Raw genomic sequence first — 228271 nt, 5'->3', positions numbered from 1 at the left:
GCAGATCGATCGGTCATACGATCCGGCGAAGAAGCCGGTTCCCGACATCAGCGATGTCCGGTTGCCGAACCCGCTGGATCTGTCGCTGTTCAACAAGACATGCTTCCTGAACGAGGGCGAAATCCGGTTCCAGGAAGCGAGCTGACGGATCTGTCAAGCAGCCTTCATTGGGCGGCAGCCGTCAGATTCAGGAGGTGCGCAACCGATGTCGGATTGTGTTGCGCGCGCAGCGCGTCGGCCGACTGACGAACGACTTCGGAAATCCGCAACAGCTGTTTGGCGATCGGGCTGGTGTTGCGCCAGACCATGCCGATCGTGCGCGAGGGCTGGGGGCTTCTGAAGCGCGCGACGGAGACCGGCGCCGAGCGCGTTTCCACCGCCACGGCCATTTCCGGAATCAAGGTGACACCGATGCCGGCGCCGACCATCTGCACCAGGGTCGACAGCGAGCTGCCGTCCAGCAACTCACGCGGCCGTGCCGAATGCATGCTGCAGAACGACAGCGCCTGATCGCGGAAACAATGGCCCTCTTCCAGGAGAAGCAGCCGCATTTCGCGCAGCATTTCGCGATTGGGCACCGGCTTTCCCTCGTCCTCGCCGGGCCGGACCAGCACGAAGTTTTCGGCAAACAGCACGACCTCCGTCAACGACGGTTCGGACACCGGCAGCGCGACGATAGCCGCATCAAGCCGACCGTCCGCCAGTTCCTGGATCAGCTTTTGCGTCAGCGTCTCGCGCACGTGGATATCGAGGCCGTCATGCATGCGCGAGAGGTTGCCGATGATGGTTGGCAAAAGGTAGGGCGCGACCGTCGGGATGACGCCGATGCGCAGCCGGCCGACCAGTCTGTCACGCGAAGAGCGGGCGAGATCAGTCAGTTCGTCCACCGAGCGCAGGATGCCGCGCACGCGCAGGGCAAATTCCTCGCCGAAATTGGTCAGCCGGACCTGGCGCGGGCCTCTTTCGAACAGCTCGGTGCCGAGCGTCTCTTCCAATTCCTTGATCTGCACCGAAATGGCGGGCTGGGAGATCGCACAGGCATCCGCCGCGCGTCCAGAATGGTTGTGCCGCGCCAGCGCCTCGAAATAGCGCAACTGCTTCAGGGTCAGATTTGCCATAACCCCACCTTATCTTTGTGATCAGTAAATCCAACTTAAATTAATCGAGCCGCTTTGCTATAGAGTCTGGTAGGGAGATGAAAGGCAGCCGACGCCACAGTCCGCATCATCGGTGTGGGCGTGCGTTCTGGGTTGTTTTTGTTTCAACACAATCTTGTCCAGGGCAGGCTCAGGGCAGTAGGACATTTCGCATATTCGGGCTCATGACCGTCGCGGCGGCCACGGAGCCGTCTCGAAGGGCATTACAGGCCCTTGTTCACGCAGCCGTTGAGGGCAAAGCTCAACACAGCCACGATCGGAGAAAACATGGACGCCAACACAGACGATAACAGCAAGGGTAAATGCCCGGTCGTGCACACCGCCGTTGGCAGGGGCAACCGCGACTGGTGGCCGAATCAGCTCAATGTCCAGGTTCTCCACCAGCAGTCGCCGCTGTCCGATCCGATGGGCGAGGCGTTCGACTATGCCGAGGAATTCAAGAGCCTCGATCTCGATGCCGTCATCAAGGATCTGCATGCGCTGATGACGGATTCGCAGGAGTGGTGGCCTGCCGACTTCGGCCATTACGGGCCACTGTTCGTCCGCATGGCCTGGCACAGCGCCGGCACCTACCGCATCGCCGACGGCCGTGGCGGCGCCGGGGCCGGTCAGCAGCGCTTCGCGCCGCTGAACAGCTGGCCGGACAACGTCAACCTCGACAAGGCGCGCCGGCTGCTGTGGCCGATCAAGCAGAAATACGGCCGCAAGATCTCGTGGGCCGACCTTTTGATCCTCACCGGCAACGTCGCGCTGGAATCGATGGGCTTCAAGACCTTCGGTTTCGCCGGCGGGCGCGCCGACGTCTGGGAGCCGGAGCAGGACATCTACTGGGGTCCCGAAGGCAAGTGGCTGGCTGACGAGCGCTACAGCGGCGATCGCGACCTGCAGAATCCGCTCGCCGCCGTGCAGATGGGGCTGATCTACGTCAATCCGGAAGGGCCGAACGGCAATCCGGATCCGCTGGCCTCGGCGCGCGATATCAGAGACACCTTCGCGCGCATGGCGATGAACGACGAGGAGACCGTAGCCCTCATCGCAGGCGGCCACACCTTCGGCAAGACCCATGGCGCCGGCGATGCGAGCCTGGTGGGCGTCGAGCCGGAAGGCGCTGATATCGAGCAGCAGGGTCTTGGCTGGGCGAGCAAATTCGGCACAGGCAAGGGCGGCGACACCATCGGCAGCGGCCTGGAGGTGATCTGGACGACGACGCCGACCAAGTGGAGCAACAACTTCTTCGACAATCTGTTTGGCTTCGAATGGGAGCTGACCAAGAGCCCGGCCGGCGCGCATCAGTGGACGCCGAAGGGTGGCGCGGGCGCCGGCACTGTGCCGGACGCACATGACTCGGCCAAGCGTCACGCACCCTCCATGCTGACCACCGATCTCGCCCTGCGTTTCGATCCCTCCTACGCAACGATCTCGAAGCGCTTCCATGAGAATCCGGATCAGTTCGCCGATGCCTTCGCCCGCGCCTGGTACAAGCTGACCCATCGCGACATGGGCCCGCTCGTGCGTTATCTTGGCCCGTTGGTTCCCAAGGAGGAACTGCCCTGGCAGGACGTCATCCCGGCGGTCGATCATGTCTTGATCGACGAAGAGGATGCTGCCGCGCTCAAGGCCAAGATCCTGGCGTCCGGCCTGTCGGTGTCGCAGCTGGTCTCGGTGGCCTGGGCGTCGGCCTCGACCTTCCGTGGTTCCGACAAGCGCGGCGGCGCCAATGGCGCGCGCATTCGCCTCGCGCCGCAGAAAGACTGGGCCGTCAACCAGCCGGCTGAACTCGCCAAGGTGCTCGAAAAGCTCGAAGCGATCCAGAAGGACTTCAATGCCTCGCAGACCGGCAGCAAGAAAGTCTCGCTTGCCGACCTGATCGTTCTCGGTGGCGGTGCCGCCGTCGAGAAGGCCGCCAAGGACGCGGGCCACAGCGTGGACGTTCCCTTCTGGCCGGGCCGTATGGACGCTTCGCAGGAGCAGACCGACATCCACTCCTTCGCGCCGCTGGAGCCGACGGTTGACGGCTTCCGCAATTATGTCAGCGGCAAGCAACGGCTGACCGTCGAGGAGGCGCTGGTCGACCGTGCGCAGCTGCTGACGCTGACCGCGCCGGAGATGACGGTTCTCGTCGGCGGTCTGCGCGTTCTCGGTGCCAATGCCGGGCAGTCCAAGCACGGCGTCTTCACCAAGCAGCCGGAAGCGCTGAGCAACGACTTCTTCGTCAACCTGCTCGACATGGGCACGGAGTGGAAGGCGGCATCGGAGGCCAAAGACGTGTTCGAAGGCCGCGACCGCAAGACAGGCGAAATCAAGTGGACCGGCACCCGCGCCGATCTGATCTTCGGTTCGCACTCACAGCTGCGGGCGCTGGCCGAAGCCTATGCAACGGCGGACGCCAAGGCGAAATTCGCTCGGGATTTCGTTGTGGCATGGACCAAGGTGATGAACGCCGACCGCTTCGACATCGCCTGAGATCGCGTAAGGGCACTCCGGCGCGGCCGCGCCGGAGTGCCAGTCCTCCCAAGGACCTAAGATCGGGGCCGCGTTTCCAGCGATGGGAGCGCGGCCCTTGTCGTAAGAGGCCGCGCTTTGGTGGACCGTGCCTTCCCGGGCAAGGATGCTATTTTACCGGCGTAGCGTCTTCACGGTGCATCCATGATCGAAATCGTCAAACCCGCGCTCGAACATTTGCCGTCCTACAAGGCGGCGCTCGAACGCGGCTGGTCGCCGGACAATGTGCGACAGCTGGAAACGACGCGCGAGCAGCTTGTGGCAATCGAGAGGAATCCGGTGGCTTTTCTCGCCGACCTCGATGATCCCCAGGCCAAGGGCGGCCCGATCACTTTGCCCGACGGCAAGCAGGTACCGCGCCTGCCGGGCTTCCGCCGCTGGATCTGGGACGGCGAGGCATCGGGCTCGATCGGCTTTCGCTGGCAGAAGGGCACGGCGGAACTGCCGCCGCATGTGCTCGGTCATATTGGCTATGCGGTGGTGCCATGGAAGCGGCGACGCGGCTACGCCACGGAAGCGCTGCGGCTGATGCTGGACGAGGCGAGGGCGGTCGGCCTGCCCTATGTCGAGATCACCGCCAAGCCGGGCAATCCGGCATCGCACAGGGTGATCCTAGCCAATGGCGGCAAGCTCGTCGAACGCTTCTTCGAGGACGCCGCCTCTGGCGGGGTGGAGAGTTTGCGGTTCCGGATCGAGCTGTAGGGGCGCGCCCCTCTCAACCGTGCTCGTCAGCGCACAGAGCGTGGTCGGACAGCGCGCGGATGACGTAGCAGTCACCAACCGTCTTGCCATTGCAGCAGGTGGCGATGCGTTCGAGCTCGGCCTCCAGCCGCCTCAGCTGGGCAATCTTCTCCCTCACCGAGATCAGTTGTTCCTCGGCGATCCGGTCGGCATGGCCGCATGGCTGCTCGGGGTGGCCGCTCAATTCGATCAGCGAGCGGATGTCCTCGACGGCGAAGCCGAGGTCGCGGGCGTGGCGGATGAAGGCCAGCCGCTCCAACTCCTGCTTGGAGTAACGGCGCTGGTTGCCTTCCGAACGCTCGGGCGCGGCGACCAGGCCCATCTGTTCGTAATAGCGGATGGTCGGTACTTTGACGCCGGTACGGCGGGAGAGTTCACCGATCGAAAACATGAATTTTGCCTCTTGAAGCTCTAGTGACTAGAGCAATTACAGTGCCTGACATCAGCATTCAAGACTCATGCGGCGACGCCGCTCGGGCAAGACAGCAGGTGATGTGATGACCGCGCCCCTCAAGCAGCAAACAATCGGGCAGACACGGTTCAAGATCGGCGGCATGGACTGCGCCTCCTGCGCGGCTAAGATCGATACGGCGGTGCGCCGGCTCGACGGCGTCGCCGATGTCTCGGTTTCGGTGACCGGCGCCAGCATGACGGTCAGCCATGGCGGTTCGCTCAACGATGGCAAGGTGCTGCAGCAGGTGGCACGGCTCGGCTACGGCATCGTCAAGGCAGAGGGACGCGTCGCGCCGGTGTCGGACAAGGCGCATGCCGATCACGACCACCATGACCACGAAGGTCACAATCACGAACGCCACAATCATGCGGGCCACGATGCCGGCGAACAGACTGCCAAGATCAATGGTTCCACCCATCTCCACGGCGATGCGGAGCCGGGGCAGGCGTGGTGGCGCTCCCGCCGGGCAGCGCTGACATTGGCTTGCGCGGCGGCGCTTGTTGCCGCCTACGGCATCGGCCATCTGGTCTCAGTGGCCGAGCGCTGGGTGTTCCTGGCCGCTTTGCTGGTCGGTCTGCTGCCGATCGCGCGGCGCGCGCTGATGGCGGCATTGGCCGGCACGCCGTTTTCGATCGAGATGCTGATGACCATCGCGGCGATAGGCGCTGTGATGATCGGCGCCACGGAAGAAGCCGCCGCCGTGGTGATGCTGTTCCTGGTCGGCGAACTTCTGGAACGTGTTGCCGCCGGCCGCGCGCGGGCGAGCATCCAGGGACTTGCCGATCTGGTGCCGAAGACAGCACTGGTCGAGCGGGCAGGCGGCACATCAGAGGTTCCCGCCGAAGACCTTGCGGTCGGCGATGTCATCGTGGTGCGGCCGGGCGACCGCATCCCCGCCGATGGCGAGATCGTTGAAGGGGCTGGTGACATCGACGAGGCGCCGGTGACCGGCGAGAGCACACCGAAGCGCAAGGGGATCGCGGAAGCCGTCTTCGCCGGCACGATCAGCACCGACGGCGTGCTCAAGATACGGGTGACTGCGGCCGCTTCCGACAACACCATCGCCCGCGTCGTGCGGCTGGTGGAGGAGGCGCAGGAGGCCAAGGCGCCGACAGAGCGTTTTATCGATCGCTTCTCGCGTTATCACACGCCGGCCGTGCTGGCGGTCGGCGCGCTGGTGGCGCTGCTGCCGCCGCTGCTCATTGGTGGCGACTGGAACGGATGGATCTACAAGGGCCTGGCGATCCTGCTGATCGGCTGCCCCTGCGCCCTGGTCATCTCGACGCCTGCGGCGATCGCCGCAGGGCTGGCGACCGGCGCGCGGCGTGGTCTGTTGATGAAAGGTGGTGCCGTGCTGGAAGGGTTTCGCCGGATCACGGCGGTGGCCTTCGACAAGACCGGCACGCTGACGGCGGGCAAGCCTGTCGTCACCGACATTGTGGCGTATGGAAGGGATGAACGCACCGTGCTGGCGCTGGCGGCAGCGCTGGAGCAGGGCTCCAGCCATCCGTTGGCCATGGCGATCCTGGGCCGGGCCAAGGCCGACAAAGCGCCGGTGCCGCCGGCCCTGGCGGCCAAGGCGATTTCCGGCAAGGGTGTCGAGGGCAGCGTCGGCGGCGTTGCGGTCTTCCTCGGCTCCGGCCAGGAGGCGGGCGAACGCGCCGTGATGACCGAAGCGCAGCGCCTTGCCGTCGACAGCCTCAACGGCCAAGGCAAGACGGTGTCGGTACTTGTTGCCGATGGCGTGGTGGCCGGGCTGATCGCCATGCGCGACGAGCCGCGGCCGGATGCGGCTGCCGGGATCGCGGCGCTGAAGGCAGAGGGCATCCGCGCGGTGATGCTGACCGGCGACAACCGCCGCACGGCAGAAGCCATCGCTGCGTCGCTCGGCATCGAGGCGCGGGCGGAGCTGTTGCCGCAGGACAAGCAGCGCATCGTCGGCGAATTACAGCGCGAGGGGCTGAAGGTCGCCAAGGTCGGCGACGGCATCAACGACGCGCCGGCGCTGGCCGCCGCCGACATCGGCATCGCAATGGGTGGCGGCACCGATGTGGCGCTGGAAACCGCCGACGCGGCGATCCTGCACGGCCGCGTCATGGATGTCGCGCGCATGGTAAAACTGTCGCGGGCGGTGATGGCCAATATTGGTCAGAACATCAGCGTGGCGCTCGGGCTGAAGGCGGTGTTCCTGGTCACCACCATTGCCGGCATCACCGGCCTGTGGCCGGCGATCCTGGCAGACACCGGCGCCACCGTGCTGGTCACCGCCAACGCCATGCGCCTGCTGCGCTGGCGCGGGTGAGGGCCTCAGCTTCGTAGCTACTCCGCTGGGGTCGTCTGCGGCGGCGCGGCGTTACTGCGCCCCTCCCAGACATAGGAGGCGAGCGCCACCGCCACGGCGACAAGCATGGCGATGGCGCCGAGCAGCGGCAGGCTGCGGTAGCCATAGCCGCTATTCAGCATGGCGGCGCCTAGCGACGCGGCCAGCGCGATGCCGACATTGAAGCCGGACGGAATGAGCGACGAAGCGAGGTTCGAGGCGTCCGCCGTCCAGGCAAGGATGCGGGTCTGGATCGGTGTTCCAATAGCGAAGTTGAGACCGCCCCAGATGACGATCGCGGCAATCATAGGCAAGGGATAGGGGCTAACGGCATAGATCACGCCAAGCGTCACCGCCTGCAGCGCCAGCATGGTGATCAGTGACGGCATCAGCTTCCAGTCGGAGAGCTTACCGCCGAGGAAGACGCCGAGCGTTGCGCCGACGCCGTTGAGCAGCAACACCCACGGCACCAGGTTCTCGTCGAGCCCGGTGACCTCAAGCAGTGTCGGCGTGATATAGGTGAACAGGCCGAACTGGCCGATCATCAGCATCAGCATCAGGATCAGCGAGGTCCAGACCTGCTGGCGGGCCAGCACGCGAACCTCGCGGGCGAAACCGGCTGGCCTGGCCGACGATCCGGTCGTGCGCGGCAAAAGGGCTGCCATGGCAAGCGTTGCCGCCACGCCGAGCGCGCACATCACCCAGAAGGTCGCGCGCCAGCCCCAGATATTGCCGATCGCGGTGCCGGCGGGTACGCCGATGACGTTGGAGACGGTGAGGCCGGACAGGATGACGGCAACCGCCATGCCGCGCTGGTCCTCGCGCACAAGACCGACGGCGACGACCATGGCGACGCCGAAATAGGCGCCGTGCGCGACCGCAACGGCAATGCGCAACAAAAGCATCGAGGTGAAGTCGGGCGCCAGCGCGCAGGCCGCCTGGCCAATGGTGAAGGCGATGGCGAGACCGAGCAGCAAGGTCTTGCGCGACAGCGACTTGGTGGCGAGCGCCAGCAGCGGACCGCCGATGGCGATGCCGCAGGCGTAGCCGGAGACGAGATAACCGGCGGAGGGAACCGAAACGTCAAGACCTTGCGCCACTTGTGGCAGTACGCCAGCGATGACGAATTCGGTGGTGCCGAAGGCAAAGGCAGCGATGAACAGGGCGATGAGCGGAAGCGACATGGCGGGAAGCGATCCTGAGCAAAGCGCCTCAAACCACGGATGGGCTTTGCGGGCAATCCAGAAATTGTTGGCGCCGCTTTTGCTTTTCTTGATCGGGTTCTCGATGGTCATCTGCTCGCGCGACGGTCGGGTGAGGCGCGCTGGCTCGGTCTTGCGCCGAGGCCGCTAAGCTGTGGTCTTGCGCCCGTAGGGAATCTTGAGCCATGCCCGTTCGTGGAGATAATAGAGCAGCGATTTGGTGACGACCTCGGTCAGGCCGATGGTCGCGGCGAGCTTGATGCTTCCAGTTATGACGAGTGAAATGATTATCGTGTCGATGGTGCCGGTCACACGCCAGGAGAGCGCCTTGGCGAAACTGCGCGAATGGGTGTCCATCGATTTCCTCCGAAAGGCTGGGCCAATGGACCCTTATCCCGACTGGGGGAAACAGAGCAAAGGTATTTTGCCGCCGAAACGATGGCGGTGCTTGACGGTGTCGTGATCAGCTCGCCTTCAGCCGCGACCCGGTGAGCAGGCCGCGCTCTTCCAGCACCGGATAGGCCATCGAGGCCAGCAGCGAGTTGATCTGTTTCAGGTCGCGGATGGTGTCGAGATGGATCGAGCTGGTCTCGACGCTCTTGGCCGTGCCGTCGCGCAGCCGCACGAAATGGCTGGCGCTGGTTTCCTTCTCGCGGTCGCGCAACTGGTCCTTTTCCAGCACCAGCTGGCGGGCAGTCTCGGGATCGCGCGACACCAGCACGTTGAAGGCGAGCCGGGCATTGGCCAGTACCGAGCTGTGGAAGGCGAACAATTCACTCCAGCCCTCGTCGGTGAATTCCAGTCCGCGCTCGAACTTCTTCTTCACATGCACCAGCATGTTGCGCACGATGATGTCGCCGACCTGCTCCAGCTTGACACAGGCGCCGATCAGCTCCTGGCAGCGCAGCGCTTCGTCCTCGGTCAGCGGGTTTCTGGTAAGCTTGGCCAGATAGAGCTTGATCGCGGCATGCTTCCTGTCGACGCGGTCGTCGAGTGCGGCCAGAGCCTTGATCTTGTCGGCGTCGGCGCTCTCGTAGAGCTCGATGATGCGCTTGAGCATGATCTCGACGGTCTCGCAGACCCGCACCACCTCGCGGGTGGCGTTGGCCAGCGCCTGGCTCGGCACGTCGAGCGCGCTCTCGTTGAGCGCGGACAGTTCGACGACGTCGAGTGTGCTGGCCAGCGCCGGCTTGGCGCCCAGTGCGACGATCTTCTCCGAGGCGCGATAGACTAAGCCGGCCAGCGGCAGGCCGGCGAGCAGGATCAGCACATTGAACAGGATGTGGGCATTGACGATCTGATCCGCCGCCGTCGAGCCGAGAAAGGCGAAGTGGGGCCTGAAAATCATGACCAGGATCAGCATGACCAGCGAGCCAAGACCGCGCATCAGGAGGTTGCCGATCGGCACGACTCGCACTTCGGGGCTTGACGAGCGGGTCAGCATCGGCGCGATGATCGATGAGCCGAGATTGACACCAAGGATGAGAACGACGCCGAGTTCGGGCGTGATCAGGCCACGGCCGGCCAGCGTCGCCATCAAGAGCACCGCCGCGATGCTCGACTGGAACAGCCAGGTGATCAGCGCCGCCAGCAGGTAGGCGGTGATGGAATCGGTGGAAAAGTAATTGATGATGACCGGCATGAGTTGGCTGTTGCGCAGCGGCTCCGATGCCTGGCCGATCATTTCCAGCGACAGGATCAAAAGGCCGATGCCGACCAGGATGCGGCCGGACTGGCGCCAGTCGCGCCGCTCGGTGGCCATGAACATGACCGTGCCGGTGATCAGGCAGAGCGGCACCAGCAGGGTGAGATCGAAGGTCAGCAGCTTGACCACCAGCGCCGAGCCGATCTCGGCGCCGCGCACGGCAAGCTGGCCGGCGGCGCCCGAGACGATGCCGGACCCGGCGAAGGAGCCGACCAGCAACGTGACGGCGGTGGAGCTCTGCAGGGCGATGGCGAGGCCGGTGCCGGCCAGCACCGCCATGATCGGATTGCGCATGGTGGCGCGCAAACGGTGGCGCAGCACGTCGCCATAGGCGCGCTCGACGCCGGTTTTCACCATGCGGGTGGCAAACAGCATCAGCGCCACGGCGCCGGCCAGATGCAGAAGGACGACGGACCCGCTCATGTCGCCGCCTGCATGAAAACAGGGCGCGCGCCCTGTTTGGCGGGGCGAGCTGGATGAGAAGCGGGGTTACGAATCATGATCATGGTGTTGGTCGATATTAGCTTGAATATTTTAGCCGGATAATAAAATTTTGTCGATTTCGATGGGCCGTTGCCGCGCGACAGGCGGTGTCGGAAAATGGATGGACGCGCAAATCGCATTGCCGCGCCGCTCGCTCCTACCTTTGCGACGATGTTCAACTCCTTCGATTAAAAGACGGAATTCATTACACAATTGTAATGCGGATGTTCAGTTTCGGTTCATCGGTGGGCCAGTACTGCTTGGGCATCGACAACCAAGGAGACTGTCTCATGAAACGCATTGTCCTTTCCGCCCTCGCTTTCTCGATGCTCGCCGCCACGTCGCTCACCGGCCAGTCCGCACCGCTGAATGCACCGGTCGCTCCGCAGTCGAACACCAGTCAGGTCGACTGGCAGAAGCCCGGCAAGCATGTCGACGTCAGGAAGCGTGTCGTGAAGAAGACGGTCGTCGTGAAGCGCAGCCATTGGCGCAACGGCCAGAAATATTCCGGCTGGAGGCAGCACCGGCCGATCCGCGACTATGGCCGCTACGGCCTGCATCGTCCCGGACGTGGCCAGGAATGGATCCGCGTCGGCAACGACTATGTGCTGGTCGGTGTCCTCTCCGGCGTCATCTTCGGCGCGCTTGCCGCGCAGTAACCGACACCTTGCCGGACATTGAAGGGGAGGCGGCCCGCAACGGCCGCCTTTCTTTTTGCCCTGTGGAAACCGGGTATGGCCCGCATTAGGGGTCGTCGGACTTCGCAGGCATGATTATATGGTGGGGAAACGAGTTCCCCGATGCGCTTTCCACCCGCCTTCCTCAACGAGATCCGCGACCGCGTGCCGATTTCATCGGTTGTCGGCCAGCGCGTCGCATGGGACCGGAAGAAGACCAACGCGCCGCGCGGCGACTATTGGGCCTGTTGCCCGTTCCATGGCGAGAAGAGCCCGTCCTTCCACTGCGAGGACAAGAAGGGTCGCTACCATTGTTTCGGCTGTTCGGTCTCGGGCGATCATTTCAAGTTCCTCACCGAACTCGACGGGATGAGCTTTCCCGAAGCGGTCGAAAAGATCGCCGACATGGCCGGCGTGCCGATGCCGGTTCGCGATGCGCAGGAGGAGCGGCGCGAAAAGGAACGCGCCAGCCTGACCGATGTCATGGAGATGGCGACCAGCTTCTTCCAGGAACGGCTGCAAGGACCGGAAGGCGCCAAAGCCCGCGCCTATCTGCGCGATCGCGGGCTGACGCCGGCGACGCAGCAATCGTTCCGGCTCGGCTTCGCGCCCGACAGCCGCAATGCGCTCAAGGAGCATCTCGCCGCCAGGGGTGTGCCGAAGGCCGATATCGAGGCCTGCGGACTGGTGCGCCACGGCGACGACATCCCGGTTTCCTATGACTGGTTCCGCGACCGCATCATGTTTCCGATTCCGGATTCCAGAGGCAAGATCATCGCCTTTGGCGGCCGCGCGCTGCAGCCGGATGCGCTGGCCAAATACATGAACTCGCCCGACACCGAGCTCTTCCACAAGGGCAATGTGCTCTATAATTTCGCCCGCGCCCGCAAGGCTCTCGCCAAGGGCGGCACCGTCATCGCCGTCGAAGGTTATATGGACGTGATCGCACTGGCACAGGCGGGCTTCGAGAATGTCGTGGCGCCACTCGGCACCGCGCTCACCGAGAACCAGCTCGAGCTGTTGTGGCGCATGGCGCCGGAGCCGATGTTGTGTTTCGACGGCGACAAGGCCGGGCTGAAGGCGGCGTGGCGCGCCGCCGACATGGCGCTGCCGTCGGTGCAGGCCGGGCGCTCGGCGCGCTTTGCGCTGCTGCCGGAAGGCAAGGATCCCGACGACCTCGTCAAGGCCGAAGGATCGGACGCGTTCCGGGCGGTGCTGGCCGACGCACGGCCATTGGTCGACCTCTTGTGGATGCGCGAGACGGCGGGCGGGGTCTTCGACACGCCGGAGCGGCGGGCCGAACTCGAAAAGACACTGCGCGAGCTGACCAGCCGCATCCGCGACGAAAGCCTGCGCTACCATTATCAACAGGAGATGCGCGAGCGCGTGTTGAGCTTCTTCGGCTCGCAGCGCAGTGCGCGCCAAGGGCGTCAAGATGGCGGCCGGCCAGGCGAGCGCGGCCAGGGCAAGGCCGCCGCACCCGGCGGACAGTTCGCCAAGAGTGGTGGCGGCCGCATCGCAATCACTGAAAGCCTGGGCCAGTCGGCTTTGGTCAAACGCGGCGGCGAGGGGATGTCGGTGCGCGAGGCGACGATCATCGTCGCGTTGATTAATCATCCCGCGCTGATCGACGAGAATTTCGCTCATATCGAGTTTCTCGATCTCGCCAACTCCGATCTGAGGCGGCTGCATGCGGCGATCCTCGACGCGATGGCGCATGACATGGCCAATGACCGTCAGGCCGTTATCGCGACGGTCGAACGCGCCGGCTGCGCCGAGATCTGGGAGCGGGCCGTCGGCCTGATCCGGCGAATGCGGCAATGGCCGGCGCTCGAGACTGCCGCCCTTGAAGATGCCCGCGACGCTTTCAGCCAGGCGCTGCACTTGCAGCGCAGCGCGCGCACCTTACATAAGGAACTGAAACAGGCGGAAGCGGCGCTCGCCACCGATCCCACAGACGAAAACTACCGGCACCTGATCGAAATTCAGGCGCAATTTCAGGATGTACAGGCGACGGAAGCGCTGATCGAAGGATTCGGCGTGTCGTCGGGCAGGGCTGGGCGAGCTTAGAGCGTGATCCCGGAAAGTGGGAACCGGTTCTCGGACAAGATCATGCTCCTACCGAAAATGAGCGCGTGATCCCGGAAAGTGGGAAAGGATCATGCTTCCACCAAGAGAGAGACAGGGCTTATTCCGACCCATCGGGGCGGAACGGGCTCAGGCACGAGAGTGAAAGTGAGAAGCGTTGTTGCGCATCGAAATGGCGCGTGGCGGGCTAAGTCAGGTAATTGATTCGCTTTTTTCATGCGAATCATGCGAGAGGCGCTTGACCTTCTGGCAGATTGGCGGAATCAGGACGATTCGAAACGTTAACCCGAACCCGCGTCGGCGGGAAATAACCGATGTGAGGTAGTGGTCACTGGACAGGCTGCGTGCCTGCCACAGATATCAGGGTTAATCTGGACTTAATGCATGTCGCCCAAAAGGGGAAACCGATTTTGGGGCAACGACATACACCTAACGACGAGTTGATGCAGTTACTGGCCCGGTGAAGCGCGTTTCATAAGAGCGCATCCGATTTGACTGGTCCGACAGCTTACGCGGCTTCGAAGTTCGGCCGCGAGGAGAAGATAAAGACTATGGCGACAAAGGAAAAGGAAGAGGTCGAAACCGAACGCGAAGGCGCCACCGATGGCCCTCTGCTCGACCTTTCCGATGATGCTGTCAAGAAGATGATCAAGGCCGCCAAGAAGCGCGGCTATGTCACCATGGACGAGCTGAATTCGGTGCTGCCCTCCGAGGAAGTGACCTCCGAGCAGATCGAAGACACGATGGCAATGCTGTCCGACATGGGCATCAACGTGGTCGAGGACGACGAGCAGGGCGAGGAGCCCGAGGCCGCCGACACCGCGGCTGATGCCGAGGAAGATGCCAACGAGCTGGCCGAGCAGACCGGTACCGCCGTTGCTGCAACCACCACCAAGAAAGAACCGACCGACCGCACCGACGATCCGGTGCGCATGTATCTGCGCGAGATGGGCTCGGTCGAGCTTCTGTCGCGCGAGGGCGAAATCGCCATCGCCAAGCGCATCGAGGCTGGCCGCGAGACGATGATCGCCGGCCTGTGCGAAAGCCCGCTGACCTTCCAGGCCATCATCATCTGGCGCGACGAGCTCAACGAATCCAAGATCCTGCTGCGCGAGATCATCGATCTCGAAGCCACCTATGCCGGCCCCGAGGCCAAGCAGGCGCCGGTGGTCGAGCGCATCGAGGAAGCCAAGGTCGAGGACAAGCCGCGCCGCTCGCGCGACGAGGAAGAAGACATCACCAATGTCGGCGCCGATACGCGCGGGCTGGTCGATGACGATGAGGAAGACGAGGACGAAGCCAGCCTGTCGCTGGCGGCGATGGAAGCGGAACTCCGTCCGCAGGTGATGGAGACGCTCGACGTCATCGCCGACACCTACAAGAAGCTGCGCAAGCTGCAGGACCAGCAGGTCGAGAACCGACTGGCCGCGGCCGGCACGCTGTCGCCCAGCCAGGATCGCCGGCTGAAGGAGCTGAAGGACCAACTGATCAAGGCGGTGAAGTCGCTGTCGCTCAACACGGCGCGCATCGAGGCGCTGGTCGAGCAGCTCTACGACATCAACAAGCGCCTGGTGCAGAACGAGGGCAAGCTGCTCAGGCTCGCCGAAAGCTACGGCGTGCGCCGCGAGGAGTTCCTCAAGGAATATCAGGGTTCGGAGCTTGACCCGAACTGGACGCGCTCGATCGGCAATCTGACCTCGCGCGGCTGGAAGGAATTCACCAAGAACGAGAAGGACGCGATCCGCGACCTGCGCGCCGAGATCCAGAACCTCGCCACCGAAACGGCGATCTCGATCCTGGAATTCCGCAAGATCGTCAACCAGGTGCAGAAGGGCGAGCGCGAAGCGGCGATCGCCAAGAAGGAAATGGTCGAGGCCAATCTGCGCCTCGTCATCTCCATCGCCAAGAAATACACCAATCGCGGCCTGCAGTTCCTCGACCTGATCCAGGAAGGCAATATCGGCCTGATGAAGGCGGTCGACAAATTCGAATACCGCCGCGGCTACAAGTTCTCGACCTACGCGACGTGGTGGATCCGGCAGGCGATCACGCGTTCGATCGCCGACCAGGCGCGCACCATCCGCATTCCGGTGCACATGATCGAGACGATCAACAAGATCGTGCGTACCTCGCGCCAGATGCTGCACGAGATCGGCCGCGAGCCGACGCCGGAAGAACTGGCCGAAAAGCTCGCCATGCCACTCGAAAAAGTGCGCAAGGTGCTGAAGATCGCCAAGGAGCCGATCTCACTCGAAACGCCGGTCGGCGACGAGGAGGATTCGCATCTGGGCGATTTCATCGAGGACAAGATGGCGATCCTGCCGATCGACGCGGCGATTCAGGCCAATCTGCGCGAAACCACCACGCGCGTGCTGGCCTCGCTGACGCCGCGCGAGGAGCGCGTGCTCAGAATGCGCTTCGGCATCGGCATGAACACCGACCATACGCTGGAAGAGGTCGGCCAGCAGTTCTCGGTCACCCGCGAGCGTATCCGCCAGATTGAAGCCAAGGCGCTGCGCAAGCTCAAGCACCCGAGCCGCTCGCGCAAGCTGCGCAGCTTCCTGGATAGCTGACACTTACCGATTGCAAAGAGATCAAGGGCGCCCATCGAGGCGCCCTTTTTCGTTTCAAGTGGTTCATAGAATTGCTCTACAAAGGCACGTTCAGCTTCGCGCCCTTGACGATGATGCCGCCCCGGTCGCCGATCTCGATCGAGCCATAACGTTGCCTGAAGCATTCAGGCAGCGGACGGTCGCCGGGGACCGACAGCCATAGGCGCAGCATATGGCGCCGCTTGTCCGGATCCGGCCAATCGCGAAAGCCCATGCGGTCGTGCAGCAGCGAATGATTGTAGACGAACTGCATGTCGCCGGGCCGAAGCCGCATCGACAGGTTTAATTTCGGGTCATTGGCAAGGCTGTCGAAGAGATCCAGAGCTTCGACATGCGCCGCGCTCAGCCGCATGGCATCCGGGAAGCGCTGCGCGCTGTCGATGTACTGGCGCTGATAGATGCCGGTCAGCAATCCCGCATGCCAGTTGAGGACCGGGATTTCGAAGTAGGGCTTTTCTCCTTCGGGTATCTCGCCGCGCCGGTCGGTGGCAATCGGATCAAACAGCAGGCGGACCAGATCGGGCCGTCTTTTGCGCATCTCGTTGTAGATCGTCACCGTGCTGACAAGCAGGGACTCGCCGCCTTGCATGGCATCCCTTAGGCAGAGCAGACCGACCACATCGGCGGAGTCGGTGTGAAATGTCTGGCGCTCCGACGTCTGGTAGATGCGTGTCGTGGCGTCCTTGGCGTTGGCGCCTATATCGCGGACATGGCCGAGGATATGACCCTGGGCATTCTGGGACCGTGCGCTTCCCAGATGCGCGCCGACCCCGCAGAAGATCGTTGCCGCCATTTGCGCGGAGTATCGCTCGACCGGGAGACCGCGAAGCACCTCGAAGCCGATGCCTGCGATGAGTTTTTCGCGAAGGGCGGCAAGATGGCCGGCAAGCTTGGGCAAGGGGAAATCAGCCTTGGTCAAATTGCCGATATCCTGCGACCGGGCGAGAAAGTCGGTTGCCGCCAGTTCCAACTCCGCGACGTCCCGCGGGTCCAATTCGACCAGCCAGTTTCGGGGATGCTTCGCCATGTCCTCGCCGGTCCATGCGGCAGGACTTTCGATCTTTCCTGGCGGTAGCTCGTTGGTCTGGCGCATGAAGCTCTCCCGCGGCTGGATCCGGTCACGGACATTGACCGCGCCTGAGATTGCCGCAATCGGGCGGGTTTTTGAACCGGCTTTTCTCGGCCTGCGTGGCGCTTGGTCAAGCTCGCCTTCATCCGGTGATCGGGGGCCGGTGCGATAGTCCTTGCACGATATTCGCCGTGGGAGGATAATTTCGCGTCGGATGCATTTTCTGGGCGACAACCCGGATGCCCGCCCCGGCGAAGCCGCCGTGCTCCGTGGCCCCGGAGGGAGGTGTGCCATGACAAGCTACATCGTGCTGATGAACTGGACGGAGCAGGGCGCCAGAAATGTGCGCGATTCACCGAAGCGGCTCGACGCCGCCAGGAAGCAGCTGGGAGACATGGGCGGATCGTTCAAGGCGTTCTACCTGACCATGGGCGAATACGACATGGTGGCGGTGGTCGAAGCGCCCGACGACGCGGTGCTGGCGCGTTTCTCGCTGATGCTGGCGGCGGCCGGGAATATCAGGACGCGGACGCTGAAGGCCTTTCCCGAATTCGCCTACCGCGAGATCATCGCCTCGCTCGGATAGAGCCGTGACGAAACAGCGCGTAAAGCGCGTCGCCATTTTTGGGTAACGTGCGCTAGGATGTAGCCATGTCCGAACCGCATTCCCATTCACATCTGTGGCCCGGCGTGCCGCTCGCGCTTGGCTCGGCCGTCTTGTTCGGGGCGACGCCGCCGCTCAGCAAGACGCTGCTCGAGGGCGTCAATCCCTTCATGCTGGCCGGGCTGCTCTATCTCGGTGCTGGTCTCGGCCTCGCTCTGTACCGCCTGCTCCGGGGCAGGCAGGCTGCAGCCGGGGAAGCGCAACTGACCGCCGGGGATTTTCCCTGGCTGGCGCTGGCAATCGGCATGGGAGGCGTTATCGCGCCGGTGCTGCTGATGTTCGGCTTGACCCTCAACACGGCGTCCAGTTCGGCGCTGCTGCTCAATCTGGAAGGGCTGGCGACGATGGCGATCGCCTGGCTCGTCTATCGCGAGAATGTCGACCGGCGTCTGCTTCTGGGCGCGTTTGCCATTCTGGCGGGCGCCGTTCTTCTGTCGTGGCAAGGCGAGGGCATCGCCTTCAACCGTGGCGCCCTGCTGGTGGCTGGGGCTTGTGTGGCCTGGGGGATCGACAACAATTTCACGCGCAGGATCTCGGCCACCGACCCGGTGGTGATCGCCATGCTCAAGGGGCTGGTCGCGGGTGTCGTCAATGTCGGGCTGGCGCTTGCCGGCGGGGCTTGGTTCCCTTCGGCGCCGGTCGTGGCAGTCATCGCGGCCGTCGGCTTCTTCGGCATAGGTGTCAGCCTGGTGATGTTCATCGTGGCGTTGCGTCATCTCGGCACCGCACGGACAGGCGCCTATTACTCGCTCGCCCCCTTTATCGGCGCGTTGCTGGCAATCGCCATATTGGGTGACGCCGTCACGCTCAAGCTGGCGGTCGCCGGGCTGCTGATGGGCGCCGGCCTGTGGCTGCATCTGTCGGAACGCCATGAGCACGAGCACGAGCACGAGGAACTGGAGCACGAGCACAGCCATGTGCATGACGAGCATCACCAGCACCGGCATGACGGGCCGGTGAGCGAACCGCATTCGCACTGGCACCGGCATGCGCCGATGCGCCACCGGCATCCGCATTATCCCGACCTGCACCATCGGCATGGCCACGGATAGATGCTGACCGTCTGGTACAACGCGCGCTGCCCGGTTTGCGATGCCGGCATTATCAGGCAGAAGCGGCGGTTGATCGAAGCGGTCAAGGTTGGGCGGATCGAGTTCCGTGACATCAATTTTGAACCGGCAGCGCTTGCCGGACATGGCGCGTCGCTTGACGACATCCGCCGCCGGCTGCACGCCACCGACGCGGCGGGCGGGCTGCTGGTCGGCGCCGACGTTGCCATCGCCGTGTGGAAGGTCACGCCCGGCGAGGGCTGGCTTGCGACTTTGTTCGGCAATCCGGTTGCCTTGCCGCTGACACGCTTTGCCTATGATCGTTTCGCCGACCTGCTCTATGCCTGGAACCGGCGCAAGGGTCGCTGGTAGCCGAATTTACCCAGCTCCATCGCCTGTAGCGACAAGGCCCGGATCGTAGCCGATCCCCTGGCGTCGCATTCAGATACATCGTAAGATATATCTTGACTCAGCCGCTTGACGCCGCTAATTAAGATATATCGTAAGATACAACTCAAGGAGCAATCAATGCACAATCAATTCGGGCACAATCATTTCGGCGAGCGCAGGTTCATGCACATGGCCGGCAAATTCGGTGGACGCGGCGGCGGGTCCGGCCCGTTCGGCCATGGTGGTCGTGGTGGTGGCCGCGGCGGCCCGGGAGACATGTTCCGCGCCGGGCGCATGCTGGCCGACGGTGACCTCAAGCTGATCACGCTGTCGCTGCTGGCCGAGGCGCCGCGTCACGGCTACGACATCATCAAGGCGCTGGAAGAGCGCACCAGCGGCATCTACAGCCCGAGCCCGGGCGTGGTCTATCCGACACTGACCTTCCTGGAAGAAGCCGGCTATGCCGCCTCCGCCGCGGACGGCAACAAGAAGGTGTTCTCGATCACCGAGGCGGGCCAGGCGCATCTTGCCGACAATCGCGAGATGATCGACGGCGTGCTCGAGCATCTCGAGCGCTTCGGCCGCAAGATGGCCAAGGCGCGCGACTGGTTCGGCTGGAACGACGAGCGCGAAGAGGGCGCTCGTCGCGGCGGCCGTGGGGATCGTTCGGAAGCGCGTGACGAATTCCGCGCTGCCCGCCATCGGCTGCGAGCGGCTCTCGGCGACTTCGTCGATGCCCCGGCTGACAAGCAGGCCGAGGCGATCGCCATCCTCGAAGCCGCCGCCGAGGCGCTGGAAGCGCTGTCGCACAAGTAAGCTCTTCCGCCACGGCCGGCGTAGCTCTTGCCCGCCCGCCCAAGGACCGATAGTGAAATTCATCCCGCGCCACGTTACATGGTGCGGGATGAATGCTGTTGGAGGAAGCCCGATGTCTTTTCTGAAGCGCCTTTTCGGTGGTGGTGGCGGCGGAGCCGAGGCGGGTGAGCCGAAGAGCACGGCGCCGGCCAAGCAGATCGAGCACAAGGGGTTCCTGATCAGCGCCACGCCCTACAAGACCGACGGCCAGTACCAGACCTGCGGCGTCGTCTCCAAGGAGATCGACGGCGTGGTGAAGGAACACAAATTCATCCGCGCTGACCGCTTCGCCGGACTTGACGACGCCGTCGACATCTCAATCAAGAAGGGCATCCAACTGGTCGACGAGCAGGGCGAGCGGATTTTCGGGTAGGGTGGTGCTGGCCGAGGCGACGACCGTCGTCCTTGCGCCGCGGTCATTTGCGCCGCCAGTTTCTCGAATGAGGGCAGTGGGCCGCAAGCAGAGGGTCTCGACCAATTGAGCGTAGCATTTGCCAAGGAGGAAAGCGCCGAGGCGGCATCGGAAACCATCCTGCCGGCTCGCCCTATCTCCGATCGGATCAACCTCGTCACGGAGGCGGGCCTCAAGATGCTGCAGGAGGAATTGGCTCGCGCTCAGCAGGCTCTCGAGGCCGCCAACGTGCTGGAAGATGTCAACGAGAGGAGACGGCAGTCAGCGGTTCCGGTTCGGGATATGCGCTATTATGCCGAGCGCGTCCGTACGGCCCAGCTCATGTCGGTGCCCACGTCCAATGAAGTGATCGCCTTCGGGCACAGCGTTACCTTCAAGCGTGATGATGGCCGCACGCAGACCTTCCGCATCGTCGGTGAGGATGAGGCCAACCCGTCTCAAGCTTCCATATCGCATGGTTCGCCGGTTGCCATCGCGCTGACCGGCAAAACCGTTGGCGACTTTGTCCAGCTGGGGCAGCGCGAACTTGAGATCCTGTCCATTTCCTAGTTGGACATCGGGTATGGTGCACGACCGGGGCGAGTGCCTGGAACCAATGACGGGCGAGACTGTTCAGTTGTAGCTTTGATACCACGCTGACGAGCCCAGCCGTTGGGCAAGTGGCCAGCTTGAGGAGTTCTCATCATGATGATTTCGTCCGGACTTCGTTCACTCGCGGTTGCCGCCATCGCCGCCGGGGCCGTCAGTGTCGCCAGCGCCGCGCATGCCGACAGCGGCACGATCCGCTTCGCCGTCTACAAGGCGGCATTCTTCATCGGTGGCTCCGGCGGCGAAGGCACGCTGACCTTCCATGGTCGCAGCTATCCCATCTCGGTCGGCGCCGTCTCGGGCGGCCTCGCCTTCGGAGTCTCCAAGACCTATTTCCACGGGACCGTGCGCCACATCAGGCGCGCCCGGGATGTCACGGGGGTCTACGGGGCGGCGGGCGGTGGCGGCGCGCTCGGCAAAGGGGCCCAGGTGATCGTCATGACCAATGACAAGGGCGCCCAGCTCGAACTCACAGGCAAGCAGGTAGGCCTGCAAGTCAACGCCGATCTCAGCGGTATGGCCATCACTGTGAAGTAAAGGGGTTCGTCAGTCCCTGAATGGGCTGGCAGCCGGCCTGAAAGGCCCCCGACATTGCTGCCGTTCGCATCGTGGAAGGTCGGCTTTGGATCAACCGACCTTCGTTCCTTCAATCACCACCCCTGTTTACCCTCTACGCCGCCTGCAACTCCCGGCGCGGTAGCGGCGGGAACGCAATCGCGATGCCAACCGCGCCGAGGCCGATGAGGGCCGAGCCGATGAACAGCCAGTGGTAGTTGGCGTAGGCATCGAACACCATGCCGCCGGCCAGCGGTCCCAGCGCCATGCCGAGGCTCGACAGCATGGTGGCGGCGCCGAACACGGTGCCCAGGATGCGTTGCCCGAAATATTCGCGCGCCAGCACCGCATAGAGTGGCATGACGCCGCCATAGGTGGCGCCGAAGATGACTGCCAGCATGTAGAACTGTTCGAGCCGGCTGATCGAGAGATAGGCGGCAATGACGATCGCCTGGATCGCCAGGCCCGCGATCAGCACCGGCTTGACGCCCACCCTGTCGGCCAGCACGCCGTAGAAAAGCCGGCCGCCGAGACCAGCCAGGCCCTCGACGCTGTAGATCGAGACCGCCGCCATGGGCGCGACGCCGCACAGCATGGCATAGCTGACCATATGGAAGATCGGCCCGGAATGCGCCGCGCAGCAGGCAAAGAACGTCAGTCCCAGCACGATGAATTGCGGTGAGCGCAGCGCCTGGCCGACCGTCAGGCCGGTGCCTTCGGCGGCCGACGCCGAGGCCGCATCCGCTGTAGCGGGCTTTGGCGGCTGGCGCACCAGCAGCACAGCCGGCAACAGCAGCACCCATGCGGTGATGCCGATGTCGAACATGGCGGTGCGCCAGTCATAGGCCGAGATCAGCCACCGGGCGAAGGGCGAGATCGTCATCGGCGCCACGCCCATGCCGGCCGAGACCAGCGAGACGGCTAGGCTGCGGTTGGTGTCGAACCAGCCGGTGGTCAGCGCGATCATCGGCGCGAAGAAGGCGCTGGCGGCGAGGCCGACCAGCACGCCATAGGTGATCTGGAAGTTCAGCAGCGAACCGGCGCGGCTGGCCAGCACCAACGCCAACCCGAGCAGCACAGCACCGATCGTGACGACGATGCGGGCGCCAAAACGGTCCGAAATGGCGCCCCAGGTAAAGCCGCCAAGGCCCATTACCAGGAAATTCAGCGTCATGGCGCTGGAAATGCCGGCGCGCGACCAGTTTGTGTCGATCGCCATCGGTTCGAGGAAGATCGCCAGCGAAAACATCGTTCCGATGGCGACACAGGACATCAGCGCGCCAGCGGCGACGATGACCCAACGATAGGAAAGGCTCATTCAAATCTCCCATGCCAGAGGGCAGCGCTGCGCGCTGCTTGCGTCCGGAGGACGCTGGCACCGAGGCCGATCCTACAATCCGGTTGCATTTTTTATCCAGTCCTGAAATGGCGCCGTTTTCGGTGACATGGTCTTTTTGGACGCATGTCGTTATCCCAAAACCGCTTCGCACTTTTGGGCGACATGCGTTAGATCGGCAGTTCCGAGGTGTATTTGATCGTCTGGCTGGGAACGTCGGTCTTGACGTTCTGCACGCCCTTGATGCGGCTGAGATGCTCCGACTGGAAGCGACGGTAGTCGTCGATGCCGGCGGCGACCACGCGCACCATGGCGTCGCAATCGCCGAGCATCAGGTAGCACTCCATCACCTGAGGCAGCTTGGCCACTTCGGTGGCGAAATGCTCGATCGTGTCCTCATCCTGCGTCTTCAGCCAGATGCGGGTGAAGAAGGTCAGGCCCTTGCCGATGCTGGCCGGGTTGAGCACGGCGACGTAGCGGTCGATGACACCAGCCTCCTCCAGCAGCTTCACGCGCCGCAGGCAAGGCGAGGGCGACAGCCCGACTTCATTGGCCAGATCATTGTTGGCCATGCGGCCGTCGCGTTGCAGCGCCCGCAGGATCCGCTTGTCGATCTCATCCAGCTTCATGGCTTGGAATTCCATCTATTCGGCAATTTGTGACATTCAATGCTAAAATTTGGTGAAACACAACAATCTTTGCAACCAAATTGCGAGCCGATATCGGTATCTTTGCCAGCGACATCAGTTGATTTCAAACGCAGGGAAGCGGCGGCCGCGAGGCCAGCCGATGGATGACCATGAGCATTTCACAGGCAGTCGAGGCGGCGGGCGATGGCTCGGGATCCGAGTTCCGCCGTGGCGTGGCGTCCTGCGCGCCGGTGCTGTTCGGCACCATCCCCTATGCGCTGGTGCTCGGCGCCCAGGCCACGCAGGTGGGCATGAGCACGGTCGAATTGTCCATGATGACAGGGCTGAACTTCGCCGGCGGCTCGGAATTCGCCGCGATCCAGTTGTGGACGTCGCCGCCGCACATCGTGCTCATCGTCGCCATCACCTTCCTGGTCAACAGCCGTCATCTGCTGATGGGAGCGGCACTGGCGCCGTTCCTGCGCGATCTGCCGAGGCGCAAGGTGTTTCCGGCGCTTTTCTTTATGTGTGACGAAAGCTGGGCGCTGGGCTTGGCCGATGCCAAACAGCGCGCCGCCGCCGGCATCACACTGGCCTTCAGCCCGCGCTACTATATGGGTGCGGCACTGGCGATGTATCTCACCTGGGTGGCCTTCACCACGCTGGGTGCCCTGCTCGGCCCCATGCTTGGCCATGTCGAGACCTATGGTTTCGACATGGCGTTCCCGGCCGTCTTCCTGGTGTTGATGCGCGGTATGTGGACGAGCATGGCCGCGGCGCGGCCCTGGCTGGTCAGCCTCGTCGTCGCGGCAATGGTCTATCTCTTCGTCCCGGGCGCCTGGTATGTCGCCGCCGGTGCTGTATCGGGGCTGGTCGCGGCCTGGCTGATGGCGGGTCATGCATGATAGACGCAGCGACCCTTCTCACCATCTTGCTGATGGCCGGCGTTACCTATCTCACGCGGATTGGCGGCTACGTCGTGCTGCGCAACCGCACGCTCAGCGCGCGTGCCACGGCGGTGATGGAGGCGGCGCCCGGATGCGTGCTGATCTCGGTCATCGCGCCGGCCTTCGTGTCGCGGAATCCGGCGGATCTTTTGGCGCTGGCCATCACCCTTGTCGCCGCGACACGGCTTTCCATGCTGCCGACGGTGCTGATCGGCGTCGGCGCTGCTGGCCTGCTGAGGCATGTCATCGGCTAGAACGAAAAAGGCAGGCGCGAACGCCCGCCTTTCGATGCGGATGACGATCAGCGCTTTACGCCGCCGCAGCGACGTCCCGGCTGGCCGCGACCACGGCATCGACCTTGGCGGTCGCCTTGGCGAGCGCTTCCGTCACCGCGTCAGGGCCCATGCCGACGCCTTCGATGCGGATGACGTCGACATCGGTCATGCCGAGGAAGCCGAGCACGCCGCGCAGGTAGGGAATGGCGTGATCGAACTGCACGGCAGCGCCTTCCGAATAGATGCCGCCGGAAGCCAGCACGATATAGACCTTCTTGCCGGTGACGAGGCCCTTGGGGCCGTTCTCGCCATAGGCAAAGCTCTTGCCGGAACGGGCGATGTGATCGACCCACGACTTCAGCGTCGAGGAGATGTTGAAGTTGATGAAGCCGGTGGCGAGGATCACCGTGTCGGCGACGAACAACTCGTCCAGCACGACATCGGAAACGCCGACGACTTCAGCCTGGCGCGGGGTGCGGGCTTCGGCCGGCGTGTAGATGCCAGTCGAATAGTCGGCGTCGATATGCGGCAGCGGGTTGGCAACGAGGTCGCGTACGACAAGCGTGTTTGACGGGTCAGCGGCAAGCAGCTTCTCGGCGAATTCGGTAGCGATGCGGGTCGAGTGCGAGGCAGCACCGCGCGGGCTCGAGGTGACGAGAAGAATGGACATAGCGGGTCTCTCCAGTGGAATTGAATTGTCCCGCCACATATGGGGCTATCGACCCATTCGATAAACTGGTATATTTTCTATACGATCCATCAACAAAATAGATACTGCAATGCAGCCCAACCCGACGCTGGACCAACTTCAGATCTTTGTGACGGTCGCCGAAGCCGGGAGTTTCTCGGCAGCCGGTCGCAAGCTCAACCGGGCGCAATCCGTCATCAGCTACGGCATCGCCAATCTCGAGGCGCAGCTCGGGCTGAAACTGTTCGAGCGCGAGGGCACGCGCGAGCCGCAACTGACGGAGATCGGCCGGGCGATGCTGGAGGATGCGCGCCGCATGGTCGGCGTGCTGCAGCGTATCCGCTCGCGCGTCGATGGCCACCATCAGGGGTTGGAGGCCGAAGTGGCGCTGTCGGTTGATGCAGCGCTGCCCTCGCCGGTGCTGGTGCGGGTGCTGAAGGCATTCGAGGCGCAGTTTCCCACCGTGATGCTGCGCCTGCACATCGGCTCGCTCGGACTGATCCCCGATCATGTCGTCAGCGGGCAGGCAGACCTCGGCATTGGCGGCCTGCTGGGCGAGGTCGACGTGCATCTCGTGCGTATCGGCTTCATGTCGATCGTGCTGGCTGCCGCCCCCGCACACCCGCTGGCGCGGCTGCCGAAGCCGGTGGCGATCGAGGATGCGCGCGAACACACGCAGCTTGTCGTCACCGACCAGTCGGAGCGTACCAAGGGGCGCGACTTTGGCGTCTTTGCCTACCGCACCTGGCGGCTGACGGACCTGCGCACCAAGCATACGCTGATGCGTGAGGGATTGGGCTGGGGCGGGCTGCCGCGCTGGCTGATTGCCGACGATCTGGCGAGCGGCCGGCTGGTGGAACTCGACCTCGAATCCTTCAGGGAGGTGAGTTCGCCCTTGTTTGCCATGCACCGCAACGATCGCAGCCCGAAGCCGGCGGCTGCCTGGCTGATCGACCAGTTCAAGCGCCAGCTCGGCTGCTTCAACGAGTTCGAACCGGGCGAGGTGCCTGAGGATGAGCCGGAGACAGCCCATCGATCAGCGCCATGAGCACGGCGCGATAATCCTGCGCTGAGGCGCCGGCCTCGATGGCCAGGGCGGCGCGGTCGAAGGCGGAGGCGAGCAGCGCGGTCAGCGCCTCCGCCGGCAACCTCGTCATCGTCTGCGCCCGCATTGCCGCGACCAGACCCTCGCGCAGCGAGCGGTTGCCGTGGCGGTTGTCGATCGCGTCCATGGCGGCGCGGCCAAGCACGGCCGGACCGTCGAGCAGCAACAGCCGCGTGCGGCCGGGCGCGCGCATGGCGGCGAGATAGGCGTCCGAACCGGCAATCAGTGCGTCGCGGGCAAACAGCGATGGCGGCGAGGCGCGCTCGATCTCCTCGGCGACCTCTGCCGCCTCCTGCTCGACCACGGCGGCGAACAGCGCCTGCTTGTCGGCAAAATGATGGTAGAGCGCGCCGCGCGTCACGCCGGCCGCGGCAACGATCTCCGGCGTTCCGGTCTCGGCATAGGATTTTTCGGTGAACAGCTTTCGCGCCGCGGCAATCAGGTCGGCGCGCGTCGCTTCGGTGCGGTCGCGGTTGGAACGGCGCGCGGAATCCTTTTGCATACATGCAGCCTGTATGTTAATTCAATCTACATGCAGACTGTATGTTGGTTGATGGGAGAAGGAAAGATGAAGACCACGAGCTATTATCCGGTGTTGATGACCGGCGACGTCGCCGGCACGGCGGCGTTCTATGTGAAGCATTTCCGCTTCCAGCCGCTGTTCGAAAGCGACTGGTACGTGCATCTGCAATCGGTGGAGACCAGAAGAGTCAATCTCGGCATCGTCCAGGGCGACCATGAGACCATTCCGGAAGAGGGGCGGGGCCGCACCGCGGGCCTGCTGATCAATTTTGAGGTTCGCGACCCGGACGCGGTCTATGAGCGGGTCGTCGCCGCCGGCCTGCCGATCCTGCGCTCTCTACGCGACGAACCCTTCGGCCAGCGCCATTTCATCACCAAAGACCCCAACGGGGTGCTGATCGACGTGATCAAGCCGATCCCGCCGAGCGAGGCGTTTCTGGCGCAGTATGCGGAGGGGGCGGCGGGAGCCTGAGCGCCAGCCTCAACTGGCCCTTGCCACCGGCGTCACCGTCACCTGGCTGACGCCGGTGCGGCGCACCACGGTGCACAGCGTCTCGCGGCCGATGCGTTCGGCATCGAGCAGGCGCACGAGGTCGTCGACGCCGGTGACCGGGCGCCCGTCGATGGCGGCGATGATGTCGCCCTCCTTGAGGCCCGCCTTGGCCGCCGGGCCATCCTTCTCGACGCTGCGCAGTCGCACCGCCGTGCTGGTCGACACTTGCGACAGGAGTGCTGCCCGGCGCGGCAAATTGGTGGTGTCGGCCGAGATGCCGATGAAAGCGCGGCGCACGCGGCCGAAGCGGATGATCTCCGAAATGACGAAATTGGCGGTGTTGGAGGCGACCGCGAAGGCGATGCCTTGCGCGCCATGGATCATGGCGGTGTTGACGCCGATGACCTCGCCGGCCGACGACACCAGCGGTCCACCGGAATTGCCGGGGTTCAATGCCGCATCGGTCTGGATGACGTCGTCGATCAGCCGGCCGGTAGAGGCGCGCATCGAGCGGCCCAGCGCCGAGACGACGCCGGAGGTGACGGTCCATTCGAAGCCCAGGGGGTTGCCGATGGCAATGGCGATCTGGCCGCGCCGCAGCCGCTTGGAATCGCCCAGCGGTGCGACATCGGCAAAGCTGCCATCGGCGCGCACCAGCGCGATGTCGGTGTCGGGGTCGCGGCCCAGCACGCGGCCTTCGCTGGACGACCCGTCCGGCATCGAGACGCGCACTGTCCTGGCGTCGCCGACGACATGGAAATTGGTGACGACCAGCCCGTCCGGCGCGATGACGAAGCCGGAGCCATGGCCGCCCTGACCGCCGACGCGCTCGATGCGGCAGACGGCAGGACCGATGCGGTCGACCGCGTCGGCAACCGTCGTCGAATAGGCATCGAGCAACGTGTCGTCGGCCAGTGTGTCATCGCTGTGGAATTTGGCGGCGGCGAGGGCCATAGCGGGCTCCGTGTGTTCAGGCTTGATCGTGACTATATGTGCGGAGCGGCCAGAACCGCCGCGACCTGACCAGATGGCCAGTCAAACCGGCAACTAGCCGTCAGGCGAGTACCTCCAAGCGCGCTGTCGAGCGATATCTGGGGCATGGATGAACCCAGGAGACCAATATGAGTGATTTCAATCTGAGTGCGTTTTCGCAAGCCATCGCCGATCTCGCCGCCAAGGCGGCGCCGGCAACGGCGAGTTTCGCCACGCATCATCACCGCACGGCAAGCGCCTTCCACTGGCGTGACGGCTATTTCGTCACCGCCGAGGAGGCCGTCGAGGCCGGAGAGGAGATCGAGCTGGTGCTGGCCTCGGGCGAGACGGTGAAGGCCGAACTGGTCGGCCGCGATCCGTCGACAGGCGTTGCCCTGCTGAAGCCGGCGGGGGCCGTCAGCGCCGCGCCGTTGGCCAAGGCCGATGCGGTACGGCCCGGCAATCTCGCCATTGCCATCGGCAACAGTGATGGTTCCGCTTTGGCCGTCTCAGGTTCGGTCGGCGAAGTCGGTCCGGCCTGGCGCTCGATGCGCGGCGGCACCATCGACCGGCGCATCAATCTTGCGGTCGGCGCCGGCGGCCGTTTCGAGGGCGGTCCGGTGCTCGATGCCAAGGGCGCGCTGATCGGCATGCTGTTGTTCGGACCGCGCCACAGGGCGCTGGTCATGCCTTACGAGACGATCGAGCGGGCGGTGGCGACCCTGCGTGAGAAAGGCCATGTCGCGCGCGGCTATCTCGGCGCCGGCCTGCATCCGGTGCGCGACCGCCACGCGCGGGGCGCGATGGTGATGAGCCTCGATGACGATGGTCCGGCCAAGGCCGCCGGTCTCTCGCTCGGCGACATCATCGTGGCGTGGAACGGCGAGGCCGTGCAGGGCCCGCGCGACCTGATCCGCAGGCTCGGACCCGACAGCGCCGGCGCTTTGGTGACGCTCGGCGTGGTGCGCGGCGGCGAACAGCGCGATGTCGCGCTGACCATCGGCGAAAAGCCGCTAAGCTGAGGGGGTCGATGGACACGCTCACCAGCGACCGGATCATGCGTGACGGCGCCGCCTCGCGGCCGCTGGTGGTGCTGATTGCACTTGGCGATGCGGGGCGCGCCGAGCGCCTGGCGACCTCGCTTGCAGCCAGCGATGACCTGTTGCCGGTCGTGGCCGGCAGAGCCGACGTCGCCATCGTCGACGACAGCAGCGGTGATGCCGTGCCGGCCGCCATTCCACGGGTGCTGTTGTCGGGACGCGCCAATGGCGAGCGGCCCGCCGGTGAGGTGTTGGCCGTCATGCAAGCGGTCGCGGACGATTTGTTGATCGCCGCGGCGGCGCGGCTGGTTGCGGCCGGCTATCGCGTATCGGGCGATGGCAGAAGCGGGCGCCATGAGCATTTCCACGCCGGCGATGGCGAGCCTTTCGAGGACGAAGCCTCCGACGAACATGCCGTCCGGCCTTCGCTGTCGCCGCGCGAGGCGGAAGTGCTGGCGCTGCTGGCCGAGGGTGCGCCCAACAAGGTGATCGCGCGGCGGCTCAACATCTCCGTGCACACGGCGAAGTTCCACGTCGCAGCGATCCTGATCAAGCTCGGTGCCGCCAACCGGACCGACGCGATTGCCATTGCGATGCGGCAGGGGCTGGTGCTGGTCTAGTCATAAGCCCTACGCAGCGTAACTCGGTGTCCAGCGTGTCGGGTCTTGCGCTGTGGTCGCCTGCCGCGCAAAGGTTCGCGCCTGCTGTGTTGCAACGGAGGCGCAAGGAAATGTCGCTCAAGGGAAAGACGCTGTTCATCTCCGGCGGGTCGCGCGGCATCGGGCTGGCGATCGCGCTGCGTGCGGCACGCGACGGCGCCAATGTGACGATCGCGGCCAAGACCGCCGAGCCGCATCCAAAGTTGCCGGGCACGATCTATACGGCGGCTGAAGAGATCGAGCAGGCCGGCGGCAAGGCGCTGCCTGTGCTTTGCGACATCCGTGAGGAGGCACAGGTTGCCGAGGCGGTCGCAAAGACGGTCGAAAGATTCGGTGGCATCGACATCTGCGTCAACAATGCCAGCGCCATCCAGCTCACCGGCACGCTGGAGACCGACATGAAGCGCTACGATCTGATGCACCAGATCAATGCGCGGGGCACTTTCCTGGTGTCCAAAATGTGCATTCCGCACCTGAAGTTGGCGCAAAATGCTCACATCCTGAATCTGGCCCCGCCGCTCGACATGAAGGCCAAATGGTTCAAGAACCACGTCGCCTACACGATGGCCAAGTTCGGCATGTCGATGTGCACGCTGGGCATGAGCGCCGAGTTCGCCAAGGACGGCATTGCGGTCAATTCGCTGTGGCCGATTTCGACCATCGATACGGCGGCGGTGCGCAATCTGCTCGGCGGCGCGACGGTGGCGGCGATGAGCCGTTTGCCCGACATCATGGCCGATGCAGCGCATGCCATTTTCATGCGGCCGGCGCGCGAGGCATCAGGCAATTTCTACATCGACGAGGAGGTGCTGCGCGCCGAGGGCGTCAGCGATTTCTCGGTCTATGCGCCTGATGCGACCGGGCCTTTGGCCGGCGATTTTTTTGTCCCGGACGAGGTGTTTGCCAATTCGGGCACGAAGGTCAAAAGCATCTACTGACGGACATCACGCCCTGCCGGCGTTCGTCGCTCGAAAAGCCCGCTGCGCGGACCGCTTCTTACCTCCCCATATAGTGACGGGAGAAGGGAGTTGCCTTACGCCTCGTCCTTCTTGCCTTTGCTCAGGCCCATCAACCGGTCGATATAGGCAGCATGAGCGCCGAAACGACAAACGCGAGGTGGATGATGGTCAGCCACATCAACTGGTCGGTGGTGTAAGACGACGAGTTCAAGAACACCTGCAGCAGCGGATGGACGAGATGGCGACGATGGTCGAGGCGACTTTGACCTTCAGCGAACCGACATCGATGGTGCCCAGCCGGTGCACGCCGCCGTCCTGGTCGTCGAAGCGGCTGACGAAGTTCTCGTATCCCAAGATAATGACCATCACGGCCAGCGAGGCGACCAGTGCGGCAATGGTGTCGGTGTCGCCGAGCGTGAAGGCCACGGTGACGAACTCGTAGAGCTTCTTGCCGAAGGACAACGCATAGATGGCCAGCGCCACGCCCCAGCCCCCAGGTAGAACACGACGAGCAGCCAGCGCGAGGCGAGGATGATCGCTTCGATGGCGAGTTCGAGACGCTTCATGAAGTGGTTCCGCTCGGTTCTTTACCGGCAGCAAGTCGTATTCGGTCAGGTCGCCTCGGTTTGCAAGACAAAGTTCGCAAAGCAAAAAACCCCGCCGGAGGAGGGTCCGGCGGGGCTCAATGCGTCCCGCTGGAGTCGGGACGGGGCAGGGAACGCCCGGCATTGAATCTGGGATAGGTGCGCCTTCGATTCAATGAGCCCGGCTGCATACCGGCACAATTCTTATTAAACCCGGCACGTCGATCCATCCCCGGCAGGGCCGGGGATGGATGCCTCTCGTGGCGATTCCGCAAACCAGGTCATGGTTTTGAAATCATGACCTAATTGTTGCTGGCCACCGGTGCCACCAGGGAGGTGATGCGGCGAATGCCAACGCGCCGGTTCTCGCGGTTTGGCGCCGCCGTATTGACCTTCAGATACTCCTCGCCATAGCCCTGCGTGGTCAGGTTCTCCGGCGGGATGCCGAAGGCGTTGGTCAGCGCTTCCGCCACCGCTTCCGCGCGGCGATCGGACAGAGCGAGGTTGGCTTCCGGCGAGCCGACGGCGTCGGTATGACCTTCGATCAGGAAGGTCTCGGCCGGGTTCTTCTTCAACAGTCTCTCCATGGCGGTGGCGACGCCCTCGAGCTTCTGCACCTCGGTGTCGGAGATCGAGGCCGAACCGAATTCGAAGTTGAGCGTGTCGAGATCGACGCGCCGTGCAATGTCGCGCACGCGGGCCGAACGCTTGACCTCGTTGATCGAATAGAGGCGTTGGACCTTCTCCACCGGCGGCTGTTCGAGGAAGTCGTAGTAGTCATCGGGGCTTTCGACATCCTCGGAATTAAGGATGTACTCCCGGCGCGGGATGGTCAGCCGCATCGGCGGCAGGTCGTCGCCGGGATCGCGCCAGTCGCCCTCGTCCTGATAGGTGCGCTCGTCGACATAGCTGAGCACATATTCGCGGCCATCAGGCGTGATGCGCGAACGCCGGATGACATCGCCGTAACGGTTGCGGATGGTGACGATCTGGACGCCATTGCCCCGCTCGACCGTCTCGCGTGTGCGGCCTTGCGGCAGATCCTCGTAGTAGACGTCCTTGGCGCCGCGTTTCATGCGCGGGGCGTCATTACTCTGGACGAATGTCTGGTTGTTGAACTGCAGGATGACGCGATCGCCGAGTTCCCTGACGACGTCGACGCCTTTCGGACGCCGGCGGTCGCGGACGTTCTCATCGGGCGCACGCTCCACGCGCGTGCCCTTTTCCTCCGTCACCGGCGCGATCTTTTCAGGCTGGATTGCCTGTTGGGCCGACTTGTCGTCGGTGGGCGGCGGTCCCTGGTCGACCGGGGCCGGCTTTGGAGCTTGCGCCTGCTCGCCATTCTGCTGCGCGGGCTGGTTGGCCTGCTCGCCATTCGCATTCTCGCCTCCCTGCTGGCCGTTCTTGCCCTTGCGCTTGCGCAGGACATCCTTCTGGCTATCAAGGATAGGAGCTGCGTTCTTGTCGGCCGCATTTTCACCTTCGGCCGGCTGCTGACCATTGGCGGGTTGTTCGGCCGTTGGCGGCTGTTCTCCAGTGGCCGGCTGCTCTCCCGTCACCGGCTGCTCGCCAACAGGTTTCCTGACACGCTTCTTCGTCGTGTCCTGAGGCTGCTCGCCCTGGGCCGCAGGCTGTTCGCCGGAGGGAGCCGTCGCCTCTCCAGCGGGAGCTTCCTTCGGCGTCGGGGCGACCTCAGGTTCGGCCTGCTGGTCCTGCTTCTTCTTGCGCGGCTTAGCCTGCTCGGCGGGCTGATTGTCGTTGGCCGGTTCTGCCTGGCCTGCCGGTGCCTGGTCGGTCTGCTGCTGCTGGTCGCGCTTCTTCTTGCGCGGCTGCTGCTCCTGGGCGGGTGCTGCTTGTTGGGCCGGCGCCTGCTCGGTCTGCAGCTGCTGGTCGCGCTTCTTCTTGCGCGGCTGCTGCTCCTGGGCGGCCGGAGCGGCCTGATCGGCCGGCGCCTGCTCGGTCTGCTGCTGCTGATCGCGCTTCTTCCTGCGCGGCAGCTGTTCCTCGGCTGGAGCCGCCTGTTCGGCTGGTGCCTGCTCGGTCTGCTGCTGCTGATCGCGCTTCTTCCTGCGTGGCTGCTGCTCCTCGACGGGCTGCTCGCTCTGGGCGGGCGCTGCCTGCTGTTGCGGATCGGCCTTCTTGCGCCCGGGCTTCTGTTCGGGTTCCGCCTGCTGCTTCTGTGCACAGGCCTCGGCCGATTCGCCTTCGGCGCACGCAGCTTGCGCCAAAATGAATGGGGCTGACGTGCGCTGGGCAGGACCGAACGCGGCACCTCCCTGAAGCGGGTACGCGCCCAACGGCGCGGATGCCATCAGCAGGCCAAGGGCGGTGCCGGCCAGAATCCGTGGTTGGCGTTTCATCGAAAATTCTCCTTGTGGGGTCCCATCCTTGCCGAAACCGATCTTGCGCCGATTGGTTCCGGTTTGGCGTGAATACAGGCCGCGCGGGGCGATTGACCGGCCTTTTGAAGGCAACTTCGTGTCATTCGCCTAATGACAGCCGCATTTCGGCCGTTGCCGCGCTTGACCTTGCCGGCGGCTGGGGCCACATGCCGGGAATGGAAACGCCATTCTGGAAAACCAAGACGCTGGAGGCGATGAGCCCGGCCGAGTGGGAATCGCTCTGCGACGGCTGCGGCAAATGCTGCCTGTCGAAGCTTGAGGACGAGGACACCGGCGAGATCTACTGGACTAGCGTCGGCTGCCGAATGTTCGACGCCGAGACCTGCCGCTGTTCGGACTACGCCAACCGGCTGGCGCGTGTTCCCGACTGCGTCGGGCTGACGCCGCAGAATGTGCGCACCATCAGCTGGCTGCCCAGCACCTGCGCCTACCGCCTGGTGGCCGAGGGCCGCGACCTCTACTGGTGGCACCGGCTGGTGTCGGGCAGCGCCGAGACCGTGCATGAAGCTGGCATCTCGATGCGCGGCCGGGTCAATGCGAGCGAAACCGATCTTGCCGAGCCGGAAGACTATTTTGACTACATGCTGGACGAAGAACCCTGAGACTCGCGTCAGGTCCTCAGCCCGCCGGATTGGGAACCGCAGGCTCAGTCAGGCGTTTTGGCGTTCACCACAGGCTGTGGACGATGGCGAATGGCCGGAAATTTCCCTTTTCTCGCCACATGAACCGGAGATGAACAGCAGGTTCGCAAAGAGTTCAGACTGGCAAGCGCATTCTCCCCCCATCGGTTCACGAGGACGGGCGAAAGCCCGCAAAAAGGAGAGAAGACGATGTTCAATACGATCAAGACGGCAGCCCTTTCGGCCCTGGTCGGTCTCGGCACGCTGACGGCCATCCCCGCTCACGCCGACAGCCTCTATCTCGGCTTCGGCAACAACAACGACCCGCGCTTCGGCGTCTATGCCGGCGACGACGGCTATCGCCATCGCCGTGATGAACGCCGCGGCGACTGGCGCCGTGGCTGTTCGCCGGACCGCGCCCTCGACAAGGCCGAGCGCATGGGTCTCCACCGTGTCCGCATCGTCGACGTCAGCCGTCGTACGGTGAAGGTGATGGGCCGCCAGGATGGCGACCGTGTCGTGGTGGTGTTCGCCAACGAGCGCGGCTGCCCGGTTATCTATCGCTGAGGCTGGAATCATAGAGGCATGACCCTCTGCGAGCGTCAGCCTGGAGACACGACCCTCTGCAAAGGTCGATGCGGCATGATCCTCTACGAGGATCAGCCGGGACTAGCCGAGCCCCTTTCCGTTTGAAGGGTGTGGCTCGAAAAAACCCCGCGGAGCAATCCCGCGGGGTTTTTCATGCACGCTATTGGCTGGTGATTGCCGTGGCTGAGCAAGGCTCAGCCACGGATCGTTCAGTGCCGGTTACTTCAGTTCGAAGGTGACGGTGACCTGCACATTGTAGGAATTCTCGCCGGCCTGCACCGGAGCCGCGGCACCCGCCGCGGCGTCGAAGGCCTTGGCGTTGATCGGCATTGGCGTCGGCGCCATGTTCTGATCAGTGATCTCGAGTACCCGGCCGAGGCTGACACCTGCGGCCTCGGCCAGCGTCTTGGCCTTGGCCATGGCGTTGGCGACCGCCTTCTTGCGCGCCTCCGTGACCGTGGCCGCCGGGTTGTCATTGGTGAAGGCGATGCCGCCGCCCTGGTTGACGCCGATCGACACCGCCTTGTCAAGGATCTCGCCGGTCTTGTCGACGTCGCGCACCCGCACCGAAAGCGTGTTGGTCACCTGATAGGCGACGAGTTCGGCTTCCTGGCTGCCGTCCGGCTTGTTGGTGTAGTTGTAGCGCGGGTTGATCTGGATACCGGCGGTCTGCAGGTCGCGGTCCTTGATGCCAGCCGACTTCATCGCCGCGATCACGGCGGCCATGGCGTCATTGTTGGCGTCGAGCGCGGCGCGCGCGGTCTTGGCCTCGCGCATGACGCTCAGCGTCAGGACCGCCAGATCAGGCGCCACGGTTGCTTCGCCTTCGCCTGACACGATGATGCGGGGCGGCGTCGGCAAATCGGTGGCTCCAGCCATCGTCGGAAAAGCGATTGCAGCGGCGAGCGCGATGGGCAAAAGGTTTCTCGTCATGAAAATCTCCTTGGTCTGCGATCAAGTCGCAGAGGTCGCGTAGAGCGCGATTATGGGTTGATTTGGGCGATCTGCGGAAGCCCGGCGGGAAAGCCTTGTGCCGCGACGGGAAAAACATTAATCCAGCCCGCGTGGGGCCTGTAGCTCAATGGTTAGAGCCGGCGGCTCATAACCGCTTGGTTGGGGGTTCGAGTCCCTCCGGGCCCACCATTATCGTTATTTATCAATGCTTTAGAAGGCGGTTCGCCACAAGGTTCGCCAACAGGTTCGCCAAGCATCGGCTTGCGCGTGACCAGCCGCACGACGCGATCCATCCCCTGGACCGCCAGCCGTACCTGCGATGCCTCGCGCGAATAGAGCTCCGCATGATCGATGTCGTCGTGACCGAGGACGTCCATCATCTGCCTGGTGGAGGCCTCGGCCTCCGCCAGATAAACACCGGGCGACTTCCTCAAGCCATGCAGGGTCAGGCCCTTCGGAAGACCGGCAAGCTTGCACCAATGCGCCATCATTCCAGTCAAGGACTTGGCGGAGAAGGGCTCCCCATAGGCGTTGACCAAGACGCTCTCGCCGCGCCTGTCAGCCGCATCCAGGATCTCGGACAGCATCGGCGTGATCGGCACGAAAAGCCGTTTGCCGCCGGTTCGTCCCTTGTTCTTGGCCTGGACGATATCGAACCCGTCGAAGTGACGGGTGAACGCCCGAGGAATGTCGCCAGGCGTTCGATATCGCGGAGATAGTTGCGCTGTGTCTCCCGTGAGAAACGCCGCATGTTCATGTCGTCGATCAGCCGCTGGCGCAGTGGGCTGATCCGGGCATCGAGAACGAGGTGCTGCATGGTCAGGCTCCTTGTTGAAGAAGCCCGCCATGCTCTGCTCGAGCCGAACGACGCTCAACGCGAGCGCGACGACCGGTTCTTGATCTCTACCTCAACCGCAGGCGCCCCTCCCGCGCAGCGGGCTCGTTCTCCGGCCCAAATCTGCCGGTCAGCAATACGCCTATCAGCAATGCGCCTAATCTCGGTCATAGGGTCTACGCTAGCGGCGTCCCTAAAGCGGACATGGAAGCGGACTGAGGAGGCGGCATGTTCGCGTCAACAGCGGTCATCCGCGGGAGAATGGCGGCGGAAACAGAACCTGCCGCCATTCCATTCCCGTCGCCCTCATTGGAGGTTTAGATCTCGGAGAGAACAGTCAGATCGCCCGTCCGCCAGACATTGTCGACCGTGTTGCGGGTGATGACCCAGACGTCGCCGGTTCTCGCCAGCTCGACGTCGTAGCGGTTCTTCATGAGGTAGTGACGCGAGGGATCGCTGCGGGGAACGTGCTGGGCTTCCACGAGCACGTCCATGCGTGCCGTGTCGCCATCGATGGCGACGCGCGGATTGCTGACGGAATGGGTGGTGTCCAGCGTGCTGAGCGACGTCGTCAGGGCAGAGACGATGACATCCCGGCCTTCAATCACCGGATACTCGAACCTGGCTTTGGCAGCAGCCGGCCGAAAGTCGGAGACCGCGTTCTCCGCAAGCGAAGAAGCCAGAAGCTCCATGTCGCGAAGGTCGATGCCCGCGGCGAAGCGATAGAGGGCCTCGACGACCGCGAGCCTGTCTGCGGCGTCCTGTGTGAGAGATGGCGAGGTGGTCATAAAACGTGCTCCTTGTCGTGCCGGAGGCTCGCGGAATGCAAACCGTCCCCGGCATCGGCGCCCACGGCGCCGGTGATATTGGTTCGATAGGACTGCTGGTGGAGCCGCTATTCCAAGTCGGCGTCCATGCGCTCGATCAGACCGTCCGAATTGATTGCAATCTTCAGGATGCCGACCTCGTGCCCGAAATCGCCTGTGAAATCGAGCCGGACGTTCGAATGGAGGTCGTCCAGCTCCTCTAATGACAACAGCCTGCTTTTGGTGCTGTAGCCGACGAAGAAGCGCTCGAGGTATTTGCGGACGCCATCGCGCCCGACGAAGGTGTCGCCGACCGAAACGTCATCGATGACGGCGTCGGCGGCGAACAGGGACAGCGCGCCCTCGACGTCGAAGGCGTTTGCGGTCGCGATGAAGGATTCGACGAGCTTCTGCATCGTGCATTCCTCAGATGTCGACGATCGTGGTGTCGGCGATGGTCTGGGCGAAGCCGCTTCCGAACAGATCGGCGGGCGCTTGGAAGCCGAAGCGGACTTCGCCTGCAAGCACACGGCGGCCAGCTTCGGCCGCAGCCATCGCGGTGAAGGTATAGCCGTTGACCGTGTCGAGACGCGAATGGGCGACGTGTCCATCCGCGTCGGTGACTTCGACGGCCGCCTGGCAGCGGTTCGCCAGACGCTCGTCTTCGCTCGGGCCGTCCGGGAGCAGCGAGAGATCGCCCTGCGGGAGTCCGTCGCCGGTCAAATGCACGAAGGTCTCGACGTCGGGAACGCCCGTCGACCGCCAGATCGTGATGAGATCGGGCAGCGTCACCGGGAAGCAGTCGACCGCCCCCTTGCCGAAGTCGAACTTCCGGATACCGTCGGCAGCTACGGTGACCAGCTCGCCATCCACGCGCGCCAGGGTCTCGACGGTGACGTTCTCCATGGCGCTGATCGCCGATCCTCGGGAAAGTCCGCCTGCGACATACAGCGCGATCCTGATCTTGCGAGGATTCGCGACGCGCGCAGCGCCATGTCCGGCGAGACTGCCGAGCATAGCAACGCTGCCACCGCCGCCCGGCATGAGCATGACGCCCGCGGCTTTCGCCTCGTCGTCGAGTCCTTCCGCCAACCGGTAGCTGTCGAGTTCGGCCGCGGTGTCGAGATAGTGGATGCCGTTGCGGATCGACGTCTTCATCAGGGCGTCGGCGGTGCTCATGAACGGCCCGGCGCAGTTCAGGAGGACCGAAATGCCGGCGAAGCCGCTGCCGATCGTCGCCGCGTCTTCGAGACCGAAGACGCGGTATTCCACGCCGAGATCAGCGGAGAACTTCGACAGGGCCGCTTCGCTGCGGCCGGCGAGCACGAGTGGCGTACCTGCCGCCGTTGCATGCTCTGCCGCCATCCGGCCGGTGTAGCCGGTCGCGCCATAGATCATCAGTTTTGTCATGTCAGTGCTGCCATTCCTTGTAGACGAATTCGAGGCTATAGCCGTCGGTCGAGAACCTGCGCGGCGTAGTAGCGTGGGTCGTAGTGGAGCTGCGCTCCGGGCGGATGGACCTCGGAAGCGCCTGCGGCCATGGCGGCAGCGAAGGCGGCATCGACCTGAGTTGTGCCGTTGGCGACGAAGCCGACATGAGCCGCACGGCCTTCGACGACGCCATCGCGGAGCCAGAAGAAGACCCTTCCGTTCGCGCCAAAACCCTTCAGGTCCGGATGGCCGCGTGGACCATCCTTTCCGTCGTAATTAATCACGTGAGTAATGCCGCGCGGTGCAAGCGCTGCCTCGTAGAAGGCGATCGAACGGGCGACGTCGCTGACGGAGATAAAAACGTGGTCGAGCATGCTGCTCTCCTTTGGTCAGATGACGTAGCCGCCCGCGACCTCGATGTTCTGGGCATTGATCCAGCGGTTCTGACCGGACAAAAGGCTGGCGACGACGCCACCGATCTCTTCGGGTTCGCCGACGCGGCCGAGCGCGGTCTGGCCCGCGAGCATCGCCTCGAACTCGTCGTTCAGGCCGCCACCCAGTTCGGTGCGGATTGCACCGGGTGCGATCGAGTTCGCCCTAATCCCCCGCTCGCCGAACTCCTTGGCCATGTAGCGGGTCAGGACTTCGAGCCCACCCTTGAACGAGGCATAGGGTGCGACGCCGGCCGTCGCCACGCGCGAGGTGGCGCTGGTGATGTTGATGACCTGGCCGCCGTCCGCCATCATCGGCAGGAGGATCTGGGTCAGGAAGAAAGGTCCCTTGAGATGGACGTTGAACAGCCCGTCGAACTGTTCTTCCGTCACTTTGGCGATCGGACTGAAGAGGCCGTATCCGGCGTTGTTGACGAGATAGTCGAAATCGCCACGGCCCCAGACGGATTGCAGTTGGGCGGCGACGGCGTCACGAAATGCCGGGAAGGAACTGACGTTTCCGACGTCGAGCTTCAGGGCCACGGCCCTGCCGCTGCTCTGCACGATCGTCTTCACGACCTCCTCTGCTTTTTCGGGATTGCTGTTGTAGGTTACGACCACGCCCATGCCGTTGCGGGCGCATTCGACGGCGGTGCTCGCTCCTAGGCCCCGGCTGCTTCCGGTGACGATGACGATCTTCATGGGTCTTTCCTTCTATATTCGGTAACCTGAAGCTAAGCCTGCTCCGTCTCCCGCGCTCACCCATTTCTTCCTGAAGCTTGCCTATTTCTGCTTCGCGCTTGCGAAGCCATTCCCGGTCTGTCACGGTCGACCCCATGGAAGAGCAACTTCAGGAACTGCGCAGCTTGGCCTCGTCGGCCGAAAATCGCCGGACGGAAACAGGAATTCCCCGCGTCGCCATGGTCCAGGGTGAAATACCCGAGCACCGGCTTTCGGCCGTCTATGAGCCGATGATCAACCTGATCCTGACCGGCTCGAAGACAATGACGGTCGGCGAACGGACCTTCGCCTACGACCCCGCCACTTATTTCGTCATGTCGGTCGATCTACCGGCCGTGGGGTCGGTGCATCCGGCGGCCACGGGGGAGCCGTATCTCGCGGTCAGTCTAACGCTCCACCCTGCGACTGTCGCGGCGCTGATCAGCGACCTGCCCGTGCAAGTGTGCAGCAAGCTCTTCGGGTCGGGCTTCTCGGTTGCGCCCGTTAGCGAGGAATTTCTCGACGCCTGGGTGCGGATGCTCCGGCTTATGAACCGGCCGGACGAGGTCGCCGTGCTCGCGCCTGCCTACGAACGGGAGATCCTGTTCCGGGTGCTGCAGGGACCCTTGGGCTGGATGCTACGGGACATCGCGGCGCCCGACGCGGCGCTCTCACGGATCGGCGTCGCGATCCAATGGATCCGGCAGAATTTCGCAAAGCCCCTGAGGGTCGAGGCGCTCGCCGAGATGGCGGCCCTGAGCGTCTCGGCATTCCACCGCCATTTCAAGGCGGTCACGGCGCTCAGCCCCATCCAATACCAAAAGCAGGTCCGCCTGCTTCATGCCCGCACGCTTCTGATGGCAGGAGAGGGAAGCGCGACATCTGTGGCCTTCTGTGTCGGCTACGAAAGCCCCAACCAGTTCAGCCGGGAATACGCGCGGCAGTTCGGGCTGCCCCCATCCAAGGATGTAGTACGTCTTCGAAGCGAGGCGTAACTGTGCCTATGCAGGAGTCGGGTCTAATCCAAACCATGGCATCCGATGTCGTGTGTCCGCTTTCATCTTGGGCAGCCCAGCAGCGGACGGTCGGTAGTCGGCCCCCTTTTGACCCAAAAAGGTGCCGGACCGCAATGCGCCTGATGTCGGCCCCGTGTATTATCTTGCCCTTCTCTAAGGCTGACATCTACTTGACAGCATCCGCAACTCAAGCCGATGCCGGCATAGAGTAGCGCGGTACCGGTAGAGATGATCACGTTGCTTTTTAATGGTCTGGTGGCAGCCCGCCTGTAGCGCTTAGCGCAGGCTGAAGCTGCATGCGAACCGACATTCAGTGTGTCGGCAAGCCTGGCTTCAGCTACGGCGGGACTTCACAATGCGGCCGATCTGGATCAGATTCAGAATCACAAAGAAAACGTTCCAGCCGACGACGTTCATGAGTGGCGCGGGCTGGCTATAGAAATACACGGCAAGGCAGATTGCAGCCGCTGTGGTGAGAATCCTCAGCCGCAAGATGTCCAGCGTGAAGTAGGCGATCACATACATGACGTTCGCCACGTTTATCAGAAGTTCCATTTCCTGGTTTCCAATTGGTCTGGGCACTCAGACGAGACGGTCCTTGAAGTGTTCCCGAACAGCATATGCGATCGCACCGCGGCGAATGCCGATGTCCTTCAGGATGTGGTCAGGCAGTTGGTGCAAAGCTTTCTCGGCCCTGCGTGCTCTCAGCCCGATCGACACGCGCTTCAGGTAGTGAAACATTGGTTTTCTCCATTCGTGAGGAATCGCGGCACCGGAATGCGGCATGCCGTTCCAAGCGCCGTCTGTTCATTGGTTGCTGATTGGATGACGCTGCCCCGCTTTGATCACGCGAGGCAGCGACTGGCGGTCTCAGGCGGCCGCTGTCATCGGATCATTGCGAATGATGACCGTGTCGGCGACCGGGTAGAATTCCTCGCCGGGCATGCCAACGCGCTTGGCGTGATCGCGGATGGCCTCGCCGTCTTTGGCCTCGTAGATGCAGAAGGTGCCGATGCGGCCATCGGGTTCGTGCACGACATAGCTGCGGATCCAGCTGACCGTACCCGACATCTGTTCCTTGGCGACCTTTGCCGATTTGGCGCCGGCGGCTTCGAGTTCCTGCAGTGATGCCCAAGCGCTGGGGCGGCGGATAACAAACAGGTTCATGATCTTTCCCTTTCGATTTAGCGCCAGCCCTTCGCGGCGCTGCTTATTGCCAGGCGTGTCTGCTTGGCTTGGGAAAATTACCTTCAGGGAGGGCTGATCGTCCTTATCGGGACCTGATCTCTGGCTGATCGTTGGCCACCGCCGCCGATATGCTTGATCGGCAGCCAGTCCAGTTAAAGAAGGCAGGCATGCTCAGAGATTGAGTTCTTGCCCGGAGCCATCGACAATCGACTGGCATTCGCGCGAAAAGCCATTGCGAAGCGTTGCGGCTTCCTCTTCCAGGCGCCGTGATCCGAGATGGCGGGCCGATCTCTCGGCCGCGGTGATCTCCACTTTCGCACCGCTGACGTCACCCGAACGCAACAGGGCACTGGCGATCTGCAGCCGAACCCTTGCCGCGTGATAATCGACGCCTGCACTGGTCCATAGCTGTCGCGCCAATAACAGAAGCCGATTTCCGTTTGGATCGCCTGGCCTGCAAAGTGCGGCCTTGGTTTCGGCTATCAATGCCTGCGTTGCGGGTTGCCGCCAGCGTTCTAGCTGGGCATCGATTTCTTTGAGATAGATTGACGTCTGGTCAGAGCGCCCGCCGCGTGCTGCAATGCAAGCCGCGTTTACCAACAGGTTTCCGCGTCGCTGCAGATGGAACCACGACGTCCCCTGCAGAGCCCGGTCGAGTGCGGCAAGCGCCCCGTCCAGATCGCCGGTTTCGAATAGAAGCACAGCATTGCCAGGCTCCGCATCCCAGCCGAGCGCATAAGCCTGATCGTAGTCGGCCCGCGCCGATGTAAGGTCGCCGCTCATGGCGAAGATATCGCCGCGGACACGGAAGCCTTCGCCGAGCGACCAGGATTCCTCCGCGGAGAGCTTGGGTAGCGCTTCGTTTATGCAAGTCAGGGCTTCCGGCAATACCTGCTGCGCCGCGATCACTTCAGCGCGATGAAGGTCACACGCACCCGAGGTCTGCGCAAAACTACGGTGCACCAACTTTCAAAGCGCTCCACTGGCGGGCACGAGGCCAATCGGCATATGTCCTGCAGCTCCGAGGATATTGCAATAAACAAGGCTGCCGGTGATCGGGTCAACCTGGCTCGACAAGGCGATTGCCGCCGCACGATTTTGCTGCTCGCTGCCCTCCTCGATCTTGCCGAGGGCGAGATTGAAAAATCTCTTATACGTCAAAGTCAGAGCCCGCAGGCCGGGATCGTCGCAATTCTCGGCTATCGCGTGAGCGGCTGACGCCAGTCGCAGCGCTTCCTCAGGCCGGCCGCCGGAAGATGCCAGGCGTGACCTCATCCACAGCAGATAGGCCTGCGTGCTATCGTCTTTTGACTGGGAAAGAAGCGACGCGGCACGTTCCAGCCATCCCTCTGCGACGGCACCTGATCCACGCTCGGCGTGGATTTTTGCGAGTGTGATAGCGGACCTGGCGGCGCGGGCGAAGTCGCCAGCCTCGACATGAGCTGCCACCGCGCGGGCCAGTTCAGGGATCGCCTCGGTTGGCCGCCCGCCACATTCGACGACCTGCGCCCAGAGATCGACGTCAGTTGGAGAGAGGCCTTCATTGTCCGCCAAATTCTTGCAGCCGCGCTCCAATCGCGTAAGGCTGCCAGCTTGCGCGCCTTGGCAAGCTTGTCGTCCCCTTGCAAAGAGGCAGGCCGCACAAAGCCCAGTCCTGGATCATCGATGGCGAAGCGATAGCTGTGGCGAACGTAGCTATGTATCGCGTCCTGCAGGCCGCCTGCTGCAAGCGCCTGGCCTCGAACGCCGTCAGCGCCTTTTCGGCCGCATCGGCATCGACGGCGCGGTAGATGTCCTTGAGCGCTGTCGCCAGCCCTTTGCGGTCTTTCCAGGAGACGAAGTCCATGGAGTTGCGTAGGTGGACGATGCAGGTCTGAACGATCGCCTCCGGGAACACGGCGGTGATCGCGTCGGGGAAGCCCTTCAGGCCATCGACAACGGCCAGCAGGATATCGTCGACGCCGCGGTTCTTGAGCTCGTTCATCACCCGCAGCCCCGGGTGCTCATGCCGCGCGCGTACATAGACACGATCTTTTCGTCGAAACCGGGGAAGCGACGCTGATACTTGGCGATCAGCTGCGCATCGAAACTGGCCTGGCAATCGCGCGGTACGTCGATCTCCAGCTTGCCGGTCTCCGTCGTCACGGTCTTGCGGCCGTAGCCGTTACGCGTATTGCCAGCGTCTTCGCCGCTCGCCAGATGACGGTCCATCTCCGCGTTTAGCGCGCGCTCGGTCAGAGCCTTCTTGAGCGAATCCAACAGGCCGCCCTGTTCGAAGGCAGCACTGGCTGCGCCTCCTGCCAGAAGCTGGTCGAGTAAATCATTTGGTATCGCAGGTTCTTTGCGTCGGGTCATAGTGGGAATCCTTTTTACCCATTATGCCCGCCCGCACACGGAATTCCTGACAGTCCTTTCAAAGGTCAGTCTATCGCACTGTCATCAGTACGTGACCAGGAGACTCGATCTCCTTCGCAGCATCAATCTATAATCCGGCTGGCAACGCTCCGTGACCGGGGAAGGATAAGTATGCAAGAGCAAGCTTCCCTGAAGGCAATCTCGGCAGACCTGGCGCTCGCCTTTGGCTCATTCCAGCTCTATCCGGGGCGACATCTTCTGCTCAAAAACGATGAACCTGTCACGATCGGATCCCGAGCGCTCGAACTCCTCATCACGTTGACTGAACGACCGGGTGAACTGGTAACGAAGGATCAATTGACCGTGCGAGCTTGGGCCAACGCCAGAGTGGAGGAGTCGAACCTTCGAGCTCAGATCGCGTTGCTCCGCAGGGTGCTCGGCGAGGATCAAGCCGCTCCGCGATACATCGTCGCCGTTCCATCAAGGGGCTATCGGTTCATTGCTCCTCTCACCCGCTCTCGTGTTGGGCACGAGCCCAAGAAGACAACGGCCCCGAACAACCTCCCAAAACAGCTGACGCGACCTATCGGACGTGAAGAAGCCATCAAAACCGTCGAAGGGCGGTTTCAAAGGTTCCGGCTGGTCACCATTGTCGGCCCAGGTGGCATAGGGAAGACAACCGTCGGCCTTCGCGTGGCAGAACAATTGTTGTCATCGCATGAGCATGGCCATTGCTTCGTCGACCTTGCCCCAATAACGAACTCCCAAATCGTCCCTTCAGTCCTGGCGTCACAGCTTCGCCTTCCCGAGACATCGGGTGATCCGACCGCGAACCTCATCGGGCACCTTCGCGGCAAACGTTTGCTACTCGTGTTCGACAGTTGCGAGCTCGTTCTCGAAGCCACCGCCCGTCTGGCGGAGACCTTGCTCCGCGAACTGCCGGAGATCACCATCCTTGCCACCAGCCGCGAAGCCTTGCGGGTGGAGGGTGAAAGCGTCTACAGGCTCCCCCCTCTCGATACACCGCCGTCGGCGGCGGGTATGACTGCTGCCTACGCGTTGGAGTTTCCCGCTATCCGTTTGTTCGTGGAGCGGGCGACCTCGTCCGGAAGCGGGTATACGTTCGACGACGATGAAGCGCCCGTGGTCACACATATATGCCGCCAGCTCGATGGAATCGCCCTGGCGATTGAGCTTGCCGCAGCGCGGGTGGAGGCATTTGGCACCCGCGGAATCGCCGAACTTCTCAACGATCGTCTGCGGTTGCTGACCGGGGGACGGCGCACCGCTCTACCTCGCCATCAGACTTTGGCTGCAATGATCGACTGGAGCTACGGAGCGCTTTCAAAAGAGGAGCGGAAAGTCCTGCGTCGACTCGCTATCTTCGCAGGCGACTTCGGACGGGAAGCTGCTGTTGCCATTGCAACCGACGTGACCTCCCCCGACCGCGACGTACCAGGCCTTCTTGCTAACCTCGTCGCCAAATCCCTGGTAGCCGTCGATGCTCAACGCAAGGCCGCGCGATACCGTTTGCTCGACACAACGCGGGCTTTCGTTTTGGAAAAAGTCCGGGAGGAAGGTGAGCTCGACGCCGTCATTCGGAAACTGGCGACCTATCTGTGCGATGTCCTTCGACATTCGCAGGAGGAAGTGGAAACCCTGTCGAGCGAAGAGTGGCTGTCGAGATATGGTTCCCACATCAACAACATACGCTTCGCTCTGGACTGGGCGTACTCGGATCATGGCGATCTAGAAGTTGGGCTAGCGGTTACCGTCGCCGCCATTCCGATGTGGTACCAGCTTTCTCTGGTCGACGAATGCCTGACCAGCGTCCAGCGCGCGCTGCTAGGCATCGGTCCGGGAAAGCGAAGAAACGACTACGCTCGTCAGATCATGCAGCTCTACAGAGCGCTGGGGCTCTCTCAAGCATTCAAAATCGGCTTCGCGCCACAAGCTCCGGCCGCTTTCACTAAAGCGTTGGAGATTTCGGAACAGTTGGGGGATGTCGACGCTCAAGCGGAGGCTCTTTGGGGTCTATGGGTCGCCCAGGTGGGCATGGGTGATTATAGGGCGTCGCTGGGAAACGCCGAACGGTTCGTGGCGCTCGCACAAAGCGGACTTGATCGGTTTATCGGTGACCGGATGCTCAGCATGACCCTATTTTGCATGGGTGACTTCCGGGGTGCCCGCCGTCACGCCGATCTCATGTTGGGCCACGATGTCTCTACTGACACCGTCTCCGCGAATTCAGTGCGTTTCAGGTTCGGCCAGTCGATTTCGGCTCGAATCCAACCCGCCCAACTCCTTTGGATGGAAGGCCTTCCCGATCAAGCCATTAAGGCGGTCCACACCGCCGTCGCGGCCGCGCGGGAATCGGGCCACGCGATCTCGTTGTGTGAAGCCCTGGCTCGCTGGTCCTGTCCGGTCTTTGTTCATGTCGGCGACCTACCGGCGGCAGATTCAGCTATCACGGAGCTACTCCAGTTGGCAAACACGAACGCGCTCGGACCATGGGAGGTGTTCGGTCGGTGCTGGAAGGCGGTCCTTCTGATCCAGCGAGGGCTTGCCGAGAGCGGCGTTCCGCTTCTCCGAAACGGGTTGGCTGAACTCCGTCAGGTAAAACTCTTCAACCTCTACACCGTCAGATTTCTCGGCTTTCTGGCCGAGGGCCTGTCTTCTCTGGGACAACACGCCGAAGCGCGATCGCTGGTGGAGGCGGCGATAAGCGCCAGCGAGGCGAAGGAGGAGCTCTGGTGCGTCGCAGAACTCTATCGCCTGAAGGGGGACGTCCTTTGGCGCGGCGGCGATGACCTCGGGAGCGTCGAACGATGCTATCTTCACTCGCTCGATGTAGCGGGTCGGCAGGACGCCCTGTCCTGGGAGCTTCGGACGACCACGAGTTTGACGAAGTTGGCGCGCGACCGGGGAAATACCGATCGGGCGCGTACACGATTGGCTGCGGTCTACGATCGGTTCACTGAAGGCTTTGATACGGCCGACATGGTGGCGGCAAAGAATCTTTTGGCCGAGATTTCTTGATCTTCCCGCGCGTTCCCCGCGTCTGTGTTCGCGCTCCTCACAAGATTTCACTACGATTCACTGGCTTGAAATCACACAGCTCTGTCATCCTCTTTTGGTCGCCGGATAGCCGTCGACACCGCAGCGAGGCAGACAGATGACTATGCCGAGAAAAATGGACGCCCTCGTCCTAAACGAGACGAACTCTGACTTCGTCCGCACCAGCATGGACTGCCCGGCGCCCGCGCCTGGCGAGGTACTTGTCCGCGTCAGGGCGAGCAGCGTCAACCCGCTCGATCTCAAGATCAAAAGCGGGCAAGCTCCGCATGCGCGGCATCCACTGCCCGCTGTTCTCGGTATGGACGTAGCCGGAATTGTTGAGGCTGTCGGCTCCGGGGTGACCGCGTTCAAGGCGCAGGACGAGGTCTTCGGCATGACGGGCGGCGTAGGCGGTCTCCAGGGCTCGCTCGCGACTTTCGTCACCGTTGACGCTGATTTGCTTGGCCCCAAACCTGCCAACATGACCATGCGCGAAGCGGCCGCGTTGCCGCTGGTGTTCATCACCGCTTGGGAAGGTCTGGTGGATCGCGCCCAAGTCCAGGCCCGGCAGAGGGTGTTGGTGCTCGGCGCCGGCGGCGTCGGCCACATTGCAATCCAGATCGCACGCGCTTTCGGAGCCGAGGTCTTCGCCGTGGACAAGGCTGCCAAGCAACGCGAGATCGAAGAGCTCTGTGCCACCGCAATCGACCGCCATCAGGCGACGGTCGACGAATACGTCAAAGACCATACGGGCGGGCGTGGCTTCGATATCGTCTACGACACTGTGGGCGGAGCCGGTATCGACGCCGCTTTCAACGCTGTGACCCGCTTCGGCCATGTCGTCAGCTGCCTGGGATGGGGCACCCATTCGCTCGGTCCACTCTCGTTCCGAGCCGCAAGCTACTCTGGCGTCTTCACGCTCCTGCCGATCCTGACCGGGGAAGGCCGCGCCCATCACGGGCAAATCCTGCGAGAGGCGAAGCGGCTCGCGGAAGCAGGAAAGATCACACCTCTCGTCGATCCCCGCCGCTTCAGTTTCGAGACCATTGCGGAGGCATATGCCGAAATCGAAAACCGAACTGCCAACGGCAAGATCGTGATCGACGTCACCGACTAAAGCGACCCCTTCAAGCTCTAATCAAAGGAAACGCGTCATGCCATTCGTTAATGTGAAACTGGTCGACGGCGTGTTCACGCCGGAAGAGAAGCATGCCATGGCGAAGGCCCTGACCGACGTCATGGTAAAGTTCGAGGGATCGGAGGCGTTCCGCGAGGTGGTATGGGTCCTTATCGAAGAGCTTCATACCGACGGCTGGCACATCGGCGGCAGGCCGTTTGAAGGACCCAAGTCGTTGATGACGACTCTTTCGAAATCCAAAGAGGTCGCCGAAATGATCGACGGTACGCCTACCACCCGGAAAGAGTGGGCCGCGGCGGCGCCAGTTCTGGGCTGACCACTTCGCAATCTCTACACGGCCGAAACGAGAGCATCCGGACGGCATACGTCCCGAGCCGTCAAAGCCGTGTCCAGCCCGTAAAGGGGAAGAGAAATGGATACGAGCACATCCACAACAATGCCCACGACGACAAGACGGGAAGTCCTTATCGGGACGGGAGCCGTCGCTCTTGCCACGACGCTGCCTTTGGTGGCCAGGGCGTCTGTGAACTCAACCAATGCAACCATTGAAGATGGGAGTGAGATTATGAACAGCATCAAGGTGAAAGACGGCGCGCAGATTTTCTACAAGGACTGGGGAGCAGGTCAGCCGATCGTGTTCCATCACGGGTGGCCGCTGAGCGGCGACGATTGGGATAACCAGATGCTGTTCTTCCTCGACAAGGGCTTCCGCGTCATCGCCCACGACCGGAGGGGCCACGGTCGCTCAAGCCAGACCTCCGACGGCAATGACATGGATACTTACGCCGCCGACGTCGCCGCACTCGCCGAGGCGCTCGACCTTCGCGAGGCGATCCATATTGGCCATTCGACCGGGGGCGGTGAGGTCACCAGGTACGTCGCCCGGCACGGTAAAGGCAGGGTCGCCAAAGCAGTGCTCATCTCTGCGATTCCTCCCGTGATGGTCAAGTCTGCCAAGAACCCTGGTGGACTCCCCATCGAGGTCTTCGACGGCTACCGCACCGCCTTGGCGTCAAACCGAGCGCAACTCTATCTCGATATCGCTAGCGGACCATTCTACGGCTTCAACCGCCCAGGCGCCGTTATCTCCGAAGGCACGATCCGCAACTGGTGGCGCCAAGGGATGATGGGCGCAGCGAACGCGCACTACGAGTGCATCAAGGTGTTCTCGGAAACCGATTTCACCGAGGACCTGCAGATAATCGACGTTCCGGTCCTGATAATGCATGGAAGCGACGACCAAGTCGTGCCCATCGCCGACTCTGCCGAACTCTCCGTCAAGCTGCTCAAGAACGGAGCACTCAAGGTCTACGACGGGTACCCGCATGGAATGTTCACAACGCATGCCGATGTGATCAACGCGGACCTGCTCGCCTTTATCAAGGCGTGACCGCCCTAGGCCTGCCCTCGATCTCCTCAAGCCAATTCAAAAGCTGTCGGCTCACCTGAGGTCGGCTGCGGAAAGGTATGTCATGATGACGGAACACATGCTTTCCCGGCGTGGATTTTGCCTTTGCTGCATAGGCGCTGCCACCTTCGCAGCGACCGGCGGTTGGATGAGCCCACGTGCGGCCTATGCCGAGGCGCGCGGGCTGGTGAGCCTCATCAAGGACAGCGCCGCCAAGGCAAACATTGCCACCCACAAGCTGAGGAACAACATCACCGTCCTCGAAGGCTCCGGCGGCAATGTCGCGGTCCTGGGCGGCAAGGACGGGCTCGTCATGGTTGACGCGGGCATCAGCGTGTCACGCACCCAGATGACGAAGGCGCTCGCAGCCATCTCCGCCGAACCCGTGACCCATCTGATCAACACCCACTGGCATTTCGATCACGCGGACGGCAACCCCTGGATCGGTGCTGGCGGCGCCAAGATCATTGCGCACGAGAATACCCTAAAGCACCTGTCGCAGGTACAACGGGTCGAGGACTGGGACTACAATTTCATGCCGCTGGAGCAGAGCGGGGTGCCAAAGCACGTCTTCTCAAAAGAGCATTCGCTTAAGCTGAACGGCCAGTCGGTAGCAATGAAATATTATGGCCCGGCGCACACCGACGGCGACATCTCGGTCATGTTCGGCGAGGCGGACGTCCTCCATGTCGGCGACACCTACTGGAACGGGATCTATCCCTTCATCGACTATTCGACGGGAGGCGGCATTGACGGAATGATCGCGGCTTCGGATGCGAACTTGGCTACATCGACTGCCAAGACGATTATCATCCCAGGCCACGGAAGCCCCGTGAGCAATCGAGCGGAACTCCAGGAATTCCGCGACATGCTTGTCGCCGTGCGAGAGAAGGTCGCGGCGCTCAAGCACCAAGGGCGATCGAGAGACGAGACAGTCGCCGCCAAGCCCACGGCGGCGTTCGATGCCAAGTGGGGAAATTTCGTCATCGATCCGGGCTTCTTCACGCGGCTGGTCTACGAGGGCGTCTAGTACGAGCCTTCTTTGTGCGCCGATCTCTTCTGGCGCGATCCCCAACTCACACGCGCAATCGGGACGCACCGGCCGTCCCGGCCCGATCTTTTGACAGAAATCCCAACCTTCAGGAGACAGCCATGTCGGAAACCAAAAAGCGCTCTGACGATCGATATACCGGTTGAACTGAACGCGGTAAAATCGGTCCACAGCATCGGGGGCCTTCAGTTTGAAGGCGATCTGCCAGCAGCGCTGTTCCATCTTCAACTGATCACCACGGACATCACGAACTGGCAGGCGACATCTGACGTGATCGTGGTCTTCCACACAATGCGGGTCACGTCACGCTCAGTGACGCAGCCTATAACGCGTCGCGCAACATTGCCACCGGCAACCCATACAAGAAGCTGGTTGCCGACCTCATCGACAAGGGCGTCAAGGTCGAACTTTGCGGTGTGACCGCGAAGGTCAACGGCTGGGGAAACGCCGATCTTCTCCCCCGCATCAAGGTCAATCTCGACGCCATGGCACGCACAATACAGCTCGTGCAGCAGGGCTTCGTCAAGATTACAGAGTGACGGTCGGTTCACCGATCGAATCTCTCATTGAACAAAGGAGGCCGCCATGCCGACCCATGCACCCGTCAGAGTTGGCATCATCGGCGTGCACCCCGACCGCGGCTGGGCCTCGACCGCCCATGTGCCTGCGTTGAGAGATTTGCCGCAGTTCAGCCTTTCTGTCGTGAGCCACCACCGGATTGAAACTGCGCGGGCGTCAGCCGAGAAGTTCGGTTTCCAGCGCGCGGTCTCGTCGACGGAGGAGCTTGTGAACCACCCTGATGTCGATCTGGTGGTCGTCACGGTGAGGGTGCCGGAACACCTTCGAGTGGTAACTGCGGCGTTGGAAGCGGGAAAGTCGGTGTTTTCCGAATGGCGTGATGCGGAGACGATGCACTCGCTCGCCGCCGAAAAACGCGTCTCGACAATGGTCGGCCTTCAGACCCGCGCGAATCCGACCATCCGGCAAATGCGTGAGCTCACCAGGCGGGGCTATCTAGGCGAAGTGCTATCTTGCTCGATCATTGGCTCGGGCATCACTTGGGGAGTAACTGAAACATTGGCGGTTCTTTCTCCAACGGAGAGTCGCATGACGGACGATCGGGAAAAGGTCGAAGCCGAAACGGGCCTGTTTGCCATGCTGTCTAGTCTGGCATGCCCGCAAGCCGCCAGCCGTCAACGAAGGGCTCCGCATCAGCCTTACTCTTAAAAGGCAATTTCGTCGCGAAATCAGCGATTTTCCAGTCTGGATTCCCAGTAAGAAATAGGCGGGCTTCCTCCTGAGCCTCAGAAATGCGACCGGCAAGGGCAAGCGCGGCAATCAGGTCCTCCCTCGAGCCTGTCCCGTAGGTTTCGTCACGGCTCAAGGAGGCAACAGCTTGTTCGTACTGACCGGAGGAAATTTGCGCTATCCCCATGCTCCAGAAATACCAACCGGGTGGATGAGGATTCAAACGCAGCGCTTCTGCGCAAGCTATCAGTGCCGCTTGCGGCTTACCTAAGTAGACTTGAAGCTCACCCATCCATGCTATGGCGTCTGCATTATTGGGATTTTGCCGGATTGCAGCATCGAACTGCAATTCTGCTTCGTCCCAATTACGCTCATAGAGCTGCACGCAGCCCAGGATTCTGCGAGCGTGGGAATCGCTGGGATCGATCTCTACAGCCCGTTGCGCGTGCATCAGAGCCTTTGCACGGCCGGGTATCTGTGGCTCTCCCCACATCATCCAGCCAAATAGCAGCGAGATAGCAAGATTGCTGTGCGCTTCGCAGTAGTTTGGATCTAAGTGAATGGCACGTTCCAAATCAGCACACGCCTCTCTATTGTCTGATTTCGAAATGTTGCATTTGCCTCGCGACCTAACACAAAGATCATAGGCCTCGAGATTTGACGGTCGGGAACGGGCAACAATATTCTTGACACCAAGCTTACCAGAAATCGCTTCAACAACGCGTCGCGTGACCTCGTCCTGAACGCCAAAGATATCGACGAGATCGCGGTCAAAGCGTTCAGCCCAGACATGATTTCCGCCGCCCGCAGCATCAATCAACTGGACATTTATCCGGAGACGCTCGGCCGAGCGACGCGCACTACCTTCAAGGATGTATCTCACCCCTAAATCATGGGCGATTTGGCGGACGTCGGTGGACTTGCCCTTGTAGGCAAAGGTGGAATTGCGGGCGATAACGAAGAATCCGGGTACATTCGATAGATCGGTTATGATGTCTTCCGTCAGGCCGTCGGTGAAGAACGCCTGTTCTGCATCCCCGCTCATGTTGGCCAGCGGCAGGACGGCGATCGACAGCTTCGGCGGCGTCGACCCGGTCTGATGGATCGTTGCAGGTTCTGACGTTGCGGCTGTCGTCGATCTGGCGGTTCCAACCCGAATGGAATAGACCCGGATCGGCTCGGCGATGTTCTTGAGCTGCGTGCTGCCGAGATCGCTGACCGAGAGGTCGAGCCTCGCCTTGACCTGGCGATAGGCGTCCTCGGACAGGCAGATGGCGCCGGGCGCCGCGACGCCCTCCAAACGCGAGGCGATGTTGACGCCGTCACCCATCAGATCGCCGTCGCTTTCTTCGACCACATCGCCCAGATGGACGCCGATCCTGAACTCGATGCGGCGCTCCTGCGGTACGCCGGCATTGCGCTCGACCATGCCGTTTTGCACCTCGATGGCGCAACGCACGGCATCCACGACACTGCGGAACTCGACTAGCGCCCCGTCCCCTGTGCGCTTGATCACGCGCCCGTTGTGAACGGCGATGGTCGGATCGATCAGATCGCTGCGCAGTGCACGCAAACGTGCCAAAGTCCGGTCTTCGTCCTCGCTGGCGAGCCGGCTGTATCCGACAACGTCTGCGGCCAGGATTGCGGCTAGCCTGCGATTCTCACTCATCGCGCGACCTCCTTTGCCGCTAGGATAGCAGGAAGACTGAGCGTAGGGCGAGGAGGACCGACGTCACGCGGCAGGCGGATCGACTCCTATTTGTGCTTCTCAACGAACGCTTTGCACGCGGGGGATAGCTGATCGATCATGCTTTGAAGATCGCATTTGCCGATTGGTGTCATTGGGCAAAGCCGTTTGTAGTCGGGTCTGCACTCTTTGCCTTGGAAGCTTTTGAAAGCCTTTGCCTCAGCGGCCAGGGTGTTCAAAAGTATTCCCGAGAATGCTAACGCCAGGCCTAACCACAGATGCTTCCCCATAGCCCTCTCCCCATTGTTGCCTCACAATATCGGCACAATAAATTAGGATACGCTAATGGGGTGAGACCTGCAAGCGATAGGCACTCAAACCGCTTGCCAGCGGCATCGATATCAGGATTATATTCCTCCGTTGCGGCGAACCTCTCAATGGAGATCGCCTTTCCCATGACCATGAAATACCCATTCGTCGAGGACACGCTCGGCAAGAAAGTCGCGATCGGCACAGGCCTGTCAGTCGACTGCACTACCTGGCGACGTCATGTCGTGTCTCAACGTGCCGGCGCTGGCCCGTCGGCTGGCGTGACCATCGATGTCGCGGACAAGCAGCTCAAAGCCAAGACGGTGGGGACACCCTCCGCGAGCACCTATCTATGCTATATCGAAAAGACCTATCCTACGGCGAAAGCCGTCACATACCCCAACGCCGACGCTCTCTATCTCGACCTGACGTCCGGCCGTCTCGATGCCATCTTTGCCGATGCTGTCGCTTCGGATTTCAGTCTGCTCAAGACCGACGCCGCAAGAACATGGCGTTCGCGTCCAATATCGTAACCGATCGCGGCTGCTTCGGAGAGGGAGCAGGCATTGGACTCCGGAAGGAGGACGCCCAACTGCGCGAGGAGCTCAACAAGGCGTTCATCGAGGTCCGTCAGGATGGAACCTACGACAAGATCGCGAAGAAATACTTCGTCTACGACATCTACGGCAACTGATCGGACCATATAGTCGTGGAAGCAGTTCTGCAGTTCTCCCCGTTCCTGCTGGCCGCCTCAGGGTGACAATCGCCTTGAGCATTCTGTCGGTCATGGTGGCCGTTGCCCTGGGCCTCCTTGGCGCCTGGGCGAAGCTTTCAGGTTCAAGGAGGACTCGGCGGATCGCAGAGCTCTACACGACGCTTGTGCGCGGCGTGCCTGATCTCGTTCTCATGTTGTTGCTCTACTTCGGTGGGCAGATGGCATTGAACCGGATCGGCGCCGCCACAGGTTTGTGGGACTATGTCGAACTCGATGCCTTCACCGCTGGTTTCCTGGCGATCGGGTTCATTTTCGGATCCTACATGACGGAAACTTTTCGAGGAGCCCTATTGGCAATACCGCGTGGTCAGATCGAAGCAGGCACCGCGCGACGGGTCGCCCTGTTCAGCGCCCTATGCTCTGACCCTCGCTATCAAATAGATGGACCTTCTCGAGGTCTGGTGACAGGAATATAGTTTGGCCGGCGACGACCGATACTCGCTCGCGCAGCAGGGCGCCGAGCCTTGTTTTCGCTGCTTTGGCGACAACCAACGTTTCTGAGCCAGTCGGCTCGACCGCCTCGACCATTGCTGGCAGGCCCTGGTCTGAAATTCGCAGGTGCCCGGGCCGGATGCCATAGGCGGCGGCTGCTAGGTTGGCGCCAGCATGCGGGGGCAATGGGAGCATAATGCCGTCGGTTGCGACGAAGCCCTCCGGTTCACTCTTGCCGACCAAGACGTTCATTGCTGGCGAGCCGATGAACTGGGCGACGAACAGATTGGCAGGTCGGTCGTAGAGATCGAGCGGGGCGCCGACCTGTTCGATGATGCCGCCATTCATGACGACGATCTTGTCGGCCATGGTCATGGCCTCGACCTGGTCGTGCGTGACATAGACTATGGTGGTTCCCAGGCGCTGGTGCAGCGCCTTGATCTCGGTGCGCATCTGCACGCGTAGCTTGGCGTCGAGGTTGGAGAGCGGCTCGTCGAACAGGAAGACTTTCGGGTCGCGCACGATGGCGCGGCCCATGGCGACACGCTGGCGCTCCCCGCCGGACAATTGGCGCGGGTAGCGCTCGAGCAGGTCCTGCAGTCCGAGGATAGTCGCGGCGCGCATGATCTTGGCGTCGATCTCGCTTTTGTCGGTCTTCTTTAGCGTCTGCGCGAAGGCCATGTTCTCGCGCACCGTCATATGCGGGTAGAGCGCATAGTTCTGGAACACCATGGCGATGTCGCGCGACTTCGGCGCGACGTCGTTGATGACCTTGCCTTCGAGCGCGATCTCGCCGGCGCTGATGTCTTCCAGCCCGGCGATCATCCTGAGCAAGGTCGACTTGCCGCAGCCGGACGGGCCGACGAGGATGACGAATTCACCCGACGCGATGTCGACCGACACGCCGTGGATAACCTTCGCCTTGCCATAGGCTTTCTCGACACCCGATATGGTGAGCGCACTCATTGGTGCTTTCCTTAGAAAGAAACCTTGTCGCCGCCCTTGAGCTGCAAGATCTGTCGTGCCTCGTCAGGGGTGGCCACCGAGGCGCCGAGCCCTTCGATGATCTGGCGCACCTTGAGCACCTGCTCGGCGTTGGATTTCGCCAACTGGCCCTTGCCGATCCACAGCGAGTCCTCCAGCCCGACGCGGACATTGCCGCCGAGCGCAATCGCCTGGGTGGCGATCGGCAGCTGACTGCGGCCGGCGCCCAGCACCGACCAATGGTAATCCTGTCCAAACAGGCGGTCGGCCGTGCGCTTCATATGCGCGACGTCCTCGGGATGGGTGCCGATGCCGCCCAGTATGCCGAACACGCTCTGGACGAAGAATGGCGCCTTGACCAGGCCGCGCTCGACGAAATGGGCGAGCGTGTAGAGATGGCCGATGTCGTAGCACTCGATTTCGAAACGCGTGCCGTTTTGTACGCAGGTGCGCAGGATGTGCTCGATGTCGCCGAAAGTGTTGCGGAAGATGCGGTCGCGCGAGCCTTCGAGATAGGGCTGTTCCCAGTCATGCTCGAAGGTCTTGAAGCGCTCCAGCATCGGATAGAGGCCGAAATTCATCGAGCCCATGTTGAGCGAGGCGACTTCCGGCGCGAAGGTCGCCGCCGGCTTGACGCGCTCCTCGACGCTCATCGTCGCGGCGCCGCCGGTGGTGATGTTGATGACGCAGTCCGAGCGTTGCTTGATCACCTTCAGGAAGGGCGCGAACGCCTCGGTCGACTGATCGGGCCGGCCATCGGCGGGATTGCGCGCATGCAGATGGACGATGGCCGCACCAGCCTCGGCCGCGCCGATCGCGGCATCGGCAATCTCCTGCGCGCTGACCGGCAGATGCGGCGACATGGACGGCGTGTGGATCGAGCCGGTGACCGCGCAGGTGATGATGATTTTGTTCTGGTTCGCCACTTGGAGATTCCTCGTCTATTTGACCGCAGCTTATTTCACCGCGCCTTGGGTAATGCCCGAGATGAATTGCTTCGACAGCACGATGTAGAGCAGCGTTATCGGCAGCGCCGCCAGCGTCAGCCCGGTGAACAGCACGCCCCAGTCGGTGGTGAATTCACCGACGAAGACGGTGAGGCCCTGCGGCAGCGTCTTGAGATTGTCCGAGGTGATCAGCACCAGCGGGAAGAAGAAATCGTTCCAGATCGGCACGGCGTTCTGGATCGCGACGATGACCAGCGCCGGGCGCGCCAGCGGCAGCATGATTGAGCGCATGATGCGAAACTCGCTGGCACCGTCCATGCGTGCGGACTCTTCCAGTTCGCGCGGCAAGGTCCGGAGAAAGCCGGTCATGATGAACACCGCCGAGGGGATGCCCATGGCGACATAGACCAGCACCAGGCCGGCGTAGCTGTCGACCAGCCCAAGCGAATCCAGCTGGATGAACAGCGGAATGATCGCCAGTTTCAGCGGCACCGTCATGCCGCTCAGGAAAAACATCAGCACCAGCGCGCTCAGCCTGAACTGGTAGCGGGCAATCGCATAGGCGGCCATGGTGCTGAACAGAAGGATGAGCGCCACCGCGGCCATGGTGATGCCGACGGAATTGGCGAGATAGCGCACGAAGTTCGTTTCGCTCCACACACGCTCGGCATTGGCCAGCGAAAAGTGCGCCGGCAGGGCGAAGGGCGAGCTGAAGATCTCGGCATTGGTCTTGAAGGACGACATCACCATGACGAACAGCGGATAGATCATGATGACGGCGTTGACCGCCAGCATCAGCTGGATGGCGCCATTCTTCAGCAACTCGGCGGGTTGCCCGGTGCGGGCTGTCGCGCTCACAGCTCGATCTCGCGACGGCGCAGATAGCGAAGCGCTATTGCCGTGACGCCGGCAACGATGATGAACATCATCACGGCAAGCGCGCTGCCCTGGCCGAAATCCTGGATGCCGGTCGTCGTCGAACCGAAGGCGGTGCGGTAGAAATAGAGGCCGAGCACGTCGGTGGCGCCGCCGGGCGAACCGGTGAGGCCAGCCATGACGTATGGGATTTCGAACCAGTTGAAGCTGCCGATGAAGGTCAGGATGGTGACGATGGTGACGCTAGGCGCAATCAGCGGCCAGATAATCCTGGTCATCAGCACATAGTCGCCGGCGCCGTCGAGACGGGCGGCCTCGATCACTTCCTTGCTGACACGCTGCATGCCGGCCAAAAGCACCAGGGTGGGGAAGCCGAGCCAGTGCCAGACATTGGCGAACAGGACGCTGCCGAGGGCGGTGTGTTCATTGCCGAGCCATGGGATGGCGCCGATACCGGCCAGCGCCAGCGTCTGGTTCACCAAGCCGAAGAGCGGGTGCAGGAACAGTTTCCACAGGAAGCCGACGATGACCGCCGACAGCACGACGGGCAGAAAGACGATGACCTGGTGGATGCGGTGGCCGGGCAGGGCTTTCAGCAAGGCATAGGCGAGCAGGAAGGCGGTGCCGTTCTCGAACACCATCAGCGCCATGAAGGCGATGATGTTGTGCTTCAGCGCATTGTAGGTCCAGTCGCTATAAGGCTGTTCAAACAACACTTTGCGGAAGTTTTCAAAGCCGATGAATCCGGTCGGCTGCAAGCCGTTGAACTCATAGAAGGCAAGGCGGAAGGCCGACAGCAGCGGCCAGAGCACGAACAGCACCATGACCACCAGGGCTGGTGTCAGCAGGGACGCGATCCAGAGTGACCGGCGCCACGGAAAGGCTTTTGTGGTGTGGCGCCGGCCGATGTTCATGTCACTTGCCCTGGAAAGGCTTGTACCATTTGGCGAGGCCGTTGGTCAGGTCGGCGGCCAGCTGGTCCGGGGTGATCGAACCCGACATCATCTTGGTGATGTCGCCTTGCAGCAGTTCCGATCCCGTCGGCTTCTCGAAACGGAAGTAGACGACATTGATATGCGGCATGGCGGTTTCGTTCAACTTGGCGACGTGGGCGAGCAGCTCGTCCTTGATGACGACGCCCTTGATCGGCGAGATGTTGCCGAGCAAGGCAGAGAACTTGTCGCCGAACTCCTTGGTGCCCATCCAGTTGACCAGCTTGAGTGCGGCCTCCTTGTTGGCCGACTTGGCGTTGACGGCATAGCCGCCGTCGAAGAACTTGGTCACCTGCGGCGTATCGCCGGCCTTGGCCATTGGCGGCGCGACAAAGTCCATGTTGATGGCCGGGTTCTGGGTGCGGTAGCTGGCGATGTCGAAGCTGCCGCCGGCCAGCATCGCCGCCTTGCCGCTGATGAACAGCTGGCCTGCGGTGTCGTAGTCGATGCCTTCGAAACCGGGGGGCATGTAGTCGCGCAGTTCAAGCAGCTTGCCGAGTGCCGCGACATAGCGCAGATCCTTGAAGGTGGTCTTGCCCGATGTCAGGTCGCTGACAAAGTCCTGGCCGAGGAACGGGTTGGTGAAGATGGCGACGAACATCTCGTTGAACCAGCTGGTGCCCATGCCGTTGGCCAAGGGGTAAATGCCCTTGTCCTTCAGCGCTTTGCTGACGGTGATGAATTCATCCCAGGTGGTCGGCGGAGTCAGCCCGGCCCTGGTGAAGACGTCCTTGTTGATGAACAGGCCGAGTGTCTGCGAGGCGAAGGGCAAGGAATAGACCTTCTTGTCGGCGCGGTAGGTGCCAGCGACCAGCGCATCGGCGGGCTGGTTGGCGAGCGAAGGCACCGTGGTCAGATCCTGCGGCTCGAAATAGCCGGCCTTCACGAACTGCTCGAGCCAGCCATAGGCGTGGGTGTGGATTACATCGCCACCTTTGCCGGCAGCCAGGGCCGTCGAAACAATGGTCGGATAGTTCTCGTCCGGGAAGGACTCGAACTTCACATGGATGTCCGGGTTGGCCTTGGTGAAGTCGGCGAAAAGTTCGTTGTAGGCGGCCTTGTCTTCCTGGCGCCAGGTCCAGAACGAGATGTCGGTGGCATGCGCCACGCTGGCTGCCAATCCCCATGCGAAAGACGCGGCCGCGAGGGCCAGCCCAATCCTTCTCCTGCTCATGTTGCAATCTCCCAATCGCGCTTGATGCGCTTTTTACGACGATTATCAAATCATAGTTCTTGCCGTCTGGGAAGATAGTTTGTAAAGTTTCCTAACTAATGTGGATTGAGACGAGGCGACCCGCTTCGTCCGGCGTGCGCGGTGGATGTCGGTGACCCAGAAAATCATTGCAGGCGTGGATATAGGCGGCACCAAGACACGCATCATGGCGTATCTGGGCGAGCAGACGATCGCCGACAAGGTGCTGGTGACGGAGAGCTGGCGCATTCGCCAGATGGAGACCGATGCGGCGACACTGGCTGGGATCGTTGCCGGATTGTGCGGCGGGGTGGCGCCTGCTGCACTCGCGGTCGGCGCGCATGGCTGCGACACGGGTGAACAATGCCTTCGCTTCGAGGCGCTGTTGGCAAGCAGGACCGGCGGTGCGGTGCAGGTGGTCAATGATGCCGAGCTGATGGTTCCTGCCGCCGGCTATATCGATGGCATCGGCGTCGTATCCGGCACAGGCTCCATCGCGGTGGCACGCACGGCCGATGGCAAGATGCTGGCGGCCGGCGGCTGGGGCTGGATTCTTGGCGACGAGGGCAGCGCGCCGGCCTTGGTGCGCGAGGCGGCGAAGGCAATCCGCCACAGCCTCGACCGAGGCCAGGATGGCGACCCGCTGATTGCCGCGCTGATGCGCGAACTCGATACTGAAGACCAGACCAAGCTTGGCATCCTGCTCAACGAAACGCGCGGCGCGGCGGTCTGGGGCCGCTATGCCAATGCCGTCTTCGATGCGGCGATTGCCGGCTCGGTGCTGGCGACCCGTGTTATCCGGGAAGGCGGGGCAGGACTTGCCGCATTGGTCGAATTGCTGATCGAACGCGGCGCCAATCCTGACCTTGTCGTGGTCGGTGGCGGGGTCATTTCCGAGCAGCCGATGCTGATGACGGCATTCGTCGAGGCCATGGCGAAAGTTTCGCCGTCGAGCCATGTGGTGCTGCTGCGCGAGCCGCCGGTGCTTGGCGCGGTCGCCCTGGCCAGACGGCTGCTCGTTGGCCAAGGACTTTCCTCATCGATCGGAGTAGTTTGAATGCTGAAGCGTATCGGCTACCGCCAGGCGGTGGCGCGGCAAACGGAAAGCCTCGAGATCGGCAGGCGCTCGGTGGCTGTCGCGCTCGACAGTCTCGATCTGCAGACCTTCGCCGGCAAGACGATCGGGCTCGCCGGTATCGGCGCCAGCTATCAGGCCGCATTGGCTGGAGCGCTTTATCTGCGCGCCTGCGGCATCAGGGCCTTCGCCTACACGCCGACCGATCTCTATGGCCGCACCAGCGCCGCCGCCGATGCATTCATCGCGCTGTCGGCTTCCGGGCAGAGCCGCGAAATTTCCGATGTCATGCGCGAGGCTTCAGCGGTGCCGCGCCTGGCGGTCTGCCGTGGCAGCGACAATCCGTTGGCCACGCTGACCGGCGCGGTGCTCGCCACGGATTCCGGCGCTGACAATGGCGCCAGCTCGACCGGCTATACCGGGACCTTGCTGGCCCTCGGCATACTGATCGACAGGCTTGCCGGCAACAGCTTCAATTGGGCGACATTGCCACCTGCGGTCGCCACCGTCCTCTCCGCTGCGCAACAACCCGCCGGGCAGGCGGCACGGCTTCTGCAGGGCAGAACATCCATTGATATCGTCGGCGCCGGTGTCAGCTTCGCCAATGCCGGCGAAGCGGCGATGCTGATCCGCGAGGCGGTTCGGGTGCCGGCATCGGGATGGGACACGCTCAACTATCTGCACGGACCCATGGAATCTCAGGATGCGGCGACCGGACTCATTTGCATAGGTGACGGGCGCGAGGTCAAGATCGCGCAGGATGTCGCCGGCTTCGGCTGTCCCTCGGTGCTGGTGACGCGGCGCAACGATGTCTCACCAGCCGACAGGCTGGTGGTGATTTCCATTCCGACGCTCGGCAACACCATCGCCGACGCCATTCTGGAGATCATCACCATCCAGCTCGTCGTCGGCGACATGCAGGATGCCGCCGGCCTGACCGATATCGTTTTCCGCTACCGGCAGACCGACACCAAGCTCAAGCCATGGTCGCCGACGGAAGTCTGACGCCTGTGTACGGATCGCGGAAATTGCCAAACCGCCTGTCCATGAGGCATTGAGGGAAAGATGCGGCTTTCGAGTCGGGGCAGCGGTTGCGCTGTCACCGACTGAAGACAGGATTTCAGGGCAAAGGTCGAACGGCTAGATGGCGGCTGCGGAAATCCCCAACCTGACCGACAGCGCCCGCGCTGTGCTGCGCGTGCTCGCCGCGCATGGGCCGGTGACGCGGCCGAAGCTCGGCGCCATGCTCGACCTCTCGAAGCCGACCATGTCTGCGGCGGTGTCGGAGTTGAGCGCGCTCGGCCTCGTTGCCTCGCGTGGGCTGGAACGCGGCGCCATTGGCCGCACGGCGACGGTCTATGGCATCGGTCCAGGTGCGGGCTACGCGATCGGCATCGATGTCGGCGCCGCCCAGGTGCGGGCCGTCGCTTATTCGATGGATGCTGAGAAGCTGGCGTCGGCGGAAGAGCCGATACCGGAAGCGATAGCCGGTGATGCCGACGAGGTGGGCGCCGTCGTGTTGTCGGTGGCGCGTGCCACCACGGCCAGGGTTGGCAGGGATTTTCGCGCGCTGCGTAGCATTGCGGTGGCTGTGCCGCGCATCGTCGCCAATGACAGTTTTGACCGCCCCGGCGGACCCTCCGCCGTGCTTGGCCTGCTGCGTCGCAGTGTAGACGTACCGATCATCCTGGAAAACAACGTCAATTGCGCCGCCATTGGCGAGATGCATTTTGGCGCCGCTCAAGGCCACCAGACCTTTGCCTTTCTGCAGGTTGGAGTCCGGGTCGGCCTCGGCTTCATCACCGAAGGGCGGTTATTTCGCGGCGCCGGCGGTGCTGCCGGCGAGATTGGCCGCATGCCGTTTCCGTGGTCGGCAAGCGAGACTCCCTCTCGTGAAGGGCTCGAACATTATCTCGGCTCACGGGCGCTGATCGAGCGTTGCCGACTCGATTGGCCAGCACAAGAAGGAGCACCGCCGGACTCGGCCAAGGATCTGTTCGCGCGTGCTTTGGAAAACTCACCGCCGGCGGGGGCGGCGGTCGCGCGCCATGCCGCTGATATTGGCAGGCTGGCGGCCGGCTGCATCGGCATGCTCGACCCCGGCCTGATCGTCCTTGGGGGCGGCGTCGGCAGGAATCCGCTGATGACCGAAACCGTCGAACGTGTAGCGGCAGAGCTTGCTTGGCCTACAAACATCGCCGTCAGTTCTCTCGGGGACGACGGGACAGCGCTCGGTGCCATGAAGCTAGCGGTTGATTACAGTCTCGGGCTGATGCTGCACGAAGGCCGGCACCCGGCTGTGGTGCTACCGCCACGGTCAGAGTTTGAGCGTGTCAAATAGTGATTTGGGCTCGAAACTCAATCTAGCTTGCTGTCGATGTCAGTGTCTGATTCCTTGTGACCGAAGGTACTCGGATGCAAGGAAGCAGGATACTTGTTGGCTCTCAGGAGGCGGAGTGAAGGTGATGGGCAGTGGCCGTGGCGAAGCGCGGCGCGTTGAGCTGAGAGCCATGTTCCCTCCAGTTCAACGAAAGTCCTGAGCTGATTTTAGCCTCATGCTGCCTGTTTTTCAGCGCCATTTGATAGCGAATTCGGAGGGCGTGATGATGCCAAGGACTGATTGCGTCTGTGTCAGTCAAGGCGCTTCGCTCGGCCTGTCTATCGTCGCCTCAACGCGCCGACCAGCTGCCGTACGCTTGAATGAAGTCTGCCTTGACTTGTCGCGGATTGTGGTGGCAAGCGCTGCCTGAAACCATCAAGGCAGAGCGAAGGGTGACAGGCTCGATAGCATCGGTAGGTCACCAGCGCTGGTGCACGTAGGGCTTGATGTCCTGGTCGTAGATCGCCTTCACCTTGCCCATAAGCTCATCAGATAGTGGCGGAAGTGCTGCCGCTTCCGCATTGGAACGCGCCTGCGCCGGGTTTCGGGCGCCGGGAATGACCACGCTCACCGCATCGAACATCAAGATCCAGCGCAGCGCAAATTTCGCCATCGTCGTGTCGCCAGAGACAAGCGGCCGGATGAGCTCGACTGCCGCCAACCCGACCTCATACGGAACGCCCGAGAAGGTTTCGCCGACATCGAAGGCTTCGCCGTTGCGGTTGAACAGGCGATGGTCCGTGGTCTCGAATTTGGTGTCCGCCTTGAATTTGCCCGACAGCAGGCCGCTGGCCAGCGGCACGCGGGCAATGATCGCCACGTCGTTCTTTTTCGCCAGGTCGAAGAACAGTTCGGCCGGACGCTGGCGGAAGGCGTTGAAGATGATCTGCACGCTGACAACGCCGGGATATTGCATCGCCTTCAGCGCCTCTTCGACGCGCTCGACGCTGACGCCGTAATTGCGGATCTTGCCTTGCTCGACGAGACGGTCGAGACGCTCGAAAATTTCCGGGTGGTAATAGAGGTCGGTCGGCGGGCAGTGCAACTGCACGAGATCGAGCGTGTCCGTCTCGAGATACTTCAGGCTGCGGTCGATCCAGCCGGTCAGGTTTTCCTGGCTGTAACCTTCGACCGTCTGTGCCGGCAGCCGCCTTCCAGCCTTGGTGGCGATGAACGGACGCTCGCCGCCGCGCTCCTTCATGACCTTTGCGATCAGCTTCTCGGAATGGCCATCGCCATAAACGTCGGCGGTGTCGATGAAGGTGACGCCGGCGTCGAGCGCCGCATGCAGGGCGGCAACAGCGTCACCATCATTGACCTCGCCCCAGGCGGCACCGATCGCCCATGCGCCAAAGCCGATCTCGCTGACGTCGCGGCCGGTGCGGCCGAATTTCCGTGAGTGCATGTCCTGTTCCTCGTTCCGGTCTGGTCTGGTCTTGGCCTGCATGCCGATTCGCATCCTGCCCGCGGCATCTAATCGAATGATGACGCGATTGACATCCGTGCTCGTACGATTTACCAGATAACAGGGTTGTATGACAACCCGGTAAGACTGCAATGATTTGGAGTCGGGAGGATCTCAAGTTGAAAACCGTTCTGAAAATGGGCGCATCAGTGGCCTTGTGCCTTGGCGCGCTTGCCCGTCCTGCATTCGCCGAGGACAACATCGTCAAGATTGGCGTCGTCGCGGCGGAGTCAGGCTCTTTCGTTTCTGCCGGCCATACCTTGCCGGCCGGCGTCGGCCTGGCCGTCAAGCAGATCAATGATGCCGGCGGCTTCAAGGTCGGCGGCAAGACCTACAAGCTCGAAATGGTCAAGCGCGACGACCGCACCGATATCTCCACGGCAATAGCCGCCACCCAGGAGCTGGTGCGCGACGTCAAGGTGCAGGCGATCTTCGGGTCGGAAACGCATGACTTCACGCTGGCCATGGCGAAGATCACGCAGCCGGCCAAGATCATCCATTTCGCCGGCAATTCGACGCTGGCGAAAATCCTCAACGCCGATAGCGTCAAGCCTGGCGGCGAGGATCACTATCTCTTCCAGTCCGAACCGCAGGAGTTCCAGCGCTCCGGATCGACGGCGCGTGGTGTCCTCTCCTTGCTCGAGCCGCTGCTCGGGTTCAAGCCGAAGAAATCCGTGATGATCGTCGGCAACGATGCCACCGGTCAGTTCCTGTCGTCCTACTATTACAAGGCGCTGAAGGCCGAGGGACAGGACGTTCCCGACATCATCTTCTATCCGCCTGACACCACCGACTTCTCGCCTTTCCTGACGCGGGCCAAGAGCCTCAATCCTGACATCATCCACTTCTGGTACAATGGCGATTCAACGCTGACGGCGCTGCCGCAGGCGCTGGAACTGGGTGCCGCGAAAAGCTATTTCCTGTTCGGCGTCGACCCCGGCATCTGGAAGGAAAAGCAGCTTTCGGCCGATGTGCCGGTGGCGATGAGCTGCGTCCCGGTCTGCTGGGGCGAGTCCTCGAACCCGAAGGCGAAGGCCTATTTCGACGCCTACTTCGCCGCCGGCGCGCCGCATGGCGTGACCTCGTCGGTGTCGCTGCTCTATCATGACTATGTCCACTTCCTCGTCGAAGCTTGGCAGAAGGCCGACAGCTTCGATCCGGACAAGACGGTCGACGCGCTGCTGACGCTCCATCACAAGGGCGTGGTCTCGGATGATCTGACGTTCAATCCGACGCACCAGGTCACCCATGCTACCGAGGTCTGCGCCGCGGCACCCGGCGGCGCCATCTCCTGCGCCATGCAGCAGCCGCCGGCCGAAGCGCCGAAGAGCTGATCCAAACTTGGTCCCCGGGTTGGCGGCGTTCTCGGCCGCCAACCCCCTTTCTTGCAAGTCAGGCAGGTCTCGATCGCCGTGGATATTTTCATCCAGCAAATCCTCAACGGCCTTTCCATCGCCAGCGTCATCACGCTGATCGCCATCGGCGTCACCCTGATCTTCGGCCTGACCGGCATCATCAACTTCGCGCATGGCGAATTCCTGATGATCGGCGGCATCGTCACCTGGCTTGCGGTCAGTGCCGGCCTCGGCTTCCCGCTGGCGGTGGTGCTGGCGATCCTGGCTGTCGGGCTGATGGGCTACATCCTCGAGCGGGGCCTGTTTCGCTTCACGCTGGAGCGGCCGACCAACGGCTTCATCGTGTCGCTCGGCCTCATCGTCGTGCTGCAGCATGTCGTGGTGCTGTTCTGGAACCCCAACCAGAAGAGCATTCCGCGCCCGCTGACCACCGTATGGGACGTCGGCGGCGTGCGCATCGCATCGGTGCGCGTCATGGTGATCCTGATCACCATCGCCGTGGTGGCGCTGAGTTTCCGCATGATCACGGCCAGCCGCTACGGTCGCGCGCTGCGGGCAAGCGTCGAGGATCGCGATACGGCGGCGCTGATGGGCATTCCGGTGCGCCGCTATATCACCGGCGTATTCGTGCTCGGCAGTGCGCTGGCCGGCCTTGGCGGCGCGCTGCTGATCGCGCTGTTTCCGATCACGCCGTTCACTGGCGGCACCATGGTGATGAAGGGTTTCGCCGTGGCCCTGATCGGCGGGCTCGGCAACATCTATGGCGCCGTCGCCGCCGGTCTCATCCTCGGCATCGTCGAGGGCTTCAGCGCCGGCTACGGCTTCTCGCAATGGACGGACGCCTACTCCTTCGCCCTGATGATCCTGGTGCTGATCGTGCGCCCGCACGGCCTGTTCGGCGGCACCAGCGGGCCCAGGATGGCGTCATGAATGCAGATTCCGCCCTCAAACCGTTGCGATCGCTGCTGCCGGTGCTGGTCATTTTGGCGCTGATCGCGCTGGTGCCGCTGTTTTCGCCCAGCAATCGCTTCCTGTCGCTGGCGATCTCGGCCGGCATCAACGTCATCGCGCTCTACGGCCTCTCGGTGCTGTTCGGGCAGACCGGCATCCTGTCGATGGGCCACGCCGCGCTGGTCGGTGTCGGCGCCTATGCGGCGGCGATCCTCGCGCGGGACTTTGGCATCGGGTTCTGGCTGGCGCTGCCGGCGGCGGCCCTCGCCAGCGCGGTGTTCGCGATGATCGTCGGCATTCCGTCGCTGCGCGTAGGCGGCCATCACTTCGTCATCATGACCTTTGCCTTCGGGCAATTGCTGGCAATCGTGCTCACCAATGGCGGCGACTATACGGGTGCGGCCACCGGGCTCGACATCGCCGGTCCGGTCACCCTGTTCGGTGCCGATATGACCGACCTGACGCGCTACTATCTGATGGTGGTGGCTTTCGTCACTGTCGCGGCGGTGGCGAGTTGGGCAATCATCCACTCATCCTACGGCCGCACGTTGCGCGCCATCCGCGAGAACGAGAAACTGGCCGCCTCGCTCGGCATCAATGTCGGCAGGCACAAGATCGGCGCCTTCGTCGTCAGCGGCATCTTTGCCGGCATTTCGGGCGTGCTGCTCGCCTATTTCCTTGGCCATATCTCGCCGTCGCAGTTCTCCTCCTTCCCCAGCATCTATCTGGCGCTGATGGTCATGATCGGCGGCGCAAGGCTGATCGAGGGGCCGCTCGCCGGCGGCATCCTCGTCGCCTTCCTGCCGGAGGTGCTCAACCTCGACCCGGTGCAGTCGCGCATCGTCTACGGCGTCTGCCTGATCGCGGTGATCATGCTTTTGCCCGACGGCCTGATAGGCGGCATCGTGCGAGCGCTCCGCGCGGCATTTTCGGGCAAGCCGAAACAGGAGACGGAAGACTGCGACGCAGCGGAGGTGCGGCAATGAGCCCGATCCTGGCGATCAGCGGCCTCAGCAAGCAATTCGGGGGCGTCACCGCCCTGGCCGGCGTCGATCTCGCCATCGAAGAAGGCGAGATCCTCGGCGTCGTCGGCCCGAACGGCTCGGGCAAGACGACTTTGTTCAACGTCGTCACCGGGGTCCACAAGCCTAGCGGCGGCACGGTGCTGTTTCGCGGCCAGGACATCACGGGTCTCAAGCCGCACGCCATATCGCGGGCCGGCATCGGCTACACCTTCCAGCAGGCTATGGCCTTTGCCGGCCTTGGCGTGCTGGAGAATGTCCAGATCGCCGGCGAGCACGCGCGGGCAGGGGGCACCGCCAATCCCTGGCCGACGCCGCAAGCGCTGCTCGATTTCGTCGGTTTAAGCGCGCTCGGCGGCGAAAAAGCCGGCGTGCTGCCGTTCGGCAGCCTTCGCCTGCTCGGCCTTGCGCTGGCACTGGCCACGCGTCCCTCGCTGCTGTTGCTCGATGAGCCAGCCGCCGGCCTCAATGATCGCGAGACCGCGGCCCTTGTCGGGCTTGTCCGCCAGCTTCCCGGCCATGGCATCACCGTTTGCGTCATCGACCACGACATGAAGCTGATGCAGATGCTGTGCCGTCGCCTTGCCGTGCTCGATTTCGGTTCCAAGATCGCCGACGGGCCGACCGAAGCGGTGCTTGCCGATCCCAAGGTGCTGGAAGTCTATCTGGGGGGCGATCTGTGAGCCTGCTTGACGTTTCCGATATCGTCACCGGCTATGGGCCGTCCATCGTCAACCGCGGCATCTCGCTGACGCTGGGCGAGGGCGAGATCGTCACCATCCTCGGCCCCAACGGCGCCGGCAAGTCGACGTTGCTCAAGGCAATCGCCGGGCTGATCCGGCCACGCGCCGGCAGCATCGCCTTCGATGGTGCCGAGGTGACCGGGCTTGCCGCCGATGTCATGGCCAGGCGAGGCGTCGTGCTGGTGCCGGAGGGACGCAAGATCTTCGTCGACATGACGGTCGAGGAGAATTTGCGTCTTGGCGCCTATGCGCGCCGCGATGATGCGGCCGTGGAAGCCGATTTCGAAACGATGCTGGCCTTCTTCCCGATCCTGGCCACCAAGCGGCGCGACAAGGGCGGCTCGCTGAGCGGCGGGCAGCAGCAGATGCTGGCGATCGGGCGCGGGCTGATGACGCGGCCGCGCGTGCTGTTGCTCGACGAACCGTCGCTTGGCTTGTCGCCGCTGCTGGTCAAGGAGATCAAGGCGATCATCCTCGGCATCGGCGAACGCTTCGGTGCCTCGGTGCTGCTGGTCGAACAGAATGCCGGTCTCGCTTTGTCGGTCGCCTCGCGCGGCTACCTCATGCAGAACGGCCGCATTGCGGTCTCAGGCGCAATCGCCGAATTGCGCGACATGTCGCTGATGCGGGAACTGTACCTCGGCGGCGTGGCGGGAGCAGCCGCATGAGCCCGCGACCGGTCGTGGCTTGCCCCCTAATCGTGAACAGCTTTGTCGCGCAGATCTTCGAAGCGGGCGTAGCTCTTGGTCAAATGGCTGCGCATGGCGCGCCGCGCCGCGTTGACGTCCCTGGCTTCGATGGCAGCCAGGATGACGCGATGCTCGCGCTGCATGCGGTCCAGATACTTCTCCCGCTCGGGAATGGTCATCCGGTCGAGCCGCGTCCACTGGCGCGGGATCATGGCGCTGCCGAACGTGTCGAACAGCCGGGTGAAATTCGGGTTTTGGGTCGCAGCCAGGATGGCGCGGTGAAAGCCGAAATCCTCTTCCGAACCCGACCCGCCGGCACGCACCGCCGCCTCCAGCGCATCGAGCCGCGAACTCATCTGCTCGAGCGCTGCGTCGCTGCGCCGCTCGGCGGCAAGGCCGGTCGCCTCGACCTCGATGCCCATGCGCAGTTCCAGCACACGCAGCACCTCGTCGATCGATTCGAGATCGTCCGGCAGGATGGAAAAGGTCCTTGGCAGCGGATCCTTGGCGACGAAAGCGCCGAGGCCCTGACGCGTGGTGATCAATCCCCGGGCGCGCAGTGCCGCCAGCGCCTCGCGCACGACGGTACGGCTGACACCGGTCGCGGCGACGATCTCCTGCTCGGTCGGCAGTCTCTGGCCCGGCGCCAGATCGCCGGATTCGATCTGCGCGATCAGCGTGTTGACGAGCCCGGTCCTGAGATTGGGCGCTTGCGGTATCGCATCGAAAAGCATGGGCTCCGCCATCGGGGGACTCCGGTCCGATTCTCCCGCAAGGATTGCATCGACAGGTGCCCACCGCAAGGTGACCAGAGGTCAGCCCGCCAGCGTAGATCATAGGAGGATTGCATGAAAGAACGCATTGGCTTCATCGGCCTGGGCAGCATGGGCGCCGGCATGGCCGACAATCTGCTGCGCAAGGGCTGGCCGCTGACCGTGTGCGTGCATCGCAGCCGCACCGCTGCCGATCGGTTGATAGCAGCCGGTGCCAGCGAGGTCGCAACCCCGCGCAAACTCGCCGCCGCCTCCGACATCGTCATCCTGTGCGTCACCGGTTCGCGCGAGGTTGAAATGCTGATCAAGGGGCCGGATGGCCTTGCCGTGGCCGGAACGCCGCTGCTGATCGTCGACTGCTCGACCTCCAACCCGTCGTCGACCACAGCCCTTGCGACCGACCTTGCCGAGCAGGGCGTCATGCTCATCGATGCGCCGCTGGCGCGCACGCCCAAGGAGGCGGCCGAGGGCAAGCTCGACGTCATGGTCGGCGGCCCGGCCGAGGCGGTCGCCCGCGCGCGCCCGGTACTTGAAGCGTTCGCGGCGCGAATCATCCACACTGGCCCGACCGGCAGCGGCCACACCATGAAGCTGCTCAACAATTTCGTCTCGATGGGCTATTCGGCGATCTACTCGGAGGCGCTGACACTGGGCGCCAAGGCCGGCCTGACGCCGCAGGTCTTCAACAGCGTCATTTCAGGCAGCCGCATGGATTGCGGTTTTTACCAGGCGTTCTTCGATTTCGTCCTGAACCGCAACGAAAACGCCCAGCGCTTCGCCATCGTCAACGCGCTGAAGGACATGACGTATCTTGCTTCATTCGCGCAGGCGGCGGGTGTTGCCAACCCGATTGGTGCTGCGGTGCGCAACGGCTTTGCCACCGCCGTCACCACCGGCCATGGCGAGAAATTCGTGCCGGCCTTGTCGGATATTGTGGCGGGGTTGAATGGGGTGTCGCTGGTGGAGCAGCCGGCGGAGTGACGGGCCGACTGTCGCAGCCAATGACAAGCGATCACCCCAGCACAGGCGGAGTGGGATCGTAGCCAATTGAAACTATCCCCGGATGCCGGTGGGCGATGGCGAGTATCTGGGTCTCAAGCTCGCAGTTATAGGCCATGAGCGCCTTCACGGTCTCAAGTGGGCTGTCGTAGCGCGCGATGAGCTTCATGGCTTCGGAATGGAGCTCGGCTTTGGCTTCGGCGTCAAAGTGCATCGTACCCATGGCGGTTCCTCCTAGCGTGTCGCGCGGCGAGGGGCGGTGAGTGCATCAAGTCGCTCCTGAAGATGCCCATTGAGCACGATCATTTCCTTGAGCGCCTTCATCACATCACCCTTGTGGACGGCGACGAAATCCTCGGCGTGAGCCTGGAGGGCGGCCTCCTGGCGACTGTTGAGTGTCACAATGCGGTCCATAGCAATTACTCCAAACGCTACAGGATCGCAGTGAACAAAAAGGGAACATAAATGTCAAGGGTGAATTGACTCGGAGAGGAACTCATTCCTATTTTCTAATATGCCGGAGCAGCCCAGAAAACCCCGCCGCCTTGTGCAGACCCTTTGCAAAGCACATGAGGTCGGTCAGTTGATCCGCGTCCGGTGCGTCAACTGCAACATCACCCGCCATTATCTGCCTGGCGACCTTGCCAAGCTTATCGGGGACATTCCGTTTTGGGATGTTGACCGGCATATGCGTTGCGAGCGGTGCAAACGTCGCGACCTTGATGTCGATATCCTGCTGCCAAGCGCATCGGAGGGCTTGAGGATACGGGTGAGGCGGCTTGTTGAAATCCGCATGGTGCGCCGTGTGATCTGGAGCGACGAAGAGTAGGCGCTAACAGCCCGGCATTTCAATCACTTGCCGCCGATTTGCTTAATGCTGCTTACGACGAAAAACGACCAAGATTGCAAGAAAGATGGCAATTGCAAGGCCCGGTGCTACGTCCGACATTACCCGAAGGCCAGCCATCTAGAACAACGAGCCTTGGCTTGGCAGGGGTGGTGCCTGCTCGGGAAACTTGATCTGCGTGGCCGGCTTCTCGACAATCACAAGGGCATCGTCAGGCGCCGTGCGCTGTAGCCGCTTCGCCTCAGACCATGGCGCTGTCAGCCACGTCTCGGTCTCCTCCTGCGTCCTCAGGATCACCGGCATGGCCTTCTCATGGATCGGCTTGATGAGCGCATTGGGAGCGGTCGTCATGAACCCGTAAAGCTCGAAATCGCCGGGGCCATCCCTGACCTTGCGCACCCCATGCCACGGGGTCCAGAGGCCAGCGAAGAAGAACAGCGGGCGGTCCTCATTGAGAGCGAACCAGTAGTTCCGCTGGATGCCTGTCTCAGGGTCCTTGTCACCGGGTGTCGGGCTCGGCTCGGCAAAGCTGGTCACCGGCACCACGCAACGGTTCTCGACGCCGACATATTGCTGCCAATGGCCATACTGGGGATTGCGTATGTTGGTCGTGCCGTAGTCCGCCTTGCCCTTCATCCGCTCAACGGGTGTCGGCATGCCCCACAGCAGGTTCGCCAATTCCCGCTGCCCGTCCAGCGCATTGCGCACCACCGGGCCGGGGCGGTTGGGATAGATGTCGATGGACGGCTCAAGGTTGCCCAGGATGTCCCGCAGAGTCCGGGTCCATTGGCGGACGGCCTCTTGTGACGTGGTGATGTTGTAGAGGTTGCACATGGTCACACTCTGCCGTGAGTGTGCTCCGCCGACCAGTCGAAAAATTCGGACGAAATAGCACCGAGGACGAAACCGCTACCGCGCAGCCTGCCCGCGCACAGCCTTCCGCAGCCGTGAATGCCGCACCGGAGAGGCTGCCTCTGGCACAGGAGCAGCCTCCGCAGCCGTCTCCCCATCGTGCAGCCCAACCCGCAGCGCCGCGCCCGCCAGATGGTCGCGCATCGCCGCTTGCGCGCCCTCGACATCGCCTGCCCGGATGGCGGTCAGGATGCGCTCGTGCTCGCCCAGCGTGATGCGCGCCATGTCGTCCGATTTCTGCTGGTTGCCGGCGGCCAGGATGCTGTCGCGGACGCGCTCGGAAACGAAGCCCAGGAACTGGCCCATGTAGCCGTTGCGGGTAGCCTCGGCGACGGCGCGGTGGAACTCGAGGTCGCTGCGTAGCCAGGCGACGCTGCCATAGGGTGCCGCGCGCATGCCGGCCAGCGCATCGTCCATCGCGGTGAGATCGGCCTCGGTGCGCCGCTTTGCGGCAAAGGCCGCCGCCTGCACCTCGAGGATGCCGCGCAGTTCGAACAGATTGCGGAACGAGTCGGCGCGCTGCAGCGCCTCATAGTCGATGGTCAGCACCGTCGGGTTGTTGCTCTCCACCACGAAGGCGCCGCGCCCCTGCTGCGACCAGATGCGGCCTTCCGAGCGCAGCCGCGCGATCGCCTCGCGCACCACGTTGCGGCTGACGCCGAACGTGGTCGCCAGCGCCTGCTCGGTCGGCAGCTGGTCGCCGGGCTTGAGGCGCCCTTGCGCGATCTCGCGCGAGATGGAACTCGCCACCAGGGTGGAGAGATGCGGACCGCGATTGACCTTGTCGAGTTTCAGCGTCATCGCTCACCTATAGACCATGATCGGCCCTGGTTGCCAGAATGCGGCCATTGCTCAGAAGATGACGCGGATCGAAGGCTTCCTTGATGCCTGCCGCCAGATCGAGCGTCACCGGATCGATCCGTTCGAGGAACGCCTTCTGCTTGACCCGGCCGATGCCGTGCTCGGCGCTGATCGAGCCGCCATAGCGGTCGACGATGGCGAAGATCACCGCCTCCGCCTCCTCGAACAGATGCTCGACCGCGTCAGGTGCCATGCCTTCCGGCGGCACGACGTTGAGATGGATGTTGCCGTCGCCGACATGACCATAGGTGACGGCCAGCGCGTCGGGGCGCGCGCGCTGCAATTCGAAGAGCGCGTCGGTGACGAAATCGGCGAGCTTCGAGATCGGCACCGAGACGTCGGTGCGCAGATAGCGGCCGCCGCGGCCCTGGCGCTCGACCATGATCTCGCGATAGAGCCACAACCGCTCGGCCTGCGCCCGCGTCGAGGCCACGATGCCGTCCTCGACGAGATCCGTGACGCCGCCGAGAAAGCCCAGAAGCATGGCGGACAGGTCGATGAGCCCGCCGGAAGACACCTCGATCAGCACATAGGCCGGGTAGGCCTTATCAAGCGGATCGGGAAAGTCCGCGCCCTCGCGCATGGTGATCTCGATGCCGCCGCGCAGGATCAGTTCGAAGGCGGTGAGAAGGTCGCTGCAGTCGCGCCGCGCCCGCGCATAGAGCGCCATCGCGTCCTCGACCGAACGCAGGCCCACCAGCGCGGTCTCGATCTGCGTCGGCTTGGGAAAGAGTTTCAGCGCGGCGGCGGTGACGACGCCGAGCGTGCCTTCCGAGCCGATGAAGATCTGCTTGAGGTCGTAGCCGCGATTGTCCTTGCGCAGCACCTTCAGCCCGTTCCAGACGCGGCCGTCGGCCAGCACCACTTCGAGGCCAAGCACCAGGTCGCGCGTCATGCCGTAGCGCAGCACGTTGAAGCCGCCGGCATTGGTGGCGACATTGCCGCCGATCCGGCAGCTGCCTTGCGCGCCGAAGGTGATCGGCAGCAGGCAGTCGCTCTGCTCGGCGGCGCGCTTGGCATCTTCGAGGATGCAGCCGGCCTCGACCACCATGGCGAAATCGATCGGGCTGATCGAACGTATCCGGTTCATGCGCTCCAGCGAGATGACGATCTCGCCGCCATCGGCCGCGACGGCCGCACCGACGAGGCCGGTCAACCCGCCTTGCGGCACGACCGGGATACGCTGCGCATGGCAATACCGCATCAGCGCCGACATCTCCTCGACCGATGCCGGCCGCGCCACCGCCAACGGGCGGCCGAAATGGTCGCCCGACCAATCGCGGCTATAGCGCGCGAGGTCTTGCGTCGCGGTCAGCAATCCGCCATTCGGCAGCACGCCGGCAAGGGCAGATGTCAGCGATGCGGAGGTGGGCGGCACGACATTCATGAATTGACTCTGGACCCCAGGGGAAAACGACTGGACAACCACCGTTCTTGTCGTGTTATCATACAACCCTGATTTAGAACATCAAGCGAAGCCATATCCCCGCCACCCGTTTGATGTGGATGGTCAGACCAGCAAATCACCCGACACGGAGGACTTTCCCAATGAGCGACGCCCCGGGCTTTCGCTATATGCACACCATGATCAGGGTGCTCGACCTCGACAAGTCGATTGCCTTCTACACCGAGGTTCTCGGCATGACCTTGCTGCGCCGGGAGGACTATCCTGGCGGTAAGTTCACCAATGCCTTCGTCGGCTATGGGCCGGAGGACAAGGAAGCTGTCGTCGAGCTGACGCTGAACTGGGGCAGGGAAGAGCCCTATGAGATCGGCACCGGCTTCGGCCACCTGGCGCTCGGCGTCAACGACATCTACGCCGTCTGCGCCGAGTTGGAGAAGCGCGGCGCCAAGATTCCGCGCAAGCCAGGGCCAATGCAGCATGGCACCACCCACATCGCCTTCGTGGAAGATCCGGATGGCTACAAGATCGAGCTGATCGGTCTCGACACGATGTAGCGACCTGATCGGGCGGGGTCGCATCGAGCCTGTGATGCGACCCCGTCCTGTCCGCGCTTGCTTGGGAGGCGGTGCGGATAGAACTGTCACTTGATGACTGCGATCTTGCTGCGGTCGATGGTGATGGCGACGGCGGCGATGAGCACCGCGCCGAACACCATGTTTTCCAGGAAAATGTTGACGCCGACGAAGGTCATGCCGATGCGCACGATCGAGATGATCAGCGCTCCGACCGCCGTGCGGGCGACGCCGCCCAGCCCGCCGGTGATGGCGGTGCCGCCGACGATGACGGCGGCAATGGCCGGCAGCAGCAGCTGGTTGGCAAGGACCGGCGAGCCGCTCGACAGCCGCGCCGCCAATACGACGCCGGCGATGGCGGCCAGCATGCCCGAGGCGGCGAAGGCGATGATCTTGGTGCGGTCGACATTGATGCCCGCCGCCCAGGCGGCCGGCTCGCCGGCGCCCACCGCAATCGCCTGGCGGCCAAAGCGCGTGTAGCGCAGCGCGAGGAAACTGGCGATGCCGATGACGGCCGAAATCAGCACCACCACCGGCAGGCCGGCGACCGTGGCGTTGATCCAGGCGGTGTTTTCGCGGCCACCTTCCTCGATGGTGATGGCGCGCCCGTCGGACACCCACAGCGCGATGCCGGTAACCACGCCGCCGGTGGCGAGCGTCGCCACGAAGGACGGCACGCGCAGCTTGACATGAACGATGCCGCTCAACGCACCGAAGGCGAGGCCGGACATGATCGCCACTGGGAAGGCGGCGAGGCCGAGCGAGGGCAGCAATTGCGCCAGGACGACGCTGGCCAGCGAGGCGACCGCCTGGATCGACAGGTCGATGCCGCCGAGCAGGATGGCGAAGGTGACGCCGGTCGCCAGGATGAACAGCACGGCGGTGTTGGCAAACAGCAGCGCCACGGTCTCGCCGGTGAGAAAGCCGGGCGCGGCGATCTCGATGATCAAAAGCAAGGCGACAAGCAGGACCAGCGGAATGGCGCCTTGCGTCCACTTGCCTTCGAAAATTCGCCTGAGGGAGAAAGCTTCATTCATCGGCTCACACCATTGCCCGAAGAAGGTCGACCTGGTTCGGCTTGTTGCCCGGGCTGGCATCGAAGCGCGCGGTGATCTCGCCGTCGCGCATCACCAGCACCTGGTGCGACAGGCCGATGGTTTCCTCCAGCGTGTCGGAAATCAAAAGGATCGCCACGCCTTGCGCGGAGAGATCGCGGACCAGTTCGTAGACCTCCTCCTTGGCGCCGACGTCGAGGCCGCGCGTCGGGTGGTCGAGCACGAGGATGCGCGAGCCCGCCGTCATCCAGCGCGCCAGCACCACCTTCTGCTGGTTGCCGCCGCTGAGCTTGCGGCAGGCGGCATCGGGGCCGGGCGCCTTGATGCGCAGCCGCTTGATCCAGTCGGCGGCCAACCGCCGCTCCTTGCCATAGTCGATGGCGCCATGGCGCATGACGCTGGAGAGATCGGCCAGCGAAATGTTCTCGGCGATCGACAGGAACATCACCAGCCCCTCGAGCCGCCGCTCGCGTGGCACATAGCCGATACCCTTGCGCACGGCGGGCTCGGGCGAGCCGAAGCGCACCGTGTCGCCGGCGATTTTCATGTCGCCGGAATCGTGCTGAAGGAAGCCGCCGATGGTACGCGTCACTTCCTCGCGGCCGGAGCCGACGACCCCGGCGATGCCGACGATCTCGCCGGCCCTGATCTTGAGATCGACGCCATGGTAGGCGCCGTTCGCGCCAAGTCCCTTGGCCTCGACCATGACCGTCTCGCGCGGCGCCTGCTGGCGGGCCTCGCGGTAATATTCGGCCTGCAGGCCGCGCCCGACCATGATCTCGTGCAACTCCGGTGCGGTGACTTCGGCCGCGCGGTGTTCGGCCACCACCGCGCCGTCCTTCATCGTGTAGACGCGGTCGGAAATCGCAAGCACCTCGTCGAGACGATGCGAGACGAAGACGAAGCTCGCGCGGGACTTCAGCGACCGCACGCGCGCGAACAGCACTTCGATATCGGCGGCGTTGAGCACCGAGGTCGGCTCGTCGAGCAGGATGAGCAGCTGTCGCTCGACCACTTCCTCCAGCGTCAGCGCCTTGGCGAGCTCGACCATCTGGCGTGCGGCGAAGGTGAGCTCGGAGGTGCGCGCCGTGACGTCGATGTCGACGCCGATCTTGGCCAGCTGGCGGCGCGCCGCCGCGTTCATGGCGCGCCAGTTGACGATGCCGAAGCGGGTGAAGCGGTCCTCCTCGCCGAGATAGATGTTTTCGGCGACCGTCAGATTGAGCACCAGCGACTGTTCCTGGAACACCATGCCGATGCCATGCCGGGCCGCGTCGCGCGGACTGCGCATGCGAAGCTGCTCGCCGTCCAGCGTGAGGCTGCCGCCATCCGGCCGGTAGCTGCCGGCCAGCACGCGCATCAGCGTCGACTTGCCGGCGCCGTTCTCGCCGATCAGCCCGACCACCTCGTTCGGCCGGACCTCGATCGAGACGTCACGCAGGGCCTGCACGCCGGGAAAGTTCTTGATGATGTGGGACGCCTGCAGCATGGCGGTCACTTCACGATTCTGAGGCGCATGCGGTCGAGCGACAGCGCCACCGCGGCGATGATCATCAGGCCTTGCACGGTCTGCTGGATGTAGGGCGAGATGCCGAGCAGGATCATGCCGTTGGCAAGCACGGTGACGATCAGCACGCCGATCAGCGTGTTGACGACGCCGCCTTCGCCGCCGGTCAGCGCCGTGCCGCCGACGACGACGGCGGTGACCGCGGCAAACAGCCTGCCGTCGCCGATGACGGCGTGCGACTGACCGAGCTGTGCAGCGGCAAGCACGCCGGATATGCCGAAGAAGAAACCGGCCAGCGCGAACGCGGTGATGCGCACGCGCACCACGTTGACGCCGGAGAGCTTGGCGACATCCTCGTCGCCGCCGATCGCCAGTATGTGGCGGCCGAGCTTGGTGTGATACTGGATGACAGCGGCGAGCAGGAACGCGCCGGTGGCGACCCACACCGCCAGCGGCAGGCCGAGGAAACGATGCAGTGCCAGGTCGCGGATCGTGGCGTCGTTAAGCCGGATCGCCGAGCCGCCGAGCATATAGACCGACAGGCCAAGGCCGATGAACCACATGCCGAGCGTGGCCATGAAGGAGGGGATGCGCAGCATGGTCTGGACGAGGCCGCTGACAAAGCCCATGGCGGTACCGGCGATGACCGCGGCCAGCACCGCCCACCAACCATAGTCGTTGCCATTGCTGTCATTGGCGGCGAGCAGCACGACCACCATCGCCGACACCGACAGCGTGCCCTCGACGGAAAGGTCGATGCTGCCCATCAGGATGATGAAGGTCAGGCCCATCGCCAGCGTCAGCGGCACGGCGGCCGAATTGGCGAGACGCACCAGGTTGCGCAGCTCGATGAAATTGGGATTGGCAATGGCGATCAGCATGCACAGCACGATCAGCACCGCCAGCGGCGCCAGGCTGCGCCAGCGCCTGCCACCGAACACAGTGGCGATGCGGCCGGGGAGAAATGTCATAAGCGTCGTCCGCTCGATGTCCGAAACGGACTTCATGGGTTCTGTATGGATTGTCAAGAAACCGCTTCCCGTCTGCTGATGACAGTCGCCGATGCGGATGCAATGCACGACGACGGTAAGAGGAAGCGGGCCGCCAGGGAGAGCAGCCCGCTCCGGCGGTCAGGTCCGGATGGCTCCGGTCACCCGACCCCACAGGTCGTTCCAGTCGATCTCCGGCTTCGCATCCACATTGGTCTTGTAATATTCCTCGACATTGTCGTGCGAGATCAGCACCGCCTTGCCGTAGAATTCGCGGTGCTCCGGCGGCTCCTTGACCGGATCGAACTTGCCGATCTTGGCATTGTAGCCGATGGCGAGACCCATGCCGCCCTGCCAGAACGGATCCGAAGTGACGGTGCAGGCGAACTCGCCCGTGCGCACCGCGTCGACCGCCGTCTTGATACCGTCGACACCGACGATCGGCACCTTGCCGGCAAGGTTTTCTGCGCGCAGCGCTTCAAGTGCGCCGGAGCCCATGTCGTCATTGGCGGCCCAGATGCCCTTGATGTCGTCGCCGAAGCGGGTGAGCAGGTTGCCCATCAGGTCGAAGGCCTCGGTCGATTTCCAATTGGCGACCTGGAAGTCGAGCAGCTTGACGTCGGGATTGGCGGCGAGCGCTGCGTCCAGGCCCTTCTTGCGCTCGATCGCCGCCGTGGTCGAGATCAGGCCGCCGAGCGCCACGATGCCGCCCTTGCCGCCGATGGTCTTGAACAGGATCTCGGCGATCGTCTTGCCGCTTGCGATGCCGTCGAACTCGATGTGGGAAACATAGTTCGGGTTGAAGTCCTTCGGGTGCAGATCCGCCGGCTTGTTCCATTGCGTCACCACATAGGCGCCGGCCTTGGCGCAGGCCTCTACGATCGGGCGCGCATCAGGCGTGTCGTTGGGATCGGAATTGAGCACCATGTTGCCGCCGGTCTTGGCCAACATCGCCTTGATGTCGGCAATGCCCTTCTCGCTGTTGCCTTCCGAAACCAGTGTGACATGTTCGAGCCCTGCCCATTTGGCATAGGCCTCGGCCCCGGTCTTCCACACCGCGTGATAGGGGTTGGACAACGACCGGATCGATGTCACCAGCGTCGGCTTTTCCTGAGCGCGCAAAACCTTCGGCATGGCAAGCGCCGCCACGCCGGCGGTGGCTCCCATCATCAGCGTCCGGCGACTGACTGTGCCGGAAAGCGTAAAACTCGTCTTGTCCTTCATTATCCAAACCTCCCGATTGAAATCTGTTTCCCGCCCGGCGGCATGCGCGGGGAGCGCGGCCGGGCCTCCGATCAATGGATTGCCAAGCTCCTCCACTTGTACGACAACCCTTCAACACGATAACCATACCCTTTCTCTTGACGCAGCACAAGCGACTTGAGATCGTCGCACGCGGAGGGCAGGGCGCTGATTTTGCCTGCCAGGGAGTGAGAATGTCGGATTACATCATCGTCGGCGGCGGCTCGGCCGGCTGCATTCTGGCCGCCCGGCTGAGCGAGGATCCGGACGTGTCCGTCGTCCTGCTCGAGGCCGGACCGCCCGACACCGATCGCTACATCCATCTGCCGGTCGGCTTCTTCAAGATGACGGCAGGGCCGCTGATCTGGGGCTATGACACGGCACCCGGCAAGGCTATCGACGGCCGCACCATGGTCTATCCGCAGGCGCGTGTGCTCGGCGGCGGCTCCTCGATCAACGCCCAGGTGTTTACGCGTGGCTGCCCACAGGATTACGACGGCTGGGTCGCTGACGATGGCTGTACCGGCTGGAGCTACGCCGAAGTGCTGCCCTACTTCATCCGCTCGGAGGGCAATGACACATTCGCCGGTCCGCAGCACGGCACCAATGGCCCGCTCGGCGTTTCCAGCGGCGCCCCGCATCCGTTGACGCGGATCTTCGTCAAGGCGGCGCAGCAGGCGGGTCTTCCGTTCCGGGCCGACTTCAATGCTGGCCAACAGGAAGGCGCCGGCTTCTACCAGACGACGACACGTCAGGGGAAACGCAGCAGTACGGCGGTCGCTTATCTGAAGCCGGCGCTTGGCCGCAGGAATCTGGCGTTGCGCACCGACGCCACGGTCAGCCGCGTCGTTGTCGAGAACGGCCGCGCCATCGGCGTCGAGGTCATCGTCAATGGCCGCACCGAGCTGCTGCGCGCCGGACGCGAGGTGATCGTCACCGCCGGCGCCATTGGCTCGCCCAAACTTTTGATGCTGTCCGGCATCGGCCATGCCGCGCATCTCAGTGCGCATGGCATCAAAGTGATCCACGATCTGCCTGGCGTCGGGCAGAACCTGCATGATCACATGGATGTCGATGTCGTCGCCGAGCTCAACGGGCCGCATGGCATCGACCGCTACAAGAAGAAGCGCTGGCAGGCGATCGCCGGTCTCGAATACGCGCTGTTCGGCAAGGGGCCGGTGGCCTCCAACATCGTCGAGGCCGGCGGCTTCTGGTGGGGCGACCGCGCCGAGAAGACTCCGGATATCCAGTTCCATTTCCTGCCCGGTGCCGGCGTCGAGGAAGGCATCGGCTCGGTCCCCGGTGGCAATGGCTGCACGCTGAATTCCTACCATGTCCGCCCCCGCTCGCGCGGCAGCGTCACGCTGCGGTCAGCCGATCTGCGCGATGCGCCGATCATCGATCCCAATCCGTTTGCCGAACGCTATGATTTGGAGCGCGCCGTCGATGGCATCGAGATCAGCCGCGAGATCCTGTCACAGCCGGCCTTCGCCAAATACATCAGCCGGGAACATCTGCCGGGTGCGGCAATGAAGGGACGCGCGGCGCTCGAAGCCTTTGCCCGTGAGCATGGGCGCAGTGCCTACCACCCGGTCGGCTCGTGCCGGATGGGCAGCGATGCCGCGAGTGTGGTCGATCCCGAGCTTCGCCTGCGCGGACTGCAAGGTCTGCGTGTCTGCGACAGTTCGGTCATGCCAAGCATCGTGTCATCCAACACCAACGCCGCGGTCATCATGATCGCCGAAAAGGCGGCGGATCTGATCGCCGGGCGAAGCCCGCTGCCAGCGGTGACGGCCTAGTCGTCGTCAAACATCGAGCGCGGCGGGAAGTCGGTGCGGCTGTAGTCGACGACGATGAACTTGCCGCCCTGGTAGCGCTCGACCACCGGATTGTCCGTCACCTTGCCGCGCACGCGTTCGGCCTGGCTGTCTGAACTGTCCAGCGGTCTCCAGCCGATCTTGTCCCTGGCATCGTTTCGCCAGAAACCGCGGCTGTTGTTGGACTGCCCCCAGATGACGGAGCAACCGACCCGCTCTGCCTCGGCGCAACGCTCGACCAGGCGGACAAAATCGTCATGCGATATCCAGGTCGACAGGATCCTTTCGTCCGGAACTTCCGGCAGCACCGAGCCGATGCGGATCAGCACGCTTTCGACCGCATGCTTGTCAAAGTAGAGCCGCGCCAGCATCTCGCCATAGGCCTTCGACAGGCCGTAATAGCCGTCCGGGCGCAACAGGCAGTCCTGATCGAGAATCTCGGTCCGTTCGTAGAGCCCGACCGCATGCACGGAGGAAGGGAATACGACCCGCGCGTTCTGGATGCGCGCCGCCTCGTAGATGTGGAAGCTGCCGCGCAGATTGGGGCCGAGCACCGTTTCGAAGGATTGCTCGGTGGAGATACCGCCGAAATGCAGGATCAGCCCGCAGCCTTGGGCAATATCGTTCACAGCCTGCTGGTCCTCGAGATCGGCGACGGTGAAGCTCGCTCTGTCCGGCAGCGGGATCGGCAAGGGCACGACGTCGGTGAGCCGCAAGGTCCAGCCCAGCACTGCCAGTCTGGCTGAGAGCAGCCGTCCAATCGTGCCGGAGGCTCCGGTCAACAGCACCGGCCTTTCGGGGATCATCACGCCCTGTCCTTTCGCTGATACCGCAGGCATGTTCGTGCGGACCTGGCAAGGCGAATGGAGATCGCGCGCGGCCGACGTGGCATAAATCTCATCATATCACCGTACAAATTAGCGGTTGCCACCAACAATGGTTCGTTTATTGCTTGATGGCGATGAAACGTTCCTTTGGCCTTCCCCCGCAGATCAGCCGCACGGCGCAGGTTGCCGACTGGTTTGCGCGCGAAATACGCGCCGGCCATCTGACCAGTGGCGAGAGACTGCCGACCGAGCAGGAGCTGATCGCGCAGTTCGGCGTCAGTCGCACGGTGATCCGCGAGGCCATGGCTTCGCTGCGCACGGAAGGGCTGGTCGTCAGCCGCCAGGGATCGGGCGTGTTCGTCGCCGACCATGAGGCCAGCACCACGTTTCGCATCGTCTCCGACGAGCTTCACTCGCTGACGGAAGTTCAGAACGTGTTGCAGCTGCGGCTCGCCATCGAACTCGAGGCCGCCGGCATCGCTGCCGAGAAGCGCAGCGACGACGACCTTGCCCGCATGCGCGATTGCCTTGACGCCATCGATGCATCGATCGCCGCCGGCGAGAACGCCATCGAGCCGGACTTTGCCTTCCACCGGGCGATCGCCTCGGCAACCGGCAATCCCTATTTCGAACGCTTCATGCATTTTCTCGGACCCGTCATCATTCCGCGCCAGTCGATCCGTCCGCGGACTGAGACCCCGGAGCAGCGGAGGCTCTATCTCGAACAGGTGCAGATGGAGCACCGCCGCATCTACCAGGCCATCGAGCGGCAGAATGTCGAAGCCGCCCGCTTCACCTTGCGCGAGCATCTGGAAGCGGGCCGCGAGCGCTATGGCCGCATGGTCGATGGTCACGCCAGATCGTAGCAAGCTGTCAACTCCGGTCTTCGATTCGCGCCCGCAAACCATCCCGTCCTACGCCAGCTCTCCGACCGGCATATTGCAGGACTGCATGAGCGCGGCCAGCTGCCGCTCCTCTTCTGCCGTGAGGTCGAGAAGCGGTGACCTGACCGGGCCGCAGTCGATCCCAGCGATGCGCGCGCCGGCCTTGACGATCGACACGGCATAGCCTGCGCGCCGGTTGCGGATGGCGAGATAGGGCAGGAAGAACGAGCGGATGAGATCGCCAACCTCGGCCGTACGCCCGGCGCGCAGGGCATTGAAGAAACGCAGCGCGATCTCGGGTGCGAAATTGTAGATTGCTGAGGAATAGGTCGTCATGCCGATTGCCGCGGCGGCACTGGCATGGACTTCGGCCGTCGGCATGCCGCCGATGAAGATCAGGCGGTCGTCCATGCGGTAGCGCAAAGCGGTGAGAAGCTCGATGTCGCCGACACCGTCCTTGAGGCCGATCAAGTTCGGACAATCCTGCGCCAGGCGCTCGAGCGTCTCGGGCGTCAGCACCGCATTGTCCCTGTTATAGGCGATCACGCCGATGCCGACCGAACGGCAGATGGCGGTGAGGTGGCGGCGCAATCCTTCCTGCTCGGACTTGACTAGGTAGGGCGGTAGCACCAGCAGCCCGTCGGCGCCATTGGCCTCGGCGGCCTTGGCGAACTCGACCGCCATATGTGTGCCATAGCCGACGCCGGCCAGCAGCGGCAGCTGATCGGGCACTTCGTCCGACGCCGCCCGTACGACGCGCTTGTACTCCTCGAGCGTCAGCGAGAAGAACTCGCCCGTGCCGCCGGCGGCAAAAAGCCCGCTTGCTCCGGCAGTGCCTTGGCTGGCGACATGGGCGCGATAGCCGTCTTCGTTGAAGCCGCCGTCATCGTCGAAAAAGGTCAGCGGAAAGGACAGCAGCCCGCGGCCAAGGGATCTGGTCAGTTCAGTGGGTGAGAGCGTCAAAACGAATACTCCATGCAAGGGGCCGGCCGATCGTGGTCGGGCCGGCGGGGATTGATTCAGCCGTGGCTTGCCGGCTGGTTCATACGAGGCCCGGCCGGACTTCGGCCGCGGCGGCTTCGATCGCCCTGGTGCCCAAGCCCGACTTGACGATGCGGATCAGTTCCTCCTCGCTGGTGTCGGCCGTCGACGCGTCCAGTGCGACCTCGCCCGAATGCAGGAAGTTGATGCGGTCGCAGACTTCAAAAATCTGGTTGTAGTTGTGGACGATCAGGATCACCGAGACCTGGCGCTGCTTGCGCAAGTTCTGGATCAGGCCGAGCACATGCGCGCTCTCGCGCACGCCCAGTGCCGCCAGCGGTTCGTCGAGAACCAGGATCTTCGGCGATGAATAGATCGAGCGGGCCACCGCGATGCACTGGCGCTGTCCACCCGACAGGAGGTCGACCGTGCTGTTGACGCTGGGGATCGTGATGCCGAGCGTATCGAGATAGAGCTGCGCCTGTTCGCGCATCTTCCTGTTGTCCAGCAGGTTCAGGCCGAGGAAGCGCTTGTGGTACTCGCGGCCGAGAAACATGTTGTGGAAGACGCTGAGGTCGCCGATCAGCGCCAGGTCCTGATAGACGGTTTCGATGCCTTGCGCACGCGCATCGCGCGGCGAGGCGAAACGCACCTCCTTGCCTTGCGAGACGATCGTGCCGGTGTCGGGCTGGTGGAAGCCCGACAGGATCTTGATCAGCGTCGACTTGCCGGCGCCATTGTCGCCGACCAGCGCTAGCACCTCGCCCTGGCGCAGCTTGATCGAGACATCGACGAGGGCTGTGACGGCGCCGAAATTCTTGGAGATGTTGGACATTTCCAGCACGACGGGCGCATCGGGGGCGAGCGGTGGAATGGTTTGCGTGTTCATACGCGCCTCCGTGTGCGCAGGCGATCGACCTGGATTGAGAGGATCATCGCGGCGATGATGGCCGCGCCGAGATAGATGTCGGATACGGTGGCCTGGGCGCCGATCATCACCAGGCCGTTGTTGAGCGAGGCGACGACGAAAGCCCCGATCAGTGCGCCGATGACGGTGCCGGAGCCGCCGAGCAGCGAGGTGCCGCCGATGACCGCGGCCGCGATCGCCTGCAAAGTGAGGAACGGGCTGCCGGCCTGCGGATCGGCCGAGGTGAACTGCGCCGTGTTGATGATGCCGGCAAAGGCAGCGCAGCCGCCGGCGATCATGAAATTGTAGATCTTCATGCGGTCGGTGCGCACGCCGATCTCGCGGGCGCCGATGATGTTGGAGCCGGTGGCGATGGTGTGCAGGCCGAAGGTGGTGCGGTTCAGCACCAGAGCCAACACCAGCACCACCAGCACCGCCCACAGGAAAGGCGTGAACGCCGTAATGCCGTGCCAGGACAGGAGCGCATCCGACGGCTGGTACAGGCTCTGCCCGAAGATGGCGTTGAAGGGCTGCTCGACCGGCGCCACGATCGGCTGGCTGTTGTAGATCGAGACGACGATGCCTTGCAGGAAGAACAGCATGCCGACGGTGGTGATCAGCGACGGCACCTTGAAGCGCACCGTGATGATGCCGTTGATGGCGCCGACCAGTATGCCGATCAGCACGCCGATCAGCGCGCCGACGGCCAGCGGCAGGCCATAGGTCACCGACAGCAGCGCCATGACATAGGGCGCGATCGAGAAGATGGCGCTGAGCGACAGATCGATCTCGCCGGTGATCATCAGCATGACTTCCGCCGCGGCGACCAGGCCGAGCCGGCCGGTGTCACGCAGCACGACGCTCATGAATTGCGGCGACAGGAATCCGCCATCGCTGCCGAACTGGAAATAGATGACGAGCACGATGGCGACGACGGCGATGCTGGCCTCGCGATAGCGGGACAAAAGGATCAGCAGCCTTTCCGTCATCGTGTGCGGGACCTTGACGCCGACGGCGCTCTTCCCGGCTCTTGCTGTTTTGGTTGGCTGCACTGCGACTTCCTAATTTCGAATACTGGGCGAAAGGCGGGTTGGCGACAGGCAAGTCGAACGCATGGCGTGCAGTCAGCGATGCCCCGCCACGTCACCGGAAAATGACGTGGCGGGGGCAGGAGTTCGCTTGGCCGGACCGTGTCAGGTCGGCTCGACGTCTGAGCGGCCCTCGAAGCGCGACTTGCCGACATAGGCGTCGACATTGTCCTTGGTCACATAGGCCTGGCTGGTGTCGCTGTTGGCCGGGCCGACAAGGCCGCCCGACAGTTTGTAGAGATACATCTGCTGCACCGGCAGGAAGCCCTGCAGATAGGCCTGCTGGTCGGTGGTAAAGTTGACGTCGCCAGCCTTGATGAAGTCCAGCGTCTGCGGGAACAGGTCGAAGCCGGCCACCGCGCCGCCGGCTTTCACCAGCCCGTATTTGTTGGACACGAAACCGCAGGCATAGGTGTCGGAACCGCCGGTGCCGAACAGGCCGTTGACGTTCTTGTGGCTGAGATAATAGCTCTCGACACGCGAGATTTCGGTTGCCGGATCCGGACCGGTGTTGACGACATCGTAGGTGACGCCGCTGTTGCTGTCCTTGATTGCCTGGATGTAGCCGTCGAGGCGCGGCTGCGTGTTGAGCGAGCCCGGCACGCCGATCGACAGCATGACGTGGCCGCCCTTGGGGATCAGCTTCAGCCACTTCAGCGCCGAATTGTAGCCCGACTGATAGAGGGGCTGGCCGACATAGGAGAGCCGCTTGTTGGGGCTGCCGACCGGCACGTCGGCGTTGAAGGCAACGACCGGAATTCCGGCTTGCGCGGCCATGTCGGTGGCAGCGTCGAAGGCCGTCGGATCGACCAAGCAGACGGCGATGCCGTCCGACTTTTGCGCGATCGCTGTCTGCATGGCGCTGACCATTTCGGAGACGACGTTCTTCTGCGAACCTGTCCACTGGTAGCTGCAGCCGAAGACGGCGCAGGCATCCTGGATGCCGTAGACGGTCGGCGTGAAGAACTGGTCCAGCGTCACATGGCAGACGAAGTGGAACTTGTAGGGCTTCTTCGGCAACCCGGGCGATGAATCGGCTGCTCGTGCCGCGCTGATACCGCCGGCAAAACCTGCTCCCAGCCCGCTGGCGAGGCCTGCTGCACCAAGGCCAAGTTTTCCTGCCAGTGCGAAGGCACTGCGCCGGGAGATGGCCGCATTCGCCATCTCCATCTGATTTTTCGTTTCGTCGGCCATGCTTTCTTCCTCCCTCTTCGTTTGCGGGCTTGCTCATCTTTGTCGTCTGGTTACATTGTTATATGACAAGTTTTGTGTCAATGCTTTTTCGACCCCGGTGCTACGGCGCTCTTCCTCAGTCTGAACACGGCGCGGGAGGCCGCCGCATCGCCGGAACGATGGACCACTAAAGATCGCAGGAATAGAAAATGGCTGAAATCGAATTCAGGGCTGTTAGCAAGGGCGGCCTGAAGGTGACGACGATCGGGCTCGGCGGCACCGGGCTGGGCAACATGTACCGCGCCGTCGACACCGATGCAGCGGTGAAGACCGTGCAGGCGGCCTATGACAATGGCATCCGCTATTTCGACACAGCACCTGTCTATGGCTTCGGCGTCAGCGAGACGCGTCTGGGGCTGGCGATCAAGTCGCTGCCACGCGCTGACATCGTCATCTCGTCGAAGATCGGTTACGACCTCGTGCCGATCCCATCGGAAGAGCTGAAGCCGGCACTGTGGGACCAGCCCGGCTCCTTCCGTGCCGAGTTCGACTATTCGCGCGATGCGGTGATGCGTTCGCTCGAAGGCACGCTGAAGCGGCTGGACACCGACTATGTCGACATGGTCTCGATCCACGATCCGGACGAAGCCATCCATTTCGGCCCCGGCGAGGACCCGTATGCTCGCAGCCGCTTCCGGGAAGCCATGGACGGCGCCTATCCGGCGCTCGACGAATTGCGCTCGCAAGGCGTCATCAAGGCGGTTGGCGTCGGGATCAACCAATGGCAGATGCTGTCCGATTTCGTCGTGGCTGGAGCGTTCGACTATTTCCTGCTCGCCGGCCGCTACACGCTGCTCGAACAGGAGCCGCTGTCGACCTTGCTGCCTCTCTGCGAGCAGCGCGGCACCAGGATCATCATCGGCGGCCCCTACAATTCCGGCATCCTGGCAACAGGCGCCGTCAAGGGCGCCACCTTCAACACCAGGCCGGCGCCTGAGCCGGTGCTCGAACGCGTCCGCCGTATCGAGGCGGTCTGTATCAGCCACAAAGTATCGCTGCCGGCGGCGGCGCTCCAGTTCCCGCTCGGCCATCCCCTGGTGTCGAGTGTCATCCCGGGCGCCCGCTCGGCCGAGGAGCTGAAACAGAATTTGGCCTATCTGCGCGAGGATATTCCGCCAGCGCTGTGGACCGATCTGAAACGCGAAGGGTTGATCGAAGCCGGCGCGCCGTCCCCCTGACCATCATTGATTTTGCGCCGAAAGATATGCCGCGGTTGGAGCGGCTAACTCTTTGTTTTGAGCAATTCCGGACGGAAAACCGTTTCACACTTTTCCTGGAATTGCTCAGGGCGGTGCGTGGATGCCATCGACAAAAAGCCTCGTTGCTGTTTCTCGTATTGTTTGACAAGCCGCTCCCGCTTCAGGCGGGAGAGCCGCTCGATCCAGAAGACACCGTCGAGTTGTTCGATCTCGCGCTGGTGGCAAACAGAAAGCAGGCCTTCGGCCTGCTCGACGCCTTCGTCGCCGTCCAGGGTCTGGTAGCCGATTCGGACACGCGCATGCCGTTCGATTTCCTCGGTGACTCCTGGCATGGATACGCTGCCTTCGATATGGCGGATCGTCTCAGTGGATGCCCAAAGAATGGTCGGGTTGACGTAGCTGCGCAGGCCCGCCGAAGGCGACACTTCGATGACCAACAGCCGCTTCAGGAGCCGATGTGAGGCGCGGTGATTCCGATGCCAGGAGCGGCGCGCATTGTGTCGGTGAGATCGCCCGCAAGCCGGCGCAAATCTTCGTCAAACGCCGATATGGGCTCGGCGACGGAGCGCAGACGAGGATCGGGAAAATCTCACGATTGGCCGTATCGTCACATGTCACTCCGGCATTGGCAGGGGCCAACCTCTGCGCGGCTCTTCTGCACAGAGTAGCTGGAATGGCCATGCTCGCAACGCAAAAAAGGCAGGCAAGTCCGGCCATGCAGCTGTCAGGCTTGAACGCCGAGCCGCTCTTGCTCCATCTCGGCCAAGTCCTGAAAGCGGTCGGCGATGCGGGGATGGATGCGGCCGCCATCCGCCGCGCCGATGGCGACGACGATCTCGTCCGCGGCCGGGCCGTCGGCGATCTGGAAGTTGGCGGTGATGAAATGCGAGCGGCGGCCGTTCTCGCTCTTGTGCATCATTGGCAGCGACAGCAGCGCGCCAGGCGCGTTGCGTGTGTTGCAGAATTCGAGATAGGTCGTGCCGCCGACGGCATCGCGGAACACATTGCCGAAGCGCAGCGTGTGGATCATGGCGGAGGCATGCTCGATCTCGCCGGCGGTTCCGACGGCGGCGGCCTTGCCGTAGCTTTCGATGCGTTCCGCCGGCATCAACCCGATCAGGCGGTGCGTGAGTTCCTGCCCGAGCCGGGGTGCGATGGCGACAATCTCTGGCCGCAGATCCTCGACGAAGCCGCGCCCGGCCCATGGATTGTGCAAGACGGCGGCGACGACGATCGATGTCACCGGCCTCGCGGCCGCCTTGCTGCCTTCGAAGTGCACTTCCTCGGTGAAGGTACAGATCTTCCGCAATTCCATGATTTGGCCTCTTCAGTGAAAGCTCAAATCTAGTAGGCGCAAATCGGCGGGTATTCCTCCGGTTCGTAGGAAGAATCGGCGTGCGCCCCGCTTGGAAGCGGTGTAGCGTTTATATATCCGCGACGGCTTAAATTCGCCCTTCGCGAGTGGCGGAAGATCAGGCGTGGACCACGAGTCGCAAATTCTCTCCTTGCGGGACGCCGCCAGCCTCATCAATTCGGGCGGCGATCTCCAGTCCGTGCTGCGCGACCTTGTGCTGGCGGCCTGCCGTCATGCCAAATGGACGCTGGGCTCGATCATGGGCATCGACGCACCGCATGGCCACGCCTATGTCATCGTGCGCCACGATCCGACGCTCATTCACCGCACGCTGCCGGATCGCTGGGAACTGGCCACCAGTCCCTCGATCGTCGCGCTCAACCGCAATGAGCCGGTCTATATCAGGGACGCGCGGGTGTCGGAGGAGTTCCCGGGCTATCGCCGCGAGGCCTTCGAGCGCGACTACCGCAGCGTGCTGGTGATGCCGATGAACTGCGTCGACGAAGATGGCCGGCCGATGGTGCTGACCGTCGTCTCGCGCAAGATCACCGAAGTGACGGCGGAGGATATCGCCTTCATCGGCATGATCGTGCATCTGGGCGAGATCGCGGTCGAGAAGCAGCATCGGCTGCGCCAGGAGAAGCAGGCTGGCAAACGCCTGCAACGTGCCCTTTCGGCGCACACCTCGCTTCTGCAGCAGGCCTTGTCGGACGGGTCCGTGGTCTCGCTCGCCGAAAAGGTCAGCGAACTTTTGCCCAATCCGGCGGTGGTGATCGATTTCCATGCCAATTTGGTCGTCGCCGGCCGTTCCCCAAGCGAAGCGCATTTCGACATTGCCTCCTGGCAGCAGGCGGTGCGCGGAACGCTGAGCCGGCAGATCTTCAAGATAGCGCGCGGCGCGTCCGACGGACGCCACACCGAGACGCTGTTCGTCGATGACGGCAAGCGCCAGCTTAAGCTTTCGGTGCGCATCGAGCCGCTTACCATCGATGCCGAGGTGGTTGGTGCGCTGATGATTTTTCCGACGCCTCACGAGTCTGGCCAACTCGATCAGATGCTGCTCGACAGCACCAAATTCGCTCTCAGCGTGCAGATGATGCGCAGCTTCGTGCGCTTCCGCTTCGAGACGCGTTCATTGACCGAGCTTTTCCTGGAGGTGGCGGAGAGCCGCTGGCGTGACGAGGCGGATATCGTCAATCGCGCCCGCCGGCTGGGGCTCGATCTGACCGTTGCGCAGAAGATGATCGTCATCGACCTCGCCGAGCAGGCGAAGGATGGTGCCATCGGCCTTGCCGATCCGCATCATGCGCTCGTGCGTCTCCTGCAGCAGGCAGGCATTGCCGGTACGGCAATCGCGGTGGAAGACGGCCTTGTCTGCCTGGTTCCTGCCGATGCCGTGCAAGACGGCGCGCGCTTCGGGAAATTGCCGCACAGGATCGCGGCCGAGCTTGGCCGCTATTTCGAACGCGAACCGGTGGTGGTGCTTTCCGAAGCCTGTGCCGCGCTGGCCGATTATCCCATCGCCTGGGAGCGGTGCCGCCGCATGATCCGGATCGGCCGTTCCTTCGGGCGCACCGGTGTTTTTGCCGGCCAGGATTTCGGTCCGCTGCCGATATTGGTCGCCGCCGTCGACGCTCCCGAAGTGCGCGGCTTCGTCGACGACAGTGTCGGCGCCCTGATTGCGCACGACCGCGAGCACGGCACGCCCTATTTGGACACGTTGTTTGCCTATCTGCGCGAGGGCTGCCGCAGCCAGGCCTGCGCCGACGCCATCGGCCTGCATGTCACCACCTTGCGCTATCGCCTGTCGCGCATGGAGGAACTGTTCGGGATCCGTCTCGACACGCCCGAACAGCGCTTCGCGGTCGAACTTGCGATCCGTCTCAGCGGCATCATCGACAGCCGCGTGCCGGCAGCCCGCTAGACTCTCTGGACCTCGCCTCCATTGTTGCGATGCGGCAGTCGCCGCAAGCGCAGGCTTGTCGCGCCTGCGCTTGCTCGGGATAACAGCAGCACGCCGCGCCATCTTTCCTACAGACCGGAGGAAGAACGCCGGCCGGCTCCTGCCTAGCTTTCGTCCGACACTATGGAGGAAAGCGATGGCGGACGCGATGGCACAAAGGAGGATCGACCCGATCGCCTTGCGTCGTGCCTTCGGCACCTTCGTCACCGGCGTCACCGTCATCACCACGCGCGACTGCGACGGCAATCCGCGGGGCATGACCGCCAACTCCTTCACCTCGGTCTCGCTTGACCCGCCATTGCTCCTGGTCTGCGTCGGCAAGGCGGCGGCGAGCTTTCCCGCATTCAACGAAACACAGTCCTTCGCGGTCAATTTCCTGCATGAAGGCCAGGTCGAAACTTCTTCGGTGTTCGCGTCGAAAGCGGCGGACAAGTTCCAGTCGGTCAACCATGACCGCGCCCACACCGGCGCGCCGATCCTCACCGATAGCCTGACATGGTTCGACTGCACCGTTCACAACCGTATCGAGGCCGGTGACCACATCATCCTGATCGGTCAGGTCCAGGCTTTCGGCACCAGCCCATCGGCGCCGCTCGGATTTTGCCGCGGCCGTTACGCCAGCGTGAAGGATCCGCTGCCCGCCGGCTGGATGGCCTCGCAGGACATGATCATCGGCTATCTGGTCGAAGCGGGGAACCGCATCCTCTTGCGCACAGATGGCAAGGGAAGCTGGGTGCTGCCGACGGCGCGGCGGCGCAAGGCCGACAGCCAGCTTGTCCTCGATGGCGGCGAGGCGTTGACCCTCGTTCCTGAAAACACCTTTCTCTATTCGGTGTTCGACGTCGCTGACAGCGACCCGGGCTATCTCGTTTACCGCGCCGAACTGAGCCGTGAGAGCGCTGAAGCCGCACTTCCGGATGGCCATGCCTTCTTTTCCCTCGACGCGCTGCCCTATGAGCGGATCGCCACGCATGAATTGCGCGCCATGCTGCGCCGCTATGCGCGCGAGCGCCAGGACAAGCGCTTCGGCATCTACATCGATACCGGGGACGGCGGCCGCGTCGCCATGATCGACGGCCAGTCGCAATCGTGGACGCAGGCCGCGTCCGAATGATGCTCCACGCAGGAAATACAGCATGAAAACGACGGTCCGATCGCTCGAAGGCTCACGCCAGAACCTGTTCATCAACGGTGCGTTCGTGGCGCCGAAAAACGGGCAATACATCGACAGTTTCGACCCGACCACCGGCAAGCCCTGGTATCAGTTCGCCGAGGCCGGCGCCGAGGATGTCGGCGCGGCGGTCGAGGCAGCGCGCTCGGCCTTCGCCGCTCCAGCCTGGCGACGCATGACCCAGACCGACCGCGGCAGGCTGGTGCGCCGGCTGGCGGAACTGGTGCTGGAGCACGCCGACGAGTTGGCGCTGATCGAGACACGCGACAACGGCAAGCTGCTCAAGGAAATGCGGGCGCAGATGCGCGCCATGCCCGACAGCTACACCTATTTCGCTGGGATGGCCGACAAGCTGCTCGGTGACACCATCCCGGTGAACAAGCTCGACATGCTCAACTTCAACCTGCGCGAGCCAATCGGCGTCGTCGGCATGATCACGCCATGGAACTCGCCCCTGATGCTGCTCACCGGCACGTTGGCGCCATGCCTGGCACTCGGCAACACGGTCGTCGTCAAGCCGTCCGAGCATGCCAGTGCGTCCACGCTCGCTCTGGCCGAGCTGATCATGGAAGCTGGCTTCCCGGCCGGCGTCGTCAACGTCGTCACCGGCACCGGCGCCGTGGCCGGCGACGCGCTGACGCGCCATCCAGGCATTGCAAAATTCGTTTTCACCGGCTCCACCGTGACGGGCCGGCGGATTGCCGCCAATGCAGCGGAAAACCTCATTCCCTGTTCGATGGAACTCGGCGGCAAGTCGCCGCATGTCGTCTTCGGCGATGTCGACATCGACCATGCCGTCAACGGCGTCGTATCCGGTGTCTTCGCGGCGGCGGGGCAGACCTGCGTCGCCGGTTCGCGCTGTTTCGTCGAGGCCAGCGTCTATGACCGTTTCGTCGAGGCGCTGGTCGAGCGCACGAGGCGCGTGCGGGTCGGGCTGCCGACACTGGAAGAAACCGACATCGGCCCGCTGGCGCTGTCGGCGCAGCTTGCCAAGGTGGAAACCTATGTCGCCTCGGGCGTGCGCCAAGGCGCCAGCATCGCGGCCGGCGGCAGACGGCCGCAGGCGGCCGATCTTGCCGGCGGCTGGTATTTTGAGCCGACTGTGATGACCGATGCCGATAACGGCATGGACTTCATGCAGGAGGAGCTGTTCGGTCCCGTTGTCGGCGTCATGCCGTTCTCGTCCGAAGACGAGATGATCCGGCTCGCCAACGACACCCGCTATGGGCTGGCCTCCGGCATCTGGACGCTGGACATCAACCGCGCGCTGCGTTTCGCCAGGAATGTCGAGGCCGGCACTGTCTGGATCAACACCTACCGCGCTTCCTCCTTCATGTCCGCCAATGGCGGCTTCAAGGAGAGCGGCTATGGCCGGCGCGGAGGCTTCGACGCCATGGAAGAGTTCTCGCGCCTGAAGAACGTCGTCATCGACTACTCCGGCGCCATGCAGGACCCCTTCATCATCCGCCTTCGCTGACCAAACCCGACGCACTGGGGAGACCGACATGAAATTCGCCGTTTCGCTGACCATGGAACGCTTCTCGCCCGACATGCCGATGTCGAAGGTGAAGAGCAATCTGCTCGAGCTGGCGCGGATGGCCGACGAGGGTGGCTTCGAGACGCTATGGACAGCGGAACATCACACGATCGAATGCACGATCTCGCCGAACCCGCTGATGACGCTGACCTGGCTTGCCCAGCATACCGAGCAGATCCGGCTCGGCACCTCGACGCTGGTCGCGCCCTACTGGAGCCCGATCCGGCTGGCAGGGGAGGCGGCACTTTGCGACCACCTGACCGGCGGGCGGCTGGAGTTCGGCATTGCGCGCGGCTCCTATCAGTACGAGTTCGACCGCATGGCCGGCGGAATGCCGCAGCAGGAGGGCGTTGCCTATCTGAAGGAACTGGTGCCGGCGGTGAAGAAGCTTTGGGCGCAGGATTATGCCCATGACGGCCGCTACTGGAAGTTCCCGCTCGCCGCCGGCGTCCCGAAGCCGCTGCAGAAGCCGCATCCACCGATCTGGGTGGCCGCGCGAGACCCGGGTACTTTCGACTGGGCGGTTGGCATCGGCGCCTCGATCCTGTCGACGCCCTTGTCGGCGCCGGCGGCGGAGATCGCCGTGCTCGGCGAGAAATTCCGCAAGGCCGTCTCCGATCATCCGGAGGTGCCGCGCCCGCGCCTGATGATGCAACGGCGCACCTGCGTCTACGAACGGGCGCAGGACTGGGAGATCGCGGTCGGGCATGCCATCGACTACGGCCGCGCCTTCGAGAACCTGTTCCAGAACATCGGCACCGTGAAAAACGGCTTTCCCGAAGCCGTCCCTTACGAGAGCGTCGAGGGCAAGGACAATTACAATCCCGAGAACATCCGCCGCAACCTGATGTTCGGCACGCCGGACGAGGTGATCGAGAAGCTGCTCGACTATGAAGCGGCGGGCGTCGACCAATTTTGCCTCGGCCTGACGTTCAACCTGCCGTTCGAGCTGCAGAAGGAGACGATCAAGCTGTGGGTCGACGAGGTGATGCCGGTTTTTGCCGCGCGCGAGCGCGACAGGGCGCGCCAGGCGGCGAGGGCGTGACAATGGCGCGCTCCGGCCAGCTCGATGTCGAGGGCGTGCTGCTCAACTGGCGCCTTGAGGGTGAGGGCGGCGTGCCGCTGGTCTGCATTCATGGGGTCGGCTCCTATCTCGAAGCCTGGAATGGGGTGGCGGGCCAACTGAAAGATCGCTTCGCGGTTCTCACTTTCGACCTGCGCGGCCATGGCCGCTCCAGCCGGATCAAGGGCCGCTACGAGATCGACGATTTCGTCAAGGAGACGCTGGCGCTGGCCGACCATGTCGGGTTCGCCACCTTCAATTTGGTCGGCTTTTCGCTGGGTGGCCTGATCGCGCAGCGCCTGGCGCTGACGCATGCCGAGCGTCTGCAAAAACTGGTATTGCTGTCGACGGTCGCCGGCCGCACGCCAGAAGAACGGCACGCGGTGCGCGGCCGGCTGGCGGCGCTGGTGGCGAGCGATGCCTCGACCCACCACGCCGCCTCGCTGTCGCGCTGGCTGACGGAGGATTTCCAGGACAGCAACCCGGAGGTGATCGCCGAGTTGCGCCGACGCGACGCCGAGAACGACCGCGACTGCTACGCGGCGGCCTATCGCGTTCTGGCCGAGACCGATTTCGGCGGCATTCTCGACCGTATCACCTGCCCGACGCTGATCGTCACCGGCGAGGACGACCAGGGTTCCAGCCCGCGCATGGCACGGCTGATGCAGGAACAGGTGCAAGGGTCGCAACTCGCCATCCTGCCCGGACTTCGTCATTCGATCCTGATCGAGGCGCCGGCTCGGGTTGCCGCCGTGATGGGCGATTTCCTGCTGGATACTGACCGCGGGAAAGGGGCCACCTCCAATGAATAGCAGCCTTCGCGATGCAGCAGAGTATCTCGGACACCAGACGCTGTACGAGGGGTCGCAGGCAGCGGGCCGGCCCCTTTCCTGTGATCGGGGGAATGGCGACGGAAAACATCCTCCGCGACATCGGAAGACCGGACCGGCCACGACGTCGCTAAATCCGCGGGCCTTTGGGAGAGGACGCCGACTTGGTCGGCACGAAATTGCGATGTCAAGACCGGCTGAACGGAAGTGACCGCAAGGGACTGAACAACAACAGGGGAATACGCACATGACAATCTGGAACAGACGACACGTGACGATGGCCGCGATGGCGCTTGCGCTTGGCGCATGTCCTGCTCACGCCGGCGCGGTGCTCGACCGCGTGATTGCGGCAGGCACGCTCAAGGTGGCGACCGATGCCAACTGGGCGCCGCAGTCCTTCGTGAATGCGAGCAACGAGCTGGACGGCTTCGATGTCGACGTCGCCAAGGCGATCGGCAAGCACCTCGGCGTCAAGGTCGAGTTCATCACGCCCGGCTGGGACATCATCACCGCCGGCCATTGGGCAGGGCGCTGGGACATGCATGCCGGCTCGATGACGCCGACCAAGAAGCGCGCCGAGATCTTCGATTTTCCGGCGGTCTACTATTACACACCGGCGGCCGTTGCCGTGCACAAGGACAGCAAGGCCAAGACGCTGGCCGATCTCGACGGCAAGGTGGTCGGCGCCACCAGCACCTCCACCTTCGAGGCCTATGCCAAGAAGGATCTGACGCTCGATGCCGCCGGCGCGCCGCCATTCGAGTACAAGCTCAACCCGAAGGAGGTCCACTCCTACGAGAATTCGACGACCGCCTTCGACGACCTTCGCCTCGGCGACGGCGTGCGCCTCGACGCGGTGGTCTCTTCGCTGCCGTCGATCCTCGATGCCGAGAAGGCCGGTTACCCGATCAAGCAGGTGGGCGATCCGGTCTTCTACGAGCCGCTGGCGATCGCCATCGAGCGCGGCGATCCCGAACTCTCCGCCAAGATCGCCGACGCGGTGAAAGCGATGAAGGAGGACGGCACGCTGAGCAAGCTTTCCGAAAAATGGTACGGGCAGGATTACTCGAAGACGAACTAGCTCCTTAAAAGGCGGCCTGCCACTGGCAGGCCGCCGAACAGCCGGTGCTCAAAGATGCTTTATCCGGATACCGTCGAAGCCGAAATCCTCGTCCACAAACCCTGGTTTGTGGCGACGATGTTCGGCGTCGTTCTGCTTCTCTTCATGGCTTTCAACATGTCGGGCACCAGCTTCGCCGAACTGATGCGTCCGGTGATCGGCGAACCGTCGGTGAGTGGCCTTTACGGCCGCTTTGCCATTGCCTTCGCCATAGCGGTGATCTTCACCTTGAACGTCGTGCTGATCGGCTTCGCACCGCTCAAGTTCCAGATCGGCATCGTCTGGCTCGAACTGCTGCTCCTGTTCATCGCCTTCTTCGAAACGTTCCATCTCAGCCTGCCCTTTATCAGAGAGAAACTGCCCTTTCTGATCAGCCAGGGCGTCGTCACCACGCTCTACGTCTCGGCGATTTCCATCGTCATCGCTTCGGTCATCGCGGTGGCGGGCGCGGTCGCCAAACTCTCCAACAATGGCTTTGCCTTTGCCATTGCCAGCTTCTACACCTCCTTCTTCCGCGGCCTGCCATTGCTCATGCAGGTTTACCTGATCTATCTCGGACTGCCGCAGCTCGGTTTCGTCATCAATGCGGTGCCCGCCGGCATCCTGGCGCTTTCGCTCTGCTACGGCGCCTACATGACCGAGATCTTCCGTTCCGGCATCCAGAGCATCGATCGTGGCCAGTGGGAGGCGTCGCGCTCCATGGGATTCGGCTTCGCCCTGACAATGCGCCGTATCATCCTGCCGCAGGCATTGCCGGTCATCATTCCGCCGACAGGCAATCAGTTCATCTCGATGCTGAAGGATTCCTCGCTGGTCTCGGTCATTGGTGTTTGGGAGTTGATGTTTCTGGCGCGCACCCTCGGCCAGAAGACCTTCCAGCACATGGAGATGCTGATTTCGGCCGCCATGATCTACTGGATGCTGTCGATCTGCCTCGAACTGATCCAGTCCCGCATCGAACGGCATTACCACAGGAGCAAGTTGCGATGAGCGCTCAGTCCATCATTGAGGCCAAGGCTGTATCCAAATGGTATGGTCAGTTCCACGCGTTGAAGGACATCAATCTGACGGTTCATAAGGGCGAACGCATCGTCATCTGCGGGCCATCCGGCTCAGGCAAGTCGACACTGATCCGTTGCTTCAATCGCCTCGAAGCGCATCAGCAGGGCGACATCGTCGTCAACGGCGTTGCCTTACACGGCAAGATGACCAATGTCGCCGCCGTGCGCTCCAACGTCGGCATGGTGTTCCAGCATTTCAACCTGTTTCCGCACATGACGGTGCTGATGAACTGCATGGCCGGCCCGATGTGGGTGAAGGGCGTATCGGAAAAGGAGGCGCGCGAGACCGCGCTGAAGTTCCTCGAGCGGGTCCGCATTCCCGAACAGGCGAACAAGTTCCCCATCCAACTGTCCGGCGGCCAGCAGCAGCGCGTGGCGATCGCCCGCAGCCTGTGCATGCAGCCGGCTGTCATGCTGTTCGACGAACCGACCTCAGCTCTCGACCCGGAAATGGTCTCCGAGGTGCTGGAGACGATGACGGGACTGGCGCGCGACGGCATGACCATGGTGTGCGTGACGCATGAGATGGGCTTTGCCCGGGCGGTCGCAGACCGAGTCATCTTCATGGACGCCGGCCAGATTGTCGAGGAAGGCACGCCCGACGAGTTCTTCAGCCGCCCTCGCCATGATCGAACCAAGTTGTTCCTCAGCCAGATACTGAAGCATTAGACATCCAGAAAAGGCTGCTCTTTCTCGTCGCTTTCGGAAAGCGAACAGTCTGCTTCCGGCCCAAAACCAGCCGCGCTCACACACAATGGTCAACACGGGTTCTTCGACCCCTTTTGTGGGATGAAAGAGACACCGCGTGATGGAAAACTAGTCCTCCTCCTGGTCCTTAGGCTCGCCTGACCATACGAGAGAATACGAAGGAAACGGCCTGGCGAGCCAACCGCTAACATATTGATTTTGTGTAGAAAATTTTGACCCTCCGGACCCACCATCCAGTCCGCCTGATGTTCGGGTTTTTCATCCGTCTCAGAATAGCGTCGACTTTTCCGAGGGTTAGCGCCGGGTAGTCTCTAACTTTTGGATGAGACGCCGCAATCAATGCCCAAAACACCTGACTTTTGGGAGTCCGTCTCTGTTGGGCGAATGCCGTAGCCAAGTGTTTGGCAATGCGATGGTCAGCGATGCGATTCGGAAGCTCAAGAATGGCGTCAGAAGCGAGGAGGGCAGTCTGGCTGGCCCAAGCGTACGGCAATTCGGAAACTCGTGACAGCCTATGCGCAGATAGCTCGACAGGTTGATCACCCGCAACGATGCTGGCCGCAATTTTCGGGGCGAGCAACGCGAAGGGCAGGAGACGGCTTACCTCAGATGTATCGGTGTCGTTGAGCATGGCAACGTCGGTGAGGCTGCGGCTGGCACCGTCCGTAAGTTGATCCAGGTACAAGTGGGCCCGACGCAGAAGGTCGATCAAAGCGCCATCGGGTTCTCGGTTGCTGTTAGAGCCCTCTGTAAGCATGATCCGCATTTCGATGCCGCGCCGCTTCATGCCAATTGAACATTCAATGGAAGTCACCTGCGAACTATCGCTGGGTGGCAGAATCCGGTCTAGAAGCAATTCCGATATCGAGCGGCGATCCTGTTCGATGGTCAATGACCCCGGCTTGAGGTGACCCTGCGAACGATCTTTTGGAGCAGAGATCGCTTCGCATCCGTAGTGCCTGATGGGAATGCACGATGTCGGGTTGGAAGACGTCCAAGGCCTCGTCGAGCGAGCGACTGAGCGGGATCGGCACCGAGAAATCGCTGCCTCCGAAGCGCTGGAGAGCCGGAATTCGCAGTACGTCGATTTCATCTTCTGGTGCGCCGTCAAACTCGGGCGCGATGATCAGAACCCGATGGCCGGCCGCCCGCAAATTTTCGGCAAGCCAAGTGACACTATTGGCTACGCCGCCAATATAACGGGTTAAGGTATTCGTGAGCATCAATATATTCATCGAAGCCGCAGTCCCATCATCCCAAGTTTCATCACTGATCGACTTAACGTTGCTGACCCAGGTCCTGCCCAAGCTTACCAAGTGTGCATGATTGCAGGCATCGATTCTCACATTCGTTGATAGGCATCAATGCCGCGCCGGGCATCTCATGAATAGCTGCAGCGCGTGGGCACTACTTATCGCCCTTGCATCGGACCGATAGGCGTCGTTCCCGCAAGCCCAGGGATTGAATTCGATGGCAGCGATTGATCTCGAAGAGGCCTTGAACGACCCGGCATCGGCGCGGCGGGCGGCCGGATATGGCGGCGGCCGCGCTCGAAAAGGTCCGTGCGCCGACATTGCTGATTGTCGGCGGCAAAGACCAGGATGTTCTTGAGCTCAACAGATCGGCGCTGGCGCGTCTCACCTGAGACGATCGAGGCGCTGAGGAAAGAGGCATCTGTCTTGAAGAGCCCAAATTCTTTCAGGCGATCGGTCTCTATTATCGCGATTTCCATCAATTGAGAGATCAGGACGTGATCGCCTTGATGGACGCCGCACAGGCCAGGGTGGTCGCGGGAACGCCTCCACGGTCGACAAATAGCGGCTCAGCCATATCCCTGACCGTTGCGTGGACCGCGCCCATGATTGAGATCAGCGCTGGAAGCGGCCGACGATTTCCGTGAAAGCCAGGATATGGGCCTGTAGCGCTACCTGGACCTGTCGGCAGTCTGCCTTGTCGAGGTCCAGATGATCCACATCAAGTGCGAATAGCCGAAAGTGATAATGGTGGATGCCATGCCCCTTGGGTGGGCAGGGGCCGGCATAGCCGATCCTGCCGAAATCGTTCACCGCTTGCTTCGTGCCGTCAGCAAAAGTCTCCATTCGCGGCAGACGTTCGGCAAGCTGCAATTGGCTTGAGGGGATATCAAATATGGCCCAGTGGAAGAACGTGCCGCTGGGTGCGTCCGGATCGTGACAGGTGAGTGCGAAGCTTTTGGTGCCTTCAGGTGCGCCCTGCCATTTGAAGGGCGGCGAGACATCTTCCCCGCCGCAGGTATAGCGACGCGGGACGACGGCGTCATTGTCGAAGGCTGGGCTGGCGAACATCATGTCCATGTCGGTTCCACCTCGCGTTTTGCCCGGAACGCAGTGTCAGCATGAAACCACAGCTGCGTGCCCATCCGGCTTCCTTACGGTTTTCCTGCTTGGTCAGAAAAAGTCCAAGCAGGGGTCCTCACGATGACAGCGCCAGAGCATCGTCTTCGGTCAAGCGGACAGTATGGCCGAAGCGCCGGCATTCGCGGTCAAGGGTGCTGCTCAGCCATCCGGCATCTGCGCGGGACGCGCGTTCAAGGCGGAATTTCCTTAAGTGAAACGGCACCATTTCGACGGCTCGCAGGCGGCGGGTTCGATGATCGATGTCGAGGAAATAGCCGAGCGCCAAGTCCGGCCGGAATGCCTCGTGTCCGCTGATGCCTTCATAGTCGTTGATGAAGTCGCCGCACCCATAGAGGATCGGCTTTCCCGCATGGACGTCGATGGCCAATGGATGATGCGATGAATGCCCGTGGATGACGTCGACACCGGCCTCGTCGACGAGACTGTGGGCAAATCTTCGATGATCGTCGGGGATATCGTATCCCCAATTGAGACCCCAATGGATCGAGATCAGGACCAGATCACCTGGACGCTTCCATCTTCCTATCTTGCGGCCGATCCCTGCGACGGCGTTCCGGCTGAAATCCGTAAGAAAGTTCACGCCGGGTCGCCCTTTCTCAGCCGCCCACTGGACAGGGACTCCGCTCGATGGACAGGCAAAGGAAAAGACCAGGAGCCGCATGCCCGCAGCCAATGTGAGGACCGCAGGGCGGGCTGCCTTTTCAGCATTTACCCCGGCACCCGACGTCGCAATGCCGGTCCGCCCCAGTGCCTGAACTGTGTCCTTCAAACCGTTGAGTCCCCAGTCCGCGACATGGTTGTTAGCCAGAACGCAACAGTCGACTTCTGCTGCAGTTATGCATCCAAGGTTGTCGGGATGCATTCGATAGTTGATCCCCTTGGCTTCCGGAATGCCGTCGGCAGTGATGCTGGTCTCGAGGTTGATGATCCTGAAATCGGGTTCTCGCCGATCGATCTCATCCAAGGCATCGCCCCAGATGTAGTCAAAAGGCACGGCCCTCGGAATCTCGCCGGCCCTGTGTTCCGCAAGAGCCACGTAGTCGACTGCGGACCACATGTGAGGCTCATACAACGTTGGGTCGCAGGGATGCGGCAGGATCTGGTCGATGCCGCGGCCGGTCATCACGTCTCCGCAAAGAAAGAGCCTCATCGGATACCGATCCTGACGCCAGTAATTGCGGCGTTCGTAGTCAATTCGATTTTGAGAGAATGCCATCAGGCGGCGTGTGTCGGGTTGATGCCGATCAATGCATCAACTCGGCGGTGCGCGGAAGCTGATCGCTATGGATCTTTCATTGCGAGGATAGTCATGAAAATCACACCCCAGATCCGGTTTCGCGGCATGGAACCGTCGCCGTCGGTGGAGGAAGTCATCCACGAGCGCATTGGGCGGTTGGCGCGCTTCGACGACCGGATAACATCCTGCAACGTCGTGGTCGAAGCACCGCATCGGCATAGCCACAGGGGCAAAATCTATCATGTGCGGGTTGATATAACCGTGCCTGGCCGCGAAATCGTCGTGGGCCGGGAATCGGAAGAAAATCATGCACATGAGGATGTCTATGTCGCGATCCGCGATAGCTTCAATGCGGCACAGCGCCAGCTTGAGGATGTCGCGCGCAAAATGAGCGGGCATCGCGTCAAACCGCATCCGGAAACGCACCACGGTACCGTCGTCAGGTTGGTGCCCGAGGAAGGTTTCGGATTCATCTCAGGCCCGGATGGGCGCGAATTCTTCTTCCGGCGCGAGAGCATGGCCTCCGACAGCCAATGGGAGACCCTCGCAGTAGGCAACGAAGTACGCTTTGCCGAACATGAAGGGGAGAAAGGCCCCTACGCCTCCGCCGTCATGCCAGCCTGAACCTATTTCCAACGCCGATCTTCCACCCTCAGTTAACTGAAAGCCGTCGATGACGTTTCCTTCGACCTGGAACCCGGCAGGACGCTCGGCCTCGTGGGAGAGTCCGGCTGTGGAAAATCCACACTCGGACGTTGCCTGCTGCGGCTCATCGAGCCGACCGCGGGCAGCGTCGAGGTCAACGGCACCGATGTTGTTTCGCTGAACGCGGCCTCCGTGCGCGAGATGCGCCGCCGTCTGCAACTCGTCTTCCAGGAGCCGTACGGATCGCTTCATCCACGCATGCGTATCGCCGACAGCATCGCTGAACCGTTGCGAATAACTGCCATGACCCGTTCCGAGCGGCGCGAGCGGGTCGCGGAAATGCTCGACCTGGTCAGCCTTGGCTCGGATTACGGCCGGCGCTACCCGCATCAGCTGTCCGGCGGCCAGAGACAGCGCGTGGTCATCGCCCGCGCCTTGGCGTTGAAGCCCGAGGTGGTTGTGCTCGACGAGCCCGTGTCGGCGCTGGACGTTTCGGTTCAGGCCGGGCGTGCTCAACCTCCTCAAGGAAATCCAGGAGAGATTGCGCACCGCCTATGTCTTCGTGGCGCACGACCTGTCGGTGGTGCGCCACATCTCGCACACCGTGGCTCTCATGTATCTCGGCCGCTTGGTAGAAGTGGCGCCGGCGGCCAGCCTCTATGCGCGGCCGCTGCATCCGTATTCGCAGGCCTTGATGTCGGCCGTTCCCGTCGCGGACCCCGATATCGAGCGCGGGCGCAGTCAGATCCTGCTGAAGGGCGATGTCCCCAGCCCGATCAATCCGCCGTCGGGCTGCCCATTCCGGACCCGTTGCTTCAAGGCGCAGGACATATGCGCCGAGGTCAAGCCGGCGCTGGTGGAGGTCGAACCCCAGCATTTTGCCGCATGCCATTTTCCGCAACCGATGGAGGTTGGCTTTGCAAACTGGACGGTGGATTGATGACCGACACGGCTGAGAACCAGATACGTGGCTTCGCCTCGAACGGATATGATGGCCGCAGCGTCGGCCGGCTTTTCGCGGATGATGTTGCCCGGCCTCTCGCCTTGGATGCTTGGATCGGACTTCCCGGCGAAGAGGAGCCCCGCGTCGCGGTGCTCGAGTGTGGTCCAAATTATGGGGCGAAACGCAGCGATTTGGAAACGGACCGCGCCGCGTGGTTGATCTGGGACAATCCGCCGAGATCGAGACCGGACCCGCTACCGCTGAACTCGCGCTCCTGGCGCGCGGCCGAGGTCCCGGGTGGAAACGGCATCGTGTCGGCGCGCGCCGCGGCACGACTTTACGGTTGCCTGGCGCGAGGCGGCGAACTTGGAGAGATACGCATTCTCCAGCCAGAGACCATCGCGCTCGGTTACACATGTCTTGCGAGTGGTGTCGAGTCTTACCTCGAGCAGGAACTCGCCTACGGCGTCGGATTTGGATTGCAGACGAAGGAAGCGTTGTTCGTCAACGTTCCGGTGGGATTTGGCCATGACGGCGCCGGCGGTTCCTTGCACGGCGCCTGGCCGGAGTTGAAGACAGGCTTCTCCTACGTGACCAACACGCTTCTGCACTTCGAAGGACACGATCCAAGGTCGGGCTCCCTGCTTGCCGCCCTGTCGGCATGCGTGCAAAGCCCATAGGGCCGCCGGACAGCCGCTGGTCTCAGCCCTGCCTAGCGGCCTGGACCTGGATTTCGACCTTCAGGTCGGGGCGGGCGAGCTTCGATTCCACGGTCGCGCGCACCGGGGCGTGCTCCTTGTCCAGCCAGGCATCCCAGGCGGCGTTCATGCCGGCGAAATCACCAATGTCCGCCAGCCAGATATTCGCGGTGACGACATCGCGCTTGGAGGCACCGGCCCTGGCGAGAAGATCATCGATCTGCGCCAGCACATCCGCCGTCTGCTGGCCGACATCCGCGCCGGCGTTCCGGGCGGTGACGCCCGCCAGATAGACAGTGTTGCCGACCTCGACGATTCGATGGAAACGACCCGTGAAATCCGTGCGCTTGATGGTCAATGCTCTCTCCTGAAATATCCGTCGATTGGCGCGTACCGCCCGAACGCTCGTTATGGCCCGGCGCCAGTCCGGGGCGACATGCATCAGCCGTTCTGGAGCACCACCGCCTTGGTCGCGAGATATTCCTCGACATGGTCGATCCCTGATTCGCGCCCGTAGCCGCTCATCTTGTAGCCGCCGAAGGGGATCACCGGGTCGAGCACCCCGTAGCAATTCACCCACACGGTGCCTGAGCGGATGCCCTTTGCCACCCCATGCGCCTTGGCCACGTCGCGGGTCCAGACGCCGCTCCCCAGTCCGTAGACGGTCGAGTTCGCGATGCGCAGCGCCTCGCCGACGTCGTCGAAGGGGATGGCCGTGACCACCGGCCCGAATATCTCCTCCTGGGCTATACGCATGGTCTGCCGGACGTTCTTCATCACCGTCGGCGCGAGGAAATACCCCTGGGCAAGCTGACCGTCGACAAGACGGTTGCCGCCGGCAACGACCTCGGCACCTTCGCCGACGCCAAGGCCGAGATAGGACTGGACGCGCTCCATCTGCTTGCTTGAGACGACCGGGCCGATCTGCGTGTCGGGCTCGATGCCGTTGCCCACCTTGAGCGCCTTGGCGAAATCGGCCACTCTCTCGACGAAACTGTCGTAGATCGACCGTTCGACCAGCAGCCGGGACCCGGCGCTGCAGATCTGGCCGCTGTTGCCGAAGATGCCCATCGCCGTTCCGGCGACCGCCTTGTCCAGGTCGGCGTCGGCGAAGACGATGTCGGGCGATTTGCCGCCGAGTTCCAGCATCAGCCGCTTGATATTGCCCTTGGAGGCTTCGATGATCCGGCGGCCGGTCGCGTCCGATCCCGTGAAGGCAATCTTGTCGACATCCATGTGGGCGGCGAGCGCCGCGCCGGCCACGGTGCCTGGACCGGGGACCACGTTGACGACGCCGGGCGGAACGCCGGCTTCCAGAGCCAATTCGCCGAGCCGCAGCGCGGTCAGCGGCGCGTCCTCCGCCGGCTTCAGGACCATGGTGCAGCCGGTTGCGAGGACGGGTCCGATCTTCCAGATTGTGCCCGTCAGCGGCGCGTTCCATGGCGTGATCGCACCGACGACGCCCACCGGTTCCTTCAACGTGTAAGCGAAAACGTCGCCGGGCAGGGAATTGGGCAGGGTGCGGCCGCCGATCGTCACGCACATCGAGGCATACATGCGCAGCATGCCGATGGCGCGTTGCCGACGGCCCCGCGTCATGGTGATCGGCATGCCCATGTCGAGCGTGTCGAGCTGGCTGAATTCCTCGAAATGCCGATCGACGAGGTCGGCGAATTTCAGGATGACTTCCTGGCGCTGGAACGGCGTGAATTTCGACCACGGTCCCTCGAAGGCGCGACGTGCCGCTGCCACCGCCAGGTCGATGTCGCGCGCGTCGCCCTCGGCAACGGTGGCGAGGAGTTCGCCGGTGGACGGATTGTATGTTCCGAATGTCCGGCCTTCGACGGGCATCACGAACCGCCCGTCGATGATCAGTTTGCGGACGACATCGGTCCGTCCGAGATTGTGCTGGTTCATGGCAAAGTGTCCTTCAGGTCCTGCGCGGCGTTGACGTTTCAGGCAAACAATGCCCGCAGATGGTCGTTGAGAAACATGCCGGCGGGATCCAGCTCTCGACGCATCTTCTTGAAGGCGTCGTAGCGCGGGTACAGTTTTTCCAGTCTGGCCGGGGTCATGAAATGATGCTTGCCCCAGTGCGGCCGTCCGCCGTGCCGATCGAAAATGGCGTCGACGTCCCTGAGCATCGCCCAGGTCGGTGGTTCCATCGGTCCGGAAACCGAGAGCGCGTAGCCGTCGCGTTCGGCATAGGCGCTGAGATAGGAATCATCCGCCTTGACCGGCCGGCATTCGACCGGAAAGGTGAAGTCCTTGTGCTTGTCGAGGAACAGATGGCGGACCTCGTCGAAGGTCGCCTCGAAATCCTCGAACGGCACCGCGTATTCGATCTCGCGGAAATTCGGCTCGTAAAGGTTCGGGAAGATCACCGAGGAATGGTCGAATTGGGAACCGGGTTCGGGTTCGGGGACGGCTTGGTCGACCGGCACGGCGTTGTAGCTGCGCATATGACAGATGTCGTGGTCGCGGCTGGCCAGGTTTGGGACTCCGCTCGGGAGGACGAACAGGTCGGCGGATTCGCGCCTTGGCAACCAGAAGAACCAGAACGTCCTGTTGTCCTGCAGCCGCTGATGAAGCCCGCCGAGGCAATCCTCGATGTCGGCGTTCCAGGAGCGTTTGAGGAGGTTGTAGGACGCAACCGCCTGCAGCGTGATGGAGACCACGACGCCGAACATGCCGATCGAGGCCCGAAACGCCTTGAACAGCTCGCCGTCGGCCTCGGCCGAAAGGTCCAGCAAGCTGCCGTCGGCGGTGACGATCCGCGCGGCGATCATCTGCATCGACATGCACGGCAAGGTTATCCCGGCACCATGAGTCGCCGTCATGATCGCGCCGCAGACGGATTGCGTGTCGATGTCGCCCTGGTTGTTGAGCGACATGCCCTGCGTTCTCAGATAGCGGCTCAGTTCGCCGACGCTGATGCCCGGCTGCACGGTGACGCGCATCAGCTCCCTGTCGACAGACAGGACCTCGTTGAAGGCGCGGAAGTCGATGTGGACACCCGGCGTCGGCACGGCGGCTGTGTTGGCGTGCCCCCTGCCGGACGAACGGACAGGCAATCCAAGCCGCGCCGCCGCAAGGACGGCCTGGCGCACATCCTCTTCGCTGCGCGGCAGAACCGTGTTGGCGGGCACGAAATAGTGCTCGCCGAACCAGTTCCACCACAGCTTGCCCGGCTCCAGGACGTCCGTTTTGGCGTGTCGCATGCTCGTCTCCGATCTTGATTGCGTCAGGCGATGAGCTTGACGCGGCTGCTCTCCAGCTCGGCATTGACCGCCGGCATCACCTGCGTGGCAAGAAGCTCCATGGATTTGTGCATCACGGCCTTGTCCTTGCAATCGTGCGCGGTCATCAACAGCGTGCCGAAGGGCCCAACCTCGTCGCGCAGCTCGAGGATCTTGCGGGTCACGGTCTCGACGCTGCCGAAGATGACAAAGCTGTCGCGCACCTTCTCGTAGGTGATGTCGGCCTCGGCCGTGTCTGGCGTCGGCGCCAGCAGTTTGGCCGCCCCCAGCCGCTGGTAGACCGTGAACATGTAGTCGTAATACCAGTCATAGGCGCCGTTCGGAGTCTTCACATAGGCTTCGGCCGCTTCGTCGGTGTCGGCCACAAAGATCGAGCGCGCCACGCGCCACTGGTTCCCGTCCGGCTTCTTTCCGAGCTTCTTCAACTCGTCGGCATAGGTGTCCCAATGGGTCTTCACCACCCAGGAGGCGACGAAGTTCGCGGAAATCGGCATCATGCCGCGCTGTGCTGCGATGCGTATGGAATTCGAGTTGGGGCTGCTGACGGACAGCGCGAGCGGTGGGTGTGGCAGTTGATAGGGCTTGCCGAAGGAGCCGACGCCGAGATCGGGCCAGACATTGTCCTTCAGCGTGACGTTCCAATACTTGCCCTTGATCTCGTACGGCGCGCTGCCGGCCCAGATCTGCTGGATGATGTCGAGCGAATCCATCATCATTTCGGGGCGGTTCGCGTCGGGCATGCCGAAGGCCTCGAAGTCGGATCCCAAGGCGCCCGTGCCGACGCCGAGGATGAGCCTGCCCTCGGTCAGATGGTCGAGCAAGGCAACATGCGAGGCGGCCATGACCGGGTGATAGAGCGGCAAGGGAAGAACCCCGGTGCCGAGCTTGATGGTCTTCGTCTTGCTTGCAAGGAACGCAAGGAACGTGATGGGGGACGAGATCTGCTCGATTTCGCACGTATAGTGTTCGCCGACCCAGCACTCCTCGAAACCGAGTTTTTCGGCCAGCACGACAGACTCGACATCCTCCATCAAGGTCGTGTGGTAATCGCGGTTCAAATTATGCATTGGCATCATGAAAAACGCGAGTTTCATCGCAATCTCCTTACTCGTTTCAAGCAGGGAGGGCTGAGCAAGGCCCGTGCCAGTGTCGCCGACGTGGCGCGCGCGGCGGATTTCCGCGCAATCGGCAGGGGAACCGCGCGATCTTCCGGGGGGACCGTCTCGCGGCAGCGAAACTCGTCTCATTTCTGATGCCGCGCAGCGGCTCCCGGCGGGCATTGAAGAATGCGTTAAAGCCCCACGGGCTTGCTGCCTAGCTTGACGGCAGATTTCAAAGCTGCATAGTTTGCGAACATATGAGCGAGGTTGCGTCCGCTTTGACGCGCGAAAAATGCTCGGCTACCTTGAATCTTTGTCGTGCTTTTCGAAGACCGATCCTGATTTTCGGACCGATCCGTTAGAGAGGACAGGCTCCGCATGGACACATTGGGCCGTGTAGTCGCGCAGTCAACGGCGATCGGCGGTCTGGCCAGCCTCGACAGCTCCTGGCAGCGCTGCCAGGAACGCTATCACTTCGACCCCAATGCGAACCCACGCCTGTCCTCGCTGAGCGACCGCGAGGTCGTGCAGCTTTGCGAGCCATTCGATCCCAGCCTGGAAGCCATCAAGAATGAGCTGGAGTTCGTGCAGTCGACTTTGCGCGGTTCGAATTTCTGCGCCAGCTTTTCCAACATGGCCGGCATCATCCTGCGCTACCGCGGCGATTCCCAGAACGACGAGGATTTGAAGCTCGAGCGACCGGGCACGATCTGGGCGGAAGGCGCGGTCGGCACGAACGGCGTGGGAACCTGCATCATCGAGCGGCGGCCGGTGATGGTGCTGGGCCGGCATCACTATTTCCGTGCCTACTCTTCGGTGTCCTGCATCGCCGCGCCGGTGATGTCTGCCGACGCGGAAATGATCGGCGTTCTCAATGTTGCGACGGGCGATCCGCGCATCACCTCCGACACATTCGCGCTGGCCGCCGGCCTGACGATGAATACGGCCGAACGGCTGAGCAACCAGCTCTTTCTCAATCACTTCCCCGGCAGCTCGATCCTGAAGATCCGCGGCGACGGCTCGACCGTCCTGCTGGCCCTGGATGAAGAGCAGCGCATTGTCGGCGCCAACAGGCAGGCGCGCCATGTGTTCGGATCGATCGCCGAGCGCCTCAACCGGGCGACGCTATGGGAGTTGTTCCAGGGCACGCCGGAGGCGCGCGACAGCATCACGAGGGACGGCGGGCAGCTTGGCCTGAGGCGGATCGATTCCGAAGCGCTGTACGAAGCGGAAGTCATCACGCCGAGGCGGGTGCCGGGCAGGCGCGCGATCGCCAAAGCGGCGCAGCCCGCCGCCCGCCCCGGCGTCGAACCCGCGATCGAAATCGCCCCCTCCCAGGGCCCCACGATCGAACAGTGCCTTGGATCCCATCCTCGCCTGACGGTTCTTTCCAGGTTGTTGCGGCGCGTTTCCGGCAGCGGTTTGCCGATCCTTCTGCTTGGCGAGACCGGTGTCGGCAAGGACACATTGGCGGGCGCGCTTCACCGGGAATGCGATCGCTGCGACAAGCCGCTGGTCGCCTTCAATTGCGCGGCCATTCCAGAGACGCTGATCGACAGCGAATTGTTCGGCTATGGCGCCGGCGCCTTCACGGGCGCCAAGCGGGAAGGCAATGTCGGGCGCCTGAAGCAGGCGGATGGCGGCACGCTTTTCCTCGACGAAATTGGAGACATGCCGCTGTCGTTGCAGACGCGACTGCTCAGGGTCCTGGAAACCGGGGAAGTCAGCCCGCTCGGCTCGGCCAAGACCCAGACGGTCGATATCAACATAATCGCCGCCACCAACAACGATCTTTCGACCGCCGTCGCCGAAGGCCGCTTCCGGCGCGACCTCTACTATCGCCTGGCGGGCGTGGTCGTGGACATGCAGCCACTTCGGGAGCGAAAGGACATTCTCGACATCGCCCTTCGCCTGCTCGCATCCGACAGGACCGGTCCACCCGCCCAACTCAGCGACGGTGTGATCGCCGCGCTTCAGACCTATGCCTGGCCCGGCAATATTCGGGAGATGCGCTACGTCCTGCAGCGGGCGCGCCGCGTCTGCGAACATGGCGTCATCGAGGTCGACGATCTCCTGCTTGCCGACTTCGCGTCGCCGGGGTCGGGCGCCGCCGAAATGTCGGCCCCGGCGTCGCATCCCCGCCAGGCCCTGCACGATGCCGAACGTCGGATGATCGTGTCGACGCTGGGCAGGCTGGACAGCGATGTGAGCCGGACGGCCGAGGCGCTCGACATGAGCCGGGCCACGCTCTATCGCAAGATGCGCGCGCATGGCATCGTCGCCCAGAAGGTCGTGCGCGGTTGATCCCCGACGTCGGGCCGCCGAAACGCGGCGGCTGACTTTCCGCTGTATTGACGCGCGCGTCAGGCTGGCACGTGACTTGCGTTGCTTCTTTTAACCCACCCGAACGTCGCCGGCTTGCCGGCGCAGCGCCCGCGTGGGTCTGAAGGAGACCGACATGCCTGATCCAATCGAGTTGAAACTGGCCGAGTTCAAGCTCGCCATGCGCCGCCTGGCCGCCGGCGTCTCAATCGTCACCACGATCGACGGCGAGCAGCCGCATGGCTTTGCCGCGACGTCGGTTACTTCTGTTTCAGCCGACCCGTCGCCGTTGCTGCTGGTCTGCGTGAACAAATCCGTCTCCTGCCACGATCTGATGCTGGCATCCGGCCGGTTCTGCGTGAATGTCCTCGCCGAAGCCGACATGGAAACGGCGCGGCTGTTCAGTTCGTCCAAGGACCGCCATCGCCGGTTCGAACTTTGCAAATGGGAGACCTTGTCGACCGGCGCCCCGGCGCTGACCGGAGCGCTGGCGAGCTTCGACTGCCGTATCCACCGTGCGATGGAAGTGCAGACGCATACGGTGGTTTTCGGCGAGGTGGTGGAAACCCGGCTGATCGACGACGACCTTCATCCGCTGGTCTATATCGATGGACGCTTCGGCGGGCTCCGTTGTCCGCCGACCACTGGTGCAACCCCATGAGCGAGGCGAGGGGTGCCGCTGGTTCCAAGACCCATGTGGCGGTGATCGGCGGCGGCGTGATCGGCGTCTGCTCGGCGAGCTGGCTGCTGCGCGAAGGCTTCGCCGTCACCATCGTCGAACCGGGCGAAATCGCCGGCGGTTCGTCGTTCGGCAACGCCGGCTGCTTCAATCCATCATCGGTCGTTCCGATGTCGATGCCTGGCAATTTGGCCAAGGTGCCGGGCTGGCTGCTCGATCCGCTCGGACCGTTGTCGATCCGGTGGCCCTATTTGCCCAGCATCGCGCCGTGGCTGCTGCGGTTCCTGCAGGCAGGCTCGCGCGAGCGAGTCGAGAAGCAGGCGGCGGCGCTCGCCGGCCTGTTGCGGGATTCGCCTGGCGCCTACCGGCCGCTGGTGGAGAATGCGGGGGCCGTCGACCTGCTGCGGCGCGACGGACATCTCATGGCCTATCTGACGCGGGCGGACTTCGAAGCCGACGCATTCTCCTGGCAATTGCGGGAAAGAAACGGCATCGAATACACGGTGCTGGAGCGCGATGCCCTCTGGCAGCTGGAGCCGACCTTGTCGCGCGACTACCAATTGGGGGTTTTCCTGCCGGGGAACGGTCATACGGTCAACCCGCAACGCTTCGTCAACGCCCTTGCCGACGCCTTTCTGCGCGACGGCGGACAGATCAAGCGCGCCAAGGTCGAGGGCTTCGATCTCACGGGCGACAGGCTATCCGGGCTGCGTACCGACGCTGGATTCCTGGCCGCCGACCAGGCCGTGGTTGCCGCCGGGGCCTATTCGAAACAGTTCGCAAAGCAGCTCGGCGATTCCGTTCCGCTGGATACAGAACGGGGTTACCACATTATCGTCAGCAGTCCCGAGGCAAGGCCAGGCCTGCCGATCATGGACACCTCCGGCAAGTTCGTGGCGACGCCGATGGAAACGGGCCTCAGGCTCGCGGGCACCGTGGAATTCGCCGGGTTGGAGGCTGCTCCCGACTGGAGGCGGGCACGCAACTTGCTCAAGCTTGGAAAACGATTGTTCCCCGGCCTCAGGGAGAGCTATTCGGAGGATCGGCTGTCCGTGTGGATGGGCTTCCGGCCAAGCATGCCGGACTCGCTGCCCGTGATCGGATACTCGCGACGCGTGCGTGACATCGTCTACGCCTTTGGTCATGGCCATGTCGGCATGGCGGCCGGCGCGACCACCGGTCATCTCGTTACGGATTTGATTGCCGGCAAGCCACCGCGCGTGCCGATCGAGGCTTTTTCCCCGCGACGGTTCGGCTGATGCCAGCGGACAACCCCCAGTCCGTGTCTCACGCGAGAGACTGGTTCGTCACCGATGCGACGGCTGCAAATCGGCGGCGAAACGGCAAGAATGATGCACGGCACGGCTGCGCCTGTGAACAGCCTATCGAATCAACCACTTGCGGCGGCCTCGAGTCTCGGCGACAATCCGGCCGAGGCGCCGCCGACGTCTGGCACGGCGATTGCTCACTTCCTGACATGAAAATGGGAAAGGACCTGGGCATGAAAAAACTTCTGAATGAAGCCGTCAGCCGTCGCACGATCCTCAAGGCCGGTGGCGCGGCAATCGCCGGTTCGCTGTTTGCACCGAACATCATCCGTCCGGCGAATGCCTCCGAACAGATTCTGCTGCTGACCTGGGAAACATATCACGACGACGACTGGATTCAGGAATGGGGCCGGGCCAACGACACCGAAGTCCGCGCGGTTCGCATCGGCTCTGAGGATGAGCTCTACTCGCAACCGTTCTCGGGGGCGATCCAGCCGGACGTGCTCTATGTCGAGACAGGCTCCTTGTCGCGCTTCAAGGGCGCGGGACTGATCAAGAAGATCGACGTCTCCAAACTGCCGAACGCATCCAACATATCGTCCCACCTGCCATGGCAGAAGTTCACAACCGTCGACGACGAATTGGTTGGAGTTCCCTACAATTGGGGCACGCAGCCCCTGATGTACAATGCCGATGTCGTCCCGACGGCCGAGACCGATACATGGGCAACGCTCTGGAACGAGAAGTACAAGGGCAAGGTGAACATGTTCGACGACTGCACGATCAGCTTCCCGATGATCGCGCTTTATGTCGGAGCCAAGGATCCTTTCAACCTGACGGAAGAGGAATTCGGCAAGTGCACGGACGCCTTGCGAGCGCTGCACGGGCAGATCCGGGTCATCGCCCGGGGCTTCGACGACGCGTCGACGATCTACGCCGCGGGCGAGGCCGTGATCGGCTATTGCCAGAATGTCGCCGTGGTCACATCCCTCCAGGCCAAGGGCAAGAACTTCAAATATTCGCTGCCCAAGGAAGGTACGCCGACCTGGATCGACTGCGCCTCGATTTCACCGCAGGGCGACCGCCCGATCGTCTACAAATTCCTGAATGACAATCTGAGCACTCAGTGGCAGTCGCGCTTCATCACCAAGTCCACCAACAACGGCGTGCTCAGCGCGGAATCCGCGCGTGCCGCCGGGCTGAGCGAGGATGCATTGAAGATCACCAACATCGTCGACTCCGCCACTCCCGGTTTCTGGGACAAGCTGGTCGTCTTCCAGAAACCGGAAGACCTCGAGCGTCGCCTGCAGATCTGGAACGATTTCAAATCGGGGATTCTCTAAGCCCCGCGGCAGGCAACTAGAACCGGAGCCACTGCGATGCAGCAATCGGTCGGCAACCATGTGCTTAGCCTGGAAAGTGTCTCCAAGACCTATCCAGGCAACACCAAGCGAGCGCTCGACAGAGTGTCGTTCGAGGTGGCCGCGGGCGAGTTCTTCTCGATCCTCGGTCCGAGCGGCTCCGGAAAGACGACGATCCTGCGCACGATCGCGGGCTTCGAGAAGCCCGACGAAGGTCGCGTTATGATGGCCGGCGGCGATGTCACGCATCTGCCGCCGAACAAGCGCGACCTTCGCACAGTGTTCCAGAGCTATGCCCTGTTCCCGCACCTGACGATCAGTGAGAACGTTCAATACCCGTTGCGAATGGCCGGCATGGCAAAGCCCGAGCGGACCAGGAAGGCCATGCAGGCGCTGGAACTCGTCGCCATGGAATCGCTGGCGGGCCGCTTGCCGCATCTGCTTTCCGGCGGCCAGAGGCAGCGCGCCGCGCTCGCACGCGCCATCGTGTCGAGACCGCAATTGCTGCTTCTCGACGAACCGCTGGGCGCACTCGACCTGCGCCTGCGCCAGCAGATGCAGCATACGCTCGTCTCACTGCAAAAGGAGCTCGGCATCGCCTTCGTCTACGTCACCCACGACCAGGGCGAAGCGCTTTCCATGTCCAACCGCGTGCTGGTGATGCGCGAGGGACGGATCGCGCAGCTGGGAAGACCGCAGGACCTCTATTTCAAGCCGCGATCGGAATTCGTCGCCGAGTTTGTCGGCAACTCCAACATGCTGCCGGTGGAATTCACGGCCAATCATGGCGTGTATGTCGGATCGATCGGCGGGGTGGCGTTCCCGGAGATACGCGGCGACAGGTCCGGCAGGGCGCGCGTCGCGGTGCGTTACGACAATGTCAGGATCTATCCCGACAAGGAAAGTTCCGCGACAAGCCGGCTATCCGGCATTGTCGAAAACGTGCTCTTCCTGGGCACCAACATTGAGGTCGGCATCCGCTGTGGCGACCTGCGGATCATGGGCAGCGTGCCGGCCAGCCGTGCCGACAGCCTGGTTGCCGGCCAGGCCGTCTCCGTCGGCCTCGATCTGGCGGAGGCAAACATCTTTCATGTCTAGATCGGCCGACATGGCGCTGTTCGCCGCCCCAGCCGTACCCGCGCGCTTCAGGTTCCGCATCGATTGGCCACAAGTGCCGGTCTATGGCTGGCTGGCGCTGATCGTGCTGATCCCGAACCTCCTGCTGATCGGGACGAGTTTCCTGTCGGTGGCCGGAGGACGCATCAAGTTCGAACCGACGCTGGCCAACTACGTGCGCCTGTGGCACTCGGCCGGATTCTGGCGGCTGCTCGAGCAGACCTTCCTGTTCAGCCTGCTCGGCGCATTCCTGGGCGCGCTGGTGGCCTATCCCATGGCCTATTTCGTCGGCCGGGTGGTCAGGAACAACCGCTCCATCCTTACCGTCCTGGTGCTGGTGCCCTTGTGGATCAGCCTGCTGATGAGGGTGTTTTCCTGGCGCCTCATCCTGGGCCAGAACGGCGTGCTGAATTCCTCCCTGGTGTCGAGCGGACTCCTGGACGGCCCGTCCTCGGCCTTCCTGTACACCGGCTCGTCGGTGGTGCTGACATTCGCCTACATATCCATTCCGTTCATCTTCGTCTCGACGCTCAACGCGTTCGAGAAGATTCCGCAATCTCTGATCGAAGCCTCTCAGGACCTCGACGCGACCACGTTCCAGACTTTCTGCCACGTCATCTGGCCGCTCACCCGGCGCAGCCTTGCCATCGGCTTCAGCCTCGCCTTCCTGGTCACGGTCGGCGACTATGTGACGCCGTCCATGGTCGGAGGGATCAATGGAACCACGCTTGGCGTGCTGATCTCCTCGCAGTTCGGCATCGCCAGCAACTGGCCGTTCGGGGCGGCGCTATCTATCGCGCTCATTGTCGCCGTTTCCATTGTCGTCGCGTTGGTATTGTGGTCCTGCCCGCAGCGAGGGATCTTTTCGGGCGACGAGGCGCCATCCTCGGGGCCGCCGCCGGCGGCCGGTGAGGGACCGCGGCTCGGTTTCATCGGCGGTGCCATGCTTTATGGCCTGGTCGTCGCCTTCCTCTACGCCCCCTTGCTGCTGATGGTGGTGTTCTCGTTCAACGATTCGACCTTGCAGGCCTTCCCGCTGCAGGCCCTGACCTTCAAATGGTATGCCGAGCTCGCCGGCAATTCGGGATTGATCGCCGCCGGACAGCGTTCGCTGATTGTCGCGGTCTGCGTCGTCGTCATCTCCAGCATCGTCGGGACAGCGTTCGCGCTGGTGCTCCACTATCGCAACCTGCTCGCTTCGCGCGCTATTGAACTGCTGCTGACCCTGCCGCTCGCGATGCCTTCGGTCGTCCTGGGCATCGTCATGGTGCTCGGCACGGAAATCGTGGGGGTTCCGCCGGGCCTGGCCCGTGTCGTCATCGGCCAGGCAAGCTTCATCATGCCCATCACCATGCTCCTGGTGCTGACGCGGCTCCGGCGCCTCGATCCCTCCCTTCTCGAGGCCTCTCTCGATCTGGGCGCGAGCCGCCTGCAGAGCTTCTTGCTGATCGTGTTGCCGCTCATACGCGGCGCCGCGATCGGCGGCATGCTGCTTGGCCTGACCCTGTCGGCGGACGAGGTGATGGTGACATTGTTCCTCGCCGGCCCGTCCCAGACATTGCCGATCTGGGTCTTCAACCAAATGCGGTTCGGCTTCACCCCGTCGGTCAACGCGGTGTTCACCCTGCTTGGGCTGTTCGCGCTGTCGACGGTATTGATCGGCCAGGTCATCGCGCGACGCCGCGCCGTCGAGACATGAGCGGCCCCGAAGGACTCCGGCTCAACACTGAGGAGCAGTGCTACATGCCGTCGTCACCGACAATCGGGCGCCCCGTTGCCGTGCTTGGCATCGGCAGCATGGGAACGGCGATAGCCAAGGCGCTGATCGAGGCGGGGCACCACGTCACGGTCTGGAATCGATCGAGGGAGCGGCTGGCGGGGCTGACGGGATGTTTCGTGGCGGAGACAGCCGTCGAGGCCTGTCGCGACGCGGAGATCACGTTCACATGCTTTTCGAATCTACCGGCGACGTATGACGTCCTGAAGCAGCCGGGCGTGGTCGGAGCGCTCCAGGGCAAGGCCCTGGTGCCGATGTCCACCGCCACTCCGGACGAAGTCCATGGCTTCCAGCGGTTCGCACAGGCATCCGGCATCGACTATCTGGACGCCAAGATCGCCGTCACGCCGGCCCAGATCGGCGCGCCGACGGCAGTGATCTTCTTCGCCGGACCACAAGCCCTCTTCTTGCGGGTCGAACCTGTCCTTAGGGCGCTGGCGGGACGGGCCACGCTCATGGGACAGCGCATTGATGGGGCCGTGCTGGGCGACTTCGCCTTTCTCAGCGTCTATTTTGCCAGTACGATCGGAATCCTGCATGGCGCGGCTTTTTTGAGAAACTCGGGACTGAATATCGAACAGTTCTTCAGTCTGATCCCATGCTTCCTCGACGAGATCAACGCGCGCTCGCAATCGTTCAGGAAGATGATCGTTGCTGGTGATTACACGGATGTTCAATCGGCCTTGAAAACGGATCTGGCCGGCGCCCGGTTGCTTGCGAACGCAACCGCGAATGCCGGGATGCAGAACCTTTTCTCGGATGCCTTGATCGAGTTGATGCAGGACGCGGTCGCGCAAGGCCATGGCGATCTGGATTCGGCGGCCATGGTGCAAGCCTTTTCCAAGGTCATGAGCACTCCGCAGCCAGTCGAAGTGCCGGGTTGAGCGATTTTCATCGGTGACGATGGTAACCTTGTTGGCAGGTGCGTGTATCGCTCCTTGTTCGAGAGCAGCAAGGAGGATCTCGGCCGCGTCCTGTACCCGGTCACTGTCACCGGCCGCCAGCGCCGCCTCGCTCGAGCGCGGTCTTGCGGATGATTTCCGCGATCTCCGGGCTGCTGCTGCACAGCATCTGGAAATCCGCCGAGTGAAGGGACAGGAGTGAGACCGCCGTCGCGGCGCTGACGGTCGCCGATCGCGGTTCGCCGCTGATCAGCGCCATCTCGCCGAAGAAGGCGCCAGGGCCAAGCTCCACCGGGTTCGGCGTCGCGACGCTGACCCGCCCCTCCACGACGAAGAACATCCGATCCCCTGTCTCGCCAATGCGACAGATCACGGCGCCCGCCGGCAAATTACGAGGTCTTAGCGCGCGCACGATCTCTACCAGCGCGGCCGGGCCGAGCTTCTGAAACAACGGCACGCCGGCGACCAATTGCCAATTGCGGACGAAATCCTCGCGACGGATTTCTTGATAGAAGCCGGAGGCAAGAATGCCGGCCCAGAGCGCGAAGATGCCGATGCCAGTCATCATGACCGCCCCGGCAAGGACGCGGCCGGCCAAGGTTTGCGGGATGTCGTCGCCATAACCGGTGGTGGACAGCGTGACCACCGCCCACCACATTGCCTGGGGGATGCTGCCAAACTTTTCCGGTTGGATGTCGCGCTCGATGACATAGGCGGCGAGTGCGACACCGAACAGAACGACGCCGAAGAGCGTGGTTACGCCGATCAGGTTGCGCGCTTCGTTGGCCAGCACCCTGCCCAGGACGGGGAAGAAGGTCGAGTCGCGCAGCGGTTTCAGCAGCCAGATACCACAGTAGAGGCTCCAGTCGGGTGTGCCGTCGAGCAGAAATGCGGCGAGTGGAACCAAAACCGCGAGCGCGTCGATGGTGATTGCCGGCGTCCTGTCCCGAAGGTCTCCCGCCCGGCGCTTGAGCAGCGTCGCGGCCATCTGCAGGAGATAGGCGCCCCAAATGACCGCGAGCAGGGCGGTCAGAGCCAGTCTGCTTCGTCCGGACAGGTTCGGTGTCGTGAGCGCAGCCACCGCCAGAAGCCCAGGCGCAGCCAGCAGCGCGTTGAGCGGCGCGTAAATTCTCAGGAAAGGCAGTACCGACATTCCATACCCACGAGCGACAACTATCCGCCAAAGTAGGCTGCCTTCAAGGCAAGCGTAAAGGTGCTTGCTGTCGCTGCGATGCGCATCACCGACAGTGAACTCAGATGTCCGGGATTACTTCGTGACCGGACGTGAACAGACAGGCCACAACCGACGAGAATGATCCAATCCGGACAATTGCAACAGGTTCCGCGAAGGTCAGCTTCGGTGAAAAGGCGACATGGGATCGCGACGGAAAACTGAAATATCGGACAGTCGTTTTCAATCGAGCCCGATCCACACAAAGCCGTCCTGCTTTCGGCAGGGGTATACGATCAGTTTTGCGCGGTTTTTCGAAATGTCACCCGCGAATTCATAGCCCGGCGCAGTACCATCCTGCTGCAACTTCGCCCACTCCCTGATTTCGCCGGTAAGCAGGTCGAAACAACTCTGATGCCAGCGGCAGACCAGGCCAAGATCTGCGGTGATCGTGCTCTCCATGTGCGGGAGCTTCAGCACTTCGGCCTGAGCGGAACTTCGGCGTTCGTAGAGCGGCAGATGAAGATGCGGGCAGGCATTGTTGAAGGCGCAATAGCTGTCGGATCCGCGAACGACGACGATATCGTAGTGCTCAAAATCGAGAATCCGGCGTTCGTAGGGCTGTAGCTCGTCTTCGGCAAAAGCGCGAATCCACCTCCTGCCGCCGTGACGGATGGTTTCGCGAAGCCCCTTGGCATTGAGCTCGGCGTCAATTTCGGGCTTCAGCCTGACGATTTCGAACAGGCTCGTGCGCTCGCCGGTACCGCGAAGGCGTACCCTGACGAAGTCGCCGATTTCCACCTTTTCGGCGATCTGGTCGCGAAGGGTCTCGGATATCAGCAAGCGCGTACCGGCATCTTTATTGGCGGCCTTGATCCGGCTGGCCAGATTTACAACGTCGCCGATGGCCGTGAGACGTTCGTGTCCAGCAAAACCCAATGTGCCGATGACGGCTTCGCCATAGTTGAGGCCGATACGAATATCGAAATCGATGCCATACATCGAGGCAAAGAACGGCTTCAGACGATCGACTGTGGCGAGGGTCTGAAGTGCGGCGTTCAAGGCGCGGAGCGGAGCATCTGGCTGGTCGTCGATACCGAATATTGCCATGAGCCCATCGCCGATCAGTTTGTCTATGAAACCGCCATTCTGCTCGATGATGTCGCCGACCTGGGCGAAGTAGCGATTGAGCAGATACATCACGTCGTAGGGGGAAAGCCGCTCTGACAGCGCTGTGAAATCTACAATGTCGCTGAAGAAGACCGCAACATGCCTTGCTTCGCCGCAACGCGTCGCGGCAGAAGCGCCAAGCTGGCTGGTGATCATCATGTCGGTTTCGTCTAGCACCAGGCGTCGGACGCGAAGCTCGCCTTCCGGCCTGAGCTGACAGGCCAGCCGAACCTGATCGGCCAATCTCAACCGGTTCGCCATCAGGGTTTCGTCCGGATTCCGGTCCGGGCAAGCCTCAATGCCGTCGAGAACCCAAACGCGGCATGTCGAGCATTTCGCCCTGCCGCCGCATGCGTGGGCAAATGGCACGCCCGATCTGAGAGCAGCCTCGAGCAAGGTCTCATCTGCGGCCACGTCGAAATCCACTCTGTCGGGTAAAGCGGTTACTTTGGTCATATCACCGAACACAGGTCCGTCACGTTAACTGGCTGTCAGTGTAGCACCAATCGGCTCAGGCAATAGAATCGTGCAAAATTCGGGCACCGACGAAGCCGAAATGGTTTCGTTGCCGGGACCGGACCATAAGACCGCTTGCATCGGCAGCGACCGCTTGCTGAGCGGACAACGAGGGTTCATCATGATCACGGATCGGGTTGGTGACGTCGCAGAGCAGAATCAGGCTTAGTGGAGATGCGACAACCAGGCAGCAACGATGTACACCAGCAATCAGCGCGCGAAGCGGACCATCTCGCTCTAATCGTCGAACTTCCGTCAATGGCGCAGCCGCGACCTCTAGCACGATCACGGGCAAATGTCCGCTCTCGGTCGGAGGTAAGTTGAAAACGGCAGACGTGCGGCGCGCTGATGTCCGGCCGCTTCGAGCCAGCAAGCAGCGCCAAGAGTCGCCGTTCTCGAAAAGGCAAAACGAGAGGCCACTTCTGGCGCATCTCTTCTGCTCCCCTAACGAAAGATCGCGTGCACTTGCCGTCTAGCAGGTATCTCGGCAAGCCGAAGCTTCGCTGGGATATCAACCGCGTGCCTACTCGGTGACATGTGTCTCCACCGGGCCTGACAAGAAAGAAAATTCATCGGATTCTTTGTGCGGCAACGATGATTGGGGGCTTGCGAGCGACGTAATTCTCGCGATCGGGGTAAGGCACCTCGACCCCGGCGTTCATCTTCGTCGACAGCCGCCGCATGCAACCTCTGCCGGCTTGGAATCGGCGGAAAAAGTAAACAATTCCCAGCACTTAAGTTACCACCGAGACGCTCGCCGAGGTCGGCTGCAAGACGCCGGGGAACGGCCCGATCCTGGCCGGGCGATGCCCGGACTGGAAGAGGTTGCTGTGGAGGTTGGCGATCCACTGCTTGCCTTCCGTCGTCAGCTCAAGATAGCGGATCGCGTCGCCGATATAGGGCTCGACCTGCAGCGTGAAGAAATCGGTGAAAATGGCGCCGAGATCGGCGGCGGTCTTGCAGCCGAGCTTTTCCACCATCCCGATCTCAGAGAACTCGGCAAACAGCGCCGGCAGCTTGCGGTGGTAGAAGGGATCAGCGAGCTGGCCGATCAGGTCCGCGGCCCTGACCAGCGCCGGTTCGGTGTTGGTGACCTGGTAGGCCGGATCGTTCGGCACCGGAAAGCGTGTCATCTCGATCGCCTCGACAATGCGCTCCTCGTTGATGAACATCGAGGAAGCAAAACGTTGGCGCGCATAGATCTTGGCGCGCTCGATATGATAGGGCGCAAGCACCGCGTCGGAGGCGCCGCGCGGTGGCGTATAGCGGTCGCCGACCTCGTTAATGACGAAGCTGTCCTCGGTGTCGCCCTGGCACACGCCGTGCACCATGCCAATGTCGTGGACAAGCAGCGCGCAGGTATAATGCAGCCAGTCATCGGGGGTCAGGGATTCCGAAAGCAGCCGGCCGCGGATGATCTGCTGGCCAGCGAGCGTGACCATCAGTGTATGCTCGATGTTGTGATAGAGCGCGTTCGAATTGCCGATGCGCTCCAGGACAAGGCGGGCCGCCCCGCCTATGTAGCTCGCATATTCCGAATTGCGATGCGAGAAATACTGGAGATAGAGTTCTGACAGATAGTCGCCGAGCCGGTCGGCCATGATGGAGATTGGATTGAGCATGACAATCGTTCCCGACCGCTTTGAAGCACGACAAGTCGCGCCGCGCGGCCCATCCTAGCACGGTTCCGGCGTGGATTTTATCTTAGGACCAAGGCGAACACCGCGGGCACATCAGGGTATGTCGTGGTTAAGTGGCGAGCGCGGTGTCACGCCACTTAAGGAGATGGGCGTATGGCCACCGCTTGGAAGCCTTCGGATGAAGGGCAAAGTCGATGAGTTCGCGGATCATTAGGCGATCTGCGGTTTTTTGGTAATACAAATTGAAAATTGCGCCCTCATGTTTCACAACAGGTCGGTAGACCTAGGATGGTTTCGAAACGGGGGGGCGCCCATGGTCCTCAAGGCGAGAATTCGAAAAGACGTTCAACAATGACCCATCACGTACAAGATGCTCGAATTCTTATGTACAGCCACGACACGTTCGGGCTCGGCCACTTGCAGCGCTGCCGGACGATCGCGCATTCGCTGGTCGAGGATTTCCGCGGACTTCAGGTGCTTATCATTTCGGGTGCGCCTATCGCTGGCGCCTTCGACTACCGCGCCCGTGTCGACTTCGTGAAGATCCCCAGCGTCATCAAGTTGCGCAACGGCGAGTACACCTCGCTGGAAAAGGATATCGATCTGCATGAGACGCTAAGGATGCGCCAGTCGATCATCCGCCATACAGCCGAGACCTTCCGGCCGGATATCTTCATCGTCGACAAGGAACCGCTCGGCCTGCGCGGTGAGATTGAGGACACTCTGTCCTACCTCAAGACGCGGGGCACCACGCTGGTGCTTGGCCTGCGCGAGGTGATGGATGCGCCGCATCTGCTCGAAGCAGAATGGGCACGCAGGGATGTGATGCGCAAGATAGGCCTGTTCTACGACAAGGTCTGGGCCTATGGTCCGCCGGATTTCTACGATCCGTTGACCGGCTTGGATGTGCCGCCGGCCGTCAGGGCAAAGATGAGGTTCGTCGGTTTCCTGCAACGGAGCCTGCAGCGGAACGAGTTGCCCGGCCACCGGCCCGAGGGCGACTATATCCTGGTTACCACCGGCGGCGGAGGCGACGGCGCCGAACTGATCCACGACGTCATCGATGCCTATCAGCAGGATCCGAAATTGCAACACAGGGCGCTGATCGTGCTTGGGCCTTACATGCCGGCGCGCAAGCGCAACAAGCTGCTCAAGAAGGGGTCCAAGATCCCCTACATCAAGATCATCGAGTTCGACAACCGCATGGAAGATCTGATTGCCGGCGCCAAGGCGGTTGTGGCGATGGGCGGTTACAACACCTATTGCGAGATACTGTCTTTCGACAAGCCGGCGCTGATCGTGCCGCGCGTCGAGCCCCGCGAGGAACAACTGATCCGCGCTCGGCGCGCAGCCGAACTCGGCCTCATCGCGATGCTTTTGCCGGAAGAAGCCAAGGATTCCCAGCGGTTTGCCGATGCACTGATGGCACTGCCGGACTGGCCCCGCCCATCACAGAGCAATCCGCATCTGACGCTGGAAGGGCTGCCTCATATTTCCGAAATCGTCGCGGAACTGCTCGACCGGCGGGCCGGCCATCACCTGTCGGTTGTTGAAGGAATGAACTGACTTGCAAAATCGCAAGATCGTCGTGGTTCTGAAGGGCTATCCGCGGCTGTCGGAAACCTTTATCGCGCAGGAACTGCTCGGTCTGGAGCGTGCGGGGTTCGACCTGATACTCTTCGCGCTCAGGCGGCCGACCGACGCAAAACGCCACCCCGTGCATGACGAGATCAAAGCGCCCGTCCATTATCTGCCGGAATATCTGCATGAAGAGCCTTTGCGCGTGCTTCGCTCGCTGTTTGCTTATCTGCTGCGGCCGGGCTTCTGGCGCGCGCTCGGATCGCTGGCTGCCGATATCCCCCGCGACTTTACGCGCAATCGCGCGCGCCGCTTCGGGCAGGCGCTCGTGCTGGCGGCCGAATGGCCGGAAGGCGCGGGATGGTTGCATGCACATTTCGCCCACACGCCGGCATCGGTGACGCGCTATGCCAGCCAGCTTCGTGGTCTGCCCTGGAGCTGCTCGGCCCATGCCAAGGACATCTGGACTTCGGCGGACTGGGATCTGGCTGGCAAGCTTTCTTCGGCGCGCTGGACGGTCACCTGCACGAAGACCGGCTTCGACCGTCTGAAAGAACTCGCTAACGGCAACTCGTCCGTGCATCTGAGCTACCATGGGCTCGACCTTCATCGCTTTGGCAGTTTCGGCGAGGCGCGAAAACAGCATGACGGCTCGGCGCCGGACGAGCCGGTTATCGTTCTGAGTGTCGGGCGCGCCGTTGAAAAGAAAGGTTTCGATACATTGCTGGAGGCCCTTGCCCTCTTGCCTGGCGATTTAGCGTGGCGTTTCGAGCATATCGGCGACGGCGAGGAACTGAAACGGCTCAAGGCGCTGGCGCAAAAGCTCGGACTTGATGGTCGCGTCTCTTGGAAAGGCGCGCTTGCGCACGAGGAGGTGCTTGAGCACTACCGCTGCGCCGACATCTTCGCCCTGGCCTGCAGGATCACCGCAAATGGCGACCGGGACGGCCTGCCGAATGTTCTGGTGGAGGCGGCCAGCCAGCGGCTTGCCTGCGTGTCGACCGATATTTCCGGCGTGCCGGAGCTTTTATCGCCGGATGAAACGGGGCTGCTGGTTCCGACGGAAAACCCAATTGCCCTGGCACAGGCGCTGGAGCGCCTGATCCGTGATCCCGTGCTGCGCGCCCGCCTCGGCGACGCCGCAGAGCGGCGCGTGCGGGGCAATTTCGATCATATGGCAAGCATTGGACAGCTCAAGGAACTGTTCGAGCGCGAGTGGCGGGCCGCCGATTGAAGCGGCTGCGCATTTTCTTCTATGTCCAGCACCTGCTCGGTATCGGCCATCTGGCGCGCGCCAGCCGCATTGCGGCGGCTCTGGTCGATGACGGGTTTGACGTAACCGTCGTAACCGGCGGAGCGCCGGTCGCGGGGTTTCCGGGACCGGGGGTAAAATCTGTAACCCTGCCACCTGTCACCTCCGGTAATGAAGGATTTTCCGGACTTGTCGACCTGCAGGGTAAACCCATCGACGATGATTTCAAGAAATCGCGTTCAGAGATGCTGCTCCAGGCATTTCGGGATTGCAGGCCTGATATCGTCATTGTCGAGGCGTTTCCATTTGGACGCCGGCAGATGCGTTTCGAACTCCTGCCGCTGATCGAGGCCATCGACGCGGCGTCGCCCAGGCCGCTGCTGGCGACGTCCGTCCGCGATATCCTTCAGGAGCGCCTCAAGCCGGGCCGAGACGAGGAAACGGTCGATCTCATCAACAGGCATTTCGACCTGGTCATGGTCCACGGCGACCCGGCTTTCGTAACCATCGACAAGACATTTCCACTGGCTGGGGCGATCAGAGCTGAGATCACCTACACAGGGCTCGTTGCCGCGCCGCCATCGCCCGCGGCTTCCGAGCGCTTCGACGTTCTGGTGTCGGTTGGCGGCGGGGCTGCCGGAAAGAGCCTTGTCAGATCCACCATCGCAGCGGCGCGGAATGCCAACAATGCTTGGAAATGGTGTTTGATCACCGGCCCAAACCTGCCCAAAGACGAGTTTGACGCGATCGCAGGCGATGCCACGCCGGGCCTGTCCATCTTCCGGTTCCGCGAGGATTTCGCCAGCCTGCTGACCGGCGCCCGCCTGTCAGTCTCGCAGGCGGGTTACAACACGGTCTGCGATGTCCTGCGCGCGGGTTGTCGCTCCCTGCTCGTGCCATTTGCAGCCGGCGGGGAAACCGAACAGACGTTTCGCGCCCTGATGCTCGAACAACTCGGTCTTGCAACGGTGCTGATGGAAAAGGACCTAACGCCGGAAGGTTTGGCGCAAGCGGTCGAACAGGCGCTTGGGGCACCGACACCATCCGCGCATCGTCTCGATCTAGAAGGTGCGCGTCACTCCGCGCAAATCCTGCGCGAGCGGTATCGAACATGGTCCCTAAAAATGGGGCCCCGTTTCGGAAAAGCTCATGATCAAACAGACGATGGATCTTAGAGCAATTCGAGCAAAAGTGTGAAGCGGCTTTCCGTCCGGAATTGCGTCAAAACAAACACTTAGAGCAGTTCAGCGCACCTACGAAGCGCTGAACTGCTCTAGTCTAGTTTCCGTCCACAAACAGCAACTTATTGATTTTATTGTCTGAATCGTTCCTTTGCGCGAGCGAGGCCCGGCGGTTTCAGGTATCTTGGATCATGCCACTGATTCCAAGTCCCTGCCACCGCCGGAGCCGACAATGCGCCAAGAACGCACCGTCCAAGCCAGCATATTCGATGTTTTCGCCACACACGAGATCGGCCACGAGTTGAAGGCGATGTCGCAATGGCTGGACGGGCATCGCGATCTGCTTGCTTTGGCGACGCGAGACCTATGCCGAGACGGCGCCAAGGCCACCGGGCGGCAAGGGCTGCCGGCCGAAGCAGTGTTGCGTTGTGCGTTGCTCAAACAATATCGCCAGCTGAGCTACCAGGAGCTGGCGTTCCATCTCGAGGACTCCGCCTCGTTTCGCGCCTTTGCCCGGCTGCCGTGGCCATGGAGCCCGCAGAAGTCGGTATTGCAAAGGACGATCAGCGCGATCCGGCCCGAGACCTGGGAACAGATCAATCGGACACTGCTGTCAGGCGCGCGGCAGGCGAAGCTCGAAGACGGCGCGGTCGTGCGGCTGGACAGCACCGTGACCTCGGCACTCATACACGAGCCGAGCGACAGCAGCCTGCTTTGGGATGCAGTGCGGGTCATGGTGCGCCTGCTGAAGCGGGCCGATACCTTGGTCGGCGGCGCAGGCTCATCATGGCGCGATCGTTGCCGCGCAGCCAAGAAGCGCGCCCGCAAGATCCAGTTCACGCGCGGTCGACCCAATCGGGTCCAACTCTACCGCGAACTGATCGCAATCACCCGTGCGACCTTGGCCTATCTGAAGCAGGCGACCGATCGACTAGCCGTGGCGAGCACTCCACTCATCGCACTGTGGCAGGTCCAGGTTCGGCACTATCGGCCGTTGGCGGAACGCATCATCAGACAGAGCGAGCGGCGGGTGTTGGCTGGCGAGCCGGTGCCAGCCGGCGAGAAGTTGGTCAGCCTGTTCGAACAGCATGCCGATATCATCGTCAAAGGCAGCCGCGATACCGAATACGGCCACAAGCTCAACCTCACCACCGGCAGGAGCGGCATGATCCTAGATCTGGTGATAGAAGCAGGCAATCCGGCCGACAGCGACCGCTTGCTGCCGATGCTGGAGCGCCACATCAACCTCTATGGTCAAGCACCGCGGCAAGCGGCCGCCGATGGCGGCTTCGCCACCCGCAACAACTTGGCCACAGCGAAGGCGTGGGGCGTCTGCGACATGGCCTTCCACAAGAAGGCCGGTCTCAGGATCGAGGACATGGTCAGAAGCAAGTGGGTCTACCGCAAGCTGCGCAACTTCCGCGCCGGTATCGAAGCCGGCATCTCGTGCCTCAAGCGCGCTTACGGTTTGGCGCGCTGCACTTGGCGCGGCCTTGATCACTTCAAGGCCTACGTCTGGTCCTCGGTCGTGGCCTACAACCTGGTTCTCTTCACGCGCCTCAAAGCGACCTGACAGCGACACCCATCACCGTTGCGCAACCACCGGCCGACGCCGATCTTCTGGCCTGCGCGGGATCATGCCCACAACGTCTTTCTCGACCGACCAAACGCTCTGCTACCACGCCATCCCCTCTACAGGTCGCTGACGACAACAGCCAAATGCCTGTAAATGCTGGCGAAAACGCACGTTTATGGACGGAAACTAGTCTAGACAGTTCCAATCAGCATGAAGCGCGTATAATTTTTTGTCGGCAGTTCGCCGGAGAACCGCACCTCCCGCAGCGCGGCCATTGCTTCGAAGGCTGCGAGTGAAGCCACGCAGCTGATGTGTGTCGGCTCGCTGAAATAATCGTTCGATTGCAGCAGCACATTCGTGCCCCGCGGAAGCAGGGCAAGCCAGGCGCGCAGATCGGCTATGTGTTCGCAGCTCGTATTGACGACCAGGTCGGGACGCCCGGCCGCATAGTCGAGAGCGTACATATCTGCCGTCAACGCCAGGAATCGTTCGCCAGCTTCCCGGTTGAGGGTCAGCGCGACCGGCGCGACTTCGGGATCGATGTCGATGCTATCGACCGCCGCGATGTCGAAGCGGGCGTCGTTGAAAAGCATTGCCGGCAATACGCCGTACCATCCACCCAGAACCCATATGCGCCTGAACCGGCCGCCGCCGCTTTCGAACAGCTTGTCGAGCGCCCACATCTTGCAGGCGACCTGCTTGTGGTTGAAGGCGTTGGCGATATCGGCCGTCGGATGCTTGGCGACGACGCGCGCCAACCCTGCCACGAGAGGGCGGTTGACATAGGCAGCAATTCCTCGCGTGAGGTCCAGGGCTTGCTCGTGCCAGTCCGTGCCGGCATTGCGTGGTTGCGTGACATCCATCATAGTCGTCTTGTATGGCGGGATTTCGGGCGACACAATGCAATCTTGCCCCCCGCAAGGCTGTTTGATCCGCGGATATGACTATGCTGCTAGCCGCTTTGCCATTACCCGGTGCCGGAGAGAGCCGGCTGCATCTGTCCGGACCGTTGGCGTCCTCCGTGCACCGCAGCTTCGAGACTGTCGTTGGCGAAGAAGAAATTGCCGGTACGCCATTCGCCAGCAGGTGCTTTTACATCCTGCATCCTTCCAACTGAAGGGTCCACAGTCGCATATGGAACCCAGCCTAGCCCGCTATATCTGGACGCACACCAAGAAGCAGCAGCTCTGGATATTGATGATCGTCGTGCTTTCGATGATCCCGTATTTCATGTCCTTCGACCTGCCGAAGCTGATCGTCAACGGCCCGATCCAAGGTAGGGGCTTCGAGCAACCGGGCGCGACCCAGCCATTCATGAGGCTACACTATAACCTGCCGTTCATCGGCGAGGTCCTGGTCTTCTCCGGTTTTCAGCTCGGCCGCAAGGCGACGCTGTTTGCCCTGAGCCTTGTGTTCCTCTCGCTGGTCGTCGTCAACGGCCTGTTCAAATTCTACATCAACACCTACAAGGGCCGCCTCGGCGAACGCATGCTGCGGCGTATCCGCTTCAATCTGGTCGATCGTGTGCTGCGGTTTCCGCCGATTTACTTCAAGCGGGTGAAATCCGCCGAAGTGGCGACCATGGTGAAGGACGAGGTGGAGCCGCTGGGCGGCTTCATCGGCGATGCGTTCCTGCAGCCGGTGCTGCTCGGCGGTCAGGCGCTGACGGCCATGCTGTTCATCGTGGTCCAGAACGTCTGGCTCGGAATGATAGCGGCCGTGATCGTGGTGATCCAGATCGTGCTCATCCCGCGAATGCGGCGGCGGCTGATCGTGCTCGGGCGCGAACGGCAGTTGACGGCGCGCGCGCTTTCGGGCCGAGTTGGCGAAATCGTCGACGGCATCGGCGCGGTTCACGTCCACGATACATCAAACTACGAGCGCGCCGACATAGCTGCCCGGCTCGGGCGCATCTTCAAGATTCGCTTCGATCTCTACCAATGGAAATTCATGGTGAAGTTCCTGAACAATTTTCTCGCGCAGATCACGCCGTTTCTGTTTTACATGATCGGCGGATATCTGGCCATCCAGGGGCGGCTGGACGTCGGCCAGCTCGTGGCCGTGATCGGCGCCTACAAGGACCTGCCCGGACCGATGAAGGAACTGATCGACTGGGATCAGGATCGGCAGGATGTCCAGGTCAAATATCAGCAGGTCGTTGAACAGTTCACAGTCGAGGGTATCATCGCGCCGAAAATCGAGGCATTGACGATCGACGATCCCCCTCCGATTACCGACCCGCTGTCAGCGATCAGTCTCTCCATAGCAGACGATGGCGGTGCAGTGCTCCTCGACCGTATCTCCCTCCAGGTCAAGCCGGGTGAGACGGTGGCGCTGGTCGGGACCGCAACAGGTGGAGCGAACGCACTTGCAGAAGCCTTCGCGCGGCTGGTCTGGCCGACCAGCGGAAGGGTCGCTTCGGGCGCCGACGACCTGCTTGAACTCCCCGAAGCAGTGACCGGCCGGCGCATGTCCTATGCCTCGTCGGATGTTTTCCTGTTCCAGGCAAGCCTCCGCGATAACCTGCTCTACGGGTTGAAGCATGCGCCGCTGACATCGGTGACTTATGACGGTGCTGCGGCAGACCAGCGCGGCTGGGACATCGAGGAGGCGCGCCGGTCGGGCAATCCGGATCTTGATATCCACAGCGACTGGATCGACTATGCTTCCGCCGGCGCTACCGGCCCGTACGACCTCTTTGAAGCCGTGCGCCGGGTGCTCGACGCGGTTGTTCTGTCGCGCGACATTCTGGATCTTGGCTTGCGCTCTTCGGCAGACCTCACGCGCCACACGAAGCTTGCCGGGCGGATCGTCGAACTGCGTGCGGCGCTGCGAACCCGGCTGGAACACGAAGGGCTGAGCGGACTGGTGGTTCCTTTCGAACCGGGCGCCTACAACAAGGAAGCAACGATCGGTCAAAACCTGCTCTTCGGCGCTGCCGCCGGTCCCGAACTGGCCGACAGGGCTCTGGCGGCCAATCCCTATTTTGCTTCTGTGCTGAGGCAATCCGGCCTCGACCGCGCGCTCTACGAAATGGGTATGGAGATCGCGGAACAGGCGATCGAGCTGTTTGCCGACCTGCCGCCCGATCACCAGTTCTTCCAGCAGCTCGCCTTCATGAGCGCCGAGGAGATACCTGCCTACGAAACCTTGCTGCAACGGCTCAAGAACCGTCCCTACGAGGCAGTTTCGGAGAACGACCGCGCCATGATGGTCACCTTGAGCTTTGCCTATATCGAGCCACGCCACCGCTTCGGCCTGCTGAGCGACGAGCTGATGAGCAAGATCGTCGCCGCACGCAACCTGTTCTATGAAAACCTGCCGCCCGAGCTGCAAAATGCGGTCGAACGGTACGATCCTGCCAAATACATTGCCGCGGCTACCGTCATGGATAATGTCCTGTTCGGGCGTGTGGGCAACAACCATCCCGACGCGCCGGACCGCATACGCTCCATCGTCTATGACATTCTTGACGAACTGGGGCTCTATGCCGAACTTCTGAATGTCGGCCTGGACTTCAACGTCGGCTCCGGTGGCAGGCGGCTGACCAGTGGACAGCGACAGAAGCTCGATGTTGCCCGGGCCCTGCTCAAGCGCCCCGATTTTCTCATTCTCAACCGGCCGCTGGAGGCGCTAGACCAGCGTATGCAGGACAAAGTGCTGCGAAACGTGCTCGAGGAAGCCAGACGCGACGGCCATTCGCCGGCAATTGTGTGGGTCGTGACGAATCCGGCAATGGGGATGATGTTCGATCGCGTTGTCGTCTTCGACTCGGGTCGTTTGGTGGAAGACGGAACACACGAGACACTTTTGGCAGGGAACGGTATCTTCAAGGAACTTCTGTCATAGTCTGGCAAACGCGAATTTAGGAAGGTTTGCGACAATGCTGCTCAAGGATGAAGTTGGAATGCTGCAACGCGTTCCCTTGTTCTCTGGCATTGAGCCGGCAAAGCTCAAGCTGCTTGCGTTCACATCCGATCGCGTGAGCTACAGCGCCGGCGAGATTCTTTTCCGGCAGGGCGACGAGGCAGACGCCGCCTATGTCATCCTTTCCGGCAGGGCGGATATTCTGGTCGATTCCGACAGCGGGCCGATAAAAGTTGCCGAACTGCTGCCAAATTCGATTGTTGGCGAGATCGCCATATTGTGCAACAGCTCCCGCACTGCCACCGTCAGAGCGACAAGTTCACTGGAAGCCCTGAGAATCCGCAAGGATCATTTCCTGAGGCTTATGAAGGAGTTTCCGGAAATGACCATCGAGATATTGCGGGTTCTTGCCGATCGCCTAAGCCATACAACCGCGGATCTGATCGACGCACGAAGCGCCAGATAACGAATGACGCTCAATCCTCGCCGTCGTGACGGCACTGGCCTCTTGCTGAGAACGTCACCCGGAGAAACCTGTCTCGCCTCTTTGTTTTGACGCAATTCCCCAGGGAAAGCGTTACGCGCTTTTCCTGGGAAAACCGGTTCACCCTTTTCCTGGAATTGCCCTGGCGGCAGTTCTTTGGCTACGATGGGCGAAGGGGACTGCGAAGGGTTTGCATGGACGACGACGTTTTCCTGGTCAGGTTTTGGGGCGTGCGCGGCAGCATTGCGGTATCGGGCCCAGAATTCTCGCGCTATGGCGGCAACACGATCTGCATTGAGATGCGATGCGGCAAGCACACGCTTCTGTTCGACGCGGGCTCTGGCCTACGGTCAGCCGGCCGGGCGCTTCGGGCGTCGGGCGTGACCGATTTCGACCTGCTTTTCACCCATTGCCATTATGATCACATCATAGGGCTGCCGTTTTTTGCGCCGATCTATGATCGGAGCGTCAAGGTTACCCTTTGGTCCGGGCATCTTGCAGGACGCATGACGACCCGGCAGATGGTCGACGAGTTCATGCGGCCGCCGTGGTTTCCGGTGAAACTGGATATCTGCAAGGCAAGCCTCGACTTCCGTGATTTCGTATCCGGAGACGTGCTTCGGCCACGCGAAGGGGTGGTAGTCCGAACCGGCAGTCTTATCCATCCGGGCGGCTGCATAGGCTACCGGGTGGAGTGGGGCGGCCGTGTCGTGGCAGTGATCACAGACACCGAGCACGAGCCGGGCAAACTCGATCAGGCGGTGCTTGGCCTGATTGAAGATGCCGACCTCGTCATTTACGACTGCACTTACACCGAGGAGGAAATGGAACGCCACCGCGGTGACGGGCACTCGACATGGCACCACGGCGTCAAGCTCTGTGAGGCGGCCGGTGCGCGGGGGCTTGCGCTGTTTCACCACGATCCGACACGCACCGACGAGCAACTGGACGAGATCGAGAAACTGGCCAAAGACAGGTTTGCCGGCGCTTTTGCCGCGCGGGATGGCCAGACGCTCAAATTTCCAGTCTCATTGCACAAAAAGCGCTGAGCTATTTTCCTCTCCCGGCGCTGCGCCCGATCAATGTCCTGATCGGGCGCCATGCGCAGGGTTCAGTCCGCGCTGTGACTGCGAACAGCCGTTCGAGGAAAAGCCAGGCCGATTCATCATGTACGAGATGATGCGTTAGCAGGCCGACCGGTTCGTCGTCGAATGCATGCTGCAAGTGCGCGATGATAGCCTGGACCAATAGGCCATGATCGCGGCAGCCGCGCGTGCCATGCCAATCCATGATGTCGACATTGCTGTTGATCACCGCCAATGAAGCCGGCTTCGGCGGTCCATAGACCGACAATGCCGCAAATCCTATCGATCCAAGGTCGGATACCACGGCGGCGTCGATCCTGTTCCAGGGCGGCACCAGCATCGGAACGGCACGCGCGCCGTGCAGTCCGGTTATGTGCGACAGTCCGCCAGCCAGATCGTCGAGCACCACCTTGCGTGGCCGATGCGCGCCGAGTTCCTGCTTTTTCTGGTCCTCGGGCGCATGATTTCGGTGCGCCCAGCCATGGATGGCGACCGTGGCATGCGGCGCCGTGCCAAGCCGGACGACAAGCTTCTCGTCGGTCTCGGCCGGAATGACGGCCAGAGTGACAGGAACCGCGAATTCACCGGTGAGGTCGAGCAGCCGATCAAGCGCAGGCGTCGGATCCACGGCGTCATCGTCGCGCAGCCAGAATTCTGCCTTGCGGCCCGCCCGTTGCCGGCGCGCCAGTTCTTCCACCAAGGGCTGCCAGATCGGATCGGTTGTCATGAGACCGGGATCTTCTTGAGAAGTTCGGCCAGACGCGCCGCTGCACAACCGATGGAACGTTCTTCGAGAACGAAACGTCTGGCTTCTGCGGCCATCATGGTTCTTTCGTCGTTTCGGGCCAGAAGCCTTTCAATGGAGGAAGCGAACGCCGCGCCATCGCCCGGCGGGGTCAGAAACCCGGTCCGGCCATCCCGCACGACCTCCGGTACGCCGGCAATGTCCTGAGCCACCACCGGAAGGCCGGCGGCCTGTGCTTCAAGATAGGCAACGCCATAGGCCTCGCCGTAACCCGGCCAGACGTAGATTCCCCCGGTGTAGAGGACATCCGGCACGGCGGCCGGCTCGATCGCGCCAAGCCATTCGATACGGTCGGCGGGCAAGCCGGCGAATTGCGCTTTGACCTCGTCACGGGCAGGCCCGTCGCCGACGACCGACATGGTCCAGGGCAGATGGCCGATCGCGCCGAGCGCTTGCGCCAGCATGCGATAGCTTTCGACTTTGTCACCCGGGCGCATCATGGCGACGGTTATGAGGCGCGTCGGACAACCCCCTGCCGGCATTTCGCGGAATGCCGAGGTGTCGATGAAGGGCAAAAGCATGCCGAAAGCGGCGTCGGGAATCGCATCTGTCAGCCCCTGGCGATCCCTTTGGGTGAAGCAGATGTTCAGCGCCGCCTGTTCGATGGCTCGCGCCACCAACGCTTGGCTATCGGCCCACAATCCGGCGTTGCGTCGCTTGGAATAGGAGGCTTCCGCTGTCACATAGGGGACAGCAAAGGCCGACGCCAGTTCGGGTCCGATCAAGTCGGGCGCCTTGTAATAGGGATGGTAGGTGAACCAGAGATCGGGCTTGCCGTCACGATCCCAAAGCCTGGTCAGCCGCGCGGCTTCCTCTCGGGCCTCGATCTTGAGCGCATCGAAACTTTTCGACTCCGGCTGGCGTAGATAGAAGCGCAACTCAGATACCAGTTCGACGCTATGCCCTCCGTGCTCGAGCGCCTTGACCAGCATCCGTGCCATCTGGCGGTCGCCGGAGACGACCGGATGATTGGGTGACTTCAGCGGCGCGTAAAAGGCAATTCGCATCGCGCGACCCTATCATCGGAAAGCCTGCGCAAGTCAATTTCGAAGCACGATCGACTTCACCTTCAAGCGTTGGAATGTGCTATCTAATGCTCATGGAAACAGCTGTCGCGTCCGACCCGTTTGTCGCTTCGTTGCCGGTCTTCGCAAAGTTCGAAAGCGTTGCCGATATCGACAATTATCGGCCTCTCCCCGATGGCTGGGCGCTGGCCACCGCCGACATCGTCGGCTCGACCAAGGCGATCGAGGCGGGGCGCTATAAAACCGTCAATATGGCCGGCGCCAGCGTCATTTCGGCGCTCCTCAATGCGCTGGGCCGGCAAGATCTTCCCTATGTGTTCGGCGGCGACGGCGCACTCGTGGCGTTTCCCGGCTCAGCGTTGGAGATCGCCCGCAACGCGCTGGCTTCTGTCCAGAGATGGGTGGCGGATGAACTGGATCTGACCTTGCGTGCGGCAATCGTGCCGATAAAGGACATAAGGGCGCAAGGCTTCGATGTTCGCGTGGCGAGGTTCCAGGCCTCCAAAGCGGCGTTCTATGCCATGTTCGCAGGCGGTGGCGGCAGTTGGGCGGAAGCCGAGATGAAAGCAGGGCGCTACCGCATCGATCCTGCGCCGGCCGGCGCGCGGCCGGATCTGACCGGCCTCTCCTGCCGCTGGAACCCAATCGATGCCCGGCACGGCGAAATCGTCTCGATCATAGCCATACCGGGGGCTTCGCGAGACTTGCGCGGTTTTCAGTTTCTGGCTTCCGACATCATCGCCCTTGCCGGTAGGCAGGAGCGCGATGGCCACCCGGTGCCGGTGGACGGGCCGGCCTACAGTCTGCTGCCCGCCGGCCTCGATGTCGAGGCGCGGGCCACGGCGCCGCCAGGGTGGCGGTGGCTGGCGAAGCTGTGGGTGATGTTCCTGATGACGCTTACGGCTGTCGCCGACAGATTTGGCTGGACGATCGGCCGTTTCGATCCGAAGGTCTACAAACGCGAGGTGGCCAGCAATTCGGATTTCCGGAAGTTCGACGACGGCTTGAAGATGACCATCGACGTTGACGCGGATGTCTTACAACGGATCGAGAACCGGCTGAAACAGGCGGAAGAGGCGGGAATTTGCAGCTATGGCCTGCACCGCCAGAAGTCGGCCTTGATGACCTGCCTTGTCATCTCGCCGCTGCAGCCCGATCACGTTCATTTCATCGATGGCGCCGATGGCGGCTATGCGATGGCTGCCGCCAGCCTGAAGGCGAAGGTGCCGGTCCAATGACGGCTTGCGGAAATCGACTTTCCGCAATATGCCTCGGCACGGTTCTTGGGATCAGGTGAGCCTTGCCATGGAGCGGATAGTCTGTCCGAATTGACTAGAAAGCAGATTTTGGACGCCTCACGATCGACATATGACCGTCTTTTGAACCGGATTTCGACGCGCGCCGCGCAAGTCGGTGTGATAGGATTGGGCTATGTCGGGTTGCCGCTGTCGGTTGCGATCGCACGCGCCGGCTTTCCGGTTTCCGGCTTCGACATCGAAGTCCAGAAGGTCGAGAGCCTGAACAACGGCCAATCCTACGTCGAGGCAGTGACGTCGACGGCCCTTGCCGGCCATGTGGCGAGCGGACGATTCCGCGCCACCGCGGATTTTGCCGAACTGGCCGTCTGCGATGTCATCATCATCTGCGTTCCGACGCCGCTGACGAAACACCGTGAGCCCGACCTCTCCTTTGTCAGGAACACGGCAGCCACCACCGCCAAGCACCTGCGTCTCGGCCAACTGATCGTGCTGGAATCGACCACCTATCCTGGCACCACCGATGATGTGATCAAGCCCATACTGGAAGAAACCGGCTTGCAATCGACGGTAGACTTCTTCCTCGGCTTCTCACCCGAACGCGAGGATCCCGGCAATCGCAGCTTTGAAGTCGCGACGATCCCCAAGGTCGTGGCAGGCGACGGCATCGAAGCAGCGACGCTCGTGCAGGCTTTCTACCAAAGCGTGGTCGAGACCGTCGTTCCGGTTTCCAGCACGGCGACCGCCGAGGCGGTCAAGCTGACCGAGAACATCTTCCGCTCGGTCAACATAGCCCTCGTCAACGAGTTGAAGGTCGTGCTCGGTGCGATGGGCATCGACATCTGGGAGGTGATCGAGGCGGCAAAGAGCAAGCCCTTCGGCTACATGCCTTTCTATCCTGGTCCCGGGCTTGGCGGGCACTGCGTTCCGATCGATCCCTTCTACCTGACGTGGAAGGCGCGCGAATACGAACTGCCGACCCGCTTCATAGAGCTGGCGGCAGAGATCAACACGGCGATGCCGCGTCATGTGGTCGATGAACTGGCGAAGGCGCTGGACCGGCGCTGCGGCAAGGCGCTCAGCCGCTCGCGCATTCTCATCATCGGGCTCGCCTATAAGAAGAATGTGCCCGACATCCGCGAAAGCCCCTCATTGCGGCTCATCGAACTCATCGAGGAGTGGGGCGGCAAGGCGGAATTCCACGATCCGCATGTCACCGAGATCCCGACCACGCGCGAGCATATGGCGATTAAGGGGCGTCGCTCGGTCGAATTGACCGAGGCGGCCTTGAAGGATTTCGATGCTGTCGTCGTGGCAACCGACCACGACGCGATCGACTATCAGGCGATCGCCGATCACGCTCCTCTGATCGTCGACACACGCAATGTTTTTGGCCGCCTCGGGCTGGCCCGAGAGACGGTGGTGAAGGCCTGACGGTGTCTGAGACGGCGAATTCTTTGCCCGATGTCAGGATCGGGATTGCACTCCACCGGCTGCCTCGCCACATAGCGTCCCAGGTGATAGATGCAATTTACGCCTGCTTCCTTCCTGCAAGGACAGTCATTCGGGAAATTCTTCGCCGGCTTTTGTCGCCGAAGCCGGCTTCACTGACTTCGATTGTGTGGCGGATCAAAGGAGATGGCTCGTCTTCGACGGGTTCGAGATAGCATGAGCACAGCGCAAGCAGAAATTTCCACCATTCTCATGGATAAGGTTGCCGACTGGCTGACGCAATCGGCGCTGGCGGGCAACGACCTGGAAACATTGGTAAAGGGCTTTTGTGAACGGCTGGCTGCTGCCGGCCTGCCGCTGAAGCGGGTGCATTTGAGTTTTTCGATGCTTCATCCGCTTTATGACGCGCTTGGCTTCACCTGGCTTCGCGGCCAGGGCCTGGAAGTGGAGGGCTTCCGCAGCGAGAACGGCGTTCATTCCGACAGATTCCTGACCAGCCCATACTACCATCTGCTCAGCAACAAGCTCGACCACCTGCGGCGACGGCTCGACCCGTCGGTGCGGTCGGAGTTTCCTGTTTTCGATGACCTCGGGCGTATGGGCGTCACCGATTACATGGCTTTCGTGCATCCCTTCAACGGCGATACCAGTCAGGGCATGATGGGGTCCTGGTCGACCGACAGTGCTTCAGGCTTCAGCGACGGCATGATTTCGGCGCTATTGCGTATCCAGAACTATCTCGCTATCGCAACCAAGATGGCGGTGCTCACCAAGCTCGCCGACAACATGATGACCACTTATCTTGGCGGCGACGCCGGCAGGCGCGTGCTGGATGGTCAGATCAAGCGCGGCGAGGGGGACACAATCCGGGCCGCACTTGTCATGGGCGATATGCGCGGATCGACAAGGCTTGCCGAAACCTCCGGTCGCGAAATCTATATCGATACGCTGAACCAGTTTTTCGATGCCATTGCTGCACCTTTCAATCGCAAAGGCGGGCAGATCATGAGTTTCCTGGGTGATGGCTTCATTGCCGTCTACCCCTGCGAAAGGCATCGCTCGCAGTCCGAGATCGCCTGCCAGGCTGCTCTTGCGGCAGCGCACAAGGCCAGCGCGCGCATGATGGAGCTCAATCTGCGCAGAAAGGAGCAGGGGTTGGGCGACATAAAATTTGGTATTGGCCTGCATGTCGGCAATGTGATGTTCGGCAATGTCGGGCTTACCGACCGGCTGACATTCTCTGTCTTCGGCTCGGCTGTAAACGAGGTCCAGCGTCTCCAGACCCTGACCAAGAAATATCCGCACAGCGTTCTCGCCAGCAAGGACTTCGCCAGCTATTGCGGCGCCAACAGCTGGCTGACGCTCGGCACGGAGGAACTGGCGGGTATCAAGCAGAAGCTGACGGTGCTTTCACCCGATCTGTCGGGTGCTCTCGCACTCGATGAAGACGCTGCGCCGATTCACGACCGGATATCGGACGCCGAGCAGGTCATGCTGCTTCATCGCGATGCCGCGCGGCTCTCGGCGAGCGACCGGAGGAAGCTCCAGTAACCGACACGATCCGTTCCGAACGCCTTGGTATGCAGTCCGGTCACCGGTTCCGTCGCGGAATTCGTTTCGAATCCAAGTTGCTCTGGGCTGGCAATGCGCTAGTCTTGCTTTTTGGGTCTGCCGCCCGGCAGACTGCCAGAGTGGGGCTGGTGTGAGAATGAATTCGGGCGTCGATCTGCTGCGGATAGAGGATCTTGGCATCTCTTTTGCCATTATCGGGGGACCGTTGCATGCCGTCAGGCGTGCAAATCTTCGCGTCCTTCCCGGCAAGGTTACCGCGCTGGTGGGCGAGTCCGGTTCCGGAAAATCGGTTCTCAGCCAGGCAGTAATGGGCATTTTGCCGAACACAGCCCATGTTCGCGGCCGTATCCTGTTTTCCGATCCAGAAAAGCCCGGCACGACGCAGGATATCCTGCAGATGCCGCGTGACGGAGCCGAAATCCGGGCATTGAGAGGCAGCCGCATCGGCAAGATCTTTCAGGAGCCGATGACATCGCTGTCGCCGCTGCACACGATCGGCAACCAGGTCAGCGAATCCCTGCAGATTCATACGCCCATGGCTCGGGCGGAGCGCAAGGCGCGGACCGAGGAAATGCTCGGTCTTGTCGGCTTTCCCAATCCCAAGCGCGCCTATGACATGTATCCCTTTGAACTTTCGGGAGGATTGCGGCAACGCGCCATGATCGCAATGGCGCTTATCTGCCGGCCTGCATTGTTGATCGCCGACGAGCCGACGACGGCGTTGGACGTCACCATCCAGGCGCAAATCCTGCAATTGCTGCGGGGGCTTCAGACCAAGCTGAACATGGCGATGCTGCTGATCACGCACGACCTCGGCGTGGTCGCCAATGTCGCCGACGAGGTGGTGGTCATGTACCATGGCGAGATCATGGAAATGGGGCCCGTCGAGGCGATATTCCGCCGGCCGGGCCACCCTTACCTGAAGGGCCTGATGGCAGCCGTTCCGCATTTCGACCTGAAGCCTGGTGAAAGGCTAAAGGCGCTCCGCGAGGTGCCGGTGAATGTCGGGAACCTGCTCGGCAAGCAGACTGCGCCGGTATCGAAGGGGCCGGACGACATCCTGCTGTCGGTGAGGGATCTGACAAAGACCTTCACCATCCGCAAGTCCGGATGGTTCAGCGGGGGGCATCAAACCTCTGTTCGCGCCGTGGACGGCGTGAGCTTCGACATCAGGCGTGGTGAGTGTCTGGGTCTGGTCGGCGAAAGCGGCTGTGGCAAAACCACTGTCAGCAAGATACTCATGCGGGCCATCACCCCCAGCGGCGGTTCCGTGATCTTCAACGGCCGCGATGGACCGACCGACGTCCTGGGCGCCGAGGGAGACGCCCTGCGCATGCTGCGCGCGAAAATCCAGATGGTCTTCCAGGACCCGGTTTCGTCGCTTTCACCTCGCATGACGGTGGAGAACATCTTGAGCGAGCCGCTGGAGATCCATCAACGTGGCAATGCCGCGTCCCGACTCGCCACGGTCAAGAGCCTGATGCAGGCAATCGGGCTCGATCCGCGCTTCATAAAGCGCTATCCGCACAGTTTCTCCGGCGGGCAACGTCAGCGTATCGGCATCGCGCGTGCGTTGGCGCTGGGGCCCGAACTCCTGATCTGCGACGAGCCGGTTTCGGCGCTCGATGTCTCTGTCCAGGCGCAGATCCTGAATCTTCTGAAGGACTTGCAGAAGGAACTGGGCCTGACCTACCTGTTCATATCCCACAATCTCGCGGTGGTGGACTACATGGCAGACCGCATCGCGGTGATGTGCGGCGGGCGTATCGTGGAGCTGGCGCCGCGCGAAATTCTGCTCAGGAAACCGATCCACCCCTACACGCGCTCGCTGGTCGCCGCAGTGCCTTTCCCCGATCTCGACAGGCCGATGGATTTCAAGACGCTGAAACTCAGCGGCGCTTCCGACACCAGCGCATGGGGACCGCAATTCCGCGACGAGGGCGACGAGGATATGCTGTCGCCGCTCGATCTTGGCGGCGGCCACCTCGTGCTGGCCCGACGTTCGGCCGATGTCAGCGAGCTACGCCCTTGATCAGCCGGCGCACCGTCCTTGGGCTCATGACTTCGGTGTTTCTGCCGGGCACGTTGCACGCAGGCGATCTGGAGCCGGAATTTCTTCAGCCGCGGCTGAAGGCACTGGCGCTGCCGGCACTCGCCGAACGCCTGCCCAAGAGCCCGCGCGTGGTGAATCTCGCCGCGATGGGCCGGCAGCCCGGCCAGTATGGCGGCACGCTGCGGACGATCATCGGCAGCCAAAAGGACATCCGGCTGATGACGATCTATGGGTATGCTCGCCTGGTCGGCTATGACGAAAAGCTTAACATGCACCCCGACATTCTCGAAGGTTTCGACGTAGCGGATGATCGCGTCTTCACCTTCAAGATACGGGAAGGGCACAAATGGTCTGACGGCAGCCTGCTGACGCCGGAGGATTTTCGCTATTGCTGGGAAGATGTCTGGCTGAACGAAGAGCTTTCGCAGGGCGGGCTCCCCCCGGTCCTGATGGCGGACGGCAAGCCGCCGCGCTTCGAGATCGTCGATCCGTTGACGGTCCGCTATAGTTGGGAGGCGCCAAATCCCGACTTCCTGCCCAAGCTCGCTGCCGCCTCGCCGCTATCGCTTGTTCTGCCGGCCGCCTATCTCAAGCAGTTCCACAAGAAATACCAGGATCCATTCCGGCTCGGAGGCCTAATGAAGGAGAACCGGGTCCAGAAATGGACGCTCCTGCATATCCGCATGTCACGGCAGTATCGCCCGGAGAACCCGGATCTGCCCACGCTTGATCCCTGGCAGAACCGGACCAAGCCGCCGGCCGAGCAATTCATCTTCGAGCGAAACCCATTCTTTCATAGAATAGACGAGAATGGGCGGCAACTGCCCTATGTCGACCGGATTGTCATGAATGTCAGCTCGTCGGCGATCATTTCCGCCAAGACCGGTGCGGGCGAGAGCGACCTGCAATGCATGGGAATTGACTTTACCGACTACTCCTTCCTGAAGGATGCGGAGAAGCGCTACCCGGTGAAGATTCATCTGTGGAAACGCACACAGGGTTCGCGGTTAGCGCTGCTGCCCAATCTGAATTGTGCCGACCAGGTGTGGCGTGGCCTTTTTCGTGACGTGCGCGTGCGCCGCGCACTTTCGCTCGCTGTGGACAGGCGCGAGATCAACATGGCCGTGTTCTACGGATTGGCCCAGGAAAGTGCCGATACGGTCCTGCCGGAGAGCCCGCTCTACCGGCCGGAATTCGCGAAAGCCTGGGTGACCCATGATCCCGACCAGGCCAATGCCCTGCTCGACGAGGTCGGGCTTCAGGCGCGTGACGATGACGGCCTGCGGATCCTTGCCGATGGACGCCCGGCGCAGATCATCGTGGAAACGGCCGGCGAAAGCACGCTGGAAACCGACGCGCTCGAACTCATCACCGATCACTGGCGCAAGATCGGCGTCGCCCTGTTCATCCGGACTTCGCAGCGCGACATCTTCCGCAGCCGCGCGCTTGGTGGCCAGATCATGATGTCGATGTGGTCGGGCATCGACAATGGCGTGCCGACCGCCGACATGAACCCGAGCCAGTTGGCCCCCACCATCGACGATCAGCTGCAATGGCCGCTCTGGGGTGCTCACTACCTGTCTCATGGCAAGATGGGTGAGGCGCCCGATCTTCCTGAAGTGGTCGAGTTGATGGCTTTGCTCAAACGCTGGAACGCATCGACCGAAGCGACGGAGCGCGCCGAAATCTGGAATTCGATGCTGTCGATCTACACCGATCAGGTGTTTTCCATCGGCACGGTGAACGGAACGTATCAGCCGGTTCTGGCGTCCTCGCGGCTGCGCAATCTGCCTGACAAGGCGCTCTACGGCTTCGACCCGACTGCCTATTTCGGTGTCTACATGCCGGATACATTCTGGCTTGGAGAGTCCTGAGCGTGCTTCGATATATCGTCTGGCGCATTACCGTGATGGTTCCAACGCTGCTGGTCATATCAGCGCTGGTGTTCACGATCATCGAACTTCCCCCCGGCGACTATTTCGACAGTTATGTCGCCGAGCTTCGGGCTCAGGGCGAAGGGGTGGATTCCGATCGCATCGAGATGATGCGCAAGGAATATGGTTTCGACAAGCCGCCGATCATTCGCTACTTCTACTGGGTCGGCGGGATGCTGCACGGCGATTTCGGCTATTCCTTCGAATATGAGCTGCCGGTTCGCGACGTCGTCGGGGACCGAATGTGGCTAACCGTGCTGGTTTCCTTCGTCACGATCATCTTCACCTGGCTCATCGCCTTTCCGATCGGCATGTACTCCGCGACGCATCAATACAGTTGGGGCGACTACGGCCTGACTTTCTTAGGCCTCCTGGGCCTTGCCATTCCGAACTTCATGCTGGCGCTGATCCTCATGTATTTCGCCAACATCTGGTTCGGCACGTCCATCGGCCATCTCATGGACCCGCAATATCTCAGTGAGCCGATGAGCTGGGCCAAGGCGAAGTCGATCCTCGCCCATCTCTGGATCCCGGTCTTGATCATCGGCACCGGGGGCACGGCAAGCATGATCCGGCGGCTGCGCGCCAATCTGCTCGATGAGTTGCACAAGCAATATGTGGTGACCGCGCGCGCCAAAGGCCTTCATCCATTCAAGACGCTGGTCAAATATCCGCTGCGCATGGCGCTCAATTTCTTTATTTCCGACATCGGCTCCATCCTGCCGGCCATCATCTCCGGCGCCGAAATCACGGCGATCGTGCTGTCTTTGGAAACGACCGGGCCGATGCTGATCACGGCGTTGCAGAGCCAGGACATGTATCTGGCGGGGTCGTTCCTGATGTTCCTCGCCTTCCTGACAGTCATCGGTGTCCTGATTTCCGACCTGGCGCTGGCGGTGCTTGATCCACGAATTCGTTTGCAGGGCGGCAGCACCAAATGAAGACGGATTCGCCGCTCCCCGCTCCGGGTGCTCCACTAGAACACTACATTTCCAGCGCGCCCTTTGACCTGCAGTCGGTCGAGGCGATGACGGTGGAGCAGTCGAAGGTCTTTCAGGCGTCGCAGTTGCGGCTGATGTGGTGGAAATTCCGCATGCACCGGCTTGCCCTTGTATCCGGCATATTCCTGGTAGTGCTTTATTCCGGGATACTGATCTGCGAGTTCCTGGCGCCCTACAATCTGCACACGCGCAACATGGACTACATCTATTCGCCGCCGCAGCAGGTGCACCTGTTCCACAACGGCGAGTTCGTCGGGCCGTTCGTCTATGGCCGCCAGATGACGCTGGACATGGACACGCTCAAGCGGAACTACATCGACAACCAGGACGATGTTCAGCGGCTCCGTTTCTTCTGCAAGGGCGACAGTTACCGGTTCTGGGGCCTGATCGAAGGTGACAGGCATTTTGTCTGCCCTGCCGAAAACGGCCAGCTCTTTCTGGCCGGCACCGACAGGCTGGGGCGCGACGTGCTCTCGCGCATGATCTATGGCGCACGCATTTCACTGACAATCGGCCTCGTCGGCATCAGTTTCAGCTTCCTGCTCGGCATCGTCATCGGCGGACTGGCCGGTTATCACGGCGGTATCTTCGACCTGATCGTTCAACGAATAATCGAAGTTCTGCAATCGATTCCCAGCATTCCGCTATGGCTGGCCCTGGCGGCGATCATGCCGATAACCTGGAGTCCGATTCTGATCTATTTCGGCATCACCGTCATCCTCGGAGTGCTCGACTGGACCGGACTGGCGCGGGCCGTGCGTTCGAAGCTTCTGGCCTTGCGCGAGGAGGATTACGTTCTGGCCGCGCAGTTAATGGGCGCCGGGAGCAGCCGCATCATCGGGCGGCACCTCATTCCCGGCTTCATGTCGCATCTAATCGCGACGGCGACGCTCTCCATTCCCGGCATGATCCTGGGCGAGACGGCGCTGAGCTTCCTCGGGCTCGGGCTGAGGGCGCCGATAACCAGCTGGGGCATCCTGCTCACCGAGGCGCGTAGCGTCAACGTGATCGCATTCTATCCATGGCTGCTTTTGCCGATGCTCCCTGTCATTCTCGTCATCATGGCGTTCAACTTCCTCGGCGACGGCTTGCGGGACGCCGCAGACCCCTACAAGTGAGATCGCTGTTCCGCCGCGCGCCGTGCCGCCGTGCTCATCGGCTGCCGGTTCGATTATCGCAGTGTTCATTGTTCGCCTCTATACGCGGCAAGACTTTCGATCGGGGTCGGGGCATCGCCGACTGGGTTCAGGACGAATAATCGCATATGAGCCGCCTCGACAGTTTCATCCGCAGGATGACCGCACAGCGCGACATTCTCGATCTTGTCTGCGCCGAGGTGGCGAAGATGGAGGGGCCTGTGGTCGAGCTCGGCCTTGGTAATGGCCGGACGTTCCACCATCTGCGCGAGCGCCTGCCCGGACGCCGGATCGTGGCGTTCGACCGCGCACTTGCCGCACACGCCAGCTCAATTCCCGAAGCTGAAAACCTCGTGCTCGGCGAAATACGCGAGACGGCGAAGAGGTTCATTGGGATCGACGCCGCTCTTGTTCATGCCGACATCGGCACCGGCTATGAAGATCGCGATGCAGTGACCGCTACCTGGCTTCCCGATCTGATCGCGCGCCTGCTTCGCGTCGGCGGCATCGCGGTCAGCGGCACGCCGCTCGATCACCCGCAGTTGCAGCGCCTCCCGCCGCCGCCTTCTGTGCCCGCCGATCGGTATTTTATCTGCAGGCGCGTTTGAGGGGCGAAGGCGACCCAATCCTTCAGGGGCCAAAACCCTCAGGGGATCGTATACACCGCTATCTCCCGCTCGATGCCGCGCAGCGAGACCTCATGAGGCACAGGCGTCAGCGCATTCCTGTGCAACAGATCGGCGGTGAGATTGTCTTCGACCACCGCACGCGTGGCGAAGATCGCCTGAGCGTTGGCAAGGTTCTGGACCCGCGATGCAATGTTGACCGTCTGGCCGAAATAGTCCTGCCGCTCGTTCATGGACACGGCAATGCAGGGGCCGGCATGAACTCCGATCTTGAGCAGCAGATCCTCGCGCCCGCTTTTGTCATTGAGCGCACGCATGGCATCGCGCATCCTGAGGGCCGCGGCAATCGCACGATCAGGCGTCGCGAAGGTGGCCATCACCGCATCCCCGATCGTCTTCACAACCGCGCCTGCCTCCGCCGCGACGATCTCGTGCAGAACCTGGAAGTGCTCGCGCACGAGATCGAAGGCTGAAAGATCGCCCACCCGCTCGTAGAGCTCGGTCGATCCGCGCAGGTCGGTGAACAGGAAGGTCAGGCTGGTGATCTTCAGTCGTTGGTTGATGTCGAGCGTATCCGTGCGATAGAGATCGCGGAACGTCTGGTTGGTGAGCAGGCGCTTGGCGGTCACGAAGGGCCGGCGCTTGCCGAGGAAATCATGCAATGCATGGCCGGCGATGAAGACCGCCGGAAGCACGCGGGTGTCGGTCCTGTTTTCCAGCGAAATGCGCAACGGGCCGGGTTGCATCTCCAGCGTCTGGTTCTGGACATGGTCGCGGTCGAAGACCAGTGAGAGGCTTCGTCGCTCTGTCACCGGCTCCCCCTTCACGTCGATGAACTGCGCCGAATGGGTGACCGGCTCGAAGACGATGACGAATTGGGACGGGAGCTGTATGTGCAGAACCGCCTTTTCACCGGGCGCAAGCTCGAGATCCTCCAGCGAGAACGATTCCATCTGTTTGGCCAGATCGTCTTCCGGAAGATCGGCGCCGGACCCCCAGTAGATCTGCCGGTAATATTCCGCCAACGGCAGTTCATGTGGACTGTGGGCGGCAATCCTGCGCACGCGGGGACTGACGGTGAATGTCACCTCGACCATCTCGTCGAGGGTCGGCGAATAGTCCTGGGAGCACAGCGCGCAGGTGTATTCGTCCCTCTGCATCGTTTTCAGCGTGGCGTTGGTGTCGAGCACGCCGCCACAGCCGGGGCACAGAACATTCCAGGAAATGTCGAAGATGCCCACCCGCGCCGCATGGAGAAAGGCGCTGATGGCGCGTTCCTCGTCGAGCCCATGCTTGGTGGCGAAGGCCAGCGCGTTGATGCGGCAAAGTTCGCGGTCCTTGCCTTCCGCGATGGTTTGCCGGATCGCGTCGATTGCCCGCGGATCGACGTCGGTCGATTGCCGCAGAAGCGAGAACAGATCCTGAGCTTCGTTCATCGTGCAGGCTCCGGAAAATGCGCCACCCGAGGCGGGTTGACCGGACCGCTCCTTGGTCCGAGTCCGCCATTTTACGCCGAAACTGGCCGTACGGCCATTCGAATAGACAAGCCTGGTGACAGTTCAATTTCCGTCCGCCGATTTTCACCGGCCGCAAGCGGCACTATGATGGTACATTGGGCATGCATTTTTTGGGGGGTCTCCATGCCGACATCCGACAACCCGCCATTTCCGGCGGCCCTGCGCATTTTCTCCTTAGGGGTCATCATCGTCCTGATCGTAGGTGCCGGCCTGTTTTTCGCGCCGGCACTGGTCAAGCCGCGCTGGCCCTGGCCCGTCACGCCATTCAGTGCCCGCTTCCTCGGCGGCTTCTACACCGCCGAAATGGCGGTAATGGCGGCGCTCTTGTTCTGGAATCGCTGGTCGCCCGGCAGGCTGGTGCTCGTCATGGCCTTCATCTTCACCGTCATCGTGTCGGCGGCTTCGTTCATCAATCTCGGCTATTTCAACTTCGAGCGCAAAGCGACCTGGCTGTGGTTCCTGGTCTATCTTGCCTCGGCCGCGATATCCGGGCTGTTCCTGTGGAGGGCAAGGGCCCGTCCGTCAGCCAAAGGCGTGACCCTGAACCCCGCATGGCGCGGCTACATGTTGGTGGAAACGGCGATCCTTGGGCTCTATGGCGTCGGCATGTTGCTGTTTCCCCTGATGGTCAGCAGCACCTGGCCATGGCCGGTCGATCCCTTTCACGCCCAAGTCTACAGCGCCATCTTCCTCGCCGGCGCTGGCGGCGCATATCTCGTCTGGAAAAGCGCACCGCGCGAGGAGCTGCTGGTGCTCGGCCTGGCGCAGTTTCTGGTTGGCCTGCTCGCCATTCTTGGCCTTATCATCACCGACGCTGCGGTGCACCGGATCGACTGGACGGCGACCAAGACATTGTGCTGGCTCGCCCTTTTCGGCTGGATCGGCGTCAGTGGCGGCGTCAAACTTACCGCCGCTTCCCGGTATTTCAGCGCGCAATCGGCATCATAGGGTATAGAGACGGCTGGATTTTCAGGTGATGTCCGGTGCATCGTGCCGGACCGATTGCATCCGCCAGAGCCGCCATGACCAGCACGACCTCCTACGAAATAATCCAGCCGCAGCTCCGGGCCGTCCGGCCAAGCGATGCGGAGGCGCTTTGCGCCATCTTCAACATGCCCGGCTTTCGCTGGGGCACGCTCAGGATGCCGTTCGAGATGGTGGAGCAGGTGGAGCGGCGCATCGCCAAGTCCGGTCCGGAAACCACCTGGATCGTTGCCGAGATGGACGGCAAGGTGGTCGGCCATGGCAGCCTGGTCGTGCAGGGTTCGCCGCGCCGTTCGCATATAGGCGAGATCAACATCGGCCTTGACGATGGCTTTGTCGGCAAGGGCATCGGCTCTGCGATACTCGCCGCGCTGCTTGATGTGGCCGACAACTGGCGCGCCCTGAAGCGGGTCGAATTGACCGTCTATGCCGACAACGAACCGGCCATCCGCCTCTACACCAGCCACGGCTTCGAGGTCGAAGGCCGGCATGTGAAGGCCGGCTTTACCGACGGGCAGTACCACGACCTCCTGAGCATGGCGCGGCTGCGGTTCTGATGACCGCCATCCTTGCCCCAGCCCCTGCGCCTCCGGCGGAAATTCTGGCCGTGCTGTCGCTGCTCTGCCCGGAAGTGGTGCATGACATCGAGCAGAACTGGAATGCGCCGGTTTCCGAATACGCCCGCCATCTGTGGCGGCCGGTGGCAAGGCCTGCATCGGGCGCGGCGATCGCCGCCCGCTCGATCCTGCGCGACGTTCTGCATCAGCGCCTTGCTGCGATCATGCAGCCCGAAGAGATCGGCAAGGCGCTCGACGAATTCGAGCACAGACCGGTGATCCAGTCCGGCCTGCACTGCCTGCTGCTGATGGACCGGATTACCTTCGATGCCCTGCTGCTTGCCTGGCTCGGCGCGGTCGAAAACGGGCTGTCGGCCTTCTTCGGCTTCATGGGAACGACGATGACCATGGAGACCGTGGGCCAGGAGGGACCGGGATGGCTCGATGTCGGCGACGACAAGGTCAACCTGTTTGGCATGGGGCGCCACAAACTGTGCCGCAAAAGCGTCTGCGCGGCCGGTCCCGTCACCCTCAACAGGCGCGCGCTCGAAGCCGTGGGCGACGAAACGGACGCCAGCCGCTGGCTGGACACACTGCTCGCCAGCCAGGACAAGGTGTTTGGAACCGCCGCCGATGCGCTGACAGAACTCAACGAAGACCTGGTCGCCGATTGGGATCGTTCCGGCATGGCCCTGCCGATCTTCATAGACGATCGGCTCGCCGCTTCTGCAGTGGCGCGGCATCTGGAACATGACAGCAGCCTTCTTTCCAGGCTGCTCCTTGAGCCCGCAAGGCGCCGGCGTCTCGAACATGCCTTGCAAGAGGCTGCGTCGGGCCCATTTGGCAGGTTCCTGCCCAACGCCACGGCCTATTTCTGGGGCATCCGCGAGGAACGTGTGCGCAAGCTCGTCCTCGAGAACGGGCAGCTGATCGAGCCTGACCGGCCGCATGGTCTTTCCATCCCGTTCGAGCGGCCGCATCTCAAGCAGGCGCTGCTGGACGGCGTGCTGTTGCCGAACCTGTTCCTGATGGTCCTCGTCCTTGCCATATTGCCGCGCGTGCGGATTGTGGGCGGCCTGAGGCAGATTGGCTATGTAGCGCTCTTCCACTCGATCCTGCTGGCTGCGCTGGATGAAGACGCGCCGGAAGAGCGCGATCTGGCTGCGGAGCTGCAGGTTCGGGAAAATGCCTGGGGCATGCGGGTCATCGATCAAAAGATGTCGGTTCGCGACCAGCTTGCCGGCCTGCCGGAAGGGGCGCTGTTCCCGGACCTGCTCCGGCAATACCGTTTGCGGACATTTGCCGAGGCGACCGACGACCTGAAACTGGTTCGCGAAAACGCCCGATGGCGCAAGATAGGCCGGGCCTCCGGCCTCTGATCCGGCCGCTACCCGGTCATTGCACCACACCGGCCTTGCGGAGCCCGTCGACCATGAGTTCGAAATCGGCAGGGTTCTTGTAAGGCAAGACTTTGCGACGGTATTCCAGCGAATAGTCGGGATTGACGCGAAGCACCTCCTGCCATGCCGCGCGGGCTTCCTCCAAACGGCCCAGATGGCCGTAGCTGGCGGCCAGAAGCGCTCGCGAGACGTCGGTGGCGGCATTGCGAGCCAGCCGTTGCAGCAAGAGGTCAACGGCCTCTTCGTACCTTTCCAGTTGAAACGACGCCAAAGCCTGGAAGTGCAGAAGCACATCCGGAAAGTATGGGTTCAAGGTCTTTCCCCGGGCGAAACTATCGAGGGCTTCCTCGGATCTGCCCGAATAGTACATCGCCTCGCCGAGGCAGACGTGCGCTTCGGCGAAGTTCGGATTGAGGACCAGTGCGCGCTCGACCTCGTCGATGGCCTCATCGTGCCGTCGTGTGTACAGCTTGGCTATCGCCAGCGCCCAGTGCGCCCAGGGATCGCTGTCATCCAGCGTTACCGCTCGTGTCGCGGCTTCTTCCGCTTGCGCCATCGATTCCGGCGGCGACGCAACCCACCTGTTCAGGTAGTCGATTCCGTGAGTGAGAGCGAGGAAAGCGTAGGCAGAGGCAAACTTCGGGTCCAGTTCGGTGGCACGTTGCAAGAGTTCGCGGGCGGCGACGTTCGTGTCCTTCGTCAGCCGGTGCCACAGCTCCCGGCCCCGCAGGAAACAGTCATACGCCTCCGAGTCGCGCGGGTGCTCGGGCGCCCGCCGCTGAGGGGCATCCTCAGTCAGGTTGAGCGCTAGCGCACCGACGATCTGCTGCGTCACGTCGTCCTGCACGGCGAATATATCGGTCAGGTCACGATCGAACCGCTCCGCCCAAAGATGGCCGCCCGAAATTGCATCGATGAGCTGCGCGGTGATGCGCACCCTGTTCCCCGACTTGCGTACGCTGCCCTCGAGTACATGCCGCACACCGAGCTTCGTGCCCACCTCCTGCACATGGACGTTCTGGCCCTTGAAGGTGAACGAGGAATTGCGTGCGATGACGAAGAGCTGCGACAGTTTGGACAGCGCCGTGATGATGTCTTCAGAGATGCCGTCAGCGAAGTAGTCCTGTTCGGCATCACCGCTCATGTTGGCGAACGGCAGGACGGCGATCGACAGCTTCGGCGGCGCTGCCGTCGCCGGCCGGCTCGTCGCGGTTTGCGAGGTCGCGGCCGCCTTGGTCTCGGCGCTGCCGACTTGCAGCGAATAGACCCGGATCGGCTCGGCTATGTTCTTGAGCTGCGTGCTACCGAGATCGCTGACCGAGAGGTCGAGCCGCGCTTTGACCTGGCGATAGGCGTCCTCGGACAGGCAGATGGCGCCGGGCGCCGCGACGCCCTCCAGTCGCGAGGCGATGTTGACGCCGTCGCCCATCAGGTCGCCGTCGCTCTCTTCGACCACATCCCCCAGATGGATGCCGATCCTGAACTCGATGCGACGGTCCTGCGGCACGCCGGCATTGCGCTCGACCATAACGTTCTGAATCTCAACGGCGCAGCGCACGGCATCCACCACACTGCGGAACTCAACCAGCGCCCCATCCCCGGTGCGCTTGATCACCCGCCCGTGGTGCACGGCGATGGTCGGATCGATCAGGTCGCTGCGCAGCGCGCGCAACCTCGCCAAAGTACGATCTTCGTCCGCGCTGGCGAGCCGGCTGTATCCAACTACATCTGCAGCCAGGATTGCGACTAGCCTGCGATTCTCGCTCAAGGGTCCGTCTCCTCATCTCCATGATAGCAGGAAGACGGAGGGGTACGAGAGAACTTTCGCAAACGACGGCCACGCAGCAGCCCGAATCGGCAGCGCTCCGCCACCGGACCCACGGATGCCCATTTGCGCTGCCGCTTGCCGGTTGACGGCTATCGGTTCATCCTTGTGAATACCCTGGCCGTGAAGAGCGTGGCGAGATCACGCGTCATGGCCCCAAGAGCCGGATGATTTCAGGTCGAATCGACCTGAAATCTGAATCCGTCTCTAGGTCAAAGAGATAGAGCATGATGTCGTCCGAAAACCGCTTCACACTTTTCGGGATCATGCTCGGGTGAGGTGTCCATGGACTGCTCGGGCTGCGGTTTCGAGATTGAGGGCGGTTATGCCTTCTGTCCGAAGTGTGGCAGGCGCCAGCCTGTGCCATGCGCCAGCTGCGGCTACCTCTGCGCACCTGATTTCGAGTTCTGTCCGAAATGTGGGGCAAGCGTCGGTGCGCCCGCAAAAGCCGTCGAACGGCCTGATCCGACACCAAGCCGAACCATTGTGCCGCCTTCTCGAACTCCGTCGCTGCTTGCGAACATCGAAAGCGAAGAAGGGCTGCATCCCGTCTCTGACGCCGATCGCCGGACGGTAACGGTCCTGTTCGCCGACCTTTGTGGCTTCACGACGCTCAGCGAGCAGCTCGACCCCGAGGTCATGCAAACGCTGCAGAACGAACTGTTCAAGGAATTGACGGCGGCCGTGCGAAACTTCGGTGGTTTCGTCGACAAATTCATCGGCGATGCACTGCTCGCTTTGTTCGGAGCGCCGGTTGCGCATGAGGACGATCCGGAACGTGCGCTTCGCGCCGCTCTCGACATGATCGCCCGGACGGCGCGGCTCGGCAAAAGCACCTCCCACTCCGGCTCGCCTCTGTTACTCCACATCGGCATAAACACTGGTCCGGTCGTTACTGGCGGATTGGGCATCGGCACCGCCAAATCCTATTCGGTGACCGGCGACACCGTGAATACGGCGCAACGCCTGCAATCGCTGGCCGCACCGGGTGAGGTGCTGGTAGGCGAGCTCACTCACAGGCTGACCCGGCATGCCTTCTCTTACGAGTCGATGGGTGATGTCGTGCTTCGCGGCAAGGCTGGCAGTGTGCTCGTCCATCGACTGGACGCACCGCTAGCGGCGCCGCGCGCAGCGCGTGGGCTCGAGGCGCTCGGCCTCAGTGCCCCAATGATAGGTCGTGGTGCGGAGCTCAATAGAATGCTGGCGAGCCTTGACCAGGCGTGCGGCGGCTCGGCCCAACTTGTCCGCCTCGTCGGAGAAGCCGGTATCGGGAAATCGCGGCTGGTGAAGGAGTTCGTCGCCCGCGTCGGCGACGAGGATCGTTTTCGCAACGTCGCCGTGCGGCAGGCCACGTGCTCACCGCTGGGCGAACAATCATTCGGCGCCTTGGGTGCAGTGGTGCGCAGCGCTGCCGGGATGATGCAAAACGACAATGGGGACGAAATGCGGGGGAAGCTCGCAGGCTTGCTTGCCGATCTCGGCCTGCAGGGCGACGAGGCGAAGCGGCTGATGCCTTTGCTCTACCATGTGCTTGGCCTTGGCGACCCCGATGCCACCTTGCAGCATATAGAGCCCGAGCAGCTGCGGCGGCATATTCTCTACGCAGTCCGCACAATCATCGAACGGCGGCTTGCGCTGTCGCCGCTATTGATTGTCGTCGAAGACCTGCACTGGGCCGACGCCGTGTCGCTCGAGGCACTGCGTTTCGTGATGGACAGGTTGGAACGCACGCGGTTGATGTTGCTGGTCACGCATCGCCCGGCGCCGGACAACGGCCAGCTCGACTCAAGTCGGGTCAGTCACACAGCGCTGAGGCTTTCGCCGCTCAACAGTGATGACGGACGCAGCCTGCTGGCGGCGCTTTTCGGCGAGAGCTGGGTAAACTCCGCAGGAGGGCTTCTCGGTCAGATCCTCGAGCGCGCGGGCGGCAACCCCCTTTTTGTAGAGGAGATCGTTCGCGGCCTTATCGATCGCGGTGTACTGATGCGCGAGGGCCAGCGATGGCGGACTGCGACAGGCGAAGTCGCAACCGGCATTCCCGCCACTATCCAGGCAATGTTGCTTGCTCGCGTCGACCGGCTGCCACAAGAGGTGCGCCGGTTGGCCCAGGAAGCCGCGGTAATCGGCCCGCGCTTCGATGCCACACTTCTGAAAACCGTGACAGCCGACCCCGCCCGGCTAGAAGCCGGCTGCGAACTACTTTGCGATGCGGAAATCATCGAGGAAGTTGCCGGATCAGGATCGGTCTCGTCGCAAAGCTACCGCTTTACGCAAACATTGCTGCAGGACGTGATCTACCAGAATCTGCTCCTGCAACGCCGGACCGAAATCCACGGGCGGATCGGTGCTGCCTTGGAGCAACTGTGCGGCGACAAGCCGGAACGGCTCGAGGATTTGACCGTGCTCGGTCATCATTTCGCACAGAGCGCCGAGCGGGAGAAGGGCGCGCATTACCTGCAGGCGGCAGGAGATCGCGCTCGCATGATATACGCCAATGACGACGCCCTTCGTTTCTACGAGCGAGCACTGACTGCGTTGGACGCGACCGGGCAAACACCGCTCAAACTGGCAATTGCAGAGCGCATAGCCGATTTGAGCGGCCCGGCAGGCCGCCGCGAGATCGCGCACCACCACTACGAGACGGTGTTGCAGGTATACCGCGAGTCGGCCAATCGCGTCGCGTCGGCGCGAGTTTTGCGTAAGATCGGTCGGCTGCTCTGGGACGTCGGCAAGCGGGACAAGGCAGAACCCCGCTATGCTGAGGCGGCAGCGCTCCTCGATGGAGCGGATGCCCCGATCGAGCAGGCGCATCTCTGGCAAGAACGTGGCCGACAGGCGTTCCGTAGCGGAGATCACGCTCTCGCGGCAAAATGGGCAGACGCGGCGCTGGATTGCGTACGCACTCTGACAACGGAGCATGTCTCCGAAGTAGGGCGTGATGCCACTCTTGTGACCGCCGAGGCACTCAATACCAAGGCTGTCGCGCTGGCTCGCCTTGGGCGAAACCGTGAAGCCGTGCGTCAGGTTGAGCATAGCATTGAATTGGCCGAAGCCGCCGGTCTACTGGGCGCGGCCTGCCGCGGCTACACCAATCTCGGCGTGCTTTACACGACCATCGATCCGGCACAGGCGATGGAGGTCTGTCGGCGCGGTCTTGAAGTAGCGCGCCGTATTGGTGATTTGGGTTTCCAGGCGCGCCTCCTCGCCAATCTGGCGGTCGCTTGTTGCACTTTCACGGATCGCTGTCCAACGGAGGGCGTGCCTGCTGCCGAGAAGGCCATCGAGATCGACCGGGCGCTCGACCAGCGCGAGCACCTGCCGGTGCCGTTGATCGTGCTTGGGCAGATCCACCAGTGCAACGGCCGTCCGGAACTGGCGGTTGGGTTGTTCCACGAAGCACTGGACGTAGCCCGCGAAACGGGCGAACCCCAACTGCTGTTTCCGTGCTATGATGGTCTTGCAACGCTTAATCTCGACCTCGACAATCTGGCCGAGGCCGAACGCTACTTTTCCTTGGCGCAGGATATATGCGCCCAGCACGGGCTCGACCCGGAAGCGCTTGTGGTGCTGCCTTTTCTCGACTAGCCGGGTTGGAGGTTGGAAATGTCCGCGCGTATTGACTTGGTGCCACTTCAACCGGGCGACCGTGCGCCCAACCTGATACTCGACGCCATAACCCAGGAAGGCAAGATCGCGCTTGACGACTTTCGCGGACAAAAACCGGTGCTGGTCGGCCTGTTTCGAGGTCTGCATTGTGCGTTTTGCCGGCGCCATATCGCCGCCCAGGCGCGGCTTGATCCGGAGCTGCGTGAAAAGGGCGTGCAGAGCCTGACGGTGGTCAACACGCCGATCGAACGGGCGCGTCTGTATTTCCGCTACCACCCGATGCCGAATCTGCTTGCGGCCTCCGACCCTGAACGCGCTTCACATCGTGCCTTTGGACTGCCCAATCTCGAATTCACCCAAAACGAGACGAACTGGCCGTACAAGGTCTCGATCGCAGCGGCAAAGGATATGCGGGTCGACGTACCAGGCGAGTTGCCCGGTCCAATGGATCCTTTTGCGGCCAGCGAATTCCTCGACAAGAAGGACAATTATGAAGTGACCGAAGCCGACGAGCAGATGATGGCAACGGGACACGGACAACTGATAGGTCAGTTCCTACTGGACCGGCAGGGGATCGTCCGCTGGAGCTTCACGGAGGTTCCAGAGGGTGGGCGATACATGTTTGGGGCGCCAAGCCCGCAGGAGCTGATGTCAGCCGTGTCCCAAGTCGCCCAATAGAGACCCCTGCAGGAGTATGTTCCGGCGATGCAGCTATGTTTTTTGACCGGAAGGGGGCCGAGGCAACGGCTGATAGTTTGCGGAACGCAGTCCCGTCTATCCCTGCATAATACGATAGACAGTCGCATCGCCCTCTACACCTCGAAGAGGCGCATCAAACGCGACGATGCCTCGGCCGGCAAGCAGCTCGCTCACGCCTGGCGCGGAATAGAACCGAGCTGAAGGGTCTCATGTGGAGGGGTTGGGGGTGGTCCTGGATACCATGTTGGTTCATTCACTCCGAAATGATCTGTTGCTCGGGGTCTTGCGACGGGGTTCCCATTCCAAAGCAGGCGTCCCTAAGTTTAGTTCTTGGTATCTGTATTACGGGCGGCGGCGGCCGCATCTTGCTCGATCAGCCGCACGCGCGTGTCGATCTCCGCGGAAATCGGGCGATCGCCGCAGTCTGGTCGCGTGAGCCATCGGCAACAGCAATATCTCTAGCGCTCCAAAGGACCGCAAGGTCACGCCGCGAAGCATCTCGTCGATCTTGCGCATTGTGAGCGGAAATAATGACACTGACCAAGTTCACCGTTTAATCGAGCACGGCCTCGACAACGGCAACAAAGTCATCGAGCGATCGGTCCCCACGAATCTCGATGCGCGGAAGATCGAGGGGATCGCAGTCGAGGTCGGCGGGCCCGTGTCTGCCGCCGAAGCCCACGCGATAGCCGCACTCCCTGGCCAGCCGGCCAAGCCGTCGGTCGGTGACGGAGAAGGGTGCCGCGAGCGCCGTGGTTGGCCGACCAGTCCACCGTTCGATGAACATACGAGAGCGCAGGAGCTCGGAGGCCAGGTCAGAACTCGACAGACCATCGATCGCGCGATGCGTCGCCAGATGGCTTCCGAAGAGCGCACCTTCGGCGGAAAGGCGTCGCACCGTCCCGGCGTCCATAAGCTGCGTCGGCGGACCGCTGTCGGCGTCCCACTGTGCACTTTCACCCACCAGGTCCGTCACCAGGAACACTTCCGCGGTCAGGTCGTTCGCGCGCAAGGTCGGCCAGGCATGGTCGGCAAAGTTCTGGAAGCCGTCATCGAAGGTGATGAGAACCGGGCGGCCAACGAAAGGCTGACGGTTGGCGATGGACTCTTCCAGCTGCTCGGACCTAACGGCGTGAAAGCCATTGGCGCGCAGCCATGCCATCTGGCTGGCGAATGCGGCGGGCGTGAGCCGAAAACGGGCGAGCGCGGCCGGACCTTCATCGGCGACGCTGTGATACATGAGGACAGGAATACGCTGCCGCCGCTCGCTACGCGCGACGTCGCGGCGCAAGGCCCGCGCCCCGCCCCAGACGATATTTCGCGCGACCCCGATTCCGATGGGCGCGCGGATCGGCACATGATCTATCATCGGTTCCGTCGCCACATCGTCCGGTGACAGGCGGCGGAAGCGGTCTATGCGATAGAGCTCGGTCTGGATCGATTGCTCGAGGACGAGACCTTCCGTCGCTGCCAGCGTCTCTGCGATCGCTTGTGCACCGAATGTGTTCCAATCGAAGCCAGTCCTTTCAACATTGTCACGCAGCACGAATGCGTGTGCGCTGATGAAACTGCCGCCAGGCGCCAACGCCTCAGCGAATTTTTTGGCAATGCGCCGCAACTCGGCGAGATCATCCAGGTAGTAGAGCACTTCCGAACAGAAGATCAGATCCATCTCTCCCGGCAGCGTGTCGGCGGAGAAATCCAGTACGCCGAACTCAATATTCGGCTGATCGCTGCATCGCGCGCGGGCCCGTCCGACGGCTATGGCGGAGATGTCGGTTGCGGTCAAATGGCCCACTCGCGGCGCCAGCTGCCGCGTGAAGTGGCCCTCCGCGCAGGCCAGCTCAAGCACCCGTCCGATGGGACCGGCAGGCAGAATCTCGAGCTGCCGCTCGTATTTTTCCTGCTCATAGGACGAACCGTAGTTCCAGGGATCCTCGGTCGCGAAATAGCCATTCCAGAACGACGTGCGATCCTTGTCGTGCCTGGCCCGTGCGCGGCGCGGCGCCGCAGGAGGCTCCGCAGGTTCGGCGCTCGACCGAACCAGCTCCCACGCTTGCGTGGCCAATCGCGCGAGTTTGCCGAAGTGGCTGTCCGGATCAGGCTGGCGCTCCGCTGTGGTCAACAGTGCCTCGGCTGCAAGCGTGTTTGACGTGTCGGCACCGGCGTCCTTTTGCGGTTCGATCAGTTCAATCCAATGATCCCTTGTCACTGTCCCGAGTACGCCGAACTGCACGATAGTTTCGATCTGGCCATCCACCATCAGGTAGGCATAGATTTGATCGACACCTTGCGGCAGTTCGGTCGAGGTCGGATTTCGAGCGTCGACGCGAATTCCAAGTGTCCTCGCCAGCCTGCGCGGCGCGGCAAGATCGTCGACGTCGAGAAGCATTTGCTCAAGATGATACTGAACGCGGCGAGCCGCTGCGAGATTGTCCCAGACATTGCCCAGTTCGGTAATCAACCCGGTGATGGCGCCGCCGAACCTGTCCCACCTAGCGGCCAATTGCGCCGGCACCGACAGGCTTCCTACCGCAAGACCATCGACGGCCACCTTGGCGATCTCACGTGCCCATTTGCGTCCTGCCGGAAGCGCGCGCAGGAGCTGCGGGTCGATCGAGCCTGAGCCGCTGCCGCAATCCGACGCGGCATTCCACAACGCGAACCACGCGAGTGCCTCGGAGGCGGTGCCGCCGTTCGCCTCGATCGCTCCATTTGCGTGAGCCGATGCCGGGTGTTTGACCCTGGGATCAGGAGAAAAGCCGCGGGCGATGACGATTTCCGCATCTGCCAGCATCTGCGTCGAATTGCGGGAGAGCGCGTCGGGGCTGATACGATAGAAAGCGAGCGGCTCGTCGACCATCACCCAATTTTTGCCCAGACGCGCGAGGCGCTGCCATAGATCCCAGTCCTCGCAGGTGCGCAGCGACACATCGAAACCGCCCAACCCGACAATTGTCTCGCGGTCGACCAGCAGCGCGTGAGTGGCGATGGCACACTGGCGGGCGAATGTTTCGAAGGGCTGGGTCGCAACCTCCGTCGAGATGCTCGGCGGGGTGAGTTCGTCATCGGGCATCGCGCGCCGGGAACCGCAATAGGCGGCCACTGCAGCGGGAGCGGTTTTCAGCGCGGCCAGCATTTTCGCAAGGAACCCGGCATCCACCCAATCGTCCGCATCCAGAAACATCAGCCAGTGCCCGCGCGCTGTTGAAATCCCGCTGTTGCGGGCGCCGGCGGCGCTGTGCGCGCAGGAGCTCAACCTTCGAAAGCGGGCATCGCGCTCCACATAACCGGCGATGATCGCGGGGGTGCGGTCCGTGGAGGCGTCGTCGACGATGATCGCCTCCCAATCCACTATTTCCTGATCGAGAAGGCAATCAAGTGCGCGCGCCAGCGTTGCCTCCGCATTGTGCGCAGGAACCACGATTGAAACCAAGGGATTATGCGCCACGCCGTCTTACCCGTGCCTGGTTCGAAGGTAGAACAAAAGTCCCGAAACATGGCCGGCGATTTCCTGCCAAAGGAAACGATCCTCAGGGACGCTGTTCGACGCTGATCCGTCCGTCGACCCATCGTCCACCACGACTATATCCAGTGCCTGATAGGTCTGCCAGCGGATGCTGGCAAGCGTTGCGCCGATGGTTTGTTCGGCATTGAACATTGGTACCCATCGCCTACGGTAGCATTGTCTTGGATCATCGAGCTTTCGTTTTCTTCGGCAAGAGTCGGCGAATGTCAAAAACGGATGACGGCATCGGATGGCAGCACTGCCCCTGTCAAGATCGGGGCGAATTAGAGGCAGGCAAAAAAGACTCGAAGACAGGCTGAATAGCGCGCATGCCCTCGTTGCATGGGCCTGTGATCCTGGTCCCGGGCGTTCTGCGCCCAACATCACGGATGCCCGGTTCATAGAACGGCCGGAGGCCTGGGTCGAGGTCGGAATGTCCTGCCTCTGGCGGCTAAACAAACACCGCCAAGTACACGGCGCAAACGGTCTGGGTCGGAACGATGACGTCTTGCACCGCAACACCGGTTTCTTCAAGGTAGGGCAACAACGGACATATAGATGTCGTTGCTTGCCGATTTGACCGGAAGGTTAACAGCACGATGCCACTCATGATTCGACGATTGGGAGCCAGGAATCTGGCGCGCCTGGCACGACGTCTCGGGGATCTGACGGCGATGTTTGTCCTGATTGCCAGGCCGCTCCTCTTTGGGATCGCACTCTTGTTGGCCGGTCCGGCGCAGGCGCAGGCGACCGTCCCACCTGAAAGGGTCAAACAGCTATTCGAGCTTCTCGACGATCCGTCAGTGAAGGCCTGGGTGGCCGAACAACGAAATCAGGACGCCGGGTCCACGGGAGCGCCTGCCGAGGCAGGAGCTTCGCCGACCGACGCATCGTCCGGCGGCGCGGCCCCACCCGGCCAGATGAATACGATGGCATCCTCGACGCTCGATCGGATCAGGCATCATATCGAGAGAATCGTGCGAACTTTGCCCCTGCTGCCAGGCCAGTTCGCGCGCGTTCGGGCAGAGACCATAGAGGACATGTCCAGCAAGGGGTCTGCCAGCGTATTTATTCTGATTGCGATGTTCATCTCTGCCGGCCTGGCGCTCACTTGGGCGACATACAAAGTCACCCGTCCATTTCGTCTTTGGGTTATCGCGCAACCGAAGGATACGCCCATTGGGCGAGCCAAGAAGATTGGTGGGCGCGCGCTTTATTCCAGCATGCTGATCGTCTCGTTCGCACTGGGCAGCGCCGGCGCGTTCATGTTGTTCGACTGGCCAATGCTTATCCGCGAGATTGTGCTGACCTTTCTGATGGCGGCGGTCGTTACATGGGGTGTGCGCCTGTACGTCATGGCCATGCTCGTCCCTTCCTTCATGAACGTCGAGAACGCCGTCGAGGTTCGCGGTTTGCCGATCACCAACGAAGTGGCTGACCATTGGTCCTATTGGCTACCCCGGATCGTCGGGGTCTTCGCCTTCTTCGGCGCCGCGTTTATCCTTTTGCCGGGTCTCGGCATCGATCAGGACGGAATGATGGTCCTGTCACTGGGCGCCGATTTCGTGCTGCTGTTGCTCTTGCTGAGTGCCATCTGGCGTCGGCCAAGAACGCAGCGAGGTGGTGCGCGCCACAGCGGTCACGCGGAAGCGACATGGTTATTGACTGCTTATTTCGTCGTCCTGTTCCTGCAGCGTATCGCCGGCCTTTATACATACTTCTGGTTTACCTTCGCCGCATTCTTCCTGCCTTTGGCAATCGTGCTGATGCAGCGCGGGGTTAATTTCGTGCTGCGGCCGGGTTCGGAAGGTGTCGGCCGGCCTACGATCCCGGCGGTGACGATCGCTGTCATCGATCGCGGAATCCGGATGATCTTGATCCTGGCGGCGGCTTACTTTCTCGCGCGTGTCTGGGGTCTGAACATGCAATCCATGCGGGACAGCGATACCACGACGATGTTCATATTGCGCGGCTTGATCAATGTCGTGGTCATTGCCCTCGCAGCCGATCTCGGCTGGTCGATCATCAAGGCTTTGATCGAACGAAAGCTGGGCATCGAAATACCACACCCTGTGATCAGCGACGAGGACGTCCCGATCCTCGATCCGCAGCAGGCGCGGCTGCACACGCTTTTGCCAATCCTCCAGAACATGCTGCTCGCATTGATCGTCGTGATGGCCGTGCTGATGATGCTCGCCTCTATGGGTATCCAGATCGGCCCACTGATCGCCGGCGCCGGCGTTGTCGGTGTCGCGGTGGGCTTTGGCGCACAAACCGTCGTCAAGGACGTTATTTCAGGCGTGTTTTTCCTGCTCGATGATGCGTTTCGTGTCGGCGAATATATTTCCTCGGGCAATTACAAGGGTACTGTGGAAAGCTTCTCGCTGCGCTCGGTGAAGCTGCGCCACCATCGTGGTCCGCTCTTCACCATACCTTTCGGTGAACTCGGGGCAGTCCAGAACCAGAGCCGTGACTGGGTTGTCGACAAATTCAACATTACTGTCGGCTATGACACCGATATCGACTTCGCTCGCAAGCTGATCAAGCGGATCGGTCTCGAACTTGCGGAAGATCCCGAATTCAAAAACTGGGTGCTCGACCCGATCAAGATGCAGGGCGTACAGGAGTTCGGCGAGTACGGCATCGTATTGAGGGTGAAGGCCATGACCAGACCCGGAGGCGCCTTCGGCATGAAACGCAAGTTCTATGTACGCCTCCGCCAAGTCTTCAAGGAGCAGGGCATCGAACTCCCATTTCCGACAGTCCATGTCGAGGGGCTACAAAACCACCATGGGGCAGAGAATGCGCCGTTGGAGATCACACCCGAGTTAAAAATGGCCGTCGCGCAGTCGCACACCAATCGACGCAGAAAAAAAGCTAGCACAACAGAGTAGGAAAGCTGTGACACCTGCCGGTCACAGCGCGGCTTGGCGGTCGCCCGTGGCAGGGATACTCTTTATCTTCAACCGTTTAGACGAAAAGTCCCGTCACGAGCCTTGATGGTTTGCTCGGCATGGAACATCGGCATCACAACGCCTCCAGTAGCATTGTCCTGGATTATCGAGCTTTCGTTTTCTTCGGCAAGAGTCGGCGAATGTTAAAACGGATGACGGCATCGGATGGCAGCACTGCTCTCTCGGGATCGGGGCGAATTGGAGGCAGGCAAAAAGACTTGAAGACAGGCTTGAATGGCAAGCGCTCATGCCCGACGGCTTAGAGTTGAGGTCGATGCGCCGGAGCATTTCCGTTCGCGCATTTCTTCACCACTCGCGTGAGGATCATCTGGTCCCCGCCATTCCGCCTTATGAACAAGCCTGACCTGGCTTGCAGAAGGCTTGTACTGACGCGGGCGTTGACGGTGACACCGCATGACCGCCGCCCTCGAGAAGATCGCGAAAGCTTTCCAACCAGATCCGAGGGATCATGAAAATGATCGGCTTGCTCGTTCCCGCCGGTAACTAAGGTCGATGGTCGTAGTATACAGCCGGGCGCGAGACAGTATGCTGGCCGCCGGATTAGCTAATTTAGATGTTTCTAATAAAGAATACGTTACTTAATTTCGGTCCAGTAAGCTGTATCCTGACATTGTATTACTCATTTCTATCGTAGATTGCGTCCAACGGTCGATTAGATTAGCCGGTTATGGCTGCTATCACAAAGGGCCGCGAGAGCGACACCAATCGGGCCTCGTTCTTTTGCTGCTAGTCCAAGAGATGTAAAAGGGACGCACGAAATCGGCATACGCCAAAAGTCCGGCTTGCGGGCCGGGTATTTTGCTGACATGTTTGCCTGTTTATGGATTTCTGCACTGTGGCAGGTGTTCAAATAGAGGGGCATAAGGATGGCTAAGGAATCTTCGGGTACTTCGAGTACCGCTTCTTCCGCAAATAGGGCGGACGCAAATCTGATAGGTAACCCAGAAGGAAATGGGCTGAACTTCATGGCGGCCCAGGCTCGCGAGAACGGGGGCGCCGGCGACGCCGTAGGTGTCGACAAGATACGTGATCTGCTGTTCGGCAACCAGATGCAGGACTATGACCGCCGCTTTTCCAAGCTTGAAGAACGGGTGTTGCAGCGCTTCAAGGATGTCGAATCGGAAGCCAAGCGCAATCTTGACATGTACGAGTCAAATGCAAAGAAGCAGGTTGATTCACTTGCGGCGCAATTGCGGAACGAAAAAGATTCACGAGCCGATGCCGACAAGGAGATTGACCGGAATCTTCGCGAGCAAAACCAGGCACTTGAAAAGCAGGTGCGCGCGTTGTCGGATCAATTGAGCGCGCTTGAGCGAGACGTTTCGGACCGGATAAATCGAAACGATCATTTGCTGCGTGAGGAAATCAAGCAGAAGAATGAAGGCGTTCAGATGCTGATAGAAAAAATGTTTGCTGATCTCAGCAACGTCAAGACCGACCGAAATCTTTTGGCTGGTCTGTTTGTCGAGGTTGCAAAATGTCTGAATCAGGATCCGGTTGGCAGCAAGAGCAACCCGGATCGTAGCTGGAAAATGAGTTGATGGGACCTTGACGTCAACCGTCGACCCATTCAACCTTGCGCAAAGAACAGCCTCGAACGATACAGAGATTGATCGCGAGGCTCTGGCTCGTCTTTTGATCGAAATTGCCCGGAATGTTGATCCGGATTACCGTGCGCGTTTCGAAGGAGTTCCAACCGCCGATCCTCGCATGGAAACGCTGCGCCAGTTGCTGGTCAGTCGCGAAATCTCGGAGCTTTCACGAGTTACGCATCTGCTGGACGAACCGGAGCAGCTTGCGGCAGCCGTGGGCGGCGTTCTTCCCAGTGCGGCTGCACGAGCGTCTCATGCGCAACTGGGCGAGGCGCTTGCGCCAGCTGTCGAAAGGGCTGTGCAACGGTCGATCCAGAAGAGCCCGCGCACCCTGACGGATATATTATACCCGGTGTTTCTGCCGGCAATTCGCAAGTCGATCGGGGAAAAGATCGACCAGACCTTTCAGTCGCTGAATGAAACTTTAAGACATATATTCACCTGGCATGGGCTCAAGTGGAGATTTGAAGCTTGGAGAACAGGTGCAAGCTTCTCGGAAGTTGTTCTTAAGCACTCTCTTGTTTACCGCGTAGAACATGCCTTTCTCATTCACCGGAATTCCGGTCTTTTGATAGCACACGTAACTGCCGAAAATGCAACGAGCGAAGATCCTCAACTCATTTCTTCGATGCTTAGTGCAATTCAAGATTTTGTGAAAGATTCGTTTAACGAGAAAGAGCAAAGCGGCCTGGACACTATTCGTTTCGGCGACCTTCGTCTCTGGTCAGAAGTTGGACCGTTTGCGACCCTGGTTTCGGTGATCCGGGGAAATCCGCCAGAGGAATTGCATGAAATAGTTCGGGATGTGTTGCTTCGCATCCATGAGGAATCCTCACAGGCTTTAGAGCAGTTTGACGGCGACGGTTCGCAGTTGGCCGGCGTAGAGGCGCAGTTGCAGACCTGTGTCGAGCTGAAGCAGGAGGAATCAAACGAGGGATTTCCGTGGCTGGTGGCGGCCGTGGCCCTGCTGTTTTTGAGTCTGGCAGGCGGTTGGTTCTTTCTTTCCTGGCAATCCGGGCAGCGTTGGCAGGCTTATGTGTCGCGCTGGCAGGCTTACGTGTCGGGACTGGAGGCCCAGCCGGGCATCATCGTTGCCGAACAACAGGTACGCGATGGCCAATTCTATATTGCCGGCCTGAGAGACCCGCTTGCCGCCGACCCGCAGTCGCTGTTGTCTGGAACTGAGGTGGATCCCGCCCAGGTTCATTCGCAGTGGCAATTCTACCAGAGCCTTGAACCCGAGTTCGTGTTGAAGCGGCTGACGGCGTCGCTGGCTCCGCCGGATTCAGTACGACTTTCGATCGTCAATGATCGCATCGTTGCCGAGGGCGAGGCTCCCGACACCTGGATAGATCGGGCGCGCGCAGCGGCCCGACAGCTTTCGGCAGGCGGACCGGAATTCGACATCTCCAAGGTTCGCNGCCGAGGGCGAGGCTCCCGACACCTGGATAGATCGGGCGCGCGCAGCGGCCCGACAGCTTTCGGCAGGCGGACCGGAATTCGACATCTCCAAGGTTCGCGATGTAAGCCCCCAAGCACGCGAGGCGGAGCGCTGGCAGGCCTATGTGTCACGAGTGGAGACCCAGCCGGGCATCATTGTTGCAGAACAAAAGATGAGCGATGGCCAATTCTATATTGCCGGCCTGAGAGACCCGCTTGCCGCCGACCCGCAAGCTCTGCTGTCCGGAACGGAGGTTGATCCTGCCCGCGTTCATTCACAGTGGCAATTCTATCAGNNACCCGCTTGCCGCCGACCCGCAAGCTCTGCTGTCCGGAACGGAGGTTGATCCTGCCCGCGTTCATTCACAGTGGCAATTCTATCAGAGCCTTGATCCGGAGTTCGTGTTGAAGCGGCTGACGGCGTCGCTGTATCCGCCGGATACAGTACGACTTTCGATCGTCAATGATCGCATCGTTGCCGAGGGCGAGGCTCCCGACACCTGGATAGATCGGGCGCGCGCAGCGGCCCGACAGCTTTCGNACAGTACGACTTTCGATCGTCAATGATCGCATCGTTGCCGAGGGCGAGGCTCCCGACACCTGGATAGATCGGGCGCGCGCAGCGGCCCGACAGCTTTCGGCAGGCGGACCGGAATTCGACATCTCCAAGGTTCGTGATGTGAGCCCCGAAGCACGCGCGGCGGAGCACTGGCAGTATTATGTGTCGCGACTTGAGGCTCAACCGGGAATCGTCGTCGCCCAACAAACGGCGAGGAGCGGACATTTCTACATTTCCGGCCTGAGAGACCCGCTTGCCGCCGACCCGCAAGCTCTGCTGTCCGGAACGGAGGTTGATCCTGCCCGCGTTCATTCACAGTGGCAATTCTATCAGAGCCTTGATCCGRAGTTCGTGGTGAAGCGACTGACGGCGTCGCTGACCCCGCCNCGGACATTTCTAYATTGCCGGCCTGAGAGACCCGCTTGCCGCCGACCCGCAAGCTCTGCTGTCCGGAACGGAGGTTGATCCTGCCCGCGTTCATTCACAGTGGCAATTCTATCAGAGCCTTGATCCGAAGTTCGTGGTGAAGCGACTGACGGCGTCGCTGACCCCGCCGAAATCGGTCCGGCTTTCGATCGTCCAGGGTCGCATCATTGTCGTGGGTGAGGCTCCTGCCACCTGGATCAACCGGGCGCAGGCCGCCGCCGAACAACTTTCGGCGGACGGAGTGGTTCTGGATGTCTCGCAGTTGCGTGAGCTGGACCTTGCGGAACTTAATCATTTGAGAGAGGCCATCCAGACGACCGATATTTTCTTCTCTTCCGGCAAAGTTGTGCCAGGACCAGAGCAGATGCCGGTTCTCGACAGGTTGGCGGATCAAATAAAGGAATTCGCCCAAAATGCCCGCAAGTCAGGCGTAACAGCACGGTTCATGTTGACCGGACATTCGGACGCCACGGGCCGTGAGACGGCCAACGCGTCGATCAGTGCCGCCCGCGCCGAGACAGTTCGTGCGCTTCTCAACAAACGCGGCGTCGCTCTGGAACTGTTGCTGGTTCGGGGCGCGGGCACTTTTGAGCCGCTGGTGCCAGAAAATAGTCAAACTGGGAGTTCCACGAATCGCCGGGTTTCGACTACGGTAAACTTGGACTAGTGGAGCCCAAGATGTTGCAAAAAAAGATCTGCATGCTGGGCGGCTTCGCTGTCGGAAAGACGAGCCTGGTTCGCAGGTTTGTGCAAAGCATCTTTTCAGAAACCTACTTGACCACGGTGGGCGTGAAAATCGACAAGAAGAATGTCGCACTTCCGGACAAAACCGTGGATCTGATTTTGTGGGACTTGGCCGGCGAAGACGATATCGGCTCATTCCGCGTCAGCTATGTTCGAGGTGCAACCGGGCTTGTGCTTGTCGTCGATGGAACCCGCGCTGCTACTCTTGCCGTGGCGCTCACGCTGCGCGAACGGGCCGAGGCCGAATTCGGCGCTATGCCGTTTGTATTGCTGATCAACAAATCCGATCTGGCCGATCGGTGGGCAATATCGGATAGTGAGATTAACGAACTGAGGCAACGTGGATGGCAAATCTATCTAACAAGTGCGCTCTCGGGTGAGCATGTTGATGATGCGTTCCGTCAACTTGCTTTAATGGTGACCAAATAGACCATGCATGGATTGCCAAGAGAAGTCAGAAGTTGGATTTTCGATTTCTTCTACAATGGACACTCTGTCGCATATCTGAAAATCGACGCCCAGCTTTGCATAGCTGCTAAGGGTGGGAATGTTGAACATTACGGACTCTCATCGCTTCGCATTGGCAAAGCTGTTGCCGAGCAGCTTGAATTTATGGAAGGTTTGCTGCCTTGCCCGGAGCTTCCGTTTCACATTGCCATGGTCGAACTGCCCAGCGGGCGTGTCGCGGACCTTCATTTTTTTGCTGACAATGCCTGCGTGTGGCTGATTTTTCTTGACGCCACTGCCGAACGCGACAATAGGCAGCGGCTTCAACAGAAGGCTTATGAAATGACACTCTTGCAAGAGAGGGAGCGTCAACTCAACGAGAAATTACAATCGACGAACGAGGCGTTGAGGAAGAGCCAGGAGGGATTGGCGCGTGAATACCAGCGCGCCGAAACCCTGCTCCTCAACATTCTTCCGGCTTCGATCGCCGAGCGGTTAAAAGCGCAAAAAAAAATTGCTGACAACCACGCAGAGGTGAGTGTTCTTTTTGCCGACATCGTCGGTTTTACGGAACGAGCGCGGAGCGTCGGAGCCGTGACGACGCTCGCTATATTAAATTACTTCTTCAAGGCGGCGGATCGGCTCTCGGATCGATACGGCTGCGAAAAGATTAAGACAATCGGCGATTGTGTGATGGTGGTCGCTGGCCTGCCCACCGCGCGATCCGATCATGCAAAGGCCCTCGCGCGATATGCACTTGAGCTGCGCAAGGCGGTTAAGCGCGAACGCTTCGCAGGAGAACCGCTAAGACTCAGAATTGGAATTCACTCAGGACCAATCGTCGCGGGCGTCATAGGCAAGAGGCGGTTCGCCTATGACCTGTGGGGCGACACCGTTAATCTCGCCTCACGTATTCAAACGTCCGCGGAGCCCGATGAAATCCGTATTTCGGATGCGACGCGCCAACTGCTTGGACCAAATTTTGCTTGCGACCCACTCGAGGAAACGGAATTGCGTGGTACAGGTCGTGTCCGAATGTGGCGGCTCCCGGCCTGATTTAGCGCTTGGCAGTGCCGACCCTGAGCGCACTGTATCTGAATCTCGTCAAACATCATCGTTTCGAATGTCCGCAGCGGTGCGCGAAACAGTCGACCACCGAGCGAGGGCCCAAAGGTCTGGGTCAACTCCGGGAATCACCTCCTGAGATTTAATGTCGCTATCGTCCTTCCCTGCACCACAAGCGGACCTACTGCTTTCGTGAAGATCCTATCGGGATGGAAGGCGGCCAGCGCTCTGCGATGGCTGGGGCGTCGCCCGGAGGGACCGAGTTGGATGCGGGCAGGCCGCTTCGTGGCGCCTCCGCGCGACGTTGCCGGGACAGTGGGCGGCTGGGCGCGGTCCTGTCGACGTCAGCAATTATCATGGATACGCGCGGACCCATTGCCGAAGGCTGGGCGCCTGCGGCTGAACGCTGGTTTATGCCATGCCGGATCATGGGGTGTTCTCCCGGTTTGCCGCCGTTTGTCGATGCCGGCTCGCAAGCCCGGTCGATTTGCTTGATTCGGTGCCGGTGCCTGCCGAGTTCCACTGCCTCTTTGATCCGCAGTGGAATCCACATTCTCACCTCCCTGTTGTTGACCGTCCGAGCATCCCCCCACTCTATAGTACTGACTTTGTCTCCGGATTGAATGCAGCGGCTCCGATATCCTGGATAAGCCTCGCCAAGCGATCCGCAGCGTGGGATCCACTCTTTCCAAGGTCGCGAACGCTGCTCATGTGATCGGCACCGGCGATGACGGTTCGAGAGACACGCAGCCCCTGCGTTCTCAGATGGTCGGCGAATGCCTCGGCCTGGCTAAGAAAAGGCGACGTTTCCTCGCCTCCGACGGCGATCTCAACCTTCACTGACGGATCGAAGTTATGTGTCAGTGGAGAGAACAGGCGGGCTTCTTCATCTGTGATCGCGATCTCGGCCGCAAGGAACGAGGTCTGCAGTGGCTTCAATCCGTACAACCCACCAAGGAGCAGCGCGCCTCTGATGTGCGACGACCGGCTCGGATCATTGAACAGCATGGTGGCGAGTTGGGCACCAGCGGAGTGCCCGCTGACGGTCAGCCGGCCGGGATCGCCCCCATAGTCCGCGATGTGGTCGAGTGCCCACTGCTTGGCACGACGGACCTGGTCGATGATCGTGGCCATCCTCACGGCAGGCATCAGAGCATAGTCGACAATGACCGCGATCGCTCCGGCGCGCGTCACCGTGTCGGCGACGTAGGAATAATCGCGTTTGGAGAACATTCTCCAGTAGCCGCCGTGGATGAACATGTGAACCGGCAGGCGGTCGCGGTCGCCTTCCGGAAAGAACACGTCGACGGTTTCGGTGGGTTCGGAACCGTAGGCGACGTTCGCAAGCATGGGGATCTTCGCCCTGGTTTCCGCGCTGCGGCGGACAATCTCGGCGACGATCTCATCGAACTCGGCCACGTGATCGCGAATGCGGAATGGATCTTTTTGCATGGATGTCCGCTCAGATGGTCACGGCGATGTACTTCGCCTCCATGAACTCGGCAACGCCGTGCTTCTGACCACCTTCTCGGCCCAGCCCGCTCTGCTTGACCCCGCCGAACGGCGCTGCAGGATCCGACATCAGGCCGCGGTTCAGGGCGATCATGCCTGACTCGATCTTCGATGCCACTCGCATTCCCCTCGCCAGATCACGCGTATAAATGTAGGCGGCGAGACCGTACTCGGTGTCATTGGCATTGGCGATGGCTTCCGCCTCGTCGTCGAAGCGCATGATGGGAGCCACCGGACCGAAGATTTCCTCGTGTGCCATGATAGCGTCGGCCGGCACGTCGCGAAGCACCGTCGGCGGGTAAAAGTAACCCTTGCCTTCGGCAATCGCCCCGCCGCACTGAATCCTGGCCCCCCGGGCGACCGCGTCCTTGACGAGCCGGTCGATCTTGTCCACGGCCTTCCTGGTGATCATCGGACCGCACTCGGTCTGCGGATGGGTTCCGATGCCAACATTGAGAGCAGCCATGCGTTTGCTCAACCCCTCCGTGAAGGCATCATGGATGCCGGCCTGAACGTAAAGCCGATTGGCGGCCGTGCAGGCTTCGCCGGCGTTGCGCATCTTGGCAACCATCGCACCGTCGAGCGCTGCTTCCAGGTCGGCGTCGTCAAAGACGATGAACGGTGCGTTGCCGCCAAGCTCCATGGAGCAGGAGATGACATGTTTTGCGGCCTCGGCCAGGAGCATGCGGCCGACACCGGTCGAGCCGGTGAATGACAGCTTTCGCACGCGTGGATCGGCCAGCATGGCCGCCGTCACCGGCCCTGGGGTGGAGGTCGTCAGCACGTTGACGACGCCAGGCGGCACGCCGGCTTCCTCGTAGAGCGCCGCAAGCGCATAGGCCGTCAGCGGCGTCTCGCTGGCGGGCTTCAAGATCACGGTGCAGCCGGCCGCGAGCGCCGGCGCGATCTTGCGTGTCGCCATGGCGGCCGGGAAATTCCATGGTGTGATGAGCACGCAAACACCAATCGGCTGGTAGTCGACAATGATCCTGTTGGCGCCGGAAGGCGCCAGGCCGAACTCGCCGCTGATGCGGACGGCTTCCTCGGCATTCCAGCGGAAGAACTCGGCGGCATAGGCGATCTCGCCCCGCGCATCGCGCAGCGCCTTGCCGTTCTCCAGCGAGATCAGCGCGGCGAGGGCCTCTGCTCGCTCACCCATCAGTTCGAAGCAACGCCTGAGAATCTCCGAACGCTTGCGTGGTGGCGTCTCTCGCCAACCCGCCGCCGCCTTGGCGGCTGCATCGATCGCGGCAGCGGCGTCGGCGAGTGTGGCGTCGGGCACCGCCGCAATGACGGCTTCGGTCGAAGGATCGACCACTTCAATCACGCGGCCGTCGGACGAGGGTCGCCAGTGTCCGCCGATGTAGAGACCGTGAGAGACCGTGGCGTAGTCGAACATATCTTGATCCTCGTCGGATATGTCTGCGGCAATATTCATTGGATGAGCTCCTGGTCGATCACATCATGGTGGCGGACATGTCGCCGTCATAAGCAGCCCTGACCAGCCGTCGCATCGCGGCGAAGTCGAAGGGACGGGGATTGTTCTTGATCAACCGATCGATGCCGAGCGCCTGCTCGGCCGTCCAGTCGATCTTGTCCTCTGGGAGACCCAGTTCGGCCAATGTCGCTGTGATGCCGAGTGCGCCAAACAGCCGGCTCACCTCCCGGATGGTGGCGTGCGCCAATGCATCGGCATCGCCGCCGCCCTGATGGGAAAAGCCGAGAGCGGTGCCGACTTCGGCAATCTCCGCAGCTGCGGCAGGAAGGTTGTAGCTCATCACATATGGCAGCATAGTGGCGACGCCCAGACCATGCGGAGTGTGGGTAAGCGCGCCGACGGGATACTGCACCGCATGGGCGGCCGCCGTTCCCGCCGTGCCGAAGGCGCAACCGGCGGCCAGTGCTCCCATCATCACGTCGGCGCGCGCCGTCTCGTCCGATCCGTCGCGATAGGCCTTTTCCAGACTTCGGCCCAGCAGCTTGATAGCCAGAAGCGCGAAGTGGTCGGTCAGAGCACTCTTGCCGACGAAGACGTGCTGTTGCGGCAAATTGGGATCGGCGCCGCGTTTGGCCGCTGTGAAAGCCTCGATTGCGTGCGTCAGCGCGTCAGCGCCGGCGATCGCCGTCAGGGACGGTGGACAGGTCGCCGTCAGATCCGGATCGCAAAGCGCCACGGCGGCGATGAGATGAGGACTCGCGATGCCCACTTTCAGCGTCCGATCCGGGTCGGAGATCACGGCCACGGGGGTTACCTCGGAGCCTGTCCCGGCGGTTGTCGGCACTGCGATCACGGGAAGGGTGGGGCTCGGTACTTTGAACTCGCCATAGTAATTCTCGAGCTTGCCACCATGGCTGAGCAGAAGCGCGGCGCATTTTGCCATGTCGAGGCAACTGCCGCCGCCGATTCCGATCACCATGTCCGGCTTGAAATCCTTCGCCTCCGCTATGCAGGCGGCGACGCTGTCGCGGGGCACATCCGGCAGCGTTAGGTCGTAGACCAGCGTGACTATCGCCGCGTTGTGCAAGCCAGCAAGAATTTCTGCGAACTGCGATGTCGCCGCGAAACGCTCATCCGTACAGACGAATGCGCGGCGCCCATATCTGACGGCAACGGCAGGCAGCACATGGCGCTGGCCTTTGCCGAACAGGATCTCGCGCGGCAGGCGCGCTGCTGCAAACAAGCTCATGCACAGGATCCTTCGAAGACGGATTGGGAGCCAAGAGAATTGACTGCGTTCCAGAAACCGGCCTCGACGCTCCGGATCATTATCATTCGATATCCCCTATTAAATCGTATAGGATATACTATTGAATCGGGCGGAGCATCGTGTTAGTGGATGCTTCTGTCAAGGGGCAAAACAATGCAGAACACGGACCTGACGGTTGACAATGAAGCCCGCGCGACCGGCCGCATCCAGCGCGCCAACAGTCTTGCTGGCGACGTGTACGAGGCAATCTTCGCGCAACTGATGTCTTTGAGAATTGCTCCGGGATCGCGCATCACCGTCGACAATCTCGTCAAGGAATTCAACGTCTCGCATACCCCCATTCGGGAAGCGCTTGGCCGGCTGGAGGGTGAGGGCCTGGTGTTGAAGACCCACCTGATCGGCTATCGGGCCGCCCCGCAAATCACCCGTCGGCGCTTTGACGAGCTTTACGAGCTGCGCCTTCTGCTTGAGCCTGCTGCCGCGGCCAAGGCCACCGCCACACTGGACGACGAGCGCCTTGCCGTGCTGCAGGAGGCGGCTGGCGTCATGGCCCGGCGGGTGGGGAAAGACGAACGCCTGCGCTATTCGAACTTTGCCCGTCAGGATGCGATCTTCCACGACAAGATCGTCGAATTCGCCCAGAACGAGCTCATTCGCGAGACACTGAATCACCAGCATACCCACTTCCATATCTTCCGCTTGATGTATCACTCGCGGGTGACCGAAGAGGCGCTCGACGAGCACGAGGCTATTCTCGCAGCCTTCTCCGCGGGCGATTCCGACGCCGCCGAAAAGGCCATGCGTGCGCACATCGAGAATTCGCGCGACCGGCTCCTGCCTGCGTTCGAGTAGCATTGCGATGTCGCCTGTCCGCAGCACCGTCAAGCTCGACGCGCCGCTTATCGCCCAGGCCAACGCCAAGGAGATTTTCCCCACTCCCCGTTCTGACCCGATTTCGATCCCCAGGAGGCGAGGCGCGAAGTGCACCTCGCTTTGTCACAAGCCGAGAGGAAGACCATGCCAGGCAAAAAGATACTTATGTTGACCGGTGAATTCACCGAGGAATACGAAATCTTCGTCTACCAGCAGGCGATGGAGGCGGTCGGCCACACGGTTCATGTCGTGTGCCCAGACAAAAGCGCCGGAGACCTGATCAAGACTTCGCTGCACGACTTCGAGGGCGATCAGACCTACACCGAAAAGCCCGGCCACAACGCGCTGATCAACAAGACCTTTTCCGACGCCGAGAAGCAGCTGAGCCAATACGACGCTGTTTACTGCGCCGGCGGTCGTGGCCCTGAATACATCCGCACCGACAAGCGCGTGCAGGCGATGGTGCGTCATTTTCACGAGGCCAAAAAGCCGATCTTCACGATCTGCCACGGCGTCCAGATTCTAATTGCGGTCGACGGCGTCGTCCGTGGCAAGAAGGTGGCGGCGCTCGCGGCATGCGAGCCGGAGGTGACGCTTGCTGGCGGCACCTACATCGATCTGTCCCCCACCGACGCCTATGTGGATGGGACGATGGTTTCGGCCAAAGGTTGGACGGCGCTTGCGGCGTTCATCCGCGAATGCCTCAAGGTGCTGGGAACCGAAATCCGCCACGCGTAGCCCTTGGCGCCGACGCATCCCCAACGGATGCGTCGGTTTCGTCGTTCTCGAGCGGGGCTTGTCATCGCCAAATTGGCTTCAGAGTGAAACTGCCTGCTTTGCTCCTGATTGTGCGCCATAGTCAGGAGCAAGCCCTTTCACTGTGCAACAATGTTCGTTTCATCCAATCCAATAAGCGAACGCATCAGCGTTTCCCTTGCAGAGGCCAGATGCGTGCGGCAGGCCACCTCGATCCGAGCGGCGTTGCGGCTCTCGAGCGCATCGATATAGGCGATGTGTTCATGCAGCGCGGCAAGGTTGCGCTGCTTTTCGTCCTGCTTGTTCCACTGATAATGGTAGTGAAAAATGAAGGTGATGATGTCGTAGAAATCATCGATGAAGCGGTTTGGTGACGCCTCGTTTATGAGCCGGTGAAACCGGTTGTCCAGGCCGGAGAAGTCGTGAAAGCGGCTTTCAACTCGTTCCAGCAGGTCGGCATGCGCCATCTTGAGCGCGGCGAGCTTCGACCATAGGGGAGAACTGTCAGGTTGCTGTGAAAACAGTTGTGCTGAACGCAGTTCGAACATCATCCGGATCTCGAACAATTCAAGTGCGAAGTCTTCGGTGAAGCCTTTGAAAAGCCAGCCTGTATTCGGTCTTTTTTCAATCAGTCCGAACCGGCTGAAGCGGATCAGGAACTCGCGAATTCCGTTCGTCGCAACATTGAATTGCCGCGCTAGCTCAAGCTCGTTGATGCTGGTTCCGGGCCTGGTGTCACCCCGCAGCATCCACTCCATGAATTGTTGTTCGACATGCTTGGCGCGAGTCGTTGTCTCGACGTCCGGATAGTAGTCGTTGTCGTCGACTGCGCGGCCTGTCGCCTTGAAGCCATCTCGCTCAGTAACGAGGTCGCGGTGAACAAGTTCTCGTAGAACCTTTCTGACGGTCGTGCGGCTGACGCACATTCGCCGTCTGAGCTCATTTTCCGAGGGAAGTTCACCGACCAGTTGTCCATCGCGCAGCATACTAGCGGCGCGGTTGAACGCCTTCTTGTAGACGGTATCGGTTCGCATTGGACCTCTCCCAAACAATACCTTGTTCTTTCTAACATGAACTTTATCCATAAAAAACAACTTGACCCAACCGTGCCAGTTGTTTTTTATCGATAAGAAGAGGACCTGAACACGATCTGAGTTTTTGACGACGCGGCTTGCATCAAGCCTCGGCGGGGAGGGGAGCTTTGCCTGAAACGGGAGACACCGGCACCACTGTCGGCGAGGCCGCATTGCCATCACCCAGGAAGCAAGAAGCCGTTCCCGGTCTTGCGCTTGGCCTTGTCCTGCTGAGCGCTGGTCCGGTCGTCATCCTGGCGTTGCTGATCGTCGTTCTCAGCTTTCTGTCCCCCTATTTCCTGACAGGGCGCAACCTCAGCAACATCCTCGCCCAGACCGCCGTCATCTCCGTTGTGGCGATGGGGCAGCATCTGGTCATCCTGACACGCGGTATCGATCTCTCCGTCGGCTCCAACGTCGCGCTGGCTTCCGTCGTCGGCGCGCTGAGCTTTCATGCCGGCGCCCCCGCCTTCGCTGTGATCGCGGTGATGATCGCCTCCGGTGCGGCGGTCGGCGCCATCAACGGGCTTTTCTACGTTTTCGGCCGGTTGCCGCATCCTTTCATCATCACACTGGCCACGTTGAGCATCGCCAAGGGATTGGCGCTCCGGCTGGCCGATGGGCGCGCCACCCTGGAATGCCAGATACCATCGATGCGCTTGGCCGCGAGGCGGTCTGGGGTTTGCCTGGATCGGTTTTCGTGGTCGCGGGCGTTGCCGCGGTCCTTTTCATCATGGCCAAAACGATGGTGTGGGGGCGCTGGATCTATGCCGTTGGCGGCCGACCGGATGCCGCCGTGCGCATGGGCATTCCCGTGTCCTGGGTCCTGGTTTCGGTCTATGTGATCTCTGGGCTGTGCGCCGGCATCGGCGCGGTCATCCTTGCCGGCCGTACCGACGCCGGTTCGCCCTTGTTCGGCAATCTGCTGGAACTGGATACGATCGCGGCGGTGATCATCGGCGGCGCCAGTTTTCTTGGCGGCCGCGGCCATCTTGGCCATGCCTTGATCGGCGCGCTCATGATTGGCGTTATCCGCAACGCGCTCAACCTGCTCAATGTCAACGTTTTTTTTCAACTGATCGTCATCGGCGTGGTCATCGTCATAGCGGTCGAGTCCGACGTGCTGCGCAACTATCTCGAAGGGCGTGTGCGTGTCATGCAAGCCGGGAGGCAGTCATGAGCGCCGTTGCAGTCAATGCCGATCACTATGTCACCGCCGACCATCCCGTGCTGGCGGTCCGCGGTGCCACCAAACGTTTCGGTTCGGTTCTGGCCCTGGATGATGTCAGCATCGAGGTGCGGCGAGGCGAGATCGTCGGCCTGCTCGGCGACAATGGCGCGGGCAAATCGACGCTGACCAAATGCATCAGCGGCGTGCACCAACTCGATGCCGGCGCGATTCTCCTGGACGGTGCGCCAACGCAGATACGCTCCCCTGCGGATGCGCGCTTCGCCGGCATCGAGACCGTCTATCAGGATCTCGCGTTGTTCGACAATCTGACGCCGGGACAGAATTTCTTTGCCGGTCGTGAGCTGGCTGGCCCGCAATGGCTTCCGCGCGGCCTGCGATTTCTTCAACAGCGCAAGATGGACGCCGAAACCCGCGTTCTGCTGGCAAATCTCAAGGTGACGCTGCCGCGGCTGGATGCCGTGGTCGCCATGATGTCGGGCGGACAAAGGCAGGCAATCGCCGTGGCGCGCTCGACTGTGTTTGCCCGCAAGGTCGTGATGCTCGATGAACCGACCGCCGCACTTGGCCTGCGTGAATCGCGGCAAGTGCTCAACCTGGTTGCCGCCCTGCGTGACCAGGGCAACGCCGTCATCCTGATAACCCACAACATGGAACATGTCGTCGAACTTGCCGATCGCGCCGTGGTGCTTCGCCAGGGCCGCAAGGTTGGTGAACTTGTGCCGACCAAGGACAATAAGCAGGAGCTGGTTTCCATGATCGTTGGAGCCTGATCCGTTCGAGATTTGGGGACCGTTCCGGTCCGCAAATGCCTGAAGCGACTTCCGCCGGAAGACGCCTCAATTCCAAGGGAGGAATGGAATGCCAATGAACCTAAAACTGTTCGCTGGGCTGGCGATCGCCGTTGCGTTTGCGATGCCGGCTTCGGCCGCCGACAAGATCAAGGTCGGTCTGATTACGAAATTCCCGGTGCCGTTCTACTCGACCATGGAGGATGCCGCCAAGAAATACGCGGCCGCTCATCCCGAGATCGAACTCGTCACCGGCCAGGGCCAGGCGGCTACCGACATCGAAGGCCAGATCGCCCTGATCGAGTCCATGATCACGCAAGGCGTCAAGGGTCTGGCGATCACTCCGGTCGATCCGACCGTTGCGCCGGCGCTCGACAAGGCGGTCGCTGCCGGCGTCAAGGTGGTTCTCGTCGACAACAGCATTCCTGACTGGAAAGGTCAGACAGCACTGGTTTCGACCAACAATCTCAACGGCGGCAAGATCGCCGGAGAGTACCTGAAGACCGTGCTCAAGAGCGGCGACAAGATCGGAATCCTGCAAGGCGTTCCCGGAGTGCCGGCTCTGGACGACCGCGTCACCGGCATGATGGAGGGCCTCGGCGAGGTCAAGGTCGAGGTCGTCGGCAAGGGTGCAACCAACTGCACGCTCGAACTTGGCACGTCAGTGACCGAAGACATCCTGACCGCCAATCCCGATCTCAAGGCGATCTACGCTGCCTGCGGCCCGCCAATCCCGGGCGCCGTCAAGTCGATCAGCAATGCCGGCATTGCCAACGACAAGATCATCCTGGTCGGCTTCGACGCCTGCTGCGGTGAGATCGAAGCGATCAAGTCGGGCGCGGAAGATGCCAGCGTTGCACAATTTCCGGCAAAAATGGGCGAGCTTGGCATCGACACCGTCGTCAAGGCGATCCGCGGGGAGGCGGTCGAGGCCAATGTGGATACCGGCGCCGGCCTCGTGACGCTGCAGAACGTCAAGGACTTCGAGTGAGCCACCGATGGTCCGGCGGATTACTCCGCCGGACCATTTTTCCATTGTCGGGCCAATACAACTTCCGTTAGCGAAGGGGTGAAATTACATCCATGGACCCCACCATCAAAGTCGTCCGATGCGCCGAGCCCGGCAAGCTGGTGTTCGAGGAGCAGCAGGCGCCAGGCAGTCCCCCGGAAGGCTGGGCCCTGGTCAATGTCGCCTATGTCGGAATATGCGGAACCGATTACCACATCTTCGAAGGCAGGCATCCTTATCTCGCCTATCCGCGCGTCATGGGCCATGAGTTTTCGGGAACGATCGCGGCAATCAACGCGCCTGCGGGCCTGTCGGTCGGACAGCAGGTCCTCATCAATCCTTATCTAGCCTGCGGAAATTGTTCGGCCTGTCGCCATGGCAAGCCGAACTGCTGCATCGCGATAGAAGTGCTTGGCGTGCACCGTGACGGTGCCATGAGTGAGCAGATTCTCGTGCCGGCGCAGAATCTCATATCGGCGGTCGGCCTGTCACCTGTCGAGGCGGCCACGGTCGAATTTCTGGCCATCGGTGCTCATGCGGTCCGCAGATCCATGGCCGGGCCGGGCAATCGAACCTTGGTCATCGGCGCCGGCCCGATCGGCCTTGGTGTCGCGCTTTTTGCCCGCATAGCGCGACAGAACGTGACCGTCATGGACGTCGATGCCGAGCGGCTGGCTTTTGCAGCAAAGCAAGGCTTCCTGGTGATCGACGGCTCAAAGGGATCGATCATTGAGACGATAGCGGAGCGAACCGCCAAAACAGGTTTCGATGTCGTCTTCGATGCAACCGGAAACAGCCGTTCGATGCAGTCTGCCTTTGCCTATGTTGCCCACGGCGGCGTCATGGTGATGGTCAGCGTCGTACAGGACGACATAACCTTCTCTGATCCAGAGTTTCACAAGCGGGAAATGATGCTGATCGGCAGTCGCAACGCGACGCAGGCCGACTTTCAGCACGTGATTGCCTCGATCCGTGATGGAAAAATACCAATCGACCAACTCGTCACCCACCGCACCACCCTGCGTGACAGCCCACGCGATATCGCGATCTGGGCGCTGCAGAAATCCGGTCTGATCAAGGCCGTCATCGACGTGGCGGCATCTGGTTGACTTTCCTTTGCCTCGGCGATCGTGACGATCATTGCGCTCAACGGCCATTTTTACCACACCGCCCTCGGCCGTGCCTTCCGCGCCACCTGGGACGACGCCGTGACGGCGGGGCTGATGGGGATAGAGCCGAAGCGGATTTTCGCCATCGCCACCGGGATCGCCATGGTCGTGGTGACGCTGGCGGCGCTCTATCTCGGCATGCGGGCGAACTTCGCCCCCTCGATCGGGCCGGCGCGGCTGATCTATGCCTTCGAGGCGGTGATCATCGGCGGCCTCGGCAGCCTATGGGGGACGCTTGCCGGCGGGATCATCATCGGCGTGGCGCGTTCTGTTACGAACGCATAGAGCGCAATGAGCCGTTCCTGGAAGAAGCCGTGATTTGAGATCGGCGAGCCGCCGACAAGCTCGGTGCGCGGATGTAAAGTGCTATACGCAATGCATAGGGCGGTGGTGTAGAATGATGTGGAACTCGGCGGGTCTGCTGCCCACCGACAGCTTGTGAACGAGGTGGAGAATTTGATGCGGAACACGATGCTGGGCTTCGCGGCACTTGCCCTGGCCGCGTGCCAATCGGCTCCTGAAGCGCCGCAATCAGCCGCTCTCGAACCTGCGTCCGGTCCTGTTGCTGTTCCTCCTCAACCTGCCGCCGCCGTTCCTCCTGGCTCCGCAATCATGGATCAATCCGTGACAATCACTCCCCCTGCGAAGGGCGTTCCAACAAAGTACGCCGCATTTTCGGGTATGTGGGTTGGACGATTGGAGGGGACGGATGAAGCCAAAGTCGCTGTGCAGACGATCTCTCCGAACGGCAAAGTGACGGTCACCTTTGCGTGGGGAATGCTGGGCGACAACAATCCGGGAGAGGCCGCCGGAGCAGGAAAAATTGTAGGGACTACGTTGAAGCTTGGGCGCCTCCCGAATGGTGCGGACGTCAGTTTTATGATGCTGCCCGACGGAACCCTGGCCGGAACCGTTATGCTTGCCGGCCAGACCTACACGGGCGTATTCATCAGGCAATGACCAAAAGCATCCAACCGGTCACATTGTGGAATTACGGTGACAGTGCACGTTTTGCCATGTTCGCCGGCTGCCGTTTTGTGCACCGTACTTGCTGTCCAAATCGCACGCGTTCTTCGCTTGCCAGCAGCTCATCGCCAAGGTCTTCAAGGTGAGATTACTACAAATGCCGATGTGATGCGGATATTGGCGAAGGCGCGCGGGGCCGATTAATCACAGCTTTTGTTGTCTTGAGGGCCTGCAACCGTTCGCCAGGTTCCGGTCGCCACAGCCAGTCAGGTGGAGTTGCCCTACAGCCGTGGAGATGAATATCCGGCAAACCGTCGCCTTTGGGGTTGCCAATGGCCGTGCTGACACGAAGCCGCATAAATACTTGGCTCCGTTGGGAGTTGCCTGGCTCCATCGTGTCAAAATGACTCCTATCCATACATCAATTACGGTGACAGTGCACTTTTTGCCATATTCGTCCGACCGCCATTATGCGTAGATTGCCCCCATGGCTCGCCTCGCTCGCATTGTCGTTCCCGGTCTGCCGCATCACGTAACCCAGCGGGGGAACGGGCGCGCCAAAGTGTTTTTCACGCCGCAAGACTATGCGCTCGAATTACGGTGACAGTGCACTTTTTGCCATATTCGTCCGACCGCCATTATGCGTAGATTGCCCCCATGGCTCGCCTCGCTCGCATTGTCGTTCCCGGTCTGCCGCATCACGTAACCCAGCGGGGTAACGGGCGCGCCAAAGTGTTTTTCACGCCGCAAGACTATGCGCTCTACAAAAACCTCCTGGTCGAGCATTGCCGCGTCGCCGATGTCGGCATCTGGGCGTGGTGCCTGATGCCGAACCACGTACACCTCATCCTGACGCCGGCCGATCCGGATGGGCTGCGGCGCGCGCTCGCCAAGGTGCACCGCGCCTATGCGGGGACCATTCACGCGCGGCAAAAGAAAACCGGGCATTTCTGGCAGGGTCGCTTCGGCACTGTTGCCATGGACGAGGATCATCTCTTGTCGGCAGTGCGTTATGTGGGGCTGAACCCTGTACGCGCGAGGTTGGTCAAGCAGGCCGCAGACTGGCCCTGGTCAAGCGCTCGGGCGCATCTGACGGATGAACCCGACGGCGTTACGGATCTGGGGCCGATGAAGGACCGGTTGCCGTCGTCGACTGGGCTGTTCGATCTGCTCGAGACGGATGTCGCGGCTTTCGACGCATTGCGTAAGGCCGAGAGCATCGGTCGCCCGGTGGGCAGTGAGGCATTTCTGGATCGGATTGCCGGGCAACTTGGAAAAGCCGTAAGGCCGGGAAAGCGAGGCAGGCGGCGAAAAGAAAATAGTGCACTGTCACCGTAATTCCCGTAATTCGCGCTGACGCTAAGCCGCATGAATACTTGGTTCTGTTGAGAGTTTTCTGGCTCCATCGTGCCGAAATAAATCCTATCCATACATGTACAATATATAAAATTGTAAATTAGATTCTTCTTATGAATAGGCGAGGATTAGCTTGTCCGTTTCTTCGCGGGCTCTTAACAGGCCGTCACGGGTGTGTTACCAATTTTTGCTTCCGGGGGTAGCGCGGGCGATCATCGCCCTCAAACCCAGAAAAGCGGCGGAGAGTTTCATGTCGGGCGCCACGCTTGGCATTGCCGATCCTAGGCGTGCCGACGTTGGGCAGGTTGCGATTTCCAGTTCATCGCCGCCTGATGCCTGAACTGGAATGCACTTGAACGCGATGCAGCAGCCCCGTCCATCAGAGCCGCCGCGAACGACCCTCGCGGCGGTTCTGGCTTCGTTTCGCCGCGTTTTTTCTGGCATCGGGCTGATGAGCGGCGTGGTCAACATCCTGGCGCTGACCGGCTCGTTCTTCATGCTGCAGGTCTATGATCGCGTCATTCCCGGCCGCAGCGTGCCGACGCTTGTCGGGCTTGTCGTGTTTGCCGGCACGCTGTTCGTCTTTCAGGGCGTGCTCGAACTCATCCGGTCGCGTCTGCTCGTGCGCATCGGCATGGCACTCGACGCGCGCATGAGCGGCCAGGTCTATGCCGCCCTTATGCGCCTGCCTTTGCGCACCAAACTGGCGGGCGATGGGTTGCAGTCCCTGCGCGATCTCGATCAGGTCCGGTCATTTCTGTCGAGCGTCGGCCCAACGGCCCTTTTCGACCTGCCGTGGATGCCGCTCTACCTCGGCATATGTTTCCTCTTCCATTTCTGGATCGGCATGACGGCGCTGGCCGGCGCGGTCATACTCTTCGGCCTGACCTTGTTTGCCGAGGCCCGCACACGCGAGCCCGCCAAAAAAGCCAACAGCCAGGCGGCCGCCCGCAACACGCTTGCGGAGGCGACGCGCCGCAATGTGGAGGTGCTGCAGGCGATGGGCTTCGGCTCACGCATTGCCGAGCGCTGGTCTGATATCAACGCCGACTATCTCAGCACCAATGCGAAAGCCAGCGATCTGGCCGGCACCTTGGGAACGGTCTCGAAGATCCTGCGCATGATGCTGCAGTCGGGCATACTGGCGATCGGCGCCTGGCTCGTCATCCATCAGGAAGCGACAGGCGGCATCATGATCGCCAGCTCGATCATGATGGGCCGGGCGCTGGCGCCGATAGAACTGGCGATCGCGCACTGGAAAGGTTTCGTCAATGCCCGCCAGGCCTGGGCCCGGCTGACTCAGTTGTTGGCCCTGCTTCCCGAAACCGCAACCAGTGTCGACCTGCCGGCGCCGACATCTGCTCTTGCGGTCGAAGGCATCAGCGTCACGCCGCCGGGGGAACGCCGCGTTGTCGTCCAGGACGCCAACTTTGCGCTGGAGAAGGGCGCTGGGCTCGGCATCGTCGGCCCGAGCGCTTCGGGCAAGTCGTCGCTGGTCCGCGCGATTGCCGGGATATGGCTCCCCATGCGTGGAACCGTTAGGCTGGACGGAGCAACGCTCGACCAGTGGTCGCCGGAAGAGCTCGGCACTCATATCGGCTATCTGCCGCAGGATGTACAGCTGTTCGACGGCACCATCGCCGAAAACATCGCGCGTTTCGAACCTCAGGCGGCTTCGGACAAGATACTGGCAGCGGCCCGGGCGGCGGGCGTTCACGACCTCGTCGTGCATTTGGCGGAGGGCTACGAAACGCGGATCGGCGAGGCCGGGTCGGCGCTATCGGCAGGCCAGCGGCAAAGGGTGGCGCTGGCGCGGGCTCTTTATGGCGATCCTTTCCTGGTCATTCTCGACGAGCCGAATTCCAACCTCGATGCCGAAGGCGAGGCCGCGTTGACGGAAGCGATCCAGGGGGTTCGCGCGCGCGGCGGCATCGCCGTGGTCGTGGCGCACCGCCCGAGCGCGCTCGCAAGCCTCGACCAGGTTCTGGTGATGGCCAACGGCCGCGTCCAGGCGTTTGGCCCGAAGAATGAAGTCTTGAACAAGGTCACACGGCCGGCCGGCGTTCCCTTGAAGGTCGTGCCCGCACCTGAAGAGAATGTATCCTGATGACCGTGACCCCCACCATCGATCGGACCATTCGGCGCTATCTGCTTGGCGGCGTGGCCGCCTGCATCCTTCTCGTCGGCGGCGCCGGCAGTCTGGCGGCGGTCACGGAGCTTTCCGGCGCCGTGATCGCGTCGGGAAAGATGGTCGTCGATTCCAGCGTCAAGAAGGTTCAGCATCCCACCGGTGGCGTGGTCGGCGATATTCTGGCGCGCGAAGGCGATGCCGTGAAATCCGGTCAGGTCCTGATCCGTCTCGACGAAACCGTCACCCGCGCCAACCTCGCCATCGTCACCAAGGGACTTGACGAATTCGAGGCTCGGCTGGCCCGTCTCGAAGCCGAACGGGATGACCACAATGACATCGCCTTCCCAACCGCGCTGACCTCGCGGCGGGATGACACCGCCGTTGCGCGCGCCATGGCTGGCGAACAGTCGCTGTTCGAGTTTCGCCGGCAGGCTCGCACCGGGCAGAAGGCTCAGTTGGAGGAACGCATCGCGCAGCTTGCCGAAGAGGCCTCGGGGCTCACCGAACAACGGGAGGCCAAGAGCCAGGAAATAAAACTGATCGGCACCGAACTCGACAGCATCCGCAGACTCTGGCTCAAGAAGCTTGTCTCGATCGACCGCATGACGGCGCTGGAGCGTGACGCGGTTCGACTCGATGGCGAACACGGGCAACTGACCGCATCGATTGCGCAAGCGAAAGGCCGGATCGCCGAGACCCGGTTGCAGATCATCCAGGTCGACCAGGATCTGCGCAGCGAGGTTGCAGCCGAGCTTCGCGATGTCCAGGGGAAAATATCCGAGTTCGTCGAACGCAAGGTGTCAGCCGAAGACCAGCTCAAACGCATCGATATTCGCAGTCCGCAGGATGGCGTGGTTCACCAGCTTGCCGTTCATACGGTCGGCGGCGTCATTTCGCCGGGTGAGGTGATCATGCTCGTGGTGCCGGTGGCCGACGATCTGACCGTCGAGGCCCGCATCGCGCCGCAGGACATCGATCAGCTCTCGCTCGGTCAGGACGTGACACTGAAGCTCTCGGCGTTCAATCAGCGCGTGACACCGGAACTGAATGGCAGCGTCAGCGAAATCTCCGCCGATCTCAGCGTCGACGAGCGAAGCGGCGCGGCCTTTTACACGGTTCGCGTCAGCCTGCCGCGCACGGAGCTGAAAAAACTGAAAAGTCTGACCCTGGCGCCGGGCATGCCCGTCGAAGCGTTCTTCTCGACCGGCAGCCGCACCATGCTGTCCTACCTTGTAAAGCCGCTGGCCGATCAGATACAGCGGGCTTTCAGGGAAGAGTGAGCCCGGCGGCTGGAAGGCTGCTGCGCTCTGATGGCGCGCCAGGGCGCGAAGGTGACGCTGGTGACGCCGTCGGCCTATGTGTCCGACTGGACCCCCAACACGCTGGAGCAGGGCGCCATTCACCGCCGGCTGGCCGAACTCGGCGTCGAGATCGTGCTGAACCGGACCGTGACGCGCATCGCGGCGGGCGGTGTTGCCACGGCCTGCGCCTATACGGGCAGCCAACGTGACATCGCCGCGGATGCCGTGGTGCTGGTGACGTCGCGCCAACAGGACGACGGCGTCTGGCACGAGCTGAAGGCGCGGCGGGACGAATGGGCCGACAGCGGCATCCGCTCGATCAAGGTCATCGGCGACGCTGTGGCGCCGGACCCGATCGCCTAAAGCGCGTCGCGTCGAAACGGATTCATGCGACGCGCTTTAAGTCATTGTTTCTATGCATGAAGCCGATATCGGCGACGCACTGCCCTTTCGCCGGGAAGTCACGGCGCTGGCTGTGGAGTAGGCGCCTGCGCCGCGATCAGCGAATGTCGGGCTTGTTCAATCATACCGCATTGCACAATTCCTTGGCTTGGTCACAATACAGGCATGGTCCGAACTTCTCTCGCCGTCCTGGTGATCGACGAAAACCGCATCCGCGCCGCAATCATCGAGGCGGGGTTGCGCGAGGCCGGCCATGAGCGGGTCACCGTCATCCATGACGTGGCTGGCATTGCGCGGCGGATCGCCGAGATCGAGCCCGACGTCATCGTCATCGATCTCGAAAATCCGAACCGCGACATGCTGGAAAACATGTTCCAGCTTTCGCGCGCGGTGAAACGGCCGATCGCCATGTTCGTCGACCGCTCCGACCAGGCTTCCATCGAGGCGGCGGTCGATGCCGGCGTGTCCGCCTATGTCGTCGACGGTCTGCGGCAGGAGCGCGTCAAGCCGATCCTCGACATGGCGGTCAGCCGCTTCAACGCTTTTTCGCGCATGGCGCGCGAGCTGGAAGAGGCGCGCAGCGAGCTCGAGAGCCGCAAGGTCATCGATCGCGCCAAGGGCATCCTGATGAAGTCGCGTGGCCTCTCCGAAGAGGCCGCCTACACGCTGCTGCGCAAGACAGCGATGAACCAGAACCGCAAGATCAGCGACATCGCCCAGAGCCTGGTGACCGCCGCCGGGCTGCTGGGACCGGCGGAGGACGAATGAGCATGGGCGCCGCGCACCAGATCACCGCCGGCTTCATGCCGCTTTTCGACAGCGCCGTGCTGGTCGCGGCCGGCGAGCTTGGCTTCGCCGCGCGCGAAGGCATCGAGCTTACGCTGCACCGCGAGACGTCCTGGGCCAACGTCCGCGACCGCATCGCCATCGGCCACTTCCATCTCGCGCACATGCTGGGACCGATGCCGCTCGCCTGCAATCTTGGGCTGACGCCGCTCGCCTCGGAAACCATCGTGCCGTTCTCGCTCGGGCTCGGCGGCAATTGCGTCACCATCTCCAACGCCGCGTGGGAAGGGATGGCGGCGCATGGCGCCGTGGCCGACCTCGATCCGGCGCGCGCCGGTGCCGCCCTTGGCGCGCTCATCCGCGAGCGGGCGGCGGCCGGCCGCGACCCGCTGCGCTTTGCCGTCGTGCATCCCCATTCCGGGCACAATTACGAACTGCGCTACTGGCTCGCCGCCTGCGGCATCGATCCAGAGCGGCAGATCGAGATCGTCATCGTGCCTCCGCCCTTCATGGCCGACGCGCTGGCCGCCGGCCGGATCGACGGGTACTGCGTCGGCGAACCCTGGAACAGCGCTTCGGTCGCCGCCGGCACCGGCCATATCGTCACCGTCAAGGCGCAGATATGGCGCAACAGCCCGGAGAAGGTGATCGGCGTGCGCAAGGCGTGGGCTGACGAAAACCCGGAGGCACTGGCCGCGCTCCTGCGCGCGCTGCATCACTCGGCGCGCTGGTGCCAGGATCCGGCCAACCATGGCGAATTGGCCGCTGTGATGGCGCAGCCCGGCATCCTTGGCCTGCCGCCGGCCGTCCAGATGCCGATCCTGACCGGACATCTCCAATTGGGCGGCGGGGCGGAGCTGGATATCGACGACTTCTTCGTGCCCTTCGACAAGGCGGCGAACTTTCCGTGGAAGAGCCATGCGCTGTGGTACTACACGCAGATGGTGCGCTGGGGGCACGTGGCGCACACGCCTGACAATCTCGCCATTGCTCGCGACTGCTACCGGCCCGACCTCTACCGCTCGGCGCTGAAGCCGCTTGGTGTCGCACTTCCCGGCGCCAATTCGAAAGTCGAGGGCGCGCTGCGCCTGGCCACCGCGGTCGGCGCGACAGGGGCCGGCCTGGTGCTCGGCCCAGATGGTTTCTTCGACGGCCAGATCTTCGACCCTGACGAGATCGACGCCTACATTGCCGGCCAGAAATCGGCCCTGGCACGGTTCCTGCTTTGAAATAGACAGGCCCTTCGCGGGTCACGGAACAGGCGTCCAATGGCGGGCGCCACAGGCAAAGCTGCCGCTCAGGTTAATGCGCTCCCGGTCACCCGGAGGCGTAGACCTGGCCGGCGGCTTTTTTGTTTTGATCAACACGCAATCGACGACGCGGATCCCGAACCGCGCCCAACCGGAGACGACGATGACGAAACGGATCAGGACTGGCGCATGCGAAGGACAAGCGCCCGACCGAGATATCGGGCGGCATGAAGCAGCGCGTCGGCATTGCCCGGGCGCTGGCCATGGAGCCGAAGATCCTGCTGCTCGACGAACCGTTCGGCGCGCTCGACGCGCTGACTCGCGCCCATCTGCAGGATGCGGTGATGGACATCCATTCCAGGCTCGGCTCGACGACGCTCATGATCACCCATGATGTCGACGAGGCGGTGCTGCTCTCCGACCGCATCGTCATGATGACCAACGGTCCGGCGGCGACCATCGGCGAGGTGCTTGCCGTGCCGCTCGCCCGGCCGCGCCGCCGCGTCGAACTCTCTTCCGACCGCACCTTCCTGCGCTGCCGCGAGGCGGTGCTGAAGTTCCTCTACGAACGCCACCGCTTCGTCGAAGCCGCTGAGTAAGGCCATGACGGAAAAACGCGTCATCATCGGCAATGGCAATCTGCATCGGCAATGGGCAATCTGCCGCATTGCACAAATATTATGCTGCCGTGCAAGGCATTCTGACTAATCTTTGATCCCCTGCAGGACGTGGTCAAAAGTCGCGCGGCTGCGGTTCACATTGATTTCATTCGATAATCCAGAGCGCTGTCGAATTGGCACGCTTCCTGCTTTTCAAGATGTAGGTCCGCAAGGGCCAAGTGACACGGCGTCCAATGGTGGGCGCCACAGGCAAAGCTGCTGCTCAGGTCAATACGCGATCCCGGATGGACGGGCGCGCGAAGACCTGGCTGGCGGCTTTTTTGTTTTGACGCAATCGACGGCGCTGGTCCCACGCGGCGCCCAACCGGAGACGACGAATGACGAAACGGATCGGAACTGGCGCGTCCCACTCGGACTTCATGCGTCGCGATTTTCTGGCCAGCAGCGCGCTGACGGCGGCGCTGTTCGCCGCGGCACTCCTGCTGTTTCCCGTCGGCGCCAAGACCGAAAGCAGGGACCTAACCGTGGCGGCACCGGTCTCGGTGCACGCAGCGATGCCGCGTCGCTGATTCACCACAAAACATCCGCGGTGCCTCCCACGCCGCAAACCGGAGCCAGACATTGACCGCAAATCTCCCAGCCGCGCCCAGCCAGGACAGTGCGCCCCGGCAAGCGCTTGTGATGTCCACCATCGCTTTCACCGTCTGTTTCGCGGTGTGGACGATCTTTTCAATCATCGGCGTCCGCATAAAGCAGGAACTCGGGCTGAACGAGACGGAATTCGGCCTGCTCGTCGGCACGCCAATCCTCACCGGTTCGCTCGTGCGCATGATGCTGGGTGTCTGGACCGACCGTTTTGGCGGACGGCTGGTCTACACCGCGACCATGCTTGCGGCCGCGGCCGCGACCTTCCTGCTGGCTTTTGCGCACACCTACGGGCAGATGCTGATCGCCGCGCTCGGTGTCGGGCTCGCCGGCGGTTCCTTCGCCGTCGGTGTCGCCTATGTTTCGCGCTTCTTCCCCGCCGGCAAACAGGGGACTGCTCTGGGCATTTTCGGCGTCGGCAATGTCGGGGCCGCGGTCACCAAGTTCCTGGCGCCGTTCGTGCTTCTCTCCTGGGGCTGGCAGTCGGTCGCGCTGATCTGGGCGGCAGCACTCATCGTCATGGCTGCCGTCTTCTGGTTCACGACCGGCGACGATCCGGTCATCCGCGAGCGCCGCGCCGGCAAGGCTGCGCCCGCGAGAAGCTTCTGGCAGGAATTCGCGCCGCTCAAGAACCTGCAGGTCTGGCGCTTCGCGTTCTACTATTTCTTCGCCTTTGGTGCGTTCGTCGCACTGTCGCTGTGGCTGCCCCGCTATCTGATCGGCGTCTACGGCTTCGGGCTTGCGACCGCCGGCATGATCGGCGCGGCCTATTCGATCCCGGCAAGTATTTTCCGCGCCTATGGCGGCGTGCTTTCCGACCGGATCGGCGCCCGCACCGTGCTCTACTGGACCTTCGCTGTCAGTGCCGTCGCGACTCTCGTTCTGTCTCTCCCCTCGGCAGACTACGTCGTGCGCGGTATCAGCGGGCCGATCGCCTTCCATTTCGAGATCGGCCCGCTCGCCTTCATAGCCGTTGCCTGCGTGCTCGGCTTCTTCATGAGCCTTGGCAAGGCCGCCGTCTACAAGCACATCCCGGCTTACTATCCGCAGAGCGTCGGCGCGGTCGGCGGCGTTGTCGGCATGATTGGCGGGCTCGGCGGCTTTATCCTGCCAATCGCCTTCGGCGCGCTCAACGACCTCACCGGCGTCTGGTCGAGCTGCTTCATGCTGCTCTTCGTCATCGTCGCCACCTGCTTTGCCTGGATGCATTTTTCCATCCGGCGGATGGAGCGCACGGCGTCTGCCGAAGCTTCAGCCCTTTCCTACGCGGCTGAGTGAGACCGGAGTGGATCAGAACATGACAGAGAAACTCGTCATCATCGGCAACGGCATGGCCCCCGGGCGCATGCTGGAGCATCTCCTGGAAAAGGCGCCTGGGCGCTACCAGGTCACCATCTTCAACGCCGAGCCGCGCGTGAACTACGACCGCATCATGCTGTCGCCGGTTCTGTCGGGCGAAAAGGCCTATGAGGAGATCATCATCCATGGCGACGGCTGGTACATCAAGCACGGCATCACCCTCTACAAGGGCCACAAGATCGTTGCCATCGACCGGCAGGCAAAGACCGTCACCTCCGATCATGGCGTGACCGAGCCTTACGACAAGCTGGTCATCGCCACTGGCTCGGTGCCGTTCATCATCCCGGTGCCGGGCCACAATTTGCCGGGCGTGCTCACCTATCGCGATCTGGACGACGTCCGGGCCATGATGCTTGCCGCCCAGTCGCGGGCCAAGGCTGTGGTCATTGGCGGCGGCCTGCTCGGGCTCGAGGCCGCGGCCGGCCTCAACGCGCAAGGCATGGACGTCACCGTGCTGCATGTCATGCCGACGCTGATGGAGCGCCAGCTCGATCCCGCCGCCGGCTACCTCCTGAAGCGCGCGGTTGAAGAACGCGGCATCAAGGTCATCACCAAGGCCAACACCCAGGCGATCACTGGCAACGGCAAGGTCGAGCAGGTGGAGCTTGCCGACGGAACTATCATTCCGGCGACGCTGGTGGTCATGGCGGTCGGCATCCGGCCGAACGCCGCAATCGCCAAGGAAGCCGGCATTGCCGTCAATCGCGGCATCGTCGTCGATGCCGGCATGCGCAGCAACGATCCCGACATCTATGCGCTCGGTGAGTGCGCCGAGGTCAGTGGCCAGGTCTATGGCCTGGTTGCACCGCTCTATGAGATGGCGCGCGTCACTGCCAGCCAACTGGCCGGCGACGAGGCTGCTGCCTTCGTCCATTCGGACACGCCGACCAAGCTCAAGGTCACAGGGATCGAGCTGTTCTCGCTCGGCGATTTCGCTGATGGCGACGACCGCCAGGAAATCGTGCTGCGCGATGCGTCGGCCGGTGTCTACAAGCGGCTGGTGCTGAAGGACGACCGCATCATCGGCACCGTACTCTATGGCGAGACGGCCGACGGCGCCTGGTTCAACGACCTCAAGAAGAAGCAGACCGACATATCGGTGATGCGCGACACGCTTATCTTCGGCCAGTCATACCAGGGGGGTGCCCCCCTGGACCCTATGGCGGCCGTTGCAGCCTTGCCGGATGATGCGGAAATCTGCGGCTGCAACGGCGTTTGCAAGGGAAAGATCACTGGCGCGATTACGGGGAAGGGGCTGACGTCGCTGGACGATGTGCGCGCTCATACCAAGGCGTCCGCCTCCTGCGGCTCCTGCACGGGCCTGGTCGAGAAGCTGATGGTGCTGACCCTCGGCGACACGTACAACCCCGCCGCCGTGCAGCCGATGTGCTCCTGCACCACCCTCGGCCATGACGAGGTGCGCCGGCTGATCAAGGCCAAGGGCCTGAAGACCATTCCCGCCGTCATGCAGGAACTGGAATGGACGACCTCTTGCGGCTGCGCCAAATGCCGGCCGGCGCTCAACTACTATCTCGTCTGCGATTGGCCGGACGACTATGCCGACGACTACCAGTCGCGCTTCATCAACGAGCGCGTCCACGCCAACATCCAGAAGGACGGCACCTATTCGGTGGTGCCGCGCATGTGGGGCGGCGTCACCAATGCCGCCGAACTGCGCGCCATCGCCGACGTCGTCGACAAGTTCGAGATCCCGATGGTCAAGGTCACCGGCGGCCAACGCATCGACATGCTCGGTATCCGCAAGGAGGACCTGCCGGCGGTGTGGGCCGATCTCGGCCAGGCCGGCTTCGTCTCCGGCCATGCCTATGCCAAGGGCCTGCGCACCGTGAAGACCTGCGTCGGCTCCGACTGGTGCCGCTTCGGCACGCAGGATTCGACGGGGTTTGGCGTCCGCATCGAAAAATTCATGTGGGGCTCGTGGACGCCGGCCAAGGTCAAGATGGCGGTGTCGGGCTGCCCGAGGAACTGCGCCGAGGCGACCTGCAAGGATGTCGGCGTCATCTGCGTGGACAGCGGCTACGAGATCCATTTCGCCGGGGCGGCCGGCCTCGACATCAAGGGCACCGAGGTGCTGGGCCTGGTCAGGACCGAGGACGAGGCGTTGGAGCATATCGTGGCGCTGACGCAGATGTATCGCGAGCAGGGCCGCTATCTCGAGCGCATCTACAAATGGGCCAAGCGCATCGGCATCCCCGAGATCAAGCGCCAGATCATGGACGATGGCGACAAGCGCAGGGCCTATTACGAGCGCTTCGTCTTCAGCCAGAAATTCGCCCAGGTCGATCCGTGGTCGGAACGCGTTTCAGGCAAGGACAAGCACGAATTCCGGCCGATGGCCTCGGTCGGGTTTGCGCAGGCGGCGGAGTGAGCGTGTGTTCCCGAAAAGTGGAAACCGGTTTTCGGTCATGAACACGCGCAAAAAGGAAATCTAGATGAACTGGGTATCAATCGGCTCCATCTCTGACATCCCCTGCCGCGGCGCGCGCTGCGTCGCCACGCCCGAGGGGAAAATCGCCGTCTTCCGCACCGCCGACGATCAGGTCTACGCCATCGACGATCATTGCCCGCACAAGGGCGGACCGCTCAGCCAGGGCATCGTGCACGGCACTGCGGTGACCTGTCCCTTGCACAATTGGGTGATTTCGCTGGAGACGGGCAAAGCGCTCGGCGCCGACGAGGGCGCGGTGCGCACCATTCCGGTGCGGGTCGAAGGCGAGCGTCTGTTCATTGCGCTGGAAGCGCTGGCCAGCCGCGCGGCCTGAACCATGGAGATCGGCGAAGCGCGCGAGGTGAGGACCACCTGCCCCTATTGCGGGGTGGGTTGCGGCGTGCTGGCGAAGGTCGCCGCGGACGGGCAAGTGTCCGTCCGCGGCGATCCCGACCATCCGGCCAATTTCGGCCGGCTGTGCTCCAAGGGCTCGGCACTGGCCGAGACCATCGATCTCGACGGCAGGCTGCTTCATCCGGAGATCCACGGCCGCCGCTCCGGCTGGGACGAGGCGCTCGACCTCGTCGCAACGACCTTCTCGCAAACTATCGCCGAGAACGGCCCGGATGCGGTCGCCTTCTATGTCTCCGGCCAGTTGCTGACCGAGGACTATTACGTCGCCAACAAGCTGATGAAGGGCTTTGTCGGCTCGGCCAACATCGACACCAATTCGCGCCTCTGCATGGCCTCCACGGTTGCCGGCCACCGCCGCGCCTTCGGCTCCGACACCGTGCCGGGAACCTATGACGACCTGGAGCTTGCCGATCTCATCGTGCTGGTCGGCTCCAACCTCGCCTGGTGCCATCCCGTGCTCTACCAGCGCATCGCGGCGGCCCGGGAAAAGCGGCCGGAGATGAAGATCGTGCTGGTCGACCCGCGCCGCACCATGACCGCTGACATCGCCGATATGCATCTGGCGATCGCGCCGGATGGCGACGTCGCCCTGTTCACCGGCCTGCTCGCCTATCTCGGCCAGCACAATGCGCTCGACCGCGCCTACATCACGACGCACACGACCGGCTTCGGGCAAGCGCTTTTCGCTGCATCCGCGCTCGACCTGGCCGGCGTCGCCGCCGCCACGGGCCTGAGCGAGGACGAACTTGGCCGCTTCTACGGCCTGTTCGCGGCGACGGCGAAGACGGTGACCGTCTACAGCCAGGGGGTGAACCAGTCGTCTTCGGGCACCGACAAGGTCAACGCCATCATCAACTGCCATCTGGCCACCGGCCGCATCGGCAAGCCAGGGGCAGGGCCGTTCTCCGTGACCGGCCAGCCCAACGCCATGGGCGGGCGCGAGGTCGGCGGCATGGCCAACATGCTGGCCGCTCACATGGAGATCGAAAACCCCGACCATCGCGACCGTGTGCAGCGCTTCTGGGACGCGCCGACTGTGGCCGAAAAAACCGGCCTGAAGGCGGTCGAGATGTTCCAGGCGGTGGCCGACGGCCGCATCAAGGCGCTGTGGATCATGGCCACCAACCCGGCCGATTCGATGCCGGACGCCGGCGCCGTCGAGGCGGCGATCAAGGCGTGCCCGTTCGTCGTGGCGTCGGACGTGCTGGCCCAGACCGACACCGTCCGCCACGCCCATGTCCGGCTGCCCGCCGCCGCCTGGGGCGAGAAGGACGGCACCGTCACCAATTCCGAACGCCGCCTCTCACGCCAGCGCGCTTTTTTGCCCGTGCCCGGCGAGGCGCTGCCCGACTGGCGGATTGTCGCCGAGGTGGGCAAGCGGATGGGGTTTGGCGAGGCGTTTTCCTATGAGGCGCCGGCCGAGGTTTTCGCCGAACACGCGGCGCTGTCGGGGTTCGAGAATGACGGCGCGCGGGATTTCGATATTGGTGCTTATGCCGGAGTTGATGCGGAGGGGTATGAGGCGCTTGAGTCGTTCCAGTGGCCGGCGCCGAGCAGCACGACTGGGCTCCAACCCACCCGCTTCTTCGCCAACGGCGGCTATTTCACACCCGACCGCAAGGCGCGCTTCGTCGCCATCCGGCCCACCACGGAAGTCCGCACCAGTCCCGACTATCCGCTGATCCTCAACACCGGTCGTATCCGCGACCAATGGCACACCATGACTCGGACGGGGAAAAGCCCGCGGCTTTCCCAGCATATCGCCGAGCCCTTCGTTGAAATCCATCCGGCGGATGCGCTGCGCTTCGGCATCGGCGACGCCGACATCGTGCGCGTTTCCAGCCCGCGCGGCGACGTGCTGGTGCGCGCGCTGGTGACGGCGCGCCAGCGCCAGGGCAGCCTGTTTGCACCGATGCACTGGACCGATCAGTTTTCGGCAAAGGGCCGGCTCGACACGCTGACCGCGCCGCTGACCGATCCCATTTCCGGTCAGCCGGCGCTGAAACATGTCGCCGCCCGCATCGAGAAATTCGCCGCAAAGGCCTTCGGCTTCGCGGTGACGCGGCAGCGGCCGGAGCCGGTTGGCGCGACTTACTGGGCCGTTGCCAAATGCAAGGGCGGCTGGCGGGTCGAGCTTGCCTTTGCTGATGACGACATCGACTGGGCCGGCTTTGCCGGCTCACTGTTCGGCGCGTCGCCGGGCGCCGAAATCCTCGCCTATCATGACCGCGACGCCGGCCAGCATCGCATCGCCACCTTCGACGGCGATCAACTGTCTGGGGCCTTGTTCGTGGCCCCCGGCCCGGTCGCCGTGTCGCGCGGCTGGGCGGCGGAACAGTTGAGTGCCGAACATGTCGATCGCCGCGCCAGGTTGGCTATCGTGGCCGGACGGCCGGGCGGGATCGACCTCGATCGCGGCGCCATCGTCTGCTCCTGCTTCGGCGTCGGCGCCAACCAGATCGCGGAAGCGGTGCGCCGCGGCTGCGGCAGCGTCGGGGCCATCGGCGCGGCCCTGCATGCCGGCACGAATTGCGGCTCCTGCCGCGCCGAGATCAGGGTCATCATCGACGCACAGAGTCTTCAAGCAGCCGAGTGATTGTCTGACCAGGGGCCCGCGCGACGGCGCTGGTTGGGCTATGGTGGCGCAAGCGTGCCGCGTCGCGCACGAATCGTCTCCAGTCAGGGTCATCCAATGGCAATTCCTCCGCGCCGACCGACAAATCCGATGACGGCCGCCGAAGCGGCTTTCAAGCCGGTGAAGAAGCCGGCCGCCCCGGTTCGTGAACCATCGGCCGCTCCAGGCGTCAGGGAGCTTGTTTCGATCCGGATCGACCGCGCCGTGCTGGACCATTTCCAGGAGGACGGTCCCGGCTGGCAGGACCGCATCAACGATGCCTTGCGGCAGGCGATAGAAGGCAAGCCTGCTGGCACCGAGGGCAATCGTTCAGACGACGAGTAGCGCCTGTTCCAGCCGGCTCACGCCTCGAAGTGCAGGATATAGAGCTTCCGCGTCTTCTCGTGGATCGTCCATTCGCCCCTCCAGCCTTTCGGCAGCACCAGCATTTCGCCTGGGCCGACGTCCTCGCTGCGGCCATCGGGACCGTGCAGCGAGACGCGGCCCGAAACGATGTGGCAGGTTTCGGAATTGCTGTCGCGCGAGGCGGTGAAGCGGCCTGCTGTGCACTCCCACGCCGACTTCCAGCGTGCCGTCCGGCGAGGTCCACAGCGTCTTCGACGCTTCGGACTGATCGCCGCTGATCGAGGTCGGCTTGGGCTCGGGCTCGCCGAGGTCGATCGAGGCGAGATGGGCGAAGGTCTGGAAGTCGGTCATGGCGGTCTCCGGGCAGGCACTGAAAATGCAGAAGGTTTTTGGAATCGCTCCGAAGGCTCAATGTCCTGTGATGCGGTCGGCGATCGCGGCCAGTTTCGACGTGTGCTGGAGGCCGGCTTCCTCGCGTTCGTCGGCGACGCGGTAGAGCTGATACATCGAGTGGACGCCGAGCCAGCGCATCGGCTCGGGCTCCCATTTGCTGACCTTGCGGTTGACCCAGGGCAGGCGGGTCAGTTCGGTGTCGCGGCGCAGGATGAGGTCGCGCAGCGTGCGGCCCGACAGGTTGGAGCTCGACACGCCGAGCCCGACATAGCCGCCGGCCCAACCGATGCCGGTTTCAAGGTCGAGACCTGATGTCGTGCACCAGTCGCGCGGCACGCCAAGCACGCCGCACCAGGCGTGGTCGATGCGAAGCTTGGCTGTCTGCGGTAGCAGGCGGGTGAGGATCGCGTGCAGGCTCTCGATGGTCGCCTGCTGCGTCTGACCGCGCACATCCGTTTGCGATCCGTAGCGATAGGGCACGCCGCGTCCGCCCATGGTGATGCGGCCTTCCCTGGTGCGCTGCGCGTAGCAATAGGCGTGCGCGGCGTCGCCCAGAAGCTCGTGGCCCTCCCAGCCGATCTCGTCCCACAGCGATTGCGGCAGCGGCTCGGTGATGATCTGCGCGCTGTTGAGCGGCAGCCAGAGCCGCTCATTGCCTGGTAAGCCGGCCGTGAAACCTTCCGTGGCGCGGATGATGATCGGCGCGCGCAGGGTGCCGCGGTTCGTCGTGACCTTGCCCTTCTCGATGCCGGTTACTGTCGTCTGCTCGTAGATCGGCACGCCGAGCCGCTCGACGGCTTCGGAGAGCCCGCGCACCAGCTTGGCCGGCTGCACGCGCGCGGTGCCGTGATGGATATAGCCGCCAAGCACATTCTTGATGTTGATGCGGGCCTTGGCCTCTGCCTGGCCAATCAGGCTGACGCGGTCCTGCGGTACGCTCCAGCCGATCGCATCGGCATAGGCGGCTTTGATCCGTTCGAGCTGCGGCGGGTTGGTGGCAACGGTCAGATTGTCGACGCGGCGGATGTCGGCATCGATGCCTTCGGCCTCGGTCACCTTGATCACTTCATCGACCGTGCCATGCATCGCGGTTTCCATGTCGATGACGGCGCCGCGCGTCGAGGTCTGCAGATATTTCTCGCGCGACCAGCTGAAGCCGCCGGACAGCCAGCCGCCATTGCGGCCCGACGCGCCGAAGCCGGCGAACTCCCGCTCGACGATGGCGATGCGGATCGCAGGATCGGCCTGCTTCAGATAGTAGGCCGTCCACAGGCCGGTGTAGCCGGCGCCGACGATGCAGACATCGGCTTCGAGGTCGCCCGGGAGCGGCGCGCGATAGGCCGGCAGGCCGATGTCGGCATACCAGAACGAGACGTTGCCGTTGACTTTGGCGTCCATGTCTAAAAATCCTGCGGGGAAAAAAGCGGTCAGGTCATCGTCATGTCGGCGCGGTCATCGTCGGCAAGAAGTTTTGCATCGACGACAGACCAGCGCAGATCGACCGTGTCACCAATCGAGAACGGGGTGGCTTCCAGCGACGAGCGTACGATGGCGACCGAGCCGTCGCGAAGCGTCACCTGGTATTTCGAACCCGACCCCAGATAGATCGCTTCGCTGACCTCGCCGGTGAGGCTGTTCTGCCCGGAGGCGGGAGGCGTGTTGGTGCCAGCGAGCGAGAGCTTTTCCGGCCGCAGCAGGACCACTGGTTTGCGGCCGCCGGCGAGCTTGCCGCCGGCAACGATCTTCTGGCCGGCGATCGTCAGGCTGGTCTCGTTTCCGGACGTCTGGGCAGCGCCACGCAAACTGGTCGATTCGCCGATGAACTTCGCCACGAACAACGTCGTCGGCTCGTCATAGAGTTGGCGGCCGGTTCCCACCTGTTCGATGCGCCCCTGGTTGAACACGGCGATCCGGTCGGACAGAACCAGCGCCTCTTCCTGGTCATGCGTCACATAGACGAAGGTGGTGCCGAGTTCGCGGTGGATGCGCTTGATCTCCAGCTGCAGCCATTCGCGCAGTTTCTTGTCGAGCGCGCCGAGCGGCTCGTCCATCAGGAGCAGAGGCGGATCGAAGACGATGGCACGCGCCAGCGCCACGCGCTGTTGCTGGCCGCCGGAGAGCTCCGAGGGATAGCGATGCGCGAAGTCGGCCATCTTGACCATGTCCAGCGCGCGCACGACGAGACGGTCGCGTGCCTGCTTGTCCATGCCGCGCAAGGTGAGGGGATAGGCGACGTTCTTGCCGACGGTCATGTGCGGAAACAGCGCGTAGTGCTGGAAGACGACGCCGATGTTGCGCTTGTGCGCAGGCAGGGCGACAATGCTTTTGCCGCCAACCGCAAGATCGCCGGAGGTGAGGTCGGTGAAGCCCGCCACGACGTTGAGCGTGGTGGTCTTGCCCGAGCCGCTGGGTCCGAGCAGCGTCATGAACTCGCCCGGCTCGATATGCAGGCTCACATCGTCGAGCGCGGTGAAATTGCCGTAACGCTTGGTGGCGCCCATGATGTCGATGGCCGCGCCACGTTCCCTGGTGTTGGACGCAGACATCTCAACTCCTCGTCGATTTCGAGCTGATGATCAGCCCGGCGCTGATGATCAGCGTCGTGGCAATGAAGATGATGGTTCCGACGGCGGTCACTGTCGGATCGGCGTCACGGGTGATGCTGGTGAAGATCTGCACCGGCAAGGTCTTCAGATAAGGACTGGTGATGAACAGCGCGACGATGATTTCATCGAAGGAGGTGACGAAGGCAAACAAAAGTCCCGACAGGATACCGGGCGCGATCAGCGGCAAGGTCACGGTGCGGAACGTGGTGAAGCGGCTGGCGCCGAGGCTGGCCGCCGCCGTCTCCAGCCGCACGTCGAAGACTTCGAGGCTGGCCGACACGGCGATGATGACGAAGGGGATTGCCAGCATCGTGTGCGCGATGACGAAGCCGGTGGTGGTGCCAACGAGTTGATAATCGAGATAGACGGCATAGATGCCGATCGCCAGCACCACGCCGGGCACGATCATCGGCGTGATCAGGATGGCGCGCAGCAGGCCGGCGCCGGAGTGTTTCATGCGGCTGAGGCCGAGCGACGCCAGCGTGCCGATCAGCGTGGCGGCGACGGCGACGATGCCCGCGACTCTGAGCGAATTGAAGAAGCTCGACAGCCAATCGGGATTGGTGAAGAAATTCGCGTACCACTGCCAGGAGAAACCGGAGGGCGGGAAGGCCAGCGACTTCTTCTCGTTGAACGACATCGGGATGATGACCAGCGTCGGCATCACCAGCCAGACAGCGACCAGCAGGCAGAACAGGCCAAGCAGAATGCGGAACGGCGCCAGTCTCATGATCTGGACGCCTGCTTGTGGCGCTGGCGCATCAGCGGTGCGGCGAGCGCCAGCAGGACGAAGGTCGCGACCAGCAGCACGACGCCCATGGCGCCGCCGCGGCCCCAGTTGAGCAGGCTGAGCACCTGGCTCTGCACCAGCGTCGACAGCATGGTGCTGCGCGGTCCGCCTAGCAGTGCCGGCGTGATGTAGAAGCCGAGCGACAGGATGAAGACGATGATGGCGCCGGCGAAGACGCCGGGCAGCGACAGCGGCAGATAGATCTGCAGGAAGGCACGTGCCGGCCTCGCGCCTAGGCTGCGCGCCGCCTGGACGAGGCGCAGGTCGATGCCGCGCATGACCGAATAGAGCGGCAGGATCATGAACGGCAGCAGTACCTGCGCCATGCCGATGACCACGCCGGTCTGTGTGCGGATCAGCTTGACGCCGTCAAAGCCGAGCAGCCTGATCACGGAATTGATGATGCCGGAATCCTGCAGCAGGATGACCCAGGCCAGGGTGCGCACCACGCCGCTGACCCAGAACGGCACCAGCACGCACAGGATGAGGACGAGGCGCAGGCGCGGCCCGACCGCCGTCATGAGATAGGCGTAGGGGTAGGCGGCGATGACGCAGACGATGGTGACCCAGGCTGCGATGGAGAAGGTGCGCCACAGGACGGTGACGTTCACCGGCGTGGAAAAGAACCAGACATAGTTCTGCAGGCCCCAGGCCGGGTCCGAGAAGCTGCGCAGCGTGACGGTCAGCAAGGGATAGCCCATCGCCGCGATGAGCAGGAGCAGGGCCGGCATCGCCAGCAGCGAAGGATAGGCGGCGAGGCGCAGGCGCCGTTGCGGCCCCTGCACGGTACCCGCCGGCCGGGCATTTTCACCCCCGGCCGAAAGCGTATGCGATGTCCGGCTCACGCCGTCACCTTGGCGGTAGCCGGCTCAGTTACCGGCCATCAGCGCCGTCCACTTGTCGGACGCCGTGGCGAAGTTGGCGACCCAGAACTTGATGTTCTGCTGGTAGCCGAGCTTCGCATGATCCGGCGTGTTGGTCAGGAAGGCGGCAACGGACGCATCCACCTTGGGCTGTGCCTCGTTGTTGATCGGCGAGTAGGACGTCTGCTCGGTCAGGATCTCCTGCGACTTCTTGCCGAGATAGGCGTTGATCAGCGCATAGGAGGCGTCGGTGTCCTTGGCGCCGACCGGGATGGTCAGCTGATCCATGACGACCAGCCAGTCCTTCCACACCGGCGTGTAGGCGGCGCCGTTCTTGACCGCCGTCATGGCGCGGCCGGTCCACATGATGATCATGTCGGCTTCGCCGGATTCTGCGAGCTGCTGGGATTCGGCGCCGGTCTTCCAGAAGATCGTGTCAGGACCGATCGCCTTGATCTTAGCGATACCCTTGTCGATGTCGGCCGGCGTCATGGCGTCGACCTTGCCGCCGTCGGCCAGGATGGCCTGTTCGATCAGGCCGCCAATCGGGCTTCCGCTGCCGTCGATGGCGCGCGTGCCCGGGAATTTCGCGGTGTCGAAGAAGTCCTTCCAGTCCTTCGGCGGATTGTCCTTGTACTTGTCGTTCTTGTACATCAGGACCATGCCGTAGTTCATCGCCGGCACGCTGCATTCGCCGACCTGTCCGGCAGGGATGTGCGAAATATCGAGCTTGGTCAGGTCGAGTTTCTGGAACAGTTTTCCGCAATGCACGAAGGGCGGAAAATCGTCCGTATCGACGACATCCCAGGTCACATTGCCTGATTCCACCTGCGCCTGAAGCTTGGCGATTTCCGTCGGTCCGTCGTTCAAGAGCTTGACGCCGCTCTTGTCGACGAATTCCTTGAGCGCGGCGACCTGACCGTCCTGGTAGATGCCGCCATAGGAGACGAAGGTCAGCGTCTTTCCCTTCAGCGACCCGTCGACGACGGTCCCGGCCGGCGGTGCGTTCTGCGCGTGAGCGGCGGCCGCGAGCAAGGCCAGTGCGGCGGCGCCGACAAATCCGGCCAATCTTGATCTGCTTCCCATTTTCTAATCCTCCGATGGCTCGCTGTTTGATTTTGGCAGACCGAGCGCGAGCGTTTTCCGGGCTACATATTGGTCGAGGTCGACGGCGCCGCTTGTCGGCGGCGCAATGATCCACAGCACTTCGGCCACCGTGTCGCCGACATTGATCGTTCGGTGCGGCGTCGAGGTCGAATATTCAATGCTGTCGCCCTCTTCGAGAATGAAGCTCTCGTCACCGAGCGTAAGCTGCAGCCGGCCACGCAGCACAAGGAACATTTCATGCGCGTTGCCATGCGTGTAGGGCACGTCGCCGGTCGAGCCGCCAACGGCGAATTCGCCGCAATAGACTTCCATCTCATGGATCGGCCGGCGTGATAGCAGCGTCTTGCGGTAGCCTTCGCTGGTCGGCAGCGCCGGCCGCTCGGCGCGTGTCAGCACCGCGTGCGGCGACACTTGGCATTCGTCGAAAAGGTCGGACAGACCGATGCCGAGCGCATTGGCGATCAGCATCAGCGTGCTGGTGTTGGCGCCGGAAAGGCCGCGCTCGAGCTGGCTCAGGAAACTGGCTGTGGTGCCGATCATGTCGCCGAGCTGGCGCAGCGTCAGGCGTCGCGTGGTGCGATAGGCCTTGATGCGATCGCCCAACACCGTCGAACGACGCGCTTCGGCGCTGGACGCGGCGCTGTCGTCTGGGATGTGATCCTCGGCAATCTTCATGGCGGTCTCAGGATTCACTTAACATGCTATTAAGTGAGGCCTCCTGGCAAGCGGATTCGCTTGGTCATCTGAAAATCATCGATGGATGTGCAGAGAGTGCATCATCGGCCGACCGGCAGGAGCAAGCGCCGGTTTGGCCCGGTCACTGGATCATGAAGCGCGAACTGAACGGCAGGCTTGCCGCCCCGACGGCCTTCGGGCTGATGGTGACGCGCGCCGGTAGCGCCTGGATGTCGGGGAATTCCCGGCTGATATCGGCGCACAGCGCCTTGGCGATCTTGCGCGGCGCATAGCTGGACAGGACGACCGTCCTGAACTCGACAAACTGGGTCAGTGCGGAGATCGATGATTTCAGGCGATTGGAGCATTCCTCCAGCCATTCGCTGTAGGCCTCGCCGAGGTCAGGCCACTCAGGGCTGCTGCTCCAGATAATTTCGGACGGGCGCCCGCGCTTGGTCAGTTCGCTCTCCAGGCGCACAAGGCCATGATCGAAGCTGGTGCTGGAGTTTCCCTTGTAGATCTGGTGGTTGAGGATGAGCCTGCTCTGCAGCCTTGCTCCGAGATAGAAAAACAAATAGTCGTTCAGCGGCTTGGCGACGCCGAACATGCTTTCGCCTCCGGCTGCCGCGGTGATGTCGTTCTGCACGAAAACCGGCAGCTTGCTCTGCTCTTCAATCTCGCCTTGCAGAGCCTTCAGGGAGGTGCTCGATCCGTTGCGGGTTGCAGCCATGGCGTCGACCTCGTCGGGGACAGCCAGCCCGATGCCGGCGACCCGGCTGCGCGCCTCGACCGGTAGGCTCGTCATGGCTTGGCTGATCGCCCCTAGCAGATCACTGCTTTGCGGAAAGGGATTGGCTTCATCCGCCGGCAACTGCTTGTGGAAGCGCACGGTGCCGATGAAGTCGATGAGCGCGATGTCGATTCGGCGCCGGCTGAAGCCGACGCCGACCGCATAGGCGCCCTCCGGATTGAGCGAAAGCGGGATGGTGGGCGGCCCGACGCGGCCGCGCTGCGCCTCGCCCTGCGAGACCAGGCCTTCCTGCTCAAGAGAGCGGACGATGACCGAGGCCGTCTGCGCCGACAGGCCGGTCTTCTCGCCGATTTCCATCCTCGAAATACCTTCGTTCTGAAGCAGCAGCGACAGCACCAGCCGCTCATTGTAGCTGCGCACGCTCAACGCGTTCAGCCCGCTCGCACGATCGGCAATGCGCAAGGGATTGGGTGGTGCGAATCTCATGTCAGGCAAGGGTCGCTCCGTCGGTAAGAGCGCATTGCCTGGCGATGCCGGGATTGCTCATGTCGAGCGGCTCCAGCCGATGGCATCGACCGCGCGGGCGAGTGCGATGCCCAGCAATCTGTGCGCCTCGGCATCGATGTGAAAGCCGTCCGCTTCGCTGCAGGACACCACCGAGCCGGCATCGAAAAAGTGAAGTTCGAGCGAGTCCGCCAGAACCTCGAATTCGAGCGCGAGCAGGCGCGATTTCTCCGGCGCGCCGGCGAAGATGGACTTCCATTCCTTGACGTCGTCCTGCATCGGCGGCGGCGCCACGATCATGATCTCGGGCGTCGAGCCGCCCGGGCCGGGCGCCAGCTCCTTGATGTCGTAGACGAGGCAGCCGACGCCCATCGCCACTTCCGACGGCGGTTTGTTGAAGCGGATCTTGAGGTCGTTGGTGCCGAGCATGATGATGACGAGGTCGAGCGTCGCATGGCTCTGCAGGCAAGGGCGAAGATAGGTTCTGCCGTTCTTGTGTGCGCCCTCGATCGGGTCGTCGTGGACGGTAGTTCGGCCGCTCAATCCCTCCTCGATGACATACCAATCGGGGCCTAGCTGAGAACGCAATATCCCCGGCCAGCGTTCACCCGGACCATAGCGCTCGAGCGGCCCCCTGCCGGGGATCTGGCCGTGCGTGTTGGAGTCGCCGTAGCACAAGACTGATCGCATGTTTTTCCCGCCGGAACTGACAGCGCGCCGAAGCCGGCGAGCGCCATTCATGATGGATAGCGGAGCCGTGAAAGGCAAGCAAGGGAATAGTCATTCAACATGACTAACTATTGACAGGCCGAATCCGCTGTGCTTCTAAAGTGCCCGGAGGAGTTCTCGACCGTCATCATCGTCCAGCAGAAGTTGGACTTCGACACGCATGTGTTCGGGGGCGGGAGAATTGCGTGCATCGGTCGGTTTGCGACGACGAGCATGCATTGGGAGAGCGTCTCGAGGCCGTACGCTTCGTACGGCCGGGGCAACCACAAGGAGGAGAGTTCAATGTTAGGATTGCTGAAAACCGTCGGTCTGGGAGTGCTCGTCGCATCGGCGCTTGCCGTGACCTCGCTGGCGCATGCGGAAGACGTCAAGCTGATGGACGGCGTCGCGCCGCGCCCCGACGACACGCGCATGACCGCGGCCGGTGCGTTCAAGAAGGACCCGCCCTGGGTCATCGGAATGAGCGACTTCGGCGTCAACGCAAACACCTGGACGGTCCAGGTGGCGCATGAGGCGGAGAACGCCGCGGCAAAGGACAAGCGCATCTCGAAATTCATCCTGCTCGATGCCGGCTTCGACCAGAAGAAGCAGGTGGCCGACATCGAGGACCTGATCGCGCAGCATGTCGACGCGATCATCGTTCAGCCGGTGACCAGCACGTCGGCCAACGCCAGCATCGCCAAGGCGGTTGCCGCCGGCATCCCCGTCATCCTCCACACCGGCCGCATCGATTCCGACGCCTACACCACCGAGATCCAGGGTGGCGCCGAGCACTTCGGCAAGGTGATGGGCGACTGGCTGGTGAAGACCGTCGGCGACAACGGCAAGATCTGGGTCCTGCGTGGCCTGGCCGGCCATCCGGAAGACACCAACCGCTACAACGGCCTCCTTGAATCGCTCAAGGGCACGCATGTACAGATCATCGCCGAGGAGCATGGCGACTGGCAGTACGACAAGGCCAAGAAGCTGTGCGAGACGCTTTATCTGAACAACCCGCAGGTCGACGGCATCTGGTCGTCCGGCGCCGACATGACGCGCGCCTGCGTCGATGTCTTCAAGCAGTTCGGCACGCCCATTCCGCCGATTTCGGGCGAGGGCAACAATGGCTATTTCGGCCAGTGGATCACGGACGGATTCAAGTCGATCTCGCCGGAATACAGCCCCGCCCAGGGTGCGGCCGGCGTGCGCGCCGCTGTGGCTCTGCTCGAGGGTCAACAGCTCTACAAGCGCTATGTCTACAACCCCGACGGCTGGGACAAGGACAAGGCCTCCAAATACTATCGTGACGACCTGACGGCCAATGTCTGGTGGCCGAGCGAACTGCCTGAGGACAAGCTCAAGGAATATTACGGCAAGAAGTGACGACGCCGTGGCTGGCGGGGAGCGGGCAAGCATTCCCCGCACGCCGTTCCATCTGCTGAATCCGGTTCGTTCGAGGGTTTCGTGACCAATCTTATCGAGATGTCCCACATTTCGAAGGCGTTCGGAGGGAGCAGGGCGCTCCACTCCGTTTCCCTCGATCTCAAGGCGGGCGGCGTACACGCCCTGATGGGGGAGAACGGCGCTGGCAAATCGACGTTGATGAAGATCCTGGCGGGCGTGCACCAGCCCGATTCCGGCGAGATCTTCATGAACGGGGAAAAGCTCGATCTGAAGTCGCCGCGCGCCGCGCTGGACGCCGGCATTTCGACCGTCTTCCAGGAGCATTCGCTGCTGCCCAATCTGTCGATCGCCGAGAACATGTTTCTGGGTCGAGAGCCGACGACCCGGTTCGGCTCGATCGACTATGCCGCGATGAGCAGCCAGACCGCCAAGGCGCTTGGCGAACTCGGCCTGACGCTCGACCCGTCGCAACTCGTTTCCAACCTGACGATCGCCGAGCGGCAATTCGTCGAGATCGCGCATTGCATCCAGGCCGATGCCAGCGTGCTCATTCTCGACGAGCCGACGGCGGCGCTCAACGCGGCCGATGTCGACGTGCTCAACCGCAACATCCGCCGGCTGCGCGATAAGGGAAAGGCCATCGTCTACATCTCGCATCGCATGAAGGAGATCTTCGAGCTCTGCGACACGGTGACGGTGCTGAAGGACGGCGCATTGATCGGCACAAGAATGGTGTCCGAGATCACCACCGACGAACTCATCGCCATGATGGTCGGACGCGAACTCCAGGACCTTTTTCCCGATCGCACGGATGACAAGGGCGACGAGATCCTGCGCGTCGAGAACCTCAGGATCACCGAGACATCGCGGCCGCTGTCGCTGACATTGCACAAGGGCGAGATCGTCGCCCTGGCCGGACTGGAAGGGCAGGGCCAGCAGCGCTTCCTGCGCTCCCTGATCGGCCGCTACCATCCCTTCGCCGGGACGATTTCCATCAACGGCAAAGCGCTGAAGATGCCGCTCCCGGCATCATCAGGCGTTCGCCATTTGCAGCAGCTGAAGGTCGGCTTCGTTCCCGAGGACCGCAAGGATGAGGGGCTCTTTCTCGCTTTGCCGATCGCCCACAACATCGCCATAGGATTGCATTCGAGGCGATCCGAACTCGCGCCGGCGCGACCGTATCGGAACGTCATCGCCCGCATGATGGAGGTCATGAACATTAAGGCGTCAGGGCCGTCCGCTCCGGTCGGCTCCCTGTCGGGTGGCAACCAGCAAAAGGTGCTGCTCGGCCGCTACCTCGCCGCCGATCTAGATCTTCTCTTGGTCGAGGAGCCGACCCGCGGCGTCGACATCGGCGCCAAGTCCGAGATCTACCATCTGCTGCGCGATTTCACCCGCAAGGGTGGCGCCGTGCTGGTGCTGTCGCGCGAGACGATCGAGTTGATCGGGCTCTGCGACCGCATCTACGTCGTCCATCACGACACCATCGTTGCCGAAATGCCGGCAGCACAGGCGACGGAACACAAGATCCTCGACGCGGCCCTGACGGGCGGCTCCACGCGCCAGCATTAGGGGCCTGCCATGTATCGTTCGCTTTTCAACATCCTGAGTGGCCGGAACACACGGCAGGGCCTGTGGGGCCTGCCGCTACTGGTCGCCTTGCTCATTTCGCTGTGGCTGACCGTCGAGACGACACAGTTCGCGACGGCCGAAAACCTCTTCAACCTGGTTGCCCAGGCGATGCCGCTGATCATCGCAGCGATCGGGCAGCTCGTCGTCGTGCTCATCGGCGGGCTCGACCTGTCGGTCGGCTCGGTCATGAGCTTCACCACGGCGGTGCTGGCACTCGACCAGCCGGCGATCGTGCTGATCCCGGCGGTCTTTGTGCTGGCCGCATTCATCGGCCTGATCAACGGCCTGGCGATCACCCGCTTCAACGTCCATCCGATCATCGCGACGCTGTCGACGCAGTACATCGTGCTCGGCGTCACGCGCATCTTGCGTCCTGTCTCCGGCGGCACCGTGCCGGAGATCGTCATCGATGCGGTTTCAGGCAGTTTTCTCGGCGTTCCCTATCCGGTTTTCTGGGGCATCGTCGTGATCCTGGTTGCGTGGAAGCTGCTCCACGGATCGCGATACGGGCTGCATCTGTTTGCGATCGGCGGCGGCATCGCGTCCGGTGCCGAGAGTGCTGCCCGCAATTTCGGCATCTCCGACCGCCGCAACATCATCCTCGCCTATGTCGTCTGCTCCTGTTTCGCGGCCGTTGCCGGTGTCTTTCTGGCCGGGCGCATCGTGTCGGGCGATCCGAATGTCGGGCTGCTTTTCGAACTCGACACCGTCACCGCCGTAGCCCTTGGAGGCACCCAGCTCTCCGGCGGCATCGGCAGCCTGCACGGCACGGTGATCGGCGCGCTGGTCATGGCGCTGCTGGCCAATGGCATGAACCTCGCCAACGTCTCGCCCTTTGTCCAGACCGCGATCAAGGGCGGCATCCTGCTGGCGGTGGTCGGGCTGCAATCCCGCAAGAAGATGGGGCTCTGAACGATGGCTGCCGTTCTCGCAAATCCGATCGCCCGGCGCCTGCTGCGCATACCGCCGTCCTATTTTGTTTTCGTCGTGCTGCTGGCCACGCTGTGGATCGCGCGGCCGAACATGCTCAACCTCAACATCATGGGCATCTTCATCCGGCAGATCGTTCCGCTCGGCATCCTCGTGCTGGGGCAGCTCGTCGTCATGCGGGTGAAGTCGATCGACCTCTCCGGCGGCGGCATCATCCTGCTCATCAACTATTTCATTTCGTCCGGCAGCTTCCCCGGCGCGTCGCTGCCGTTTTTCGTCGTGCTGGCGCTCGCCACCGGCCTCGTCATCGGCCTGTTCAACGGCTTCATGATCGGCAACCGGCGCGTGTCGGCCGTCATCGTCACGCTTGCGGTCAGCATCATCCTGGTCGGGCTGGTGCAGTTCCTGTCGAGCGGCAATCCGCCTGGGGACGTGCCGAAGCTGTTCAACGACCTCTACAACACGAAATTCCTGTCGGTTCCGACGCCGGTCCTGTTCTGGATCCTGCTGACCGCCGCGGTGTGGCTGCTTCTGTCGCAGACCGTGTTTGGCCGCTACGTCGCCTCGGTCGGGGAGAATGCCGAAGCCGCCCATTTTTCGGGGGTGCCGGTCCAGCGGACCGTCATCCTGGCGCATACGCTGGCCGGCCTGATCGCGGCGATCGCGGCCCTGGTGCAGACCGGTTCAATCGCCGTCGGCAGTGTCCGCGTCGGCCTCGACCTGCCGATCCTGGCTGTCGCCGCAACCATCCTTGGCGGCGTCGTCTTCGGCCGCGGCGACGGCGGCGTCTGGGGTCCATTCTTCGGTGCGCTGTGTTTTGCGCTGCTGTTCGTGGTGATGACGGTGCTCGGCATCGACGAGCCCGGCAAGCTCATCGCCCAAGGCGTCATCATCCTCGGCGCGGCGATCTTCTACGGAGTGCGCGTGCGAACTCCCTGACTTGAAACAGCGAAAGGCAAGCGGGCACCGGCGTTTGCCGGGACCGATAGAACCGCGCGTTCAGACGAATTGGCAAACAGATGGAGAAACATGGATGTCATCGCCAAAAAACATCATGTGCTACGGCGACTCGCTGACCTGGGGCTGGGTTCCGGTCAAGGAGGGATCACCGACCCACCGCTACCCCTATGACCAGCGCTGGACGGGCGTGATGGCCGCGGCGCTGGGAGCGGGCTATCACATCATCGAAGAAGGCTTGAGTGCGCGCACGACCTGTCTCGACGACCCCAACGATCCGCGCCTGAACGGCGCCAATTACCTGCCCTCGGCCCTCGCCAGCCATCTGCCGCTGGACCTGGTCATCGTGATGCTCGGCACCAACGACACCAAGTCCTATTTCCACCGGACGCCTTACGAGATCGCCAATGGAATGGCGAAGCTGGTCGGGCAGATCCTGACCAGCGCCGGCGGCATTGGCACCCCTTATCCGGCTCCGAAGGCGCTGGTCATCGCGCCGCCGCCGCTGACGCCCATGCCCGATCCGTGGTTCGAGGGCATGTTTGGCGGCGGTCACGAGAAGTCCAGGGATCTGGCCAGGCAGTACAAGGCGTTGGCGGATTTCATGAAGATCGACTTCCTCAATGCCGGCGACTTCGTCACCACGGATGGTCTCGACGGCATCCATTTCACTGCCGCAAACAACGCCGACCTGGGGCGCGCCATCGCCGACAAGGTCAAGTCGATCCTCGATCCGGGCAAGGTCAGCACCGCCGCCTGAACCCGCCACGCCCGTCGGCTTGCGGCACACAGGCCCAGGGCGCAGGTGTATCGCTCGTTTCCTCCGGCGATACACATCGATACGGGGCCGCTTGGCCCCGTATCGATGTGGTGCTCGACGCCGGCGGATCTGCGTTGATCTAGGGCTTTGTTCCCGGAACATCATCGGCGGACGCTTTGGTTTGGCGGTCGAAAACGACCGCCAGCCCGTTCTTGACGGCAAGCGAGGCGACCCTGTTGTCGAGTTCGCGATCGGGAATGGCGGGTTTGAGGACGTGCCGGATGGCCTGATAGGCCTGCTCGGTCGACACATAGTCGTAGCGCTTTTTGCGCGCTTCCACATATTGCTCGATAAGAATGTCCAATCGGCGAGCGGCGATGTCATCTGGTTGCTGCAATGGAGCCTCCTCCAGCGTCGATCGTTTGCAGGCCCCTTAGATGTAAAAACCCACGCTGCGAAAGTAAGGCCTACAGCCGGCCCGAAGCCAAATAAACATGCTGTCGTCATCGACGAACCGGGCGGCAGCCGGCGAGCCTCGCTCAAGGCCTTGTCGAAATCGGATGACAGACGATCGGGTCCGAGTGGGGAACGATCCGCCCGCTGCGACATTTTCCGCAGAAGGAGGCACGCCATGCTTACGAAGAACGACACCACGAAGACCGCCCAAAAACAGCGGCGCATACAGCGCAAGGTGGACCTCGACGACCGCGGCAAGGATCGGTCGAAGCCGGATCGCGCCATGCAGGCCGGTGCACGCAACTACCCCGTCCCGCCTTTTCCCAAACAGCATCATCCCAAGCCTGGCGAGGAAGGGCGGGTCGTGCCCGCGCCGCTGTACGATGCGCCCTACTGGATCGGCTCGCGCAAGCTGGACGGCAAGATAGCGCTCATCACCGGCGGCGATTCCGGCATCGGCCGCGCGGTCGCGGTTCTGTTTGCACGTGAGGGAGCCGACGTGGCGATCGTCTATCTGTCCGAAGACAAGGATGCGGACGCGACCAGGCAGGCCATCGAGGCGGAAGGCCGGCGCTGTCTGCTGCTGCGCGGCGACGTCTCCCGACGCGCCTTCTGTCGCCGGGCGGTTGCCGCCACTGTGAAGCAGCTAGGTGGCCTCGACGTGCTGGTGAACAATGCCGCCTTCCAGGTGCACTCGGCCGATTTCGCCGACCTGACCGAGGAACATTTCGACACCACGCTGAAGACCAACCTCTACGGCTATTTCCACATGGCGCAGGAGGCGGTGCCGCATATGAAGCCAGGCTCGGCCATCGTCAACACCGGCTCCGTGACCGGCATAGACGGCTCCAAAGCGCTGGTCGACTATTCGATGACCAAGGGCGGCATCCATGCCTTTACCAGGGCGTTGTCGGGTAACCTCATCGGCAAGGGGATCAGGGTGAACGCGGTGGCGCCGGGGCCTGTCTGGACGCCCTTGAACCCCTCCGACAAGAAGGCGGACGACGTTTCCAAATTTGGCGCCGACACGCCCATGAAGCGTCCGGCCCAGCCTGAAGAATTGGCCCCGGCCTATGTGTTTCTCGCTTCAGCGCAATGCTCCAGCTACATCACGGGAGAGATCCTGCCGGTGGTCGGCGGCTACTGATCTTGGCATCACTGGCTGGCGGCCAAGCGCAGTGCCGACAGACGTGCGGTCACAGCAGTTCCGATAGAACGGCCATGAATTGGTCGTTCTCCGAAACCGAGCCGATGCTGACGCGCACATAGGTGTCGAAGCTCTGCTGCTTCCACGGTTTGACGATGACGCCTTGGCGCAGCAGGCCCTCGACGAAGATGGAAGCATCTTGCCGGCAGTCGAAGAACAGGAAGTTGCCCCTGGAGGCGGCGACGTCGAGGCCCTTGCTCCTGAGGAAAGTCTCGACACGTGCTCTCTCCGCCTTGGCCTGCGCGACGACCCTGGCGAGGTGTTCCTCATCGACCAGCGCCAGAAGCGCGGCGGCCTGGGCCATGGCGTTGGCGTTGAAAGGGGTGCGGACGCGGTCGAGCAGCGCGCGCAGCTCCGGGTCACCGACGATGCCGAAGCCGATCCGCAATCCGGCCAGGCCGAATGCCTTGGAAAAGGTCCGAAGCACGATCCAGGGTCGGTCGAACTTCCCGAGATAGGGCAGCGACGGCGTATAGTCGTCGCCCTCGGCGTATTCGGCATAGGCTTCATCGACGACGATCAGCGTCTCGTCGCTCACCGCATCGAGAACCCTCGCCAGATCGCCGCCGGAGAGCCAGCTGCCGACCGGGTTCATCGGGTTCGAGAACAGCAGCATGCGGGGCCGTTCACGCACCGCCTCGATCAGCGCATCGACGTCGATGGTGAGATCGTCGTTGACGACAACGCGTTTGACGGCCGCGCCCATCAGCGTCGCGTAGTCCTCATGCAGCGGGAACGATGGATAGAGGGTGACGACGGCATCGCCGGGCCGCAACACGGCACGGCTGATGACGGAGAGAAGATCTTCGGAACCGTTGCCCAGGATGATTTGATCCTCGGTGACAGCATACCTGGCGGCAATCGCCTGGCGCAGCTTGCGCCCGGCAGGGTCCGGATAGAGGCGGAACATCTCGGAATCGGCATGCATCGTCGTGGCAAGGGTTGGGCTGGGTCCGAGCGGGTTTTCGTTCGAACCCAGTTTGGCGATCCTGGCCGGCGCGTATCGCTCCATGACCTCGTCGATGGTCAGCCCGGAATTGTAGGGCGACAGACGCGTGACTTCGGTTCGCACAAAATCCGAGGCTTTCGACACAAGCAGGCTCCTTTGCGGCTGGCCGACAGATCGCCATCGGCCGGGGTTCTCAAACACCGGGTTTCGCTGCATCTTCCCCAGGGCAGGCAGGTCACCGGCAGGGTACTCGTGCAGCGGATTTCGTCATCAGTACCGCAGCTGAAATAGTTTGTATATGCTTGTATATATAACCTACGATCTGGTAGCATCGAAACCGGCGCCGAAGCCGACACCGACCAGGAGGATCACATGCGCAATGCTTCTCTCTTCGATCTCTCCGGCCGGAAGGCGCTAGTCACCGGCGCCAGCCGCGGCATCGGGCGCAGCATCGCCGAAGCGCTGAGCGCGGCCGGCGCCGACGTCGCGGTCACGGCGCGCAGCCTGGCCTCATTGGAGGACACAACGGCAGCCATCCGCGCTGCCGGCGGGGTGGCGCACGCCATCGCTCTCGACGTCACCGACGTCGGCCGCTGCCGGGCGGCCACCGACGAGGCCGCCGGCCTGCTTGGCGGTCTCGACATTCTCGTCAACAATGCCGGGATGGAGGAGGTGCGGCCCTCGCTCGATGTCGACGAGGCGCTCTGGGACAGGATCGTCGATACCAATCTGAAGGGCGCGTTCTTCTGCGCACAGGCCGCCGCGCGGCAGATGCGGGACGCCGGCCGTCGCGGCGCCATCATCAACCTGTGCTCGCTGACATCGGAGGTCGGCATTCCCACCGCGGTGCCGTATGGCTCGTCGAAGTCGGGCCTGCTCGGCATGACTCGGGCGCTTGCGGCGGAGTGGGCGGAGCTTGGCATAAGGGTCAACGCCATCGCGCCGGGCTATTTCAGGACGGCGATGACTGACGTCTTCTACAGCAACGAGGCATGGCAGCACTCCATGCTGGCCAAGATCCCGCAGCGTCGTTTCGGCGATCTCTCCGATCTGCACGGCATCGCGGTGTTCCTTGCTTCGGATGCGGCGGCCTACATAACCGGCCAGTCCATCCCGGTCGATGGCGGCTTTCTCGCCTCGATCTGATGAGCGGTTTGTCTGCGCAGTTTCGATGGGAAGGATGATGGAAAAATTGCTGGCGACCATCATACATACATGTATATACTTTTGCCCGAGTGAAGCCGCTCGACGGCTTTGATCCTTGTCCCGGGTCGACCTGTCGGCCCGCAAAACCATGGCCATCCAGGGCCAGCCGTCATTGCGTTCCAAGAGTTCCAGGAGAACGAACAGCCATGTCCGACATCAGCTTCCACGATCTGTCATCCATCGATGCCGACCAGCGCGCCAGTCTGCTGAAGCGCGCCGAGGCCGATCTGACGGTCTTCGTCGAGAAGGTCCGTCCGATCATCCAGGCCGTCAAGGACGAGGGTGACGCCGCCTTGATCCGCTTTGCCAGGGAACTCGACAAGGCCGATGTCACCGAGGGCGAACTGCAGGTGTCGGAAGCCGAGTTCGACGCGGCGTTCGACAAGGTCGAAAAGGACGTCGTCGAGAGTATCAAGTTCGGCATCGACAACATCAGGCATTTCCATGAGGAGCAGAAGCCGGAAACGATGTGGCTCAAGGAAGTCCGGCCGGGCGCCTATGCCGGCGACAGGTATACCCCGATCGCATCCGTCGCGCTCTACGTTCCGCGCGGCAAGGGCGCTTTCCCGTCGGTGACGATGATGACGTCGGTGCCGGCGGTGATTGCCGGCGTGCCGCAGATCGCCATCGTGACGCCGCCGACATCGGATGGTTCGGTGGATGCGGCAACGCTCGTCGCCGCGCGTCTCGCAGGCGTTGGCGCCGTCTACAAATGCGGCGGCGCGCAAGCGGTCGCCGCCGTCGCGTACGGCACGGAGACGGTGAAGCCCGCGCTCAAGATCGTCGGTCCCGGCAGCCCATGGGTGGTGGCGGCCAAGAGCGTGCTGTCGTCGGTCATCAACACAGGCCTTCCGGCCGGTCCATCCGAAGCGATCATCTTTGCCGATGACAGCGTCGACGGCGGCCTTGCCGCGCTCGACCTGTTGATCGAAGCCGAGCACGGGCCGGATTCCTCGGCCTATCTGGTGACGCACAGCCGCAAGGTCGCCGAAGCCGCATTGGCTGCAATCCCGGAGCACTGGTCTAGGATGACCGAACAGCGTGTGGAGTTTTCCCGCGCGGTGCTGACCGGCAAGCGCGGCGGCATCGTGCTGACGGCGTCGCTGGAGGACAGCTACCGTTTCATCAACGACTATGCGCCCGAACATCTCGAAATCCTTTCGAAGGAGCCGTTCGCGCATCTCGGGCGCATCACCGAGGCGGCTGAAATTCTCATGGGCCCGCACACGCCGGTGACGCTGGCCAACTTCGTGCTGGGCCCCAATGCGGTGTTGCCGACCAGCCGCTGGGCGCGGACCTACGGGCCGCTTTCGGTGACGGATTTCGTCAAGCGCTCGTCGGTCGGCTATGTCACCTCGGCCGCCTATCCGGAACTGGCGCTGCATGCCCGAAGGCTCGCCCGCTACGAGGGCTTTAGCTCGCACGAGAACGCGGTCTCGGAAATCCGCGATCGCTATCTCGCCGGCTGAGCGGAAACGATCGCGATGAAGGCGGCACGACTCTACGGACCTGGCGATCTGCGCGTCGAGGACGTCGCCACGCCGGGCGCGCTAGATGCAGGCTGGGTGAAGCTCAGGGTTGACGCCGCCGGCATCTGTGGTTCGGACCTGCACAATTTCCGCACCGGACAGTGGATAAGCCGGTCGCCTTCGACGGCCGGCCATGAGCTGACCGGCACGGTGACCGCCATCGGCGCGGGTGTTGATAGCGTCGCCATCGGCGACAGGGTGGTTGCCGATTCCCGCTTCTGGTGCGGAGACTGCGCGCAATGTCATGCCGGCAGGCGGCATCTCTGTGCGTCGCTGGGTTTCGTGGGGGAGATCTGCGACGGCGGCTTTGCCGAACAGGCGGTGCTGCCCGCACGGCTTTTGCATATCATCGATGCCGCGCTCGACGAGCGGGTTGCGGCGATGGCCGAGCCGCTCGCGGTGGCGCTGCATGCGGTGCGGCGGCTGGCGAAGACGGCAGGCTCGGTGCTTGTCGTTGGCTGCGGACCGATCGGCGGTCTTGCCGCGCTGCTGCTGTCGAAAACCTTTGCCGGCACCGTGCTCGTCGCCGACCGCAACCAGAACCGCTGTGCCCGCGTGGCGCGAGTTACGGGTGCTACGATTGTCGATCTGAATCGGGATGCCATCGCCGCCGCAACCGCCAATGCCCCACTGCTCGCGGCCATTGAGGCGACCGGCAGCGTCACGGCCCTCAACCAGTTGCTCGGCGTTCTCGATCCCGGCGGCACTGTCGCCATGGTCGGCATCTTCCATGGCCGTCTCGACATGGATCCCAATAGTCTGGTCGAACGCGAGATCGGGTTGCTGGGATGCCACGCCTTTGCCGACGAACTGCCCGAAGCCGTGCGAATGCTGGGTGAGCTGAGCGAGCCGCTGCTGGCGCTGATCGACCAGGAGATCAGCCTCGATGCGATTCCCGCCGCCTATCAGCGGCTGTTGGCGGGGCGCAGCGACGGCTTGAAAACAATCATCCGCATGCGGCAACCTGTCGAGCAGTCGTGATTTTTCCGATAAATCGCCGGAAAGGACTTTTGAAATGATCACTTTGCCCGATACGGCCAGCCCTCTCTACGAGAAGGTGAAGGACTACATCCTGGCGAACATCGGAACGGGCCGGTGGGGCAAGGACCGCAAGCTGCCGTCCGAGAATGAGTTGGTGGCGTCGCTCGGCGTGTCGCGGATGACGGTTCACCGGGCCCTCAGGGAGTTGACCTCGGCGGGGTTCCTGATCCGGCTGCAAGGTGTCGGAACCTTCATCGCGCCACCGCGGCCGCAATCAACGCTGATCGAGATCAACAACATCGCGGCCGAGATCATCGAGCGCGGTAACAGGCATCGCTCCGAAGTCCTCGTCCTCGAAACCATCATGCCGACAAAGGAGCTGGCGCTGTCGTTCGAGTTTCCAAAACGTGTCTCGATCTATCATTCCGTCGTCGTCAATTTCGAGAATGATCTGCCGGTGCAGCTGGAAGAGCGTTTCGTCAATCCGAGCCTCATCCCCGACTATGACAAGCAGGATTTTTCTAAGACGGCGACCTATGACTACCTCATGCAGAAAACTCCGGTGACCGAGGTCGAGCACATCATCTCCGCCATCCCGGCTGACGCCGAGACGGCGCGGCATCTGGGCATCGATGTTGGCGCCTGCTGCCTTTTCCTGCACCGCCGGACATGGACGGGCGCGGTGGTGGCGACGATCAGCAAGCTGACTTATGCCGGCAGCCGCTACTCGCTCGGCAGCCGCTATTCCCCCTCCAAAAGCAGCTGACGGCAATGGAGCAAATGCAAACCGAGGCGGTTTCATTACAAATGTATATACATGTACTGATGAGAATGGCTTCGTCCTCGACGGACGAACTGGCTGGAAGGAGTGACAGATGACGACGACACCCAGCCGCACGGCGCGGATCCGGGCACTCGCGCAGCATGATGTTGCCGAAGCACAAAGCGCGCTGGCGGCGCTGCTGGGTGATCTGTTCGAGATGCGCCCCCACAACGTGCGCATCAACTTCGACAAATACAGCCTCAATTCCCTGAACGGCTTCTTCGAAGACGACGGCAAGGCCTACTTCTTCAAATTCCATCAGGAGGAACGGGAAGAGGCGATGACAGGCGAATATTACCGCGCCGAGATTCTGTCGCGCGCCGGCCTGCCGGTCGACCAACCCGTGCATATGTCGGCCCAGCCGGGCGAGCAGATCCTTGTCTATCGCCGCCGCACGGATCCGAGATTTTCGGACGTGCTGTTCGCGCTGGATGTCGAAGATGATGCCGGCAAGCGCCGGGAGGCGGTTCTTGCCGAGCGCGACCTGTCCGCCAGGCTGCTCAAGGTCTATCTCGAGACGCTGCATCCGGTAACAGTCGAGGAGGTGGCGGCGGAGCCGATCCACAGGCTGTTTCATGAGCGGCTGATCGATGCCCATACGCGCTTGTCGCCAGGCGGCCGGTTGGCCGATTTCTATGTCGGCAAGCCGTTTGTCTTTCCCGGCGTGGAACTGGATTGGGATCGGTTTTCCCTGCTGAAGTTCGTCATCAATGGCCAGCACTACATCGACAGCGTGGGTACGCTTTTCGATGCCGCGGCTGTGCGCTTGCGGCCGGGCCGGCTTGCCGATGCGGGCGGCGTGGTGGCGCATGGCGACGCCCACAACGCCAATGTCTGGTACACGGAGAAGGCGGGGAGGGCGGAGTTGTCCTTCTTCGATCCCGCTTTTGCCGGCTCGCATATCCCGACGCTGCTGGCGGAGGTGAAGGCGACGTTCCACAACATCTTCGCCCACCCGTTCTGGCTCTATGATCCGGCGGCCGCGACAGAGGTTTTTCGCGCCACGGCGCGGCTGGACGGAAACCTGCTCCATGTCGACATGGACTGGGACCTGAGCCCTGTCCGTCGCGATCTGCTGGAGGTCAAGGCGACAGCGCTGTGGCGGCCATTGCTGCTGGAGCTCAAACGGCGCGGCATGCTTCCTGCCGATTGGCGGGCGGTGTTGCGGGCAGGGCTCTTTCTGTCGCCGACGCTGGTCATGAACCTGCGGGCCGGCGCGCGCAGCCACACACCGGTCTCCTCCCTCATTGCCTTTTCAGTCGCGGTCATGGTCGGCAGCGAACCCGTTGCCGGGGCCGATCGGGTGACCGATTTCCTCGACCTGATCGATCCGGAAAAGGCGTGAGTGATCGTCGTGGCGCGGCAGGCGGATGCACCCGGTCAAGGTGGAAATTGAGTCTTTCCAACTTGTATATGCATGTATGTATTTTAGCCTTGACATCCGCTCCCGCTGACGCTGAAATATCCTCGCACTTCACCATGAAGTGGCAGGTAAGACGCCGAGGCACAGTGCCGCAAGAGCAGAAACCCGCAGTCTCACCAGACCGGTTACCTGGGTTAGAAAAAGCGGTCTGACCATCAAGGGGAACAAAGATGATGCGTAACCTAACAGGACAATTCCGCGCGCTCGTGATGGCGGCCGCCATCGGGCTCGCCGCCGCCCCGGCAGCCCACGCGGCCGATGCGGCCATTCCCACCACGCCCGAGGCAGGATCGTTCAAGATCGGCATCGAGCCGTGGCTTGGCTATGGGCAGTGGCATGTCGCAGAAGCCAAGGGCCTGTTCAAGACAAACGGGTTGACGGACGTCCAGATCGTCAATTTCGCCGAGGACAAGGACATCAACGCAGCACTTGCAAGCGGCCAGCTCGACGCCGCCAACATCGCCACCCACACGGCGATGGGCATGGTTGCGGCCGGCCTGCCGGTGAAGATCGTGCTGCTGCTCGACGTCTCCATGACCGCCGACGCCATGATCGCCGGCAAGGACATCACCTCCATCAAGGACCTCAAGGGCAAGCAGGTCGCCTTCGAGGAAGGCACGACGAGCGACATCCTGCTCAAATACGCACTCGCCAGGAACGGCATGTCGATCGACGACGTGAAGCCGGTTCCGATGCCGGCGTCCGATGCTGGCAGCGCCTTGATCGCCGGCCAGGTGCCGGTCGCGGTGACCTATGAACCGTACCTCACCGTCGCCATGGCGCAGAACAAGGATCTCAAGCTGCTGTTCACCGCCGGCGAGGATCCCGGCCTGATCAGCGACGTGCTGGTGGTGCGCGACGAGGTGATCAAGTCGCGGCCCGGCCAGGTGCTGGCGATGATCAAGAGCTGGGACGCGGCGCTCAAGGATTACAATGCCGACACGCCCGGCGGCCGCACCATCATCGCCAAGGCAGTCGGCTCGGACGTCAAGGACCTCAACACCGCCTTTGACGGCGTGCGCTACTATTCGCTCGCCGAAAACAAGACGGCGCTGACCGGCGACTTCACCACCAAGACCTTCGCCGATGTCGAAGCAGCCGCCAAGAACGCCAAGCTGCTGCAGGCCGACGTGACGCCGGAGCAGATGATCGACCCGTCCTTCGTCAAGGCGGCGGAATGACCAAGGCCGGATCGCGGTGGTGACGCAGATGTCCGGGGAGCCCCCCGCGAAAACGGCTCCGGCGCCCTCCGCGCCAGGCCCCATCGCGAAACAGGCGAGGCGCCGCCGATCCTCCGGGATCGGCGTGCCCATCGCCAGGTCGCGCTTCCTGACCATCGCGGTGGCCGTGTTCGTCGGGCTCGGCCTTGCATGGTGGGCTGCGACCGGACTGGGATTGGTAAAGGCGATCTTCCTGCCGTCGCCGGGCAGTGTCGCTATGCAGATCGCCAAGCTCGCGACCGACGGCACGTTGTGGCTGGATCTCAAAGCCTCAATGTACCGCATTTCCATCGGCTTCCTCATCGCCTCGGCACTGTCGATACCGATCGGCGTGCTGATCGGCAGTTTCCGCTCCTGGGAAGCGGCCATCGAGCCGCTGGTGGATTTCATCCGCTACATGCCGGTCGTCGCTTTCGTGCCGCTCTCCATCCTTTGGGCGGGCACCGGCGATTCGCAGAAGTTCCTGATCATCTTCATCGGCACCTTCTTCCAGCAGGTGCTGATGATCATGGACAATGTGAAACGGGTTCCAGCCGATTTCATCGGCCTTGGGCGCACGCTCGGCCTGCCGGATCGCAAGATCCTGACGCGCATCGTCGTGCCCAGCGCCTTGCCGGGCATCTGGGATACGCTGCGCATCAGCCTGGGCTGGGCATGGACCTGGCTGGTGCTGGCCGAACTCGTCGCCGCGACATCGGGGCTCGGCTATCGCATCACCGTGTCGCAGCGCTATTTCCAGACCAACACCATCATCGGCTACATCCTGCTGCTTGGCCTGCTCGGCCTCATCACCGATCAGGTGATGAAGGCGCTGGAAAAGGTGCTGTTCAAGCAAGAGGGCCGCTCGCAATGAGGTCCAGCCGATGAGCGCCCCCAAATTGCGGATCGCCGGTCTGCACAAGAGCTTCGGCACCGGCGAGCGGCACACGCAAGTGCTGCGCGATATCAACCTCGATCTTGCCGACAACGAGTTTGTCTCCCTCGTCGGCACGTCGGGCTGCGGCAAGAGCACGCTGCTGTCGATTGTGGCCGGACTGCAGGATTTCGACGCCGGCGAGCTCAGCATCGACGGCGCGCCGATCCTGCAGCCGGGTCTCGATCGTGGCGTCGTCTTCCAGTCCTACACGCTGCTTCCCTGGCTGACGGCGCGGCAGAACATCGAATTTGCCCTCAAGGCCGCCGGTTACGATCGCCCGACCTGCCGCAGGATCGCGCTGGAGCATCTCGAACTCGTCAAGCTGTCCGACAGCGCCGACCGCTATCCGGCCGAACTCTCGGGCGGCATGAAACAGCGCGTCGCCATTGCGCGTGCGCTTTCCTACCGCCCCAAGATGCTGTTGATGGACGAGCCCTTCGGCGCGCTCGATGCCTTGACCCGGCATCAGATGCAGGAACTGCTGACCCAGATCTGGGAGGAACACAGGTTGACCGTCCTGTTTGTCACCCATGACGTGGAAGAGGCTGTCTATCTGTCGGACCGCATCGTCGTCATGGGGATCGGCCCGGGACGCATCACGCAGACCTTCAACGTCGATATCGAGCGCCCGCGCCGCGAAGAGGTGATGGAAAGCCCTGCATTCATGGATCTGCAACGCGGCGTGCACAAGGCCATTCGCGAGGGTTCAAAACGCCCCGAAATGGCGTAGGTGCCCGCGGTCACTTGCCGGCTCTCGGGGCACCATTCACGTCGTCTTGCCGACGGCCGCATCCAGTTCCAGCTCGCCTTCGGAAATGTCGTCGAAGGAGGCGTAGTTCATGTTGTAGAGGCGGGCGTAGAGGCCTTTTCTGGCCATCAGTTGTTCGTGGTTGCCGCATTCGACGATCTCGCCGTTCTGCAAGACGATGATGCGGTCGGCGCCGCGGATGGTGGCCAGACGGTGGGCGATGACCAGCCCGGTACGGCCTTCCAGCAGCGTGATCAACGCCTTCTGGATCAGCATCTCGGTGTAGGAATCGATGCTGGCCGTGGCTTCGTCGAGCACCAGGATCTTTGCATCCGCCACCAGTGCGCGCGCAAAACTGATCAGCTGGCGCTGGCCGAGCGAGAGGTTGCCGCCGCGCTGTTCGAGTTCGGTGTCGTAGCCATCGGGCAAGTTCTCGATGAAGTCGTGCGCGCCAACCGCCTGTGCGGCGCGCACCACCTCCTCGCGGCTGGCCGATGTCTTGTGGTAGCGGATGTTTTCCAACACCGAGCCGGAGAACAGGAACGGCTCCTGCAGCACCATCGCGACCTGATCGCCAAGCGAATCCTGGGTCAGGTCACGCACGTCGTGGCCGCCGACCAGAACCTCACCCGACCAGACATCGTAGAAGCGGTGCACCAGCGCCATCGAGCTCGACTTACCCGATCCAGTCGGGCCGACTAGGGCCACGGTCTCGCCCGGATTGACGCGAAAGGAGATGTTCTTCAGCACCGGCTGGTTGTGCCGGTAGCCGAAGGTGACGTTCCTGAACTCGACCGAGCCGTCCATGTCGCGCGACAGCGCTACCGCGCCTTGCCTGTCGCTGACGTCGACCGGCACGTCGAGCACTTCGGAGATGCGCTGGCCTGAAGCCATGGCGCGTTGCATGACGCTGTACTGCATGGTCAGCGAGCGGATCGGGTCGAAGAAGCGCTGGATGTAGAACAGGAACGCCACCATGACGCCGATGTCGAGGCTGTGCGACAGCACCATCGATCCGCCGACGACGATGACGGTGGCCATGGCGATGCCGGTCAGCGTGTCGACGATCGGCACCATCACCTGTGCGTATTTCGCCGAGGTCAAATGGGCATTGAGGTTGGCCAGCACCTTCTCGTCATAAAGGTCGAAATTGACGTGCTGGCGCTCCAGGCTCTGCACCGTGCGCACGCCATGGATGCCTTCGGCCAGCGCGCCGTTGGCGATGGAATTGGTTTCGTGCGCGGCCATGAAGGCGACCTTGGCGCGCGGCAGCCAGAACAGGCGCACGATGAACAGCACCGGCATGGTCGACAGCGTCAGCAGCCCAAGCCGGAAATCCAGCCACAAAAGCACGCTGACGATGCCAAACAACAGCACGATGTCGCCCACCGACATCACCGATGTCTCAAGAAATTCCTGCATCGAATTGACGTCGCCCTGCAGGCGCGACATCAGCCGGCCGACCTCGGTCTTGTCCATGAAGCTCAGCGAGACCCGCTGCAGATGGCTGAACATGGCGCGGCGCAGGTCGGACAGGACATTCTCCGCCACCTTGCCGACGACGCTTTCCTGCACATAGCTGGCGGCATAGTTGATGAGGATGATTGCTGAGAAAGCGCCGATCGCTGCGATCATCACCGACTGGTCGAGCCTGCCTTTAGTCATGCCGTGGTCGATGGCGTAGCGGATGACCAGCGGGATCGCCAGTTGCGTCAGCGTGAACACCAGCACCGCTGCGACCGAGATGAAGATCCGGCTCTGATACGGCTTCACGAAGCTCCAGATGCGCCTGATGATGCGCGGGTCG

201 protein-coding genes, 1 tRNA gene and 11 pseudogenes (2 of these 213 running past the window's edge) are annotated in these 228271 nt (G+C 62.4%); 129 read left to right on the top strand and 84 right to left on the bottom strand.

Annotated elements, in window-relative coordinates:
* A pseudogene (locus ASD99_RS22035) lies at positions 1-145 on the top strand (DNA helicase); it begins 569 nt to the left of the window's first position.
* Between the two features lie 19 nt (positions 146-164).
* Here the strand turns inward: ASD99_RS22035 and ASD99_RS22030 are convergent.
* Positions 165-1118 (bottom strand): hydrogen peroxide-inducible genes activator, encoded by a 954-nt coding sequence (locus ASD99_RS22030; protein ID WP_057144855.1) that lies wholly within the window; start codon positions 1116-1118, stop codon positions 165-167.
* Positions 1119-1424: 306 nt separating this feature from the next.
* On the opposite strand from ASD99_RS22030, the gene katG reads away from it, so the two are divergent.
* Both katG and ASD99_RS22020 read left to right on the top strand, forming a co-directional pair.
* Positions 1425-3620: a catalase/peroxidase HPI gene (katG, locus tag ASD99_RS22025; protein ID WP_082525754.1), complete on the top strand. Its 2196-nt coding sequence runs from the start codon at positions 1425-1427 to the stop codon at positions 3618-3620.
* Between the two features lie 183 nt (positions 3621-3803).
* A complete protein-coding gene (locus tag ASD99_RS22020; protein WP_057144854.1) occupies positions 3804-4361 on the top strand; it encodes a GNAT family N-acetyltransferase in 558 nt (185 codons plus the stop codon).
* A gap of 13 nt (positions 4362-4374) precedes the next feature.
* Here ASD99_RS22020 and ASD99_RS22015 read toward each other — a convergent pair whose 3' ends face one another.
* On the bottom strand, positions 4375-4791 hold the full coding sequence (locus ASD99_RS22015; protein WP_057144853.1) for a MerR family transcriptional regulator: 417 nt from the start codon (positions 4789-4791) through the stop codon (positions 4375-4377).
* A 106-nt stretch (positions 4792-4897) separates the two neighbouring features.
* Between ASD99_RS22015 and ASD99_RS22010 the strand changes: the two genes are divergently transcribed.
* Complete coding sequence (locus ASD99_RS22010) at positions 4898-7156, top strand: heavy metal translocating P-type ATPase (protein ID WP_057144934.1); 2259 nt, start codon at positions 4898-4900, stop codon at positions 7154-7156.
* 17 nt (positions 7157-7173) lie between these two features.
* Here the strand turns inward: ASD99_RS22010 and ASD99_RS22005 are convergent, their stop codons facing one another.
* The 3 genes from ASD99_RS22005 to ASD99_RS21995 all read right to left on the bottom strand — a co-directional run bounded on the left by ASD99_RS22005 (position 7174) and on the right by ASD99_RS21995 (position 10504).
* Positions 7174-8358, bottom strand: a complete 1185-nt coding sequence (locus ASD99_RS22005; RefSeq protein WP_056595956.1) for an MFS transporter — start codon at positions 8356-8358, stop codon at positions 7174-7176.
* 165 nt (positions 8359-8523) lie between these two features.
* The gene (locus ASD99_RS22000) at positions 8524-8733 is read right to left on the bottom strand and encodes a DUF2061 domain-containing protein (RefSeq protein WP_056595331.1); all 210 of its coding nucleotides are present in this window, start codon (positions 8731-8733) and stop codon (positions 8524-8526) included.
* A gap of 106 nt (positions 8734-8839) precedes the next feature.
* Complete coding sequence (locus ASD99_RS21995) at positions 8840-10504, bottom strand: Na/Pi cotransporter family protein (protein WP_057144852.1); 1665 nt, start codon at positions 10502-10504, stop codon at positions 8840-8842.
* 350 nt (positions 10505-10854) lie between these two features.
* On the opposite strand from ASD99_RS21995, the gene ASD99_RS21990 reads away from it, so the two are divergent.
* The 3 genes from ASD99_RS21990 to rpoD all read left to right on the top strand — a co-directional run bounded on the left by ASD99_RS21990 (position 10855) and on the right by rpoD (position 15902).
* Complete coding sequence (locus ASD99_RS21990; RefSeq protein WP_057144933.1) at positions 10855-11223, top strand: RcnB family protein; 369 nt, start codon at positions 10855-10857, stop codon at positions 11221-11223.
* 141 nt (positions 11224-11364) lie between these two features.
* Positions 11365-13311, top strand: a complete 1947-nt coding sequence (gene dnaG, locus ASD99_RS21985) for a DNA primase (protein WP_057144851.1) — start codon at positions 11365-11367, stop codon at positions 13309-13311.
* A 569-nt stretch (positions 13312-13880) separates the two neighbouring features.
* A complete protein-coding gene (rpoD, locus tag ASD99_RS21980; protein ID WP_056595322.1) occupies positions 13881-15902 on the top strand; it encodes an RNA polymerase sigma factor RpoD in 2022 nt (673 codons plus the stop codon).
* A 76-nt stretch (positions 15903-15978) separates the two neighbouring features.
* Here the strand turns inward: rpoD and ASD99_RS21975 are convergent, their stop codons facing one another.
* The gene (locus ASD99_RS21975) at positions 15979-17034 is read right to left on the bottom strand and encodes a TauD/TfdA family dioxygenase (RefSeq protein ID WP_056595320.1); all 1056 of its coding nucleotides are present in this window, start codon (positions 17032-17034) and stop codon (positions 15979-15981) included.
* 268 nt (positions 17035-17302) lie between these two features.
* Here ASD99_RS21975 and ASD99_RS21970 point away from each other — a divergent pair, with 268 nt between their 5' ends.
* The 7 genes from ASD99_RS21970 to ASD99_RS21940 all read left to right on the top strand — a co-directional run bounded on the left by ASD99_RS21970 (position 17303) and on the right by ASD99_RS21940 (position 21505).
* The gene (locus ASD99_RS21970) at positions 17303-17596 is read left to right on the top strand and encodes a GYD domain-containing protein (RefSeq protein ID WP_056595319.1); all 294 of its coding nucleotides are present in this window, start codon (positions 17303-17305) and stop codon (positions 17594-17596) included.
* 65 nt (positions 17597-17661) lie between these two features.
* A complete protein-coding gene (locus ASD99_RS21965) occupies positions 17662-18726 on the top strand; it encodes a DMT family transporter (RefSeq protein WP_057144850.1) in 1065 nt (354 codons plus the stop codon).
* Positions 18727-19095: a thiol-disulfide oxidoreductase DCC family protein gene (locus ASD99_RS21960; protein WP_056595317.1), complete on the top strand. Its 369-nt coding sequence runs from the start codon at positions 18727-18729 to the stop codon at positions 19093-19095.
* 156 nt (positions 19096-19251) lie between these two features.
* Entirely contained in the window at positions 19252-19929 is a 678-nt protein-coding gene (locus ASD99_RS21955) for a PadR family transcriptional regulator (protein WP_056595315.1), read from the top strand.
* Between the two features lie 112 nt (positions 19930-20041).
* On the top strand, positions 20042-20341 hold the full coding sequence (locus ASD99_RS21950; protein ID WP_056595313.1) for an HlyU family transcriptional regulator: 300 nt from the start codon (positions 20042-20044) through the stop codon (positions 20339-20341).
* A 105-nt stretch (positions 20342-20446) separates the two neighbouring features.
* Positions 20447-20929 (top strand): transcription elongation factor GreA, encoded by a 483-nt coding sequence (gene greA, locus ASD99_RS21945; protein WP_056595311.1) that lies wholly within the window; start codon positions 20447-20449, stop codon positions 20927-20929.
* 135 nt (positions 20930-21064) lie between these two features.
* Positions 21065-21505, top strand: coding sequence for a hypothetical protein (locus ASD99_RS21940; RefSeq protein WP_056595310.1), 441 nt, complete (start codon positions 21065-21067; stop codon positions 21503-21505).
* Between the two features lie 133 nt (positions 21506-21638).
* On the opposite strand, the gene ASD99_RS21935 is transcribed toward ASD99_RS21940, so the two are convergent.
* Positions 21639-22841 carry an MFS transporter gene (locus tag ASD99_RS21935; RefSeq protein ID WP_057144849.1) on the bottom strand — a complete coding sequence of 401 codons (1203 nt, stop codon included), beginning with the start codon at positions 22839-22841 and terminating at the stop codon, positions 21639-21641.
* Between the two features lie 188 nt (positions 22842-23029).
* Entirely contained in the window at positions 23030-23488 is a 459-nt protein-coding gene (locus ASD99_RS21930) for an Lrp/AsnC family transcriptional regulator (RefSeq protein WP_013530158.1), read from the bottom strand.
* Between the two features lie 170 nt (positions 23489-23658).
* Between ASD99_RS21930 and ASD99_RS21925 the strand changes: the two genes are divergently transcribed.
* Together ASD99_RS21925 and ASD99_RS21920 are read left to right on the top strand one after the other, a co-directional pair.
* Positions 23659-24393, top strand: coding sequence for an AzlC family ABC transporter permease (locus tag ASD99_RS21925; protein WP_057144932.1), 735 nt, complete (start codon positions 23659-23661; stop codon positions 24391-24393).
* The gene (locus tag ASD99_RS21920; RefSeq protein ID WP_056595304.1) at positions 24390-24689 is read left to right on the top strand and encodes an AzlD family protein; all 300 of its coding nucleotides are present in this window, start codon (positions 24390-24392) and stop codon (positions 24687-24689) included. Before ASD99_RS21925 ends, ASD99_RS21920 begins: the two co-directional genes overlap by 4 nt.
* 55 nt (positions 24690-24744) lie before the next feature.
* Here the strand turns inward: ASD99_RS21920 and ASD99_RS21915 are convergent, their stop codons facing one another.
* A complete protein-coding gene (locus ASD99_RS21915; RefSeq protein WP_057144848.1) occupies positions 24745-25380 on the bottom strand; it encodes an FMN-dependent NADH-azoreductase in 636 nt (211 codons plus the stop codon).
* A gap of 109 nt (positions 25381-25489) precedes the next feature.
* Between ASD99_RS21915 and ASD99_RS21910 the strand changes: the two genes are divergently transcribed.
* Entirely contained in the window at positions 25490-26446 is a 957-nt protein-coding gene (locus tag ASD99_RS21910) for a LysR family transcriptional regulator (protein WP_056595294.1), read from the top strand.
* On the opposite strand, the gene ASD99_RS21905 is transcribed toward ASD99_RS21910, so the two are convergent.
* Positions 26379-27005: a TetR/AcrR family transcriptional regulator gene (locus ASD99_RS21905; protein WP_057144847.1), complete on the bottom strand. Its 627-nt coding sequence runs from the start codon at positions 27003-27005 to the stop codon at positions 26379-26381. The two genes, ASD99_RS21910 and ASD99_RS21905, sit on opposite strands and share 68 nt — an antisense overlap.
* Positions 27006-27071: 66 nt before the next feature.
* On the opposite strand from ASD99_RS21905, the gene ASD99_RS21900 reads away from it, so the two are divergent.
* Positions 27072-27497: a VOC family protein gene (locus ASD99_RS21900; RefSeq protein WP_057144931.1), complete on the top strand. Its 426-nt coding sequence runs from the start codon at positions 27072-27074 to the stop codon at positions 27495-27497.
* Positions 27498-27506: 9 nt separating this feature from the next.
* Here the strand turns inward: ASD99_RS21900 and ASD99_RS21895 are convergent, their stop codons facing one another.
* Positions 27507-28472 carry a S1C family serine protease gene (locus tag ASD99_RS21895; RefSeq protein WP_056595288.1) on the bottom strand — a complete coding sequence of 322 codons (966 nt, stop codon included), beginning with the start codon at positions 28470-28472 and terminating at the stop codon, positions 27507-27509.
* Positions 28473-28639: 167 nt separating this feature from the next.
* On the opposite strand from ASD99_RS21895, the gene ASD99_RS21890 reads away from it, so the two are divergent.
* The 3 genes from ASD99_RS21890 (at position 28640) to ASD99_RS21880 (ending at position 31127) form a co-directional block, all read left to right on the top strand.
* Positions 28640-29512, top strand: coding sequence for a S1C family serine protease (locus ASD99_RS21890; protein WP_057144846.1), 873 nt, complete (start codon positions 28640-28642; stop codon positions 29510-29512).
* Positions 29513-29520: 8 nt separating this feature from the next.
* A complete protein-coding gene (locus ASD99_RS34375; RefSeq protein ID WP_057144845.1) occupies positions 29521-30150 on the top strand; it encodes a helix-turn-helix transcriptional regulator in 630 nt (209 codons plus the stop codon).
* A gap of 110 nt (positions 30151-30260) precedes the next feature.
* Positions 30261-31127 carry an SDR family oxidoreductase gene (locus ASD99_RS21880; RefSeq protein ID WP_056595283.1) on the top strand — a complete coding sequence of 289 codons (867 nt, stop codon included), beginning with the start codon at positions 30261-30263 and terminating at the stop codon, positions 31125-31127.
* A gap of 95 nt (positions 31128-31222) precedes the next feature.
* On the opposite strand, the pseudogene ASD99_RS32630 reads toward ASD99_RS21880, so the two are convergent.
* Both ASD99_RS32630 and ASD99_RS21870 read right to left on the bottom strand, forming a co-directional pair.
* Positions 31223-31714 (bottom strand): annotated as a pseudogene (locus tag ASD99_RS32630) (YqhA family protein).
* A 320-nt stretch (positions 31715-32034) separates the two neighbouring features.
* Complete coding sequence (locus ASD99_RS21870; protein WP_057144843.1) at positions 32035-34092, bottom strand: OmpA family protein; 2058 nt, start codon at positions 34090-34092, stop codon at positions 32035-32037.
* A 197-nt stretch (positions 34093-34289) separates the two neighbouring features.
* Between ASD99_RS21870 and ASD99_RS21865 the strand changes: the two genes are divergently transcribed.
* A complete protein-coding gene (locus tag ASD99_RS21865; RefSeq protein WP_057144930.1) occupies positions 34290-34736 on the top strand; it encodes a YcgN family cysteine cluster protein in 447 nt (148 codons plus the stop codon).
* A 228-nt stretch (positions 34737-34964) separates the two neighbouring features.
* The gene (locus ASD99_RS21860; RefSeq protein ID WP_056595275.1) at positions 34965-35321 is read left to right on the top strand and encodes a hypothetical protein; all 357 of its coding nucleotides are present in this window, start codon (positions 34965-34967) and stop codon (positions 35319-35321) included.
* A 240-nt stretch (positions 35322-35561) separates the two neighbouring features.
* On the opposite strand, the gene ASD99_RS21855 is transcribed toward ASD99_RS21860, so the two are convergent.
* Entirely contained in the window at positions 35562-36275 is a 714-nt protein-coding gene (locus ASD99_RS21855) for an SIMPL domain-containing protein (RefSeq protein WP_057144842.1), read from the bottom strand.
* Positions 36276-36409: 134 nt separating this feature from the next.
* On the opposite strand from ASD99_RS21855, the gene ASD99_RS21850 reads away from it, so the two are divergent.
* Positions 36410-36485, top strand: a tRNA-Ile gene (locus ASD99_RS21850).
* 83 nt (positions 36486-36568) lie between these two features.
* On the opposite strand, the pseudogene ASD99_RS32625 reads toward ASD99_RS21850, so the two are convergent.
* The 6 genes and pseudogenes from ASD99_RS32625 to ASD99_RS21825 all read right to left on the bottom strand — a co-directional run.
* A pseudogene (locus ASD99_RS32625) lies at positions 36569-36958 on the bottom strand (tyrosine-type recombinase/integrase); the annotation flags it as partial.
* A gap of 490 nt (positions 36959-37448) precedes the next feature.
* Positions 37449-37919 (bottom strand): nuclear transport factor 2 family protein, encoded by a 471-nt coding sequence (locus tag ASD99_RS21845; RefSeq protein WP_056595271.1) that lies wholly within the window; start codon positions 37917-37919, stop codon positions 37449-37451.
* A 107-nt stretch (positions 37920-38026) separates the two neighbouring features.
* Positions 38027-38353 (bottom strand): nuclear transport factor 2 family protein, encoded by a 327-nt coding sequence (locus ASD99_RS21840; protein ID WP_057144841.1) that lies wholly within the window; start codon positions 38351-38353, stop codon positions 38027-38029.
* A 10-nt stretch (positions 38354-38363) separates the two neighbouring features.
* Positions 38364-39335 carry a saccharopine dehydrogenase family protein gene (locus ASD99_RS21835; protein WP_244497853.1) on the bottom strand — a complete coding sequence of 324 codons (972 nt, stop codon included), beginning with the start codon at positions 39333-39335 and terminating at the stop codon, positions 38364-38366.
* A gap of 47 nt (positions 39336-39382) precedes the next feature.
* The gene (locus ASD99_RS21830) at positions 39383-39742 is read right to left on the bottom strand and encodes a VOC family protein (protein WP_244483021.1); all 360 of its coding nucleotides are present in this window, start codon (positions 39740-39742) and stop codon (positions 39383-39385) included.
* Between the two features lie 15 nt (positions 39743-39757).
* Positions 39758-40501 (bottom strand): SDR family NAD(P)-dependent oxidoreductase, encoded by a 744-nt coding sequence (locus ASD99_RS21825; protein ID WP_056595264.1) that lies wholly within the window; start codon positions 40499-40501, stop codon positions 39758-39760.
* A gap of 134 nt (positions 40502-40635) precedes the next feature.
* Here ASD99_RS21825 and ASD99_RS21820 point away from each other — a divergent pair, with 134 nt between their 5' ends.
* Positions 40636-41514 (top strand): AraC family transcriptional regulator, encoded by an 879-nt coding sequence (locus ASD99_RS21820; RefSeq protein WP_057144839.1) that lies wholly within the window; start codon positions 40636-40638, stop codon positions 41512-41514.
* Positions 41515-41868: 354 nt separating this feature from the next.
* Here ASD99_RS21820 and ASD99_RS21815 read toward each other — a convergent pair whose 3' ends face one another.
* From ASD99_RS21815 to ASD99_RS32605, 6 genes and pseudogenes are all read right to left on the bottom strand, one after another.
* Positions 41869-42090 carry a hypothetical protein gene (locus ASD99_RS21815; protein ID WP_056595262.1) on the bottom strand — a complete coding sequence of 74 codons (222 nt, stop codon included), beginning with the start codon at positions 42088-42090 and terminating at the stop codon, positions 41869-41871.
* A 27-nt stretch (positions 42091-42117) separates the two neighbouring features.
* Positions 42118-42276, bottom strand: coding sequence for a DUF1127 domain-containing protein (locus ASD99_RS32610; protein ID WP_162256717.1), 159 nt, complete (start codon positions 42274-42276; stop codon positions 42118-42120).
* 129 nt (positions 42277-42405) lie between these two features.
* The gene (locus ASD99_RS21810) at positions 42406-42702 is read right to left on the bottom strand and encodes a nickel-binding protein (RefSeq protein WP_056595260.1); all 297 of its coding nucleotides are present in this window, start codon (positions 42700-42702) and stop codon (positions 42406-42408) included.
* Positions 42703-42894: 192 nt separating this feature from the next.
* Positions 42895-43689, bottom strand: coding sequence for a hypothetical protein (locus tag ASD99_RS21805; protein ID WP_156389044.1), 795 nt, complete (start codon positions 43687-43689; stop codon positions 42895-42897).
* Between the two features lie 3 nt (positions 43690-43692).
* Positions 43693-44277 (bottom strand): hypothetical protein, encoded by a 585-nt coding sequence (locus ASD99_RS21800; RefSeq protein ID WP_057144837.1) that lies wholly within the window; start codon positions 44275-44277, stop codon positions 43693-43695.
* A 181-nt stretch (positions 44278-44458) separates the two neighbouring features.
* Positions 44459-45078, bottom strand: a pseudogene (locus ASD99_RS32605) (transposase); the annotation flags it as partial.
* A gap of 171 nt (positions 45079-45249) precedes the next feature.
* On the opposite strand from ASD99_RS32605, the gene ASD99_RS21785 reads away from it, so the two are divergent.
* From ASD99_RS21785 to ASD99_RS32595, 7 genes and pseudogenes are all read left to right on the top strand, one after another.
* A complete protein-coding gene (locus ASD99_RS21785; protein ID WP_057144834.1) occupies positions 45250-48117 on the top strand; it encodes an ATP-binding protein in 2868 nt (955 codons plus the stop codon).
* 136 nt (positions 48118-48253) lie between these two features.
* Positions 48254-49252 (top strand): zinc-dependent alcohol dehydrogenase family protein, encoded by a 999-nt coding sequence (locus ASD99_RS21780; protein WP_056584963.1) that lies wholly within the window; start codon positions 48254-48256, stop codon positions 49250-49252.
* A gap of 37 nt (positions 49253-49289) precedes the next feature.
* Positions 49290-49589, top strand: a complete 300-nt coding sequence (locus ASD99_RS21775; protein ID WP_057144833.1) for a tautomerase family protein — start codon at positions 49290-49292, stop codon at positions 49587-49589.
* 249 nt (positions 49590-49838) lie between these two features.
* Positions 49839-50663, top strand: coding sequence for an alpha/beta fold hydrolase (locus ASD99_RS21765; protein ID WP_056584966.1), 825 nt, complete (start codon positions 49839-49841; stop codon positions 50661-50663).
* 82 nt (positions 50664-50745) lie between these two features.
* Positions 50746-51711, top strand: coding sequence for an MBL fold metallo-hydrolase (locus tag ASD99_RS21760; protein ID WP_057144831.1), 966 nt, complete (start codon positions 50746-50748; stop codon positions 51709-51711).
* A gap of 144 nt (positions 51712-51855) precedes the next feature.
* A pseudogene (locus ASD99_RS35335) lies at positions 51856-52271 on the top strand (DsrE family protein).
* A gap of 46 nt (positions 52272-52317) precedes the next feature.
* Positions 52318-52797, top strand: a pseudogene (locus tag ASD99_RS32595) (Gfo/Idh/MocA family protein); the annotation flags it as partial.
* 97 nt (positions 52798-52894) lie between these two features.
* Here the strand turns inward: ASD99_RS32595 and ASD99_RS21750 are convergent.
* On the bottom strand, positions 52895-54649 hold the full coding sequence (locus ASD99_RS21750; RefSeq protein WP_057144829.1) for an adenylate/guanylate cyclase domain-containing protein: 1755 nt from the start codon (positions 54647-54649) through the stop codon (positions 52895-52897).
* Between the two features lie 473 nt (positions 54650-55122).
* On the opposite strand from ASD99_RS21750, the gene ASD99_RS21740 reads away from it, so the two are divergent.
* The 3 genes from ASD99_RS21740 (at position 55123) to ASD99_RS32590 (ending at position 56167) form a co-directional block, all read left to right on the top strand.
* Entirely contained in the window at positions 55123-55509 is a 387-nt protein-coding gene (locus ASD99_RS21740) for a transporter substrate-binding domain-containing protein (RefSeq protein ID WP_162256716.1), read from the top strand.
* On the top strand, positions 55485-55670 hold the full coding sequence (locus tag ASD99_RS35215) for a transporter substrate-binding domain-containing protein (protein WP_057144826.1): 186 nt from the start codon (positions 55485-55487) through the stop codon (positions 55668-55670). The genes ASD99_RS21740 and ASD99_RS35215 overlap by 25 nt, the downstream gene beginning before the upstream one ends.
* Positions 55671-55732: 62 nt before the next feature.
* On the top strand, positions 55733-56167 hold the full coding sequence (locus ASD99_RS32590; RefSeq protein ID WP_274533716.1) for an ABC transporter permease subunit: 435 nt from the start codon (positions 55733-55735) through the stop codon (positions 56165-56167).
* Here ASD99_RS32590 and ASD99_RS21730 read toward each other — a convergent pair.
* From ASD99_RS21730 to ASD99_RS21710, 5 genes are read right to left on the bottom strand one after another with little or no spacing between them, the layout of a single operon-like run.
* Positions 56097-57149 (bottom strand): ABC transporter ATP-binding protein, encoded by a 1053-nt coding sequence (locus ASD99_RS21730; RefSeq protein WP_057144825.1) that lies wholly within the window; start codon positions 57147-57149, stop codon positions 56097-56099. The genes ASD99_RS32590 and ASD99_RS21730 overlap by 71 nt on opposite strands.
* Positions 57150-57160: 11 nt before the next feature.
* Entirely contained in the window at positions 57161-58093 is a 933-nt protein-coding gene (locus tag ASD99_RS21725) for a 3-keto-5-aminohexanoate cleavage protein (RefSeq protein WP_057144824.1), read from the bottom strand.
* A gap of 30 nt (positions 58094-58123) precedes the next feature.
* Positions 58124-58972, bottom strand: a complete 849-nt coding sequence (locus ASD99_RS21720) for a carbohydrate ABC transporter permease (protein WP_057144823.1) — start codon at positions 58970-58972, stop codon at positions 58124-58126.
* Complete coding sequence (locus ASD99_RS21715) at positions 58969-59904, bottom strand: carbohydrate ABC transporter permease (protein ID WP_057144822.1); 936 nt, start codon at positions 59902-59904, stop codon at positions 58969-58971. The genes ASD99_RS21720 and ASD99_RS21715 overlap by 4 nt, the downstream gene beginning before the upstream one ends.
* A 1-nt stretch (position 59905) precedes the next feature.
* Positions 59906-61156, bottom strand: a complete 1251-nt coding sequence (locus ASD99_RS21710) for an extracellular solute-binding protein (RefSeq protein WP_057144821.1) — start codon at positions 61154-61156, stop codon at positions 59906-59908.
* A gap of 151 nt (positions 61157-61307) precedes the next feature.
* Between ASD99_RS21710 and ASD99_RS21705 the strand changes: the two genes are divergently transcribed.
* The 3 genes from ASD99_RS21705 (at position 61308) to ASD99_RS21695 (ending at position 64590) form a co-directional block, all read left to right on the top strand.
* Positions 61308-62231 carry a BadF/BadG/BcrA/BcrD ATPase family protein gene (locus ASD99_RS21705; RefSeq protein WP_244497850.1) on the top strand — a complete coding sequence of 308 codons (924 nt, stop codon included), beginning with the start codon at positions 61308-61310 and terminating at the stop codon, positions 62229-62231.
* Complete coding sequence (locus tag ASD99_RS21700) at positions 62232-63254, top strand: SIS domain-containing protein (RefSeq protein WP_057144820.1); 1023 nt, start codon at positions 62232-62234, stop codon at positions 63252-63254.
* Between the two features lie 139 nt (positions 63255-63393).
* A complete protein-coding gene (locus ASD99_RS21695; protein ID WP_057144819.1) occupies positions 63394-64590 on the top strand; it encodes an ROK family transcriptional regulator in 1197 nt (398 codons plus the stop codon).
* 457 nt (positions 64591-65047) lie between these two features.
* Here the strand turns inward: ASD99_RS21695 and ASD99_RS21690 are convergent, their stop codons facing one another.
* Positions 65048-66034 (bottom strand): aldo/keto reductase, encoded by a 987-nt coding sequence (locus tag ASD99_RS21690; protein ID WP_057144929.1) that lies wholly within the window; start codon positions 66032-66034, stop codon positions 65048-65050.
* 179 nt (positions 66035-66213) lie between these two features.
* Here ASD99_RS21690 and ASD99_RS21685 point away from each other — a divergent pair, with 179 nt between their 5' ends.
* From ASD99_RS21685 to ASD99_RS21665, 5 genes are all read left to right on the top strand, one after another.
* The gene (locus ASD99_RS21685; protein ID WP_057144818.1) at positions 66214-67428 is read left to right on the top strand and encodes an ABC transporter substrate-binding protein; all 1215 of its coding nucleotides are present in this window, start codon (positions 66214-66216) and stop codon (positions 67426-67428) included.
* A gap of 78 nt (positions 67429-67506) precedes the next feature.
* Complete coding sequence (locus tag ASD99_RS21680) at positions 67507-68379, top strand: branched-chain amino acid ABC transporter permease (protein WP_056584975.1); 873 nt, start codon at positions 67507-67509, stop codon at positions 68377-68379.
* On the top strand, positions 68376-69386 hold the full coding sequence (locus ASD99_RS21675; protein WP_057144817.1) for a branched-chain amino acid ABC transporter permease: 1011 nt from the start codon (positions 68376-68378) through the stop codon (positions 69384-69386). Before ASD99_RS21680 ends, ASD99_RS21675 begins: the two co-directional genes overlap by 4 nt.
* A complete protein-coding gene (locus ASD99_RS21670) occupies positions 69383-70105 on the top strand; it encodes an ABC transporter ATP-binding protein (protein ID WP_056584979.1) in 723 nt (240 codons plus the stop codon). Before ASD99_RS21675 ends, ASD99_RS21670 begins: the two co-directional genes overlap by 4 nt.
* Positions 70102-70833, top strand: a complete 732-nt coding sequence (locus tag ASD99_RS21665; protein WP_056584981.1) for an ABC transporter ATP-binding protein — start codon at positions 70102-70104, stop codon at positions 70831-70833. Before ASD99_RS21670 ends, ASD99_RS21665 begins: the two co-directional genes overlap by 4 nt.
* Before the next feature lie 26 nt (positions 70834-70859).
* On the opposite strand, the gene ASD99_RS21660 is transcribed toward ASD99_RS21665, so the two are convergent.
* On the bottom strand, positions 70860-71600 hold the full coding sequence (locus ASD99_RS21660) for a FadR/GntR family transcriptional regulator (protein WP_056584983.1): 741 nt from the start codon (positions 71598-71600) through the stop codon (positions 70860-70862).
* Between the two features lie 102 nt (positions 71601-71702).
* Between ASD99_RS21660 and ASD99_RS21655 the strand changes: the two genes are divergently transcribed.
* Positions 71703-72608 (top strand): NAD(P)-dependent oxidoreductase, encoded by a 906-nt coding sequence (locus tag ASD99_RS21655; RefSeq protein ID WP_056584985.1) that lies wholly within the window; start codon positions 71703-71705, stop codon positions 72606-72608.
* A gap of 31 nt (positions 72609-72639) precedes the next feature.
* Here ASD99_RS21655 and ASD99_RS21650 read toward each other — a convergent pair whose 3' ends face one another.
* Together ASD99_RS21650 and ASD99_RS21645 are read right to left on the bottom strand one after the other, a co-directional pair.
* The gene (locus ASD99_RS21650) at positions 72640-72849 is read right to left on the bottom strand and encodes a hypothetical protein (protein WP_056584987.1); all 210 of its coding nucleotides are present in this window, start codon (positions 72847-72849) and stop codon (positions 72640-72642) included.
* An 11-nt stretch (positions 72850-72860) separates the two neighbouring features.
* Entirely contained in the window at positions 72861-73040 is a 180-nt protein-coding gene (locus ASD99_RS21645; protein WP_057144816.1) for a hypothetical protein, read from the bottom strand.
* Between the two features lie 169 nt (positions 73041-73209).
* On the opposite strand from ASD99_RS21645, the gene ASD99_RS21640 reads away from it, so the two are divergent.
* Positions 73210-73455 carry a hypothetical protein gene (locus ASD99_RS21640; protein ID WP_244497849.1) on the top strand — a complete coding sequence of 82 codons (246 nt, stop codon included), beginning with the start codon at positions 73210-73212 and terminating at the stop codon, positions 73453-73455.
* A 138-nt stretch (positions 73456-73593) separates the two neighbouring features.
* Here ASD99_RS21640 and ASD99_RS21635 read toward each other — a convergent pair whose 3' ends face one another.
* The 3 genes from ASD99_RS21635 to ASD99_RS21625 form a co-directional block, all read right to left on the bottom strand.
* Positions 73594-74307 (bottom strand): SOS response-associated peptidase, encoded by a 714-nt coding sequence (locus ASD99_RS21635; protein WP_056584993.1) that lies wholly within the window; start codon positions 74305-74307, stop codon positions 73594-73596.
* A gap of 75 nt (positions 74308-74382) precedes the next feature.
* Positions 74383-75186: a FadR/GntR family transcriptional regulator gene (locus tag ASD99_RS21630; RefSeq protein WP_057144815.1), complete on the bottom strand. Its 804-nt coding sequence runs from the start codon at positions 75184-75186 to the stop codon at positions 74383-74385.
* 7 nt (positions 75187-75193) lie between these two features.
* Complete coding sequence (locus tag ASD99_RS21625) at positions 75194-76633, bottom strand: FAD-binding oxidoreductase (RefSeq protein ID WP_057144814.1); 1440 nt, start codon at positions 76631-76633, stop codon at positions 75194-75196.
* Positions 76634-76794: 161 nt separating this feature from the next.
* Here ASD99_RS21625 and gloA point away from each other — a divergent pair, with 161 nt between their 5' ends.
* Positions 76795-77205: a lactoylglutathione lyase gene (gene gloA, locus ASD99_RS21620; RefSeq protein WP_056584998.1), complete on the top strand. Its 411-nt coding sequence runs from the start codon at positions 76795-76797 to the stop codon at positions 77203-77205.
* Positions 77206-77291: 86 nt separating this feature from the next.
* Here gloA and ASD99_RS21615 read toward each other — a convergent pair whose 3' ends face one another.
* The 4 genes from ASD99_RS21615 to ASD99_RS21600 form a co-directional block, all read right to left on the bottom strand.
* Entirely contained in the window at positions 77292-78260 is a 969-nt protein-coding gene (locus ASD99_RS21615; protein ID WP_057144813.1) for an ABC transporter permease, read from the bottom strand.
* 4 nt (positions 78261-78264) lie between these two features.
* The gene (locus tag ASD99_RS21610; protein WP_056585019.1) at positions 78265-79767 is read right to left on the bottom strand and encodes a sugar ABC transporter ATP-binding protein; all 1503 of its coding nucleotides are present in this window, start codon (positions 79765-79767) and stop codon (positions 78265-78267) included.
* A gap of 5 nt (positions 79768-79772) precedes the next feature.
* Positions 79773-80756 (bottom strand): ABC transporter permease, encoded by a 984-nt coding sequence (locus ASD99_RS21605; protein ID WP_056585146.1) that lies wholly within the window; start codon positions 80754-80756, stop codon positions 79773-79775.
* A 159-nt stretch (positions 80757-80915) separates the two neighbouring features.
* Entirely contained in the window at positions 80916-81998 is a 1083-nt protein-coding gene (locus ASD99_RS21600; RefSeq protein ID WP_057144812.1) for a sugar ABC transporter substrate-binding protein, read from the bottom strand.
* Between the two features lie 212 nt (positions 81999-82210).
* Here ASD99_RS21600 and ASD99_RS21595 point away from each other — a divergent pair, with 212 nt between their 5' ends.
* Positions 82211-83815 carry a GMC family oxidoreductase gene (locus ASD99_RS21595; protein ID WP_057144811.1) on the top strand — a complete coding sequence of 535 codons (1605 nt, stop codon included), beginning with the start codon at positions 82211-82213 and terminating at the stop codon, positions 83813-83815.
* On the opposite strand, the gene ASD99_RS21590 is transcribed toward ASD99_RS21595, so the two are convergent.
* Positions 83812-84639, bottom strand: a complete 828-nt coding sequence (locus ASD99_RS21590; RefSeq protein ID WP_244497847.1) for an NAD-dependent epimerase/dehydratase family protein — start codon at positions 84637-84639, stop codon at positions 83812-83814. The two genes, ASD99_RS21595 and ASD99_RS21590, sit on opposite strands and share 4 nt — an antisense overlap.
* Positions 84640-84794: 155 nt before the next feature.
* Between ASD99_RS21590 and ASD99_RS21585 the strand changes: the two genes are divergently transcribed.
* Positions 84795-85526, top strand: a complete 732-nt coding sequence (locus ASD99_RS21585; protein WP_162252237.1) for a FadR/GntR family transcriptional regulator — start codon at positions 84795-84797, stop codon at positions 85524-85526.
* Between the two features lie 48 nt (positions 85527-85574).
* Here ASD99_RS21585 and kdgD read toward each other — a convergent pair whose 3' ends face one another.
* From kdgD to ASD99_RS21565, 4 genes are all read right to left on the bottom strand, one after another.
* Complete coding sequence (kdgD, locus tag ASD99_RS21580; RefSeq protein WP_057144809.1) at positions 85575-86507, bottom strand: 5-dehydro-4-deoxyglucarate dehydratase; 933 nt, start codon at positions 86505-86507, stop codon at positions 85575-85577.
* A 79-nt stretch (positions 86508-86586) separates the two neighbouring features.
* The gene (locus tag ASD99_RS21575; RefSeq protein ID WP_056585028.1) at positions 86587-87414 is read right to left on the bottom strand and encodes an ATP-binding cassette domain-containing protein; all 828 of its coding nucleotides are present in this window, start codon (positions 87412-87414) and stop codon (positions 86587-86589) included.
* The gene (locus tag ASD99_RS21570; protein ID WP_057144808.1) at positions 87411-88484 is read right to left on the bottom strand and encodes an ABC transporter permease; all 1074 of its coding nucleotides are present in this window, start codon (positions 88482-88484) and stop codon (positions 87411-87413) included. The genes ASD99_RS21575 and ASD99_RS21570 overlap by 4 nt, the downstream gene beginning before the upstream one ends.
* A gap of 141 nt (positions 88485-88625) precedes the next feature.
* A complete protein-coding gene (locus tag ASD99_RS21565; protein ID WP_057144807.1) occupies positions 88626-89714 on the bottom strand; it encodes a sugar ABC transporter substrate-binding protein in 1089 nt (362 codons plus the stop codon).
* Between the two features lie 188 nt (positions 89715-89902).
* On the opposite strand from ASD99_RS21565, the gene ASD99_RS21560 reads away from it, so the two are divergent.
* Entirely contained in the window at positions 89903-90931 is a 1029-nt protein-coding gene (locus ASD99_RS21560) for an aldo/keto reductase (protein ID WP_056585034.1), read from the top strand.
* 140 nt (positions 90932-91071) lie between these two features.
* Here ASD99_RS21560 and ASD99_RS21555 read toward each other — a convergent pair.
* Both ASD99_RS21555 and ASD99_RS21550 read right to left on the bottom strand, forming a co-directional pair.
* Positions 91072-91563, bottom strand: a pseudogene (locus ASD99_RS21555) (peptide deformylase); the annotation flags it as partial.
* A gap of 113 nt (positions 91564-91676) precedes the next feature.
* Positions 91677-92267: an amino acid synthesis family protein gene (locus ASD99_RS21550; protein ID WP_056585035.1), complete on the bottom strand. Its 591-nt coding sequence runs from the start codon at positions 92265-92267 to the stop codon at positions 91677-91679.
* Positions 92268-92430: 163 nt separating this feature from the next.
* Here ASD99_RS21550 and ASD99_RS21545 point away from each other — a divergent pair, with 163 nt between their 5' ends.
* The 9 genes from ASD99_RS21545 to ASD99_RS33955 all read left to right on the top strand — a co-directional run bounded on the left by ASD99_RS21545 (position 92431) and on the right by ASD99_RS33955 (position 102555).
* Positions 92431-94230 carry a helix-turn-helix domain-containing protein gene (locus ASD99_RS21545; RefSeq protein WP_057144806.1) on the top strand — a complete coding sequence of 600 codons (1800 nt, stop codon included), beginning with the start codon at positions 92431-92433 and terminating at the stop codon, positions 94228-94230.
* A 175-nt stretch (positions 94231-94405) separates the two neighbouring features.
* A complete protein-coding gene (locus ASD99_RS21540; RefSeq protein ID WP_056585041.1) occupies positions 94406-95383 on the top strand; it encodes a flavin reductase family protein in 978 nt (325 codons plus the stop codon).
* Positions 95384-95405: 22 nt separating this feature from the next.
* Positions 95406-96917, top strand: a complete 1512-nt coding sequence (locus ASD99_RS21535) for an aldehyde dehydrogenase (RefSeq protein ID WP_057144805.1) — start codon at positions 95406-95408, stop codon at positions 96915-96917.
* Between the two features lie 28 nt (positions 96918-96945).
* A complete protein-coding gene (locus tag ASD99_RS21530) occupies positions 96946-98022 on the top strand; it encodes an LLM class flavin-dependent oxidoreductase (protein WP_057144804.1) in 1077 nt (358 codons plus the stop codon).
* Positions 98023-98024: 2 nt separating this feature from the next.
* The gene (locus ASD99_RS21525; protein WP_057144803.1) at positions 98025-98852 is read left to right on the top strand and encodes an alpha/beta fold hydrolase; all 828 of its coding nucleotides are present in this window, start codon (positions 98025-98027) and stop codon (positions 98850-98852) included.
* A 265-nt stretch (positions 98853-99117) separates the two neighbouring features.
* Positions 99118-99951: a transporter substrate-binding domain-containing protein gene (locus ASD99_RS21520; RefSeq protein ID WP_057144802.1), complete on the top strand. Its 834-nt coding sequence runs from the start codon at positions 99118-99120 to the stop codon at positions 99949-99951.
* A gap of 54 nt (positions 99952-100005) precedes the next feature.
* Positions 100006-100980, top strand: coding sequence for an amino acid ABC transporter permease (locus tag ASD99_RS21515; protein ID WP_057144801.1), 975 nt, complete (start codon positions 100006-100008; stop codon positions 100978-100980).
* On the top strand, positions 100977-101720 hold the full coding sequence (locus ASD99_RS21510; protein ID WP_057144800.1) for an amino acid ABC transporter ATP-binding protein: 744 nt from the start codon (positions 100977-100979) through the stop codon (positions 101718-101720). Before ASD99_RS21515 ends, ASD99_RS21510 begins: the two co-directional genes overlap by 4 nt.
* Positions 101721-102294: 574 nt before the next feature.
* Positions 102295-102555, top strand: a complete 261-nt coding sequence (locus tag ASD99_RS33955) for a hypothetical protein (RefSeq protein WP_162256715.1) — start codon at positions 102295-102297, stop codon at positions 102553-102555.
* Between the two features lie 25 nt (positions 102556-102580).
* Here the strand turns inward: ASD99_RS33955 and ASD99_RS34370 are convergent, their stop codons facing one another.
* The 3 genes from ASD99_RS34370 to ASD99_RS21490 all read right to left on the bottom strand — a co-directional run bounded on the left by ASD99_RS34370 (position 102581) and on the right by ASD99_RS21490 (position 105278).
* On the bottom strand, positions 102581-102982 hold the full coding sequence (locus tag ASD99_RS34370; protein WP_200951026.1) for a glycosyltransferase family 4 protein: 402 nt from the start codon (positions 102980-102982) through the stop codon (positions 102581-102583).
* A 645-nt stretch (positions 102983-103627) separates the two neighbouring features.
* Positions 103628-104092, bottom strand: a complete 465-nt coding sequence (locus tag ASD99_RS21495) for a YbhB/YbcL family Raf kinase inhibitor-like protein (protein WP_200951025.1) — start codon at positions 104090-104092, stop codon at positions 103628-103630.
* Between the two features lie 118 nt (positions 104093-104210).
* Positions 104211-105278: a CapA family protein gene (locus tag ASD99_RS21490; RefSeq protein ID WP_244482818.1), complete on the bottom strand. Its 1068-nt coding sequence runs from the start codon at positions 105276-105278 to the stop codon at positions 104211-104213.
* Here ASD99_RS21490 and ASD99_RS21485 point away from each other — a divergent pair.
* The 3 genes and pseudogenes from ASD99_RS21485 (at position 105243) to ASD99_RS21475 (ending at position 107660) form a co-directional block, all read left to right on the top strand.
* Positions 105243-106016: an HPF/RaiA family ribosome-associated protein gene (locus ASD99_RS21485; protein WP_244497845.1), complete on the top strand. Its 774-nt coding sequence runs from the start codon at positions 105243-105245 to the stop codon at positions 106014-106016. The genes ASD99_RS21490 and ASD99_RS21485 overlap by 36 nt on opposite strands.
* A 36-nt stretch (positions 106017-106052) precedes the next feature.
* Positions 106053-106977 (top strand): annotated as a pseudogene (locus tag ASD99_RS21480) (ABC transporter ATP-binding protein); the annotation flags it as partial.
* Positions 106977-107660 carry a serine hydrolase domain-containing protein gene (locus ASD99_RS21475; RefSeq protein ID WP_057144796.1) on the top strand — a complete coding sequence of 228 codons (684 nt, stop codon included), beginning with the start codon at positions 106977-106979 and terminating at the stop codon, positions 107658-107660. The pseudogene ASD99_RS21480 and the gene ASD99_RS21475, both read left to right, overlap by 1 nt.
* Before the next feature lie 22 nt (positions 107661-107682).
* On the opposite strand, the gene ASD99_RS21470 is transcribed toward ASD99_RS21475, so the two are convergent.
* The 4 genes from ASD99_RS21470 to ASD99_RS21455 form a co-directional block, all read right to left on the bottom strand.
* The gene (locus tag ASD99_RS21470; protein ID WP_056585065.1) at positions 107683-108036 is read right to left on the bottom strand and encodes a RidA family protein; all 354 of its coding nucleotides are present in this window, start codon (positions 108034-108036) and stop codon (positions 107683-107685) included.
* Positions 108037-108119: 83 nt separating this feature from the next.
* On the bottom strand, positions 108120-109595 hold the full coding sequence (locus ASD99_RS21465; protein WP_057144795.1) for an aldehyde dehydrogenase family protein: 1476 nt from the start codon (positions 109593-109595) through the stop codon (positions 108120-108122).
* Positions 109596-109633: 38 nt separating this feature from the next.
* Positions 109634-110899, bottom strand: a complete 1266-nt coding sequence (locus ASD99_RS21460) for a D-arabinono-1,4-lactone oxidase (protein ID WP_057144794.1) — start codon at positions 110897-110899, stop codon at positions 109634-109636.
* Positions 110900-110922: 23 nt separating this feature from the next.
* Positions 110923-112032: an LLM class flavin-dependent oxidoreductase gene (locus tag ASD99_RS21455; protein ID WP_056585072.1), complete on the bottom strand. Its 1110-nt coding sequence runs from the start codon at positions 112030-112032 to the stop codon at positions 110923-110925.
* A gap of 384 nt (positions 112033-112416) precedes the next feature.
* Between ASD99_RS21455 and ASD99_RS21450 the strand changes: the two genes are divergently transcribed.
* The 7 genes from ASD99_RS21450 (at position 112417) to ASD99_RS21420 (ending at position 121445) form a co-directional block, all read left to right on the top strand.
* Positions 112417-114342, top strand: coding sequence for a sigma-54-dependent Fis family transcriptional regulator (locus ASD99_RS21450; protein ID WP_057144793.1), 1926 nt, complete (start codon positions 112417-112419; stop codon positions 114340-114342).
* A gap of 154 nt (positions 114343-114496) precedes the next feature.
* Complete coding sequence (locus tag ASD99_RS21445) at positions 114497-115021, top strand: flavin reductase family protein (RefSeq protein WP_056585076.1); 525 nt, start codon at positions 114497-114499, stop codon at positions 115019-115021.
* On the top strand, positions 115018-116298 hold the full coding sequence (locus ASD99_RS21440; protein ID WP_057144792.1) for an NAD(P)/FAD-dependent oxidoreductase: 1281 nt from the start codon (positions 115018-115020) through the stop codon (positions 116296-116298). The genes ASD99_RS21445 and ASD99_RS21440 overlap by 4 nt, the downstream gene beginning before the upstream one ends.
* A 242-nt stretch (positions 116299-116540) precedes the next feature.
* A complete protein-coding gene (locus tag ASD99_RS21435; RefSeq protein WP_057144927.1) occupies positions 116541-117650 on the top strand; it encodes an extracellular solute-binding protein in 1110 nt (369 codons plus the stop codon).
* 36 nt (positions 117651-117686) lie between these two features.
* A complete protein-coding gene (locus ASD99_RS21430; protein WP_056585081.1) occupies positions 117687-118766 on the top strand; it encodes an ABC transporter ATP-binding protein in 1080 nt (359 codons plus the stop codon).
* On the top strand, positions 118759-120483 hold the full coding sequence (locus ASD99_RS21425) for an ABC transporter permease subunit (RefSeq protein ID WP_056585083.1): 1725 nt from the start codon (positions 118759-118761) through the stop codon (positions 120481-120483). The genes ASD99_RS21430 and ASD99_RS21425 overlap by 8 nt, the downstream gene beginning before the upstream one ends.
* 44 nt (positions 120484-120527) lie before the next feature.
* The gene (locus tag ASD99_RS21420) at positions 120528-121445 is read left to right on the top strand and encodes an NAD(P)-dependent oxidoreductase (protein ID WP_162256714.1); all 918 of its coding nucleotides are present in this window, start codon (positions 120528-120530) and stop codon (positions 121443-121445) included.
* A 106-nt stretch (positions 121446-121551) separates the two neighbouring features.
* Here ASD99_RS21420 and ASD99_RS21415 read toward each other — a convergent pair whose 3' ends face one another.
* From ASD99_RS21415 to ASD99_RS21405, 3 genes are all read right to left on the bottom strand, one after another.
* Positions 121552-122616 carry a cyclic nucleotide-gated potassium channel gene (locus tag ASD99_RS21415; RefSeq protein ID WP_056585088.1) on the bottom strand — a complete coding sequence of 355 codons (1065 nt, stop codon included), beginning with the start codon at positions 122614-122616 and terminating at the stop codon, positions 121552-121554.
* A 261-nt stretch (positions 122617-122877) separates the two neighbouring features.
* Complete coding sequence (locus ASD99_RS21410; protein WP_082583373.1) at positions 122878-124260, bottom strand: adenylate/guanylate cyclase domain-containing protein; 1383 nt, start codon at positions 124258-124260, stop codon at positions 122878-122880.
* A 794-nt stretch (positions 124261-125054) separates the two neighbouring features.
* Positions 125055-125942 (bottom strand): hypothetical protein, encoded by an 888-nt coding sequence (locus ASD99_RS21405; protein WP_056585091.1) that lies wholly within the window; start codon positions 125940-125942, stop codon positions 125055-125057.
* A gap of 369 nt (positions 125943-126311) precedes the next feature.
* Between ASD99_RS21405 and ASD99_RS21400 the strand changes: the two genes are divergently transcribed.
* The 4 genes from ASD99_RS21400 (at position 126312) to ASD99_RS21385 (ending at position 131544) form a co-directional block, all read left to right on the top strand.
* On the top strand, positions 126312-127526 hold the full coding sequence (locus ASD99_RS21400; protein ID WP_056585093.1) for a glycosyltransferase family protein: 1215 nt from the start codon (positions 126312-126314) through the stop codon (positions 127524-127526).
* A gap of 1 nt (position 127527) precedes the next feature.
* Positions 127528-128772: a glycosyltransferase gene (locus ASD99_RS21395; RefSeq protein WP_056585096.1), complete on the top strand. Its 1245-nt coding sequence runs from the start codon at positions 127528-127530 to the stop codon at positions 128770-128772.
* Positions 128769-129965, top strand: a complete 1197-nt coding sequence (locus tag ASD99_RS21390) for a glycosyltransferase family protein (RefSeq protein ID WP_056585152.1) — start codon at positions 128769-128771, stop codon at positions 129963-129965. Before ASD99_RS21395 ends, ASD99_RS21390 begins: the two co-directional genes overlap by 4 nt.
* A gap of 238 nt (positions 129966-130203) precedes the next feature.
* A complete protein-coding gene (locus tag ASD99_RS21385; protein WP_057144789.1) occupies positions 130204-131544 on the top strand; it encodes an ISNCY-like element ISMesp4 family transposase in 1341 nt (446 codons plus the stop codon).
* 194 nt (positions 131545-131738) lie between these two features.
* On the opposite strand, the gene ASD99_RS21380 is transcribed toward ASD99_RS21385, so the two are convergent.
* Positions 131739-132413, bottom strand: coding sequence for a class I SAM-dependent methyltransferase (locus ASD99_RS21380; RefSeq protein ID WP_056585098.1), 675 nt, complete (start codon positions 132411-132413; stop codon positions 131739-131741).
* Positions 132414-132681: 268 nt separating this feature from the next.
* Between ASD99_RS21380 and ASD99_RS21375 the strand changes: the two genes are divergently transcribed.
* The 3 genes from ASD99_RS21375 to ASD99_RS21365 all read left to right on the top strand — a co-directional run bounded on the left by ASD99_RS21375 (position 132682) and on the right by ASD99_RS21365 (position 136947).
* Positions 132682-135396: an ABC transporter transmembrane domain-containing protein gene (locus ASD99_RS21375; RefSeq protein WP_056585100.1), complete on the top strand. Its 2715-nt coding sequence runs from the start codon at positions 132682-132684 to the stop codon at positions 135394-135396.
* 34 nt (positions 135397-135430) lie between these two features.
* The gene (locus ASD99_RS21370; RefSeq protein ID WP_056585105.1) at positions 135431-135880 is read left to right on the top strand and encodes a cyclic nucleotide-binding domain-containing protein; all 450 of its coding nucleotides are present in this window, start codon (positions 135431-135433) and stop codon (positions 135878-135880) included.
* A gap of 212 nt (positions 135881-136092) precedes the next feature.
* Complete coding sequence (locus tag ASD99_RS21365; protein WP_056585106.1) at positions 136093-136947, top strand: MBL fold metallo-hydrolase; 855 nt, start codon at positions 136093-136095, stop codon at positions 136945-136947.
* Position 136948: 1 nt separating this feature from the next.
* Here ASD99_RS21365 and ASD99_RS21360 read toward each other — a convergent pair whose 3' ends face one another.
* Both ASD99_RS21360 and ASD99_RS21355 read right to left on the bottom strand, forming a co-directional pair.
* Entirely contained in the window at positions 136949-137710 is a 762-nt protein-coding gene (locus tag ASD99_RS21360) for a polysaccharide deacetylase family protein (RefSeq protein ID WP_057144788.1), read from the bottom strand.
* The gene (locus ASD99_RS21355; RefSeq protein ID WP_057144787.1) at positions 137707-138795 is read right to left on the bottom strand and encodes a glycosyltransferase family 4 protein; all 1089 of its coding nucleotides are present in this window, start codon (positions 138793-138795) and stop codon (positions 137707-137709) included. The genes ASD99_RS21360 and ASD99_RS21355 overlap by 4 nt, the downstream gene beginning before the upstream one ends.
* Before the next feature lie 74 nt (positions 138796-138869).
* On the opposite strand from ASD99_RS21355, the gene ASD99_RS21350 reads away from it, so the two are divergent.
* The 8 genes from ASD99_RS21350 (at position 138870) to ASD99_RS21315 (ending at position 149825) form a co-directional block, all read left to right on the top strand.
* On the top strand, positions 138870-140051 hold the full coding sequence (locus ASD99_RS21350) for a DUF3095 domain-containing protein (protein WP_056585112.1): 1182 nt from the start codon (positions 138870-138872) through the stop codon (positions 140049-140051).
* 108 nt (positions 140052-140159) lie between these two features.
* Positions 140160-141503 carry a nucleotide sugar dehydrogenase gene (locus ASD99_RS21345; protein ID WP_057144786.1) on the top strand — a complete coding sequence of 448 codons (1344 nt, stop codon included), beginning with the start codon at positions 140160-140162 and terminating at the stop codon, positions 141501-141503.
* Between the two features lie 234 nt (positions 141504-141737).
* Complete coding sequence (locus tag ASD99_RS21340) at positions 141738-143072, top strand: adenylate/guanylate cyclase domain-containing protein (RefSeq protein WP_056585116.1); 1335 nt, start codon at positions 141738-141740, stop codon at positions 143070-143072.
* A gap of 157 nt (positions 143073-143229) precedes the next feature.
* The gene (locus ASD99_RS21335; protein WP_056585117.1) at positions 143230-145125 is read left to right on the top strand and encodes an ABC transporter ATP-binding protein; all 1896 of its coding nucleotides are present in this window, start codon (positions 143230-143232) and stop codon (positions 145123-145125) included.
* Positions 145122-147020, top strand: a complete 1899-nt coding sequence (locus ASD99_RS21330) for an ABC transporter substrate-binding protein (protein WP_057144785.1) — start codon at positions 145122-145124, stop codon at positions 147018-147020. The genes ASD99_RS21335 and ASD99_RS21330 overlap by 4 nt, the downstream gene beginning before the upstream one ends.
* 2 nt (positions 147021-147022) lie before the next feature.
* Positions 147023-148021, top strand: a complete 999-nt coding sequence (locus ASD99_RS21325; RefSeq protein WP_056585121.1) for an ABC transporter permease — start codon at positions 147023-147025, stop codon at positions 148019-148021.
* Positions 148018-149199 (top strand): ABC transporter permease, encoded by a 1182-nt coding sequence (locus ASD99_RS21320; protein WP_057144784.1) that lies wholly within the window; start codon positions 148018-148020, stop codon positions 149197-149199. The genes ASD99_RS21325 and ASD99_RS21320 overlap by 4 nt, the downstream gene beginning before the upstream one ends.
* A 146-nt stretch (positions 149200-149345) precedes the next feature.
* Entirely contained in the window at positions 149346-149825 is a 480-nt protein-coding gene (locus ASD99_RS21315) for a class I SAM-dependent methyltransferase (RefSeq protein WP_056585123.1), read from the top strand.
* Between the two features lie 38 nt (positions 149826-149863).
* Here ASD99_RS21315 and ASD99_RS21310 read toward each other — a convergent pair whose 3' ends face one another.
* Positions 149864-151279 (bottom strand): adenylate/guanylate cyclase domain-containing protein, encoded by a 1416-nt coding sequence (locus ASD99_RS21310; protein ID WP_057144783.1) that lies wholly within the window; start codon positions 151277-151279, stop codon positions 149864-149866.
* 204 nt (positions 151280-151483) lie between these two features.
* On the opposite strand from ASD99_RS21310, the gene ASD99_RS21305 reads away from it, so the two are divergent.
* From ASD99_RS21305 to ASD99_RS21295, 3 genes are all read left to right on the top strand, one after another.
* The gene (locus tag ASD99_RS21305; RefSeq protein ID WP_057144782.1) at positions 151484-152308 is read left to right on the top strand and encodes a hypothetical protein; all 825 of its coding nucleotides are present in this window, start codon (positions 151484-151486) and stop codon (positions 152306-152308) included.
* Between the two features lie 74 nt (positions 152309-152382).
* Entirely contained in the window at positions 152383-152901 is a 519-nt protein-coding gene (locus tag ASD99_RS21300) for a GNAT family N-acetyltransferase (protein ID WP_057144781.1), read from the top strand.
* Positions 152901-154280, top strand: coding sequence for a hypothetical protein (locus tag ASD99_RS21295; RefSeq protein ID WP_057144780.1), 1380 nt, complete (start codon positions 152901-152903; stop codon positions 154278-154280). Before ASD99_RS21300 ends, ASD99_RS21295 begins: the two co-directional genes overlap by 1 nt.
* A 16-nt stretch (positions 154281-154296) precedes the next feature.
* Here the strand turns inward: ASD99_RS21295 and ASD99_RS21290 are convergent, their stop codons facing one another.
* Positions 154297-156069, bottom strand: a complete 1773-nt coding sequence (locus ASD99_RS21290) for an adenylate/guanylate cyclase domain-containing protein (RefSeq protein ID WP_057144779.1) — start codon at positions 156067-156069, stop codon at positions 154297-154299.
* A 342-nt stretch (positions 156070-156411) separates the two neighbouring features.
* Here ASD99_RS21290 and ASD99_RS21285 point away from each other — a divergent pair, with 342 nt between their 5' ends.
* On the top strand, positions 156412-159711 hold the full coding sequence (locus ASD99_RS21285) for an ATP-binding protein (RefSeq protein WP_057144778.1): 3300 nt from the start codon (positions 156412-156414) through the stop codon (positions 159709-159711).
* 18 nt (positions 159712-159729) lie between these two features.
* On the top strand, positions 159730-160410 hold the full coding sequence (locus ASD99_RS21280) for a redoxin domain-containing protein (RefSeq protein ID WP_056585138.1): 681 nt from the start codon (positions 159730-159732) through the stop codon (positions 160408-160410).
* 574 nt (positions 160411-160984) lie between these two features.
* On the opposite strand, the gene ASD99_RS21275 is transcribed toward ASD99_RS21280, so the two are convergent.
* Together ASD99_RS21275 and ASD99_RS33570 are read right to left on the bottom strand one after the other, a co-directional pair.
* The gene (locus tag ASD99_RS21275) at positions 160985-163882 is read right to left on the bottom strand and encodes a trifunctional glycosyltransferase/class I SAM-dependent methyltransferase/polysaccharide deacetylase (RefSeq protein WP_057144777.1); all 2898 of its coding nucleotides are present in this window, start codon (positions 163880-163882) and stop codon (positions 160985-160987) included.
* A gap of 6 nt (positions 163883-163888) precedes the next feature.
* A complete protein-coding gene (locus tag ASD99_RS33570; protein WP_056585142.1) occupies positions 163889-164092 on the bottom strand; it encodes a glycosyltransferase in 204 nt (67 codons plus the stop codon).
* 521 nt (positions 164093-164613) lie between these two features.
* Here ASD99_RS33570 and ASD99_RS21265 point away from each other — a divergent pair.
* The 5 genes from ASD99_RS21265 to ASD99_RS21240 all read left to right on the top strand — a co-directional run bounded on the left by ASD99_RS21265 (position 164614) and on the right by ASD99_RS21240 (position 173178).
* Positions 164614-166833 carry a mechanosensitive ion channel family protein gene (locus tag ASD99_RS21265; RefSeq protein WP_057144776.1) on the top strand — a complete coding sequence of 740 codons (2220 nt, stop codon included), beginning with the start codon at positions 164614-164616 and terminating at the stop codon, positions 166831-166833.
* Between the two features lie 947 nt (positions 166834-167780).
* Positions 167781-168455, top strand: a complete 675-nt coding sequence (locus ASD99_RS21260) for a hypothetical protein (protein ID WP_057144775.1) — start codon at positions 167781-167783, stop codon at positions 168453-168455.
* Between the two features lie 2840 nt (positions 168456-171295).
* Positions 171296-171598: an OmpA family protein gene (locus ASD99_RS34900; RefSeq protein WP_244497860.1), complete on the top strand. Its 303-nt coding sequence runs from the start codon at positions 171296-171298 to the stop codon at positions 171596-171598.
* Between the two features lie 11 nt (positions 171599-171609).
* Entirely contained in the window at positions 171610-172104 is a 495-nt protein-coding gene (locus ASD99_RS21245) for a Rab family GTPase (RefSeq protein ID WP_056591051.1), read from the top strand.
* Between the two features lie 3 nt (positions 172105-172107).
* Positions 172108-173178 carry an adenylate/guanylate cyclase domain-containing protein gene (locus ASD99_RS21240; protein WP_056591056.1) on the top strand — a complete coding sequence of 357 codons (1071 nt, stop codon included), beginning with the start codon at positions 172108-172110 and terminating at the stop codon, positions 173176-173178.
* 603 nt (positions 173179-173781) lie between these two features.
* On the opposite strand, the gene ASD99_RS21235 is transcribed toward ASD99_RS21240, so the two are convergent.
* The 3 genes from ASD99_RS21235 to ASD99_RS21225 are packed head-to-tail and all read right to left on the bottom strand — an operon-like array spanning position 173782 to position 177386.
* Positions 173782-174639, bottom strand: a complete 858-nt coding sequence (locus ASD99_RS21235) for an alpha/beta hydrolase (protein ID WP_057144773.1) — start codon at positions 174637-174639, stop codon at positions 173782-173784.
* A gap of 10 nt (positions 174640-174649) precedes the next feature.
* Complete coding sequence (locus ASD99_RS21230) at positions 174650-176098, bottom strand: NAD-dependent succinate-semialdehyde dehydrogenase (RefSeq protein ID WP_413813948.1); 1449 nt, start codon at positions 176096-176098, stop codon at positions 174650-174652.
* 58 nt (positions 176099-176156) lie between these two features.
* Positions 176157-177386, bottom strand: coding sequence for an iron-containing alcohol dehydrogenase (locus tag ASD99_RS21225; RefSeq protein WP_057144772.1), 1230 nt, complete (start codon positions 177384-177386; stop codon positions 176157-176159).
* 174 nt (positions 177387-177560) lie between these two features.
* On the opposite strand from ASD99_RS21225, the gene ASD99_RS21220 reads away from it, so the two are divergent.
* Both ASD99_RS21220 and ASD99_RS21215 read left to right on the top strand, forming a co-directional pair.
* On the top strand, positions 177561-178259 hold the full coding sequence (locus tag ASD99_RS21220; protein ID WP_056591068.1) for a GntR family transcriptional regulator: 699 nt from the start codon (positions 177561-177563) through the stop codon (positions 178257-178259).
* A 165-nt stretch (positions 178260-178424) separates the two neighbouring features.
* Positions 178425-179018, top strand: a complete 594-nt coding sequence (locus tag ASD99_RS21215; protein WP_056591072.1) for a DJ-1/PfpI family protein — start codon at positions 178425-178427, stop codon at positions 179016-179018.
* 137 nt (positions 179019-179155) lie between these two features.
* On the opposite strand, the gene ASD99_RS21210 is transcribed toward ASD99_RS21215, so the two are convergent.
* Both ASD99_RS21210 and ASD99_RS35515 read right to left on the bottom strand, forming a co-directional pair.
* On the bottom strand, positions 179156-180070 hold the full coding sequence (locus tag ASD99_RS21210; protein ID WP_056591078.1) for a GntR family transcriptional regulator: 915 nt from the start codon (positions 180068-180070) through the stop codon (positions 179156-179158).
* Between the two features lie 218 nt (positions 180071-180288).
* Positions 180289-180480: a hypothetical protein gene (locus ASD99_RS35515; RefSeq protein WP_413813944.1), complete on the bottom strand. Its 192-nt coding sequence runs from the start codon at positions 180478-180480 to the stop codon at positions 180289-180291.
* On the opposite strand from ASD99_RS35515, the pseudogene ASD99_RS35510 reads away from it, so the two are divergent.
* From ASD99_RS35510 to ASD99_RS21115, 20 genes and pseudogenes are all read left to right on the top strand, one after another.
* Positions 180469-180669: pseudogene (locus tag ASD99_RS35510) on the top strand (ABC transporter permease); the annotation flags it as partial. The gene ASD99_RS35515 and the pseudogene ASD99_RS35510 sit on opposite strands and share 12 nt — an antisense overlap.
* A 77-nt stretch (positions 180670-180746) precedes the next feature.
* The gene (locus ASD99_RS34890) at positions 180747-181289 is read left to right on the top strand and encodes an ABC transporter permease (protein WP_244497841.1); all 543 of its coding nucleotides are present in this window, start codon (positions 180747-180749) and stop codon (positions 181287-181289) included.
* Positions 181286-182071, top strand: a complete 786-nt coding sequence (locus ASD99_RS21200; protein WP_057144771.1) for an ATP-binding cassette domain-containing protein — start codon at positions 181286-181288, stop codon at positions 182069-182071. Before ASD99_RS34890 ends, ASD99_RS21200 begins: the two co-directional genes overlap by 4 nt.
* Before the next feature lie 142 nt (positions 182072-182213).
* Positions 182214-183080 (top strand): sugar ABC transporter substrate-binding protein, encoded by an 867-nt coding sequence (locus tag ASD99_RS21195; protein ID WP_413813947.1) that lies wholly within the window; start codon positions 182214-182216, stop codon positions 183078-183080.
* 104 nt (positions 183081-183184) lie between these two features.
* The gene (locus ASD99_RS21190; RefSeq protein ID WP_057144926.1) at positions 183185-184207 is read left to right on the top strand and encodes a zinc-binding alcohol dehydrogenase family protein; all 1023 of its coding nucleotides are present in this window, start codon (positions 183185-183187) and stop codon (positions 184205-184207) included.
* Positions 184208-184540, top strand: a pseudogene (locus ASD99_RS21185) (ABC transporter permease subunit); the annotation flags it as partial. It lies immediately after the preceding gene.
* A gap of 186 nt (positions 184541-184726) precedes the next feature.
* A complete protein-coding gene (locus tag ASD99_RS34885) occupies positions 184727-185227 on the top strand; it encodes a hypothetical protein (RefSeq protein WP_156389040.1) in 501 nt (166 codons plus the stop codon).
* A gap of 663 nt (positions 185228-185890) precedes the next feature.
* The gene (locus ASD99_RS21175) at positions 185891-186571 is read left to right on the top strand and encodes a transposase (protein ID WP_057144769.1); all 681 of its coding nucleotides are present in this window, start codon (positions 185891-185893) and stop codon (positions 186569-186571) included.
* Between the two features lie 379 nt (positions 186572-186950).
* Positions 186951-188696 (top strand): type I secretion system permease/ATPase, encoded by a 1746-nt coding sequence (locus tag ASD99_RS21170; protein ID WP_057144924.1) that lies wholly within the window; start codon positions 186951-186953, stop codon positions 188694-188696.
* Positions 188696-190000 (top strand): HlyD family type I secretion periplasmic adaptor subunit, encoded by a 1305-nt coding sequence (locus tag ASD99_RS21165; protein ID WP_056591093.1) that lies wholly within the window; start codon positions 188696-188698, stop codon positions 189998-190000. The genes ASD99_RS21170 and ASD99_RS21165 overlap by 1 nt, the downstream gene beginning before the upstream one ends.
* 30 nt (positions 190001-190030) lie before the next feature.
* Positions 190031-190384 (top strand): hypothetical protein, encoded by a 354-nt coding sequence (locus ASD99_RS21160; RefSeq protein WP_057144768.1) that lies wholly within the window; start codon positions 190031-190033, stop codon positions 190382-190384.
* 204 nt (positions 190385-190588) lie between these two features.
* Positions 190589-191191 carry an ANTAR domain-containing response regulator gene (locus ASD99_RS21155; protein ID WP_057144767.1) on the top strand — a complete coding sequence of 201 codons (603 nt, stop codon included), beginning with the start codon at positions 190589-190591 and terminating at the stop codon, positions 191189-191191.
* A 2-nt stretch (positions 191192-191193) separates the two neighbouring features.
* Positions 191194-192438: a CmpA/NrtA family ABC transporter substrate-binding protein gene (locus ASD99_RS21150; RefSeq protein ID WP_057144766.1), complete on the top strand. Its 1245-nt coding sequence runs from the start codon at positions 191194-191196 to the stop codon at positions 192436-192438.
* A gap of 203 nt (positions 192439-192641) precedes the next feature.
* Positions 192642-193058, top strand: a pseudogene (locus tag ASD99_RS21145) (ABC transporter ATP-binding protein); the annotation flags it as partial.
* Between the two features lie 398 nt (positions 193059-193456).
* Positions 193457-193648 (top strand): hypothetical protein, encoded by a 192-nt coding sequence (locus ASD99_RS21140; RefSeq protein WP_057144765.1) that lies wholly within the window; start codon positions 193457-193459, stop codon positions 193646-193648.
* 112 nt (positions 193649-193760) lie between these two features.
* Positions 193761-195002: an MFS transporter gene (locus tag ASD99_RS21135; protein ID WP_413813946.1), complete on the top strand. Its 1242-nt coding sequence runs from the start codon at positions 193761-193763 to the stop codon at positions 195000-195002.
* 19 nt (positions 195003-195021) lie between these two features.
* Positions 195022-197472, top strand: a complete 2451-nt coding sequence (gene nirB, locus ASD99_RS21130) for a nitrite reductase large subunit NirB (protein WP_057144923.1) — start codon at positions 195022-195024, stop codon at positions 197470-197472.
* Positions 197473-197536: 64 nt separating this feature from the next.
* Positions 197537-197866, top strand: a complete 330-nt coding sequence (nirD, locus tag ASD99_RS21125; protein WP_056591111.1) for a nitrite reductase small subunit NirD — start codon at positions 197537-197539, stop codon at positions 197864-197866.
* 3 nt (positions 197867-197869) lie between these two features.
* Positions 197870-200542, top strand: coding sequence for a nitrate reductase (locus ASD99_RS21120; protein ID WP_057144764.1), 2673 nt, complete (start codon positions 197870-197872; stop codon positions 200540-200542).
* A gap of 96 nt (positions 200543-200638) precedes the next feature.
* Positions 200639-200905 (top strand): BrnA antitoxin family protein, encoded by a 267-nt coding sequence (locus tag ASD99_RS21115; protein WP_056591121.1) that lies wholly within the window; start codon positions 200639-200641, stop codon positions 200903-200905.
* A 17-nt stretch (positions 200906-200922) separates the two neighbouring features.
* Here ASD99_RS21115 and ASD99_RS21110 read toward each other — a convergent pair whose 3' ends face one another.
* The 9 genes from ASD99_RS21110 to ASD99_RS21070 form a co-directional block, all read right to left on the bottom strand.
* On the bottom strand, positions 200923-201195 hold the full coding sequence (locus ASD99_RS21110) for a cupin domain-containing protein (protein WP_244497859.1): 273 nt from the start codon (positions 201193-201195) through the stop codon (positions 200923-200925).
* Positions 201196-201334: 139 nt separating this feature from the next.
* Entirely contained in the window at positions 201335-202717 is a 1383-nt protein-coding gene (locus tag ASD99_RS21105; RefSeq protein WP_057144763.1) for an NAD(P)/FAD-dependent oxidoreductase, read from the bottom strand.
* 29 nt (positions 202718-202746) lie between these two features.
* The gene (locus ASD99_RS21100; RefSeq protein ID WP_056591129.1) at positions 202747-203865 is read right to left on the bottom strand and encodes an ABC transporter ATP-binding protein; all 1119 of its coding nucleotides are present in this window, start codon (positions 203863-203865) and stop codon (positions 202747-202749) included.
* Between the two features lies 1 nt (position 203866).
* Complete coding sequence (locus ASD99_RS21095; RefSeq protein WP_056591135.1) at positions 203867-204655, bottom strand: ABC transporter permease; 789 nt, start codon at positions 204653-204655, stop codon at positions 203867-203869.
* Positions 204652-205560: an ABC transporter permease gene (locus ASD99_RS21090; RefSeq protein WP_082583370.1), complete on the bottom strand. Its 909-nt coding sequence runs from the start codon at positions 205558-205560 to the stop codon at positions 204652-204654. The genes ASD99_RS21095 and ASD99_RS21090 overlap by 4 nt, the downstream gene beginning before the upstream one ends.
* 24 nt (positions 205561-205584) lie before the next feature.
* On the bottom strand, positions 205585-206664 hold the full coding sequence (locus ASD99_RS21085; protein ID WP_056591137.1) for an extracellular solute-binding protein: 1080 nt from the start codon (positions 206662-206664) through the stop codon (positions 205585-205587).
* 3 nt (positions 206665-206667) lie between these two features.
* Positions 206668-207360 (bottom strand): helix-turn-helix domain-containing protein, encoded by a 693-nt coding sequence (locus ASD99_RS21080; RefSeq protein ID WP_057144761.1) that lies wholly within the window; start codon positions 207358-207360, stop codon positions 206668-206670.
* A 142-nt stretch (positions 207361-207502) separates the two neighbouring features.
* Entirely contained in the window at positions 207503-208597 is a 1095-nt protein-coding gene (locus ASD99_RS21075; protein WP_057144760.1) for an ROK family transcriptional regulator, read from the bottom strand.
* A gap of 57 nt (positions 208598-208654) precedes the next feature.
* Positions 208655-209305, bottom strand: coding sequence for an SGNH/GDSL hydrolase family protein (locus ASD99_RS21070; protein ID WP_057144922.1), 651 nt, complete (start codon positions 209303-209305; stop codon positions 208655-208657).
* 321 nt (positions 209306-209626) lie between these two features.
* On the opposite strand from ASD99_RS21070, the gene ASD99_RS21065 reads away from it, so the two are divergent.
* The 5 genes from ASD99_RS21065 (at position 209627) to ASD99_RS21045 (ending at position 215006) form a co-directional block, all read left to right on the top strand.
* Complete coding sequence (locus ASD99_RS21065) at positions 209627-210706, top strand: substrate-binding domain-containing protein (RefSeq protein WP_056591153.1); 1080 nt, start codon at positions 209627-209629, stop codon at positions 210704-210706.
* A gap of 81 nt (positions 210707-210787) precedes the next feature.
* The gene (locus ASD99_RS21060; protein WP_057144759.1) at positions 210788-212299 is read left to right on the top strand and encodes a sugar ABC transporter ATP-binding protein; all 1512 of its coding nucleotides are present in this window, start codon (positions 210788-210790) and stop codon (positions 212297-212299) included.
* Positions 212300-212308: 9 nt separating this feature from the next.
* A complete protein-coding gene (locus tag ASD99_RS21055; protein ID WP_057144758.1) occupies positions 212309-213271 on the top strand; it encodes an ABC transporter permease in 963 nt (320 codons plus the stop codon).
* A 3-nt stretch (positions 213272-213274) separates the two neighbouring features.
* Positions 213275-214228, top strand: coding sequence for an ABC transporter permease (locus tag ASD99_RS21050; protein WP_057144757.1), 954 nt, complete (start codon positions 213275-213277; stop codon positions 214226-214228).
* Positions 214229-214322: 94 nt separating this feature from the next.
* The gene (locus ASD99_RS21045) at positions 214323-215006 is read left to right on the top strand and encodes an SGNH/GDSL hydrolase family protein (RefSeq protein WP_057144756.1); all 684 of its coding nucleotides are present in this window, start codon (positions 214323-214325) and stop codon (positions 215004-215006) included.
* A gap of 139 nt (positions 215007-215145) precedes the next feature.
* Here the strand turns inward: ASD99_RS21045 and ASD99_RS21040 are convergent, their stop codons facing one another.
* A complete protein-coding gene (locus ASD99_RS21040; protein ID WP_056591170.1) occupies positions 215146-215403 on the bottom strand; it encodes a hypothetical protein in 258 nt (85 codons plus the stop codon).
* A gap of 234 nt (positions 215404-215637) precedes the next feature.
* Here ASD99_RS21040 and ASD99_RS21035 point away from each other — a divergent pair, with 234 nt between their 5' ends.
* The gene (locus tag ASD99_RS21035; protein WP_056591173.1) at positions 215638-216609 is read left to right on the top strand and encodes an SDR family oxidoreductase; all 972 of its coding nucleotides are present in this window, start codon (positions 215638-215640) and stop codon (positions 216607-216609) included.
* A 49-nt stretch (positions 216610-216658) separates the two neighbouring features.
* On the opposite strand, the gene ASD99_RS21030 is transcribed toward ASD99_RS21035, so the two are convergent.
* Complete coding sequence (locus ASD99_RS21030; protein WP_057144755.1) at positions 216659-217762, bottom strand: histidinol-phosphate transaminase; 1104 nt, start codon at positions 217760-217762, stop codon at positions 216659-216661.
* Positions 217763-217990: 228 nt separating this feature from the next.
* Here ASD99_RS21030 and ASD99_RS21025 point away from each other — a divergent pair, with 228 nt between their 5' ends.
* The 8 genes from ASD99_RS21025 to ASD99_RS20990 all read left to right on the top strand — a co-directional run bounded on the left by ASD99_RS21025 (position 217991) and on the right by ASD99_RS20990 (position 226446).
* On the top strand, positions 217991-218764 hold the full coding sequence (locus tag ASD99_RS21025) for an SDR family NAD(P)-dependent oxidoreductase (protein ID WP_056591181.1): 774 nt from the start codon (positions 217991-217993) through the stop codon (positions 218762-218764).
* Between the two features lie 206 nt (positions 218765-218970).
* Positions 218971-220293: a histidinol dehydrogenase gene (hisD, locus tag ASD99_RS21020; RefSeq protein WP_057144754.1), complete on the top strand. Its 1323-nt coding sequence runs from the start codon at positions 218971-218973 to the stop codon at positions 220291-220293.
* Positions 220294-220308: 15 nt separating this feature from the next.
* Positions 220309-221334: a zinc-dependent alcohol dehydrogenase gene (locus tag ASD99_RS21015; RefSeq protein ID WP_057144753.1), complete on the top strand. Its 1026-nt coding sequence runs from the start codon at positions 220309-220311 to the stop codon at positions 221332-221334.
* 34 nt (positions 221335-221368) lie between these two features.
* Entirely contained in the window at positions 221369-222100 is a 732-nt protein-coding gene (gene hutC / locus ASD99_RS21010; RefSeq protein ID WP_057144752.1) for a histidine utilization repressor, read from the top strand.
* Positions 222101-222209: 109 nt separating this feature from the next.
* Positions 222210-223502 (top strand): hypothetical protein, encoded by a 1293-nt coding sequence (locus ASD99_RS21005; protein ID WP_057144751.1) that lies wholly within the window; start codon positions 222210-222212, stop codon positions 223500-223502.
* 251 nt (positions 223503-223753) lie between these two features.
* Positions 223754-224761 (top strand): ABC transporter substrate-binding protein, encoded by a 1008-nt coding sequence (locus ASD99_RS21000; protein ID WP_082583390.1) that lies wholly within the window; start codon positions 223754-223756, stop codon positions 224759-224761.
* Positions 224762-224885: 124 nt separating this feature from the next.
* On the top strand, positions 224886-225653 hold the full coding sequence (locus ASD99_RS20995) for an ABC transporter permease (RefSeq protein ID WP_056591203.1): 768 nt from the start codon (positions 224886-224888) through the stop codon (positions 225651-225653).
* Positions 225654-225663: 10 nt separating this feature from the next.
* The gene (locus ASD99_RS20990) at positions 225664-226446 is read left to right on the top strand and encodes an ABC transporter ATP-binding protein (protein WP_057144749.1); all 783 of its coding nucleotides are present in this window, start codon (positions 225664-225666) and stop codon (positions 226444-226446) included.
* Positions 226447-226482: 36 nt separating this feature from the next.
* On the opposite strand, the gene ASD99_RS20985 is transcribed toward ASD99_RS20990, so the two are convergent.
* Positions 226483-228271, bottom strand: the 3' portion of a protein-coding gene (locus ASD99_RS20985) for an ABC transporter ATP-binding protein (RefSeq protein ID WP_057144748.1). Its footprint extends 104 nt past the window's final position; only the last 1789 of its 1893 coding nucleotides appear in the window; its start codon lies beyond the right edge, outside the window — the gene reads right to left on this strand; it ends in the stop codon at positions 226483-226485.

The organism is Mesorhizobium sp. Root695, assembly GCF_001428185.1.
Taxonomy (GTDB): domain Bacteria; phylum Pseudomonadota; class Alphaproteobacteria; order Rhizobiales; family Rhizobiaceae; genus Mesorhizobium.
The sequence above is the reverse complement of the archived record's forward strand: the minus strand, read 5'-3'. Positions and strand labels throughout refer to the sequence as shown.

Excerpts from the sequence above, each read along its gene's own strand:
- gloA (WP_056584998.1), top strand. The coding sequence starts at position 76,795 with ATGAGCGACGCCCCGGGCTTTCGCTATATGCACACCATGATCAGGGTG.
- ASD99_RS21535 (WP_057144805.1), top strand. The coding sequence starts at position 95,406 with ATGAAAACGACGGTCCGATCGCTCGAAGGCTCACGCCAGAACCTGTTC.
- ASD99_RS21420 (WP_162256714.1), top strand. The coding sequence starts at position 120,528 with ATGCCGTCGTCACCGACAATCGGGCGCCCCGTTGCCGTGCTTGGCATC.
- ASD99_RS21370 (WP_056585105.1), top strand. The coding sequence starts at position 135,431 with ATGCTGCTCAAGGATGAAGTTGGAATGCTGCAACGCGTTCCCTTGTTC.
- ASD99_RS21035 (WP_056591173.1), top strand. The coding sequence starts at position 215,638 with ATGCTTACGAAGAACGACACCACGAAGACCGCCCAAAAACAGCGGCGC.
- ASD99_RS21115 (WP_056591121.1), top strand. The coding sequence starts at position 200,639 with ATGGCAATTCCTCCGCGCCGACCGACAAATCCGATGACGGCCGCCGAA.
- ASD99_RS35515 (WP_413813944.1), bottom strand. The coding sequence starts at position 180,480 with ATGCTGCCCCATCGCCACAACGGAGATGACGGCGGTCTGGGCGAGGAT.
- ASD99_RS21360 (WP_057144788.1), bottom strand. The coding sequence starts at position 137,710 with ATGACAACCGATCCGATCTGGCAGCCCTTGGTGGAAGAACTGGCGCGC.
- ASD99_RS21405 (WP_056585091.1), bottom strand. The coding sequence starts at position 125,942 with ATGCTCAATCCAATCTCCATCATGGCCGACCGGCTCGGCGACTATCTG.
- ASD99_RS21430 (WP_056585081.1), top strand. The coding sequence starts at position 117,687 with ATGCAGCAATCGGTCGGCAACCATGTGCTTAGCCTGGAAAGTGTCTCC.
- ASD99_RS34900 (WP_244497860.1), top strand. The coding sequence starts at position 171,296 with ATGCCGGTTCTCGACAGGTTGGCGGATCAAATAAAGGAATTCGCCCAA.
- ASD99_RS21645 (WP_057144816.1), bottom strand. The coding sequence starts at position 73,040 with ATGGACCGCATTGTGACACTCAACAGTCGCCAGGAGGCCGCCCTCCAG.
- ASD99_RS21160 (WP_057144768.1), top strand. The coding sequence starts at position 190,031 with ATGGCGCGCCAGGGCGCGAAGGTGACGCTGGTGACGCCGTCGGCCTAT.
- ASD99_RS21930 (WP_013530158.1), bottom strand. The coding sequence starts at position 23,488 with ATGAAGCTGGATGAGATCGACAAGCGGATCCTGCGGGCGCTGCAACGC.
- ASD99_RS21820 (WP_057144839.1), top strand. The coding sequence starts at position 40,636 with ATGGAAGAGCAACTTCAGGAACTGCGCAGCTTGGCCTCGTCGGCCGAA.
- ASD99_RS21975 (WP_056595320.1), bottom strand. The coding sequence starts at position 17,034 with ATGCGCCAGACCAACGAGCTACCGCCAGGAAAGATCGAAAGTCCTGCC.
- ASD99_RS21760 (WP_057144831.1), top strand. The coding sequence starts at position 50,746 with ATGATGACGGAACACATGCTTTCCCGGCGTGGATTTTGCCTTTGCTGC.
- ASD99_RS21335 (WP_056585117.1), top strand. The coding sequence starts at position 143,230 with ATGAATTCGGGCGTCGATCTGCTGCGGATAGAGGATCTTGGCATCTCT.
- ASD99_RS21355 (WP_057144787.1), bottom strand. The coding sequence starts at position 138,795 with ATGCGAATTGCCTTTTACGCGCCGCTGAAGTCACCCAATCATCCGGTC.
- ASD99_RS21150 (WP_057144766.1), top strand. The coding sequence starts at position 191,194 with ATGGGCGCCGCGCACCAGATCACCGCCGGCTTCATGCCGCTTTTCGAC.
- ASD99_RS21415 (WP_056585088.1), bottom strand. The coding sequence starts at position 122,616 with ATGTCGGTACTGCCTTTCCTGAGAATTTACGCGCCGCTCAACGCGCTG.
- ASD99_RS21935 (WP_057144849.1), bottom strand. The coding sequence starts at position 22,841 with ATGAGCCTTTCCTATCGTTGGGTCATCGTCGCCGCTGGCGCGCTGATG.
- ASD99_RS21825 (WP_056595264.1), bottom strand. The coding sequence starts at position 40,501 with ATGAAGATCGTCATCGTCACCGGAAGCAGCCGGGGCCTAGGAGCGAGC.
- ASD99_RS21595 (WP_057144811.1), top strand. The coding sequence starts at position 82,211 with ATGTCGGATTACATCATCGTCGGCGGCGGCTCGGCCGGCTGCATTCTG.
- ASD99_RS21565 (WP_057144807.1), bottom strand. The coding sequence starts at position 89,714 with ATGGCCGACGAAACGAAAAATCAGATGGAGATGGCGAATGCGGCCATC.
- ASD99_RS21525 (WP_057144803.1), top strand. The coding sequence starts at position 98,025 with ATGGCGCGCTCCGGCCAGCTCGATGTCGAGGGCGTGCTGCTCAACTGG.
- ASD99_RS21700 (WP_057144820.1), top strand. The coding sequence starts at position 62,232 with ATGCTGAAGCGTATCGGCTACCGCCAGGCGGTGGCGCGGCAAACGGAA.
- ASD99_RS21610 (WP_056585019.1), bottom strand. The coding sequence starts at position 79,767 with ATGCTGCAGGCGTCCCACATCATCAAGAACTTTCCCGGCGTGCAGGCC.
- ASD99_RS21385 (WP_057144789.1), top strand. The coding sequence starts at position 130,204 with ATGCGCCAAGAACGCACCGTCCAAGCCAGCATATTCGATGTTTTCGCC.
- ASD99_RS21235 (WP_057144773.1), bottom strand. The coding sequence starts at position 174,639 with ATGCAAAAAGATCCATTCCGCATTCGCGATCACGTGGCCGAGTTCGAT.
- ASD99_RS21450 (WP_057144793.1), top strand. The coding sequence starts at position 112,417 with ATGGACACATTGGGCCGTGTAGTCGCGCAGTCAACGGCGATCGGCGGT.
- ASD99_RS21425 (WP_056585083.1), top strand. The coding sequence starts at position 118,759 with ATGTCTAGATCGGCCGACATGGCGCTGTTCGCCGCCCCAGCCGTACCC.
- dnaG (WP_057144851.1), top strand. The coding sequence starts at position 11,365 with ATGCGCTTTCCACCCGCCTTCCTCAACGAGATCCGCGACCGCGTGCCG.
- ASD99_RS21575 (WP_056585028.1), bottom strand. The coding sequence starts at position 87,414 with ATGAACACGCAAACCATTCCACCGCTCGCCCCCGATGCGCCCGTCGTG.
- ASD99_RS35215 (WP_057144826.1), top strand. The coding sequence starts at position 55,485 with ATGGCGTTCGCGTCCAATATCGTAACCGATCGCGGCTGCTTCGGAGAG.
- ASD99_RS34885 (WP_156389040.1), top strand. The coding sequence starts at position 184,727 with ATGCGGAACACGATGCTGGGCTTCGCGGCACTTGCCCTGGCCGCGTGC.
- ASD99_RS20990 (WP_057144749.1), top strand. The coding sequence starts at position 225,664 with ATGAGCGCCCCCAAATTGCGGATCGCCGGTCTGCACAAGAGCTTCGGC.
- ASD99_RS21380 (WP_056585098.1), bottom strand. The coding sequence starts at position 132,413 with ATGATGGATGTCACGCAACCACGCAATGCCGGCACGGACTGGCACGAG.
- ASD99_RS21195 (WP_413813947.1), top strand. The coding sequence starts at position 182,214 with ATGCCGGCTTCGGCCGCCGACAAGATCAAGGTCGGTCTGATTACGAAA.
- ASD99_RS21045 (WP_057144756.1), top strand. The coding sequence starts at position 214,323 with ATGTCATCGCCAAAAAACATCATGTGCTACGGCGACTCGCTGACCTGG.
- ASD99_RS21750 (WP_057144829.1), bottom strand. The coding sequence starts at position 54,649 with ATGAGTGAGAATCGCAGGCTAGCCGCAATCCTGGCCGCAGACGTTGTC.
- ASD99_RS21530 (WP_057144804.1), top strand. The coding sequence starts at position 96,946 with ATGAAATTCGCCGTTTCGCTGACCATGGAACGCTTCTCGCCCGACATG.
- ASD99_RS21890 (WP_057144846.1), top strand. The coding sequence starts at position 28,640 with ATGAGTGATTTCAATCTGAGTGCGTTTTCGCAAGCCATCGCCGATCTC.
- ASD99_RS21960 (WP_056595317.1), top strand. The coding sequence starts at position 18,727 with ATGCTGACCGTCTGGTACAACGCGCGCTGCCCGGTTTGCGATGCCGGC.
- ASD99_RS22010 (WP_057144934.1), top strand. The coding sequence starts at position 4,898 with ATGACCGCGCCCCTCAAGCAGCAAACAATCGGGCAGACACGGTTCAAG.
- rpoD (WP_056595322.1), top strand. The coding sequence starts at position 13,881 with ATGGCGACAAAGGAAAAGGAAGAGGTCGAAACCGAACGCGAAGGCGCC.
- ASD99_RS22030 (WP_057144855.1), bottom strand. The coding sequence starts at position 1,118 with ATGGCAAATCTGACCCTGAAGCAGTTGCGCTATTTCGAGGCGCTGGCG.
- ASD99_RS21075 (WP_057144760.1), bottom strand. The coding sequence starts at position 208,597 with ATGAGATTCGCACCACCCAATCCCTTGCGCATTGCCGATCGTGCGAGC.
- ASD99_RS21285 (WP_057144778.1), top strand. The coding sequence starts at position 156,412 with ATGGACTGCTCGGGCTGCGGTTTCGAGATTGAGGGCGGTTATGCCTTC.
- ASD99_RS21955 (WP_056595315.1), top strand. The coding sequence starts at position 19,252 with ATGCACAATCAATTCGGGCACAATCATTTCGGCGAGCGCAGGTTCATG.
- ASD99_RS21585 (WP_162252237.1), top strand. The coding sequence starts at position 84,795 with ATGAAACGTTCCTTTGGCCTTCCCCCGCAGATCAGCCGCACGGCGCAG.
- ASD99_RS21855 (WP_057144842.1), bottom strand. The coding sequence starts at position 36,275 with ATGACGAGAAACCTTTTGCCCATCGCGCTCGCCGCTGCAATCGCTTTT.
- ASD99_RS21615 (WP_057144813.1), bottom strand. The coding sequence starts at position 78,260 with ATGAATGAAGCTTTCTCCCTCAGGCGAATTTTCGAAGGCAAGTGGACG.
- ASD99_RS21740 (WP_162256716.1), top strand. The coding sequence starts at position 55,123 with ATGACCATGAAATACCCATTCGTCGAGGACACGCTCGGCAAGAAAGTC.
- ASD99_RS22015 (WP_057144853.1), bottom strand. The coding sequence starts at position 4,791 with ATGTTTTCGATCGGTGAACTCTCCCGCCGTACCGGCGTCAAAGTACCG.
- ASD99_RS21710 (WP_057144821.1), bottom strand. The coding sequence starts at position 61,156 with ATGAGCAGGAGAAGGATTGGGCTGGCCCTCGCGGCCGCGTCTTTCGCA.
- ASD99_RS21105 (WP_057144763.1), bottom strand. The coding sequence starts at position 202,717 with ATGGACGCCAAAGTCAACGGCAACGTCTCGTTCTGGTATGCCGACATC.
- ASD99_RS21515 (WP_057144801.1), top strand. The coding sequence starts at position 100,006 with ATGCTTTATCCGGATACCGTCGAAGCCGAAATCCTCGTCCACAAACCC.
- ASD99_RS21095 (WP_056591135.1), bottom strand. The coding sequence starts at position 204,655 with ATGAGACTGGCGCCGTTCCGCATTCTGCTTGGCCTGTTCTGCCTGCTG.
- ASD99_RS22005 (WP_056595956.1), bottom strand. The coding sequence starts at position 8,358 with ATGTCGCTTCCGCTCATCGCCCTGTTCATCGCTGCCTTTGCCTTCGGC.
- ASD99_RS21320 (WP_057144784.1), top strand. The coding sequence starts at position 148,018 with ATGAAGACGGATTCGCCGCTCCCCGCTCCGGGTGCTCCACTAGAACAC.
- ASD99_RS21910 (WP_056595294.1), top strand. The coding sequence starts at position 25,490 with ATGCAGCCCAACCCGACGCTGGACCAACTTCAGATCTTTGTGACGGTC.
- ASD99_RS21920 (WP_056595304.1), top strand. The coding sequence starts at position 24,390 with ATGATAGACGCAGCGACCCTTCTCACCATCTTGCTGATGGCCGGCGTT.
- ASD99_RS21675 (WP_057144817.1), top strand. The coding sequence starts at position 68,376 with ATGAATGCAGATTCCGCCCTCAAACCGTTGCGATCGCTGCTGCCGGTG.
- ASD99_RS21310 (WP_057144783.1), bottom strand. The coding sequence starts at position 151,279 with ATGAACGAAGCTCAGGATCTGTTCTCGCTTCTGCGGCAATCGACCGAC.
- ASD99_RS21050 (WP_057144757.1), top strand. The coding sequence starts at position 213,275 with ATGGCTGCCGTTCTCGCAAATCCGATCGCCCGGCGCCTGCTGCGCATA.
- ASD99_RS21460 (WP_057144794.1), bottom strand. The coding sequence starts at position 110,899 with ATGCGACACGCCAAAACGGACGTCCTGGAGCCGGGCAAGCTGTGGTGG.
- ASD99_RS21880 (WP_056595283.1), top strand. The coding sequence starts at position 30,261 with ATGTCGCTCAAGGGAAAGACGCTGTTCATCTCCGGCGGGTCGCGCGGC.
- ASD99_RS21995 (WP_057144852.1), bottom strand. The coding sequence starts at position 10,504 with ATGAGCGGGTCCGTCGTCCTTCTGCATCTGGCCGGCGCCGTGGCGCTG.
- ASD99_RS21295 (WP_057144780.1), top strand. The coding sequence starts at position 152,901 with ATGACCGCCATCCTTGCCCCAGCCCCTGCGCCTCCGGCGGAAATTCTG.
- ASD99_RS21520 (WP_057144802.1), top strand. The coding sequence starts at position 99,118 with ATGACAATCTGGAACAGACGACACGTGACGATGGCCGCGATGGCGCTT.
- ASD99_RS21410 (WP_082583373.1), bottom strand. The coding sequence starts at position 124,260 with ATGACCAAAGTAACCGCTTTACCCGACAGAGTGGATTTCGACGTGGCC.
- ASD99_RS21560 (WP_056585034.1), top strand. The coding sequence starts at position 89,903 with ATGGCTGAAATCGAATTCAGGGCTGTTAGCAAGGGCGGCCTGAAGGTG.
- ASD99_RS21120 (WP_057144764.1), top strand. The coding sequence starts at position 197,870 with ATGGAGATCGGCGAAGCGCGCGAGGTGAGGACCACCTGCCCCTATTGC.
- ASD99_RS21025 (WP_056591181.1), top strand. The coding sequence starts at position 217,991 with ATGCGCAATGCTTCTCTCTTCGATCTCTCCGGCCGGAAGGCGCTAGTC.
- ASD99_RS21350 (WP_056585112.1), top strand. The coding sequence starts at position 138,870 with ATGTGCTATCTAATGCTCATGGAAACAGCTGTCGCGTCCGACCCGTTT.
- ASD99_RS21455 (WP_056585072.1), bottom strand. The coding sequence starts at position 112,032 with ATGAAACTCGCGTTTTTCATGATGCCAATGCATAATTTGAACCGCGAT.
- ASD99_RS21400 (WP_056585093.1), top strand. The coding sequence starts at position 126,312 with ATGACCCATCACGTACAAGATGCTCGAATTCTTATGTACAGCCACGAC.
- katG (WP_082525754.1), top strand. The coding sequence starts at position 1,425 with ATGGACGCCAACACAGACGATAACAGCAAGGGTAAATGCCCGGTCGTG.
- ASD99_RS21510 (WP_057144800.1), top strand. The coding sequence starts at position 100,977 with ATGAGCGCTCAGTCCATCATTGAGGCCAAGGCTGTATCCAAATGGTAT.
- ASD99_RS22000 (WP_056595331.1), bottom strand. The coding sequence starts at position 8,733 with ATGGACACCCATTCGCGCAGTTTCGCCAAGGCGCTCTCCTGGCGTGTG.
- ASD99_RS33570 (WP_056585142.1), bottom strand. The coding sequence starts at position 164,092 with ATGTTCAATGCCGAACAAACCATCGGCGCAACGCTTGCCAGCATCCGC.
- ASD99_RS21440 (WP_057144792.1), top strand. The coding sequence starts at position 115,018 with ATGAGCGAGGCGAGGGGTGCCGCTGGTTCCAAGACCCATGTGGCGGTG.
- ASD99_RS22020 (WP_057144854.1), top strand. The coding sequence starts at position 3,804 with ATGATCGAAATCGTCAAACCCGCGCTCGAACATTTGCCGTCCTACAAG.
- ASD99_RS32610 (WP_162256717.1), bottom strand. The coding sequence starts at position 42,276 with ATGTTTCACTACCTGAAGCGCGTGTCGATCGGGCTGAGAGCACGCAGG.
- ASD99_RS21165 (WP_056591093.1), top strand. The coding sequence starts at position 188,696 with ATGACCGTGACCCCCACCATCGATCGGACCATTCGGCGCTATCTGCTT.
- ASD99_RS21225 (WP_057144772.1), bottom strand. The coding sequence starts at position 177,386 with ATGAGCTTGTTTGCAGCAGCGCGCCTGCCGCGCGAGATCCTGTTCGGC.
- ASD99_RS21240 (WP_056591056.1), top strand. The coding sequence starts at position 172,108 with ATGCATGGATTGCCAAGAGAAGTCAGAAGTTGGATTTTCGATTTCTTC.
- ASD99_RS21265 (WP_057144776.1), top strand. The coding sequence starts at position 164,614 with ATGTTTGTCCTGATTGCCAGGCCGCTCCTCTTTGGGATCGCACTCTTG.
- ASD99_RS21780 (WP_056584963.1), top strand. The coding sequence starts at position 48,254 with ATGACTATGCCGAGAAAAATGGACGCCCTCGTCCTAAACGAGACGAAC.
- ASD99_RS21775 (WP_057144833.1), top strand. The coding sequence starts at position 49,290 with ATGCCATTCGTTAATGTGAAACTGGTCGACGGCGTGTTCACGCCGGAA.
- ASD99_RS34370 (WP_200951026.1), bottom strand. The coding sequence starts at position 102,982 with ATGCTCACGAATACCTTAACCCGTTATATTGGCGGCGTAGCCAATAGT.
- ASD99_RS21340 (WP_056585116.1), top strand. The coding sequence starts at position 141,738 with ATGAGCACAGCGCAAGCAGAAATTTCCACCATTCTCATGGATAAGGTT.
- ASD99_RS21000 (WP_082583390.1), top strand. The coding sequence starts at position 223,754 with ATGCGTAACCTAACAGGACAATTCCGCGCGCTCGTGATGGCGGCCGCC.
- ASD99_RS21965 (WP_057144850.1), top strand. The coding sequence starts at position 17,662 with ATGTCCGAACCGCATTCCCATTCACATCTGTGGCCCGGCGTGCCGCTC.
- ASD99_RS21140 (WP_057144765.1), top strand. The coding sequence starts at position 193,457 with ATGACGAAACGGATCGGAACTGGCGCGTCCCACTCGGACTTCATGCGT.
- ASD99_RS21540 (WP_056585041.1), top strand. The coding sequence starts at position 94,406 with ATGGCGGACGCGATGGCACAAAGGAGGATCGACCCGATCGCCTTGCGT.
- ASD99_RS21245 (WP_056591051.1), top strand. The coding sequence starts at position 171,610 with ATGTTGCAAAAAAAGATCTGCATGCTGGGCGGCTTCGCTGTCGGAAAG.
- ASD99_RS21905 (WP_057144847.1), bottom strand. The coding sequence starts at position 27,005 with ATGCAAAAGGATTCCGCGCGCCGTTCCAACCGCGACCGCACCGAAGCG.
- ASD99_RS21925 (WP_057144932.1), top strand. The coding sequence starts at position 23,659 with ATGAGCATTTCACAGGCAGTCGAGGCGGCGGGCGATGGCTCGGGATCC.
- ASD99_RS21840 (WP_057144841.1), bottom strand. The coding sequence starts at position 38,353 with ATGCAGAAGCTCGTCGAATCCTTCATCGCGACCGCAAACGCCTTCGAC.
- ASD99_RS21230 (WP_413813948.1), bottom strand. The coding sequence starts at position 176,098 with ATGTTCGACTACGCCACGGTCTCTCACGGTCTCTACATCGGCGGACAC.
- ASD99_RS21635 (WP_056584993.1), bottom strand. The coding sequence starts at position 74,307 with ATGTGCAACCTCTACAACATCACCACGTCACAAGAGGCCGTCCGCCAA.
- ASD99_RS21280 (WP_056585138.1), top strand. The coding sequence starts at position 159,730 with ATGTCCGCGCGTATTGACTTGGTGCCACTTCAACCGGGCGACCGTGCG.
- ASD99_RS21005 (WP_057144751.1), top strand. The coding sequence starts at position 222,210 with ATGACGACGACACCCAGCCGCACGGCGCGGATCCGGGCACTCGCGCAG.
- ASD99_RS21605 (WP_056585146.1), bottom strand. The coding sequence starts at position 80,756 with ATGACATTTCTCCCCGGCCGCATCGCCACTGTGTTCGGTGGCAGGCGC.
- ASD99_RS21815 (WP_056595262.1), bottom strand. The coding sequence starts at position 42,090 with ATGGAACTTCTGATAAACGTGGCGAACGTCATGTATGTGATCGCCTAC.
- ASD99_RS21080 (WP_057144761.1), bottom strand. The coding sequence starts at position 207,360 with ATGAAGATTGCCGAGGATCACATCCCAGACGACAGCGCCGCGTCCAGC.
- ASD99_RS21055 (WP_057144758.1), top strand. The coding sequence starts at position 212,309 with ATGTATCGTTCGCTTTTCAACATCCTGAGTGGCCGGAACACACGGCAG.
- ASD99_RS21830 (WP_244483021.1), bottom strand. The coding sequence starts at position 39,742 with ATGCTCGACCACGTTTTTATCTCCGTCAGCGACGTCGCCCGTTCGATC.
- ASD99_RS21765 (WP_056584966.1), top strand. The coding sequence starts at position 49,839 with ATGAACAGCATCAAGGTGAAAGACGGCGCGCAGATTTTCTACAAGGAC.
- ASD99_RS21940 (WP_056595310.1), top strand. The coding sequence starts at position 21,065 with ATGATGATTTCGTCCGGACTTCGTTCACTCGCGGTTGCCGCCATCGCC.
- ASD99_RS21135 (WP_413813946.1), top strand. The coding sequence starts at position 193,761 with ATGTCCACCATCGCTTTCACCGTCTGTTTCGCGGTGTGGACGATCTTT.
- ASD99_RS21065 (WP_056591153.1), top strand. The coding sequence starts at position 209,627 with ATGTTAGGATTGCTGAAAACCGTCGGTCTGGGAGTGCTCGTCGCATCG.
- ASD99_RS21175 (WP_057144769.1), top strand. The coding sequence starts at position 185,891 with ATGGCTCGCCTCGCTCGCATTGTCGTTCCCGGTCTGCCGCATCACGTA.
- ASD99_RS21870 (WP_057144843.1), bottom strand. The coding sequence starts at position 34,092 with ATGAAACGCCAACCACGGATTCTGGCCGGCACCGCCCTTGGCCTGCTG.
- ASD99_RS21215 (WP_056591072.1), top strand. The coding sequence starts at position 178,425 with ATGCCAGGCAAAAAGATACTTATGTTGACCGGTGAATTCACCGAGGAA.
- ASD99_RS21690 (WP_057144929.1), bottom strand. The coding sequence starts at position 66,034 with ATGCACTCACGGAAATTCGGCCGCACCGGCCGCGACGTCAGCGAGATC.
- ASD99_RS21990 (WP_057144933.1), top strand. The coding sequence starts at position 10,855 with ATGAAACGCATTGTCCTTTCCGCCCTCGCTTTCTCGATGCTCGCCGCC.
- ASD99_RS21300 (WP_057144781.1), top strand. The coding sequence starts at position 152,383 with ATGACCAGCACGACCTCCTACGAAATAATCCAGCCGCAGCTCCGGGCC.
- ASD99_RS21625 (WP_057144814.1), bottom strand. The coding sequence starts at position 76,633 with ATGAATGTCGTGCCGCCCACCTCCGCATCGCTGACATCTGCCCTTGCC.
- ASD99_RS21845 (WP_056595271.1), bottom strand. The coding sequence starts at position 37,919 with ATGACCACCTCGCCATCTCTCACACAGGACGCCGCAGACAGGCTCGCG.
- ASD99_RS21365 (WP_056585106.1), top strand. The coding sequence starts at position 136,093 with ATGGACGACGACGTTTTCCTGGTCAGGTTTTGGGGCGTGCGCGGCAGC.
- ASD99_RS21655 (WP_056584985.1), top strand. The coding sequence starts at position 71,703 with ATGAAAGAACGCATTGGCTTCATCGGCCTGGGCAGCATGGGCGCCGGC.
- ASD99_RS21835 (WP_244497853.1), bottom strand. The coding sequence starts at position 39,335 with ATGATCTATGGCGCGACCGGCTACACCGGCCGGATGGCGGCAGAGCAT.
- ASD99_RS34375 (WP_057144845.1), top strand. The coding sequence starts at position 29,521 with ATGGACACGCTCACCAGCGACCGGATCATGCGTGACGGCGCCGCCTCG.
- ASD99_RS21630 (WP_057144815.1), bottom strand. The coding sequence starts at position 75,186 with ATGACGCTGAAACTCGACAAGGTCAATCGCGGTCCGCATCTCTCCACC.
- ASD99_RS21785 (WP_057144834.1), top strand. The coding sequence starts at position 45,250 with ATGCAAGAGCAAGCTTCCCTGAAGGCAATCTCGGCAGACCTGGCGCTC.
- ASD99_RS21730 (WP_057144825.1), bottom strand. The coding sequence starts at position 57,149 with ATGAGTGCGCTCACCATATCGGGTGTCGAGAAAGCCTATGGCAAGGCG.
- ASD99_RS21465 (WP_057144795.1), bottom strand. The coding sequence starts at position 109,595 with ATGAACCAGCACAATCTCGGACGGACCGATGTCGTCCGCAAACTGATC.
- ASD99_RS21260 (WP_057144775.1), top strand. The coding sequence starts at position 167,781 with ATGGCTAAGGAATCTTCGGGTACTTCGAGTACCGCTTCTTCCGCAAAT.
- ASD99_RS21485 (WP_244497845.1), top strand. The coding sequence starts at position 105,243 with ATGCGGCAGGATCTGGTCGATGCCGCGGCCGGTCATCACGTCTCCGCA.
- nirB (WP_057144923.1), top strand. The coding sequence starts at position 195,022 with ATGACAGAGAAACTCGTCATCATCGGCAACGGCATGGCCCCCGGGCGC.
- ASD99_RS21590 (WP_244497847.1), bottom strand. The coding sequence starts at position 84,639 with ATGATCCCCGAAAGGCCGGTGCTGTTGACCGGAGCCTCCGGCACGATT.
- ASD99_RS21490 (WP_244482818.1), bottom strand. The coding sequence starts at position 105,278 with ATGACCGGCCGCGGCATCGACCAGATCCTGCCGCATCCCTGCGACCCA.
- ASD99_RS21315 (WP_056585123.1), top strand. The coding sequence starts at position 149,346 with ATGAGCCGCCTCGACAGTTTCATCCGCAGGATGACCGCACAGCGCGAC.
- ASD99_RS21670 (WP_056584979.1), top strand. The coding sequence starts at position 69,383 with ATGAGCCCGATCCTGGCGATCAGCGGCCTCAGCAAGCAATTCGGGGGC.
- ASD99_RS21970 (WP_056595319.1), top strand. The coding sequence starts at position 17,303 with ATGACAAGCTACATCGTGCTGATGAACTGGACGGAGCAGGGCGCCAGA.
- ASD99_RS21895 (WP_056595288.1), bottom strand. The coding sequence starts at position 28,472 with ATGGCCCTCGCCGCCGCCAAATTCCACAGCGATGACACACTGGCCGAC.
- ASD99_RS34890 (WP_244497841.1), top strand. The coding sequence starts at position 180,747 with ATGCCAGATACCATCGATGCGCTTGGCCGCGAGGCGGTCTGGGGTTTG.
- ASD99_RS21600 (WP_057144812.1), bottom strand. The coding sequence starts at position 81,998 with ATGAAGGACAAGACGAGTTTTACGCTTTCCGGCACAGTCAGTCGCCGG.
- ASD99_RS21085 (WP_056591137.1), bottom strand. The coding sequence starts at position 206,664 with ATGGGAAGCAGATCAAGATTGGCCGGATTTGTCGGCGCCGCCGCACTG.
- ASD99_RS21210 (WP_056591078.1), bottom strand. The coding sequence starts at position 180,070 with ATGCGAACCGATACCGTCTACAAGAAGGCGTTCAACCGCGCCGCTAGT.
- ASD99_RS21550 (WP_056585035.1), bottom strand. The coding sequence starts at position 92,267 with ATGGAATTGCGGAAGATCTGTACCTTCACCGAGGAAGTGCACTTCGAA.
- ASD99_RS21220 (WP_056591068.1), top strand. The coding sequence starts at position 177,561 with ATGCAGAACACGGACCTGACGGTTGACAATGAAGCCCGCGCGACCGGC.
- ASD99_RS21915 (WP_057144848.1), bottom strand. The coding sequence starts at position 25,380 with ATGTCCATTCTTCTCGTCACCTCGAGCCCGCGCGGTGCTGCCTCGCAC.
- ASD99_RS21170 (WP_057144924.1), top strand. The coding sequence starts at position 186,951 with ATGCAGCAGCCCCGTCCATCAGAGCCGCCGCGAACGACCCTCGCGGCG.
- ASD99_RS21200 (WP_057144771.1), top strand. The coding sequence starts at position 181,286 with ATGAGCGCCGTTGCAGTCAATGCCGATCACTATGTCACCGCCGACCAT.
- ASD99_RS21305 (WP_057144782.1), top strand. The coding sequence starts at position 151,484 with ATGCCGACATCCGACAACCCGCCATTTCCGGCGGCCCTGCGCATTTTC.
- ASD99_RS21860 (WP_056595275.1), top strand. The coding sequence starts at position 34,965 with ATGTTCAATACGATCAAGACGGCAGCCCTTTCGGCCCTGGTCGGTCTC.
- ASD99_RS21070 (WP_057144922.1), bottom strand. The coding sequence starts at position 209,305 with ATGCGATCAGTCTTGTGCTACGGCGACTCCAACACGCACGGCCAGATC.
- hisD (WP_057144754.1), top strand. The coding sequence starts at position 218,971 with ATGTCCGACATCAGCTTCCACGATCTGTCATCCATCGATGCCGACCAG.
- ASD99_RS21495 (WP_200951025.1), bottom strand. The coding sequence starts at position 104,092 with ATGGACATGATGTTCGCCAGCCCAGCCTTCGACAATGACGCCGTCGTC.
- ASD99_RS21865 (WP_057144930.1), top strand. The coding sequence starts at position 34,290 with ATGGAAACGCCATTCTGGAAAACCAAGACGCTGGAGGCGATGAGCCCG.
- hutC (WP_057144752.1), top strand. The coding sequence starts at position 221,369 with ATGATCACTTTGCCCGATACGGCCAGCCCTCTCTACGAGAAGGTGAAG.
- ASD99_RS21445 (WP_056585076.1), top strand. The coding sequence starts at position 114,497 with ATGCCTGATCCAATCGAGTTGAAACTGGCCGAGTTCAAGCTCGCCATG.
- nirD (WP_056591111.1), top strand. The coding sequence starts at position 197,537 with ATGAACTGGGTATCAATCGGCTCCATCTCTGACATCCCCTGCCGCGGC.
- ASD99_RS21660 (WP_056584983.1), bottom strand. The coding sequence starts at position 71,600 with ATGGCGGAGCCCATGCTTTTCGATGCGATACCGCAAGCGCCCAATCTC.
- ASD99_RS21375 (WP_056585100.1), top strand. The coding sequence starts at position 132,682 with ATGGAACCCAGCCTAGCCCGCTATATCTGGACGCACACCAAGAAGCAG.
- ASD99_RS21900 (WP_057144931.1), top strand. The coding sequence starts at position 27,072 with ATGAAGACCACGAGCTATTATCCGGTGTTGATGACCGGCGACGTCGCC.
- ASD99_RS21155 (WP_057144767.1), top strand. The coding sequence starts at position 190,589 with ATGGTCCGAACTTCTCTCGCCGTCCTGGTGATCGACGAAAACCGCATC.
- ASD99_RS21475 (WP_057144796.1), top strand. The coding sequence starts at position 106,977 with ATGACCGACACGGCTGAGAACCAGATACGTGGCTTCGCCTCGAACGGA.
- ASD99_RS21810 (WP_056595260.1), bottom strand. The coding sequence starts at position 42,702 with ATGAACCTGTTTGTTATCCGCCGCCCCAGCGCTTGGGCATCACTGCAG.
- ASD99_RS21650 (WP_056584987.1), bottom strand. The coding sequence starts at position 72,849 with ATGGGTACGATGCACTTTGACGCCGAAGCCAAAGCCGAGCTCCATTCC.
- ASD99_RS21435 (WP_057144927.1), top strand. The coding sequence starts at position 116,541 with ATGAAAAAACTTCTGAATGAAGCCGTCAGCCGTCGCACGATCCTCAAG.
- ASD99_RS21950 (WP_056595313.1), top strand. The coding sequence starts at position 20,042 with ATGTCTTTTCTGAAGCGCCTTTTCGGTGGTGGTGGCGGCGGAGCCGAG.
- ASD99_RS21715 (WP_057144822.1), bottom strand. The coding sequence starts at position 59,904 with ATGAACATCGGCCGGCGCCACACCACAAAAGCCTTTCCGTGGCGCCGG.
- ASD99_RS21695 (WP_057144819.1), top strand. The coding sequence starts at position 63,394 with ATGGCGGCTGCGGAAATCCCCAACCTGACCGACAGCGCCCGCGCTGTG.
- ASD99_RS21015 (WP_057144753.1), top strand. The coding sequence starts at position 220,309 with ATGAAGGCGGCACGACTCTACGGACCTGGCGATCTGCGCGTCGAGGAC.
- ASD99_RS21100 (WP_056591129.1), bottom strand. The coding sequence starts at position 203,865 with ATGTCTGCGTCCAACACCAGGGAACGTGGCGCGGCCATCGACATCATG.